The sequence below is a fragment of the Pseudarthrobacter sp. LT1 genome (assembly GCF_035621795.1).
Taxonomy (GTDB): Bacteria; Actinomycetota; Actinomycetes; order Actinomycetales; family Micrococcaceae; genus Arthrobacter.
Window position 1 is genome coordinate 898483 of sequence record NZ_CP141830.1, and the last position, 229398, is coordinate 1127880.

Annotated in this window: 200 protein-coding genes, 1 tRNA gene, 3 rRNA genes, 4 pseudogenes and 3 riboswitches (2 of these 211 cut by a window edge); of the genes and pseudogenes, 134 read left to right on the forward strand and 74 right to left on the reverse strand. The window is 65.9% G+C overall.

Annotated elements, in window-relative coordinates:
* Both VIK36_RS04385 and VIK36_RS04390 read left to right on the forward strand, forming a co-directional pair.
* Positions 1–1629, forward strand: partial view of an elongation factor G-like protein EF-G2 gene (locus VIK36_RS04385; RefSeq protein WP_255174477.1) — the 3' portion only. The gene continues 543 nt to the left of window position 1, outside the view; 1629 of the gene's 2172 nt are visible here — the last part of the coding sequence; its start codon lies off the left edge, out of view; the stop codon is at positions 1627–1629.
* A gap of 39 nt (positions 1630–1668) precedes the next feature.
* The gene (locus VIK36_RS04390; RefSeq protein ID WP_255174478.1) at positions 1669–2919 is read left to right on the forward strand and encodes an MFS transporter; all 1251 of its coding nucleotides are present in this window, start codon (positions 1669–1671) and stop codon (positions 2917–2919) included.
* A gap of 101 nt (positions 2920–3020) precedes the next feature.
* Here VIK36_RS04390 and mmsB read toward each other — a convergent pair whose 3' ends face one another.
* From mmsB to chvE, 3 genes are all read right to left on the reverse strand, one after another.
* Positions 3021–4301 (reverse strand): multiple monosaccharide ABC transporter permease, encoded by a 1281-nt coding sequence (gene mmsB, locus VIK36_RS04395; RefSeq protein WP_324644220.1) that lies wholly within the window; start codon positions 4299–4301, stop codon positions 3021–3023.
* Between the two features lie 4 nt (positions 4302–4305).
* Positions 4306–5835, reverse strand: coding sequence for a multiple monosaccharide ABC transporter ATP-binding protein (mmsA, locus tag VIK36_RS04400; protein WP_324644221.1), 1530 nt, complete (start codon positions 5833–5835; stop codon positions 4306–4308).
* A gap of 108 nt (positions 5836–5943) precedes the next feature.
* Positions 5944–7071, reverse strand: coding sequence for a multiple monosaccharide ABC transporter substrate-binding protein (gene chvE, locus VIK36_RS04405; RefSeq protein WP_255174481.1), 1128 nt, complete (start codon positions 7069–7071; stop codon positions 5944–5946).
* 267 nt (positions 7072–7338) lie between these two features.
* Here chvE and araB point away from each other — a divergent pair, with 267 nt between their 5' ends.
* The 7 genes from araB (at position 7339) to VIK36_RS04440 (ending at position 13861) form a co-directional block, all read left to right on the forward strand.
* Complete coding sequence (gene araB / locus VIK36_RS04410) at positions 7339–9099, forward strand: ribulokinase (RefSeq protein WP_324644222.1); 1761 nt, start codon at positions 7339–7341, stop codon at positions 9097–9099.
* Complete coding sequence (locus VIK36_RS04415; RefSeq protein WP_255174483.1) at positions 9096–9824, forward strand: L-ribulose-5-phosphate 4-epimerase; 729 nt, start codon at positions 9096–9098, stop codon at positions 9822–9824. The genes araB and VIK36_RS04415 overlap by 4 nt, the downstream gene beginning before the upstream one ends.
* 29 nt (positions 9825–9853) lie before the next feature.
* Entirely contained in the window at positions 9854–11374 is a 1521-nt protein-coding gene (gene araA / locus VIK36_RS04420; protein WP_324644223.1) for an L-arabinose isomerase, read from the forward strand.
* Between the two features lie 39 nt (positions 11375–11413).
* On the forward strand, positions 11414–12445 hold the full coding sequence (locus VIK36_RS04425) for a LacI family DNA-binding transcriptional regulator (RefSeq protein ID WP_420716245.1): 1032 nt from the start codon (positions 11414–11416) through the stop codon (positions 12443–12445).
* Between the two features lie 76 nt (positions 12446–12521).
* Positions 12522–12725, forward strand: coding sequence for a hypothetical protein (locus tag VIK36_RS04430; RefSeq protein ID WP_324644225.1), 204 nt, complete (start codon positions 12522–12524; stop codon positions 12723–12725).
* Positions 12726–12817: 92 nt separating this feature from the next.
* Positions 12818–13120, forward strand: coding sequence for a DUF4193 domain-containing protein (locus VIK36_RS04435; protein ID WP_018762118.1), 303 nt, complete (start codon positions 12818–12820; stop codon positions 13118–13120).
* A gap of 189 nt (positions 13121–13309) precedes the next feature.
* A complete protein-coding gene (locus tag VIK36_RS04440) occupies positions 13310–13861 on the forward strand; it encodes an AMIN-like domain-containing (lipo)protein (RefSeq protein ID WP_324644226.1) in 552 nt (183 codons plus the stop codon).
* Between the two features lie 69 nt (positions 13862–13930).
* Here the strand turns inward: VIK36_RS04440 and VIK36_RS04445 are convergent, their stop codons facing one another.
* Complete coding sequence (locus VIK36_RS04445) at positions 13931–15487, reverse strand: APC family permease (protein ID WP_324644227.1); 1557 nt, start codon at positions 15485–15487, stop codon at positions 13931–13933.
* A 221-nt stretch (positions 15488–15708) separates the two neighbouring features.
* Here VIK36_RS04445 and VIK36_RS04450 point away from each other — a divergent pair, with 221 nt between their 5' ends.
* Entirely contained in the window at positions 15709–16188 is a 480-nt protein-coding gene (locus tag VIK36_RS04450) for a Dps family protein (protein WP_255174490.1), read from the forward strand.
* An 86-nt stretch (positions 16189–16274) separates the two neighbouring features.
* On the opposite strand, the gene VIK36_RS04455 is transcribed toward VIK36_RS04450, so the two are convergent.
* Complete coding sequence (locus VIK36_RS04455; protein WP_324644229.1) at positions 16275–17831, reverse strand: MFS transporter; 1557 nt, start codon at positions 17829–17831, stop codon at positions 16275–16277.
* A gap of 83 nt (positions 17832–17914) precedes the next feature.
* Between VIK36_RS04455 and VIK36_RS04460 the strand changes: the two genes are divergently transcribed.
* The 4 genes from VIK36_RS04460 (at position 17915) to VIK36_RS04475 (ending at position 24791) form a co-directional block, all read left to right on the forward strand.
* The gene (locus tag VIK36_RS04460) at positions 17915–18451 is read left to right on the forward strand and encodes a TetR/AcrR family transcriptional regulator (RefSeq protein WP_324644230.1); all 537 of its coding nucleotides are present in this window, start codon (positions 17915–17917) and stop codon (positions 18449–18451) included.
* A 92-nt stretch (positions 18452–18543) separates the two neighbouring features.
* A riboswitch (glycine riboswitch) is annotated at positions 18544–18641 on the forward strand.
* A 192-nt stretch (positions 18642–18833) separates the two neighbouring features.
* On the forward strand, positions 18834–21680 hold the full coding sequence (gene gcvP / locus VIK36_RS04465; RefSeq protein WP_324644231.1) for an aminomethyl-transferring glycine dehydrogenase: 2847 nt from the start codon (positions 18834–18836) through the stop codon (positions 21678–21680).
* A gap of 12 nt (positions 21681–21692) precedes the next feature.
* A complete protein-coding gene (gene gcvT / locus VIK36_RS04470) occupies positions 21693–22841 on the forward strand; it encodes a glycine cleavage system aminomethyltransferase GcvT (protein WP_324644232.1) in 1149 nt (382 codons plus the stop codon).
* Between the two features lie 510 nt (positions 22842–23351).
* Positions 23352–24791 carry an L-serine ammonia-lyase gene (locus VIK36_RS04475; protein WP_324644233.1) on the forward strand — a complete coding sequence of 480 codons (1440 nt, stop codon included), beginning with the start codon at positions 23352–23354 and terminating at the stop codon, positions 24789–24791.
* Positions 24792–24840: 49 nt separating this feature from the next.
* Here the strand turns inward: VIK36_RS04475 and VIK36_RS04480 are convergent, their stop codons facing one another.
* The gene (locus VIK36_RS04480) at positions 24841–25386 is read right to left on the reverse strand and encodes a TspO/MBR family protein (protein ID WP_324644234.1); all 546 of its coding nucleotides are present in this window, start codon (positions 25384–25386) and stop codon (positions 24841–24843) included.
* Positions 25387–25507: 121 nt separating this feature from the next.
* On the opposite strand from VIK36_RS04480, the gene VIK36_RS04485 reads away from it, so the two are divergent.
* The 3 genes from VIK36_RS04485 (at position 25508) to VIK36_RS04495 (ending at position 29625) form a co-directional block, all read left to right on the forward strand.
* Positions 25508–26641 carry a lipid II:glycine glycyltransferase FemX gene (locus tag VIK36_RS04485; RefSeq protein WP_255174497.1) on the forward strand — a complete coding sequence of 378 codons (1134 nt, stop codon included), beginning with the start codon at positions 25508–25510 and terminating at the stop codon, positions 26639–26641.
* A 145-nt stretch (positions 26642–26786) separates the two neighbouring features.
* Positions 26787–28103: a peptidoglycan bridge formation glycyltransferase FemA/FemB family protein gene (locus VIK36_RS04490; protein WP_324644235.1), complete on the forward strand. Its 1317-nt coding sequence runs from the start codon at positions 26787–26789 to the stop codon at positions 28101–28103.
* A gap of 34 nt (positions 28104–28137) precedes the next feature.
* Complete coding sequence (locus VIK36_RS04495) at positions 28138–29625, forward strand: threonine/serine ThrE exporter family protein (protein WP_159632870.1); 1488 nt, start codon at positions 28138–28140, stop codon at positions 29623–29625.
* Between the two features lie 20 nt (positions 29626–29645).
* Here the strand turns inward: VIK36_RS04495 and VIK36_RS04500 are convergent, their stop codons facing one another.
* A complete protein-coding gene (locus VIK36_RS04500) occupies positions 29646–30485 on the reverse strand; it encodes a siderophore-interacting protein (RefSeq protein WP_324644236.1) in 840 nt (279 codons plus the stop codon).
* Between the two features lie 13 nt (positions 30486–30498).
* Positions 30499–31269 (reverse strand): uracil-DNA glycosylase, encoded by a 771-nt coding sequence (locus tag VIK36_RS04505; RefSeq protein ID WP_324644237.1) that lies wholly within the window; start codon positions 31267–31269, stop codon positions 30499–30501.
* 131 nt (positions 31270–31400) lie between these two features.
* Between VIK36_RS04505 and VIK36_RS04510 the strand changes: the two genes are divergently transcribed.
* The 5 genes from VIK36_RS04510 (at position 31401) to groL (ending at position 35885) form a co-directional block, all read left to right on the forward strand.
* Positions 31401–31730, forward strand: a complete 330-nt coding sequence (locus tag VIK36_RS04510) for a DUF3263 domain-containing protein (protein WP_420716246.1) — start codon at positions 31401–31403, stop codon at positions 31728–31730.
* 51 nt (positions 31731–31781) lie between these two features.
* Positions 31782–32423 carry a LytR C-terminal domain-containing protein gene (locus tag VIK36_RS04515; RefSeq protein WP_255174501.1) on the forward strand — a complete coding sequence of 214 codons (642 nt, stop codon included), beginning with the start codon at positions 31782–31784 and terminating at the stop codon, positions 32421–32423.
* A 65-nt stretch (positions 32424–32488) separates the two neighbouring features.
* Positions 32489–32695, forward strand: a complete 207-nt coding sequence (locus VIK36_RS04520; protein WP_141180812.1) for a cold-shock protein — start codon at positions 32489–32491, stop codon at positions 32693–32695.
* A complete protein-coding gene (locus VIK36_RS04525) occupies positions 32695–33960 on the forward strand; it encodes an ABC transporter substrate-binding protein (RefSeq protein WP_324644238.1) in 1266 nt (421 codons plus the stop codon). The genes VIK36_RS04520 and VIK36_RS04525 overlap by 1 nt, the downstream gene beginning before the upstream one ends.
* Positions 33961–34250: 290 nt before the next feature.
* Positions 34251–35885, forward strand: a complete 1635-nt coding sequence (gene groL, locus VIK36_RS04530; protein WP_255174503.1) for a chaperonin GroEL — start codon at positions 34251–34253, stop codon at positions 35883–35885.
* A gap of 99 nt (positions 35886–35984) precedes the next feature.
* On the opposite strand, the gene VIK36_RS04535 is transcribed toward groL, so the two are convergent.
* Positions 35985–37295: an ABC transporter substrate-binding protein gene (locus tag VIK36_RS04535; RefSeq protein ID WP_324644239.1), complete on the reverse strand. Its 1311-nt coding sequence runs from the start codon at positions 37293–37295 to the stop codon at positions 35985–35987.
* Between the two features lie 199 nt (positions 37296–37494).
* On the opposite strand from VIK36_RS04535, the gene VIK36_RS04540 reads away from it, so the two are divergent.
* Complete coding sequence (locus VIK36_RS04540) at positions 37495–38595, forward strand: ribonuclease HI family protein (RefSeq protein ID WP_324644240.1); 1101 nt, start codon at positions 37495–37497, stop codon at positions 38593–38595.
* Positions 38596–38605: 10 nt separating this feature from the next.
* Here the strand turns inward: VIK36_RS04540 and VIK36_RS04545 are convergent, their stop codons facing one another.
* The 4 genes from VIK36_RS04545 to VIK36_RS04560 all read right to left on the reverse strand — a co-directional run bounded on the left by VIK36_RS04545 (position 38606) and on the right by VIK36_RS04560 (position 41794).
* A complete protein-coding gene (locus VIK36_RS04545) occupies positions 38606–38893 on the reverse strand; it encodes a WXG100 family type VII secretion target (protein ID WP_159632861.1) in 288 nt (95 codons plus the stop codon).
* A gap of 105 nt (positions 38894–38998) precedes the next feature.
* Positions 38999–40507 (reverse strand): HAMP domain-containing sensor histidine kinase, encoded by a 1509-nt coding sequence (locus tag VIK36_RS04550; RefSeq protein WP_324644241.1) that lies wholly within the window; start codon positions 40505–40507, stop codon positions 38999–39001.
* A 2-nt stretch (positions 40508–40509) separates the two neighbouring features.
* On the reverse strand, positions 40510–41220 hold the full coding sequence (locus VIK36_RS04555; protein WP_056331118.1) for a response regulator transcription factor: 711 nt from the start codon (positions 41218–41220) through the stop codon (positions 40510–40512).
* 73 nt (positions 41221–41293) lie between these two features.
* Entirely contained in the window at positions 41294–41794 is a 501-nt protein-coding gene (locus VIK36_RS04560; RefSeq protein ID WP_255174507.1) for a DUF427 domain-containing protein, read from the reverse strand.
* A gap of 244 nt (positions 41795–42038) precedes the next feature.
* On the opposite strand from VIK36_RS04560, the gene VIK36_RS04565 reads away from it, so the two are divergent.
* The gene (locus VIK36_RS04565; protein WP_255174508.1) at positions 42039–42296 is read left to right on the forward strand and encodes a hypothetical protein; all 258 of its coding nucleotides are present in this window, start codon (positions 42039–42041) and stop codon (positions 42294–42296) included.
* Between the two features lie 890 nt (positions 42297–43186).
* Here the strand turns inward: VIK36_RS04565 and VIK36_RS04570 are convergent.
* The 3 genes and pseudogenes from VIK36_RS04570 to VIK36_RS04580 form a co-directional block, all read right to left on the reverse strand.
* Positions 43187–44824 (reverse strand): annotated as a pseudogene (locus tag VIK36_RS04570) (DNA repair helicase XPB); the annotation flags it as partial.
* 13 nt (positions 44825–44837) lie between these two features.
* Entirely contained in the window at positions 44838–47315 is a 2478-nt protein-coding gene (locus VIK36_RS04575) for a helicase-associated domain-containing protein (RefSeq protein WP_255174511.1), read from the reverse strand.
* A 10-nt stretch (positions 47316–47325) separates the two neighbouring features.
* Positions 47326–47559 carry a hypothetical protein gene (locus VIK36_RS04580; RefSeq protein ID WP_324644242.1) on the reverse strand — a complete coding sequence of 78 codons (234 nt, stop codon included), beginning with the start codon at positions 47557–47559 and terminating at the stop codon, positions 47326–47328.
* 223 nt (positions 47560–47782) lie between these two features.
* Between VIK36_RS04580 and VIK36_RS04585 the strand changes: the two genes are divergently transcribed.
* Both VIK36_RS04585 and VIK36_RS04590 read left to right on the forward strand, forming a co-directional pair.
* Entirely contained in the window at positions 47783–48166 is a 384-nt protein-coding gene (locus VIK36_RS04585; protein ID WP_142131045.1) for a cold-shock protein, read from the forward strand.
* Between the two features lie 6 nt (positions 48167–48172).
* Positions 48173–48748, forward strand: coding sequence for a DUF3027 domain-containing protein (locus VIK36_RS04590; RefSeq protein WP_324644243.1), 576 nt, complete (start codon positions 48173–48175; stop codon positions 48746–48748).
* 114 nt (positions 48749–48862) lie between these two features.
* On the opposite strand, the gene serC is transcribed toward VIK36_RS04590, so the two are convergent.
* Positions 48863–49993, reverse strand: a complete 1131-nt coding sequence (serC, locus tag VIK36_RS04595; protein ID WP_324644244.1) for a phosphoserine transaminase — start codon at positions 49991–49993, stop codon at positions 48863–48865.
* Between the two features lie 292 nt (positions 49994–50285).
* On the opposite strand from serC, the gene VIK36_RS04600 reads away from it, so the two are divergent.
* The 10 genes from VIK36_RS04600 to VIK36_RS04645 all read left to right on the forward strand — a co-directional run bounded on the left by VIK36_RS04600 (position 50286) and on the right by VIK36_RS04645 (position 61512).
* Positions 50286–50987, forward strand: a complete 702-nt coding sequence (locus VIK36_RS04600; protein WP_324644245.1) for a metal-dependent transcriptional regulator — start codon at positions 50286–50288, stop codon at positions 50985–50987.
* A gap of 107 nt (positions 50988–51094) precedes the next feature.
* Positions 51095–51337, forward strand: a riboswitch (cyclic di-AMP (ydaO/yuaA leader).
* A gap of 4 nt (positions 51338–51341) precedes the next feature.
* Positions 51342–52169: a M23 family metallopeptidase gene (locus VIK36_RS04605; RefSeq protein ID WP_324644246.1), complete on the forward strand. Its 828-nt coding sequence runs from the start codon at positions 51342–51344 to the stop codon at positions 52167–52169.
* A 112-nt stretch (positions 52170–52281) separates the two neighbouring features.
* A riboswitch (cyclic di-AMP (ydaO/yuaA leader) is annotated at positions 52282–52477 on the forward strand.
* A 70-nt stretch (positions 52478–52547) separates the two neighbouring features.
* Complete coding sequence (locus VIK36_RS04610) at positions 52548–53228, forward strand: C40 family peptidase (RefSeq protein WP_255174517.1); 681 nt, start codon at positions 52548–52550, stop codon at positions 53226–53228.
* A 163-nt stretch (positions 53229–53391) separates the two neighbouring features.
* Positions 53392–54159 (forward strand): NlpC/P60 family protein, encoded by a 768-nt coding sequence (locus VIK36_RS04615; RefSeq protein WP_324644247.1) that lies wholly within the window; start codon positions 53392–53394, stop codon positions 54157–54159.
* Between the two features lie 269 nt (positions 54160–54428).
* Positions 54429–54929 (forward strand): HNH endonuclease, encoded by a 501-nt coding sequence (locus tag VIK36_RS04620; protein WP_255174519.1) that lies wholly within the window; start codon positions 54429–54431, stop codon positions 54927–54929.
* A 44-nt stretch (positions 54930–54973) separates the two neighbouring features.
* A complete protein-coding gene (gene mobA / locus VIK36_RS04625; protein WP_324644248.1) occupies positions 54974–55684 on the forward strand; it encodes a molybdenum cofactor guanylyltransferase in 711 nt (236 codons plus the stop codon).
* Positions 55681–55974: a DUF6457 domain-containing protein gene (locus VIK36_RS04630; RefSeq protein WP_275181861.1), complete on the forward strand. Its 294-nt coding sequence runs from the start codon at positions 55681–55683 to the stop codon at positions 55972–55974. Before mobA ends, VIK36_RS04630 begins: the two co-directional genes overlap by 4 nt.
* A complete protein-coding gene (locus tag VIK36_RS04635; protein WP_324644249.1) occupies positions 55971–57383 on the forward strand; it encodes a molybdopterin molybdotransferase MoeA in 1413 nt (470 codons plus the stop codon). The genes VIK36_RS04630 and VIK36_RS04635 overlap by 4 nt, the downstream gene beginning before the upstream one ends.
* 94 nt (positions 57384–57477) lie before the next feature.
* Positions 57478–58356 carry a formate dehydrogenase accessory sulfurtransferase FdhD gene (gene fdhD / locus VIK36_RS04640; RefSeq protein ID WP_324644250.1) on the forward strand — a complete coding sequence of 293 codons (879 nt, stop codon included), beginning with the start codon at positions 57478–57480 and terminating at the stop codon, positions 58354–58356.
* A 123-nt stretch (positions 58357–58479) separates the two neighbouring features.
* Entirely contained in the window at positions 58480–61512 is a 3033-nt protein-coding gene (locus VIK36_RS04645) for an alpha-mannosidase (protein WP_324644251.1), read from the forward strand.
* Between the two features lie 221 nt (positions 61513–61733).
* Here the strand turns inward: VIK36_RS04645 and VIK36_RS04650 are convergent, their stop codons facing one another.
* Positions 61734–62471: a hypothetical protein gene (locus tag VIK36_RS04650; protein WP_324644252.1), complete on the reverse strand. Its 738-nt coding sequence runs from the start codon at positions 62469–62471 to the stop codon at positions 61734–61736.
* Entirely contained in the window at positions 62468–63199 is a 732-nt protein-coding gene (locus VIK36_RS04655; protein WP_324644253.1) for a hypothetical protein, read from the reverse strand. The genes VIK36_RS04650 and VIK36_RS04655 overlap by 4 nt, the downstream gene beginning before the upstream one ends.
* 263 nt (positions 63200–63462) lie before the next feature.
* Here VIK36_RS04655 and VIK36_RS04660 point away from each other — a divergent pair, with 263 nt between their 5' ends.
* Positions 63463–65124, forward strand: coding sequence for an ABC-F family ATP-binding cassette domain-containing protein (locus VIK36_RS04660; RefSeq protein WP_324644254.1), 1662 nt, complete (start codon positions 63463–63465; stop codon positions 65122–65124).
* Positions 65125–65126: 2 nt separating this feature from the next.
* On the forward strand, positions 65127–67040 hold the full coding sequence (locus tag VIK36_RS04665) for an ABC transporter ATP-binding protein (RefSeq protein ID WP_159632843.1): 1914 nt from the start codon (positions 65127–65129) through the stop codon (positions 67038–67040).
* A 25-nt stretch (positions 67041–67065) separates the two neighbouring features.
* Here the strand turns inward: VIK36_RS04665 and VIK36_RS04670 are convergent, their stop codons facing one another.
* The 3 genes from VIK36_RS04670 to VIK36_RS04680 all read right to left on the reverse strand — a co-directional run bounded on the left by VIK36_RS04670 (position 67066) and on the right by VIK36_RS04680 (position 68023).
* Positions 67066–67482, reverse strand: coding sequence for an NUDIX domain-containing protein (locus tag VIK36_RS04670; protein WP_324644255.1), 417 nt, complete (start codon positions 67480–67482; stop codon positions 67066–67068).
* Positions 67479–67949, reverse strand: coding sequence for a DUF6314 family protein (locus VIK36_RS04675; RefSeq protein WP_324644256.1), 471 nt, complete (start codon positions 67947–67949; stop codon positions 67479–67481). The genes VIK36_RS04670 and VIK36_RS04675 overlap by 4 nt, the downstream gene beginning before the upstream one ends.
* A 1-nt stretch (position 67950) precedes the next feature.
* Positions 67951–68023 (reverse strand) — tRNA-Arg (locus VIK36_RS04680).
* A gap of 85 nt (positions 68024–68108) precedes the next feature.
* Here VIK36_RS04680 and VIK36_RS04685 point away from each other — a divergent pair.
* A complete protein-coding gene (locus tag VIK36_RS04685; RefSeq protein ID WP_324644257.1) occupies positions 68109–68882 on the forward strand; it encodes a DUF998 domain-containing protein in 774 nt (257 codons plus the stop codon).
* Here the strand turns inward: VIK36_RS04685 and VIK36_RS04690 are convergent.
* Positions 68879–69505, reverse strand: a complete 627-nt coding sequence (locus VIK36_RS04690) for a hypothetical protein (RefSeq protein ID WP_324644258.1) — start codon at positions 69503–69505, stop codon at positions 68879–68881. The two genes, VIK36_RS04685 and VIK36_RS04690, sit on opposite strands and share 4 nt — an antisense overlap.
* Before the next feature lie 32 nt (positions 69506–69537).
* Between VIK36_RS04690 and VIK36_RS04695 the strand changes: the two genes are divergently transcribed.
* From VIK36_RS04695 to VIK36_RS04770, 16 genes are all read left to right on the forward strand, one after another.
* On the forward strand, positions 69538–70368 hold the full coding sequence (locus VIK36_RS04695) for an inositol monophosphatase family protein (RefSeq protein ID WP_324644259.1): 831 nt from the start codon (positions 69538–69540) through the stop codon (positions 70366–70368).
* An 83-nt stretch (positions 70369–70451) separates the two neighbouring features.
* Positions 70452–72998, forward strand: a complete 2547-nt coding sequence (pcrA, locus tag VIK36_RS04700; protein ID WP_420716266.1) for a DNA helicase PcrA — start codon at positions 70452–70454, stop codon at positions 72996–72998.
* Between the two features lie 21 nt (positions 72999–73019).
* Positions 73020–73727 carry a hypothetical protein gene (locus VIK36_RS04705; RefSeq protein WP_255174534.1) on the forward strand — a complete coding sequence of 236 codons (708 nt, stop codon included), beginning with the start codon at positions 73020–73022 and terminating at the stop codon, positions 73725–73727.
* Positions 73728–73951: 224 nt separating this feature from the next.
* The gene (gene sucC, locus VIK36_RS04710) at positions 73952–75121 is read left to right on the forward strand and encodes an ADP-forming succinate--CoA ligase subunit beta (RefSeq protein WP_324644261.1); all 1170 of its coding nucleotides are present in this window, start codon (positions 73952–73954) and stop codon (positions 75119–75121) included.
* 11 nt (positions 75122–75132) lie between these two features.
* Complete coding sequence (gene sucD, locus VIK36_RS04715) at positions 75133–76035, forward strand: succinate--CoA ligase subunit alpha (RefSeq protein WP_255174536.1); 903 nt, start codon at positions 75133–75135, stop codon at positions 76033–76035.
* Between the two features lie 181 nt (positions 76036–76216).
* Positions 76217–76948 (forward strand): FadR/GntR family transcriptional regulator, encoded by a 732-nt coding sequence (locus VIK36_RS04720; RefSeq protein ID WP_255174537.1) that lies wholly within the window; start codon positions 76217–76219, stop codon positions 76946–76948.
* 223 nt (positions 76949–77171) lie between these two features.
* Entirely contained in the window at positions 77172–78521 is a 1350-nt protein-coding gene (locus VIK36_RS04725; protein WP_324644262.1) for an MFS transporter, read from the forward strand.
* Between the two features lie 9 nt (positions 78522–78530).
* Entirely contained in the window at positions 78531–79307 is a 777-nt protein-coding gene (locus VIK36_RS04730) for an SDR family NAD(P)-dependent oxidoreductase (RefSeq protein WP_255174539.1), read from the forward strand.
* A gap of 121 nt (positions 79308–79428) precedes the next feature.
* On the forward strand, positions 79429–80118 hold the full coding sequence (locus VIK36_RS04735; RefSeq protein WP_255174540.1) for a GntR family transcriptional regulator: 690 nt from the start codon (positions 79429–79431) through the stop codon (positions 80116–80118).
* A 130-nt stretch (positions 80119–80248) separates the two neighbouring features.
* Positions 80249–81247, forward strand: a complete 999-nt coding sequence (locus tag VIK36_RS04740) for a sugar phosphate isomerase/epimerase family protein (RefSeq protein WP_324644263.1) — start codon at positions 80249–80251, stop codon at positions 81245–81247.
* A gap of 43 nt (positions 81248–81290) precedes the next feature.
* Positions 81291–83012, forward strand: coding sequence for a dihydroxyacetone kinase family protein (locus tag VIK36_RS04745; protein WP_324644264.1), 1722 nt, complete (start codon positions 81291–81293; stop codon positions 83010–83012).
* A 12-nt stretch (positions 83013–83024) separates the two neighbouring features.
* Positions 83025–83519 carry a ribose-5-phosphate isomerase gene (locus VIK36_RS04750; RefSeq protein ID WP_224025091.1) on the forward strand — a complete coding sequence of 165 codons (495 nt, stop codon included), beginning with the start codon at positions 83025–83027 and terminating at the stop codon, positions 83517–83519.
* The gene (locus VIK36_RS04755) at positions 83516–84469 is read left to right on the forward strand and encodes a 3-hydroxyacyl-CoA dehydrogenase family protein (RefSeq protein WP_159632829.1); all 954 of its coding nucleotides are present in this window, start codon (positions 83516–83518) and stop codon (positions 84467–84469) included. The genes VIK36_RS04750 and VIK36_RS04755 overlap by 4 nt, the downstream gene beginning before the upstream one ends.
* Positions 84470–84501: 32 nt before the next feature.
* The gene (locus VIK36_RS04760) at positions 84502–85269 is read left to right on the forward strand and encodes an SDR family NAD(P)-dependent oxidoreductase (protein WP_255174543.1); all 768 of its coding nucleotides are present in this window, start codon (positions 84502–84504) and stop codon (positions 85267–85269) included.
* Positions 85270–85352: 83 nt separating this feature from the next.
* Positions 85353–86699 (forward strand): MFS transporter, encoded by a 1347-nt coding sequence (locus VIK36_RS04765; protein ID WP_324644265.1) that lies wholly within the window; start codon positions 85353–85355, stop codon positions 86697–86699.
* A gap of 30 nt (positions 86700–86729) precedes the next feature.
* A complete protein-coding gene (locus tag VIK36_RS04770) occupies positions 86730–87548 on the forward strand; it encodes a triose-phosphate isomerase family protein (protein WP_255174544.1) in 819 nt (272 codons plus the stop codon).
* Here the strand turns inward: VIK36_RS04770 and VIK36_RS04775 are convergent.
* Both VIK36_RS04775 and VIK36_RS04780 read right to left on the reverse strand, forming a co-directional pair.
* Positions 87506–87988: an SRPBCC family protein gene (locus tag VIK36_RS04775; protein ID WP_324644266.1), complete on the reverse strand. Its 483-nt coding sequence runs from the start codon at positions 87986–87988 to the stop codon at positions 87506–87508. The genes VIK36_RS04770 and VIK36_RS04775 overlap by 43 nt on opposite strands.
* Entirely contained in the window at positions 87933–88367 is a 435-nt protein-coding gene (locus VIK36_RS04780) for a metalloregulator ArsR/SmtB family transcription factor (RefSeq protein ID WP_324644267.1), read from the reverse strand. Before VIK36_RS04780 ends, VIK36_RS04775 begins: the two co-directional genes overlap by 56 nt.
* Before the next feature lie 127 nt (positions 88368–88494).
* On the opposite strand from VIK36_RS04780, the gene VIK36_RS04785 reads away from it, so the two are divergent.
* The 9 genes from VIK36_RS04785 (at position 88495) to VIK36_RS04825 (ending at position 99049) form a co-directional block, all read left to right on the forward strand.
* The gene (locus VIK36_RS04785; RefSeq protein ID WP_324644268.1) at positions 88495–88899 is read left to right on the forward strand and encodes a tautomerase family protein; all 405 of its coding nucleotides are present in this window, start codon (positions 88495–88497) and stop codon (positions 88897–88899) included.
* A 190-nt stretch (positions 88900–89089) separates the two neighbouring features.
* Positions 89090–90106: a 5-dehydro-2-deoxygluconokinase gene (gene iolC / locus VIK36_RS04790; protein ID WP_324644269.1), complete on the forward strand. Its 1017-nt coding sequence runs from the start codon at positions 89090–89092 to the stop codon at positions 90104–90106.
* Positions 90103–91041 carry a Cgl0159 family (beta/alpha)8-fold protein gene (locus VIK36_RS04795; protein WP_255174549.1) on the forward strand — a complete coding sequence of 313 codons (939 nt, stop codon included), beginning with the start codon at positions 90103–90105 and terminating at the stop codon, positions 91039–91041. Before iolC ends, VIK36_RS04795 begins: the two co-directional genes overlap by 4 nt.
* 29 nt (positions 91042–91070) lie before the next feature.
* Positions 91071–93029: a 3D-(3,5/4)-trihydroxycyclohexane-1,2-dione acylhydrolase (decyclizing) gene (gene iolD / locus VIK36_RS04800; RefSeq protein WP_420716267.1), complete on the forward strand. Its 1959-nt coding sequence runs from the start codon at positions 91071–91073 to the stop codon at positions 93027–93029.
* Between the two features lie 42 nt (positions 93030–93071).
* Positions 93072–94583 carry a CoA-acylating methylmalonate-semialdehyde dehydrogenase gene (locus tag VIK36_RS04805; protein ID WP_255174551.1) on the forward strand — a complete coding sequence of 504 codons (1512 nt, stop codon included), beginning with the start codon at positions 93072–93074 and terminating at the stop codon, positions 94581–94583.
* A gap of 92 nt (positions 94584–94675) precedes the next feature.
* Positions 94676–95587 carry a sugar phosphate isomerase/epimerase gene (locus VIK36_RS04810; RefSeq protein WP_324644271.1) on the forward strand — a complete coding sequence of 304 codons (912 nt, stop codon included), beginning with the start codon at positions 94676–94678 and terminating at the stop codon, positions 95585–95587.
* Between the two features lie 31 nt (positions 95588–95618).
* Entirely contained in the window at positions 95619–96632 is a 1014-nt protein-coding gene (locus VIK36_RS04815; protein WP_324644272.1) for a Gfo/Idh/MocA family oxidoreductase, read from the forward strand.
* 75 nt (positions 96633–96707) lie between these two features.
* Entirely contained in the window at positions 96708–97580 is an 873-nt protein-coding gene (locus VIK36_RS04820; protein ID WP_324644273.1) for a sugar phosphate isomerase/epimerase family protein, read from the forward strand.
* An 11-nt stretch (positions 97581–97591) separates the two neighbouring features.
* Positions 97592–99049, forward strand: coding sequence for a sugar porter family MFS transporter (locus VIK36_RS04825; RefSeq protein ID WP_141157998.1), 1458 nt, complete (start codon positions 97592–97594; stop codon positions 99047–99049).
* A gap of 369 nt (positions 99050–99418) precedes the next feature.
* Here the strand turns inward: VIK36_RS04825 and VIK36_RS04830 are convergent, their stop codons facing one another.
* A complete protein-coding gene (locus VIK36_RS04830; RefSeq protein ID WP_324644274.1) occupies positions 99419–100438 on the reverse strand; it encodes a sugar phosphate isomerase/epimerase in 1020 nt (339 codons plus the stop codon).
* Positions 100435–101612: pseudogene (locus VIK36_RS04835) on the reverse strand (Gfo/Idh/MocA family protein). Before VIK36_RS04835 ends, VIK36_RS04830 begins: the two are co-directional and overlap by 4 nt.
* Before the next feature lie 151 nt (positions 101613–101763).
* Between VIK36_RS04835 and VIK36_RS04840 the strand changes: the two are divergent.
* The 8 genes and pseudogenes from VIK36_RS04840 (at position 101764) to VIK36_RS04875 (ending at position 109778) form a co-directional block, all read left to right on the forward strand.
* A complete protein-coding gene (locus tag VIK36_RS04840) occupies positions 101764–102771 on the forward strand; it encodes a LacI family DNA-binding transcriptional regulator (protein WP_141157995.1) in 1008 nt (335 codons plus the stop codon).
* A gap of 135 nt (positions 102772–102906) precedes the next feature.
* Positions 102907–103902, forward strand: coding sequence for a substrate-binding domain-containing protein (locus tag VIK36_RS04845; RefSeq protein WP_324644276.1), 996 nt, complete (start codon positions 102907–102909; stop codon positions 103900–103902).
* A 63-nt stretch (positions 103903–103965) separates the two neighbouring features.
* The gene (locus VIK36_RS04850) at positions 103966–105033 is read left to right on the forward strand and encodes an ABC transporter permease (protein WP_141157993.1); all 1068 of its coding nucleotides are present in this window, start codon (positions 103966–103968) and stop codon (positions 105031–105033) included.
* 12 nt (positions 105034–105045) lie between these two features.
* A complete protein-coding gene (locus tag VIK36_RS04855; protein WP_141157992.1) occupies positions 105046–105981 on the forward strand; it encodes an ATP-binding cassette domain-containing protein in 936 nt (311 codons plus the stop codon).
* 103 nt (positions 105982–106084) lie between these two features.
* Positions 106085–106615, forward strand: a pseudogene (locus VIK36_RS04860) (Gfo/Idh/MocA family protein); the annotation flags it as partial.
* Between the two features lie 249 nt (positions 106616–106864).
* Positions 106865–107953, forward strand: a complete 1089-nt coding sequence (locus VIK36_RS04865) for a Gfo/Idh/MocA family oxidoreductase (protein ID WP_324644277.1) — start codon at positions 106865–106867, stop codon at positions 107951–107953.
* Positions 107953–108738: a TIM barrel protein gene (locus VIK36_RS04870; RefSeq protein ID WP_324644278.1), complete on the forward strand. Its 786-nt coding sequence runs from the start codon at positions 107953–107955 to the stop codon at positions 108736–108738. Before VIK36_RS04865 ends, VIK36_RS04870 begins: the two co-directional genes overlap by 1 nt.
* Positions 108735–109778: a Gfo/Idh/MocA family oxidoreductase gene (locus VIK36_RS04875; protein ID WP_324644279.1), complete on the forward strand. Its 1044-nt coding sequence runs from the start codon at positions 108735–108737 to the stop codon at positions 109776–109778. Before VIK36_RS04870 ends, VIK36_RS04875 begins: the two co-directional genes overlap by 4 nt.
* A 12-nt stretch (positions 109779–109790) precedes the next feature.
* Here VIK36_RS04875 and VIK36_RS04880 read toward each other — a convergent pair whose 3' ends face one another.
* Positions 109791–110240, reverse strand: coding sequence for a MarR family winged helix-turn-helix transcriptional regulator (locus VIK36_RS04880; protein ID WP_255174561.1), 450 nt, complete (start codon positions 110238–110240; stop codon positions 109791–109793).
* 166 nt (positions 110241–110406) lie between these two features.
* Between VIK36_RS04880 and VIK36_RS04885 the strand changes: the two genes are divergently transcribed.
* Positions 110407–111609 (forward strand): MFS transporter, encoded by a 1203-nt coding sequence (locus tag VIK36_RS04885; RefSeq protein WP_324644280.1) that lies wholly within the window; start codon positions 110407–110409, stop codon positions 111607–111609.
* Positions 111610–111647: 38 nt separating this feature from the next.
* Here VIK36_RS04885 and iolB read toward each other — a convergent pair whose 3' ends face one another.
* Positions 111648–112541, reverse strand: a complete 894-nt coding sequence (gene iolB, locus VIK36_RS04890) for a 5-deoxy-glucuronate isomerase (RefSeq protein ID WP_255174563.1) — start codon at positions 112539–112541, stop codon at positions 111648–111650.
* A 17-nt stretch (positions 112542–112558) separates the two neighbouring features.
* Positions 112559–113299, reverse strand: coding sequence for a GntR family transcriptional regulator (locus tag VIK36_RS04895; protein WP_324644281.1), 741 nt, complete (start codon positions 113297–113299; stop codon positions 112559–112561).
* Between the two features lie 411 nt (positions 113300–113710).
* Between VIK36_RS04895 and VIK36_RS04900 the strand changes: the two genes are divergently transcribed.
* Positions 113711–114847 carry an LOG family protein gene (locus tag VIK36_RS04900; protein ID WP_255174565.1) on the forward strand — a complete coding sequence of 379 codons (1137 nt, stop codon included), beginning with the start codon at positions 113711–113713 and terminating at the stop codon, positions 114845–114847.
* Positions 114848–114888: 41 nt separating this feature from the next.
* On the opposite strand, the gene VIK36_RS04905 is transcribed toward VIK36_RS04900, so the two are convergent.
* Positions 114889–116028 (reverse strand): VIT1/CCC1 transporter family protein, encoded by a 1140-nt coding sequence (locus VIK36_RS04905; RefSeq protein WP_324644282.1) that lies wholly within the window; start codon positions 116026–116028, stop codon positions 114889–114891.
* A 266-nt stretch (positions 116029–116294) separates the two neighbouring features.
* Between VIK36_RS04905 and VIK36_RS04910 the strand changes: the two genes are divergently transcribed.
* On the forward strand, positions 116295–116519 hold the full coding sequence (locus tag VIK36_RS04910) for a hypothetical protein (protein ID WP_159632808.1): 225 nt from the start codon (positions 116295–116297) through the stop codon (positions 116517–116519).
* A 75-nt stretch (positions 116520–116594) separates the two neighbouring features.
* On the opposite strand, the gene VIK36_RS04915 is transcribed toward VIK36_RS04910, so the two are convergent.
* Positions 116595–118115 carry a sodium:solute symporter gene (locus VIK36_RS04915; RefSeq protein WP_324644283.1) on the reverse strand — a complete coding sequence of 507 codons (1521 nt, stop codon included), beginning with the start codon at positions 118113–118115 and terminating at the stop codon, positions 116595–116597.
* 259 nt (positions 118116–118374) lie between these two features.
* On the opposite strand from VIK36_RS04915, the gene VIK36_RS04920 reads away from it, so the two are divergent.
* Positions 118375–118950, forward strand: coding sequence for a helix-turn-helix domain-containing protein (locus VIK36_RS04920; protein ID WP_224025126.1), 576 nt, complete (start codon positions 118375–118377; stop codon positions 118948–118950).
* A 123-nt stretch (positions 118951–119073) separates the two neighbouring features.
* Here the strand turns inward: VIK36_RS04920 and VIK36_RS04925 are convergent, their stop codons facing one another.
* Positions 119074–119901, reverse strand: coding sequence for an endonuclease domain-containing protein (locus tag VIK36_RS04925; protein ID WP_324644284.1), 828 nt, complete (start codon positions 119899–119901; stop codon positions 119074–119076).
* Between the two features lie 283 nt (positions 119902–120184).
* Between VIK36_RS04925 and speB the strand changes: the two genes are divergently transcribed.
* From speB to VIK36_RS04975, 10 genes are all read left to right on the forward strand, one after another.
* Complete coding sequence (gene speB / locus VIK36_RS04930) at positions 120185–121249, forward strand: agmatinase (protein ID WP_255174569.1); 1065 nt, start codon at positions 120185–120187, stop codon at positions 121247–121249.
* Positions 121206–122957 (forward strand): thiamine pyrophosphate-binding protein, encoded by a 1752-nt coding sequence (locus tag VIK36_RS04935; RefSeq protein WP_420716247.1) that lies wholly within the window; start codon positions 121206–121208, stop codon positions 122955–122957. Before speB ends, VIK36_RS04935 begins: the two co-directional genes overlap by 44 nt.
* A 155-nt stretch (positions 122958–123112) precedes the next feature.
* On the forward strand, positions 123113–123607 hold the full coding sequence (locus tag VIK36_RS04940; protein ID WP_324644286.1) for a MarR family winged helix-turn-helix transcriptional regulator: 495 nt from the start codon (positions 123113–123115) through the stop codon (positions 123605–123607).
* Positions 123600–125807 (forward strand): MDR family MFS transporter, encoded by a 2208-nt coding sequence (locus VIK36_RS04945; RefSeq protein WP_324644287.1) that lies wholly within the window; start codon positions 123600–123602, stop codon positions 125805–125807. The genes VIK36_RS04940 and VIK36_RS04945 overlap by 8 nt, the downstream gene beginning before the upstream one ends.
* Before the next feature lie 232 nt (positions 125808–126039).
* Positions 126040–127773, forward strand: a complete 1734-nt coding sequence (locus VIK36_RS04950) for an ABC transporter ATP-binding protein (protein WP_324644288.1) — start codon at positions 126040–126042, stop codon at positions 127771–127773.
* A complete protein-coding gene (locus VIK36_RS04955) occupies positions 127770–129815 on the forward strand; it encodes an ABC transporter ATP-binding protein (RefSeq protein WP_324644289.1) in 2046 nt (681 codons plus the stop codon). The genes VIK36_RS04950 and VIK36_RS04955 overlap by 4 nt, the downstream gene beginning before the upstream one ends.
* A 38-nt stretch (positions 129816–129853) precedes the next feature.
* Positions 129854–130270, forward strand: coding sequence for an acyl-CoA thioesterase (locus VIK36_RS04960; RefSeq protein WP_324644290.1), 417 nt, complete (start codon positions 129854–129856; stop codon positions 130268–130270).
* A gap of 66 nt (positions 130271–130336) precedes the next feature.
* The gene (locus VIK36_RS04965) at positions 130337–130594 is read left to right on the forward strand and encodes a PLD nuclease N-terminal domain-containing protein (protein ID WP_324644291.1); all 258 of its coding nucleotides are present in this window, start codon (positions 130337–130339) and stop codon (positions 130592–130594) included.
* Positions 130595–130664: 70 nt separating this feature from the next.
* Positions 130665–132896, forward strand: a complete 2232-nt coding sequence (locus VIK36_RS04970) for an McrB family protein (RefSeq protein ID WP_324644292.1) — start codon at positions 130665–130667, stop codon at positions 132894–132896.
* Positions 132883–134127, forward strand: a complete 1245-nt coding sequence (locus tag VIK36_RS04975) for a 5-methylcytosine restriction system specificity protein McrC (RefSeq protein ID WP_324644293.1) — start codon at positions 132883–132885, stop codon at positions 134125–134127. Before VIK36_RS04970 ends, VIK36_RS04975 begins: the two co-directional genes overlap by 14 nt.
* Here the strand turns inward: VIK36_RS04975 and VIK36_RS04980 are convergent.
* Positions 134096–135760: a HAMP domain-containing sensor histidine kinase gene (locus VIK36_RS04980; RefSeq protein ID WP_324644294.1), complete on the reverse strand. Its 1665-nt coding sequence runs from the start codon at positions 135758–135760 to the stop codon at positions 134096–134098. The genes VIK36_RS04975 and VIK36_RS04980 overlap by 32 nt on opposite strands.
* A gap of 94 nt (positions 135761–135854) precedes the next feature.
* Here VIK36_RS04980 and VIK36_RS04985 point away from each other — a divergent pair, with 94 nt between their 5' ends.
* The gene (locus VIK36_RS04985) at positions 135855–136619 is read left to right on the forward strand and encodes a response regulator transcription factor (protein ID WP_324644295.1); all 765 of its coding nucleotides are present in this window, start codon (positions 135855–135857) and stop codon (positions 136617–136619) included.
* On the opposite strand, the gene VIK36_RS04990 is transcribed toward VIK36_RS04985, so the two are convergent.
* Positions 136592–137002: an Hpt domain-containing protein gene (locus VIK36_RS04990; protein WP_324644297.1), complete on the reverse strand. Its 411-nt coding sequence runs from the start codon at positions 137000–137002 to the stop codon at positions 136592–136594. The two genes, VIK36_RS04985 and VIK36_RS04990, sit on opposite strands and share 28 nt — an antisense overlap.
* A gap of 278 nt (positions 137003–137280) precedes the next feature.
* Between VIK36_RS04990 and VIK36_RS04995 the strand changes: the two genes are divergently transcribed.
* Positions 137281–138477, forward strand: a complete 1197-nt coding sequence (locus VIK36_RS04995) for a glycosyl hydrolase (protein ID WP_324645222.1) — start codon at positions 137281–137283, stop codon at positions 138475–138477.
* 138 nt (positions 138478–138615) lie between these two features.
* Here the strand turns inward: VIK36_RS04995 and VIK36_RS05000 are convergent, their stop codons facing one another.
* Entirely contained in the window at positions 138616–139074 is a 459-nt protein-coding gene (locus VIK36_RS05000) for a very short patch repair endonuclease (RefSeq protein WP_324644298.1), read from the reverse strand.
* Positions 139075–139093: 19 nt separating this feature from the next.
* Positions 139094–139528 carry a pyridoxamine 5'-phosphate oxidase family protein gene (locus VIK36_RS05005; protein WP_324644300.1) on the reverse strand — a complete coding sequence of 145 codons (435 nt, stop codon included), beginning with the start codon at positions 139526–139528 and terminating at the stop codon, positions 139094–139096.
* A 185-nt stretch (positions 139529–139713) separates the two neighbouring features.
* Here VIK36_RS05005 and VIK36_RS05010 point away from each other — a divergent pair.
* The 4 genes and pseudogenes from VIK36_RS05010 to VIK36_RS05025 all read left to right on the forward strand — a co-directional run bounded on the left by VIK36_RS05010 (position 139714) and on the right by VIK36_RS05025 (position 144485).
* Positions 139714–141442 (forward strand): annotated as a pseudogene (locus VIK36_RS05010) (purine-cytosine permease family protein).
* 206 nt (positions 141443–141648) lie between these two features.
* Positions 141649–142314, forward strand: a complete 666-nt coding sequence (locus VIK36_RS05015) for a DUF6318 family protein (RefSeq protein WP_324644302.1) — start codon at positions 141649–141651, stop codon at positions 142312–142314.
* A gap of 250 nt (positions 142315–142564) precedes the next feature.
* Complete coding sequence (locus VIK36_RS05020; protein ID WP_324644304.1) at positions 142565–143299, forward strand: PKD domain-containing protein; 735 nt, start codon at positions 142565–142567, stop codon at positions 143297–143299.
* Between the two features lie 115 nt (positions 143300–143414).
* Complete coding sequence (locus VIK36_RS05025) at positions 143415–144485, forward strand: alkene reductase (protein WP_324644306.1); 1071 nt, start codon at positions 143415–143417, stop codon at positions 144483–144485.
* A 234-nt stretch (positions 144486–144719) separates the two neighbouring features.
* On the opposite strand, the gene VIK36_RS05030 is transcribed toward VIK36_RS05025, so the two are convergent.
* Positions 144720–145037 (reverse strand): hypothetical protein, encoded by a 318-nt coding sequence (locus VIK36_RS05030; protein WP_141157959.1) that lies wholly within the window; start codon positions 145035–145037, stop codon positions 144720–144722.
* Between the two features lie 130 nt (positions 145038–145167).
* On the opposite strand from VIK36_RS05030, the gene VIK36_RS05035 reads away from it, so the two are divergent.
* Both VIK36_RS05035 and VIK36_RS05040 read left to right on the forward strand, forming a co-directional pair.
* On the forward strand, positions 145168–147600 hold the full coding sequence (locus VIK36_RS05035) for a Tex family protein (protein ID WP_324644307.1): 2433 nt from the start codon (positions 145168–145170) through the stop codon (positions 147598–147600).
* Between the two features lie 46 nt (positions 147601–147646).
* Positions 147647–147982, forward strand: a complete 336-nt coding sequence (locus VIK36_RS05040; RefSeq protein WP_255174585.1) for a hypothetical protein — start codon at positions 147647–147649, stop codon at positions 147980–147982.
* Here VIK36_RS05040 and VIK36_RS05045 read toward each other — a convergent pair.
* The 6 genes from VIK36_RS05045 to VIK36_RS05070 all read right to left on the reverse strand — a co-directional run bounded on the left by VIK36_RS05045 (position 147979) and on the right by VIK36_RS05070 (position 153848).
* The gene (locus VIK36_RS05045) at positions 147979–148788 is read right to left on the reverse strand and encodes a YqjF family protein (protein ID WP_255174586.1); all 810 of its coding nucleotides are present in this window, start codon (positions 148786–148788) and stop codon (positions 147979–147981) included. The genes VIK36_RS05040 and VIK36_RS05045 overlap by 4 nt on opposite strands.
* A gap of 58 nt (positions 148789–148846) precedes the next feature.
* Positions 148847–149626: an isocitrate lyase/PEP mutase family protein gene (locus VIK36_RS05050; RefSeq protein ID WP_255174587.1), complete on the reverse strand. Its 780-nt coding sequence runs from the start codon at positions 149624–149626 to the stop codon at positions 148847–148849.
* Positions 149568–151529: an HNH endonuclease signature motif containing protein gene (locus VIK36_RS05055; protein ID WP_324644308.1), complete on the reverse strand. Its 1962-nt coding sequence runs from the start codon at positions 151527–151529 to the stop codon at positions 149568–149570. The genes VIK36_RS05050 and VIK36_RS05055 overlap by 59 nt, the downstream gene beginning before the upstream one ends.
* A 75-nt stretch (positions 151530–151604) precedes the next feature.
* The gene (locus tag VIK36_RS05060; protein ID WP_324644309.1) at positions 151605–152000 is read right to left on the reverse strand and encodes a DUF1622 domain-containing protein; all 396 of its coding nucleotides are present in this window, start codon (positions 151998–152000) and stop codon (positions 151605–151607) included.
* A gap of 69 nt (positions 152001–152069) precedes the next feature.
* The gene (locus tag VIK36_RS05065) at positions 152070–152930 is read right to left on the reverse strand and encodes an SDR family oxidoreductase (protein ID WP_324644310.1); all 861 of its coding nucleotides are present in this window, start codon (positions 152928–152930) and stop codon (positions 152070–152072) included.
* 3 nt (positions 152931–152933) lie between these two features.
* On the reverse strand, positions 152934–153848 hold the full coding sequence (locus VIK36_RS05070) for an MSMEG_6728 family protein (RefSeq protein WP_255174591.1): 915 nt from the start codon (positions 153846–153848) through the stop codon (positions 152934–152936).
* Positions 153849–154004: 156 nt separating this feature from the next.
* Here VIK36_RS05070 and VIK36_RS05075 point away from each other — a divergent pair, with 156 nt between their 5' ends.
* Positions 154005–154592: a hypothetical protein gene (locus tag VIK36_RS05075; RefSeq protein WP_255174592.1), complete on the forward strand. Its 588-nt coding sequence runs from the start codon at positions 154005–154007 to the stop codon at positions 154590–154592.
* 182 nt (positions 154593–154774) lie between these two features.
* On the opposite strand, the gene VIK36_RS05080 is transcribed toward VIK36_RS05075, so the two are convergent.
* Positions 154775–155416, reverse strand: coding sequence for a transglycosylase family protein (locus VIK36_RS05080; protein ID WP_324644311.1), 642 nt, complete (start codon positions 155414–155416; stop codon positions 154775–154777).
* Positions 155417–155727: 311 nt separating this feature from the next.
* On the opposite strand from VIK36_RS05080, the gene VIK36_RS05085 reads away from it, so the two are divergent.
* The 3 genes from VIK36_RS05085 to VIK36_RS05095 all read left to right on the forward strand — a co-directional run bounded on the left by VIK36_RS05085 (position 155728) and on the right by VIK36_RS05095 (position 158419).
* The gene (locus VIK36_RS05085; protein ID WP_420716248.1) at positions 155728–156789 is read left to right on the forward strand and encodes an adenosine deaminase; all 1062 of its coding nucleotides are present in this window, start codon (positions 155728–155730) and stop codon (positions 156787–156789) included.
* A gap of 262 nt (positions 156790–157051) precedes the next feature.
* Positions 157052–157987 carry a glycosidase gene (locus tag VIK36_RS05090; RefSeq protein ID WP_324644312.1) on the forward strand — a complete coding sequence of 312 codons (936 nt, stop codon included), beginning with the start codon at positions 157052–157054 and terminating at the stop codon, positions 157985–157987.
* A gap of 105 nt (positions 157988–158092) precedes the next feature.
* Positions 158093–158419, forward strand: coding sequence for an acylphosphatase (locus tag VIK36_RS05095; RefSeq protein WP_255174595.1), 327 nt, complete (start codon positions 158093–158095; stop codon positions 158417–158419).
* Positions 158420–158439: 20 nt separating this feature from the next.
* On the opposite strand, the gene VIK36_RS05100 is transcribed toward VIK36_RS05095, so the two are convergent.
* The 4 genes from VIK36_RS05100 to VIK36_RS05115 form a co-directional block, all read right to left on the reverse strand.
* Positions 158440–162117 (reverse strand): TM0106 family RecB-like putative nuclease, encoded by a 3678-nt coding sequence (locus VIK36_RS05100; protein WP_324644313.1) that lies wholly within the window; start codon positions 162115–162117, stop codon positions 158440–158442.
* Between the two features lie 146 nt (positions 162118–162263).
* Positions 162264–163466, reverse strand: coding sequence for a TerC family protein (locus tag VIK36_RS05105; RefSeq protein WP_324644314.1), 1203 nt, complete (start codon positions 163464–163466; stop codon positions 162264–162266).
* Between the two features lie 37 nt (positions 163467–163503).
* On the reverse strand, positions 163504–165234 hold the full coding sequence (locus VIK36_RS05110; RefSeq protein ID WP_324644315.1) for a RecQ family ATP-dependent DNA helicase: 1731 nt from the start codon (positions 165232–165234) through the stop codon (positions 163504–163506).
* Between the two features lie 168 nt (positions 165235–165402).
* Entirely contained in the window at positions 165403–166377 is a 975-nt protein-coding gene (locus VIK36_RS05115; protein ID WP_324644317.1) for an aldo/keto reductase, read from the reverse strand.
* A 314-nt stretch (positions 166378–166691) separates the two neighbouring features.
* Here VIK36_RS05115 and fdhA point away from each other — a divergent pair, with 314 nt between their 5' ends.
* The 5 genes from fdhA (at position 166692) to VIK36_RS05140 (ending at position 171828) form a co-directional block, all read left to right on the forward strand.
* The gene (gene fdhA, locus VIK36_RS05120) at positions 166692–167903 is read left to right on the forward strand and encodes a formaldehyde dehydrogenase, glutathione-independent (RefSeq protein ID WP_324644318.1); all 1212 of its coding nucleotides are present in this window, start codon (positions 166692–166694) and stop codon (positions 167901–167903) included.
* A gap of 113 nt (positions 167904–168016) precedes the next feature.
* Positions 168017–168370, forward strand: coding sequence for a GNAT family N-acetyltransferase (locus VIK36_RS05125; RefSeq protein WP_324644319.1), 354 nt, complete (start codon positions 168017–168019; stop codon positions 168368–168370).
* 298 nt (positions 168371–168668) lie between these two features.
* A complete protein-coding gene (locus VIK36_RS05130; RefSeq protein ID WP_324644320.1) occupies positions 168669–169604 on the forward strand; it encodes a serine hydrolase in 936 nt (311 codons plus the stop codon).
* A gap of 68 nt (positions 169605–169672) precedes the next feature.
* On the forward strand, positions 169673–171034 hold the full coding sequence (locus VIK36_RS05135; RefSeq protein WP_324644321.1) for an MFS transporter: 1362 nt from the start codon (positions 169673–169675) through the stop codon (positions 171032–171034).
* Between the two features lie 44 nt (positions 171035–171078).
* Complete coding sequence (locus VIK36_RS05140) at positions 171079–171828, forward strand: dienelactone hydrolase family protein (protein WP_324644322.1); 750 nt, start codon at positions 171079–171081, stop codon at positions 171826–171828.
* Positions 171829–171842: 14 nt separating this feature from the next.
* On the opposite strand, the gene VIK36_RS05145 is transcribed toward VIK36_RS05140, so the two are convergent.
* The 5 genes from VIK36_RS05145 to VIK36_RS05165 form a co-directional block, all read right to left on the reverse strand.
* The gene (locus tag VIK36_RS05145; RefSeq protein ID WP_324644323.1) at positions 171843–172292 is read right to left on the reverse strand and encodes a hypothetical protein; all 450 of its coding nucleotides are present in this window, start codon (positions 172290–172292) and stop codon (positions 171843–171845) included.
* A 199-nt stretch (positions 172293–172491) separates the two neighbouring features.
* Positions 172492–173787: a hemolysin family protein gene (locus tag VIK36_RS05150; RefSeq protein ID WP_324644324.1), complete on the reverse strand. Its 1296-nt coding sequence runs from the start codon at positions 173785–173787 to the stop codon at positions 172492–172494.
* A 76-nt stretch (positions 173788–173863) separates the two neighbouring features.
* A complete protein-coding gene (locus VIK36_RS05155; RefSeq protein ID WP_324644325.1) occupies positions 173864–174616 on the reverse strand; it encodes a metalloregulator ArsR/SmtB family transcription factor in 753 nt (250 codons plus the stop codon).
* 55 nt (positions 174617–174671) lie between these two features.
* The gene (locus VIK36_RS05160; protein WP_324644326.1) at positions 174672–175904 is read right to left on the reverse strand and encodes a mechanosensitive ion channel family protein; all 1233 of its coding nucleotides are present in this window, start codon (positions 175902–175904) and stop codon (positions 174672–174674) included.
* Positions 175905–176009: 105 nt separating this feature from the next.
* Positions 176010–176417, reverse strand: coding sequence for a DUF1304 family protein (locus VIK36_RS05165; RefSeq protein WP_255174608.1), 408 nt, complete (start codon positions 176415–176417; stop codon positions 176010–176012).
* Positions 176418–176534: 117 nt separating this feature from the next.
* Between VIK36_RS05165 and VIK36_RS05170 the strand changes: the two genes are divergently transcribed.
* Positions 176535–176870 (forward strand): cupin domain-containing protein, encoded by a 336-nt coding sequence (locus VIK36_RS05170; RefSeq protein WP_255174609.1) that lies wholly within the window; start codon positions 176535–176537, stop codon positions 176868–176870.
* A 132-nt stretch (positions 176871–177002) separates the two neighbouring features.
* On the opposite strand, the gene VIK36_RS05175 is transcribed toward VIK36_RS05170, so the two are convergent.
* The 10 genes from VIK36_RS05175 to VIK36_RS05220 all read right to left on the reverse strand — a co-directional run bounded on the left by VIK36_RS05175 (position 177003) and on the right by VIK36_RS05220 (position 188211).
* On the reverse strand, positions 177003–178079 hold the full coding sequence (locus VIK36_RS05175) for a glycerophosphodiester phosphodiesterase family protein (protein ID WP_324644327.1): 1077 nt from the start codon (positions 178077–178079) through the stop codon (positions 177003–177005).
* A 196-nt stretch (positions 178080–178275) separates the two neighbouring features.
* Entirely contained in the window at positions 178276–179517 is a 1242-nt protein-coding gene (locus VIK36_RS05180; RefSeq protein ID WP_324644328.1) for an MFS transporter, read from the reverse strand.
* Between the two features lie 182 nt (positions 179518–179699).
* Entirely contained in the window at positions 179700–180953 is a 1254-nt protein-coding gene (locus tag VIK36_RS05185; RefSeq protein ID WP_324644329.1) for an AGE family epimerase/isomerase, read from the reverse strand.
* A 43-nt stretch (positions 180954–180996) separates the two neighbouring features.
* Positions 180997–181740 (reverse strand): sulfite exporter TauE/SafE family protein, encoded by a 744-nt coding sequence (locus tag VIK36_RS05190; RefSeq protein ID WP_255174613.1) that lies wholly within the window; start codon positions 181738–181740, stop codon positions 180997–180999.
* Entirely contained in the window at positions 181741–183180 is a 1440-nt protein-coding gene (locus tag VIK36_RS05195) for an NAD-dependent succinate-semialdehyde dehydrogenase (protein WP_324644330.1), read from the reverse strand.
* A gap of 64 nt (positions 183181–183244) precedes the next feature.
* The gene (locus VIK36_RS05200; protein ID WP_324644331.1) at positions 183245–184060 is read right to left on the reverse strand and encodes a carbohydrate ABC transporter permease; all 816 of its coding nucleotides are present in this window, start codon (positions 184058–184060) and stop codon (positions 183245–183247) included.
* Positions 184061–184064: 4 nt separating this feature from the next.
* The gene (locus tag VIK36_RS05205; protein ID WP_255174616.1) at positions 184065–185021 is read right to left on the reverse strand and encodes a carbohydrate ABC transporter permease; all 957 of its coding nucleotides are present in this window, start codon (positions 185019–185021) and stop codon (positions 184065–184067) included.
* A complete protein-coding gene (locus VIK36_RS05210; RefSeq protein WP_255174617.1) occupies positions 185018–186307 on the reverse strand; it encodes an ABC transporter substrate-binding protein in 1290 nt (429 codons plus the stop codon). The genes VIK36_RS05205 and VIK36_RS05210 overlap by 4 nt, the downstream gene beginning before the upstream one ends.
* A gap of 92 nt (positions 186308–186399) precedes the next feature.
* Positions 186400–187284: an aldolase gene (locus tag VIK36_RS05215; RefSeq protein ID WP_255174618.1), complete on the reverse strand. Its 885-nt coding sequence runs from the start codon at positions 187282–187284 to the stop codon at positions 186400–186402.
* A 12-nt stretch (positions 187285–187296) separates the two neighbouring features.
* Complete coding sequence (locus VIK36_RS05220; protein ID WP_324644332.1) at positions 187297–188211, reverse strand: PfkB family carbohydrate kinase; 915 nt, start codon at positions 188209–188211, stop codon at positions 187297–187299.
* A 139-nt stretch (positions 188212–188350) separates the two neighbouring features.
* Between VIK36_RS05220 and VIK36_RS05225 the strand changes: the two genes are divergently transcribed.
* The 8 genes from VIK36_RS05225 (at position 188351) to VIK36_RS05260 (ending at position 193666) form a co-directional block, all read left to right on the forward strand.
* Positions 188351–189493, forward strand: coding sequence for a Gfo/Idh/MocA family oxidoreductase (locus tag VIK36_RS05225; protein ID WP_324644333.1), 1143 nt, complete (start codon positions 188351–188353; stop codon positions 189491–189493).
* A gap of 69 nt (positions 189494–189562) precedes the next feature.
* Positions 189563–190345, forward strand: a complete 783-nt coding sequence (locus VIK36_RS05230) for a DeoR/GlpR family DNA-binding transcription regulator (protein ID WP_255174621.1) — start codon at positions 189563–189565, stop codon at positions 190343–190345.
* Positions 190342–191259 carry a 2-hydroxyacid dehydrogenase gene (locus VIK36_RS05235; RefSeq protein ID WP_324644334.1) on the forward strand — a complete coding sequence of 306 codons (918 nt, stop codon included), beginning with the start codon at positions 190342–190344 and terminating at the stop codon, positions 191257–191259. Before VIK36_RS05230 ends, VIK36_RS05235 begins: the two co-directional genes overlap by 4 nt.
* A 31-nt stretch (positions 191260–191290) precedes the next feature.
* Positions 191291–191758 carry an SRPBCC family protein gene (locus VIK36_RS05240; RefSeq protein ID WP_324644336.1) on the forward strand — a complete coding sequence of 156 codons (468 nt, stop codon included), beginning with the start codon at positions 191291–191293 and terminating at the stop codon, positions 191756–191758.
* Between the two features lie 8 nt (positions 191759–191766).
* The gene (locus VIK36_RS05245) at positions 191767–192111 is read left to right on the forward strand and encodes an iron chaperone (RefSeq protein ID WP_324644337.1); all 345 of its coding nucleotides are present in this window, start codon (positions 191767–191769) and stop codon (positions 192109–192111) included.
* Positions 192112–192229: 118 nt separating this feature from the next.
* Positions 192230–192553 carry a hypothetical protein gene (locus tag VIK36_RS05250; protein ID WP_324644338.1) on the forward strand — a complete coding sequence of 108 codons (324 nt, stop codon included), beginning with the start codon at positions 192230–192232 and terminating at the stop codon, positions 192551–192553.
* Positions 192554–192790: 237 nt separating this feature from the next.
* Positions 192791–193177: a VOC family protein gene (locus VIK36_RS05255; RefSeq protein WP_159632758.1), complete on the forward strand. Its 387-nt coding sequence runs from the start codon at positions 192791–192793 to the stop codon at positions 193175–193177.
* Positions 193178–193357: 180 nt separating this feature from the next.
* Positions 193358–193666 carry a cupin domain-containing protein gene (locus tag VIK36_RS05260; protein ID WP_255174627.1) on the forward strand — a complete coding sequence of 103 codons (309 nt, stop codon included), beginning with the start codon at positions 193358–193360 and terminating at the stop codon, positions 193664–193666.
* 24 nt (positions 193667–193690) lie between these two features.
* On the opposite strand, the gene VIK36_RS05265 is transcribed toward VIK36_RS05260, so the two are convergent.
* Entirely contained in the window at positions 193691–194947 is a 1257-nt protein-coding gene (locus tag VIK36_RS05265) for an MFS transporter (RefSeq protein WP_324644339.1), read from the reverse strand.
* Positions 194944–195405, reverse strand: a complete 462-nt coding sequence (locus VIK36_RS05270; RefSeq protein ID WP_324644340.1) for a MarR family transcriptional regulator — start codon at positions 195403–195405, stop codon at positions 194944–194946. The genes VIK36_RS05265 and VIK36_RS05270 overlap by 4 nt, the downstream gene beginning before the upstream one ends.
* Positions 195406–195537: 132 nt before the next feature.
* On the opposite strand from VIK36_RS05270, the gene VIK36_RS05275 reads away from it, so the two are divergent.
* Positions 195538–196044 (forward strand): DUF3592 domain-containing protein, encoded by a 507-nt coding sequence (locus tag VIK36_RS05275; protein WP_324644341.1) that lies wholly within the window; start codon positions 195538–195540, stop codon positions 196042–196044.
* A gap of 63 nt (positions 196045–196107) precedes the next feature.
* Complete coding sequence (locus tag VIK36_RS05280) at positions 196108–196707, forward strand: heme-binding protein (RefSeq protein ID WP_324644342.1); 600 nt, start codon at positions 196108–196110, stop codon at positions 196705–196707.
* Positions 196708–196816: 109 nt separating this feature from the next.
* Here VIK36_RS05280 and VIK36_RS05285 read toward each other — a convergent pair whose 3' ends face one another.
* A complete protein-coding gene (locus VIK36_RS05285) occupies positions 196817–197209 on the reverse strand; it encodes a VOC family protein (protein ID WP_255174632.1) in 393 nt (130 codons plus the stop codon).
* Positions 197210–197491: 282 nt separating this feature from the next.
* Here VIK36_RS05285 and VIK36_RS05290 point away from each other — a divergent pair, with 282 nt between their 5' ends.
* The 5 genes from VIK36_RS05290 to rrf all read left to right on the forward strand — a co-directional run bounded on the left by VIK36_RS05290 (position 197492) and on the right by rrf (position 205738).
* Positions 197492–198871, forward strand: coding sequence for a GmrSD restriction endonuclease domain-containing protein (locus tag VIK36_RS05290; protein ID WP_324644343.1), 1380 nt, complete (start codon positions 197492–197494; stop codon positions 198869–198871).
* A gap of 67 nt (positions 198872–198938) precedes the next feature.
* On the forward strand, positions 198939–199676 hold the full coding sequence (locus tag VIK36_RS05295) for an excalibur calcium-binding domain-containing protein (RefSeq protein WP_324644344.1): 738 nt from the start codon (positions 198939–198941) through the stop codon (positions 199674–199676).
* A gap of 648 nt (positions 199677–200324) precedes the next feature.
* A 16S ribosomal RNA gene (locus VIK36_RS05300) occupies positions 200325–201845 on the forward strand.
* A gap of 483 nt (positions 201846–202328) precedes the next feature.
* Positions 202329–205457, forward strand: a 23S ribosomal RNA gene (locus VIK36_RS05305).
* A gap of 164 nt (positions 205458–205621) precedes the next feature.
* A 5S ribosomal RNA gene (rrf, locus tag VIK36_RS05310) occupies positions 205622–205738 on the forward strand.
* The 16S, 23S and 5S rRNA genes sit together here, the layout of an rRNA operon.
* A 66-nt stretch (positions 205739–205804) precedes the next feature.
* Here the strand turns inward: rrf and VIK36_RS05315 are convergent.
* Positions 205805–206413, reverse strand: coding sequence for a class I SAM-dependent methyltransferase (locus tag VIK36_RS05315; protein WP_324644345.1), 609 nt, complete (start codon positions 206411–206413; stop codon positions 205805–205807).
* 49 nt (positions 206414–206462) lie between these two features.
* Here VIK36_RS05315 and VIK36_RS05320 point away from each other — a divergent pair, with 49 nt between their 5' ends.
* From VIK36_RS05320 to VIK36_RS05360, 9 genes are all read left to right on the forward strand, one after another.
* A complete protein-coding gene (locus VIK36_RS05320; protein WP_324644346.1) occupies positions 206463–207314 on the forward strand; it encodes a phosphotransferase in 852 nt (283 codons plus the stop codon).
* An 82-nt stretch (positions 207315–207396) separates the two neighbouring features.
* Positions 207397–208155 carry a 5-oxoprolinase subunit PxpA gene (locus VIK36_RS05325; protein ID WP_324644347.1) on the forward strand — a complete coding sequence of 253 codons (759 nt, stop codon included), beginning with the start codon at positions 207397–207399 and terminating at the stop codon, positions 208153–208155.
* 2 nt (positions 208156–208157) lie between these two features.
* Positions 208158–209849, forward strand: a complete 1692-nt coding sequence (locus tag VIK36_RS05330) for a 5-oxoprolinase/urea amidolyase family protein (protein WP_324644348.1) — start codon at positions 208158–208160, stop codon at positions 209847–209849.
* On the forward strand, positions 209842–211608 hold the full coding sequence (locus VIK36_RS05335) for an acetyl/propionyl/methylcrotonyl-CoA carboxylase subunit alpha (RefSeq protein ID WP_324644349.1): 1767 nt from the start codon (positions 209842–209844) through the stop codon (positions 211606–211608). Before VIK36_RS05330 ends, VIK36_RS05335 begins: the two co-directional genes overlap by 8 nt.
* A gap of 74 nt (positions 211609–211682) precedes the next feature.
* Positions 211683–212360 carry a GntR family transcriptional regulator gene (locus VIK36_RS05340; protein WP_324644350.1) on the forward strand — a complete coding sequence of 226 codons (678 nt, stop codon included), beginning with the start codon at positions 211683–211685 and terminating at the stop codon, positions 212358–212360.
* A 209-nt stretch (positions 212361–212569) separates the two neighbouring features.
* Positions 212570–213283 carry a DUF969 domain-containing protein gene (locus tag VIK36_RS05345; protein WP_141157917.1) on the forward strand — a complete coding sequence of 238 codons (714 nt, stop codon included), beginning with the start codon at positions 212570–212572 and terminating at the stop codon, positions 213281–213283.
* Positions 213280–214251, forward strand: coding sequence for a DUF979 domain-containing protein (locus VIK36_RS05350; RefSeq protein WP_324644351.1), 972 nt, complete (start codon positions 213280–213282; stop codon positions 214249–214251). The genes VIK36_RS05345 and VIK36_RS05350 overlap by 4 nt, the downstream gene beginning before the upstream one ends.
* Positions 214252–214272: 21 nt before the next feature.
* The gene (locus tag VIK36_RS05355; protein ID WP_324644353.1) at positions 214273–215370 is read left to right on the forward strand and encodes a DUF2891 family protein; all 1098 of its coding nucleotides are present in this window, start codon (positions 214273–214275) and stop codon (positions 215368–215370) included.
* A gap of 172 nt (positions 215371–215542) precedes the next feature.
* Positions 215543–215806, forward strand: a complete 264-nt coding sequence (locus tag VIK36_RS05360; RefSeq protein WP_255174645.1) for a hypothetical protein — start codon at positions 215543–215545, stop codon at positions 215804–215806.
* Here VIK36_RS05360 and VIK36_RS05365 read toward each other — a convergent pair.
* The 5 genes from VIK36_RS05365 to VIK36_RS05385 form a co-directional block, all read right to left on the reverse strand.
* A complete protein-coding gene (locus tag VIK36_RS05365; RefSeq protein WP_307429961.1) occupies positions 215803–215949 on the reverse strand; it encodes a hypothetical protein in 147 nt (48 codons plus the stop codon). The two genes, VIK36_RS05360 and VIK36_RS05365, sit on opposite strands and share 4 nt — an antisense overlap.
* On the reverse strand, positions 215942–216583 hold the full coding sequence (locus VIK36_RS05370) for a hypothetical protein (protein WP_324644354.1): 642 nt from the start codon (positions 216581–216583) through the stop codon (positions 215942–215944). Before VIK36_RS05370 ends, VIK36_RS05365 begins: the two co-directional genes overlap by 8 nt.
* A 105-nt stretch (positions 216584–216688) precedes the next feature.
* The gene (locus VIK36_RS05375) at positions 216689–219514 is read right to left on the reverse strand and encodes an FAD-binding and (Fe-S)-binding domain-containing protein (RefSeq protein WP_324644355.1); all 2826 of its coding nucleotides are present in this window, start codon (positions 219512–219514) and stop codon (positions 216689–216691) included.
* 16 nt (positions 219515–219530) lie between these two features.
* Positions 219531–220277: a FadR/GntR family transcriptional regulator gene (locus tag VIK36_RS05380; RefSeq protein WP_159632741.1), complete on the reverse strand. Its 747-nt coding sequence runs from the start codon at positions 220275–220277 to the stop codon at positions 219531–219533.
* A 69-nt stretch (positions 220278–220346) separates the two neighbouring features.
* On the reverse strand, positions 220347–222092 hold the full coding sequence (locus tag VIK36_RS05385; RefSeq protein WP_324644356.1) for an L-lactate permease: 1746 nt from the start codon (positions 222090–222092) through the stop codon (positions 220347–220349).
* A gap of 186 nt (positions 222093–222278) precedes the next feature.
* Between VIK36_RS05385 and VIK36_RS05390 the strand changes: the two genes are divergently transcribed.
* The 5 genes from VIK36_RS05390 (at position 222279) to ppsA (ending at position 228653) form a co-directional block, all read left to right on the forward strand.
* Entirely contained in the window at positions 222279–223082 is an 804-nt protein-coding gene (locus VIK36_RS05390) for a (Fe-S)-binding protein (protein ID WP_324644358.1), read from the forward strand.
* On the forward strand, positions 223079–224638 hold the full coding sequence (locus tag VIK36_RS05395) for a LutB/LldF family L-lactate oxidation iron-sulfur protein (protein ID WP_324644360.1): 1560 nt from the start codon (positions 223079–223081) through the stop codon (positions 224636–224638). The genes VIK36_RS05390 and VIK36_RS05395 overlap by 4 nt, the downstream gene beginning before the upstream one ends.
* Positions 224635–225267: a lactate utilization protein C gene (locus VIK36_RS05400; RefSeq protein WP_324644361.1), complete on the forward strand. Its 633-nt coding sequence runs from the start codon at positions 224635–224637 to the stop codon at positions 225265–225267. Before VIK36_RS05395 ends, VIK36_RS05400 begins: the two co-directional genes overlap by 4 nt.
* 9 nt (positions 225268–225276) lie before the next feature.
* A complete protein-coding gene (locus tag VIK36_RS05405) occupies positions 225277–226095 on the forward strand; it encodes a pyruvate, water dikinase regulatory protein (protein ID WP_255174654.1) in 819 nt (272 codons plus the stop codon).
* A gap of 146 nt (positions 226096–226241) precedes the next feature.
* Positions 226242–228653 carry a phosphoenolpyruvate synthase gene (ppsA, locus tag VIK36_RS05410; protein ID WP_324644362.1) on the forward strand — a complete coding sequence of 804 codons (2412 nt, stop codon included), beginning with the start codon at positions 226242–226244 and terminating at the stop codon, positions 228651–228653.
* A gap of 25 nt (positions 228654–228678) precedes the next feature.
* Here ppsA and VIK36_RS05415 read toward each other — a convergent pair whose 3' ends face one another.
* Complete coding sequence (locus VIK36_RS05415; RefSeq protein WP_324644364.1) at positions 228679–229113, reverse strand: nuclear transport factor 2 family protein; 435 nt, start codon at positions 229111–229113, stop codon at positions 228679–228681.
* A 169-nt stretch (positions 229114–229282) separates the two neighbouring features.
* Between VIK36_RS05415 and VIK36_RS05420 the strand changes: the two genes are divergently transcribed.
* Positions 229283–229398: the start of a helix-turn-helix transcriptional regulator gene (locus VIK36_RS05420; RefSeq protein WP_324644366.1), read on the forward strand. The gene runs 934 nt beyond the window's last position; 116 of the gene's 1050 nt are visible here — the first part of the coding sequence; it begins with the start codon at positions 229283–229285; the stop codon falls past the right edge of the window.

A 229398-nucleotide genomic window follows, 5' to 3' on the forward strand; every position in this document is an offset into this window, starting at 1 on the left:
GCGTTCGGCGACGGCGTCCTGCCGCTGTGCGTCCCGGTGCCGGCAGGGGGTGCGGCCACCGGCCTCCTGGGCCTGTTGTCCCAGGAAGTGACGGACTACTCCTCCGGAGACCCATCACCCGATGTCCGCCCCGCGGCCCCCGGGGAACTTGCAGCCGCCGGCGCCGCGCGGGGTGCCCTGATCGAGGGCATCATCGCCGAAAGCGAAGACGAGACGCTGATGGACCGCTACCTGGAAGGGGAGGATATCGATACCGCAGTGCTGGCGGCCGACCTGGAAACCGCCGTCGCCCGCGGCTCGTTCTTCCCCGTCCTGCCCACGTCCGCCGTCACCGGCCTCGGCACGGCGGAGCTGCTCGATGTGCTGGTGCGCGCCTTCCCGGCACCGCCGGAACGCAGCCTGCCGGACACGACCGACCTTGCAGGGGAACCGGCTGGAAGGCTGGCATGCGACCCCTCGGGGCCGCTCGCCGCCGAGGTGGTGCGCACTTCCAACGATCCCTTCCTGGGACGCATCTGCCTGGTGCGCGTCTTCTCCGGGACGCTGCAGGAGGACACGCCTGTCCACGTGGCCGGCCACGGCCTCGCTGACCGCGGGCACCAGGACCATGACACCGACGAACGCGTCACCCATATCTACTCGCCGCTGGGCGCCAGCCTGCGCCCCGTTCCCTACTGCGTGGCCGGGGACATGTGCGCACTGGCGAAGCTGGGCAGCGCGGAAACCGGGGACACCATTTCCACCCGGGAAAGCCCGCTGCTGCTGGCCACGTGGGAGATGCCCGAACCGTTGCTGCCGGTTGCCGTGGAAGCGGATTCCCGCAGCGACGAGGACGCCCTGGCCCGCAGCCTGGGCCGGATCGCAGCCGGGGATCCCACCCTGCGGGTGGAACGGAACGCCGAAACGCACCAGCTGGTGCTGTGGTGCATGGGTGAGGCGCACGCCGAGGTGGTCCTGGACCGGCTGCGGGAACAGGGCGTCAAGCTGCACACCGTGGACGTGGTGACACCGCTGCGGGAAACCTTCGCTGCCCCCGCCACCGGCCACGGACGCCACGTCAAACAGTCCGGCGGGCACGGCCAGTACGCCGTGTGCGACATCCAGGTTGAACCGCTGGACCGCGGCGGCGGGTTCGAATTCGTGGACAAGACGGTGGGCGGCGTCATCCCGGGAACGTTCATCCCGTCCATCGAAAAAGGAGTCCGGGCCCAAATGGACAGGGGAGTGTCTGCGGGTTTTCCCGTGGTGGATCTGCGGGTGACGCTGACCGGCGGGAAGGCCCACAGCGTGGATTCCTCCGACGCGGCATTCCAGGCGGCGGGGGCCCTTGCCCTGCGCGAGGCGGCGGCCGCGGGAAAGATCCAGCTCCTGGAGCCGGTGTCCTCCGTGTCCATCACCGTTGCCGACGAACATGTGGGCAGCGTGATGAGCGATTTGTCCGGCCGGCGCGGACGCCTCACCGGCACCACCTCCTCCGGCGAAGGGCTGACGGAGATCAGCGCCGAAGTCCCGGACCAGGAACTCCTGCGGTATGCAGTGGAACTGCGGGCCCTGACGGCAGGTACGGGCCGGTTCCGCCGGCAGTACCTGCGGCACGACCCCGTTCCCCCCAACTTCAGCCCGTCCTGATCCGCCCGGCCAGGAACAGCCCGAAGAGAACGGCCGCCGGTGAATGCCGCAGCACGCAAGATCCAGAACGTCTACCTGACGCTGACGTTGGGAAACACCCTTGCGGCCTCGTTCATTTGGGGCATCAACACGCTCTTCCTGCTCGATGCCGGGCTCACCAACCTGGAAGCCTTCGCGGCCAACGCCTTCTTCACCGCAGGGATGGTTCTCTTCGAGGTGCCCACCGGGGTGGTGGCCGACAGCTGGGGACGCCGCACGTCCTTCCTGCTGGGCACCGTGACGCTGGCCGGGTCCACCTACCTTTACTACCTGCTGTGGCAGTTGTCGGCTCCGTTCTGGTGGTGGGCAGCGGTGTCTGCACTGTTGGGCCTTGGCTTCACCTTCTTCTCGGGGGCCGTGGAAGCCTGGCTGGTGGACGCCCTCCACTTTTCCGGCTACGACGGCGGACTCGAAGCCGTCCTGGGCCGGGGCCAGATGGTTTCCGGCATCGCCATGCTGGCCGGATCAGTAGCGGGCGGGGTCATTGCCCAGGCCACCAACCTGGGCGTGCCGTTCCTGCTGCGCGTCGCGGTGCTGGTGGCGATGTTCGCTGTTGCCTTCCTGCTCATGCACGACGTCGGCTTCACCCCCGAGCGGTCGGCGCACCCCCTGCAGGCCACCCGCGCAGTGCTGCAGGCCTCGCTGGACGGCGGACTGAAGAACCCTCCGGTGCGGTTCATGATGCTGGCCGCGCCGTTCACGGAGGGCGTGGGATTCTACGTTTTTTACGCCCTCCAGCCCTACCTGCTGCAGCTCTTCGGTGATCCGAGGGCCTACGCTATCGCAGGCCTGGCAGCAGCCATCGTTGCAGGTGCGGATATCGTGGGCGGCTGGCTTGCCCCGCTGGTCCGGAAGCTGGTCCGCCGGCGCACCACGGTACTGATCGCCTCCACCATCACCAGCTCAGCGGTCCTGGTGGTGCTCCTGGCCACCCACATCTTCTGGCTGGCCCTGGTGCTCCTGGCGCTCTGGGCGGTGGTTGCCTCCGCCGGCACCCCCGTGCGCCAGGCGTACCTCAACGACATGATCCCCTCGAAGCAGCGGGCCACCGTCCTGAGCTTTGCCTCGCTCATGGGGTCCAGCGGGGGAGTGGTGGTGCAGCCGCTGCTCGGCAGGACCGCGGACCTCTACGGCTACCCGGCGTCGCTGGCCCTGGGCGGCGCGGTGCAGTTGCTGGCGGCCCCGTTCATCGTGCTGAGCCGCCGCCGGCGCTCGCCTGCCGATGTTGCCGCAGGCCTGGCTGCCCCCTGAGCAGTTGCCCCTCATCGCCGCGGCCGCACGCAGGAAGACCCCCGTTGCCAGGACTCAGTCCGGGGCAACGGGGGCCAACAGGTGCACGGTTGCGGTTTTTCCTACTTGATGCCTGCCTCCACCGTTTCGCTGGCGGCCGGCGCCGGCTTCTCTGCTGCCGGCGGAGGGCTGGTCTTGAGCTTGAAGCGCTTGCCAATGTCGCCGCCGCCACCGCTGCGGTTCTTGTTGAAGATGTCGAAACCGACCGCGACAAGGAGCACCAGGCCCTTGATGAGCTGCTGGTAGTCGGTGCCCAGGCCCAGGATGGACATGCCGTTGTTCAGCACGCCCATGATGAGGCCACCGATCATGGCTCCCGCCACCGTACCGATGCCGCCGGTGACCGCGGCGCCGCCAATGAAGGCTGCGGCGATGGAATCGAGTTCGAAGCCGGTTCCGCCGGCGGGCTGTGCGGAGTTGAGCCGGGCGGTGAAGACAAGGCCGGCCAGCGCGGAGAGCACGCCCATGTTAACGAAGAGCCGGAATGTGACGGCCTTGGTCTTGATGCCCGACAGCTCAGCCGCATGGAGGTTGCCGCCGATGGCGTACGTGTGCCGGCCGAAGACGCTGTTGTTCATGAGGGCCGTGTACGCGATGACCAGCGCGGCCAGGACCACCAGGACGATCGGCGTGCCGCGGTAGGACGCCAGCAGGAAGGTGATGACGAGCATGAGCAGCGACGTGAAGGTGGTCTTGATGACAAACCAGACCAGGGGCTCGCTTTCGAGGTCGAACTTCCGGCGGATCCTGCGCTCCTTGAAAGCCTGGATCAGCAGGGCCGCCGTTGCGCCGACGCCCAGGATGACGGTAAGCCATTCCAGTACCGAGGTACCACCGGTGAGATCGGGGAGGAAGCCGCCGCCGAGGGCACGGAGTTCGGCGGGGAAGGGGGTGATCTGCTGGTTCTTCAGGGTGATGAGCGTCAGCCCGCGGAAGATCAGCATGCCGGCCAGGGTGACGATGAAGGCCGGGATCCCCACATAGGCGATCCAGTAGCCCTGCCAGGCACCCACCAGGGCGCCGACCAGCAGGCAGGCAGGGATGGCGGCCCACCACGGCCAGCCCCAGTGCACGATCATGACGCCGGCCACGGCGCCGATGAACCCGGCCACCGACCCCACGGAAAGGTCGATGTGACCGGCGATGATCACCATCACCATGCCGATGGCCAGGATGAGGATGTAGCTGTTCTGGACCACCAGGTTGGTGACGTTCTGCGGTTCCAGCAGGATCCCGCCCGTCAGGCCCTGGAACAGCAGGACGATCAGGATCAGGGCAACGAAGATGCCAACCTGGCGGAGGCGGCTGGTGAGGAATCCGAGCGATTCTCGTAGGGCGGACATTTCGCTATTCCTTCTCTTTGGTCATGTAGTGCATCAGGGTCTCCTGGGTGGCCTCGGCGATGGGCACCTCACCTGTGATGTGCCCGGCAGCGAGGGTGTAGATGCGGTCGCAGATGCCCAGGAGTTCGGGAAGTTCCGAGGAAATCACGATGACGGCTTTTCCTTCGGCCGCGAGTTTGGCGATGATCGTGTAGATCTCGTATTTGGCCCCGACATCGATTCCGCGGGTGGGTTCATCGAGGATGAGCACGTCCGGGTCGGAGAACATCCATTTGCTCAGCACCACCTTCTGCTGGTTTCCACCGGACAGTTTCCCGGTGATGGCGGCCACCGACGGGGCTTTGATGTTCATGCTCCTGCGGTAGCCGTTGGCCACCACGGTCTCCTGGTTCTTGTCCACGAAGCCGCGCTTGGCAAGCTTGCGCAGTGCTGCCAGGGAAATGTTCCGCTTGATGTCCTCGATGAGGTTCAGCCCGTAGTGCTTCCGGTCCTCAGTGGCGTAGGCGATGCCGTGCCTGATGGCGTCGGACACCGTTGCGGTGTTGATTTCCTCGCCGTACTTGTAGACCTTGCCGGAGGTGGCGGTGCCGTAGGTGCGGCCGAAGACGCTCATGGCAAGTTCGGTGCGCCCGGCGCCCATGAGGCCGGCAAGCCCCACCACCTCACCCTTCCTGACGTGCAGGTTGGCGTTGTTGACCACCATGCGGCTGTGGTCCTGGGGGTGGCGCACGGACCAGTCCTCGATCCGCAGGACTTCCTCGCCGATCCGCGGCTCGCGGTCCGGATACAGGCTCTCCAAGTCCCGGCCCACCATGCCGCGGATGATCCGCTCCTGGGTGATCTGGCCTTCGTCGAGCCGCAGGGTCTCGATGGTCTTGCCGTCCCGGATGATGGTGACGGCGTCCGCCACCTTGCGGATCTCATTGAGTTTGTGGCTGATGATGATGCTGGTGACGCCCTGGCCCTTCAGGTGGAGGATCAGGTCCAGCAGGTGGCCGGAATCCTCGTCATTGAGGGCGGCCGTGGGCTCGTCCAGGATCAGCAGCTTCACTTCCTTGGACAACGCCTTGGCGATTTCCACCAGTTGCTGCTTGCCCACGCTGATGTGCTGCACGGGGGTGACCGGGTTCTCGTCCAGGCCGACACGGGCCAGCAGCCGGGCTGCCTCCAGGTTGGTCTTGCGCCAGTCCACCCACCCGTTGGTGGCCTGTTCGTTGCCCAGGTAGATGTTCTCGGCGATGGACAGGTACGGGCTCAGGGCCAGTTCCTGGTGGATGATGACGATCCCGCGCTTCTCGCTGTCAGAGATGCTGGAAAAGTTGCAGGGTTCGTTCTCGAAGAGGATCTCCCCGTCGAAGCTGTTGTGCGGATAGACGCCGGACAACACTTTCATGAGCGTTGATTTGCCGGCTCCGTTTTCACCGCAGATGGCGTGGACCTCTCCACGGTTCACATCCAGGGTGACGTCCTGGAGGGCTTTTACGCCCGGGAACGTCTTGGTGATTCCTCGCATTTGAAGAATGGGTGTGTTCATCGTCAATTCCCACTGACTGGTCGAAGCTGGGCCTTCCTGCTGCTGCAGGCGGCGGCGGGAGGGGGCTGTGGCCGGACTCGCGGCCCGGCCACGGCCCCCGGACGCTGACTACTTGACGTCGGCGTCGGTGTAGTAACCCGAGTCGATCAGTTCCTTCTTGTAGTTGTCCTTGGTGATGATCACGGACTTCAGCAGGAAGGCCGGGACAACCTTGACCTTGTTGTTGTAGGTCTTGGTGTCATTGGTTTCCGGTTCCTGGCCCTTGAGGACAGCATCAACCATCTTGACGGCCTGTGCGCCGAGCTGGCGGGTGTCCTTGAAGATGGTGGAGTACTGCTCGCCGGCGATGATGGACTTGACGGAACCCTTCTCGGCGTCCTGGCCGGTTACCACGGGCAGGGTTCCCTTGGCGTAGCCGCCGGTGCTGGTGAGGGCCGAGATGATGCCGATGGAGAGGCCGTCATACGGGGACAGCACACCGTTCAGCTTGGTGCCGGAGCTGTAGGCGGAGGTGATGATGTCCTCCATGCGCTTCTGGGCCACGGGGGCCTGCCAGCGAAGGATGGCTGCCTGCTCAAACTTGGTCTGGCCGCTGGGGACCTTCAGGGTGCCGGCATCCAGGTACGGCTTGAGCGTGTCCATGGCGCCGGTCCAGAAGAAGTTGGCGTTGTTGTCGTCGGGGCTGCCGGCGAAAAGCTCGATGTTGAAGGGGCCCTTGCCGTCCACTTTCTTGCCGCTGGCGTCGACCAGGCCCAGCCCGGTCAGCAGCGAGGTGGCCTGCTGGACACCCACCGTGTAGTTGTCGAACGTGGTGTAGTAGTCGACGTTGGGCGTGCCGTTGATGAGGCGGTCGTACGCGATGACCTTGACGTTCTGCTCCTTGGCCTTGGCCAGGACGTCAGTCAGGGTGGTGCCGTCAATGGCGGCGATGATCAGGGCCTTGGCGCCCTTGGTCAGCATGTTTTCGATCTGCGACACCTGGGTGGGGATGTCGTCATTGGCGAACTGGAGGTCCGTCTTGTAGCCGAGGTCCTTCAGGGACTTCTCCACGTTGGCGCCGTCAGCGATCCACCGTTCGGACGTCTGCGTGGGCATCGAAATGCCTACCAGTGAATCGCTGGGCTTGGCGGCACCGCTGGATTCGCTGGCCCCGCCGCGGGAGCCGCAACCTGTGGCGCCCACCGTCAGGGCGAGGACAAGGGCCACCGCGCCCATCAGTTTTTTGATTCTCACCATTTTCTCCTTCCGCGGCAGCACTGCCGCGAAGTGTTGGTGGACCAGGCAGCACCAGTGCTCCCGGGTCCTGGCCACATTGTTGATGTGTCGGTTCAATATAGACCGGTTTGTGAACGCTAACAAGAGTGGCGGGCAGGAATTTAGGAAACTTTTCGGCTTCATTGACTTCTTCGTTGTTAGCGTTCACACTTGCTGCAGCACGTAGCTACACCCTGACCCCTACAAACCCGGTAATGAGGCCCCTGCCTCCCGGACGGAGGCAACCCCATGCCAGATGCGCTGTTCACTCCCGGTTCCGAGTCCCGCCATGACCATTGCGTCATCGGGGTGGATTACGGAACCCTTTCAGGCCGTGCCGTGGTGGTGCGTGTCCGCGACGGCAAGGAACTGGGCAGCGCCGTCCATGAGTACCCCCACGCGGTGGTCACCGACGTCCTGCCACGGGACACCGCGGGCGACGACGGCGCCCGGCTTCCCGGGGAATGGGCACTTCAGGTGCCCAACGACTACCGGGACGTCCTGCGGACCGCCGTTCCCGCCGCTGTGGCGGACGCCGGGATCGACCCCGCCGCCGTCGTCGGCATTGCCACGGATTTCACTGCCTGCACCATGGTTCCGGTTAAGGCGGACGGCACGCCCCTCAATGAACTGCCCGGCTTCGCCAACCGCCCGCACGCCTACGTAAAGCTCTGGCGCCACCATGCTGCGCAGGGCCAGGCCGACCGGATCAACCGGCTTGCCGCCGAACGGGGGGAGGACTGGCTTCCCCGTTACGGGGGCCTGATCTCCTCCGAATGGGAATTCGCCAAGGGGCTGCAGCTGCTGGAGGAGGACCCGGAGGCCTACACCGCGATGGACCACTGGGTGGAGGCTGCGGACTGGATCGTCTGGCAGCTCTGCGGCCGGTATGTCCGCAACGCCTGCACTGCCGGCTACAAGGGCATCTACCAGGATGGCCGGTATCCGTCGGAGGATTTCCTGGCCGCCCTGAACCCGGACTTCAAGGACTTTGTCAGCTCCAAGCTGGAGCACACCATCGGCCAGCTGGGGGACGCCGCAGGCACCCTGACGGCGGAGGCAGCCGCCTGGACCGGGCTGCCGGAGGGCATCGCGGTGGCCGTGGGAAACGTTGACGCCCATGTCACCGCCCCGGCCGCGAAGGCGGTGGACTCCGGCCAGCTGGTGGCGATCATGGGCACCTCCACCTGCCACGTCATGAACGGCAGTGAGCTGCGCGAGGTACCGGGAATGTGCGGTGCCGTGGATGGTGGCATCGTGCCGGGCCTGTGGGGCTACGAGGCCGGACAGTCAGGCGTGGGGGACATCTTCGGCTGGTTCACCAAGTACGGCGTCCCGCCCGAATACCACCAGGCTGCCGAGGGCGCCGGACTGGGGATCCACGAGTACCTCACCGAACTGGCATCCCGGCAGGCCATCGGAGAGCACGGCCTGATCGCGCTCGACTGGCATTCCGGCAACCGTTCGGTCCTGGTGGACCACGAGCTTTCGGGCATTGTGGTGGGCCAGACCCTGGCCACAAGGCCCGAGGACACCTACCGCGCGCTGCTGGAAGCCACCGCCTTTGGAACCCGCACCATCGTGGACGCCTTCCGCGACGCCGGGGTTCCGGTCAAGGAATTCATCGTGGCCGGCGGCCTGCTCAAGAACAAACTCCTGATGCAGATCTACGCAGACGCCACCGGCCTGCAGCTGTCCACCATCGGCTCGGAACAAGGTCCGGCCCTGGGATCGGCCATCCACGCCGCTGTCGCAGCGGGCGAATACGCGGACATCCGTGAGGCCGCCGCAGCCATGGGCGCCGAGCCCGGGGAGGTCTACACCCCAAATCCCGAAAACGCGGCCGCCTACGAAGAACTGTTCCAGGAATACAAGGCCCTCCACGACTACTTCGGCCGGGGCGGCAACGACGTCATGCACCGGCTCAAGGCCATCCAGCGCAGAGTTGCCCGCACGGGTCCGTCAGGCGCAGGCTCCGTGTCCGAATCACCTGTGGAGGTGTCCGCATGAGCGCCGTAACCGGCGCCGGAACAGGCCTCCTGGAAACCATCGCCCGAGTCCGGGCGGAAGTGTGCGCCCTCCATGCCGAGCTGACACGGTACGGCCTGGTGGTGTGGACCGCGGGCAACGTCTCCGCCCGGGTGCCCGGCACCGACCTCATGGTCATCAAGCCCTCCGGTGTCTCCTACCAGGACCTGACCCCGGAGCAGATGATCGTGACCGACCTGTACGGCACCCCGGTCAGGGGCACCAACCTTGGTGGCGGCGGCACGGTGGACTGGGGCAACCCGCCGCTGTCGCCGTCGTCGGACACCGCCGCGCACGCCTATGTCTACCGGCACATGCCGGAGGTGGGCGGGGTGGTGCATACCCACTCCACCTACGCCACCGCCTGGGCAGCCCGGGGGGAGGCCATCCCCTGCGTGCTGACCATGATGGGGGACGAGTTCGGCGGTTCCATCCCGGTGGGCCCGTTCGCATTGATCGGCGACGACTCGATCGGCCACGGGATCGTGGAGACGCTGAAGAATTCCAAGTCCCCGGCGGTCCTGATGCAGAACCACGGCCCGTTCACCATCGGCAAGGACGCCCGGTCCGCCGTGAAGGCCGCCGTCATGTGCGAGGAAGTGGCCCGCACCGTGCACATTTCCCGGCAACTGGGCGAGCCGCTGCCCATCGACCAGGACCACATCGACTCCCTCTACGCCCGCTACCAGAACGTTTACGGCCAATAACCGGCCCGAAACTCTTCCCAGGAGAATTCATGAGCACCGCAGCAAACACCTCCCTCGACGGATACGAAGTCTGGTTCCTCACCGGCAGCCAGCACCTCTACGGGGAGGAAGTCCTCAAGCAGGTGGCCGCCCAGTCGCAGGAGATCGCCAACCAGCTCAATGCCTCCTCCGCCGTTCCGGTCAAGATTGTGTGGAAGCCGGTCCTGACCGATTCGGATGCCATCCGCCGCACCGCGCTTGAGGCAAATTCGGATGACTCGGTCATCGGCGTGACGGCCTGGATGCACACCTTCAGCCCGGCCAAGATGTGGATCCAGGGCCTGGACCTGCTGCGCAAGCCCCTGCTGCACCTGCATACGCAGGCCAACCGCGACCTGCCGTGGGCGGACATCGACTTCGACTTCATGAACCTGAACCAGGCTGCCCACGGCGACCGCGAGTTCGGCTACATCCAGTCCCGCCTGGGCATCGCCCGGAAGACCGTCGTCGGGCATGTTTCCAACCCCGAGGTTGCCCGCCAAGTGGGCTCCTGGCAGCGCGCCGCGGCCGGCTGGGCCGCCGTCCGGACGCTGAAGCTCACCCGTTTTGGCGACAACATGCGCAACGTCGCCGTGACCGAAGGTGACAAAACCGAGGCCGAGCTGCGGTTCGGCGTCGCGGTGAACACCTGGTCCGTCAACGAGCTCGCGGACGCCGTCCACGGTGCTGCAGAGTCCGACGTCGACGCCCTGGTGGCGGAGTATGAGGACCTTTACGTCGTGGTGCCGGAGCTCCGCGCAGGCGCGGCCCGGCACGAATCGCTGCGCTACGGCGCCCGGATCGAACTGGGCCTGCGCAGCTTCCTGGAAGGCAACGGCTCCGCCGCGTTCACCACGTCCTTCGAGGACCTGGGTGCGCTCCGCCAGCTTCCGGGCCTCGCCGTGCAGCGGCTCATGGCCGCCGGCTACGGGTTCGGCGCCGAGGGCGACTGGAAGACCGCCATCCTGGTCCGGGCCGCCAAGGTCATGGGCGCCGGCCTGCCCGGCGGCGCCTCCCTCATGGAGGACTACACCTACCACCTGGAACCTGGCTCCGAGAAGATCCTGGGCGCCCACATGCTCGAGGTCTGCCCCTCCCTGACCGCCGCCAAGCCCCGGCTGGAAATCCACCCGCTGGGTATCGGCGGCAAGGAAGACCCCGTCCGGTTGGTGTTCGACGCCGACGCCTCGCCGGGCGTCGTCGTCGCCCTGTCCGACATGCGGGACCGTTTCCGTCTGGTGGCCAACGCCGTCGACGTCGTCCCCCTGGACCAGCCACTGCCCAACCTGCCCGTGGCCCGCGCGCTGTGGGAGCCGAAGCCGGACTTCGCCACCTCGGCCGCCGCCTGGCTGACCGCCGGCGCCGCCCACCACACCGTGCTCTCCACCCAGGTGGGCATGGACGTCTTCGAGGACTTCGCCGAAATCGCCAAGACGGAACTGCTCACGATTGACGAAGGAACCACCATCCGCCAGTTCAAAAAGGACCTGAACTGGAACGCCGCCTACTACAAACTGGCCGGCGGGATCTGACCCAGTGGCACGGCTGAGGTGCCGGCCCCGGCGGCTGCCATGGAGCGGAACCCCGTGACAAACGGCAGGCCACCCCGGCTGCCAACGCTCGAGGACGTGGCGGAACTGGCCGGGGTCTCGCACCAGACCGTGTCACGGGTGGTCAACAGCCACCCCAATGTCAGCTCCGGCACCCGCGGCAGGGTGGAAGCGGCGATTGCCGCACTCGGCTACCGCCGCAACACCGCCGCCCGGAGCCTGGTCACCCGGCGCTCGCAGACCATCGGCGTCCTGGGCAGCGAGCTTTCGCAGTACGGCCCCGCCAACACCCTGCTGGGAGTGGAACGTGCTGCACGGGACGCAGGATACTTCGTCAGCGTCGCAGCGCTGCGGGAGGTCAACCGGGACGCGATCCTGGACGCCGTCCGGCACTTCCTGAACCAGTCTGTGGACGGAATAGTAGTGATCGTCCCGCACCTGGAGACGCTGGCCGCCCTGGCGGAACTGCCCATTGGAGTGCCCGTGGTTGCCGTCGGTCCCACCGGGAATGACTCCGTGGGCGGGGTCAAGGTGGACCAGCGCCGCGGCGCAGAACTGGCAGTGGAACACCTCATCGGGCAGGGGCACGTCCGGATCGGACACGTCGCGGGACCGCAGGACTGGATCGACGCCGTAGCCCGCGCCGAGGGCTGGCGGGGAGCGCTGGACTCCGCCGGGCTCGAGGCAGACCTGATCATCGAGGGCGACTGGAGCGCGGGCAGCGGATACGAGATCGGCAGGCGGCTGGCAGCGGGCCGCAGCGCCACTGCGCTCTTTGTTGGCAACGACCAGATGGCCCTTGGAGTCCTGCGCGCATTGAACGAGGCGGGCATCAAGGTGCCCGGGGACGTATCCGTGGTGGGCTTCGACGACCAGCCCGAGGCCGGCTATTTCAGTCCTCCACTGACGGTGGTCCGGCAGGACTTTGAAGAACTGGGCCGTCGGTGCATGGACATGATGCTCACTGCGTTCGATGGCAAGGGCGGCCCCCGGACCCTTGTGGTGGAGCCCGAGCTCGTCCTGCGCAGCAGCACGGCCCCGCCGGTGCGGTAACGCCAGGGCCGCGGAGTTAATCCGGGGGAGACGGCGGCGAAACGTGGCCACAACAATAGCTGCGTAGGTTTCAGGCATGACGCATACCCTGTTCGTCCGGCTCCGCGGCTGGCTGCTGGACACCCTCACTTTCGACTCCGAAACGGACGCCGCCGGCGCCATGGCCAATGCCACCCGGTGGGGCTGGCTGCCGGCCTTGAGCGGGGTGTCCATCGGAGCCTGCCACGCCCGCTCGGAGCACGCAGGAACAACGGCAGAAACCGGCCCAATGTCTGGTTAAGCACACTATTGCGCCGGTAGCGGGATAATGCCCTAAACTGCTTCACTGAGGTGCCTGAAATGGCGCTGCGCAGCAACGAAAGTGAACATGCTATGGCTACCGATTACGATGCTCCACGCAAGCAGGAAGAAGAGTCGCCGGCCGACTCTCTCGAGGCCCTCCAGGCATCACGGAGCGGCAACGCGCAGACCGCGGTTATCGATGTCGACGAGAACGACACCGCCGAAGGTATCGACCTGCCCGGCGCCGACCTGTCCAACGAGGAACTGACCGTCATTGTGGTTCCCGAGCAGTCTGACGAGTTCACCTGCTCGTCGTGCTTCCTGGTCCGCCACCGGTCGCAGGTTGCCCGCGAAAAGGACGGCCTTAAGTACTGCCGCGACTGCGAAGGCTAAATTTCCATCCTGGTTTTCCCTGCGCCGGCCACCTCACCCGAGGTGGCCGGCGCTTCTTTGTCCTGTGTTGACCTGGCCTGGGCTGCTTAGTCCGGTGCCGCCGTCGTTATCAAAATGACCCCTCGTTTCCGCCCGCGAACGCTCCTACGCTGGAAGCATCCACTGGCCCTTATTTCGGGTGGCACAACAATGAAAAAGTTCTTCATCTGGCTGGCAGCCATCCTGCTGGCTGCAGGCATGGCTTTAGTGGTTCCGGGCGCCGCCTCGGCGACCACGTCGTACTGCGGACTCGCGTGGGGTTCGCTGATGAAGTCGGACGGCGCCATGAGCGGCGCGCCCGTAACCAATGTCCGGACCGGGCAGCACTATTGCTTTGACCGGCTGGTGGTTGACCTGGGCGGCACACCGGCGCCCGGCTACACCGTCCGCTACGTCCCCCAGATCATCCAGGACGGCTCTGGGGCAGTGGTGCCAACGCGGGGCGGCGCCCGGCTGCAGGTCGTCGTCAAAGCGCCGGCCTATGACAACAACGGCCAGGCCACCTACACCCCCGCCGACAAGGCTGAGCTTTCCAACGTTTCGGGTTACCAGACCTTCCGCCAGGTGGTCTGGGCCGGAAGCTTCGAGGGCCAGACCACCATCGGGCTGGGTGTCCGTGCCCGGCTCCCGTTCCGGGTGTTCACCCTTGACGGTCCGGGCTCCGGCTCCCGCCTGGTGGTCGACGTGGCGCACTATTGGTGAGCCATCCGTCGTCGTCAACACAAAAGGTGCCGTGCCCCTGGCGGGGCACGGCACCTTTTGTGTTGGAGGTTATTCCGGAACGACCAGTGCGGGGGTGTCCTGCTTGAGGGTTTCACCGCGGAAGAAGCCCGGGTGCGTGCGGGACATGACCAGCATGACCACGGCGCCCAGAGCCAGGATGCCGACGCCCAGGATGAACACCAGGCCCACGCCGAACACCTCGGAGCCGCTGCCAAACTCCGGGGCCAGGCTGTCCACGGCGGTCTGGACAAACACCACGAACAGGCCCACGCCGCCCACCACCGGGCATACCAGCCGCAGCACGAAGTGGCGCACGCTGTTGAACAGGCTGTGGCGGAAGTACCATGTGCAGGCCAGGGCCGTGAGGCCGTAGTAGAAGCAGATCATCAGGCCCAGGGCCAGGATGGTGTCGTTCAGGACGTTCTCGCTGACCACGTGCATCACTGCGTAGAACCCCGCGGACATCACACCGGCGGCGATGGTGGCGAAGCCCGGCGTGGCGAACTTCCTGCTCATGCGGCTGAAGGGCTCCGGCAGTGCGCCGTAGTGGGCCATGGCCAGCAGGCTGCGCGACGGCGACATGAAGGTTGACTGCAGGGACGCGGCGGAGCTGGAGAGCACGGCGAGGGACATCAGGATGGCGAACGGGCCCATGATGGGGGAGGCCAGTGCGGTAAAGATGTTTTCGTGGTTTTCGGCGTTGTTCAGGCCGTTGCCGGTATCGCCGACGCCGGCAAACATCATGGTGGCGATGCTGACCAGGAGGTAGATGGCCAGGACGATGACGGCGGTCAGGGTGCCTGCCACGCCGGCGGTCTTCTTGCCGTTGGCCGTTTCCTCGTTCACGGTGAGGCAGACGTCCCAGCCCCAGTACACGAAGATCGACAGGGAGATGCCGGCGGCAATCTGACCGAACGTCTCGATCCTGGTGACGTCGAACCACTCCCAGCTGAACGGGATGGCCGTTTCCGAGGTGGACCAGTTGGCAAAGGCCATCGCGACGAACAAGCCCAGCACCAGCAACTGGAAGCCCACCAGGCTGTACTGCACCAGCTTGGTGGTGTGCAGGCCGCGGTAGCTGACCCAGACGGCCAGCGCCACGAAGACGAAGCAGGTAATGACGTTCAGGGCTTTGTTGTCCGCCAGGTCCGCCAGTTCGGGGGAGCCGGTGAGCTGTGACAGGAAGAGGTAGAAGAAGTCGACGGCGACGCCGGCCAGGTTGGACAGCACGATGATGTTCGCTGCCAGCAGTCCCCAGCCGCCCATCCAGCCCACCCACGGGCCAAAGGCCTTGGTGACCCAGGTGAAGGTGGTGCCGCTGTCCGGGGAATCGGCGTTGAGTTCCCGGTAGGCGAGCGATACCAGGATCATGGGGATGAACCCGATGAGGAAGATAACGGGCAGCTGAAGGCCGGCTTCATTGACGGTGGGCCCCAGTGCGCTGGTGAGGGTGTAGGCGGGGGCAATGGTTGAAATGCCCAGGACGACGACGGCCAGGAGCCCGAGCTGGCCGCCCTTGAGTCCCTTGGCACTGACGCCGTCCGCGGAAGGCGCGTGGGCGTGCGGACCGGGTTTGGCAGTACTGGTGCGGATTGTCTCTGTCATGGCACCACTTTCTGGAAGGCTGTGAGACGGAGGTCACTATATGAATGGCGTTCATTTAGTATGGGGGCGGCGGGCGTGTGATGCAAGACGCAATATGAATCACATTCGTTTATGACTCGTGTTCGAAATTAGTAAGCTCACTGAGAAATTTCCTTTGGCCCTGCCGCCACGCCGTCCACGGCTGGTAGCGTCTGCCGTACTGGACCAATTGAGGAGGATGCATGAAAGCTTCACCGACACTGACCAACAACCTGCAGGCTGTCCTGGCAGACCTGATCGAGCTCCACGTTCAGGGCAAGCAGGCGCACTGGAACATCGTGGGCACCAACTTCCGCGACCTCCACCTCCAGCTCGATGAGATCGTCGACGCCGCCCGCCAGTTCGCCGACGACACCGCCGAGCGCATGCGTGCCCTGCACGCGCTCCCCGACGGCCGCAGCTCCACCGTGGCCGAGACCACCAGCCTGGCCCAGTTCCCCGACGGACTCATCAGCACCGGGGATGCCATTGAGCGGATCGTCGCCGCCATGGAAGCTGCCGTTGGCACCATGCGTAAGGTCCACGACGAAGTGGATGAGGAAGACCCCACCTCCGCGGACCTCCTGCACGAGTTCATCGCCAGGCTGGAGCAGTTCGCCTGGATGGTACAGGCAGAAAACATGAAGCCCACCGCCAAGGTCACGGCCGCCGACTCCAAGTAGCGGACATCCAGCAGGGCGTCCTGCGCCGGGGTTGCCCCGGCGCAGGACGCCTTCCTTTTACCCCGGACAGCACTGCCGTTGTACTGCTAGGCCGCTTTGGGCACTTTCCGGAGCACGACGGCGGCGAGCACTGCCGCCGCCGCCATCAGTACCAGTCCGATTGCCGCCGTGATGTGCACGCCGGAATCGAACGCCGCGGCCGCGGCATCCCGAACTGCCCCCGCGACTGATTCCGGCAACAGGCCGGCCGCCTCCACCGCGCCGGCCAACGTCTCCCCGGCGTTGTGCAGTGAGGCTCCGGGCAGCATGGCCTCGAGCCCCGCCGGCAGCCGGAGGTTCTGCTGGTAGGACGCGGTCAGGATGGAGCCCAGCACCGCAGTCCCCAGCAGTGAGCCCACCTCGTAGCCCGTCTCGGAAATCGCCGCCGCGGCGCCCGATTTCGCCGGCGGGGCCGAGCCGAGGATGAGGTCGTTCGAGATGGTTTCCGCCGTGCCGACGCCCAGCGCCAGGACCAGCAGCGCTGCCAGCAGCAGGGAAGGCCCGCCGTCATGGTTTCCGAAGGCCACCATGCTGTAGCCGACGGCGCTGAAGGACAGGCCCGCGGCCACTACGTACCCTGGCCGGACTTTCCGGACCAACGGGACTACCACCAGGCCTGCCGCCACGGTGGCTGCCAGGGCCGGGAGCATGGCAATGCCCGCCACGGAGGGCGTCATCCCCTCCAGGAGTTGGAGGTGCTGGGCAAGGAAAAGGATGAACCCGTTGAAGGAAAACAGGGCCAGGATGTTGGCGCTGATGGCCATGCTGAACACCCTGTTCCGGAACAGCGACATGTCCAGCAGTGGATGCTCCAAGCGGTGCTGGCGGCGCACGAACACGATCCCCATGGCCACGCCAAAGGCGATGCTGCCCAGCCCTGCCGTGCCCGGGCCTTCGGTGGCTACTGACTTGATGCCGTAGACCACGGGCACCATGACCAGCATGGAGAGCAGGACGCTTGGGATATCCACCCTGCCCGGCGCGGGATCCCTGGATTCCGGGATGAGGACGGGCCCCAGCGCCAGCAGGGGCAGCATGAGTGGCACGGCCACCAGGAAGACGGCGCCCCACCAGAAGTGCTCCACCAGCCATCCACCGAGGATTGGGCCCAGGGCGGCGCCGCCGGAGAATCCGGCCGCCCAGATGGCCACCGCAAGCCGCCGGCGGTTGGGCTCCGGGAATATGTTACGGATCAGCGACAGGGTGGACGGCATCAGCATGGCGCCGAAGAACCCGAGCGCCGCACGGCCGGCGATCAGCCACTCCGGGGTGGGGGCGAAGGCCGTGGCGGCGGACAGCGCGGCGAAGCCCAGGCTGCCGATGACCAGCAGCCGCCGCCGCCCAATGCGGTCGCCGAGGCTTCCCATTGATACCAGCAGCCCGGCCAGGACCAGGGGGTAGGCGTCCACGATCCACAGCAGCTGCAGGCCGGTTGGTTCCAGGGCGCGTGCGATCGCGGGCAGGGCAAAGGTCAGGGCGGTGTTGTCCACTGCCACCAGCAGCACGGGAAACATCAGCAGCCCCAGTGCAAGCCAATCCCGCCACGGGGGCCGCGCGGCGGTGCTGTCCCTTTGGGTGGGGGCCGGACTGAGGGAAGTCGTCATGCAATAACTGTACCGTCTGGACGGTATAGTTTGAAAACGGACGCATTCCTTCTTCCCTGCCGGTGGAGGGCATGATGGAAGGCATGCCCCGAAAGCCTGTAGCCCGTGATGCGGTCCTTGACGCCTTCGAGTCCCTGCTGATCGAAGTGGGGGAGCGTGCTGCAACCCTCGACGCCGTAGCCCGGAAGGCCGGGGTGTCCAAAGGTGGCCTCCTCTACCACTTTCCCAACAAGGAAGCGCTCATCGCCGTGCTGCTTGACCGCCTGGAGGGGCTGGCCAAGGCGGACGCCGACGCGATGGCTTCGGCCGGCGAAGGTGCCGCCGAGTATTTCATCCGCTCCTCCGTCTGGGCGAATACTCCGCTGGACCGGGTCATCGTGGCTGCCACGCGGCTTGCGGAGGTGGCGCATGAAGAGACGCGCCGCCGGTTCGCCGCCATCCAGCAGCGATGGCTGGACGAGATCGCAGCAGATGTGGGGCCCGGCCTGGCCAAGGCTGTCCTGTATATGGGTGACGGTTTGTACTTCAATGCCATGCTTTCCGTGGGCCCTGCGCCGGAAGGCGGAGCGGCCGCTGATGTGGAGGAACTCCTGGCCGCCTTGGAACGGCTCCGCAGGTAGTTTTCCATTTGCCGGGAGGGCTCGTGGCGTAGGACAATGGAGAGTTGTGAGGGCTGTCACCGGCCGTCATGATCCAACAAATGAATAGCCTTTGATCTGCGGCGGGAGAGTTCTGCCGGAAGTACAGGCAGGCGCCGTAGGAGCAAATCCTCCCCAGGAATCTCGCAGGCCCCTGTACCGCCGCGGCGAGGCACCTCTGGAAAGCAGCAGGCAGTTGTCCGGCCTCCCTTGGGGGAAGCGAAACGGCTGTTGTGCTCACCGACGGTGCAAGCGGGTCCTCCCCAGGCAGGGAACGCGGAAACTCTCAGGTCCAATACAGAGCGGGGAGGGACCCGAATAGCTGTGGCGTACCCTGCGCCGCCTGAATAAATGGAGTTCCTTCGTGTCGGTTACCCCAGCCTCCACCACCTTCGTCGACCGCCACATTGGCGCACGCCGCCAGGACGACGTCGACACCATGCTCAAAGCCGTGGGTTACGGCACGGTCGATTCACTGGTGGACACCGCCGTACCCAAGGTCATCCGCCAGGAAACCGCCCTCCGCCTGCAGGATGCCCTCAGTGAAGTTGAGGTGCTCGCGGAACTACGCAGGCTCGCCGCCAAGAACAAGACCGCCGTACAGATGATCGGCCAGGGCTACTACGACACCATCACGCCCGCCGTCATCCGCCGGAATGTCCTCGAGGCCCCAGCCTGGTACACCGCCTACACCCCGTACCAGCCCGAGATCTCCCAGGGCCGGCTCGAGGCACTCCTGAACTTCCAGACCATGGTCCAGGACCTGGTGGGCCTGCCCATCGCCAACGCCTCCCTCCTCGATGAAGCCACCGCCGTGGCCGAGGCCGTGCTGCTCATGCGCCGCTCCAACAAGACCAAGCCTGCAGCGGACGGCAAGACTGTCCTGGACATCGACGTGCTGCCGCAGACCATCGCCATCGTCAAGGGCCGCGCCGAGGCGCTCGGGTTCGAAGTTGAGGTCGCCGACCTGTCCAAGGGGCTGCCCGACGGCGACATCAACGGCATCGTGCTCCAGCAGCCCGGCGCCTCCGGCCGGGTCTGGGACCAGTCCGCCTCTATTGCGGCGGCGAAGGACCGCGGCGCACTGGTCACCGTGGCCGCTGACCTGCTGGCACTGACTCTGATCACCCCTCCGGGCGAGCAGGGCGCCGACATCGCCGTCGGCTCCACCCAGCGTTTCGGTGTCCCGCTGTTCTTCGGCGGCCCGCACGCCGCATACATGGCTGTCCGCAAGGGCCTGGAGCGTTCACTGCCCGGCCGCCTGGTGGGCGTGTCCAAGGATGACGCAGGGGTGCCCGCGTACCGCCTGGCGCTGCAGACCCGCGAGCAGCACATCCGCCGCGAGAAGGCCACGTCCAACATCTGCACCGCGCAGGCCCTTCTGGCCATCGTCTCCTCCATGTACGCCGTCTTCCACGGCCCCGACGGGCTGAAGGCGATTGCGGAAACGACTCACGGCCACGCCCGGGTGCTGGCGGCCTCGCTGGCAGCTGCCGGTGTGGAGGTGCTCCACACGAGCTTCTTCGACACCCTTACCGTCCGCGTCCCCGGACGCGCTGCCGCGCTTGTCGCCGATGCCGAAGAGCGCGGAATCAACCTGCGTCCCGTCGACTCCGATACCGTGGGCATCTCGCTCGATGAAACCACGACGGCGGCCATCGTCGCCGACGTCGCGGACGTCTTTGGCGCCTCCGTTGCCGCGGCTGAAGGCTTCGGACTGGAGGCCGCCGTCGGACGATCCTCCGACTACCTGCAGCACCCGGTGTTCAACACGCACCGGTCCGAAACCCAGCTCCTGCGCTACATCCGGAAGCTGTCGGACCGGGACCTTGCGCTGGACCGCACCATGATCCCGCTGGGCTCGTGCACCATGAAGCTGAATGCCACCGCAGAGATGGAAGCCATCTCCTGGCCGGAGTTCGCCTCCATCCACCCCTTCGCCCCGGACTCCCAGACCGAAGGCTGGCGTGAACTGATCGCCGACCTGGAGGCGGACCTGACCGCGATCACCGGGTACGACCAGGTGTCCATCCAGCCCAATGCCGGATCCCAGGGCGAGCTCGCAGGCCTGCTGGCCATCCGCGGCTACCACCACTCCCGCGGCGAAGAGCAGCGCAACGTCTGCCTGATCCCCGCCTCCGCCCACGGCACCAATGCCGCCTCCGCCGTTCTGGCCGGCATGAAGGTCGTTGTTGTGGCCACGGCCGCTGACGGCACTATCAACCACGACGACCTGACGGCCAAGATCGAAGCCAACAAGGACGTCCTGTCCTGCATCATGATCACGTACCCGTCCACCCACGGTGTCTATGACGGGGACGTCCGTGAGGTCTGCGACGCCGTGCACGCGGCCGGCGGCCAGGTCTACATCGACGGCGCCAACCTGAACGCCCTGGTGGGCCTGGCCCAGCCCGGCAAGTTCGGCGGCGACGTCTCCCACCTGAACCTCCACAAGACCTTCTGCATCCCCCACGGCGGCGGCGGACCCGGCGTCGGACCCGTGGCAGCCAAAGCCCACCTGGCACCGTTCATGCCCGGCGACGCCAACAAGGCAACGCATGAGGAAGGCCACGGGGTGGCGATCTCAGCTTCCCGCTTCGGTTCGGCCGGCGTCCTGCCGATCTCCTGGGCGTACGTAAAGCTGATGGGCGGGGAAGGGCTCACCGAGGCCACCAAGTCCGCGCTGCTCGCTGCCAATTACGTCGCTGCCCGGCTGAACGAGTACTTCCCGGTGCTCTACACCGGCGAAGGCGGCCTCGTGGCCCACGAATGCATCCTGGACCTGCGCGACCTGACCGCCAAGACAGGCGTCACGGCCGAGGATGTGGCCAAGCGCCTCATCGACTTCGGCTTCCACGCCCCCACCCTGGCATTCCCGGTGGCAGGCACCCTGATGGTGGAGCCCACCGAGTCCGAGGACCTGGCCGAAATGGACCGCTTCATCGAGGCCATGATCACCATCCGCAAGGAAATCGACCAGGTGGCCAACGGCGACTTTGCCGTGGCGGACTCACCCCTGCGCCGCGCACCCCACACGGCAGCCGCCGTCGTCAGCTCCGACTGGGACCGTGCCTACCCGCGCGAGCAGGCCGCGTTCCCTGCCCACCACAAGCAGGACAAGTACTTCCCGCCGGTGGGCCGGATCGACGGCGCCGCCGGAGACCGGAACCTCATCTGCTCCTGCCCGCCGCTCGAAGAGTTCGAAAACTAAAGGACCGGCACCGTGACCGAGAAATACACCGCCCTTTACGACGAACACAAAAAGCTTGGCGCCTCCTTCACCGACTTCGGCGGGTGGCAGATGCCATTGAAGTACACCTCCGAACTGGCTGAACACCACGCCGTGCGCAAAGCCGCCGGTCTGTTCGACCTCTCCCACATGGGCGAAGTCTGGGTCACCGGGCCGCAGGCTGCCGCTTTCCTGGACTACGCCCTGGTGGGCAAGTTGTCCGCCATGGCCGTGGGCAAGGCCAAGTACTCGCTCATCTGCAATGAGGACGGCGGCATCATCGACGACCTCATCACCTACCGCCGTCCCGCTGCTGAAGACGGCACGGACGTCTTCCTGGTGGTGCCCAATGCGGGCAACGCCGCGGTGGTGGCGGCAGCCCTGCAGGAACGGGCCGCTGGGTTTGATGTGCTGGTGGAGGACGCCTCGGCCCGCACATCACTGGTCGCAGTGCAGGGCCCCAAGGCCCAGGAACTCCTGTTGCGCCTGGTCCCGGCCGCACAGCACTCCCTGGTGACGGAGCTGAAGTACTACGCCGCCGTGGAGGTTCCGTTCCTGGTGGGCGGCGCCGGCAAGGAACTCCTGCTCGCACGCACCGGGTATACCGGTGAGGACGGGTTCGAGATCTTCGTGGACAACGCAGACGCCCCGGCACTGTGGCAGGCACTGGCCGCCATCGCCGACGACGGGGAACTGACCCCCGCCGGCCTCGCCTCCCGCGACTCCCTCCGCCTGGAAGCGGGAATGCCGCTGTACGGCAACGAGCTCTCCCTGCAGGGTGACCCGTTCGCTGCAGGCCTGGGCCCCGTCGTCGCGCTCTCCAAGGAAGGCGACTTCGTTGGCAAGGCTGCGCTGGCAGCAAAGAAGGAAGCCGGCGCCGGCAGCACCTCCGGCCGCCGCCTCGTGGGGCTCAAAGGCCAGGGCCGCCGCGCCGGCCGCGCGCACTACCCCGTGCTCAAGGACGGCGCCACGGTCGGTGAAGTCACCTCCGGCCAGCCATCGCCCACCCTCGGCTACCCGATCGCCATGGCCTACGTCGACGTCGAGTACTCGGCACCCGGCACAGCCCTGGACATCGATCTCCGCGGCAAGGCAGAACCCTTCGAAGTCGTCGACCTCCCGTTCTACCGCCGGGCGAAATAACCCTTCGGTGCCTCGCCGTGGTCACCTTCGCCCGTCGGGTCCTTGGTCACCCGCGGGACCGGCAGACCGGACATTTTCACGCGTGCTGCTCCTTCGTCGCTTTGACGCACGCTTTCGAAAAGTCCGGCTCCGCCGGCCCCTTGTGGGCTTGTCGCCGTGGGTGCAGGGGGCAGGGGCATACAGGAAGTGGGTGGATGCGGACTACGTGCGTGTTTCCTGGTCCCGTCCTGACGCCTCCGTGTGCGTTGCATGCTTGCCCTGTCGCCTTGGTGACGGTTGCTCGCGACTGGGCGGATTCCGGAGACGTGCGTCTAAGGGAGCGTCACGTCCGCGCAGCGGGCGTTTTCGCGACCGAGCACGCGGAGGAATTCGGCCAGGCGCACCCAACCCGGCCACTGCGTCACGTCCGCTTAGCGGGCGTCTTCGCGACCGAGCACGCAGAGGATGTCCTGCCCGCTCCACCCCAGCCACTTAGAGTGACTCGAATCAGATTTTTAGTTAGGAATTGTCATGGCAGTCGGCGTATTCGACCTTTTTTCTATCGGTATTGGCCCTTCGTCTTCTCATACTGTGGGGCCGATGCGGGCTGCTGCTGTGTTTGCTGAGGAGTTGAAGGCCTCGGGGAAGCTCGCGGACGTGGCGTCGCTGCGGGTGGATTTGTATGGGTCGTTGGCGGCGACGGGGCATGGTCACGGGACGATGACCGCAATCCTGCTGGGGTTGGAGGGGTTCCACCCGGAGCTGATCCTGCCCGAGCAGGTGGAGGAGCGGCTGGCCTCGATCGCGGAGACCGGGATCCTGAACCTGGCCGGTGCGGTGGCGTTGCCGTACGGGGTGGGCGACATGGTGTTGCGGCCGTTGACGGTGTTGCCGCGGCACACGAACGGGATGACGTTCACCGTCACGGACGCTGCCGGGGATGTGGTGCATGCGGCGACGTTCTTCTCGGTCGGTGGCGGGTTCATCGTCCGCGAGGGCGAGGAGGACGCGGCGCAGCAGGAACTGGACGCGTCCAAGGAAGAGTTGCCGCTGCCGTTCCGGACCGCGGCGGAACTGCTGGAGCACTGCGCGGTGACCGGGCTGGGCATCGCGGACGTGATGTTCGTGAACGAGAAGGCCTCCCGGTCCGAGGCGGAGATCCGGGCCGGGCTGCTGCATATCTGGTCGGTGATGGAGAACTGTGTGCAGACCTCGCTCAAGCGTGAAGGGGTGCTGCCGGGTGGGTTGAAGGTCCGGCGCCGCGCCCCGGACTGGTACGAGCGGTTGAAGAAGGAAACCGCCCGCCCCGAAGACACCGACCAGGACGGGCAGGACGGGCCGGACCACTATGACCCCAGGTATTGGCAGGAGTGGGTTAACTTGGTGGCGTTGGCGGTGAACGAGGAGAACGCCTCCGGCGGGAGGGTGGTCACCGCCCCCACGAACGGGGCGGCCGGGATCATCCCGGCGGTGCTGTTCTATGCCCTGCACTTCGCCCCGGGCATGGACCAGGCCACCCAGGCCGACCGGGACGGTGTGGTGGTGCGGTTCCTGCTCGCCGCCGGCGCTGTGGGGGTGCTCTACAAGGAACAGGCCTCGATTTCCGGGGCCGAGGTGGGCTGCCAGGGCGAGGTCGGGTCCGCGTCCTCGATGGCCGCCGCGGGCCTGGCCGAGGTCATGGGCGGCACCCCGGCCCAGGTGGAGAACGCCGCGGAGATCGCGATGGAACACAACCTGGGCCTGACGTGCGACCCGATCGGCGGGCTGGTCCAGGTCCCCTGTATCGAACGGAACGCGATCGCCGCCGCGAAGGCCATCAACGCCGCGAAAATGGCGCTCTGGGGCGACGGCACCCACCGCGTCTCCCTCGACGAAGTCATCATCACCATGCGCGAAACCGGCAAAGACATGAGCGACAAATACAAGGAAACCGCCATGGGCGGCCTCGCCGTCAACGTCGTCGAATGCTGACACCCCGCTGACACCCGCCCGAACGGCGGGCCGGGCGGTGCCCGTGGGCCTAATTGTGCGTTGCCGCCCACCAATTAAGGCTGGCAGCGAACACCAGCCATGAGATGTAGGGCAGCAGGAGCAGTCCTGCCGTCCGGCTGATCGGACCGAAATGCAGCACCGTCACCGTAACCGCGGCAACCAGGGCCACAATGATGGCCAGCCCCAGCCATAGGGCCGCTGTGCCGAGGGCAGGGTAAAGGGCGAAAAAGACCGGGGTCCAGGTGAGGTTGAGGGCCAGTTGGATGGCGTAAACCACCATGGCCTGCCGTGTCCCATCAGTACGTTTGCGCCATACCAGCCACGCTGCGAGGGCCATTGTCGCATAGAGGGCGGTCCACACCGGACCGAACACTCCGTTGGGCGGCGACCAGGGGGCCTTGTCCGCGGCTGCATACCAGCCCGGGACATTAGCCGCCGATGCCAACCCGCCCAGCGCCGCCACTACCAGGGACGCCAACAGGAAACCGGCAAGCGCGGCCGCCTGCACCCCGGCGCTGTACGGCTTCCCTCCGCTTCCCGCGGAAGCGGTGCTCTGTTCCCCATCCGGCCTCATACCCCAACCCTTGTTGAACATCCTGAGCTCCGTCAAGGTGACGCTCCACACCCGGACGGCCGCCGTCCCGGGCATGCCGGAGAAAAGCCGGGAGCGCCTGAGGCTTTAGACTTGAGGCTGCATGTCCGCACGCATCCAGAAGTACCGAAACCGCGCACAAACCCGATTGGACACGGCCCCCTTGCGAGAATTCACCGCACGTTTTGCCACAGCCGAGGAAATTGAAAACTGGGACAAGCACGTCACGGCCAACCCGAACGGCGGCAACATGCTGCAGTCCGCTGCCTATGCATCGGTCAAGAACGGAAGCGGCTGGAAAGTCCGGTTCCTGGTGCTGGAAGGCCGCGGGAACGCCAGCTACAACCTGGTGCTGGAAAAAAGCTTCCCCGTCCTGGGACGGCTCTGGTACCTCATCAAGGGCCCCGACCTGGCAGGGGCAGCAGACCTGGGAGGTGCCCTCGAAGCGTGCGCGCAGCTGGTCCGCAGCAGCAAGCTGAGGGTCTTCACCATCAAGGTGGAACCTGACATCATCGACTCAGCCGAAGCGCAGCAGGAACTGGCAGCCGCCCACCTGGCCAAAGCCCCCAACATCCAGTCCAACGATTCCACCGCCCTGCTGGATATCTCCGGCACGGAAGAGGAAGTCTTTAAAGCCATCTCTTCCCGGGCCAGGAACGCAATCCGGCGCGCAGAGCGCGAGGGCTGCCAGGTGGTCCGGCAGGAACAAGGACCGGAAACCTACCGGGCCCTGTACGACCTGATGGCCAACACCGTCAACGCAAAGGGTTCCATGCCCCTGCGCAGCTATGACTACTACGAGCGGTTCTGGGACGAGTTCTGCAACCGCGGCCAGGGCAACTTCTTCTTCGCCTACGAGGACGGAAAACCCAGCGTGGGTGCCTTCGTCATCAACTACGGGGGCAAGGCAACGTACAAGGACGGCGGTTCCACCCAGAACCGCAAGCAGTACGGGGACTCGCACCTGGTGCAGTGGGCGGCCATCCGGCGAATGCAGGCACTTGGCTGCACGGAGTACGACTTTTGCGGCACTCCGCCGGCTGCGCGCATCAAGGACAAGACCCACAACCTCTACGGGATGGGCATGTTCAAGACCAGCTTCACCAAGACGGTCACCGACTTTGTGGGCTGCCACGACTACATCCTGTCCCCGCTCCGGCACCGGCTCTGGGTCAACGGTGGAGAGAAAGTGTTCCGCCGGATCGAGACCGCACGAACCGGGCAGCAGTTCTACTGACCTGCTGCCGCGAAGGCGCTCTCTCCTGAGCGCCCCGCGCGGCCCGCACGCACCGGTGCCGGCAGCCCTGAACACCGTCCACCCTGAACACCCTCCACCCAGCGCGAGCCCACGGGCCGCGAAGAGTCCAGAAGAAGGTCACCCCTTGAATCCAGTTTCCGCCGCGACCGGGCTTGAATACGCCAACCTCAGCGACGCCGAATTCGAGGCCTTCGCCCTGAAGCACCCGCAGAACAGCTTCCTGCAGTCCATCGACTTCGCCCGCTTCCAGCGTGCCCGGGGCCAGCAGGTGGAACTCTTCGGGGTCCGGCGCGACGGCGAGCTGGTGGCCGCGGGAAAGCTCAACTACACCACCACCCGGCTGGGCTATACCGTCTGCGAGTGTGCCAAGGGCCCCCTCATGGACTACTCGGACCGGGACCTGGTGCGCGCCGTCGTCGGGCTTCTCCGCAAGCATGCCGCTGAGCGCAAAGCGGCTGAACTGCGGATCTCGCCGAACATCAGGTACATCGCACGTGACGCTGACGGTGCGGAGCACCCGGAAATCGAGGACAACAGGCCGCTGGTGGCGGACCTGGAACAGCTCGGATTCCAGCACCAGGGCCTGGACATGAACTTCATCAACGTCAACTGGATGTTCATCAAGAACCTGGTGGGGATCCAGGACGCCGAAGAGCTGATCATGGGCACCAGCTACCGCACGCGCAAAGCCATCCGCAAGGCGGAAAAGAACGGCGTCTTCCTGGAACAGGCCACCCTGGAGACGCTGGACGATTTCTACGGTGCACTGAGCCGGGCAGGCGACGAAAAAGGGTTCGTGTACCGCGAACGCGCCTACTACGAGAACCTGCTCCGCACCACCTCCGCGGAGTTCACCAAGCTGATGATGGCCAAGATCGACATCCCGGCCTACCGCAAATCCATCACCGAACGGCTGGCTGCGGAGTCGGCCACAGCGGCGGACCTCCGCCGCGACGTGGAGGAGACCGGCAGCAAGAAAAAGGCCAACCGGCTCAAAGTGGTCCAGGACCTGGTGGACAGCTACGAGCGGAGCCTGAAGGACATTGAACGCTTCCCGGACTCGGTGGGAACGGCCACCGTGGCGGCCATCCACTTCGTCTGCTACGGCGATGAGGTGGTGTGCGTGATCGGCGGCACCGTGCAGGACTACATCTATTTCAACGGCGCAACCTCCCTCTACTGGGGAATGATGCTGCACGCCCTGGAGAAGGGCTACCCGCGGTACAACTTCTACGGCACGTTCGGCATCTCCGGGCAGGACGAGGAAGGCCACGGCGGCTACGAATTCAAGAAGGGATTCGGCGGGGAAGTGGTCCAGCTGGTGGGGGACTTCGTAAGCCCGGTCCGCCCCGCCGTCTTCCACGCCAACCGGCTGGCCAGGTCCGCTGCCGCTGCCGCCCGCACCTTGCTGGGTAAACTGCCGCTGAAGCGCGCATCCTGAGAGTCCATCAACCGCGCACAGGGAGGAACCGGGCATGACCAACCGGCCCGAACGGCCAGGGTCCAGGCCGAAGACTGACGGCCTGCCCAAGACTGAACCACTGACCCCTGCGCAGCTTAGGCAGGACGCCGCCGCCAAGAGGATGCTGCGCCGCCTGGTGCAGGGCGAGAATCCTCCCACGGCTCCGCTGAGCATCGTGGACCGGTTGGCGGGCAGCCCGTACGCCAACCCCACCATCCAGGTGGGCGGCGTGGATACGTCCGCGCGCAAAACCCTGGACTTCGCCCTGCACCTGGCTGAGACCATGTTCCGCTACGGCGCGGGTGCCCTGGAAGTCGAAACCAGCATCATCGCGGTCACGGCGGCCCTGGGGCTGAAGAACATCGAAGTGGACATCACCAACCAGTCAGTGGGCATCAACTATGCGCCCAAGGACCAGACCCCCATCGCCCTGCTGCGCGTGGTGCGGTCCTGGACCAACAATTACGCCGGCCTGGCCAAGGTGCACCAACTGGTCACCGACATCGTGGCCGGAGGTGTGGGCCGTGACGAAGCGATCCGCAGGCTCAATGAGGCCATCACCAGCCCCAAGCCCTACCCGCGGTGGATGGTCACCGTGGCGTTCGGCATTTTCGCCGCCGTGTTCGTGGGGGTCCTGGGCGGCGGGCCGGTGTCGTCCGTGATCGCGTTCGTGGCCAACATCGGCATCAGCCTGCTGGCCCGGCAGCTGGGACGATGGCGGGTTCCTGACTTCTTCATCACCGCGAGCTGCTCTTTCGTGGTCACCATGCTGGCGCTGTTGCTCTGGCAGCTGGGGCTCACCACGTCGCCGTCCATTGTGGTGGTGGGTGGCATCCTGCTGCTCCTGCCCACCGGGCGCCTGGTCTCCTCCGTGCAGGACGCCATCAACGGCTTCCCCGTGACTGCGGCGGGGCGGTTCCTGTCCACCCTGCTGACCTTCGGCGCCATCGTGGCGGGCATCGCTGTGGCCTTCGTGGTGGGGGAGTTGACCGGGCTGCAGCGCATCGACGTAACGCAGACCTTCCCGCCCGCCTACGATCTGTGGGTCCTGATCCTCTTCGTGGCCGCCGCTGTGATGGCCATCGGCATCACGGAACAGACCACGTGGAAGCTCCTGCTGCCCACGGCAGCCGTGGGCGTGGCCGGCTACCTGGTGTTGCTCGGCTGTGGCCAGTTGGGCATCGGGGACCGGTTTGCGCCTGCCATGGCCGCCGTCGTCATTGGCCTGCTGGCACGGGTGGTGGCCTTGCGCATGGGCGCACCGCAGCTGGTGGTGGCCGTGCCCGCGGCACTCATCCTGCTGCCGGGCCTCACGATTTTCCGGTCCATGTATGTGCTCACCGTTGAGGAGTCTGAAGTCCTGGCGGGTGCCGGCGGGATGCTCAGTGCCGGCGCCATTGTGCTGGGTACGGCCGGCGGGATTGTGCTGGGCGACGTGCTGGCCCGTCCGCTGACCCGCAGCCTGGCAAGCAACGAGCGGCGCCGGGCCCGGCGCCGCTAAGCCACGGCCGCCTTTCCAGGCTAGATCTGGCCGACCGGAAGCTTCTTCTCAGCCTGGAAGACGTCCTCCACCCGGCCCTGCGCCCAGTACCCGGAGAGGGACACCTGCCGGCGCTCCAGTCCGCGCTGTTTGAACAGGACCTCGCGCAGGGCTTTCATGTAGCCGCGTTCGCCGTGCGCAAAGACATCCACCGTGCCATCGGGCCATTCCGCGCCGGCCACTGCGTTCACCAGCAGATCGCTGGAACCCGCCGATGTGCCGTTGCGGGGCAGCCACGTGATGCGCAGTCCTGCCGGGGCGGCAATGGGCTGGATGTCCGCCTCGGAGCCGACCTCCAAAAAGGCCAGCCCGGTTGCGCCTGCCGGCAGTGACTCGATGCAGGCGGCGATCGCGGCCAGGGCCGACTCGTCACCGGCAAAGAGGTACCAGTCGGCCTCGGGGTTGGGGTTGTACGCGCCGCCGGGGCCGGTAAAGATCAGCGGCTCACCCGGCTGGGCGTTGGCCGCCCACGGACCGGCGAACCCCTCATCGCCATGGACCACGAAGTCGATGGCCAGCTCCCGGGCCTCGGGATCCACCCAGCGCAGCGTATAGGTACGGGTGAAGGGCCACTGCTCCCGCGGCATGGTTTCCCGCACCGTCCAGAGATCCAGCGGGGAGGGGTACTCCACGCCGGGCTGTGGGAAGACGATCTTCACGTAACGGTCAACGAACCCGTTGTTGACGAAATCGCCGAAGCCCTCTCCGCCGGCCACAATCCTGACCATGTGCGGGGAGAGCTGTTCCTTCCGCAGCACGGTGAGGTTGACCTGCGGGCGGCTCTTCTTGGTTGCGCTGGTGGCGGCGGGGACAGTGCTCATAAGGCAAGCCTAGCTAGGGGAGCGGCGGGAGTTCCCAGGTTACGTCCCGCGCACCCTGTTCCCGGAGCAGCTGGTTCACGCGGCTGAACGGCCTGGAACCAAAGAACCCCCGGGACGCGGACAACGGACTGGGGTGCGGGCTGGTGACCGCGGGGGCGCCGGCCAGGAGCGGCCTGACGCCCTCAGCCTCCTTGCCCCACAACACCGCCACCAGCGGCATCCCGGACCCGTCCGGGGACTTGCGGGCGGCCAGCGCGGTGACTGCCGCCGTCGTAATTTCCTCCCAGCCTTTGCCCCGGTGGGAGCCAGCCGCGCCGGCCCGGACGGTGAGCACCCGGTTCAGGAGCAGCACCCCCTGCTCCGTCCACGCCGACAAATCTCCATGGACGCGCGGAGGAATTCCCAGGTCCGATTCCAGCTCCCGGTAGATGTTGACCAGGCTGCGGGGGAGGGGCCGGACGTGCGGTTCAACCGAAAACGACAGGCCGACGGCGTGTCCCGGCGTGGGGTAGGGGTCCTGCCCCACGATGAGGACCTTCACGTCCGCGAGGGGCTGGCGGAAGGCGCGCAGGACGTTCGACGGCGGCGGCAGGAGCTGGTGCCCGGCCGCCTCTTCGTCTGCGAGGAACGCCAGGACCTTCCGGAGCTGGGCTTCCACGCCCTGCAGCGCCGCGGCCCAGTCCGGAGCCATCAGCTCTGCCAGTGGCAGCTGCGCCAGATCGGCGAAGCCGGCGGCGTCCGCAGGGTCCTGGTGCAGCTCGAAGAGGGCATCCGGTTCAAACATCGTTCCATTGTTGCAGGGACGGTGCACAGCGGGCCGGGAACATTCAGCCGGCTTGGCTTAAATGACACCCTTGTTATTCGGCGGCTAGCATAGGGGTAAGACATTGACCGTTACCAGCGAAGGAGTGTGCCGTGGCGGAACCGGCCCGGGAACACCTGCCGGAGCAGGACCCAGGGAAGTCCCTCCTGGCGGATTTCATCCTTCGTGAGTCCTCCCTGTCCGAGCGTGAACAACAAATGCTGGCCCTGGAACGGCAGTGGTGGAAGTACGCGGGAGCCAAGGAGCAGGCGATCCGTGACCTGTTTGACCTCTCCGCCACCCATTACTACCAGCTCCTGAACGCGTTGATCGACCGCGAGGATGCGCTGGCCCACGATCCCATGCTGGTCAAGAGATTGCGTAGACTACGTACGTCGCGCCACCGTGCACGTACTGCCCGGCGCCTGGGATCCGACGCTTAAGACGCCCCAGGCCGGGACAACAGCCGCAATCAACAAGGATGTCCTTCCACCATGACCAGATACGCCCGCGATGAATTCGACAAAGTCCCGGAGGCTGCGTCGCGACAAGGTGTCCACCGGACGGCCTCGGCCCCGTCCCGCGTGCGGCTGTGGCCCATCCTGGCGATGGGAGTGGCGGCCCTGGCCATAGGGTTGGTGTCCTTCCTGATCCTTCCCAAACTTGGCTTCAACGCCACCGCCAGCCAGGCCTCCGCCAGCGTGGAGTCAGCTCCGCTGGCCGGCACCGGCACAGCCCCTTCGGCCACGCCTTCCGCTTCCGCGCCCGTGACGTCCCCGGCGCCCCCCGCCTCTTCCGAGCCAACCCAGGACGCCGGCCCCTCCCCGGAGTCCACGGCCTCTGCCACCCAGCAGGCTGCTGTCGACAGGACCCAGGCAGTTGCCATCTACAACGCCGCCGGCACGGCGGGGCTGGCCAGCCGGGTAGGCGGAACCGTCCAAGCAGACGGATGGCGGCTGGGCCAGGTTGGCAACTGGTCCGGAGCCCCGCAAAAGTCCTCCGTGATCTTCTACGCCGGCCCCCAGCACCTGGCCAGCGCCCAGGCGCTTGCCGGGCTGCTGAACATCCCCACCGTGGTGGACAGCACCGAATTCCAGTCGCCGCTCGTCGTGGTCCTGGGCCCGGGTTACCGGTAGCCGCACGCCGTCCAGTAACGCCGGTCCGGTCTCCACCTGGCCCCAAACGGAAAGAGTTGTTCATCATGGCACTGGGAACCGTGAAATGGTTCAACGCTGAAAAGGGCTACGGCTTCATCACCGTTGACGGCTCCGGTGATGACATTTTTGTCCACTGGTCCGCAATCCAGGGGGAGGGGTACCGTGCCCTGGCCGAGGGGCAGCGGGTCCAGCTCGATGTGGGCGAGGGTGAAAAGGGTCCGCAGGCGGAAAACGTCCGGCCGGCGCAGTGATGCCTGCTTTGCGACCCGGTGTCCGCGTCCGCGCGGCCCTCGCCCTGTCCGCGGGAGCGGTTCTTTCGATGACGGCATGCGCCGGCACCGGCGGCAACGCCAGGGTGGAAACGCCGGAGGCCTCCGGCGACGGCGTCCTGCGGGTGGGGCTGGTCCTGGACAACGCCGGTGACAATGCCTTCCTTAACGCGCCCCAGCTGGCTGCCGCCAAGCTCGCTGTCCAGGACATCAACGCCGCCGGCGGACACAAAGGCCGGCCGGTGGAGCTCCTCCCGGTGCACCCGGACCAGGACACGGGAAGGCAGGCAAAGGACCTCGCCGCCAAAGCGGATGTGGTGATCGGACCCACTGACTCCAGCCACGCAGCCGCCGCGGTGGACGTTCTGTCCCACGCGCGCATACCGCTCATCTCGCCGGCCAACACTGCTGCAGGCCTGTCGGGGCTTACCAGCGGAGGCTACTATTTCCGCACCGCCGCGGCCGACGTCGCCCAGGGCCCCGTGTTGGCAAAACTCGCCAAGGACTCCGGCGCTGCCACCATCGGCGTGCTGTACCAGGAAGGCTCCTACGGCAAGGACCTCTCCGCTGCCGTCACGGACGCTGCGAGAAAGTCCGGACTCACGGTCCTGCCCGGGGCCGGCTTCAAGGACGGTGCCGCGGCCGAAGCCGCGCGCTCCATGGCAAAGGCCAAGCCGGACGCCGTTGTCCTGATTGCCCGCGAGGGCGCGCAGGACGCCCTGGACGGGCTGGACAGCGCCGGCCTCAGCGGTTCACAGATCATCCTCAGCGACGGCGCGTTTGCCCGTTACGGATCCAGGCTCGCCTCCGGGACCCTGGAGGGCGCACGTGCCGTCGTCCCCGGACAGTTGCCCACCGCTGCGTTCCAGGCAAAACTGCTGGCGGTGGACCCTGCCCTCAAGGACCTCTCCTACGCTGCCGAAACCTACGATGCCGTTACGCTGGCGGCCCTCGCCGCAGCACGTGCCCAGGATGACGCCGGACGCTCCATTGCCGCCAACCTGATTGCCGTCTCCGGAGGGGCAGCCGACCCTGGAGCCGGAGTGCCGACCGCCCCATGCTTGAGCTACAAGGAGTGCCTGGGCGGCCTTGCTGCCGGCCCGGACATCAACTATGACGGCGAATCGGGCCCGGTGGCCTTCGATGCCAAGGGCGACATCACCACGGCCCTCTTCTCCGTGTACACCTTCGGACCCGACAACAACCCCGCCCTGTCGGGCCGGGAGACAGCCGGACACTCCGGCTGATCGCCCTGGGCGAAGCCGCTGCTTCCCGCAGGGCATCAAGCGTCTTTTCGCTTGCACTCTCACCGGGGGAGTGCTAATTATTGATTTAGCACTCTGACGCACCGACTGCTAAAGCAACGCCTGGTTCCGGCCGGCAGCGCACGGCACCGGTCGAGGAGCGAAAGAAACACCTCACTTCAGTGAGATCCCCGCCCGGAGGCATACAGAGGCCGCCGGCAAAGGATCGTCCGTCGCGGGCACTGCAGCGAAGGTTCATTCTTAACGACTGTCCCGAAAGGACTATTGCCGTTATGGCCAAGATCATTGCATTTGATGAAGAGGCACGCCGCGGCCTTGAGCGTGGCCTGAACACCCTCGCCGACGCCGTTAAGGTCACCCTCGGCCCGCGTGGACGCAACGTCGTCCTCGAAAAGAAGTGGGGCGCCCCCACGATCACCAACGATGGTGTTTCCATCGCCAAGGAGATCGAGCTGGACGATCCCTACGAGAAGATCGGCGCAGAGCTGGTCAAGGAAGTTGCCAAGAAGACTGACGACGTTGCCGGTGACGGCACCACCACGGCAACCGTCCTGGCCCAGGCCCTGGTCAAGGAAGGCCTGCGCAACGTTGCCGCCGGCGCCGACCCGCTGTCCCTCAAGCGCGGCATCGAAAAGGCTGTTGAGGCCGTCACCGCCGAGCTGCTGAACTCCGCCAAGGAAATCGAAACCAAGGAAGAGATCGCGGCTACTGCCTCCATCTCCGCCGGTGACGACGAGATCGGCGCCCTCATCGCCGAAGCCCTGGACAAGGTGGGCAAGGAAGGCGTCATCACGGTCGAGGAGTCCAACACCTTCGGCCTGGAGCTGGAACTCACCGAAGGCATGCGCTTCGACAAGGGTTATATCTCCGCCTACTTCGTCACCGACGCTGAGCGCCAGGAAACGGTCCTCGAGGATCCGTACATCCTGATCGTCAACTCCAAGATCTCCAACGTCAAGGAACTGGTTGCTGTCCTGGAAAAGGTCATGCAGTCCAACAAGCCGCTGCTGATCATTGCCGAGGACATCGAGGGCGAGGCCCTGGCCACCCTGATCGTCAACAAGATCCGTGGCACCTTCAAGTCCGTTGCCGTCAAGGCTCCGGGCTTCGGTGACCGCCGCAAGGCCCAGCTGGCCGACATCGCCGTCCTGACCGGCGGCCAGGTCATCTCCGAGGAAGTTGGACTCAAGCTCGAGACCGCCGGCCTCGAACTGCTGGGCCAGGCCCGCAAGGTTGTTGTCACCAAGGACGAGACCACCATCGTCGAAGGTGCCGGCGACGCCGACCAGATCGCCGGCCGCGTCTCCCAGATCCGCGCCGAGATCGAGAACTCCGACTCCGACTACGACCGCGAGAAGCTGCAGGAGCGCCTGGCCAAGCTGGCCGGCGGTGTTGCAGTCATCAAGGCCGGTGCCGCAACCGAGGTCGAGCTCAAGGAACGCAAGCACCGCATCGAGGACGCCGTCCGCAACGCCAAGGCTGCAGTTGAAGAAGGCATCGTCGCCGGTGGCGGCGTGGCCCTGATCCAGGCCGGTGCCAAGGCATTTGCCAACCTGCAGCTGTCCGGCGACGAAGCAACGGGCGCCAACATCGTCCGCGTTGCCATCGACGCTCCGCTGAAGCAGATTGCCTTCAACGCCGGCCTTGAGCCCGGCGTGGTTGTCGACAAGGTCCGCGGCCTGCCCGCAGGCCACGGCCTGAACGCAGCCACCGGCGAGTACGTCGACCTGCTGGCAGCCGGCGTGAACGATCCGGTCAAGGTAACCCGCTCTGCCCTGCAGAACGCGGCCTCCATCGCCGGCCTGTTCCTCACCACCGAAGCTGTTGTGGCTGACAAGCCGGAGAAGGCTTCTGCCCCCGCCGGTGGAGACGACATGGGCGGCATGGGCGGCATGGGCGGCTTCTAAGCCTCCCGGCCGGGACCTGCCCGACCAGTTACGAAAGTGCGGCCCCTCTTCGGAGGGGGCCGCACTTTTTTGTCCCGGTGCCAGGATCCTGCCAGGGATTTACTTCCTGGCCGAGTCCAGCATCCCCTGGACTTCCTTCCTAAAGGCGTCCGCCGCGGCCTGGGGGGTCAGCCGGTCATACAGCACTTCATCCGTGTAGCGTTTGATGACGTTCTGGACGCTTCCGGCACCCACGGGAGGGACCGGGGGCGCATCCTTGATGTCCGGCGCAATGTCGTTCAGGAACCCGACCACCGTGGTGTCCGCCGGCTTCAGCGTGGGCGTGATGTCCGCGACGATGTCGCTGTTGGTGGGTACACCCCTGTCCGTCATCAGGATGGCCCCGGCCTCCGGGCTGTTGGTGAGGTAGTTGATGAACTCCGCGGCTTCCTTGGGATGCTTCGAACGGGACGAGGCGGACCAGAACATCGTCGGCTTGTAATACATGCCGTTACTGGCCGCCGCGCCGTCGACGCTCGGAGCGCGCAGCATTTTGATGTTGCTGCCGGTGGTGGCCTCAAGCGATCCAAGTTGGTTGGTCCACCACCAGGCCATACCCACCCGGTTGGTGCCGAAGAGGCTTTGTTCAAGGCTGGCCCCGCCGTCCTCCGTCGCCACGTTCGCCGGCGGGCTGGCCTTGGAATCGCGCTGCTCCTTGAGCCGATCCCAGAAGGAGGCGGCCGTGTCGGCCTCGAAGCCGAGCTTGCCGTCAGCGGAGTAGAGGTTTTCCCCGTGCTGGCGCAGCCAGATGATCAGGTCGGCCTCGTTGCTGCCGTAGGCGGCTCCATAGGTCTTTCCGTCCCCTGCAGCACTGATCTTTGCAGCGGTGTCCGTGAAGTCCTTCCACGTCCATGTCTTGTCGTCCGGAACGGGCACCCCCGCCGCTTCGAATACCTTGGTGTTTGCCATGATGACATAGGCATTCCGGCCAGTGCTCAGCCCGTACTGGGCGCCGTTGTACTGGCCGGAGGCCAGTGCTTCCTTGTCCAGTTTTGCGGTGTCGATGCCGCTTTGCTTTGAGAGATCCATCAGCGCGCCGCGGCCGCCGTATTCGGCAATGTACTTCTGGTCCATCTGGATGACGTCGGGTGCATCATTGGCGGCGGTCTTCGTGGCCAGCTTGTCCCAGTAGCTGGACCATTCGCCGGGCTCGGCCTTGATCTTGATGTTTGGGTGGGACGCCTCAAACGCGGCGATGACCTTGTCCGTCTGTCCGTTGAGGTATTCGTTGCCCCACCATGCGAACCGCAGGGTTACCTGGCCGTTGTCGCCCGATCCGCCCGGGGCTCCGCAGCCTGTGGCCAGGATGGACAGGGCCAGGGCGGCGGCGCCAAGCTGGAAACTGCGGCGGCTTACGACTGGAATCGTCATTGATGTTCCTTCCGGGTTGGCTTCTCCGGGGGCGGCGGCAGCACGGTCGACCGACGTAGCCCAAGATGTGTGAGAAACCGCTTTCTCATGTGATGCTGTGATTGTTTCGCGCATCCCGCACCCCCGTCAAGAACTTTCGGTAAACGGTTTCCGACATTTTGGCCGGGCCGCTGTCGGCCGCTTCTGGCAGGATGGACCGGTGACGATTACTGCAGCGGCTGATGGTTCGGCCTTGGGAAACCCCGGCCCGGCCGGCTGGGCCTGGTATGTGAATGACGATTGCTGGCGCGCCGGCGGCTGGCCCCACGGGACCAACAACCAGGGGGAGCTGATGGCTGTCCTTGACCTCCTGCGCGCCACCGCGCACCTGCCCGGGGAAGACCTGCGCATCCTTTGCGACAGCCAGTACGTGATCAACTCCATTACCAAATGGATGCCTGGATGGAAGCGCAAGGGCTGGCGCAAGGCCGATGGAAAGCCTGTCCTGAACGTGGAACTGCTGAAGGAACTTGACCGCGAACTGGCCGGCAGGACCTACACCTTCGAATGGGTCAAGGGGCACGCCGGCCACGACCTGAATGAGGCAGCCGACGAGCGTGCCAGGGCTGCGGCCACCGCCTACCAGCAGGGAGTGGCGGCAAGGTCGGGCCCGGGCTTCCCCGGCGGCCACCACCCGGGCACCTCCGGGCGTGCCGCGGCCCCGCAGCCTGCCTCCGGCGCGGGCCTGCCGCCCGCCACGCTGGACATTCCGCCCGCCGCGCCGGTCCGTCCTGCGGCCGCGCCTTCCGGCGCGGTGCCTGCAGCCACCGGCGCCGTTCCGGCAGCCCGCGGCGCTGATGCTGTGGGGAGGCCGCGGGCCACGCCGGCGCCCGTCCCGGCCTTCGAGGAACTTGACCTGTTCAGTGAACTGGACAACGAAGCCTTCGAAGAGGCCGAGGCAACCCAGCACGCTGGCTCCGTTCCGCCCGAGGCGCTGGTGGAAGAGCTCGAACGTGAGCTGCTGGGTCCCTTGGTGCGGGGGGATATCGGGCGGACCGCCGTCCTCCTCCACCCGGACTTCGTGGAAATCGGGAGCTCCGGAAGGGTCTGGACCCGGGACGCCATGATGATGGCCCTCGAGGAGGACCCGGGGGAACGGACCGATATTGAAATCCTGGGTGCAGAGCGCATCGGCACCAGCGCGGTCCTGCTGACGTACCGAAGCTTCGCGCGATCCGGCACTACGCTCCGCAGTTCGCTGTGGGTCCTCGATGGGGGCCGCTGGCGGTTGCGGTTCCACCAGGGTACTCCGGAGGCCTGACCCGGGGGTGTCAGCTGAACCGCTGCGCGTTCCCCTGCTCCGCCTGGGCGTAAGTGGCGGCGGCAGAGGCCAATGCGGTGTTGATGGATGCCAGTGAAGCCTCCACCCGGCCCTGGGTGATGGTCCATTCGGTGACGAGTGCCTGGAAGTTGGTGGCTGCGGAGCCACGCCATGATCCCTGGAGTTCATCCAGTCCGCGCTTCATTGTTTGCACGTCGGCGCTGATCCGGTCCACGGTGGCCTGCACGTTGGCGGACTTCAGCTGCAGTAATTCTGTGTCGACGGAAATGATGCTCATGGCTGTGCCTCTCAGGTAGGGCGGGGAGTGCCCCCGCGCCCGGGGGGTCCGGGCTGCTGGGACGAGCCTATGGAGCGGCGGCGGGCCGGAGCGATGGCCGGCCGGCTATATGTGGATAACCGATCCGTCGCTGCCCCTGACACCGGCGGTACTTCCGGCTGCTTCCTGGCCGTCTCCGCCGCCATCCCGGGATGGCTCTTCACGCCGCGGCAGGCTGACCATCAGGGTGGCGCCGCCGCCGTCGGTCTTCTCCACCCGCACCGAGCCGCCGTGGGATCCCACGATGGCCGCCACGATGGCGAGCCCCAGGCCGCTGCCGCCTGTCTCCCTGGTGCGGGAGGTGTCCGCACGGTAGAAGCGTTCGAAGACCTTGGCCGCCTCCTCTTCGGAGATGCCCGGTCCGTGGTCCCGCACTTCGATGACAGACCGCTCCCCGCCGTCGGCCCTGCGGACTCCCACGGCGAGTTCGATGGGACTGCCCTCCGGGGTGTAGCGCAACGCGTTGCCCACGAGGTTTCCCACCACCTGGCGCAATTTGGCCTCATCCCCGAGCACCGGGGCAGGTGCCGCGGGTCCGCCGTCGAGCCCGGTCAGTGAAATCACCCTGGAACGGTCGCTCGCCTGCGTGTCCACCACGGCATCGTGGGCGATCAGCTGCAGGTCCACCGGCTTCTGCTGCAGGGGCCGCTGCTCGTCGAGGCGGGCCAGCAGGAGCAGGTCCTCAACCATCGACCCCATGCGCTTGGCTTCGCTTTCGATCCGGCCCATGGCTGTGGCCACGTCCTCGTCCGTGGCCAGGGCGCCGTGGCGGTACAGCTCGGAGAACCCGCGGATGGTCACCAGCGGGGTACGCAGCTCGTGGGAGGCATCGGCCGCAAAGCGGCGCATCCTGGCTTCGGAGGCCGTCCGCGCTGCGAAGGCGGTTTCAATATGCGCCAGCATGGCATTCAGGGAACTGCTGAGCCGGCCCAGCTCGGTAGTGGGGTTCTCCACTTCCACGCGGCGGGAGAGGTCGCCGGCGGCAATGGCTGCCGCCGTTTTCTCCACCCTGGCCAGAGGCCGGAAGGAACGGGACACTGTCCAGCTCGCAATGAGCGAGGCCAGCAGCAGCGTCAGCAGGCCTACCCCGGTGACCACCAGGGTGGCATGCTTGAGGACGTCGTCCACGCTCTCCAGCGGCAGCCCAATCACCACCACGGCAGTGGTTTGGCCGTTCTGGACCGTCACCGCCACCACGCGCCAGTTCTCCCCGTCCGTCCCGCGGACCTGGAAGGGGGCCAGCCCGCGGGCCTGCGCCTGCTCGACGGTCATGGAGCTGATGTCCGGGTGGTCGTCGGGATCGCCGCCGAACGTGTACGGCTGCTCGCCCGGAGCGAAGAGCATCAGCGAGTAGTCGGTGGGTATGGAGCTGGGAGCCTGCAGCTGGGTGAAGGAGCGTTGTTTCCGGGCGGAGTCGACGGCGGCGTTCAGTTTGTCATCCACCTGGCCCTGAAGGTAGCTGTGCAGCAGTGTCAGGGTCACCGCGCCGGTCACCGTCAGGGCCACAATCAGCAGGGCCATGATCATGGCCACCAGCTGCGACCTGAGTGAGGCCGACTTCCACCGCTTCAGCAAGGTCAGCGCTTTTCGGCCGTCCGCAGGACGTAGCCCACGCCGCGCTTGGTCTGGATCAGGGCCGGTGCCTCGGGGTCGATGTCCACTTTCCGCCGAAGGTAGGAGATGTAGGACTCCACGATGGACGCGTCGCCGTTGAAGTTGTACTCCCAGACGTGGTCAAGGATCTGCGACTTGGACAGGACCCGGTTGGGGTTGAGCATGAGATAGCGCAGGAGCTTGAACTCGGTGGGGGAGAGCTCAATGACGGTGCCGCCACGCCGCACCTCGTGGGCATCGTCGTCGAGTTCGAGGTCGTCCACGCGGATGACCGCGTCGTCGTCCAGCAGGGGCTGTGTGCGGCGGAGCACGGCCCGGATCCTGGCCACCACTTCGTCGAGGCTGAAGGGTTTGGTGACGTAGTCGTCGCCGCCCACGGTCAGGCCCGTAACCTTGTCCTCCGTGTCGTCCTTGGCGGTCAGGAAGAGAACGGGGAAGTGCTTGCCGGAGGCACGAAGCCTGCGGGTCACGGTGAAGCCGTCCATGTCAGGGAGCATGACGTCCAGCACGGCCAGGTCGGGGGCGTGGGTATCGGCCGCGGCGAGGGCGTCGCGGCCGTTCGCGGCGGAGACCACTTCAAAGCCGGCGAACCGGAGCGACGTGGAGAGGAGCTCGCGGATGTTGGGTTCATCATCGACGACGAGCAGCCGGGCTTCTGGACCGTTCTTGTTCATGCTCCCATCATGCTCCCAGTCTCTGGGAGTTGTCTGGATATTCGTTGTGAGCATGATGATGGTGGGCTTGCGGTCACCAGTCCATGGTCCCCGGCTCGCCTTTGAACGGGCCCACCACCCGGCTGGTGATCCAGCCGCCGTAGAACCGGCCGGGCTGGGCGGTGACCCGTTCGCCATCCACTTCGCAGTAATCCATCCGGGCCGGGTAGACCGCCACCCGGTCAGCGAGTGCCTCGAAGCCGGAGGCGGGCTCAGGATAGGACCAGGCGGCGCTGTCCGCTTCCTTGCCGCCGCCGCGCACGGTCAGGTACTTCGCGGAACCCTTGAACTCGCAGAAGCTGCTGCCCGAGGCAGGCTCCAGGGAACCGGCGGCGAATGCTGACTTGAGGATGTAGTACACCGGTGGGTGGCTGGTCTCAAGTACCCGCAGCGAATCGGTCGTATCCAGGATCAGCTCACCGCCCAGGACGATACGTATCCGTTCGCTGCTGGGTTCGATCCGCGGCGGGCGGGGATAGTCCCATACCGACTCCTGCCCGGGGCCGGGCATGGCCGGAACGATTCTTGTTGTCATGCTTCCAGTGTGCGTCCGCGCAGGGCGTTCCGCACCCGGGAACCCAATTCGCGGCAAGAACGTTCCGCGTCCCGCGTCTTCCCCCGCCCCTGGTGCGGGAATACAGTGATGCTTGCCGGGCGTTCAAGCCCGGCACCAGCGTTCAAACGGAGCACCGGCAGCTGTTTTTCCGCATCCCCGTGGCTCCACCCCACCAACGGTAGTTATCCGCTGGCTCCTGGCCCATCGAAGGGGATTGACCATCATGACTGACCTAAGTGCGACTGAAAAACCAGCTGCCAGTGAACGCAGCATTCGGGACTGGGCGGACCTTGCCGAGGAGATGTGGTCCTATCTCACCGGCAAAGGTGCCGCGATCAACTACCAGTTCATCGACATGACCGTTGAGGTCCCGCGTGACATCGGCCCCGACGCGCCGCGTGCCACCTGGAAGCTCAACGGAAGCCTGCGCGTCACCACCAGCGACCGGGACGCCGCCGGAGCGGATTCGAACCGCGGTTGACGGACATGACGGAGAACCGTCTGGACATCGATCTGGACTTTTCGTACACGGACGGGTCGGGCGCGGTCACCAATGGCTGTGCCAAGGCCGCCGGTACGGAGGTAACCGTGTCACTGGAAGGCCTCGCCCCGCTGACTGGCGGCGGCCTGCCATCGCTTGAAGAGATTAAACCGCTGGCGGAACTGCTGGCCCGTAAGGGGGTCAGCGTCACCGTGGCCGGACCTGACGGAACCATCGTCAGCCTGGGCAACGTGGACAGCCCGGCGTCACAGCGGCTGGTGACGCGCTCGCCATACATCAAACTTGGCAAGCCCGGCTCCCTGCTGCCGCTGGTCAGGCAGGGCAGGCGGAGGCGCAGGGGCATGCCACTGCTGCCCCCGTCCACGCCCTTGCCGTTGGTCCCCACAGTCCAGCGGAACATCATCCGGCGCATCACCACCACCCACTACGCCAGGGGTGGCGGGCGGCCGCGGCTGATCTTTGTCCAGGATGCCGCCACCTGGACCGGCCAGATCCCGCGGGAGGTGGCCCTCTCCGGGGAGGTCACGACCATAGGCGGCAGTCCCGGGTCGGATGTCCAACTGGAGGGACTGGAAGCACTCCACGCCGAAATAAGGCACGACGAGCAGGATGAGTACGTCCTGGTGCCGCACGGGCCGGTCAGCGGAAGTGTCTCCAGGACAGGGCCTTCCGTGCTGCGGACCGGGGCAAGGATCCAAATGGGGCAGTGGTGCCTTGCCTTCTTCCGGGAGGAATTCGCCGACCACGGCCGCCCCTATGGCGGCCGGAGCGGCGGGGAACTGGCCTACGAACGCCCCCAGCTGGACCCGCGGACGGGAACCATGGAGCGGGACAGCTCTGAGGGCATCAGCTGAGGCCGCGCAGGCCGCGGCCTGCACGTCCTTGGCGTCCATGATCCGGTAGGCGTAGCCCTGCTCGGCAAGGAACCTTTGGCGCTTGGCGGCGAAATCCTGGTCCAGGGTGTCCCGTGCCACCAGGGAGTAGAAGCGGGCGGCGCGGCCGTCCTTCTTGGGCCGCAGCAGCCGGCCCAGCCGTTGCGCTTCCTCCTGCCGTGACCCGAAGGAACCGGACACCTGGATGGCCACCGAGGCCTCGGGCAGGTCGATGGAGAAATTGGCCACCTTGGACACCACCAGGGTCTGCAGTTCCCCGGCGCGGAACGCGTCAAAGAGTTTCTGCCGCACCTTGACGGAGGTGTCGCCCTTGATCACGGGTGCCTCCAGACGCGCCCCAAGGTCATCCAGCTGGTCGATGTACTGACCGATCACCAGCAGCTGCTCCCCGGCGTGCCGCGTCACCAGCTGCTCCACCACCTGGGTTTTGGACTCCGAGGTGGCGCAGAGCCGGTACTTGTCCGCATCATCGGCCATGGCATAGGCAACGCGTTCATCACCTGGCAGGTCCACGCGGACCTCCACGCAGTCCGCGGGGGCAATGTAGCCCTGGGACTCGATGTCCTTCCACGGGGCGTCATAGCGTTTGGGTCCGATCAGGCTGAAGACCTCGCCCTCGCGCCCGTCCTCCCGGACCAGGGTGGCGGTGAGCCCAAGCCGGCGGCGGGCCTGCAGGTCGGCGGTCATCCTGAAGATCGGTGCCGGGAGGAGGTGGACCTCGTCATAAATGATCAGGCCCCAGTCATGGCCGTCCACCAGTTCCAGGTGGGGGTAGATGCCGCCGCGCCTGGTGGTGAGCACCTGGTAGGTGGCGATGGTCACCGGCCTGACCTCCTTGAGGGCGCCGGAGTATTCACCCACCTCATCCTCCGTGAGGGAGGTGCGCCTGATCAGTTCGTCCTTCCACTGCCTGGCCGCCACCGTGTTGGTGACCAGGATCAGCGTGGTGGTGGACCCAGTGGCCATGGCTGCCGCTCCCACCAGGGTCTTGCCGGCACCGCAGGGCAGTACCACCACGCCGCTGCCGCCCGCCCAGAAGTTTTCACTGGCCAGGCGCTGGTACGGCCGCAGTTCCCAGCCGTCCTCGTTGAGGGAAATAAGGTGCGGGGTGCCGTCCACGTAGCCGGCCAGGTCTTCCGCTGGCCAGCCGATCTTCAGCAGCAGCTGCTTGAGCTGGCCGCGCTGGGAGGCATGCACCACCACCGTCTCGCCGTCGATCCTGGGCCCCAGCAGCGGCGCGATCTTCTTGGCCCGGATCACTTCCTCCAGGACGGGGTAGTCGTCCGTCCGCATGACCAGCCCGTGGCGGGGGTCTTTTTCGAGCCGCAGCCGGCCGTACCGGGACATGGTTTCCGCGACGTCGATCAGCAGGGCATGCGGCACGGGGAAGCGGGAGTACTTCAGCAGGGCGTCCAGCACCTTTTCGGCGTCCAGCCCGGCGGCCCTTGCGTTCCACAGGCCCAGCGGGGTCAGCCGGTAGCTGTGCATGTGCTCGGGTGCCCGCTCCAGCTCGGCGAAAGGCGCGATGGCGTGCCGGGCTTCGGTGGCCAGCTCGTGGTCCACCTCAAGGAGGATGGTTTTGTCGCTTTGGACGATCAGGGGTCCGTCGGTCACGCGGGGAAATCCTTCACTGGCGCAGTTCCTCTGCGGCCTCGATATCGATGATGCGGTGCACGGACAGGACCCGCTCTGTGTCCCTGGCGGGATCGAAGACACGGACCCTGCCCCCGCTCACAGATAGCGGAACAACGACTTCCAGGCTGGCATTCCCCAGGCTGTCCACCACGTTCATGTGGATCCGCTGCTTCAGGCGAATGGCCCTTTGCAGGGCCTCAAGCCCCAGCTGGGTGGCTGCCTCACTGCCGGCAACGGCGCCCGGGTGGTGTCCGACGCCGGCGCCCGCCTGCCGCAGGACGTGCAGCTGGGCTTCAACCTCCTCCGCCGGGGGCGCCATCCGCGGGGCGGTGTAGACGGGGCGGGAGCTTTCCTGCGGCGTGGAAGGCCGGCGCAGGTGGGCCGCGGGCTCGGCCCCGTCCACAGACGGGGACAGTCCCAGGCTCCGGAGTGCGGCGGCCAGTTCGCGGGGCGGCGCCGATGAGGTCACAACCGTGGGTGACAGGCTGGCCAGGCCCAGCTGGGCGGCTTTCGGTCCTGCCAGCAGCTCGCGCAGGGCTGCTTCGTCGTCGCTTTGGATGAAGCTGGCAGCCTGGCCCACGCGGAGCCGGCCGTGCCGGGAAGCGGTGTCCTCCACGAGGTATTCCAGCGGCTGCGGCACGGCGGTGGCTGAGTGTTCGCGAAGAAACGCCAGCAGGGCCGCAGCGTCGTAGCCGTGGTCCAGTGCCCGTTTGATGGACTCTGCGGAGAAGCGGTAGATGGTGGCCGGGCCCTGCCCCTCGGCGTCGGCCATGGCCAGGAGCTTTTCGGTCAGCGACGGTGCCAGGTAGCCGGGGGCCACAGCGGTCAGGTCCGCCTGCAGCAGCACATGGTTCAGGGCCGCAGGCAGGTGCTCGCCCAGGATGGCAAGGGCGGCATCAGGATCGTCCTCGGCGACGGCGCTGCCCAGTTGGCTCAGGGCACCCGAACCGACCAGGCCCAGCATCTCCGCTTCGGCCAGGACGCCGCGGATCAGTGAGCTGAACCGCCGGGCCATACGAGGCTGCGACCACTCTGCACGCTGCAGGACGGCGGCGGCGTCAAGGACGGGAGCGGCGCCGTCGGACGCGGCCGCCTGCTGGGTGAGCTCGTGCAGGATCTCGAGGATCCGCTTGCGGACCACGGGAGCATCGGGCCGCTGCGCCCCGGCGGACAGCGCGGCGATGGTGGTTCCCGACGCCGACCGGCCGGCCGCTGCGCCCGGCGCCGAATTCACCGGTTGGCCCACCATGGACGGCACGCGCTCGCTGGCCAGCCACGCGTTCACCAGCCACAGCCACTGTTCCTGCCGGGGAAGGACCAGCCATTCCAGTTGCGGGGGCTGCACCCACGATGAGGAGTCGACGTCGAGCCGGATAAGGCCAGCCAGGCCGCACAGTTCCAGCAGCAGGCCCACCGCACCCTGGTCAATCCGCAGGTGCTCTGCCAGGCGGCGTATCTCACGGACACCCACACCTCCACTGCGCAGCGTGGCCAGCGGGTGCTCCCGGACGGCATGCAGCAGTTCCGAGACCAGCCGCAGGGTTTCCGAGATGGAGCTCAGGGCCGCATTCCTGCGCAGCGCCGCCGTTGTCCGGCCAAGCTCGGGGACCGGTGGCGCAAGAGTGAAATCGTTGATGATCGAGCCGCCGCGGAGGGCCAGTCCCACGCTGTGGGGCAGCTCCACGTGGGCGGCGTCCAGCGGAACCAGCAGCCCGCGGGCAAGGAGCCAGTCAACGGGCCCGACGTCGGCGCCCTCCGTGGTGACCGACGCTTTCCGCTGCGCCTGGGGGACGGCACCCATGGCCCAGTTCCGGAACCGGGCGAGCAGCGCCGTCGTCCGCTCCGGGGCGCCGGCGAGGATGTCCCGCAGCGCCTCCGGGGAGGAGGTCCAGTGCTGAAGGGCCAGGGCAGCCTCCATGGGCGTGGTGGCTTCGTGGATTGCGAACCCGCTGTGGTGCAGCTCGGAGACCAGCTGCACGGCCCGCTGGGCGAAGGCCGGCTGCAGGCGGACCAGCTCGGTATAGCTGCGGCCCAGGCCGGCCGGATAGATCCCCACCACGTCCTTGAGCGAGCCCGCCGGGAGGTAGAACGGCTGGTCGGCAGCAGGGGAAGGGGTGCCGTGCGGGGGAGGGGCGGGGTGCACCAGGGCCAGCTCCTGCAGGGTGCCCAGGATCTGGGTGACGGTAGCCAAGGCGGAGCCGTGGATCAGTCTGTGCACGCCTTCAGCGGACGCACTGTGTCCGGTGTCGGTGTTGGTGCACAGATGGAGGGTTTCCAGGACCTGCATGTGCGGCCGGTCGAGCCGCTCCAGGGCGCGCTGGACGCTGACGCGGGAACTGGCGCGTGCCGCCAGTGCGGCAAAGTCCGGGACGGAAGGGGAAATAAGGTCCGGCCGCGCGGCGAACAGCGCACGCAACGAATCGTCGCTGCGTGCCTCCAGGTCCTTGCCAAGCGCGCGAATAAGGGACATCAGTCCAACGTTACCGCTGCTGTGCCCTTCCCGCCCGCCGCCGGGCGACAACACCGTCCAGGACCAGCAGGAGCATCAGGATGAAGGCCACCGGCAGGCCGTAAAGCGCGGTGTACGTGATCCAGGCAGGAGCTACCGAGCCGGCGAAGGCAAGCGCCATGACAGCTGCCACGGCTATCAGGGACAGCACGGCCACAACTGCGGCGAGGACCATCAACGGCCGCCGGTAACGCGAGGGAGTCATGGACGCAACGCTACCGCGCCCGGAGCGGTGCGGGTAAAAGCCGGGGCCTTGCGCCTGCGGCGGAACAGTGCTCCCCAAAGCATCAATAGGCCATGCGGCAGGATAACCTTGAAGCATACAGACCAACACGGTTTCCGTTTGCCATACCCTGAACCCGCACAACAATGCGGATGCGGTGGCAGCCGCCGTGTCTCATGACAGCAGAACGAAGAAGGTTGATTACGTGCCTACCGGCAAGGTCAAGTGGTATGACAAGGACAAGGGCTTTGGGTTCCTCGCGGGAGAAGACGGCCAGGAGGTCTTCCTGCCCAAGTCGTCGCTGCCCGAGGGCGTCACGGAGCTGAAGGCCGGCACCCGGGTGGAGTTCGGCGTAGCGGACGGGCGCAAGGGTGCCCAGGCACTGGGCCTGCGGGTGCTGGACAAGACGCCTTCCATTGCCAAGGCCAAGCGCCCCAGCGCAAAGGATCTTGCCCCGCTGGTGCAGGACCTGGTGACCGTCCTGGACAACCTGTCGGGGACCCTGTCCAAGGGCAAGTACCCGGAGGGCAACAAGGGCAAGGCCATTGCTGCCGCCCTGCGCAAGGTCGCCGACGAGCTGGACGTTTAGGCGCCCATGACTCCCGATTCTGAACAGCTGGGCACGCCAGTGCAGGAGCAGGCTGCCAAGACTCCGCCCAAGCGCAAGGCCGGCGTGCCCGTGTGGCGTACGGGCAAGCCGGACGCTTTCCTGGCCGCGGCGGTGGACACTGCCCGGACCGCAGTGGAGGGCATCACGCCGGCGGCTACCATCGGCCCGCACCTGGCCGCCAAGAGCGAGGGCGACCGGCTGGTCACGCACCTGTTCGAGTCGAGGCTGCCCGGCTACGCAGGGTGGCAGTGGTACGCGGTGCTGACCCGCAACTCGCGCTCCAAGGTGGTTACGGTCAATGAGCTGGGCCTGCTGCCGTCCGAGGATTCCATCCTCGCCCCCGAGTGGGTGCCCTGGGCCGAACGTGTCCGCCCCGAGGACCAGCAGCAGGAATCCGAAGCGGACTCGCCTGAAGCGGACTCCTCTGAAGCGGAAAGCCCTGAAACGGACGGCTCTGAAACGGACAGCCCTGAAACGGAGGGTCCTGCGGCGGACGGCCAGGAACCAGCGGAAGAGGCCCGGTATGTGACGGACGACGCCGGCACCCAGGCAGGAGCCTGACCGCACCTCCGCCGGGAAACCGGCCACCCCTTTGCCGGGGACAACGAAAAACGGCGCCGTCCGGGAAGAACCCTGACGGCGCCGTCGTACGTTATCCGTACCTGTATTCCGTGCCTACTTCCGCAGCTCGCCCACCACGTAGTCGATGCTGGACAGCAGGGCCGAGACATCGCTCGGCTCGATGGCCACGAAGGTGGCGATGCGCAGCTGGTTGCGGCCCAGCTTCCGGTAGGGCTCAGTGTCCACGATGCCGTTGGCGCGCAGGATCTTCGCCACAACTGCCGCATCAACCGTTTCGTCGAAGTCGATGGTGGCGATGACGTTGGAGCGTTCCTCCGGGTTGGCCACGAAGGGGGTGGCGAAGTCGGAAGCCTCGGCCCAGCTGTAGATGCGCCCTGCGGAGTCAGCGGTGCGCGCGGCGGCAAAGTCCAGGCCGCCGTTGGAGTTCAGCCACTGGACCTGGGCGTCCAGGGTGACCAGCGTGGACAGCGAGGGCGTGTTGTACGTCTGGTTCAGGCGGGAGTTGTCGATGGCGGTCTGGAGGTCCAGGAAATCCGGGATCCAGCGGCCGCTGGCCTTGACCCGCGCGGCACGCTCGATGGCGGCGGGGGAGAACAGTCCAAGCCAGAGGCCGCCGTCGGAGGCGAAGTTCTTTTGCGGGGCGAAGTAGTAGACGTCGCTCTGCGCAATGTCCACGTCCAGGCCGCCGGCCGCCGAGGTGGCGTCCACCAGCACGAGCGATCCCTCGTCAGCTCCGGAGACGCGCGCGACCGGGGCCGCCACACCGGTGGAGGTCTCGTTCTGCGGCCAGGCATAGACGTCCACGCCGGCCTCGGCCTGCGCTGCCGGACGGGTGCCGGGCTCGGACTTGATGATCGAGGAGGCCTCCAGGAAGGGCGCCTTGTTGGTGGCTGCGGCGAACTTTGACCCGAACTCACCAAAGGAGAGGTGCTGGGCCTTCTTCTCCACCAGGCCAAAGCTTGCGATGTCCCAGAAGGCCGTGGAGCCGCCAACGCCGAGGACCACCTCATACCCCTCAGGGGCACGGAAGAACCGGCTCAGCCCGTCGCGGACCGATCCGACCAGGTTCTTGACCGGCGCCTGGCGGTGCGAGGTGCCGAGGATGGTCTTGGACGCTGCTGCCAGGGCATCGATCTGTTCCTGGCGGACCTTTGACGGGCCGGCGCCGAACCGCCCGTCCTTGGGCAGGAGGTCGGCGGGGATCGTGATGCTGGTGTCGCTCACAGGTGCTCCAATTCGGCGGGGACGAAAACCTTGGTCCGGACGGGCGGGTAAGGGTGGCCGCAGCGCGCGATGGCTGCGCGGCAGGCCTGTTCCATTCTGCCTGAAGGGCAGTGGGTGCGGGAGCCGGAGGGGGCAAAGTCCAGACAATGAGACGGTCCGGTTCATGGGTGCTGCCCAGGGGCCAGCTATTCGGACAAAGTCAAAATAGGCTAAGCTAGCCCCCGGACTACCTCGCGGGAACAGGCGGTACGGTGGGACAACGCAAGGTACTGCGCTCGAGGAGCTGAGCTGGATGACGGATCTGATCGACACTACGGAGATGTACCTCAGGACCATCCTGGAGCTTGAGGAAGAAAACATCGTTGCCCTTCGGGCCCGTATCGCCGAGCGTCTGCGCCACTCCGGCCCCACGGTGTCCCAGACCATCGGCAGGATGGAACGCGACGGACTCGTCGTCGTCTCCGGCGACAGGCACCTTGAACTCACGGACACGGGCCGCAAGCGGGCCACCGAAGTCATGCGCAAGCACCGGCTGGCCGAACGCCTGCTGGCTGACGTTATCGGTCTGGACTGGGCCTACGTGCACGACGAAGCCTGCCGCTGGGAACACGTCATGAGCGAGCGCGTTGAGCGGCGCATCTACGAGATGCTGGACCACCCCACCGAATCGCCCTACGGCAACCCGATCCCCGGCCTCGCTGCCCTGGGCGGACAACCGGCCACCGGCTTCCCCGACGGAGCCATCAGCCTGGTGGAGGCCATGAAGGGCTACGGTCCCGCCTCTGCAGTGACCATCAGCCGGCTGGCTGAGCCAATCCAGGTGGAGCCGGAACTGCTGGCGCAACTGGACGAAGGCGGGATCCGGCCCGGCGCTGCCGTTGCGCTGGAACGCGTGGGAGATTACATCTCCGTACGGGTGTCCGGAATCGAAGGTGCGCTGGAGTTGCCGCCTGAGGTAGCCGCGCATGTTTTTGTCGCTGTTAAGCAGCCCTGAGCCGCGTCCCAATACCCCAGCGCAGAGCTTCCACGCAAAGATAACGGAATTGTTACCTAGGGTCTTAAGGCCCTATAGTGGAAGCAATCGTTGATACTTAAGCGTTACCCGATACGGAGCCGAGCTCTGCCAGCGGATCGGGTGCACGAGTCGTTACTGGCAGAGGCGGGGGAACCACAATTGGCAGCGGGGGACTGCCTTGGGGTGAAGTCCGTCAGCAGCAAGCCTCTCCAGTGAAGGATTCTTCCGGGAATACCCCTGTGCAGAAGCTTGCCCCTGACGGGCCGGGTCTTTGATCTCTCTGACCCGAATCCGACAGCTAACTCCGCAGGCTTTTCCAGAGAGGAACCCTTCTTGACCACGCAGACCTCCCGGGGGCGCCGCCGCGCCGCAGGCCCCCCTTCGGCACCCCGGGTTGTCGAAGATGCCGCAGCGGAGCGTCCCCGCGATCTGCATCGCGACGCGCGCCGCCGCCGGGGTCCGTTCCGGCAGGTGACGGAGTTCGCCGCCGCCAGTGGCATTGGCCAGAAAGCTGGAATCGCCCTGGCCGCCACCGGCCTGGTTCTGACGGTCACGGTGCCCGCCACCAGCCCCGTCATGGCCACGGACGCCGCCGGCAACGCGCCATTGGCAGCCTCCGCCGTCAGTCCGCAGCCCCAGATTTCCGCTGATGTTGGCGCCCAAATCGACTTCAGCCGTTCGGCAGTGGTGACCCAGGCCGACCCCGACGGGAAGCTGAAGCAGCTCCTGAGCGCCCAGTCCGCCGGCTCCGTCACGCGGGCCGCCTCGGCCGGCACCCTGGCCGCACCGCTGGCATCCCTCACCACCGCCTCGCCCTTTGGTTACCGCGTGAGCCCCATCACCGGCGGCTCCGGAGACTTCCACCGCGGCCAGGACTTCGTGGCACAGTGCGGAACGTCCGTCCTGGCGGCCGCGACCGGCACCGTGACCTTCGCGGGCTGGCACCAGTATGGCGGTGGAAACCGGGTGGTCATCGACCACGGCAACGGGCTGGAGACCACCTACAACCACCTGTCGTCGTTCAACGTCAAGGTGGGCCAGACCGTCTCCCGCGGCGAGGTTGTGGCGCTCAGCGGCACCACGGGCGCATCCACCGGCTGCCACCTGCACTTTGAGGTCCAGGTCAACGGCGAAGTGGTCGATCCCATGGGCTGGCTGTAGCCGAATGATTGTCCACTCTCAGATCGCAGTGACCTGCCGTGACCTGAATGTGACATTGAAACAAAACTGCTGTACCGTCTAACTCGCGTCAACTTTTCCGAAGTTGACGCTCTTGAGTGGATTGCCTAACTCTGCCACCGCTCAAGGTCCGTTCGCATTTCATCGTCTGGCAGGGGCGGGGGAACCAATTTTGGCCTTCATTTCCTGAAGGCCTTGGGGTTAAGTCATGAGCTTCCCAGGAAGCAGAGTGGCCGGGTGACTCCCATCCGAATCCGACAGCTCACCTCGCAGGCATTGGGAGAGGCTACCTTCGTGTCTTCACGCCATAATTCTGCGCGCCACCGTGCGCAAACGGTTCGCATTAACCCCCTGGACGCCGTGTCCAAGGCGGTCAGTGCAAATGCCGGGACCGTAGGCCGCCAGGCTGCCGTTGTGGCAGCCGCGTCGGGCCTCATCCTGAGCATGGGCCTGCCCGCCACCGCAGCTGACACCACCGCTGGTGTCTCCGCATCCACCGAGTCCGGTTCGGCCCAGACGGCCCTCGCCGTCACTGCCGCCCCCACGGCTACGGTTTCCTTCGAACGTCCCGTCGTGAAGACCACCGCCGCTCCAAAGGTGGAAGCGGTGCGTCCGCAGTCCACTGCGCCGGCCGAGCGCGACGCCGCTGCCACCGCAGGCCAGGACGCTGCCCCTGCCGCCAAGGCTGCCGAGACTGTCTCCGCCGCAACTTCCGGCATTGCAGCAATCGCCTACACCGGCATCGGCCACTCCTACGTGTGGGGCGGCACCAGCCCCGTCACCGGCTGGGACTGCTCCGGGTTCGTCCAGTGGGTCTACGCCCAGGCCGGGATCAGCATCCCCCGCACCAACGCGTGGAACATCATGACCCCCACCTCCACCCCGCAGCCGGGCGACGTTGTGGTCCAGAACGGCGGCGCGCACGTGGGCATCTACGTCGGCAACGGCATGATGGTCAGCGCACTCAACCCTTCCCAGGGCACGCTGCTCCACTCGCCTGCAGCCACCGGTACCTCGTCGTACTACCACCTCAACAAGTAGTTCTTGGGCTTCATGCTCCAAGGGCTATTTCTTTGCCCAAAGCTTTTTCGCTAGAAACCACATCCCCGTTCGGAATGCGCCGGCTTGCCCCCAAGATGCCGGCGCGTCCAGTTCCCTTTGCCTGCCTACCCGCGGTTCGAAGGAAAAACGAAAGAGAGAACTGATGACGACTCGTGCTACCGCACGGCACCGCGCCGAGGTCACCAAAACCAACTCGATCGCTGTCATTGCCAAAGCTGTCAGCGACAATGCCGGTGGCATGGGCCGCCAGGCTGCTGTCATCGCTGCTGCTTCCGGTCTGGTCCTGACCAGTGGCATCGCGGCCAACGCTGCCGACACCAACGTCAAGCGCGATTCCGCTCCTGCATCCCAGCTGGAAGTTGAATCCGTCGTCGACGCCCCGATTTCCGCGGCTTCCACTATTTCCATCAGCTACGAGAAGCCCGCCGTTACCACCACGCCGGCTCCCGTCGTTGAGCCGGAGCCCGAGGTTCAGGTGCAGGAAGCTGCTCCTGCCGCCCAGCCGGCTGCTGCTCCCAAGGTCACCGCCAAGGTTGCAACCGCTGCCGCTCCGGCCGCACCGGCAGGCCAGGCTTCGGCCAGCGGCAAGGGTGCTGCCATCCTGTCCGCCGCTTACGCCCAGCTCGGCGTGCACCAAGACTGCACCATGCTGGTGACCAACGCACTGGCCGCCGTCGGCATCCACTTCCACGACTGGCCGGCTGGCTACCTGTCACTGGGTGACACTGTGCCCATGTCCCAGGCCCAGGCCGGTGACCTGCTGTACTACGCTGACGGTGGCGGAGGTATGGCTCACATTGCCGTTTACGCCGGAAACGGGATGGCCGTCCACGGCGGCTTCAACGGCAACGACACCGTGGTCTTCAGCGCCAATGTTGGCTCTGGCGCGGTTGCCATCCGCGTACGTTAGGCAGTCCTGGGGCGGCCTGATCCAACGCCGCCCGCGAATTGCTGTAAGGGACCCCCGCCGCCAGGCGGGGGTCCCTCGCGCTTTAACGGGTTCCCCCAGTGGTGCCCCTTGCCTTTCCCGTCTTCGTGCCCCGGTTGGGCTCCGGGGGCGGCGATTACCTGATTTTGCACTTCTTTGTTTACTCTTGTGATGTCGATCCATAGCCCGGACATGCCGAGGGCAGCCGGCCCTCGTGCCCCTGACGGGTGCGGCCGTGAAGAGGTAAGTGCATGCGCACTCTCGTTCTGAATGCTGGATATGAACCGCTGGCGGTTATCACTTTCCGCCGGGCGCTGGTGCTTGTGCTCACGGGCAAGGCAAGCGTGGTGGCCGAAGGGGATGACCCGGTGGTAGGGCCCACCGACGTTCTGGGCCGCCCGTCCGTGATCCTCCTCAACCGCTACATACGGCCCCGGTACAACCACTCGACGGCAGTCAGCCGCAGGGGTGTGCTCCGGCGCGACGGACATAAATGTGCCTACTGCGGCAAGGCGGCGCACACAATCGACCACGTTCACCCGAAGTCGCGGGGCGGTGCCGATTCATGGGAAAATCTTGTGGCCGCCTGCCTGCGGTGCAACAACGTCAAGGGCGACCACACTCCCGCGGAGATGGGCTGGACCCTTCGGTTCGTGCCCGGGCCGCCGCACGGAACGATCTGGCAGATCAAGGAACTGGAGAAGCCGACGCCGGCGTGGGATCCGTTCCTTCTTCCGGAGCGCGCCGCCTGACGCATCGCGCTGCCCCCAGCCTTGCTGATCGCTAGTCTGGGGGAGTGCAAAAGAGCATGGTGGTTTTCGACGCCCTGATCCTGGCCGGGGGGCGGTCATCCCGGCTGGGCGGGGTACCCAAGCAGTCGCTGGTCTACCAGGGCCAGACCCTCCTTGAGCGCGCCGTGGCCGCGGCAGACGGCGCCCGCCGCACCGTGGTGGTGGGTGATGCGGGGTCCCTGCCGGTGGAGTCCGGGGGTCTGCCGGCCCCGTCAACCCGGCCCTCCGCCGTGCTGATGTGCCGCGAGGAGCCGCAATTCGCCGGGCCTGCTGCCGCAATAGCCGCAGGCCTGGCCGCGCTGGCCAGGAGCGGTGAAGGTGCGCCCTGGTGCCTGGTGCTGGCGTGCGACATGCCGCTGGCCTCCCAGGCGGTGGCTGTGCTGAAGGATGTCCTGACGCGCACCGATGCTGCGGCCGGTGGGGGTGGTGTGATGGCTTGTTCCGGCGATGGAAAGGCCCAGCCCCTGGCGGGTTTTTACAGCACGGCTGAGTTAACAAAAGCCTGCTGCGACCTGGCTGCCCGCAACGCCCTGGTCAACGGATCTGTGAGGGCGCTCCTTGCTAGTCTGGACGTGCAGCTTGTCACAGTCCCCGCCGGGTCCACATCCGATGTGGATACCTGGGACGATGCTGCCGCGCTGGGGATTGCCGCCGGGAACCAGCGCGCGGGCCAGGACCCGTTCATGGGCGGAGCTAACGTGGGAGGCAAGTCGTGAAAAGCCAGGACGAGACGCTGGAAGAGTGGTGCAGGGCGCTTCTCCAGGCCTACAAGCTTGAAGATGTCCAGGTGGATGTCAACGCCGTGCTGGCGCTGGCCGGCGTCGCTGCCCATGCGGTTGTCAGGCCGGCCGCGCCGCTGACCACCTTCATCGCAGGCTTCGCCGCAGGGCTGGCGGCTGCTCCCGGCAGGGAAATGGACGCAGCATCGATGGACGCGGCGCTGGCCGTTGCCCGTTCCCTCGCGGAAGACTACGACGCTGAAGCCGCCGGGACTCCCGGCGAATGACGGCAGAACCCCACAGCGATCCGGAGGCGCCACCGGGCAGTGAAGCAGAGGCGCACAAAACTGAACAGCCGCATGACGCCCACCATCATGCGGCCCACACCTGGGAAGAGGCCCGGCAAGCTGCGTTCGATGCAGCAACCCCCATACCCCCCGGGCCGGTGGCGCTCAGGATAGCCCTGGGCCGCAGACTGGACCGGGACATCGTGGCCCTTCAGGACATGCCCCACTACGCGTCCTCAGCCATGGACGGCTGGGCTGTCAACGGCAGCGGCCCGTGGATCCCGGTGGAGCCCGGAACGCGGCTGGCACCGCACCAGGCGAGTCCCATTGCCACGGGAGGCCTCATCCCGCCCGGCGCCAAGGCAGTCCTTCGCACCGAGAATGCTGTCCTCGGCACGGACGATGAGGGGCTCCCCATCCTGATGCCCGGCGGCAAGGCGCGCCCCGGCGAGCCCCGCGCGGGAGAACACATCCGCAAGGCCGGCGAGGAAGCACTGGAAGGGGACACCCTGGTCAAGGCAGGGGTGGAGCTCAACCCGGCACACCTGGCGCTGGCCGCCCTGGCCGGCTACGACGAAGTCCAGGTCCAGGGGAAGCCGGTGGTCCGCCTGGTGCTCACGGGGTCAGAGGTGGTGGAACAGGGCACTCCGGCCCCGGGCCAGGTGCGCGACACGTTCGGCCCGCAGTTGCCCGACGTCGTGGCCATGCTGGGCGGCATCGCCGGCGGACAGCAGCGGATCGGCGACTCCTACGCCGAATGGCTGGCGGCGCTTGAGGACGTGCTGCCGGAGGTGCCCAGCGCGCCGGACCTGCCCGCCGACGTCGTTATCACCACCGGGGGTACCGGGCGCTCCGGAACGGACCACCTGCGGCGGGCTGTGGCGGAGCTCGGCGGACGGCTCGTCATCGACGGCGTGGCAATGCGCCCGGGACACCCAGCGGTTCTCGCCGAGCTTCCGGACGGCCGCTTCGTCCTGGGGCTTCCGGGCAACCCGCTGGCGGCCATGATGGCCCTCTCCACCGTGGGTGCTCCGCTGCTGGCCGCACTGGGGCACCGGTCCATGCCGCCCGTGGAGGAAGTGCCCTGCGGGACGATGGTCGAGCCGGACCCCGGACGCACCAGGCTGATGCCGTTCCGCCTGCTGTACGGCATGGCGTCTCCGGCGCAGCATACGGGACCGGGCATGATGCGCGGGCTGGCCGCTGCCGACGGGGTCCTGGTGGTGCCGCCGCACGGAGTGCAGCTGGGCGAACTGGTGCCGGCCTTCGCCCTGCCATGGGGGCCGCCCATTCCGCGCCCTGGTGACAGGGAGGCAAAAGCCAAACCGCGGAGCAATGCCCGGACGGGCCAGCCCAAGGCCAAACCGGCACCGAGCGGACCCGTGGACTGGAGCGCCCTCCTGGGCTGAGCCAGTTTTGGGCTGAGCCGTTCAGGGCCGGTCGGATGGGCCGTGGCAGGCTCTGTTGGTGCCATGATGGAGTAATGAACAGGCAGGGTGGAACATGGGACGAGTAACCCAGCGCCGCAAGGTGCACAAGTATCTCCTGGATGGTTCTCCGGGCGCCCTGGAGTACCCGGTCCGCCACCGCGAAGACGTCCTCGCCGTGGAGGAACCGCTGGAAATCCGGCTGGGCGGTCTGTCCTACTCGGTCACCATGCGCACGCCCGGCGACGACTTTGACCTGGTGGCCGGATTCCTGGTGTCCGAAGGGGTCATCTGGGCCCCTGAACAGCTGGTGTCGCTGCGGTTCTGCGCCGGCGAGGACGAAAACGGCGTCCAGACATTCAACGTGGTGGAGGCCCAGCTGCGGCCGGACGTTCCGCTCCCCGACACCGGCCGCAGGGTCTATACGTCCAGCTCCTGCGGCATCTGCGGGACGGACTCCATCGAAGCCGTCCAGAAGTCCTCGCACCACAGCCCGCAGGCGGACCCGCTGACGGTGGACGCGAAGGTCCTGGCCGCCCTGCCGGACCTGCTGCGGGAATCCCAGCGCGTCTTTGATGACACCGGCGGGGTTCACGCGGCGGGCCTGTTCAGGATCGACGACGACGGCGCGCCACGGCTCCTGTGCCTGCGCGAAGACGTGGGACGGCACAATGCGGTGGACAAAGTGGTGGGCTGGGCGCTGCGCGAAGGGCTCCTGCCGTTGACCGGGACGGTCCTCCAAGTGTCCGGCCGGGCATCCTTCGAGCTGGTGCAGAAAGCTTCGCTCGCCGGAATTCCCGTCCTGGCTGCCGTCAGTGCCCCGTCCAGCCTCGCCGTGGAACTGGCAGAGGCGAACGGTTTGACCGTGGCGGGATTCAGCCGCGGCACCAGTTTCAACATCTATGCCGGGGACTCCCGGATCCTGAGGCCCGAACCCGCCGTCCCAAGGCCGTAGTGGCGCCAACACTGGGCCGGTCCCGCTGCATGGGCCCGGGGGTTGGTTGCGGTGCTGTCAGCGGGTAGATTTGTCCATCGAATGGACTCGATGATCCAGTCTCCAGCTTAAAGAGGACCTATATTGCATGACGACCGCAGGATCACGGAAGTCCGCCTGGCCAGGTTTGTGCGGGAGCGCATTGTCCCTGCCGTTTACAGCAGGACAGTCCCGCTTACCCTGAGCAGCTGGGAAGTGCCCGGTGAGCCGGTCCCCGCGCTCGAGGCGATGCGGCAGGAGTTCCAGCCGCAGGAGCACGGTGCCCCCTGGGGGCGGCCGTGGGGTACCACGTGGCTGCGGCTGCAGGGGGAAGTGCCCGAATCCTGGGGCGGCGGCCCGGACACCACGGTGGAGGTGGTGGTGGACCTGGGGTTCACCACCGAGGCCCCCGGGTTCCAGTGCGAGGGCATCGCCTGGCGCTCCGATGGCAGCATCATCAAGGCAATATCACCCCGCAACCAGTACATCCCGCTCAAGCTGCTGGGCGGCGGCATGGCCGTGGACTTCTACGTTGAGGCGGCCGCGAACCCGGACATGGCCCAGGGCTGGACGTTTGCCGCCACCCCATTGGGGGACAAGGCGACCGCAGGGAAAGCCCCGCAGTACCGGCTCGGAAACATCGCCATCGCCGAACTGAACCAGACCGTGTGGGAACTGCAGCAGGACATCTGGACCCTTGCCGGCCTCATGGAGCAGCTTCCGCTGGAGCTTCCGCGCCGCCACGAGATCCTCCGGGCGCTGGAACACATGATGGACGTGATGGACCCGGACGATGTTGCCGGGACCGCGGGGGCAGGGCGGCGGGCGCTCGCCGATGTCCTGACCAGGCCTGCCTATGCCTCCGCGCACCAACTGGTTGCCACCGGGCATGCGCACATCGACTCCGCCTGGCTCTGGCCGGTCCGGGAAACCATCCGCAAATGTGCGCGGACGTTCTCCAACGTGGTGGCCCTGATGGACGAGGACCCCGGCTTTGTCTTCTCCTGCTCCTCCGCGCAGCAGCTGGCCTGGATCAAGGAGCTGTACCCGGACCTGTTCGGCCGGATCAGGGAAAAAGTCCGCGCCGGGCAGTTCGTCCCGGTCGGCGGCATGTGGGTCGAGTCGGACACCAACATGCCCGGAGGTGAAGCCATGGCCCGGCAGTTCGTGGAGGGCAAGGGCTTCTTCCTGGACGAATTTGGCATTGAATGCAGGGAGGCGTGGCTCCCGGACTCATTCGGCTACAGTGCGGCCCTGCCCCAGATCGTGAAGGCCGCGGGCAGCCGCTGGTTCCTCACGCAGAAGATCTCCTGGAACCAGACCAACAGGATGCCCCACCACACGTTCAACTGGGAGGGGATCGACGGCACCCGGCTCTTCACCCACTTCCCGCCGGTGGACACCTACAACTCCGACCTCAGCGGCAGGGACCTGGCCCACGCCGAACGGAACTACCGGGACCACGGCCGCGGCACCGTGTCGCTGGTGCCGTTCGGGTATGGCGACGGTGGCGGCGGCCCCACCCGCGAAATGCTTGCCGCCGCTGCACGCACGGCCGACCTGGAAGGATCGCCGAAGGTCAGGGTCGGCTCCGCGGAAAGCTTCTTCCGGCAGGCCGAGGAAGACTATCGAGCTTTGCCGGTCTGGGTGGGCGAGATGTATCTGGAGCTGCACCGCGGCACGTACACCAGCCAGGCGCGCACCAAGAAGGGCAACCGGCGCAGCGAGCACCTGCTGCGTGAAGCCGAATTGTGGTGCGCCACGGCTGCTGTCCGCGCCGCCGGTGCCTACGAGTATCCCGGCGCCGAGCTCAAGCGCCTTTGGCAGCTGGTGCTGCTGCAGCAGTTCCATGACATTCTTCCCGGCAGTTCGATTGCCTGGGTGCATCAGGATGCCGAGCGGAACTACCAGGCCATCGAGAGCGCCCTCGAGTCGCTGATCGGCCGCGCTGCCGCCGCCATGCTGGGCTCCGGTGACCGCCGGTTCCTGTTGAACGCCGCCCCGCACGCCCGGGATGGAGTTCCCGCGCTGGCGGCGGCTGAAGCGGCGGTGGCCCCGGAGCCGGTGCAGGCCACACCGCATGAGGATGGCTACATCCTGGACAACGGAATCATCCGCGCCGTGGTGGATGCCGACGGACTGCTCTCCTCCCTGTGTGACCACGCCAGCGGCCGTGAAGCCATCGCTCCCGGCCAGCACGGCAACCTGCTGGAGCTGCACCGGGACACCCCCAATGAGTGGGATGCCTGGGACATCGACGAGTTCTACCGGCGCAACGTCACACAGCTGGTCCACGCAGAATCAGTCCGGCTTGCCACCGAAGGCGGCAGCGTCGTCGTTGTGGTGGAACGGCTGGCAGGCGCCTCCCCGCTGATTCAGCGCATCACGCTTGCCCCCGGCAGTCCGTCACTGGAGATCACCACGTCAGTGGACTGGCAGGAGCGCGAAAAGCTGCTGAAGCTTGGCTTTGCCCTCGACGTCCGGGCTGACAGGTCGGCTGCCGAAACGCAGTTCGGCCACGTTTTCCGGCCCACCCACACCAACACCTCGTGGGAGGCCGCGAAGTTCGAAATCTGTGCCCACCGGTGGATCCATGTGGGTGAACCCGGCTACGGCGTGGCCGTGTCCAACTCATCCACCTACGGCCATGACGTGGGCAGGAACATCAGGGAATCCGACGGCGGAACCACCACCACGGTGCGCCTGTCGCTGCTGCGGGCGCCCAAGTTCCCCGACCCGGACGCAGACCGGGGGCGGCACGAGTTGACCGTCACCATCCGCCCGGGTGCTGACATTGCCGATGCCGTCCAGGAAGGGTACCGGACCAACCTGGCGCCCCGGCTGGTCAGCGGAGGCGCCGGCGTGGAGCCGCTGTTCTCCGTCAGCAATCCTGCCCTGGTCATCGAAGCGGTGAAACTGGCGCAGGACGGTTCCGGGGACGTGGTGGTCCGGCTGTATGAGTCGCTGGGGCAGCGCTCCCAAGGAAACATTACGGCGAACTTCCCGGTGCGGGACGTTATGCCCACGGACCTCCTGGAGCGCACCACCGAAGCTGCTGGAGTCCAGCCCACCGGCGCGGGTGCCGTGCTCAGGCTCCGGCCGTTCCAGCTGGTGACACTGAGGTTTGCCCGGACGTAGATGCGCGGCGTGCAGGCCGCGGGCTGCTGAAAAGGGCCTTAAACAGGCTGAGTGGGGGCGGTCCCCAACGATCCGCCACCACTCATCCCCCCAATGTGTGCAAAGGCCCCCGGGACTCCCGCGTTTTGGAATTTATCCCCGTTCGAAAACGCTCGGCAGCCCCGCCTTCACACATTCATGATTGTGTCACACACTAATGATTTTGTGAAAGCCTGCGAAGGTTACGTTTCGGTAGATGTCCTGCGGCTGCGGACAATCCGCGCGTTGACCACCTTGGCCGCCCAGATCAGCGCCAGTCCAACGACGAAGCACAGCACCGCGGTGTAGTTGATGATGAACTCAATTTGGCCGAGGGCCGGCGGGATCAGGGGGAACGACAAGCTCAGCCCCGTCGCCACGGCGCCAAGGCCCAGCAGGGCGGCGGCAGCCCGGACTAAACCGGGCAGGCGGCTCGACACGGCGCGGACCATGGCTGGGAGCAGGGCCAACGCAACATAGGCGGGGTAGGCCCGGCCGGCAGCCCCGTAATATTCGAGCAGCGCGGAGTTCCAAGGATCGGTGCCCACCACGCCCGTAAGTCCTGCGGAGGAACCACGGGTGTCCATCAGGAAGAACAGTGTTACAGCGACCGCGGATATGACTGCGAGGACTGCCATTCCTGTCCGCCCGGTGATGAACCGGTAGGCGTCCTTTGCATCAAACCCCTTGGAGATGCGGATGCCCATGAAGTAGATGGCGCCGAAGATTACGAACCGGAGCAGCAGATTGGCCAGGTTGAAACCCCCCAACGCCTGGTCGATTACCAGGTACGGGCCCTGGATGCTCAACAGGATGGCCAGGGTCATCATGGCAAAGATGCCGAAGAGGGAGCGGTTCTCACCGCGGAGGGTGCTGGGAATGCGTGCCGCCGCAACGAATGCGCAGACGGCCAGCGTGGTCCATTGAAGGGTCTCGATCATCCCAGGTTCTCCCAAATCTTCTCTGTCTGCGCCTGGTCCTGCTCCTGCCGGCGCAATACTTTGCCCAGTGCCTGGAGTCTGTCTCCTGCAAGCGCGGTTAGTTCTCCGTCAGAAAGGCTGTCCAGCGCCGCCTGCCGGGCTCCCGGAGGCCAGCCGGCCTCCTCCTCCGTGATGAGGCCGGTGGCCACCAACCCGCCGGCTGGTCCCACCCCTGCAGCCAACGCCGTGGCCATGGCCAGCTCGGGGGACAAGCGGTTGGCGGTCAGCTGGGCGGAATAATTCTGTGGGGCCACGCCGGTGGAGGCCGAAACACGGTGCCGCACCTCGCCGTCGTCAATGGCGTCAACCCAGTTCTTCACGGAGGTGGCGTGCGGGGCAGCGCTGAGGGCGGGAGCGGCCGCCCCCCGCGCGGCGTCCATGGCAGGACGGGCCAGGAGGGCCCGGAGGAGGTCTGCGCTGGAAATCTGGCTCACCAGCTCGTTCCTGGTGGGCGGGCGGGGCGGACCGGCGAGGGCGCTGTAGGCATCGAATCCGGCCAGCGCTGCCACCGGGTTGATTTTGTAGGCGCGGCTGATGCTGACCACCGTACTCACCGAGACCTTGCCCCGGACCAGCTGCTGGGCCAGCGTAGTCCGCTTAATCCCCGAGACCCGGCAGATGTCTGCAGTGCTGGCATCCGGCGCGATGCTTTGCAGCCAGCGCTGGAACGCCTTGGCGGAAAGGGTCATGGGGTGCTCTCTGCAGAACGGGTGTAGACGACGATTTTACCGTGCCCGCCTGCCGCTCCGGCCCGTGCGCGCCGTACCGCGGATTTTGCCCATGGCCCACTTTCCTCTATAGTTGTTGGTCGAGCCCGCTGGTCCGTACACCCCCCAAGTCCGGACCAGCGGGTTCTTCTATGTCCTGCAGCCCCAGCGGCGCCGCGGCCCGCAATTTCGCCGCCTCTGCCGGCCGTCGACGGCTGTCCGGGCAGCGGCGAAAGGACGAATCAATGACTGCAACCCTTGTTGCCAAGGACGTCTCCGGTGGCCATGGGCACCGCACGCTCTTTTCCGGGCTCTCGCTGACAGTGGCGCCCGGCGACGTGGTGGGCGTCGTGGGTGCCAACGGGGCAGGGAAATCCACGCTGCTGCGCCTCCTTGCCGGCGTCGACCAGCCCCATGCGGGCTCCGTCAGCCTTGCCCCGGCCGATGCCTTCGTCGGCTGGCTGCCCCAGGAACACGAGCGTGTCCCAGGAGAAACGGTGGCAGGCTACATCGCCCGCCGGACAGGCTGCGCGGAAGCCACCCTTGAAATGGAATCCACCGCGGAGGGCCTCGGTTCAGGTGCTCCCGGCGCAGATGATGCTTACGCGCGGGCCTTTGACCGCTGGATGGCCTCCGGCGCCGCCGACCTGGATGACCGCATCCCTGCCGTGCTGGCGGAGCTGGGCCTGGACGCCGGCCCGGACGCGCTGATGACCGGCCTTTCCGGCGGCCAGGCGGCCCGGGTGGCGCTGGCTGCCCTGCTGCTGAGCCGCTTCGATGTGGTGCTGCTGGACGAGCCCACCAACGACCTCGACCTCGCCGGCCTGGCCACCCTTGAAAGCTTCGTGACAGGGTTGCGCGGCGGGGTGGTGCTGGTCAGCCATGACCGTGAATTCCTTGCCCGCTGCGTGACCAGGGTGGTGGAGCTGGACCTGGCACAGAACAGCGTGGCCGTGTACGACGGCGGCTACGACGCCTTCCTTGAGGAACGCGCCGTGGCCCGCCGGCACGCCCGCGAAAAGTACGAGGAGTTCTCCGCCACCAAGGCAGACCTGGTGTCCCGGGCACGGACCCAGCGTGAGTGGAGCTCCCAGGGCGTCCGGAACGCCATGAAGAAGAACCCCGACAACGACAAGATCCGGCGCGCCGCCAGCACCGAGTCCTCCGAGAAGCAGGCACAGAAGGTCCGGCAGATGGAATCCCGCATCGCCCGGCTGGACGTGGTGGAGGAGCCCCGGAAGGAATGGCAGCTGCAGTTCAGCATCGGCCAGGCACCGCGCTCCAGCGCCGTCGTCGCCACGTTGCGCGACGCCGTGGCACGCCAGGGGGACTTCACGCTGGGACCGGTGAACCTCCAGCTCAACGGCGGGGAGCGGGTGGGCATCACCGGGCCAAACGGCGCAGGCAAGTCCACCCTCCTGCGCCTGCTGCTGGGAACCCAGGCACCGGACGACGGCGACGCCTCCATGGGTGCCACCGTCGCCGTCGGCGAAATCGACCAGGCCCGGGGACTGCTGGACGGTGCCCAGCCACTGGGCGACGCCGTCGAAGCCGTGCTGGCCGACTGGAACAGCGCGGACGTCCGCACCCTTTTGGCGAAGTTCGGCCTCAAGGCGGACCACACGTCGCGGACCGTGGATTCCCTGTCGCCGGGGGAGCGGACGCGGGCAGCCCTGGCCCTGCTCCAGGCTCGCGGCGTGAACCTGCTGGTGCTGGACGAACCCACCAACCACCTCGACCTGCCGGCCATTGAGCAGCTCGAAGAGGCCCTGGAAAGCTACGACGGAGCGCTGCTGCTGGTCACCCACGACCGCCGGCTGCTCGAAAATGTCCGACTCGACTACCGGTGGCACCTGGAAAACGGCACGGTCCAGGAGCTCCACCACACTGCAAGCCAGGAGAAATAACCATGAGCATGGACCGCGTGGCGTGGAGCTCGCTCTACAACATCAGCACCGCCAAGAGCGGCTCCAAGCCGTTCTCCAAGGAAACCCTGAAGCGGGTCCTGGCCTTCGCTGCTCCGCACAAGGGCAAGCTCATCGCTTTTGTGCTCTCTTCCATCGCAGCGGCTTTCCTGGCCGTCGCCACCCCGGTGCTTGCCGGCCAGGTGGTTGACGCCATCATCGCCAAGACGGATGCCGGTACGGTGATCTGGCTGGCGGTGCTGATCGCCATCGTGGCGGTGGGCGAAGCGGGGGTGGGGCTGTTGACCCGCTGGCTGTCCTCGACCATCGGCGAAGGCGTCATCGTGGACCTGCGCACCCGGGTGTTCGACCACGTGCAGCGCATGCCCATTGCCTTCTTCACCCGCACCCGGACGGGAGCCTTGGTCAGCCGACTCAACAACGACGTCATCGGAGCTCAGTCCGCCTTTGCCGGCACGCTCTCCGGCGTGGTGAGCAACTCCGTGGCGCTGGCCCTGACCCTGATCGTGATGCTCAACAAGTCCTGGCTGGTCACCGTGCTCGCCATGGTCCTGCTGCCGATCTTCCTGATCCCTGCCCGGCGCATGGGCTCCAAGCTGGCGGACCTGCGCCGCGAAGCTGCCGCGCACAACGCCGCCATGGGCACCCAGATGACCGAGCGGTTCTCCGCGCCCGGCGCGACGCTGGTCAAGCTGTTCGGCCGCCCGGATGAGGAATCCCGCGAATTCGCTGCCCGCGCGGGCCGCGTCCGCGACATCGGCGTCCGCATGGCGATGCTGCAGTTCACATTTGTCACGGCACTGACCCTGGTCTCCGCGCTCGCACTGGCGCTGGTCTACGGCCTCGGTGGCTGGCTCGCCCTCGGCGGCCAGCTCGCCCCCGGCGACGTGGTGGTCCTGGCGCTGCTCCTGACCCGGCTCTACGCCCCGCTCACGGCGCTGTCCAACGCCCGCGTGGAAGTCATGAGCGCACTGGTCAGTTTTGAGCGGGTGTTTGAAATCCTGGACCTGAAGCCGCTGATCCAGCAGAAGCCGGATGCTGTGCCCGTTCCTGCCGGGCCCGTGTCCGTGGAGTTCGACAACGTCCGCTTCGCCTATCCCTCCGCGGACAAGGTCTCTTTGGCCTCATTGGAGGAGGTCTCCACCCTGGACACGCGGGGCGGCGAGGAAGTGCTGCACGGCGTCAGCTTCCGGGTTGAGCCAGGCCAGACGGTGGCGCTGGTGGGTTCCTCCGGGGCCGGAAAGTCCACCATTGCCCAGCTGCTGTCGAGGCTCTACGACGTCGACTCGGGCGCCGTGCGTCTTGGGGGCACCGCGCCGGGGACGGGGCTGGACGTCAGGGACACCACCTTCGATTCGCTGCGGGACACCCTGGGCATGGTCACCCAGGACGGCCACCTGTTCCACGAGACCATCGCCTCCAACCTCCGGCTGGCCCGGCCCGACGCCACGGACGAAGACATGTGGGACGTCCTGCGCCAGGCCCGGCTGGAGACGATGATCAGGTCCCTGCCGGACGGCCTGGAGACGGTGGTGGGGGAGCGCGGCTACCGGCTTTCCGGCGGCGAACGCCAACGGCTCACCATCGCCCGGCTCCTCATTGCCCAGCCGCGGGTTGTCATCCTCGATGAGGCCACTGCCGCGCTCGACTCCACGAACGAAGCCGCCGTGCAGGCAGCCCTGGGCGCCGCACTCGAGGGGCGTACCGCCGTCGTGATTGCGCACCGGCTCTCCACCGTCCGCGCGGCGGACGCCATCCTGGTGGTGGAGGGCGGCCAGATCGTGGAACGCGGAACCCACACCGAACTGCTGGCAGCCGGCGGCCGCTACGCCGAGCTCTACCAGACGCAGTTCGCCGAGGCCACGGCAGTGGCACAGGAATCCGTCCCCGAGTTCTAGCGGTTTCCTGTCCCGCGGCTGGTTCTCAGACTGCCCGTTCGGCCAGCAGGGGCAGGATGTGGTCCGTCAGCAGCGGAGCGAGGTCCCGGGGGAGGGCTGCGTCCGCCGGCCTGCTGATGTCCAGCCACCGGATCTCGGCGATCTCAGCCGCGGGAGTGGCCTCCCATGTGCCCGGGGCGATGAAGACGGTGGCTTCGATATCAGTAGCGGCCTCGTTCGCGGCGTCGGCGATCCACACCCCCATCAGTTCAAGCTCCTGGGGGCGGACCACGATCCCTACCTCCTCGGCGAGTTCCCTCGCGGCTGCCTGCACAGCGGTTTCGCCCGGCTCCGGCTTGCCGCCCGGATGCATGAACATGCCGGTCCCGCGCTTCCGCACGGTCAGGAGGCGCCCGGCGTCGTCAAACACGCAGACGGCGGAGACCACGATCCGGTCCTTCATGCGGTGATCCTTGCCAGGCGCGAGACCAGCAGGAGGTCCTTGCGGGGACCGGTGACGTCCCAGCTGTAACTGAACGCGTCCGGGCCCTGGCGGGTGTAGGACACGCGGTACGTGTCGGGGTCGCACCAGTGGGTGTCCTGGCTGGTGTCAGGGGTGAAGCTCATGCGGTGGAACGGCCTGCCGTCGGGAAAGAACACGTCCAGCGCATCGGGTTGCGGCAGGGGTTCCAGGACGTACTCCCGCGAGGCGGGACCGGTAAAAGAAGGCCAGCGCATGGTGCCTTCCTCGCGAAGGGCCATGCCGCCGTCGTCCGTTGGCGTGTAAACCACGACGCCGGAAAAGGTTCCGTGGGTGCCGTCCGACCTGTCCAGCAGGTCCCGCTCAAGCTGCCAGCGCCCAGCCTGGCTTGCTGCGCTGACGCCCAGGAGGTAGGCGCGGAGGCTTGGCTCCGGGGAAGGAGAATTCAAGTGCCCTCGATTGGAATCGAACCAACGACACCGGCTTTAGGAGAGCCGTGCTCTATCCACTGAGCTACGAGGGCGGGTGTCCGGTGGGGTTCGGCGGGGCCGGTCCGTCCGGACACGGTTACAAGCATACAAGGTGCCGGGCCGTACTACGCTCAAGGCATGAGTCCAGCCCCCACTGCCGCTCCCGCCGCCGCCTTCATCCCGAACGTTGCGTCCACCCGGCAGTACATCGGGGCCTGGGCGGTGCTGAGTGTGCTGCAGTATTTCGCCGCGGAGGCAGCCGTGGCCATGGGGTGGGCCGGGCCCCGACCCTACGACCTGCGGACCGGGTACATCAGTGATCTCGGTGCCCTCCACTGCGGAATCTACTCAGGACGCCACGTCTGCTCCCCATTGAACTGGCTGATGAACGCCTCGTTCGTGGTCCAGGGCCTCGGGCTGCTGCTGGGGGCGATACTGCTGACCTCGGGACTGCTGCGCGTGGCCGCCCGGCCCGGCACCCGGGTTAGTTGGGCCCGCAGGGAGCCTTGGCTCGCGGCCTCCGCCGTCCGGCTGCTCACCGGAGCCGCCGGCGTTGGAACCGTGGTGGTGGGCCTGGTCCCCGAAGACGTTGGCTCCCCCTGGCACTATGCGGGCGCCGTTATGTACTTCATCACCGGCGGCGCGGCACTGCTGGTGCTCGGCCTGCTGTGGCTGCGGAAGACGGGGATGGCGTGGTTCATCCTGGCGTGCGGCACCGTGTCCTTGGCGGCGGTCGCCACCGGAGGATTGACTCGCATGGAGGTACCGGAGCCGGGGACGCTGGAGCGGCTGATGGGCTACCCGGTGACGCTGGGGATGGCGACGGCGGGCCTGGTCATTGCGCAGCGGGTGCACCGGCACCGGAAGCAACGCCGCGCTGCGGAAGCTGCCGCAAGGGCAACTGCCGTTTAGCGCTCTTTCCGCTTCCGGCTGTTGAGGAAGACTGCCGCCGCCCCGGCAAGGAGGCTCAGCAGCAGAAGTACCCAGCCTGCAACGGTGAGGCCGGACGCCAAAGCCACCTGGCCGGCGTCGGGACCTTCCGTGCCCATCATGGCGTCAATGGCCACATTGCCCCACAGCCGGACCACCACGAACAGCATGGGCAACGCCCAGAGCGCCCAGCGCAAGGCCCTCCGTGCCACGTTGGTCCCAATGAGCAGCAGCCACGTGAAGCCGAAGATCAGCGGGAAGAGCGTTCCGGCGGTCTTGTGGACGTAACTCAGCTGGCCCAGCGCATCGCCGTTCATGACGCCCTGGAGCCGGCCGACGTAGCCGGCATCGAAGCCGCCCACCAGGGAATCCGGCATGGCCATGCCCTGGGACAGCTGCGTGAGCTGGTCCAGGGTCAGCAGGTGCAGGTACCAGAACAGGAACAGGCTGGCCACCACACCGGCAATGACGATCAGATTGCTGTTTCCCTGTGCCTTCTCCGGCGTGCGCGACGTGGTGGGGTTGACCACCGGCGGCAGGTGGTGCTGCGGCACAGCCGCGTTGGCGCCGTGCTTCTTGATCCGCTGGGCAGGGGTTTTGGCCATGGCACCATTATCCCGCCCCATAAACTGAACCCATGACCACTGGCCGACACAGCGCAGCTGTTCTTGACCCCTCATTGGATGACTACGACCTGGCGGCCGCCCTGGTCCGGGAAGCCGGCCAGCTGGCGCTCCTCATGCGCATGGCCGGGCTTGAGTCGGAACAAAAGACTTCTGTGTCCGACGTCGTCACCGCGGCCGACCACGCCGCGGAAGCCTATGTCCTGGAACAACTGCGGCGCTGCCGGCCGGACGATGGGATCGTGGGCGAGGAAGGTGCCTCCGTCCAGGGGACCAGCGGCCGGACCTGGGTGATCGACCCCGTGGACGGTACCTACAACTTCCTGCACGGTTCCACGTACTGGTGCTCAGCCATCGCGCTCAAGGACCGCCGCGCTGTGCTGCTGGGCGCCGTCTTCCAGCCGGAGGAGGACAAGCTGTGGCTGGGCGGGCATGACCGGCAGGCCACCTTGAACGGTGAAGCGCTGACCTCGTTTACCGGCGACGAAGGCAGGCGCAACACCACCAGCGTCGCCGAACTCGGCGCTGCCACCTACATCCATCCCACTTGGTTGATGGACCCGATGTGTGCCATGCCGTGGCACGCTGCGGCCACCTCCGCCGCATCCCTCCGCATGCTGGGATCCGGTTCCTGCGACCTCGGCCGGGTAGCCGACGGGCAGCTGGGGTGCTGGTTCCAGCACAGCTGCCCGGAATGGGACTGGCTGCCGGGCAAAGCGATTGTCCTTGCGGCCGGCGGGGCCGTGGATACCGTCCGGGTCAACGGGCTGGAGTGGTTCATCGCAGGAGGAACGAGGGCGGTCCGCGAGCTGCGTGCGGCCCTCGAGTCAGGCTCTGTGGCCTGAAGCAATCGCCCGCGCAGCGGGAGTAATCCACAGCCTGGAAGGCGTTGTCGGTCCCACCGCCTAGACTTGTAGGCACCATGGATATGTTGTTTGACCCGTACTCTGACGGACCGTTCAAGGCCGCTCCCGCCTCCACCGCCCGCACAAGGACGGAGCCTGAGGGCGTTGCCACCACGGCAGGGCCGGGCGGAATGCCGGACCTGAACGCCGGCGGGCACAACACCTCCGGGGGCTGGCAACAGTCCAGCCACGACGCCGGCAGCCGGCACCATGACGCCGGCCACCATGGCAGTCGCCGCCCCGACGCTTCCCAGCTGCTGGAGGGACTGAACCCGCAGCAGGAGGAAGCGGTCAAGCACGGCGGATCGGCGCTGCTGATCGTCGCCGGCGCCGGATCCGGCAAGACCCGCGTGCTCAGTAACCGGATCGCGTACCTGATCGCCACCGGCCGTGCCCACCACGGCGAAATCCTGGCCATTACGTTCACCAACAAGGCGGCCGCGGAAATGCGGGAGCGCATTGAGGCGCTGGTGGGTGGACGCGCCAAAATCATGTGGATTTCCACGTTCCACTCGTCCTGCGTCCGGATCCTGCGGCAGGAAGCGGCCAATGTCGGCCTGAAATCCAACTTCTCCATCTACGACTCCGCCGACTCCCTCCGCCTGGTCACGCAGGTTTCAAAAACCCTTGACCTTGACCCCAAGAAGTTTGCGCCGAAAGCCATCCAGCACAAGATTTCGGCGTTGAAGAACGAACTGATCGACGCCGAATCCTTTGCCTCGGAAGCCAACTACAACGACCCCTTCGAACATGCGGTGGCGGACGTCTACAAGGGCTACACGCAGCGGCTCCGCCAAGCCAACGCCATGGACTTCGATGACCTCATCGCCGAGACCGTCTACATGTTCCGCGCCTTCCCGGCGCTGGCGGAGTCCTACCGCCGCCGGTTCCGCCACGTCCTGGTGGACGAATACCAGGACACCAACCACGCCCAGTACGCCCTGGTCCGGGAGATCGTGGGGGAGGGCCCGGGTGCCTCGGAGCTGACCGTTGTTGGCGACTCTGACCAGTCCATCTACGCCTTCCGCGGCGCGGACATCCGGAACATTGTGGAGTTCGAAAAGGACTACCCGGAGGCCCGCACCATCAAGCTGGAGCAGAACTACCGTTCCACCCAGAACATCCTGAGTGCCGCCAACTCGGTCATCTCCCGCAACCCCAACCGGCCGGAAAAGCGGCTGTGGACCGCCGAGGGCGAAGGCCACAAGATCATTGGCTATGTCGGCGAAAACGAACACGACGAAGCGCAGTTCATCGCCAAGGAGATCGACCGACTCCAGGACGAGGAGAACCTCCGCCCGGGCGACGTCGCCATCTTCTACCGCACCAATGCCCAGTCCCGCTCCATCGAGGACGTGCTGGTGCGCGTGGGCCTGCCGTACAAGGTAGTGGGCGGCACCCGCTTCTACGAGCGCAAGGAAATTAAGGACGCCCTGGCCTACCTGCGCGTCCTGGTGAACCCGGACGACGACGTCAACCTCCGCCGGGTGCTCAACGAACCCAAGCGCGGCATCGGCGACCGTGCCGAAGGCGCCGTGGCGGCCCTCGCCAGCCGCGAACGCACCTCGTTCATGGCGGCCGCCCGCCGCGCGGACCAGGCACCTGGTATGGCCACCCGTTCGGTCAACGCCGTCCTCGGCTTCGTGAAAATGCTGGACGACCTCGCCGAGGTGGCTGCCGGGTCCGGGGCTGCCGCAGCACTCGAAGCAGTGCTGGAGCAAACCGGCTACCTTGCCGCGCTGCGGTCCAGCACGGATCCGCAGGACGAGTCCCGCGTGGAAAACCTGGCCGAGCTCGTGGCCGTGGTGCGCGAGTACGAGCAGGAGAATCCCGAGGGCAGCCTCGGCGCATTCCTCGAACAGGTATCCCTCGTGGCAGACGCCGACCAGATTCCGGATGCTCCCGGCGCGGACATTGACGCCGCCGTCGCCGAGGCCAAACGACTGGGCGTGGTGACGCTGATGACCCTGCACACGGCCAAGGGCCTGGAGTTCCCGGTGGTGTTCCTCACCGGCATGGAGCACGGACTCTTCCCGCACCAACGCTCCGCCACCGACCCCAAGGAACTTGCCGAGGAACGCCGGCTGGCCTACGTGGGACTCACCCGTGCCCGGAAGCGGCTGTACGTGACCCGGTCCGAGGTCCGCAGCATGTGGGGCCAAAGCCAGTACAACCCGGCCAGCCAATTCCTCGAGGAAATCCCCGCGGAGCTCCTGGAATGGAAACGGGAAGGCACCAGCCGCCAGTCATGGGCGGGCGGCGGTTCAATCGGCTCGGGCCGGTACAGCGGATCGTTCTGGGGCGCCGGTACCGCCCGCGGAGCCGCGGCAGATTCTTCCGCCGGCTTCAATGCCGACGTCCCGGCGTTCATCGCCAAGAACCGGGTGCAGCCGCAGAAGGAAATTATCGCCGTCAGCGTGGGGGACAAGGTCAACCACACCAGTTTTGGCAACGGAACGGTCCTGGCCCTCGAAGGTGCAGGAGACAAGACCGTGGCAAAGGTGAAGTTCGACGTCGGCGAAAAGCGCCTGCTGCTGCGCTACGCCCCGCTCACCAAACTCGACGCCTAGGCACGCCCGCGGACGTGCATAATGGAGCCCATGCGACGGACTGTATTGGGGATGCTCGCCGCCCTTTTCCTTATCACCTCCACCGGCTGCACGGTGACTACCAAGGACCCGGCCTACGTTCCGCCGGCTCCGTTGCACCCCATGGAGCAGCTGGAAAAGGCGCCACTGGCCGATGCGAAAACGTTCTCCAGCGGCGCAGATGTCCTCTCTTTCATCACCGCCGACCGGACCATCGCGTGCTCGCTCACGTCCGCCCGCGGGGAACACCTGAACCTGCCCTACGAGCAGAACCGCTACAGCGACGCCGCCAACAACAAGCTGCCCATCGTCCCGGTAGCCCACTGCGAGCTCGCCTCCTATCCGGCGCCCGAGCCAGGCGATATCAAGGACGACTGCGCCGGAACCCACCTTGGCTACCTGGGCGGTGTGGCCCTCCTGTCGCCGGACACCGCCCGATACGGTGAATGCCGCTCCGGCGTCACATCCATGGAAGGAACCTACGGGCCCAAGGGGAGCAAGGAGGGAACGCTGACCCAGTTGCCCGTGCTTGCGGACGGGCAGAACCTGGAACGCAACGGACTGCGCTGCTCCGCGTACAACGGCGGCGTGGCATGCGGAAACGTCTCCGCCGGCGTCGGATTCTTCGTTTCGCCCAAACGTTACGAGCTGATTCAGGGTGCGGCAAAAAGCGGCCAGCCGCCGCAGCAGGAGGGCCCAAAAACCCCGTAATTCCGCGGTTTTTCTACGCTCCATAGAATAGTGTGCTTACTCACATAAGGGGTAGTCTGGGACGGCCCGGTCCCTCCAAAGGACTAGAGTTCCCCATGGAGCATTACGCCGCGTGGCTCGTTTCCAGACAGGCCGCCGGTGCGTGCAATCCGCAGCCCGGTCATCGTCGTACAGATGGTGTCCGACTGTACAGAAACTACTTCGACGTAGAAGGACACTAAACCGTGGACCTGTTTGAATACCAGGCGCGCGATATGTTCGAGGCGCACGGTGTACCCGTGCTTGCCGGCATCGTGGCGTACACCCCAGAAGAAGCAAAGGCAGCTGCTGAGAAGATCGGCGGCGTGACCGTTGTCAAGGCACAGGTCAAGGCAGGCGGCCGTGGCAAGGCCGGCGGCGTCAAGGTCGCAAAGTCCGCTGATGAGGCGTTTGAGCACGCCACCAACATCCTGGGCATGGACATCAAGGGCCACACCGTCAAAAAGGTGATGATTGCCCAGGGTGCGGACATCGCCGAGGAGTTCTACTTCTCCGTCCTGCTGGACCGCGCCAACCGCAACTACCTGGCCATGTGCTCGGTTGAAGGCGGCATGGAGATCGAGCAGCTCGCCGTCGAACGTCCCGAAGCGCTGGCCAAGATCGCCATCGATCCCGCCGTGGGCATCGACCAGGCCAAGGCCGACGAAATCGTCGCAGCCGCAGGCTTCGCCGAGGAACTGCGCGGCAAGGTCGCCGCCGTGATCCTCAAGCTCTGGGATGTCTTCAAGAAGGAAGACGCAACCCTGGTGGAGGTCAACCCGCTGGTCAAGACCGGCGCCGGCGAGATCGTGGCACTGGACGGCAAGGTCTCCCTGGACGAGAACGCCGACTTCCGCCACGCCAAGCACGCGCAGCTCGAGGACAAGGACGCTGCAGACCCGCTTGAGGCCAAGGCAAAGGCGCAGGACCTCAACTACGTCAAGCTTGACGGCGAAGTGGGCATCATCGGCAACGGTGCAGGCCTGGTCATGTCCACCCTGGACGTCGTTGCCTACGCCGGTGAAAACCACGGCAACGTCAAGCCCGCCAACTTCCTGGACATCGGCGGCGGAGCCTCGGCCGAGGTCATGGCCGCCGGCTTGGACGTCATCCTGGGCGACGAGCAGGTCAAGTCCGTATTCGTCAACGTCTTCGGCGGCATCACCGCTTGCGACGCTGTCGCCAAGGGCATCGTCGGCGCACTGGCCGAACTGGGCCACGCCGCCAACAAGCCGCTGGTAGTCCGCCTCGACGGCAACAACGTCGAGGAAGGCCGCCGCATCCTCAACGAGGCCAACCACCCGCTGGTTACCCTGGCCGCCACCATGGACGAGGGCGCCGACAAGGCCGCCGAGCTCGCCAACGCAGCGAAGTAAAGGGACGCACCATGTCTATCTATCTGAACAAAGACTCCAAGGTCATCGTCCAGGGCATCACCGGCGGCGAAGGCACCAAGCACACCGCCCTGATGCTCAAGGCCGGCACCAACATCGTGGGCGGCGTCAACGCCCGCAAGGCCGGCACCACGGTCCTGCACGGCGACAACGAAATCAGCGTCTACGGCACCGTCAAGGAAGCCATGGCTGAAACCGGCGCCGACGTCTCCATCGTCTTCGTGCCGCCGGCATTCACCAAGAACGCCGTTGTCGAAGCCATCGAGGCCGGCATCGGCCTGGTCGTGGTCATCACCGAGGGCGTTCCCGTCCAGGACTCCGCCGAATTCTGGGCCCTGGCCCAGTCCAAGGTGGACGCCGACGGCAACCAGGTCACCCGCATCATCGGCCCGAACTGCCCCGGCATCATCACCCCCGGCGAAGCACTGGTTGGCATCACCCCCGCCAACATCACCGGCAAGGGCCCCATCGGCCTGGTTTCCAAGTCCGGCACGCTGACCTACCAGATGATGTACGAACTGCGCGACCTGGGCTTCTCCACCGCCATCGGCATCGGCGGCGACCCCATCATCGGCACCACGCACATCGACGCCCTGGCCGCGTTCGAGGCTGACCCCGAGACCAAGGCCATCGTCATGATCGGCGAGATCGGCGGCGACGCCGAAGAGCGCGCAGCCGACTTCATCAAGGCCAACGTCACCAAGCCGGTCGTCGGCTACGTTGCCGGCTTCACCGCCCCCGAAGGCAAGACCATGGGCCACGCAGGCGCCATCGTCTCCGGTTCCGCCGGTACCGCGCAGGCCAAGAAGGAAGCCCTCGAGGCTGCCGGCGTAAAGGTCGGCAAGACGCCGTCCGAGACCGCCAAGCTGCTCCGCGAGGTCTACGCCGCCCTCTAGGCAGCACTTCACTACGCGGGGCCACCCCCGGTCCGTTTCCAGTGATGGGACGGACCCCGGGTGGCCCCGCGTTCGTTGTTTAACGAATGACGACGACGGCGGGCGGCGCCTGCCCAACCCGGTCGAGTAATGTTGGGACAGGAAAAACGGGCGCCCCGGGCGCGCAGGCAGGGGATTAACGATGGCAGAAAAGCGACCCACCCTGGTCGACGCCGTCGTGGACAAGGTCCTCGAGCACATCATCAGCGGGGAAATAAAGGCCGACGACGCCCTGCCGCCGGAGGCTGACATCGCCAAGGAATCGGGCGTCAGCAGGCTGACGGCCCGGGAAGCCATGAAGGTGCTCAAAGCGCAGGACGTTGTCTACGTAAAGCGCGGCCGGGGCACTTTCGTCAACCCGCCCGAGCGCTGGACCGGGCTGGACGCCATCATGCGTGCAGCCTCCAGGGGAGTGGCCTCGGACCAGGTGGCACTCCGCCTGCTGGAGGTACGCCGCATGGTGGAGACCGGGGCAGCCGAACTTGCTGCCTCCCGGCACCGCCCGGTTGACCTCACTGCGTTGCAGGACAGCGTGGAGCAGATGGAAGCGGCGCACCTGGCCGGAGATGTCGATGCACTGACCGTGGCCGATATCGCCTTCCATGACACCGTGCTGCGTGCATCCGGCAATCCGTTCGTACCCGCCCTGCTGGGACAGCTCTCCACGCTGCTGTACGCCATGCGCCGGGAAACTTCAGCCTTCCCGGACGTGCAGCGCCACGCCATCCACCACCACAAGATGGTCCTGGCGGCCATCGCTGCGGGCGATCCAGCCACGGCGCGGTCCACCATGGATGCCCACATCACCCAGACCTTTGAGGACTACGAGCAGTTCCTTGCCATGTCCAGCCGCAGCGGAACCACCGGCCGCTAGGGGCTGGCCCGCCTGGAACCCGCCCGGCGGGCCAGGGAGCGGTGGCCTGCCTCCCTGTCCGCGTCCGCAGCCATTATGTTGACGCCCACAAGTACCTGTGACTAGAATCTCAGTCAGACATCAGACATCTGATATCACCCCCCAAAATGCCGCCAGCCAAAGGAGTCGTCATGCGCGCGCATTCCCCTTTTGAGGGTCCCCACACCACCCCCGGAGGCCTGCGATGACCTCCCGCACCACTGCCCCCGCACTCAGCCAGCTCGGCGAGACCACCCTCCGCAAGGTACGCCGGCGGCTGATGCCCCTGATCGTCCTTCTCTACTTCATTGCCTACCTGGACCGGAACAATGTGGGCTTCGCCAAGCTCGGCATGCAGGGCGACATCGGCCTGACCGAGGCTGCCTACGGCCTGGGCGCCGGCATCTTCTTCCTTGGCTACGCCTTGCTTGAGATCCCCAGCAACGGCGGCATGTACCGGTATGGTGCCCGCAAATGGATCGCCAGAATCCTCATCACCTGGGGAATCTTCGCAACTGCCATGTTCCTGGTGAACGGTGAAACCACGTTCTATGTCATCCGTTTCCTCCTCGGCGCGGCAGAGGCCGGCTTCTTCCCGGCGATCCTCTTCTACCTGACGCTGTGGTTCCCGGCGGCCCAGCGAGTGACGGTGTTGGGCATTTTCATCCTCGCCCAGCCCATCTCCAACGCCCTGGGCGCACCAGTGTCCGGCATGCTCCTGAACCTGGAAGGCGTGGCCGGCCTGCACGGCTGGCAGTGGCTCTACATCCTCGAGGGCATTCCGGCCATCATCCTGGGCATCATCACGCCGTTCGTCATGACCGACCGCCCCGAGCACGCCAAGTGGCTCAAGCCGGAAGAGCGTGAATGGCTGTCGACCACCATGGCCGCTGAGCTGGCCCACAAGCAGAAGTCCGGAAACCACAACTTCCTGGCCGGCCTCAAGGACCCCCGCACCATCGCCTACTCCGCGCTGTACTTCGGCCTGGTCTGCGGCATCTACGGCCTGGGGCTCTGGCTGCCCACCATCGTCAAGGCACTGGGCAAGTTTGACTCAACGCAGGTGGGGTTCATCGTCTTCATCCCGTACGCCATCGCCGCGGTGTTCGTGTACTTCTGGAGCAAGCGGTCAGACCGTACGGGCAACCGCGTATGGCATGCCAGCGTCAGCATGGTGCTTGCCGCCGTCGGCCTCCTGGGAGCCGGCTTCCTGCTCCCGGTCAACGCGGTGCTTGCCATGGTCTTCCTGACCCTGGCAGCCATGGGCATCTACTCCGCGATCGCACCCTTCCTGGCCATGCCGTCCGCCGCCCTCACCGGCGCCGCGGCAGCCGCCGGACTGGCCATGGTCAACTCGCTCGGCAACCTGGGCGGCTTCGTGGCCCCCTACATCGTGGGCATCCTCAAGGACGCCACCGGAAACAGCCAGACGGGCCTGGTGTTCCTGGCCGCCTGCCTTGCCGTGACCGCCGTCGCCACTTACCTCTATGCACGCAACCGGCCTGAAGGTGTCTCCGCCCCCGCAGCCACCATTCCTGCCGCCGAAAAACATTAGGAAACAGCAATGACTACAGAGCACGCATTCCCCACAGAACGTACCGCAGTCCTGACCGGGGCGGCATCCGCCCGGGGCATTGGCCGCGCAACCGCAGACCGGCTGGCCAGCCAGGGCTGGTCCATCGCCATTTTGGACATCAACGCCGAAGACGCCAAGGCGGCCGCAGCGGAAATTGGTTCCAGCCGTGCCGTCAAGGCCATCGGCGTGGGCGCCGACGTCTCGGACGAGGCGTCGGTGGATCGTGCCATCACCGAAATCGAGCAGTCCCTTCCGCCCATCGTGGGACTGGTCAACCTGGCCGGAATCAGTTCCCCCACTCCCTTCATGGAAACCACCGTGGCGGAATGGGACAAGGTCTTCGCGATCAACATGCGTGGCACCTTCGTGGTGTCCCAGCGCGTCCTCAAGGGCATGATTGAGCGGGAGCTGGGACGGATCGTCAGCATCTCCTCCATCTCCGCCCAGCGCGGCGGTGGAACCTACTCCAAGGTTGCCTACAGTGCCTCCAAAGCCGGAATCCTCGGGTTCACCCGTGCCCTGGCGCGTGAAGTCGGTGAGCACAACATCACAGTGAACGCCATCGCACCGGGCCCGATCGACACGGACATCATGGGCGGAACGCTGAGCGATGAGCGCAAGGCGCAGATGTCCGAGGGGATCATGATGGGCCGGGTGGGAACCCGGGAGGAAGTGGCGGCCCTGATCGGGTTCCTCCTTAGCGAGGATGCCGGCTACATCACGGCCGCGACCTATGACATCAACGGCGGCCTGCAGGTTTCCTGACGCCCCTGCTTTCCTGGCACCCCTGGCGCACGGTGCCGTACGGCCCAGCGGCCGCACGGCACCGTGGCCGGGGCGCGTCATCCGCAACGTCCCGCCCCTGCAGCGGCTATAGGATTTCTACATGGCAACCAAGAACCAGGCCACCGGCGGGGTGAGCAGGCAGGTCCTCGCGGACCACGTCTATGAGGCGCTTTTGGTTGCCCTCATGGACGGCCGGCTGGAAGCGGGCACCCCCGTCAGTATCGACGGGATGGCCAGGGAACTGGACGTCTCACCAACGCCCGTGCGGGAGGCGCTTGCCCGGCTGGAAGCCACCGGCATGGTTCGCAGGATGGCCCTGCGCGGCTACCGGGTAGCCCCGCTGTTCTCTCCGGAAGAGCTGGCAGACCTGATGGACGCCCGGCTGGTGATCGAACCGGCCAACGCCTTCATGGCCTGCAAGCACGCAGACCAGGAACTGACCGGGCAGCTCCAGCAGGCCATCGAGGACCTGAAAGCCGCACCTCGCGGCCCGTCGTTCGCCGAGTTCCGCGCGTACTGGGAAGCGGATGAGCGGTTCCACCGGCTCATTGCCGAATCGGCGGACAATCAGTTCCTGTTGTCCGCCTACAACGCGCTGGGGGGCCAAGTGCAGCGTTTCCGCTTCTTTGGCGGCCTGGGCGTAACGGACGCCGACTACGCCATCGCGGAACATACCGAGATCCTCAAGGCCTTTGAAGCCGGCGACGCCGAACTCGCCCGGCAGAAAATGATCGACCACATCGAGGGCGTCAAGCAGCGCTCGCAGCACGACAGCGAAGTGCGCAGCTAGCAGCACGCCCAGGGGCCGGCGAGCCCCTCATCCCTCGACTCCATCCCTGGGAGTCCACAAACGAACCCTTGACAGGATCCATAACTAACGTAGATCCTATAGGAAATGCGATTCATGATCTGGAGTAACAATGCCGTACACCGCTGAAAACTGGCCCATCGCCGCCGCCCTGCTGCAGTTCCCCGGAACCAGGCCGGACGGAACCGCCGTCCAGGACGCCCCTGCCAGCGACTGGCAGCAGGTCTTCGAAGAAGTGGCCGACGCCGGTTTCACCAATGCCGACCTCACCGACAGCTGGGTCCGTCCCGGCGATCTTTCCAGTGCCCGGCTGGACGACCTGAAAGCCGCCGCCACGGCCGCCGGCCTTGGACTTCCCTCCATCTCCGCCATCCGCCGCAGCGTGATCGAGGAAGGCAACTGGGAAGACAACCTGGCCTACACCCACCGAACCCTCGAGGCCGCAGCACATCTTGGCTGCGAGGTTGTCTCGATCGGGCTCCACCAGGCCATTACCCCCGAGCAGCGGAAGCAGCTGTGGTTCTGGACCGTGGAGGGCCACAAGGACCCGGTGGGGGACAAGGAAAGCTGGAACAACGCCGTCACCCGCATCCGCGAAGTGGGCAAGCACGCCGCCGAACTTGGCCTCCTGGTGTCCCTGGAGATGTACGAGGACACCTACCTGGGCACCGGAGATTCCTCCGTGCAGCTGGTCCAGGACATCGACCTGCCCAACGTGGGGCTGAACCCGGACCTGGGCAACCTGATCCGGCTGCACCGCCCCATCGAGGACTGGCGCGAACTGGTGCACAAGACCCTGCCGTACTCCAACTACTGGCACGTCAAGAACTACATCCGCGATGAAAACCAGGCCCGGAACCAGTACGTCGCCATGCCGGCCCCTATGGAATCAGGCCTCATCAGCTACCGCGAGGCCTTCCAGTTCGCCATCTCCGTCGGCTTCCAGGGCATCATCTGCACCGAGCACTACGGTGGCGACGGACTGAGCGTCACCGCCGCCAACCAGGACTACCTGCGCCGCCAGGTCCTGCCTAAGCGGGACGGCTATGCCCTGGGCACCAGCCTGGTGGCCCAGGGCCGGCAAACTCCGGCGGCAGTCCCCGCACGCTAGCCGGCAGGCATCCCAACCGAGACAACCGGTTCAACGAGGAATCATGACAAAGATATTTGACGATCCAGCGCAGTTCGCAGACGACGCCCTCGACGGCTTCGTGGCCGCCAACCGCCAGTACGTTGCGCGCGTTGACGGCGGCGTTGTCCGCTCCACCGAATCACCCGCCGGCCAGGTGGCACTGGTCATCGGCGGGGGCTCCGGCCACTACCCGGCCTTCGCCGGCCTGGTGGGCGCCGGGCTGGCCGCAGGAAGCGCCTGCGGCAACATGTTTGCGTCCCCTTCCGCGGGGCAGGTGTACCGCGTGGCCAAGGCATCCCAGACCGGCGGGGGAGTCCTGCTCAGCTACGGAAACTATGCCGGCGACGTCCTCCACTTTGGCCAGGCCCAGGACAAACTGAACGCCGAAGGCATCGAAACCCGGACCGTCCTGGTCACCGATGACATCGCCAGCGCTCCGCTGGAGGAAATCACCAAGCGCCGCGGCATCGCCGGCGACCTGACAGTCTTCAAGGTGGCCGGCGCGGCAGCGGAAGCCGGCCTTGACCTGGACGAAGTGGAGCGCCTCGCCATCAAGGCCAACCACCACACCCGCTCGCTCGGCGTTGCCTTTGCCGGCTGCACCCTTCCCGGAGCAGCCGAACCTCTGTTCACCGTGCCCGACGGCATGATGTCCGTGGGGCTCGGCATCCACGGTGAACCGGGCATCTCCGAGCAGCCCCTGCCCACCGCCGGCGAGCTCGCCCGGCTCCTGGTGGACGGCTTGCTCAAGGACAAGCCGGACGCCGCGGGCACCAGGGTGGTGCCGATCCTGAACGGCCTGGGAACGGTCAAGTACGACGAACTCTTCCTGCTGTTCGGCAAGATCGAAGCGCTGCTGACCGGGGCCGGACTGGAGATCGTGGAGCCGGAGTGCGGCGAACTGGTGACCAGCCTGGACATGTCCGGACTGTCCCTGACGCTGTTCTGGCTGGACGGGGAACTGGAAAAGTTGTGGGCAGCGCCGGCCGACACGCCCGCCTTCCGCAAAGGCAACCTGGCCCCGCGCCATGCCCGGTCCGTGGAGTCCCTCGCCGAGGCGGGAACGGCGCCGGCGCTGGCCGCCACCCCGGCGTCGACTGCCCTGGCCGCCACGGCGGTGGGCGCGCTGAAGGAAGCCCGGTCCGTCGTCGTCGAACATGAGGACGCGCTTGGGAAACTGGACGCCATCGCCGGGGACGGCGACCACGGCATTGGCATGCGCCGCGGCGTTGATGCCGCCGTTGCCGCCGCCGAGAAGTCCCACGCGTCCGGCGCGGGGCTTGAGGAACTCCTCACGGCGGCGGGGGAGCAGTGGGCCGAACGTGCCGGCGGCACCTCCGGGGCCCTGTGGGGCGCTGCCGTCACTGCGGTCGGCAGGACCCTTGGCAGCAAGGACTCCTACACCGCGGCCGACGCAGCCGCCGCCGTCAACGCCCTCCGCGACGCCATCATCACCCTGGGCAAGGCGGAAGCGGGGGACAAGACCATGGTGGACGCTCTGCTTCCGTTCGCCGAGACCTTCAACCGCGCGATAGACGACGGCGGCAGCCTGGCCGGGAGCCTCCGTGCGGCAGCGGAGGCGGCAGCAAAAGCCGCTGACGAGACCTCCGGGCTCAGCCCGAAGAAGGGCCGCGCCCGTCCCCTGGCCGAAAAGAGCCTTGGCCACCCCGACCCCGGTGCTGTGTCCTTCGGCCTCATCGCCCGCAGGCTGGCCGACTACGCCGCCACCATCGAAAGCCACTAAAGGAGAACCCTTATGACTGAGCAATCCCAGCCGGGCTGGCGCATCGTCGTCGGCAATGACGAAGCCGGCGTCGAATACAAGAACGCCCTGCGCGAACTGCTGGAGGCGGACCCCCGCGTCGCCTCGGTGGAGGATGTGGGAGTCGGCGCCGACGACACCACCGCCTACCCCCACCTGGCCGTCGCCGCCGCCCGCAAAGTGGCCGCCGGTGAAGCGGACCGCGCCCTCCTGATCTGCGGAACCGGCCTGGGCGTCGCCATCTCCGCCAACAAGGTACCGGGCATCCGGGCCGTCACCGCGCACGACAGCTACTCCGTGGAACGCTCCGTGCTGTCCAACAACGCCCAGGTCCTGACCATGGGCCAGCGCGTCATCGGCCTGGAACTGGCCAAGAAGCTGGTGGGCGAGTGGCTCAACTACCGCTTCGATGAAAACTCCGCATCCGCGGCCAAAGTAGACGCCATCTGCTCCTATGAGGGCGCGTCGGAAGGACTTGAAACCACATGAGCACCCGTAACATCGCCGTCGTCGGCTCAGGCTACATGGGCGGCGGAATCGCCCAGGTCCTGGCACTTGCCGGAGCCCGCGTGGCCTTGGCGGACGTCTCCGCCGAAATCGCCCAAAGCAACTACGAACGGCTCCTGAAGGAATCCGACGAGTTTGTGGCAGCAGGCCTCTTCCCGGCCAACGCCACGGACCTGCTCAAGGAAAACCTGTGGGCAGCCAAGGACATCGAAGAAGCGGTAGCGGACGCCGAATACATCGAGGAGGCCGTGCCGGAAGTCCTCGAGATCAAGCACGCCACCCTCGGCCGGATCAGTGCCGCCGCCCGGCCCGATGCCATCATCGGCTCCAACACCTCCACCATCTCCATCGCCAAGCTCGCCGAAGTGGTGGACAACCCGGAGCGCTTCCTGGGCGTCCACTTCTCCAACCCGGCACCCTTCATTCCCGGCGTGGAAGTCATCCCGCACGAGGGGACCTCCGAGGCAACCGTCCAGGCCGCCCGCACCATCGTGGGGGAGACCGGCAAGGAAACCGCCACCGTCAAGGACGTCACCGGCTTCGTGCTGAACCGGCTCCAGTACGCCCTCTTCCACGAAGCCGCCCAGGTGGTGGAGGAAGGCATCGCCACCGCCGAGGACGTGGACACCCTGGTCCGCACCACCTTCGGCTTCCGCCTGCCGTTCTTCGGCCCCTTCGCCATCGCCGACATGGCAGGCCTGGACGTCTACGCCTTCTGCTACAAGTCGCTGCAGACCGGCTTCCCGGAGCGGTTCGCCACCCCGCAGATCCTGCAGGAAAAGGTCGACGCCGGCCAGCTGGGCACCAAGACCGGCTCCGGCTTCCTTGATGTCCCGGCAGAGCGCACGGCAGCCCTGGTTGCCTACCGGAACAAGGCCTACGTCGCCATGCAGAAGCTCATCGAGGACTTGGGCCCGGCCCCGCTGTCCTAGCCCTGCTTTCCCTCAACCGGAAGGAACATTCCATGACAGTTTTCCCCGCAGAGCGCACGGTGATCGTCACCGGTGCAGTCTCTGAGCGCGGCATCGGCCGCGCCACAGCGGAGTACCTTGCCGAGCGCGGCTGGAACATCGGCGTGATCGACCTTGACGATGCCGCCAGCAAGGACCTGGCCAAGGAACTGGCCGAAAAGCATGGCGTCAAAGCCCACGGCGCCGGTGCCAACATCGGCGACGAAGCCTCGGTGCGTGCCGCCATCGACGAGATCGAAGCCGAGCTTCCCCAACTGGTGGCACTGGCAAACATCGCGGGCGTCAGCTCCCCGGTTCCTTACCTGGAGCTCGACAGCGCCGAGTGGGACCGCGTGGTGAACATCAACATGAACGGCGTCCACTACGCCACCCGCCGGGCGGCCGAATCGATGGCCAGGAACCGGGTGGGTCGGATCGTCAACATCTCCTCCGTCTCCGCGCAGCGCGGCGGCGGAACCTTCAGCAAGACCCCGTACTCCGTGGCGAAGGCCGGCGTCATCGGCCTGACCCGCGCCACCGCCCGCGAACTGGGCGAGTACGACATCACGGTCAATGCCATCTCACCCGGTCCGATCGACACCGACATCATGGGCGGCACCCTCAGCGAGGAACGCAAGGATGAACTCGTGAAGGACCTGGTGGTGAACCGGGTGGGCACCACCCGCGACATCGCGGCGGCCATTTCCTTCCTCATCGGCGAGGACGCCGGCTACATTTCCGGCCAGACGCTGAACGTCGACGGCGGCCTGTACATGCACTGACGGCATCCGCACCGGATGCCACAAGCCCCGCAGGCCGCCGGCCTGCGGGGAACCACCAACGTCACCACTCGAAGGAGAGTGTTGTGTCAGAAACCACCGCAACATCCAAGGAACTCCTGGCCCGTCCGGTCCTGAAGTCCGCGATTTCCAAGGCGGCCCGCCGGCTCATGCCGATGCTGGTCATCCTCTACGTCGTTTCGTTCCTGGACCGCACCAACGTCGGCTTTGCCGAGGCGGCCCTGGGGGCGGACAAGGGGGTGTCCGCGGCGGCCTTCGCCCTCGGCGCCGGCATCTTCTTCATTGGCTACGCCATCTTCGAGATCCCCAGCAACCTGCTGCTCAAGAAGGTGGGTGCCAAGATCTGGCTGGCCCGCATTGCCATCACCTGGGGCATCGTTTCCGCGTGCTTCGCGTTCGTGCAGGGCGAGACCTCGTTCGTGATCCTGCGTTTCCTCCTCGGCGTCACCGAGGCCGGCCTGTTCCCCGGCGTCATCATGTACCTTGCCGAATGGTTCCCCAACAAGGTGCGGGTCCAGATGTTCGCCATCTTCTACCTGGCCCAGCCGTTCTCCCAGATGATCGGCAACCCGCTGTCCGGCTGGCTGATCAACATTGGCGACCAGGTGCCGGGCCTGCGCGGCTGGCAGGTCATGTTCTTCGTCGAAGGCCTGCTCGCCGTCCTGGCAGGCATCGCGGCCTTCTTCTTCCTGATCAACGGCCCGGAGAAGGCCAAATTCCTCAGCGGGGAGGAGAAGTACGCGCTGAAGGAGGTCATGGCACTTGAAGACAACATCAAGGACGAGACGGGGCCCCGCGGTATCCTCGCCGCCATGCGCAACGGCCGCGTCTGGTACTTCACCGTCATCTACTTCTGCCTGCAGATCGCTGTCTACGGTGTGACGTTCTTCCTGCCGCAGCAGGTGTCCTCCCTGACCGGGCAGAAAGTGGGGCTCGCCGTCGGCCTGCTCATCGCGGTGCCGTGGTTCTTCGGTATCTTCTCCTGCTACTTCATCGGCAAGGCTGCAAACACCGTGGCCAAGCGCCGCAAGTTCGGCACCATCCTGTTCATCTCCACCGGCCTGTGCATCTTCGGCTCGGCATGGGCGGGAACCAACCACCAGCCGGTCCTGGGCATGATCTTCATAACCCTGGCAGTCTGCAGCTTCCTGGCAGTGGGCCCCGTGGTGTGGTCATATCCCACCGCGTTCCTCGCCGGTTCCGCTGCCGCGGCAGGCATTGGACTGATCAACTCGCTGGGCAACCTGGGCGGCTTCGTGGCGCCCATCCTGCGAACCGCAGTCAACGAAGCCACGCAGTCGCCCACGGGGTCCATGGGCGTCTATGCCCTGGGCGTCCTGCCGTTCGTGGCGGCAGCGATGATGTTCGCCACCAGGCGGTTCAAGAACAAGGCCGACGACCTGCTCGACTGAGCACACCACCACCATCCACGCAAGGAAACCATGAGCACCTCCGGCAGCAGCACAGGCAAGGGCCCCCTCTACATCGGTGTCAGCACCAAGATGTACCTGGGCTACCAGGCAAGCCTGCGCTGGCTGTCGGAGGTGCGTTCCATCGTCGATGACAGGCCCGGACTGGGCAAGGCTTCCGCCACGGAGTCCCCGGTCCGGGTCTTCGTCATCCCGTCCTTCCCTGTCCTGGAGCCCGCCGCGCGGATCCTGGCAGGTTCGCCCGTACTCCTCGGCGCACAGAACTGCGCCTGGGACGACGGGCCGCTGACCGGCGAAGTCAGCCCCGGCATGCTGGCCGAACTCGGCGTCTCACTCGTCGAGATCGGCCATGCCGAGCGCCGCCGGCTGTTTGGCGAGGACGACGCCGTGGTGGCTCGCAAGGTGCGTGCCGCCGTCGGCCATTTCCTCACCCCGCTGCTCTGCATCGGCGAGCCGGACAGGCTCGACGCCGGAGCTGCCGCCGCCTTTTGCGTGGAGCAGGTCCGCGCCGCCACGGACGGTGACCCGGCCCTGCTGAACCGCCTGGTCCTGGCCTACGAGCCTGTCTGGGCCATCGGTGCGCAGGAGCCCGCCCCACCGCACCACGTCAACGCCGTCCTGGCGCAGATCCGCGCAACGCTTGGCCCTGCCTGCCCGCTGATCTACGGCGGCAGCGCCGGGCCCGGACTGCTTCCCCGCCTGCCCGCCGCGGACGGACTCTTCCTGGGCCGCTTCGCCCACGATGCCGCCAACCTTGGCCGCGTGCTGGACGAAGCCCTCCTCCTGCGTCAGACCGACGCGCCCGCCAACAGCTCGTCCAGCCGCTCATAGCCTTCGGACATGCCGCCCTCCATGCCTGAGTGCAGCATGCCGTCCCGGGCCTCCATGCTTTGGTACATGGCGTGGCCCCGCAGCCTGCACCGGCCGCCGTCCAGCGCCTCGAACGTCATGGACTCCAGGCTGACCGAGTCCGGATAACCGCCGAACTCGAACGTCTGCAGGGCGAACTCGTTCTCGCGCACCGTGTGGAAGATGCCACGGAACTCGTACGGCACCCCCTCCGGACCCGTATGGATGTACCGGTAGCTCCCGCCGGTACGGAAGTCGTAGTGGTCCATTTCCATCTTCATGCCCCGCGGACCGAGCCATTGGGCCACCAGTTCCGGGTCCTTGTGGGCCCGGAACACGTCCGCCACCGGAAAGTCGAACTCCCGCTCAAAGTCGATGTAGGGGAGTCCCTCGGGGGCGGTGATCTTCAGTTGGTTGGTCATTTCCTGTCCTTTGCCTTTGGCGTGTTTGCCCGGCGCTGGATTCAAGCACCGCATCGAGGCTGCGGAACTGCCCTTCGCGGACCAGCCTGTACTGGTCGATCCAGGCCGTGAGCGCCTCCAGCCGTGCGGGGCTCAGGTGAACGGGCCTGCGCTGGGCGTCCCTGCTGCGGGTGACCAACTTCGCCTGCTCGAGTACCTGGATGTGCTTCGAGACTGCCTGCTTGGAAATCTCGAAGGGCTCGGCCAGCTCGTTAACGGTGGCCGGACCACGGCTTAACCGGGCAATGATGCGTCGACGAACGGGGTCGGCCAGGGCAAGGAAAGCCACGTCCAAGGCCGCGTCGTCATACACCACCATTCCCCTCCTCTTAATCAACATAAAGGTTTATCAACCTTTCGGTTGATCAATGCTAAGCCCGCTCTGGTTCCCACCGCAAGAGGGGTCTTGCCAGGCCGAAATCATCTTTGTTAGTATGTCAATACAAACTACTAGAGGGAGAAGCTTCATGCCATTGGTTCGCATTGACGTCAACGAAGGCCGCACTGCCGATGAGCTGCAGCAGCTGAGCCGCGGCATCCACGATGCCATCCTTGCGGAATACGGCATTCCGGAGCGGGACTACTTCCACATCCTCACCGAACACGCGCAGGGCCAGATCTTCGCCCAAGACGCCGGGCTGGGCTTCGAGCGCACCGGGGGAGTGGTGATGATCCAGATCTTCACCCAGGGCGGCCGATCCCAGGAGGCGAAGCAGCGGCTCTTTGCTGCGGTGGCTGAAAAGCTTGCGGCGGTGGGGGTTGCCGGCGAGGACGTCTTCATTGGCTATGTCGAAAACACTGCCGGCGACTGGTCCTTCGGGTTTGGCCGCGCCCAGTACGTGACCGGCGAGTTGGCCGTTCCCCGGAAGTAGTGCGGATGTGCCGATTGGTAGCGGGATGGGCACGTTTCAATGCTTGTTGTAAGAATGTCAGTACAAACCTTTGACAGGACATTCGATCTAGGGCAAAGTAGTCCCTGTGGCCCACGCCACGGCCTGCCAGTCCCGGAACTCCTGCTCCTCAAAGGATCCGAGTTCCACACCAGAAAGGTCCACGATTCCCGTGACCCACGAGCTTCTTACGATCGGGCGCATCAGCGTTGATATCTACCCGAACGACATCGGGGTTGGCCTGGAGGACGTCAACTCCTTCGGCAAATACCTTGGCGGTTCACCGTCCAACGTCGCCGTTGCTGCTGCCCGGCACGGCCGCCGGACCGGCGTCATCACCCGCACCGGGGACGATGCGTTCGGCACCTACCTCCACCGGGAACTGCACAAGTTCAACGTCGACGACACCTTTGTCACGCCGGTCGCCGGCCTGCAGACACCGGTGACATTCTGCGCAATCAAGCCCGCCACGGACGAGTTCCCGCTGTACTTCTACGGCCGTTTCCCCACCGCTCCGGACCTGCAGATCATGGCTGAAGAGCTGGACCTGGGTGCCATCCGCGAGGCCGGTATTTTCTGGTCCACGGTGACCGGCCTGTGCCAGGAGCCTTCCCGGTCCGCGCACATCGCCGCGCACCAGGCCCGTCCCCGGACCGGCCTGGCCGAGGGACAGTTCACCGTCCTGGACCTGGACTACCGTCCCATGTTCTGGGCGTCCGAAGAGGAAGCCCGCGCAGAGGTGGCCAGGATCCTCCCGCACGTTACTGTCGCCATCGGCAATGACAAGGAATGCGCCGTGGCCGTGGGGGAGGGAACCCCTGATGAGCAGGCGGACCGGCTGCTGGCCGCCGGCGTGGAGATCGCCGTCGTCAAGCTCGGTGCTGAAGGCGTGATGGCCAAGACGCGCACCGAGCGCGTGGTCTCGGCCCCCGTTCCGGTGGAAACCCTCAACGGCCTGGGTGCGGGCGATTCCTTCGGCGGCGCCTTCTGCCACGGGCTGCTGTCCGGTTGGCCGCTGGAACAGGTCCTGGACTACGCCAACGCCGCCGGTGCCATTGTGGCCTCCCGCCTGTCCTGCGCCGATGCGATGCCGACGCCGGACGAGGTCACCTCGCTGCTGGCTGAACGCGGACGTACTGTGCCGGGTGCGGTTTCCGGCGCTTCCATTCCCGAAGGAGCAGCACTGTGACCCTCACCTCCCTTGCCTCGAACCACGCCGTGGATGATGATCCCCGCCGTTACGAGCACCTGAGCACCATCCGCCTGGAAGATCCGGACGCCGTGGCCCGTGCCGCGAAGGCACGCCGCCGCCACCCCGGCGTGAAGGCCGGCCGGCAGAACTTCATCGTCGCCGCCGACCACCCCGCCCGCGGCGCCCTGGCTGTCGGCAGCGATCCGGTGGCCATGGCGGACCGCCGGCAGCTGCTGGACCGGCTCCAGATTGCCCTGGCCAACCCGGCCGTTGACGGTGTCCTGGCCTCCCCGGACATCATGGACGACCTTCTGCTGCTGGGCGCCCTGGACGGCAAGCTGGTGTTCGGATCGATGAACCGCGGGGGCCTGTCCGGCCTGGTGAACGAGTTCGATGACCGCTTCACCGGCCACACCGCCGCCGCTTTGGCGGCCCTTGGTGCGGACGGCGGCAAGATGCTGACCCGTATCTGCCTGGGCGACCCGGACACCGTGGTGACCCTGGAAGCGACAGCGAAGGCCATCGACTCGCTGGCAGAGCGGAAACTCATCGCCATGGTGGAGCCCTTCCTGTCGGTCCGCGAGAACGGCCGGGTCCATAACGACCTGTCTCCCAACGCGGTCATCAAGTCCATCGCCATCGCCGAGGGCCTGGGCTCCACCAGCGCGTACACCTGGATGAAGGTGCCCGTGGTGGCCGAAATGGAACGCGTCATGGCCGCCACCACCATGCCCACCGTCCTGTTGGGCGGTGACCCGGACGGGTCCCAGGACGAGGTCTTCGCCACCTGGGGTGCCGCGCTGGCTCTGCCCGGGGTCCAGGGCCTCACCGTCGGCCGGACCCTGCTCTATCCCGCGGACGGGGACGTCGCCGGCGCTGTTGCCGCGGCAGCCTCGCTCCTGCACCACACCACTGAACTCGCGGAGAACTAGCCATGGGCACAACAACAGGAACGCGCAGAATGACGGTGGCGCAGGCCGTCGTCGAATACCTTTCCCGGCAGTACACCGTGGACACGGTGGGCGGCGTTGACTACCGTGAGCGGCTCATTCCGGGCACGTTCGGGATCTTTGGGCACGGCAACGTGGCCGGCGTGGGACAGGCGCTGAAGCAGTACCAGCAGCTGGACCCGGCCCTGATGCCGTACTACCAGGGCCGGAACGAACAGGCCCAGGTCCACCAGGCAGTTGGCTACGCCCGGCACACCCGCCGCCGCCAGACCTACGCCATCAGCACCTCCATCGGCCCGGGTTCCTCCAACCTGCTCACCGGTGCCGCGCTCGCCACCACCAACCGGCTCCCTGTCCTGCTGCTGCCGTCCGACACGTTCGCGACCCGCGCCGCTGACCCGGTGTTGCAGCAGCTGGAGCAGCCGTACGCATACGACATCACCGTTAATGACGCGTTCCGGCCGCTGTCCAAGTTCTTCGACCGGGTGAACCGTCCGGAGCAGCTGTTCTCGGCGTTCCACCACGGCCTGCGCGTCCTCACGGACCCGGCCGAGACTGGCGCTGTCACGATTTCGCTGCCGCAGGACGTCCAGGCCGAGGCCTTCGACGTCCCCGCCGAGTTCCTGGCCGAGCGGGAATGGCGGATCCGCCGCCCCGACGCCGACGACGAGGACATCGCCCGGGCCGCCGCAGCCATCCGCGCCGCCAAGCGTCCGCTGATCATCGCCGGCGGCGGCGTTCTCTACGCCTACGCCAACGAGGAACTGGCCAAGTTTGCCGAGCTGACGGGGATCCCGGTGGGCAACACCCAGGCAGGCGTCGGCGTCCTGCCCTGGGACCACCAGTTCTCCCTCGGTGCCATTGGCTCCACCGGCACGACGGCGGCCAACGCCATCGCTGCCGAGGCGGACCTGATCATCGGCATCGGCACCCGCTATGAGGACTTCACCACCGCGTCACGGACCGCGTTCCAGAACCCGGATGTGCGCTTCGTGAACATCAACGTCGCCCCGATCGACGCCTACAAGCACGGCACCACGCTGCCGATCGTCGCCGACGCCCGCAAGGCCCTGGTGAAGCTCAACGCCGCCCTGGGCGGCTACCGGGTCGGGGCGGACCTGGAACAGAAGATCGCCGCGGAGAAGAAGCGCTGGAACGCCACGGTGGACGAAGCCTTCGACACCCGCTCCACGCCGCTGCCGGCGCAGAACGAGATCATCGGCGCCACCAATCGGGCCATGGATCCCCGCGACGTTGTCGTCTGCGCGGCCGGGTCCCTGCCCGGGGACCTGCACAAGATGTGGCGCGTACGGGACCCGTTCGGCTACCACGTCGAATACGCCTACTCCTGCATGGGCTACGAGATCCCCGGCGGCCTGGGCGTCAAGCGTGCAGCGATCGCCGAAGCGGCCGGCACGACGGCGGCAGGCGCCCTTGGCGGGGAAGCCGCCCAGGTGCGGGACGTCGTCGTAATGGTGGGGGACGGCTCCTACCTGATGATGCACACCGAACTGGTCACCGCCGTCGCCGAACGCATCAAACTGATCGTGGTCCTGATCCAGAACCACGGCTACGCCTCCATCGGCTCCCTGTCCGAATCCCTCGGGTCCCAGCGGTTCGGCACCCAGTACCGGGCCCTGAACGAGGAACAGCACAGCTTCGACGAAGGTGAGACCCTGCCCGTGGACCTGGCCCTGAACGCCGAGTCCCTGGGCGTGAAGGTCATCCGGATCGAACCGGGGGAGAAGGTCATCGCTGAACTCGAACAGGCCATCCGCGACGCGAAGGCCGCCCCGGAGAACAGTGGCCCGATCCTGATCCACGTCGAATCCGACCCCCTCCTGGACGCGCCGTCCTCCGAGTCCTGGTGGGACGTCCCCGTCTCCCAGGTCGCCGAACTGGAATCCACTAAACAGGCCTTCCAGACCTACGTCGACCACAAGAACCGCCAGCGCAAACTGCTCGGCTGACCCCTCATCTTCATCCCCTTCGAATGCTCAAGGAAGAGTCCCATGACTGCCACCACCACCGAAACCGTCATTAACCACTTCATCAACGGTGCCGAAACCGCCGGCGAGGGTGCCCGCACCACCAACGTGTACAACCCGGCCACCGGTGACGTCTCCGCCACCCTGCGCCTGGCTAACCGCGCCGACCTGGACACCGCCGTCGCTGCCGCCCGCAAGGCCGCCGACACCTGGGGCGACATCTCCCTGGCCAAGCGCACCGCGGTGCTGTTCAAGTTCCGGGAACTGGTCGCCGCCCACGTCGAAGAGTTGGCCCAATTGGTCACGGCTGAGCACGGAAAGGTGATCTCCGACGCCAAGGGTGAAATCGGCCGTGGCCTGGAAGTTATCGAGTACGCCTGCGGCATCCCCACCCTCCTCAAGGGTGACTACTCGGACCAGGTCTCCACGGGCATCGACGTCTTCAACTTCCGCGAGCCCCTCGGTGTCGTGGCGGGTATCACCCCGTTCAACTTCCCGGTCATGGTGCCGCTCTGGATGGCCCCGATGGCGATCGCCACCGGCAACGCCTTCATCCTCAAGCCCTCGGAGCGCGATCCCTCCGCCTCGCTGCTGCTGGCCAAGCTCTGGAAGGAAGCCGGCCTGCCGGACGGCGTGTTCCAGGTCCTGCACGGCGACAAGGAAACCGTTGACGGGCTGCTGACCCACCCGGACGTGGACGGCATCTCCTTCGTCGGTTCCACTCCGATCGCCCAGTACGTCCACGAGACCGCCACCAAGCACGGCAAGCGCGTCCAGGCCCTGGGCGGGGCGAAGAACCACGCCATCATCCTGCCCGACGCCGACGTGGACAACGCCGCCGACCACCTCGCCGCCGCCGCGTTCGGCTCCGCCGGGGAACGCTGCATGGCCATCTCCGTGGCCGTCGCCGTAGGTGAGGCCGCGGACCTGCTGGTCAAGAAGGTCGAAGAGCGGGCCCTGGCCGTCAAGGTCAACAACGGCACCGCGCCGGACGCCGAAATGGGCCCCGTCATCACGCCCGCCTCCAAGGACCGCATCGTCAGGATCGTCACCGAAGCCGAGGCCGCAGGTGCCGCCATGGTGGTGGATGGCCGCGACCTGGTGGTCCCCGGGCACGAGAACGGCTTCTGGGTCGGCCCCACTGTGCTCGACCACGTCAAGACCGAAATGACTGCCTACCAAGAGGAAATCTTCGGACCCGTCCTGGTGGTGGTCCGTGTCGACACCCTCGAAGACGGCATCAAGCTGATCAACGCCAACCCCTACGGCAACGGCACCGCCATCTTCACTTCCTCCGGCGCCGCCGCCCGCAAGTTCCAGCGCAGCGTCACCGTGGGCATGATCGGCATTAACGTGCCCCTGCCCGTCCCGGTGGCCTACCACTCCTTCGGCGGCTGGAAGGCTTCCCTCTTCGGCGACAAGCACATCTACGGCCCCGAAGGCGTCAGCTTCTACACCCGCGGCAAGGTTGTCACCTCCCGCTGGCCCGAAACCCACCACGCCTCCGGCGCCTCCTACAACTTCCCCTCCAACTAGGACACCCCCGCCGATTGCTCCGTAACCGCCGTTTTGAGCGTCCAAAAGGGCGGTTACGGAGCAATCGATGCAACGAAAAGGACAACGCTGTCATGACTGAAAACAAGTTGATCATCGGCACGGCGCCGGACTCCTGGGGTGTCTGGTTCGCGGACGATCCGAAGCAGACCCCATGGGAACGCTTCCTCGATGAGGTGGCCGAATCCGGCTACAAGTGGATCGAACTCGGACCGTACGGCTACCTGCCCACCGACCCCACCCGCCTGGCGGAAGAACTGAAGCAGCGCGACCTGCAGATCTCCGCCGGCACCGTCTTCACCGCCTTCCACCGCGGCCTTGACCAGTGGGAAACCGCCTGGGAACCGGCCCGCAAGGTCGCCGAGCTCACCGCGGCCATGGGCGGCGAGCATATCGTGGTCATCCCCGCCATGTGGCGCGATGACGTCACCGGTGAAGCCGTGGAAAGCGGCACGCTGAGTGAAAAGGCCTGGAACGACCTGTTCGCCGGCCACAACCGCCTGGGCAAGACCCTGATCGAGGACTTCGGCCTTAAGCAGCAGTTCCACTCCCACGCCGACTCCCACGTTGGCGCGCAGGCGGACATCGAAACGCTGCTCGGAGCCACCGATCCCCAGTACCTGAACCTCTGCCTGGACACCGGACACGCCGAGTACTGCGGCGCCTCCAGCTTGGAACTGATCAAGAACTACCCGGACCGAATCGGCTACCTGCACCTGAAGCAGATCAACCCGGACATCCTCAGGAAGGTGAACGAGGAAGACATGACGTGGGCCGCCGCCAACCTGGCCGGCGTCATGACCGAACCGCCCAACGGCCTGCCCGACCTGCGCGCGGTCATCGAAGCAGTTGAGGCGCTCAACCGGCCCATCTTCGGCATCGTGGAACAGGACATGTATCCGGTGGCCTTCGATGTACCGATGCCCATTGCCAAGCGCACCCGCAACTACCTGCTGTCCTGCGGCTCCCGCACCGCCGTCAGCTAACCCCGTCCCAGACACCAAAAGGACCAAAACAATGACTGAAACCCTCCGCGTCGCCGTCATCGGCGCAGGCCGCATGGGCGCCGACCACATCCAGCGCCTCAACAAGCGCATCCACGGCGCGGAAGTTGCCGCCGTCGTCGACGTCGACCTCGCCCGCGCCCAGGCCGCCATCGAAGGCATCCCCGGCGCAGTGGCCCTCGTTGATGCCGAAGAGGCCCTCAACAACGGCGACGTCAACGCCGTCCTGATCGCCACCCCCGGCTTCCTGCACGAGGACATCCTGCTCAAGGCCCTCGCCAGGGACATTCCGATCCTCTGCGAAAAGCCCCTCACCCCCGACGCCGCATCCTCCTGGAAAATCGTCGAAGCCGAGGTGGCACTGGGCCATCAGCGGATCCAGGTGGGCTTCATGCGCCGCTTCGACGCCGAATACGCCACGCTGGGTTCGATCATCCGCAACCACGAACTCGGCGAACTGCTGATGCTGCACCACCAGCACCGCAACCCGGGCACCCCCGAGGGCTTCACCAACGAGATGCTGATCAACGACTCCGTGGTCCACGAATTCGACGCCATCCGGTTCTTCACCGGCGAGGAAATCACCAGCGTCCAGGTCCGCCTGGGCAAGGCGACCAGGAACGCCCCGAACGGCCAGCACGATCCGCAGCACGTCCTGCTGGAGACCGAGTCCGGCGTCCTGGCCGACGTCGAAATCTATGTCAACGCCAAGTTCGGCTACGAGGTGGCTACGCAGGCCTCCTTCGAAGAGGGCATCGTCAGCATTGGCGGCGACAAGGGACCCTACACCCGCAGCGCCGGCCATTGGGGCGGCAACGTCACCCCCGGGTTCGAGGAGCGTTTCGGGGCAGCGTACGACGTCGAAATCCACTCATGGGTGGACGCGGCACTTAAGGGCGAAATCGGCGGCCCCTCCGCCTGGGACGGGTACGCCACCGCAGCGTGCTGCGAAGCAGGCGTCGAAGCGCAGAAGAACGGCGAAAAGGTCGCCGTGAAGCTGGCCGCAAAGCCCGACCTCTACAAGTAGGACAGGAGAAGGGGGACGGAGCCATTTCCGTCCCCTTTTCCGTTCCCCTGACTTATCCACAATGGAGTGTTTTTCGTGAAAATCGCACTTGACCCCACCCCGTTCCACCACTCGCACAGCCTGCTGGAATTCCCCAGGGTGGTGGCGGACCTTGGCTACAAGTACATGCAGATGACCCCGCACGCGGACTTCATCCCCTTCTTCAACCACCCCAAGGCAGACGACGACCTGGTGGGCCAGCTGAAAAAAGCCTGCCGCGACGCCGGAATCGAGATTGCCTCGGTCCTGCCGGTGCTCCGCTGGTCCGGCCCGGACGAGGATGCCCGCGAAGCAGCCGTCCGCTACTGGAAACGTGCCATCCAGATCACCGTTGACCTGGGCGTCAGCACCATGAACAGCGAGTTCAGCGGCCGGCCCGAGAAGGCCGAGGAGTCCGAGCGGGCGTTTTACCGCTCCATGGAGGAACTGCTGCCCATCATCGAGCGTGAGGGCATCGACCTGCTGATCGACCCCCACCCTGACGACTTCGTGGAGGAAGGCCTTGCCGCCATCCGCGTGATCCGCGGCGTGAACTCAAAGAACGTGGGCATGGTCTACGTGGCGTCCCACAGCTTCCACATGAAGAACTCGCCGCTGGATATCATGCGGGCCGCCGGGGACAAGCTTCGCCTGGTCCACGTGGCCGACACCATGGACCACCACGCCTCACACGGCCTGCGCTACATCACCAACCCGCCAGGCAACCCGGTCCGGGTGCACCAGCACCTGAAGATCGGCGACGGCGACGTGAACTGGGACGAGTTCTTCGGCGGCCTGAAGGAAATCGGCTTCCTGGACCGCGAGAATACTGTGATGGTCTCCAGCGTCTTTGCCGAAAACGAGCATGCCGAGGAGGTCTCCCGCTACCAGCTGGAGACCATGCATGACTACATAACCAAAACGAAATAGTGGATGCGCCCATGGAAAACAGCAAAGGAACCCTGACGTCGCCCGCTGCAGTGGGAACGCCCGCCACTGCCAGGGCCTCCACACCGTCCAAGCCGTCCGATCCGAAGAAGTTCATGCGTAAGGTGGCGCTGTTCTCCACCTTCGGCGGCCTGCTCTTCGGCTACGATACCGGCGTCATCAACGGCGCCCTGCCTTTTATGCAGCGCGACCTCGGCCTGACGCCGCTGACCGAAGGGCTTGTCACCTCCACGCTCCTGTTCGGTGCAGCGTTTGGCGCCATCAGTGCCGGACGCCTGTCGGACCGCTTCGGCAGGCGCAAAACCATTATGGGGCTGGCGCTGATCTTCGTCGTCGCCACCATCGCCTGCACTGTCTCTCCGAGCACTGAACTGCTGATAGCTGCCCGGGCCCTGCTGGGCCTCGCCGTGGGTGGTGCTTCCGTGATCGTGCCCGTGTACCTTGCGGAAATGTCACCGGCGGCCCAGCGCGGCCGGATCGTGACCCAGAATGAACTGATGATCGTCACCGGCCAGTTCCTGGCCTTCACGTTCAATGCAGTATTGGGCAACGTGTTCCCCGGAGAAGCGCACATCTGGCGCTGGATGCTGGTGATCGCTACGCTGCCGGCCGTTGTGCTGTGGTTCGGGATGCTGGTCCTGCCGGAAAGCCCCCGCTGGCTTGCGTCGGCCGGCCGCTTCGGTGCCGTCCTTGAAGTGCTGCGCTCCACCCGTGCCGCCGGGGACGTGTCGGCGGAGTTCGACGAGGTGCGGCAGGCAGCCCGGGAGGACTACCAAGCCAAACTCGGAACGGTCAAGGACCTCACCGTTCCCTGGATCCGCAGGATCTTCGTGGTTGGCCTGGGGATGGCGGTCATCAACCAGATCAGCGGCGTCAACGCCATCATGTACTACGGCACCTCCATCCTGTCCTCATCAGGATTTGGTGACCGCGGTGCCCTGATCGCCAATGTCCTTAACGGCATCACGTCCGTGGTGGCCGTGGTCATCGGGATGTACCTGATGTCGCGTGTGCCCCGTAAACCCATGCTGATTGTGGGACTGTGCGGCACGTCCTGCTCACTTTTGGCCATTGCGGTCATCTCGATGGCGCTGCCAACAAGTACCCTGCGCGGCTACCTGGTACTGCTGTTCATGGTGACGTTCCTGGCTTCCATGCAGGGCTGCATCGGCACCGTAACGTGGTTGACCTTGTCAGAGATTTTCCCGATGCACGTCCGCGGCGTCGCAATGGGCATCTGCGTCTTTGTCTTGTGGATGGTCAACTTTCTCATCGGCTTCTTTTTTCCACAGATGGTCGCGTGGATCGGTGTTTCCGCCACCTTCCTCATCTTTGTGGCACTGCAGCTCGGGGCTATCGTCTGGGTGAAACGCGTAGTCCCCGAAACTAAGGGCAAGTCACTCGAAGAGCTCGAACATCTGTTCAAGGAGCGTTCCGGAGTGGCTGCCTAAGCGCACCGCCGGACGGTACACCGCACCGCCCCGCACTCCCGCACCATAAAAACGTCCGACACCGCCAGGCGTCGGACGTTTTTGTCCACACTAGAGGGGTTGCCAGAGCGCGGTTGCCCTCTTCAACAGGGCACATTGCCGGCGCCGCCCGATCCGGCAGAAAGCGTTGCCGGTTTCGGGCGCTTGATGATTCCCCGCGCTGCCGTTGGCATGGTATCTGCAGGGCTTCCCGACTTCACTAAGCCACAATCCGAATTTGCACGGTTCGCGCTCTTTGCCGCGGCGGAATCCATGGGGGTGTTGAATCCGGGGACAGTAAGAGGGGCGGCGCAAACGCGCCGCCCCTCTTACTGTCCGGGTCCCCAGCGTTTATCGGGCCGGGTCTAATGAAGCGGAGAGAGCCGCGTCGGCCTCCTTCAAGACCTTCGCAGCGACCTCAAGGCCCTCGATCCTGCCCAGCGAGACATCTTCGTGCTCGATATTCACCAGCATGTCCGGGTCTACTTCGTGCAGTGCGCGCAGGAACTCGGTCCAGAAGGCGGTGTCGTGCCCGCGTCCCAGGGCAACGAAGTCCCAGGCGGAGTCCTTTGGCCACTCATTGGCCCACTCGTCGCCGCCGAGGTTGGTCCGGTTCTCCTCCGGGGAGAGCCGGCGGAAGCTGTTGTCCAGTACGCCGTACAGCGCGGCGTTGTCCCTGTTAACGCGGACGTCCTTGGCTGCGGCCTGGAACACCAGGGGGCCGAGTTCCCGCACCACGGCCACCGGATCCATCTGCTGCCAGAACAGGTGGGAGGCGTCCAGTTCTACGCCGACGTGCGTTGCACCGGTTAGCTCGATGAGTTTGCGGACATCCGCGGTATTGAAAACGAGGTTCTGTGGATGGAGTTCAAGAGCCACCTTCACGTCGTGGTCCGCAGCAAGACGGTCCATTTCCTTCCAAAATTTCACTGCCGCGCCCCACTGGTAGTCGAGGACATCCAGCGCTGCCGAGTTCCAGGCATTGACCACCCAGTTGACGGTCGTGGCGCCCGGTTCGCCGCCTGGCAGGCCGGACATGGTAACAACCCTGTTCTGCCCCAGGCGATGTGCCAACCGGACGGAACGGCGGATGTCTTCGGCGTGCTTCTCGCCGATCTCGCGCTTGGGGTGCAGCGGGTTGCCGTTGCAGTTCAGGCCGGCAATGGAGACGCCAGTTCCTTCGAAGATCGCCAGGTAGTCATCCCGCGCCGCGTCACTTTCGAGGATCTGGTCAAAATTGGGGACATGCACGGCGGGGAGGAATCCACCCGTGTTGATTTCAATGCCCGTGAGGCCAAGATCGGCTATGACCTTCAAGGCTTCCGGAAGGGGACGGTCATGCAGGATCGCGTTGTAGACGCCGAGTTTCATATCGTGATTTTCTTTCCGTTGTTAAGGGCGGATTCGGCGACCGCGCCCAGCAGTTCCATGTTCCGCACGCCCTCGTCGAACGTGGCGCAGCGGGGGAGCGACTCTTCTTGGCTGAGGCCGGCAACCTCTTCGAGGAATGCACGCGCTTGGTAGCCGAAGGCATCGTTCTGGCCAAAGCCAACTTCGGGGGCGTCCATGGCGAGCCCTCCCGCGATGTACGGGTGGCCGGGCCCAAGATGACCTGCCGGTAGCCATTTTCGTTGCCGGAGTCGTCGTTGAGGAACAGCTGGATTTCGGCCGGGCGGCGCTGGTCGAACTTTGCGGCGCCGTTTTCGCAGAACACCTCAAATTGAAGGCTGTTGGCATGCCCGGCAGCTACGCGGGAGACTTCAAAGCTGCCGGCACCGGTGGCGAATTCCGCGTTGAAGGCCGCGTAGTCGTCGTTCTCGACGGCTTCGAAGGTGTCGCCGACGGCAACGTGGTCATGGCCCATTACGGCAGCGAGCGGCAGCGGCCGCTTGTCGATGACCGTGGCAAACTGACCGCCCGAGACCGACTGGATGTCCCCACACAGGAACTCGGAGATGTACGTCAGGTGGGATCCGACATCGGCAAGTGCGCCCGAGCCGGGGCCGCCCTTGTAGCGCCAGCTCATGGGAGCGGACGGGCTGAAGCCGTAATCGGTCCAATAACGGCCGCTGAAGTGCAGCACGTTGCCCAGGACTCCGGTCTGGATAAGGTCCCGAATGTATGCGATGCCCGGCGTACGGCGGAAGGTGAAGCCGATCCGCGCGATGCTGGACGCGCCGCGGGCAGCAGTAGCCATTACCCGGGCGTCTTCGATTGAATCACTCAGCGGCTTTTCGCACAGCACGTGCTTGCCGGCGGCGAGCAGGCCTTCGACAACTTCGCGGTGCAGGGAGTTGGCGATGACGACACTGACGACGTCAATGTCGTCCGCTTCGGCGATTGCCTGCCACGAAGTGTCATTGCGTTCGTATCCGAAGCGCCGGGCGGCAAGAGAGCCGAACTCCGCGTTGACATCGCCGATGGACACCAGACGCACGGGCGGCAGCGCTGGGCTGTAGAGGGTGGATGCCGTCCGGTATGCGGCAGCGTGGGCCTTGCCGGCCATGCCTGCACCGATGACGGCTACACCAAGGCTTTCAGCCATTGATTTCTCCTTTGAAAATGAGCCGGAGGAAGACCTCTTCCGGCATTTTGTAGCGCTACAATTTTGACGCTGGCTTTGAGCGTAGCTATGTCTATATGTCCTGTCAATCCTTTGGCGCGATATCCTCAAGGCCGCAACGAAAGGCAATCGCATGGTGAATGACAGTCAAAAAACGCGGCGGCCAACCATCTATGACGTGGCAAAACACGCGGGCGTATCGCCGTCGTTGGTTTCCCTGGTGCTTCAGGATCCGGCGCGGGTGAGCGCCAAGCGGCGCGAAGCCGTGCGGGCAGCCATCTCCGAGCTTGGTTACCGGCCCAGCCGCGCGGCCACCGCCCTCGCCAGCAGTCGCACCAAGAGCATAGGGCTGGTCATCGACGACTACCGCAATCTCTGGTTTGTTGATCTGCTGCGTGGAATGGAATCTGCGCTGAGCCCGGAGGGCTACCGTGTGATGCTCGCTGATTCCAGGCCGGGCGAGAATCGCATCAGCGAAGCCGTTGACGGCCTGCTGGCCATGCATGTTGACGCGCTCGTGATAGCCGCCGAACCCAGCCCCTCCATGCTCGCGGGAGCCGAAGTGCCGACCGTCGTCGCGGGGTGGCGCAGCGGCGTGCCTGCGGGGGCCGACCTGATTTCCAATGACGACGAGGGCGGGGGTGTGTTGGCAGCGGACCATCTGCTGGGTCTTGGCCACACGAAGATCGGTCACCTGTCCGGGGTGGGTGGAGCTGCTGCCCATCGCAGGGCCGGCTTCGCTAGGCGCCTCAAAGAAGCGGGGGTGCACCTACACATTGCGGGTGAGTCCGGCGGGACGTCGGAGGAAGACGGCTACGCCTCGGCCTGCTGGATCCTGGATCATCATCCGGATACGACAGCCATCTTCGCCGCGAACGATACTATGGCGCTCGGCGCACTGGCTGCTTTTAGGGAGCGCGGACTGTTGGTTCCCGGCGACATTTCGCTGATCGGGTATGACAACTCCACGTTGGCAAAATCGAGGTACCTCGACATCACTACCGTTGATAACCGAAGTGACATGGTCGGCGTCGGCGTTGCCCGCGTGCTTCTGGCGCGCCTCGAGGATCCCTCCCTTCGCCCCAGCCGCACCCTCATTGATCCGGAGCTCGTACTTCGCAGCACCACCGCGTCACGCTGACTGATAAAAAGTAACAACATCCTAATGTCAGGACAAACTATTGACTTCTGTGAATTGAATCACCAAGATCGGTGTAGAGGGCTTTGAGCCCCTGCAGAGTGGCAGGGCCGTAACCCCGATCAAAGGAGATATATCGTGAAGAAGTTTTCGTGGCGGAAGGCGGTCCTGGTGGCGGCCGTCGTTCCTATGATGGCTCTAAGCGCTTGTTCCACCCAAGGCGGTAAGCCCGCCGACAGTGGCAATGCCGCCGGCGGGGGTCAGGCCGTCATTACTGCCCGGATGAAGGTAGCCCTCATCACCCACGCTGCAGCGGGCGATACCTTTTGGGACATAGTCCGCAAGGGTGCTGAGGAGGCTTCCGCAAAAGATAACGTTGAACTGCTCTACACCAGCGACCCTGAGGCAGGCCGCCAAGCTCAGCTCGTCCAGCAGGCCATCGACCAGAAGGTTGACGGGATTGCCGTCACCCTCGCCACCCCAGACGCGCTCAAGGACGTGCTAAAGAAGGCTACCGACGCCGGCATTCCGGTGGTGAGCCTGAACGCGGGCGAGTCGGTCTCAGCCCAGCTCGGGGCATTCACCCACTTCGGCTCCAATGAACAGCTTGCCGGGCAGGCGGTCGGAGCCAAGCTCGCCGAACAGGGCTTCAAGCACCCCGTCTGCGTCATCCAGCAGCAGGGCCACGTTGGACTTGAAGCGCGCTGCGCCGGCGTCAAGACGAAGGTTCCGGGCACGGAGATTCTGTATGTCGACGGCAAGGATATGACGTCGGTCCAGTCCACTGCGACGGCAAAGCTCCAAGCGGCGAAGGACGCTGACGTAATTATCGGCTTGGGCGCACCGATCACCCTTACGTTGCTCAAGTCCGTCACGGACGCGAGCAGCTCTGCAAAGGTTGCTAGCTTCGACCTGAACGCAGACCTCGCCCAGAAGATCGTAGATGGTGCTGTGATCTTCACCGTGGACCAGCAGCCGTGGCTGCAGGGCTACCTGTCCGTTGATTCGCTCTGGCAGGCCAAGCGCGGCGGCTTCAAGATTGGTGGCGGTCAGCCTGTTTTGACCGGTCCCACCATTGTGGACAAGTCCAACGCATCTGACGTCCTCAAATTCGCCCAGCAGGGCGTCCGCTAGATCCAGGCTTTAGGCCGCGCGGCGGATACGGCCGCGCGGCCTGACCAACAAGGAGTTCTTCCTATGGCAAAGACAGCAACCCTGACGCCGGCACCGGCCTCGGTTCCCGTGCCCCGCGCCGACGAAAGAGTAGGCCAACGAAGCGCCGTCCAGAAGCTCCTGGGCCGCCCAGAGGTGGGCGCACTCGTCGGCGCCGTGGTGCTCTTCGTCTTCTTCGCACTGGTTTCCTCGACCTTTACCCAGCCCAACGCACTGGCCACCGTCCTTTACGGCAGTTCCACAATCGGGATTATGGCGGTGGGGGTGTCGCTGCTGATGATCGGCGGCGAGTTTGACCTCTCCACCGGTGTTGCCGTCATCAGCTCAGCGCTGACGGCCTCCCTGTTCAGCTGGAACTTCTCAATGAACGCGTGGGTCGGCGTCGTGCTGGCGCTCGTCGTTTCCCTCGGCATCGGTTTCATCAATGGCTGGATCCTGATAAAAACGAAACTTCCCAGCTTTATCGTCACCCTCGCCACGTTCCTGATGCTGACGGGCCTGAATCTGGCACTGACCCGTCTCATCGGGGGCAGCGTGTCCTCCCCGTCCATCTCCAAGCTCGACGGTTTTGACTCGGCCCATGCCGTGTTTGCGTCGTCCATCAGCATTGGTGGGGTCGAGGTTAAAATCACGGTGTTCTTCTGGATCATCCTCGTCGCTGTGGCGTCCTGGGTCCTGCTCCGCACCCGGATCGGCAACTGGATTTTTGCCGTTGGTGGCGACGCGGACGCCGCCCGCGCTGTGGGTGTTCCGGTGAACAAGACGAAGATCGGCCTTTTCATGGCGGTGGGCTTCTGCGGCTGGATCCTGGGCATGCACAACCTCTTCGCCTTCGATGCCGTGCAGTCCGGTGAGGGCGTAGGCAACGAGTTCCTTTACATCATCGCCGCGGTGATCGGCGGGTGCCTCTTGACCGGTGGTTACGGCTCAGCGGTGGGCGGCGCAATCGGTGCGTTCATCTTCGGAATGGCCAACAAGGGCATTGTCTACGCGCAGTGGAACCCGGACTGGTTCAAGTTCTTCCTCGGCCTGATGCTGCTGCTGGCCACCATCGTGAACCTCATCGTCAAGCGCCGCGCAGAGCTCAAGTAAGGGGAGAAACAAATGAATGCCAACCAGATCGACCAACAGGCCCTGCTCAAGGATGAAAAGGACCCCTTGACCCACACCCCCGTCCACCTGCTCTCCCTCGAGGGCGTGGGCAAGCACTACGGGAATATCATCGCCCTGAGCGACGTCACTATGGCCGTGGACAACGGCCGCGTCACCTGCGTACTGGGCGACAACGGTGCGGGAAAGTCCACACTGATCAAGATCATCGCCGGCCTGCACCAGCACGACGCAGGAGTCCTGAACGTCATGGGCGAGGAACGGAAGTTCAGCTCCCCCCGTGACGCCCTCGACGCCGGCATCGCCACCGTCTACCAGGACCTCGCCGTGGTCCCGCTGATGCCCATTTGGCGGAACTTCTTCCTCGGCTCGGAACTCACGTCCGGCTTCGGCCCATTCAAGAGCATGGACGTCGAGAAGATGAAGGCCATCACCCTCAAGGAACTTGCCGAGATGGGGATCGACCTGCGCGATGTGGAACAGCCCATCGGCCAGCTCTCCGGCGGCGAGCGCCAGTGTGTTGCTATTGCCCGGGCGGTGTATTTCGGAGCCAAGGTCCTCATCCTGGACGAGCCGACGGCGGCCCTCGGCGTGAAGCAGTCAGGCGTAGTCCTGCGCTACATTCTCCAGGCGAGGGACCGTGGACTCGGCGTCATCTTCATCACCCACAACCCGCACCACGCCTTCCCGGTGGGGGACCGGTTCCTGCTGCTCAAGCGCGGAAAGTCGATCGGTTACTACGACAAGAAGGACATTTCGCTGGACGAGCTCACGGCCCAGATGGCCGGCGGCGCAGAACTCGCAGAACTTGCCCACGAGCTTGAACAGCTCGGCGGACACGGCGATGTGGTCAAGGAAGTCCAGGCCGAGGTTGCCGACGTGAGCCACACGTCCGAGCCCTCAAGGGACAGCAGCCCGCGGCACGTATAGCAGGACCGTCAGCAGGACCGGACGGGCCCGCCGGATATGGACTGGACGGGCCCGCCGCTACCTGCCAATGGTGCAAGGAAAGAACAGCAGACGGGAAGACAGCATGCCGATCCGGGTTGGCGTCATTGGCGCCGGTGTCATGGGCGCAGACCACATCAAGAACCTGGGCACCGCCATCAGCGGGGCCGACGTCACCTTCGTAGCAGACCTCGACGCCGGGCGGGCCGCGGAAGCGGCGCCTCCATCGGCACGCATCACCACCGATCCTTCCGAGCTGATCAACTCCAGCGAGGTGGACGCCGTCGTTGTTGCCTCGCACGACTCAACGCTGCTGTCGCTGGGCTTCATGCGGCGCTTTGATCCCGGGTACGTGGCCCTGCGCAGGTCCGTGCAGGAACGGGCCCAGGGTGAGCCGCTGATTGTCCGCTGCACCAGCCGCAACGCCGCTGCGGGCCCCGGCACCACAGCGGAATCCGCCATTACCAACTCGGCCATCCACGAGCTGGACATCATCCCCTGGCTGCTGGGTTCGCCCATCACTGAAGTCTCATGGCAGGCGGGGCGGAGCAGCGTGGAAGAAGCCGGAACCCGCCGGGCTGCCGTGCCTGCGGACTGGCGGCCCCGCTTCGCCGAAGTCCTTGGCCGGCCAGAAAGGCTGCATGCCACATCGGCCAGCCGCAGCCGTCCGGGGTCAACACCCAGCTCCCTGCAGTGATGCAGTTCGCCGACGGCGGTGAGGTCCAAAGCCCGCAGCGCCCCCTCGCTGCCTCCACCCGGACCCTGGAAGTAGCCGACGAAATCTGCCGCCAGCTTCCATCGAGTTTCCAGGCTAAGGCAACAGCTGCCTGGGTTTTTATTGATCCACTACTGAAAGGACGAGCCGATGGCTTACATCCCGCACAACCAAACACCAGGTCCCGCACCCGTCCGGATCGGGCTCATCGGCTCCGGCTGGATGGGGGCTTTCCATGCCGAGAGCATCGCCCGCCGAGTCCCCGGTGCTGAGCTGGCGGCCATCGCGGACCCGAACGTCGAGTCCGCCCAGGCCCTTGCCACGGAATTGGGCACCCCCAAGGTCACAGCCAGCGCCGAAGATATCTTTGCGGACCTGGAGATCGACGCCGTCATCATCGCCAGCCCTGTGCGCTTCCACTCGGCACTGATCGCGCAGGCCGCAGCCGCGGGAAAGCACGTCTTCTGTGAGAAGCCGGCCGGCCAGGGGCTGGAGGAACTCGATGCCGCGCTGGAAGCGGTGGAGGAAGCCGGTGTGCACTTTCAGATCGGCTTCAACCGCCGGTATGCGGACGACTTCCAGGCTGCCAAGAAGGACCTGGCAGCCGGCATCGCAGGAACGCCGCAGCTCCTGCGCTCGCTGACCCGCGATCCCGGAAACGGGAGCATTCCCAACGCGGCAAGGGTCCCGGCCTGGACCATCTTCCTGGAGACCCTCATCCACGACTTCGACACCCTCAACTGGTTCAACGAGGGCGCAGAGCCGGTGGAGGTGTACGCGGTGGCGGATGCACTGGTGGAGCCTTCCCTGCGCAGCCAGGGTTTCCTGGACACCGCGGTGGTCACCATCAGGTACAGCAACGGCGCGGTGGCGGTGGCGGAAGCGAACTTCAGCGCGCTCTACGGTTACGACATCCGCGGGGAAGTCTTTGGGTCCAAGGGCATGGTCCAGGCCGGGCGCGCCACGGAAACTGCAGCCCGCCGGTACACGGCCGAGGGGCTCTCGGCCGACACCCCCCGCCTCAACGTCGAGCTCTTCCGTCAGGCCTACACCGACGAACTTGCTGATTTTGCGGGGGCCGTACGTGCCCGGCTGGACGGCAAGCCGTCGCCGTCGTCCGACGTCACCCTGACTCCCGGCGCTGCCGACGCCCGCCGCGCCCTTGCCATGGCACTGGCCTGCATTGAGTCCGTCAAGAGCGGGGCCCCCGTTGCCGTTGCCGAGAAAGCCGCACTTTGATGCGCCTGGCAGTCTGCGCGGAGATGGTCTACACCGACCTTCCGTTTGTGGAGCGGGTGCGCCGCATCCACGAGGCCGGCTTCGACGTTGAACTGTGGGATTCGCGCAGCAAGGACATTCAGGCGCTGAAGGCCACCGGTGCCGTTTTCTCGTCCATGACGGGCTACACTTCAGGCAGCCTGGTGGACCCGGACACCTGCGATGACGTGGTCCGGACAGCCGAATCCTTGATCCCCACCGCGCTGGAACTCGGCGTGAGCCGCATGGTGGTGCACCCGGCCGAACTGGTGGACGGTCACGCCGCCCGCCCGGCCTACCGTTCCACCGGGCGCATGTGGGCAACAGGCGCGCGGACCCTCGAGAGGCTCGGGAACCTGGGCGAACCGCACGGCGTGACATTTTGCCTGGAAAACCTCAACACCATCCTTGACCATCCCGGCATCCCACTCGCACGGGCCAAGGACACACTGGCCTTGGTGGAAGCTGCGGCGCATCCCTACGCAAAGCTGATGCTGGACCTTTACCACGCCCAGATGGGGGAGGGGAACCTGATCGAGCTGGTGCGTTCCGCGCTGCCGTACATCGGCGAAATTCAGGTGGCGGACGTGCCCGGCCGTTGCGAGCCGGGCACCGGGGAAATCAATTATGCAGCCGTGGCGCGGGCCCTTGCCGAGGCCGGTTATGAGGGCACAGTGGGAATGGAGGCGTGGGCGAAGGACGACAGCGACGCCGCCCTCGAAGCCTTCAGAACGGCGTTCACCGTCTATGCGGAGGAAAAACTGTGAAAACTGTGACTCTTGGCCTGGTGGGTGTGGGCCGGATCGGCAGCATGCACGCGGATAACATCGCCAGGCTCAACGATGCCATGAAACCGGAAGGCATTGAGGTCAGGCTGCGGCTTACCGACGTCGCCGAAGATCATGCCAGGACCGTCGCCCACAACTTGGGCGCGGAGTTCCTTCCGTCCGTGGAAGTGCTGCTCGCCTCCGGCCTGGACGGACTGGTGGTTGCCACCGGCACGGGCACGCATCCTGGCCTCATCAAGGCAGGGGTGGATGCCGGCATTCCGGTCTTCTGCGAAAAGCCGGTGGCCTTGAATGTTGCCGATGCCCTGCCTGTGCTGGACTACATCCGGGACAAGAACGGCGTGGTCCAGATCGGCCACCAGCGCCGTTTCGATGCCGGCTACCTGGAAGCACGGAGGGCTTATCAGGCAGGCGAGTTGGGGTGGATCCACTCCCTGCGCGCGGTCACCTGCGACATGGCCCCGCCGCCCGTGGAGTTCCTGGCCACCTCCGGCGGGCTCTTCCGTGACTGCTCGGTGCACGACTTTGACATCCTTCGCTGGCTGACCGGCCGTGAAATCGTAGAGGTCTATGCCAAGGGATCCAACAACGGGGACCCGGAGATCGGCGCTGTAGGGGATGTTGACACAGCGCTGGCGCTGGTGGCCTTCGACGACGGCACAGTAGGCACGGTCTCGGCGACCCGGTACAACGGGGCGGGCCACGACGTGCGGCTGGAAATCCAGGGGTCCAGCCGGTCGCTCATGGTGGGCCTCGACGACAGGACCGCTTTGGCATCAGCCGAGCCCGGCGTGTTATTTCCCTCGGGCGACCCGCACACGACGTTTGCCGGGCGCTTCGACCAGGCCTACCGTTCCGAGATGGCCGCGTTCGTTGAGCTTGTCCTGGGCCGTCGGGACAACCCGTGTACGCCCGAGGACGCTGTGGCCGCCTCCCGGGTGGCCGATGCCGCGCAGGCGTCCCTGGCCACCGGCCTTCCGGTTCGGGTGGCAGGAGCCGTAGCCAGCCGGGTGGCCTGAGCCGCGCCCCGGTCAGGACAGCGCGTGCAGCTTGGGGAGCGCGTCAACCAAGGGGGCCAGTTCCGGAATGTCCCGCGCTGCGCCCAGGGCACGTTCGAGGGTGGCATCGTGCACCGGCCTCGCTTCCTCCAGGAGGCTGAGGCCGGTGGGTGTCAGTTCCGTGTAGATACCGCGGCGGTCGTCGTCGCACAGGATCCTGGTCAGGAGGCCGCGGTCCTCCAGCCGGTTCACCAGCCTTGTGGTGGCGCTGGGGCTCAGGGCGGTGGCGCGCGCCAGCTGCTGCATGCGCATGTGCCACCCGTCCTGACGGCTGAGGGCGTCCAGCACCGTGTACTCCACCACTGAGAGCTTCGACTTCGCCTGGAGGGCCCGTTCCAGTTCGTTTTCGATCAGCCCGTGCAGGGCCGCCAGGGTGCGCCAGCCCTGGGCGCGGACTTCGACGGCGTCGTCCTTGATGCCCATGCTTGCTCCTTCACAGAACGGCTCCGCAAAGAGGCCATCCGTAGCTCGAATCAGATAGTTGCTTGCGCGGTATATTTGCATGTGCAACAATAAATACCGCGCCTGCAACTATCTTAGGCGCCTCCCATCCTTGGAACAACCACACGCAGCTCAAAGGAGCATTCGCATGCCTGTTGGCCTGATAGCACTCGCCCTTGGCGGGTTTGGCATTGGACTCACTGAATTCGTCATCGCCGGTCTCCTCCCGGAGGTAGCGGCGGACTTCAGGGTGAGTGAAGCGTCGGCCGGCTGGTTCATCTCCGGCTACGCACTCTCCGTGGTGGTCGGGGCACTGGGCCTGACGGCCGCCGTGACACGGTTCCCGCGCAAACCCGTGCTGGCCGCCCTGCTGGTCCTGTTCATCGCCGGGAACCTGCTCTCCGCCACGGCGGACGGCTATTGGGCCATGATGCTGGGCCGCGTTGTTGCCGCCCTTTCGCACGGCGCCTTCTTCGGGATCGGGGCCGTAGTGGCGGCCGGGATGGTCCCGCCGAGCAAGAAGGCAGGAGCCATCGCGCTCATGTTCACGGGACTAACCGCAGCAAACGTCCTGGGTGTGCCGTTCGGGACGCTGCTGGGCCAGGCCGCCGGCTGGCGTGCCACCTTTTGGGCCATCACGGTCATCGGTGTGGCCGCGCTCGCAGGCATCCTTGCGCTCGTTCCCAAGTCGGCCGGGGATGCAGAAGAAGCTGGCAGCCTCCGCTCGGAGCTCCGCGCCTTCCGCTCGGGGCAGGTGTGGCTTTCCATTGTGGTGACCATCCTGGGCTTCGGCGGCATGTTCGGCGCGTTCACCTACATCGCCTACACCCTCACCGAAGTCTCAGGGTTCGGAGCCTCCACCGTGCCGTGGCTGCTCATTGTCTTCGGCGTGGGCCTCTTCGCCGGCAACACCCTGGGCGGTAAGGCCGCCGACCGCAACGTGGACAGGACGCTCCTCGTGGTGCTCGCCGCGCTGACCGTGGTCCTGGTGGCGTTCGCCCTGACAGCCGCCAATCCTGCCCTGACGGTCATCTCGCTGGTCCTGATGGGAGGCTTCGGCTTTGCCACCGTGCCGGGCCTGCAGATGCGCGTGATGAAGTACGCCTCGGGGGCGCCCACACTCGCCTCCGGCGCCAACATCGGAGCCTTCAACGTGGGCAACGCCCTGGGCGCATGGCTGGGCGGCGTCACCATCACAGCAGGGCTCGGCTACACCTCGCCCATTTGGGCCGGCGCGGCCATCACGCTTGCGGGCCTGGGGGTCATGGCACTCGCCGCGGCTGGCGCCAAGCGGAGCGAAAAGCACGCGGAGGGCCAGGTCCAGGCGGCGGAGGAGCTGGTCAGCCGCTAAGCGGCGGGACCCGAGGAGCTGCGCACCCTCAGTGCGCGTCAGGCGCCGAATGGCAGCCGCGGGTCGATGTCCTGGCTCTCCCAGGTCTGCCGCACCCAGCCGTGGTGCGGGTCGTCGCTGATCAGCCACTCCCGCACGGGACCGGGGCCCGCCATGACATTCAGGTAGTACATGTCGTAACCGGGCGCGGCCATGGCAGGACCGTGCCACCCGTAAGGAACCAGGACAACGTCGCCCGTGCGGACTTCGGCCGAGACATCAATGGGGCGTTCGTCGGAGGCGTAGACGCGCTGGTAGCCGATGGCGTCGGCGTCGGAGGGAGCGCCTGACCCTGCCGCCACCTGTGTCTCGAAGTAGTAGATCTCCTCCAGGGAGGTCTCGCCGTCCTTCTCCTCATCATGCTTGTGCGGAGGATACGAGGACCAGTTCCCGGCCGGGGTGAGGACCTCGCAGACGATGAAGCGGTCGGCCTCGAGTGCTGCCGGCGTGCCGAAGTTGTGGACCTGGCGTGAGCAGTTGCCGGCGCCGCGCAGTTCCACCGGCGTTTCGGCCGCGGATACCAGCCGGGTGGGGTACGACGCGTTCGCCGGTGCGGTGGCCACGGCAACGCGGCCCCCTTCGGCAGAGCTGATGCTCACGGCGCAGCCGGTGCCGGAGTAGAGCACGTCCGTCGGCCCGGAGAAGACAGAGGGCCGGCCGTTCAAGGGATGGTCGGTGCCGTCAACGGTGACGATGAAGGACCCGTTGAGGGGCACAACGATCCGTTCCTCGTCCCCGGCGGGAAGTTCGACGGCGGCGCCGGCAGGCACGGTGGCCACCTTCAGTCCGGTGTGTGCCCAGCCGTCTACGGTGAGAGAGGAGTCGGATGTTCCGATCGAGACATCCCATTTGCCGTCGGCGGCAGTGCCCAGGGGGTAGACCCAGTTGGTCATGGAGTTGGCTCCTTGGATTATCGCTGTACGAGTGTCATTTCAAAGCTGTAGGAATCGGCGCGGTACACATGCTGTCCTGTTTCCACCCGGCGTCCGGTATCGTCCACGGCGGTGCGTTCCATGGTGACCAGCGCGGATCCTTCGCTGGTTTCCAGCATGGAGGCCTGGTACTCATTAGCGGTCATGGCGCCGATCCGCTGGGTGGCCAGCCGGAAGTTCACCCCGCCGCGGCGGAGGATCGAGTACAGGCCCTCGGCACCGAGCATTGCCTCGTCCATCTCGGCGATGTCGTCGCGCACCCAGTTCTCCATGAGGGCCAGGGGTTTGCCGCCGACTTTCCGCAGCCTGGTGAAGTGGTACACCTTCGAGCCTGCGGGGAGCTGGAGCGTGGCCAGGATGGCGTCGTCGGCCTCGATGTGGGAGAAGCTCAGGACTTCCGTGGTGGGTTTCTTGCCGTTGTTGGTGAGGTCGTCATAGAGGCTGGACAGCTCCAAAGGGCGTCGCACCTGGCTGGAGACCACCTGCGTTCCCACGCCGCGCTTGCGCACCAGCAGGCCGGACCGGACCAATTCGTCCATGGCCTTGCGCATGGTTGGCCGGGACAGGTTGAGCTGGGCTGCCAGGTCGATCTCGTTATCCAACCGGCTGCCGGGCTCCAGCACGCCACTGTAAATGGCTGCCTCGATGCCTTGGACCACCTGGTGGTACAAGGGCACGGGGGAGGAGCGGTCGATGCTGAGTCCCAGGTTGTTCGCCACAGTGCATTTCCTCATACGTCGGTGTCAGCACCTTGATCTGGTCTCGACGCCGGCGCTGGCGGGCCTCTTCGGCATATGTCCGCTTGATAGGACATAGTTTCTTCCTTGAATCGTAGCAGGCGCCTGCCGCCGGTCAAGGGATTGCGTCCGCACCCCGCCCGACGAGGCGTCTCCGCGCCGTGCTGTACATGAACGACTCCCTCAACATGACCGCCTCGAGGAAGCCAGTGTGGTGAGCGCACTGCTGTTCCCGGGTGCCGCCGTCGGCGCCCTCACCGGAGGCGGCATGGCCGACCACCGCGGGGCCTGCCCGGCGCCTTTCCGTGATTGACGAAAAGGGCAGGGTCCGGTCCCGCGTTTGCGTCCGGTGGCCTAGGCTGGCTCCATGATGTGGACTGTGGGGCAGCAGCCGTGAATTACGCCGGAAGCCTTGGCCCCCGTCCCCGCACCCTCGAGGTACAGGACCTGGCGAGCTTCGACCGTCTGGTGGCTGGCGGTGCGGTCAATCTGCACGGCTGGCATGCACAGTCCCTGGACCTGCGGGGCCGGTCGGCCGCACTGAAAAGCGTCAGCGTCGAAGGCGCCATGTTCCTCGGCTGCCTCTTTGACGACGGCATGGAAGCCAACCTGCGCGGCCGCGGTGCCCTGATCTTTCCGCGGCTTGATGGCGTCCCCTTCGACCCCTACCGGGCTTCGCTGTATTCACCGGCCGAGCTGTATGCCGGTCTTGCCAGGTCCCCGTACGAGGAACTGCCGGATGCCCGCATCTACCACTGGAGCATCCAGCCGGGGCAACGACACCGCGTGGACGCAACCCTGGCCTCTGCCCTGCACGACCATGCAATCGGGGACGCGCTGGAGGAACTGACGCGATCGGAGGCGTGGACCCGCCGGTCCATCGTCGGCGTCATGGGCGGCCATGCCGCGCCCCGGGGGAGCCGGGAGTTTGCGGACGCAGCGCGGCTCGGGAAGCTGCTGGCCGGTGAGGGCTATTCGGTGGCCACCGGCGGCGGCCCCGGTGCCATGGAGGCGGCTAACCTGGGCGCCTACCTGTGCCAGGCGTCCGACGGCGACTTGGAGGCGGCGCTTGCCACGCTCGCGGTGGTCCCGGGGTTCCGGCCGTCCGTGTCGGCGTGGGCGCGGGCGGCGGCTGCCGTCGTCGAACGCCATCCGGACGGGACTCCGTCGCTCGGGATCCCCACCTGGTTTTACGGGCATGAGCCGCCCAACTACTTTGCCACGCACATCGCCAAATACTTCGCCAATGCCATCCGCGAGGCCATCCTGCTGGAACTGTGCCACGGCGGCATCGTCTTCCTGCCGGGAGCCGCCGGCACCGTCCAGGAGATCTTCCAGGACGCCTGCGAGAACTACTACGGCGCCCGCGAAAAGGTGGCCCCCATGGTCCTGGTGGGTCGGCGCCACTGGGAGCAGGAGTATCCGGCCTGGCCCATGCTGCGCAGCCTGGCCGCCGGCAGGGCCATGGCGGACTACATCCACCTGGTGGACACGGTGGATGAAGCAGTGGAGGTCCTCCGGCAGCGCTGAACGCTGCCGGAGGACCTCCACGAAGTGTCCTTTGCCTGGTGCTAGCCGACGGCCGTGCCGAAGAGCAGGCCCAGCAGGTACGTGATGGCTGCCGCGCCCAGGCCGATGGCAAGCTGCCGCAGGCCGCGGGTCAGCGGGGAGGTGCCGGACAGCAGGCCGACGGCGGCACCGGTCGCCAGGAGCGCGATGCCCACGAGGGCGCCCGCGACCACGAGGGCAGCGACGCCGGTCAGGCCGAACAGGAACGGCAGGATGGGGACGATGGCGCCGGAGGCGAAGAAGCAGAAGCTGGACAGCGCCGCACCCCAGGCCGTGCCCACTGCCTCATGCTGGTCCTCTTCCTCCGGCAGGTCCGGCTGCAGGGACAGACTGGGGTCGCAGTCGCAGGGCAGCAACCCCATGCGCTCGGCCACCCGGTGTTCGGCCGCTTCCCGGGACATGCCGCGGGCCAGGTACACCAGGAGCAGTTCGTTGTGCTCGAGGTCAAGCTTGGGTGCGGCCGCCAGCGTGACCTGCGTGGGCCGGGTGGCCGCCAGCAGTTCGCGCTGGGAGCGGACGGAAATGAATTCGCCCGCGCCCATGGACATGGCACCGGCCAGGAGCCCGGCGATGCCGCTGAGCAGCACCACGCTGCTTGCCACGCCGGACGCGGCCATGCCCATCACCAGGGAGAGGTTGCTGACCAGGCCGTCGTTCGCGCCAAAGACCGCGGCGCGGAAGGTACCGGCCAGGCGGTTGCGCCCACGGGTGGCCAGGCCCCGCACCACTTCCTCATGGATCTGCTCATCAGCGGCCATGGCGGCTGTGGCGTTGGGGTCCTTGGCATAGGGGGAGCGGCCCTCGGCGCGCTGGGCCAGGGCAAGCACAAACACGGAGCCAAAGTGGCGGGCCAGGAATCCGAGGAAACGGCTCCGGGCGGAGGCCCTTTTCGGCTTGCCTGCGTGGTCGCCCAGCAGCGCCAGCCAATGGGCCTCATGGCGGCCTTCGGCCTCGGCCAGGGCAAGGAGGATGGACCGTTCCTCGCCCTCGCGGTTCTGGGCCAGGTCCCGGTAGACGGCGGCTTCGGCGCGCTCGTCGGCCAGGTATTGGCGCCACCGCTTGATGTTCGACGGCGAGGGCTCGGTTGGGTTGGCGGCCCCGGCGGGCGTGGCGTGGGATTCGGACTGGGCGTGCTGCGACACTGTAACTCCTGGGCTGGAAAGGGCATGTACTCGCGCCTTTGCCCTGCCAGCCTACTGCGGATTTCCGCGGTTTTTTGGCTGGCAAACCTCGCTGGGAAGTTTCGGTTGACCTTAAAACGTCGGGTGTCCCGGCTGCAGTTAGGGACTCATTTCCGGGACCGCGGCGGCTATTGACCCGTCCGCCCGGCCGGTGCTCTGATGAAGGTGTGGCGCAGCCTGCGCCCTACCTGAAAGAGCACGTCAGGCGAACATACGGAGGTTGAATCATGAGCACCACCGGACAGCACCCGGACATGCCGCACCTGGACGCCGTCGAAGCGGACCCCGCCTACGATTACGCCGAGGATGCACCGGTAGACGACGCGGACTGGGACGCGGAAGACGAATTCATCGACGAGGAAGAGCCGGTGGTCCAGCCGGCCCCGGTAGTCATCGACGCCGAGGACCGTGAGGTCCCGCTGGATGACGACGAGCGCGACACGGGGGAGTAGGACTTACGACGGCGGCACCTCCTTTCGCTGCAGGGCGAAAGGAGGTGCCGCCGTCGTGCGTTTAATCCCTGCGTGTCAGCGGCCGGCGAGGACTTCCTCTGGAGTGCCTTCCTGCTCCTGCCCGGCAACCCGGAGTTGCCAGGCGCGCATGACCGCGGGATCGGTGGGGCGCGTGAGCAGCGAGGCGGCAACGTACACAATGGCCGAGCTGAGCAGGCCGTAGTAGATGGGTTCGTTGGCGTAGATTCCGTCCAACGGGACCTCGGCGTTGATCTCGAGGATGATCATGGTGCCGAGGGTGATGACCGAGCCGACGGCCATCGAAGCAGCGGCGGCGATGCCGGTGCCGCGCTTCCACACCAGGCCGCCAAGGATGGCCACCAGGAGGCCGCCCACCAGGATGTCGTAAGCAATGGTCAGGGCCGCGACAACGTCCTTGGTGACGATGGCGATGACAATGGCCACGATGCCCAGCGCCAGGACCCAGATCCGGTTGGCCTTGACGTCGTGCTCAGGGTTTTCGGTGTCTCCGGTGTTGACCGTCCTGCCGAACCAGCCGGCCACGAAGGGCAGGACGTCGGCACGGGCAACGGTGGCGGCAGCGATCAGAGCGCCGGAGGCGGTGGACATCATGGCCGCCACGGCAGCGGCCAGGACCAGGCCGCCGATGCCGATGGGCAGGATGTTCTGGGCAACCTCGGCGTAGACGTCGTCCTTCGCGGCGATCTTGACGTTGGACAGTGCAACGTTGGCGGCCATGCCGATCAGGGAGCCGGCAACACCGTAGAGGATGCAGTAGATGCCTGCGGTGGCGCCGCCCCAGCGGGCCACCGTGGGGGTCTTGGCGGTGAACACGCGCTGCCAGATGTCCTGCCCGATCAGCAGGCCCAGGGTGTAGACCACGAAGTAGGTGATGATCGTCTGGATGCCGATGCCGTCAATCTGGAAGAAGCTGGCATCCACCCGGCTGCGGATCCCGTCCAGGCCGCCGGCTGCGTTCAGCGTGAAGGGCAGCATCAGGAAGAAAATGCCCACGGTCTTGATGACGAACTGGACCTGGTCCGCCAGCGTGATGGACCACATGCCGCCGATGGTGGAGTACACCAGCACGATGGCGCCGCCGATGGCGATGGCCAGTGCCCGGTCAAGGCCGAAAAGAACGACGAAGATGGTGGCGTAGGCGCCGGTGGAAGTGGCGCAGAGCATCAGCGTGTAGGCAAGCATGACGATGCCGGACGCCTCGGTGGCCCTGCTTCCGTAGCGGAGGGTGAGCATTTGGGAAACCGTGTAGATCTTCAGCTTCTGGATGGTCCCGGCAAAGAGCAGGCTTAGGAGCAGGACGCCCGCACCGATGGCTACCACGAGCCACATCCCGGAGATGCCGAACTTGTAACCAAGCCCCACGCCGCCCACTGTGGACGCTCCGCCCAGGACGACGGCGGCCATGGTTCCGGTGTAGAGGAACGGGCCAAGGCGGCGTCCGGCCACCAGGAAGTCACTGTTGTTCCTGGTGCGGGACTTGCCCCACCAGCCGAAGGCCAGCATTGCGAGAAGATACACCACCACAATGGCGATGTTGATGGCACGTGCATCCATAAATGGCTCCTTGGAGCTGTTGGGGCCGGGTGTGGGACCTGGGGCAGGGACGCCCGGAACCGCCGCGGACGAATACGGAGAGGACCTGCAATTGCCTCATAGGCAACAGGAGTTTCCAAAGACTAGGGTGTGACGCGGGCGACAGTCAAGGAGGTCGCGCCCGGAGCCGCGTGGGTGTGGCATGCGCGCGTCACAAAAGCGGCGCCGATTAGTATGGCTCGAGAGTGGAGCCGGGCTGCCGGCCGTGAAAGGTTCGTAGATGAAGGCACTGCCAGTTGAGCCGAGCAATGTCCCTGTTGCCATCGGCTCCAGGATCCGGGCCGCCAGGCAGTCCCAGCGGCTCACCATCGAGCAGGTCGCGGATGCCACCGGGCTGACCAAAGGCTTCCTCAGCCGGGTGGAGCGGGACCTGACATCACCGTCCGTCGCCTCCCTGGTGACGCTGTGCCAGGTGCTCTCCATCTCCATCGGCGACCTTTTCGTGGCACCCGAAACACACCTGACCAAACGCAACGACGGTCCCCGGATCTCGCTCGGCGGCCAGGGCATCGTGGAGCGGCTCCTGACGGCCCGCTCAGAGCGCCGGGTCCAAATCATCCAGGCAGTGATCGAGCCGCACGGCCGTGGTGAGTCCGAGCTTTACGCCGTGGACTGCGATGTGGATGTGCTGCATGTCATCAAGGGGTCCATCAAGCTGATCCTCACCAACGAGGAGTACGACCTCGAGACGGGCGACACCGTGACCTTCCCGGGCCGGGAACCCCACACCTGGGTCAATCCCACGGACAAGCCGGTCGAGGTGCTCTGGGTCCTGGTGCCCGCCGCGAGCCGCTGACCCGTCCCGGCCGTGCATTCCTGCCCAGTTACCTTCGGTAGTCCCCATCTCAGCCGCCGCATTTTGCGGAAAACGCTGAAGAGGAGCGCCCTTGGCCGGTGGTAAGTGGGCTGGATTGCACACCTACCGGCGCAGGCTCCGCCGGTCGCCTGCCAGTATGGTCCGGATGTCCCGGATGACCGAGGCGGGGTCAAACCAGATGTGCTCCGGCATGAAGCGAAGGACGGCGTAACCGCTGACGGCTGCGGCGTTGTTGCGCCTCCGGTCCCGGAGCATATCGGTGCGTTTGGAGTGGAAGGCGAAGCCATCGATCTCCACAATCAGGAAGCCATTCAGCAGGAAATCCACGCGGCCAATTCCCGGTAGGAAGACTTGGGTGTCGTGGGCGATTCCATGGGCACGGAACAGGTGTTGCGCATCAACCTCCACGATTGATTCTGCACGCACATCAAGTTCGCGCAGGACGCGGAGTGCGGAGCCGGAGCGGTCGGCCTGCAGCTGTGACGCCAGCAGTTCGCGTGGCACGCCATGCAGTCTGATGGCCGAGGTTGCCAAAGCGGCGGATGCCGGAGACGGCAGGCAACCCAGGGCATGGAGTGCCACATCCTCCACGGCAGCCAGCGGCAGGGATGCGTGTCCCGGGAATCGTACGGTGCGGTGCCGGATAAAGCCGCTGCCGTGGCCATGGGCGCAGGCCAGATGGGGCTGTGGGGGCGCGGCGCGAAGCCAGCCGTAGTGGCGGGCGGCGCTGGCGCAGGTCAGCCGACTGTTGTTCAGGACTGCAGTGAGGAGTGCCTTGTCGCATTCCGGCAGGACGAAGATGCCGCGCCGAGGCTGGGCAGCGCCCAGTCCGGTGAGCCGTAAGAGGTCCCGGCGCCGGAATCCTGCATCCAGGAGTTGGCCGGACCGGGCTACGCCGCCGCACTCTTGCAGGTATTCGAGGATGTCCATGTGGCCATTGGAAGGTTTTGGTTGAGTGTGTGGAACCTGGGTCGAGGCGCATGTGGGTAAGCGGTGCCTCGGGGCGGGCGTTCCTGCCCGGTTGCCCATGGTCCACGTGGGGCGCGATGCCGGATGGCAAGGATCCAGGGTGTACATCTGTCCACGGTGTGGGAGTAAGTGGGCGGGAGTGCACCGGAGGAGGTGAGAGGTAAACAGCTGGTGCTCATTAGAAAACAGCGGTGTATGATGGCAGTCACACAGTCCCCTCAACTCCTCGAAGGAGAGGCCTCCATTGGAAGAGCTGCGCATTGAAGCCAACGGCAACCTTGGCCCCATCGATTCATCCCGGATCCCCCGCTATGCCGGAGCTGCCACCTATGCCCGCCTCCCGCGGCTGGACCAGGTGGCCAAGGCCGATGTGACAGTGGTGGGCGTGCCTTTCGATTCGGGCGTTTCCTACCGCCCGGGCGCCCGCTTCGGCGCGAACCACGTCCGCGAGGCCAGCCGCCTGCTCCGCCCGTACAACCCGGCGTGGGACGTCAGCCCCTTCGAGAACATCCAGGTGGCCGATGCCGGGGACATGGCAGTCAACCCGTTCAACATCAACGAAGCCATCGAGACCATCCAGCAGAACGCGCTGGACCTTACGGCCGCCGGCAGCAGGCTGCTGACCCTGGGTGGCGACCACACGATCGCCCTCCCGTTGCTGCGCGCCGCCGCCGAACGTGCCGGCGGACCCATCGCCATGCTCCACTTCGACGCCCACCTGGACACCTGGGACACCTACTTCGGCGCCGAATACACCCACGGCACGCCCTTCCGCCGCGCAGTGGAAGAGGGCATCCTGGACACCGAAGCCATCAGCCACATCGGCACCCGCGGTCCCCTGTACGGCAAGAAGGATCTCGACGACGACCACCGCTTTGGGTTCGGCATCGTCACCTCCGCGGACGTCTACTACCAGGGCGTCCTGGAGACCGTGGCCAAGGTCCGGGACCGGATCGGCAACCGTCCGCTCTACATCTCGGTGGACATCGACGTCCTGGACCCGGCTCACGCGCCCGGCACCGGAACCCCTGAGGCCGGCGGCATCACCAGCCGCGAACTCCTGGAAATCATCCGGGGCTTCCGTGGCATGAACCTGGTCGGCGCAGACGTCGTCGAGGTATCACCGGCCTATGACCACGCCGAGATCACCGGCGTAGCCGCCAGCCACGTCGCCTACGAACTGGTGACCCTCATGGCAGACAACGCAGTGCCCGGCAGCCGGTTCGGAGCAGGGACCGGGTACCAGGCACAGGCGCTCGGCCAGGATGCCCGCCGCCCCGCCGGCTTCGCTGCCGCCGGCAAGGAGTAGGGCCGTGACGGAATCCGGCGCCCCATCTGTCCCGGCGCAGGGGAGTGGTTCCCGCAACGGCGGGGACCTCGTCGTCGAAACCCTGGAAGCGCTGGGAGCCAAGACTGTGTTCGGCATCCCAGGCCAGCACGCCTTGGGACTCTTCGATGCCATGGGCCGCGGGAACCTGCACTTTGTCTCGTCCCGGGTGGAGAACAACAGCGCCTTCGCCGCGGACGGGTACTCCCGTGCCACCGGCGAAGTGGGCGTGCTGTTCCTGTCCACCGGTCCCGGCGCGCTGACCTCGCTGGCCGGACTGCAGGAGGCCTACGCCACGGGTGTGCCCATGGTGGTGGTGGCCAGCCAGATTCCGCTGGAGGGACTCGGGGCCCGGCGCAAGGGCATGCTGCACCAGCTCGATGACCAGAAGGCCTCTGCCGCCAACGTCACCAAAAGCCAGCGGCTGATCCAGCACGCTTCCGGAATTCCGTCTGCCATCCAGGACGCCTGGACCGAGGCCATCTCCTCGCCGCAGGGCCCGGTATGGCTCGAGATCCCGCAGAATGTGCTGCTGGACCCGATCATGGTCCCGCCGGTCGAGGACGCGCTCGCCGAGGCGGCTGACAACCCGCCCCGGATTGAGCTGGTGCGTGAGGCCGTGAAGTGGCTGGAAACAGCACAGCGCCCGGCAATCATCGCCGGCGGCGGCACGCGCCGAGGGAAGGCGGAGAAGTCGCTGCTGTCCCTCGCCGAGAAACTGCGGGCGCCGGTGATCTGCACCCCGGGCGGCAACGGCGCGTTCCCCTGGAACCACGAGCTGTCCCTGCAGTCCTGGATCGAGGACCGGTACATGACCGACCTCCTCGAGGACGCGGACGTCCTGGTGGTCATCGGGTCATCACTGGGCGAGGTCACCTCCAACTACTTCACCTTTGAACCGCGCGGCAGGATCATCCAGATCGACGCCGAGCCCCGGGTCCTGGAGTCCAACCGGCCAGGCCTGGGCATCCGCGCCGACGCCGGCCAGGCGCTCGCGGCGCTGGACGAGGCCCTTAACGCGGCCCTCGAGCCGGGCAGGACGACCACGCCCGACTGGCACGGCAGCACCCCGGAAGAGCTGGTCAAAGAGTCACTTGCCAAGGTCCGCGCCCGGCTGGAATCGCAGGACCTCGCCAAGGAACTCAAATTCATGGCGGATATCCGCGAGGCCGTGCCGGCGGACATGCAGACGTTCTGGGACATGACCATCGCCGCCTACTGGGGCTGGTCCTGCTGGGACGCCCGTGAAGGACAGTTCCACTCCGCCCAGGGCGCCGGCGGCCTGGGCTACGCGTTTCCCGGGGCCATCGGGGCTGCCGTGGGGCTGGAGACGCTGGGCAAGCCCGGCCGGGTACTGGCCGTCTCCGGCGACGGCTCATCCATGTACTCCATTGCCGAACTGGCCACGGCGAAGCAGCACAACGTGCCGGTCACCTGGCTGATCGTGGACGACGGTGGCTACGGCATCCTGCGCGAATACATGGTGGGTTCGTTCGGCAAGGCCACCGCCACTGAGCTGGCCCGGCCGGACTTCGTGAAGCTCGCGGAATCCTTTGGCGTGCCTGCCGTCCGGGTCGCCCCGGAGGATGTGGGGGACGCGCTCAGGGCAGGATTCGCTGCAGACGGCCCTAACGTCGTCGTGGTCGAAACCCTCCTGAAGATGTTCGGCCCCACCCATCTCGCACCCTGATTCGACGCCCCCTGCAAGCTCCCCCACTTACCGGATCCCCTCCGGCTGAAGTGGGGGAGCTTGGCGTTTAATGCGGCAAGGGCACTAACTTCGTTTCCCTAAGCAACCTTTTCCTGATACAGTTGCTTGCAGCAACTAATTCTTTAGGGAGCATCATGTCTGTCGCACCGGCCACCGCAGCCGACCTCGTCAGCCACATCTATGACCTCCAGCGTGCATTGCGCTGCGTGACCATGATCAACGTCAAAGGCCAGGACACCGGGATCGCCCTCCAGGGCGTCCTCAAGTTCATCGGCGAAGGGGAGACCCGCGCAGCGCACCTGGCCGAGCGCCTGGGGGTCAGCGCGCCGGTGCTGAGCCGGCACGTGGCCGAGCTGGCTGACGCGGGCCTGGTGCTCCGCACGCCGGATCCGGATGATGGCCGGGCCCAGCTGCTGGCACTTTCCCCGCGGGGCAAGGAGAAGCTCGCAGAACTGGTGCGGCACCGGGCGGAGACGCTCCAGGCATACCTCGCCGACTGGAACGAGGATGACGCCGTAGCAACAGCCGCGATGCTGAGCAAGCTCACCGCATCCCTGAAGAATTCCATCCGGGCAAGGGCGGCCGGAACCACTACCGAACAGAAAATGCAGGAGTCCATTAATGGCTAACGTCACCGCCGCCGCCGACCAGGAGCAGCAGCGCCAGCGCGAACGCACCGTTAAACAGGAGTCGCGGCAATCCAAGCGCCACGAACCCGGCGCGCCCATGAACCACCGGCAGATCATGGAGGCCCTGACCGGCCTCCTCGCTGCCTTCTTCACCGCCATCCTCAGCAGCACCATCGTGGCCAACGCGCTGCCTACCATCATGTCCGAGCTCAAGGGCACCCAGACGGACTTCGCGTGGGTCATCACCGCGGCGCTGCTGGCCAACGCAGCCACCACCCCCATTTGGGGCAAGCTCGCCGACCTTTTCGACAAGAAGGTCCTGGTCCAGCTCAGCATCGTGATCTTCGTGGCCGGCTCCGTCATGGCAGGCTTCTCCGAAAACATCCCGTTCCTGCTCACCGCCCGTGTGATCCAGGGCATCGCCATGGGCGGCCTCACCGCCCTGGCTCAGGCGATCATCGGCTCCATCATTCCGCCGCGTGAACGCGGCAAATACTCCGGCTACATGGGCGCCGTCATGGCAGTGGGCACCGCCGGCGGACCGCTGCTGGGCGGTTTCATCGTGGACAGCTCGCTCGGCTGGCGCTGGACCTTCTTTGTCTGCGTGCCGCTCGCCGTCGTCGCCCTGATCCTGCTCCAGGTCACCCTGAAGATCCCGCACGTCCGCCGTCCTGCCAGGATCGACTGGCTCGGTGCCATCCTGCTGACCTCCGGCGTCAGCCTGCTTCTGATCTGGGTGTCCTTCGCCGGTAAGGCCGACTACTACGACTGGTGGTCCTGGCAGTCGGCAGTCATGGTGGGCGGCGGCGTCCTGCTGCTCGCACTGCTGGTCCTGGTCGAGTCCAAGGTGTCCGCACCGATCATCCCGCTGAAGATCATCTCCGAGCGCACCACCGCGCTGGCCATCGTGGCTTCCGTGGCCGTCGGCGTCGCCATGTTTGGCTCCTCCACCTTCCTGGGCCAGTACTACCAGGTAGCCCGCGGTGCAACGCCCACCGAGGCCGGCCTGCTCACGCTGCCCATGATCGCCGGCAACCTCGTCGGGTCCGTCGTCTCCGGCCAGCTCATCAGCCGCTACGGCAAGTGGAAGCGCTTCCTGATCGGCGGCACCATCCTGCTGATCGGCGGCCTGGCACTCGCCGGCACCATGGACCACACCACCGAACTCTGGCTGACCGGCCTTTACACCGGCATCTTCGGCATCGGCCTGGGCATGCTTATGCAGAACCTGGTCCTCGCCGTCCAGAACACCGTCCAGGCCAAGGACATCGGGTCCGCCAGCGCCTCCGTGGCCTTCTTCCGCTCTGTCGGCGGTGCCATCGGCGTATCCGTCCTGGGCGCCGTCATGGCCAACCACGTCAAGGACCTGGCCACCGACGGTCTCACCAGGCTGGGCATCCAGCCCGGCGGAAACAGCGGTGCCACCCTTGACCTCAAGGACCTGCCCGCACCGATCGCGGACGTTATGCGCGCCGCCTACGGTGATGCCACGGCCGGCATCTTCATGATCTCCGCCGTGGTGAGCGCCGTTGCCCTCATCGCCGTGATCTTCATCAATGAAGTGCCGCTCCGCAAGACGGTGGACATCACCCCCGAAGCCACGCTGCAGGCCAACGCGGCCGGTGAAGCGGGCATGACGGCCATGACCGGCCAGCTGCCCATGGTCTCCGGCGCCGCTCCGGACAGGGGCGCCCCCGCCGGGGACATCACCGCCCGGAGTGCCGTGCGTACCGGCGCGGCTCCCGCAAAAATGTACGACGCCGGTGCTGCCGCCGCAGCAGCAGCGTCCGGCAGGATTGCCACGGAGGACTTCGAGGATGTCTTTGCGCGCAGCTTCCGCTCGGAAGAGCTGGACCTGCGGTCCGCGGACAATGTGGACAAGGCCGCCAACGCGATTGCCAGCGCCGCTGACACCCTGCAGAAGCTGCAGGACACCCAGCACCTGCTGGCCCGCCAGCAGGCCGAACTGGGAACCATGGTGCTGGACATCCAGGAACAGCTGCGCTCCCAGCAGGAGGTGGCTGCCAGGCAGGCAGCCACGGCAGCAGAGCTCAGCCGGCTGCAGCGCAAGCTGTTGAAGGAACGCAAGATCCAGGCAGCAGCCGCGCTGTACCTGGCCGGGCACGGCCGGCACAGTGCCGCCGCCCCGCCTGCCACTCCGTCCGAAGATGGTGCTTCGGAGCCGGACCAGGGACTGTAGCCGGCCCGCGGGCCAGCACTAAGCCATCCCTGCCGGGGCCGGCCAGCCCCCGCCGGAAAGCAACAAAGCCGCAGCCCGCACCCGGAAAACCTTCCGGGTGCGGGCTGCGGCTTTCCTGCATCCTGCCGGCAAGTGGCTGCATCGCGGGACCCCGCCGTCAACAGCGGGTTCCCGCGGGAAAAGATGCTCCGCCGGAGCCCAATTGTCAGTGGGCGTTACTAGAGTTGAGTCCATGCTCCTCACCCTCATACGGCGCTACTCCAAACCGTATTTGCCGTATATCACCGCCGTGGTCATTTTCCAGCTTGCCGCCACCATCGCCGCGCTTTACCTGCCCAGCCTGAACGCCCAGATTATTGACCAGGGCGTGGCTCGCGGAGACACCGATTTCATCTGGCGAACCGGTGCGCTGATGCTCCTGGTGGCCTTCGCCCAGGTGGCAGCGGCCATCGCCGGTGTCTACTTCGGCTCCAGGACGGCCATGGCCGTTGGCCGGGACCTTCGCCGCGCCGTGTTCCGCAAGGTCACCAGCTTCTCCGCCAAGGACGTCAACGCGTTTGGCGCGCCCACGCTGATCACCCGGGGCACCAATGATGTCCAGCAGGTGCAGATGCTCCTCCTGATGGGGCTGAACTTCATGGTGGCCACGCCTATCATGTGCATCGGCGGCATCATCATGGCGCTGCGCGAGGACCTCAACCTGTCCTGGCTGGTCTGGGTCTCCGTCCCGCTGCTGGCCGTGGTGGTGGGATACCTGGTGGTCCGGCTCATGCCGCTCTTCCGCTCCATGCAACGGAAGATCGACCGGATTAACGCCGTGCTGCGCGAACAGATCATCGGTATCCGCGTGGTCCGGGCCTTCGTGCGGGAACCTTATGAGACGGACCGCTTTGGCGGCGCCAACAAGGAACTCACGGACGTCTCGCTCCGCATCGGTGCCCTGTTCGTCCTCATGTTCCCGGCCATCAGCATGATCCTGCACCTGTCCACCGCCGCCGTGCTCTGGTTCGGCGGTCAGCGGGTGGACGCCGGTGCCATGCAGGTGGGGTCGCTGACCGCGTTCCTGCAGTACCTGCTGCAGATCCTGATGGCCGTCATGATGGGCACGTTCATGGCCATGATGATCCCGCGCGCCTCAGTCTGCGCGGACCGCATCGGCGAGGTTCTCGACGTCGAGCCCTCCATCCACGACCCCCTAAGCCCCGAGGCCCCGGCGTCCCTTGCCGGCGTGGTGGAGTACCGCAACGTGACCTTCGCCTACCCCGGAGCCGAGTCGCCCGTGCTCAGCAACATCAGCTTCACAGCCCGGCCGGGCCAGACCATCGCCATCATCGGCTCCACGGGCGCCGGCAAGACCTCCCTCCTGTCCCTCCTGCCGCGGCTGTATGATCCCGCGGAAGGCCAGGTGCTGCTGGACGGGGTCCCCGTCGACAGGCTGGACCGTGCAGAGATCACTCGGCGCGTGGCCTTGGTGCCGCAGCGTCCTTACCTGTTCTCCGGCACCATCGGGCACAATCTCCGGTTCGGCAGGACCGAGGCCACGGACCAGGAACTGTGGGACGCCCTCCAGGTAGCCCAGGGCGAGTCGTTCGTCCGCGAGAAGAAGAACGGCCTGGACTCCCGGATCTCCCAGGGCGGCACGAATGTCTCCGGCGGCCAGCGCCAGCGCCTCTGCATCGCACGCGCCCTGGTGACCAAGCCGCGGGTCTACCTGTTCGACGACTCCTTCTCCGCCCTTGACGTCGCCACTGACGCCCGGCTCCGCGCCGCCCTCAAGCGCACCACGTCGGACGCCACCGTCATCATCGTGGCCCAGCGGATTTCCACCATCACTGAGGCCGACCAGATCCTGGTGCTGGACAACGGGCGGATCGTGGACCGCGGCACGCACGAGGAACTCCTGGAAACCTCGCCCACCTACCAGGAAATTGTCGAATCCCAGTTGAGCGTGGAGGAAGTGGCATGAGCCCCCGCAGGAAGGACGCCGCTTCCATGGAACAGGCCGGGCAGTCCACCCCGCCCCAGGACGATGACTACATCGAGGAGGAATTCACGCCCTCCGAGGCCGATGGGGACATGTTCGGTGGCATGCCCGCCAAGAAAGCCCAGCACTTCTGGCCTTCCGCGAAACGCCTCATGGGCCTCCTGAAGCCCGAGGCCATGGGCATCTACGCGGTGGTGGGCCTGGTGGTCATCTCAGTGGTCCTGAACGTCATAGCTCCCAAGATCCTGGGGCAGGCCATGGACGTCATCTTCGCCGGGGTAGTGGGCAGGCAGCTGCCGGCCGGCGCCAGCAAGGAGCAGTTCGTGGCAGGCCTGCGCCAGCAGGGCCAGGACAACTTCGCGGACATGGTTTCCAGGATGGAACTGATACCCGGCACCGGCATCAACTTCAGCAAGCTCAGCATGCTCATCGCCATCGTCCTGCTCATGTACTTCGTGGCCAACATCTTCATGTGGCTGCAGGGGTACGTGCTGAACCGCATCGTCATGAAAGTGATCCGGCGGCTCCGCGACGATACCGAAAGCAAGCTGAACCGCCTGCCGCTGAACTACTTCGACACCCGGCAGCGCGGCGACGTGCTGTCCCGCGTGACCAACGACGTCGACAACATCCAGCAGGCCCTCCAGCAGGCGTTCGCGCAGCTGGTGAACTCCGTGCTGACCGTGGTGGGCATCGTGATCATGATGTTCATCGTCTCCTGGCAACTGGCGCTGATCGCCCTGGTCGCGCTCCCGTTGTCAGGGGTGGCGGCCGGGCTGATCGGGGCCCGGAGCCAGAAGCTCTTCGCCGCCCAGTGGAAGAACACCGGGTCGCTGAACGGCCAGATCGAGGAATCCTTTTCCGGCCACGACCTGGTCCGCGTCTTCGGCCGGGACGCTGACATGCTGGCCCGGTTCGAGGAACGGAACGAGGCCCTGTACAAGGCAAGCTTCGGGGCGCAGTTCGTTTCCGGGATCATCTTCCCCGTCATGCAGTTCGTGTCCTACCTCAGCTACGTGGGCATTGCTGTGGTGGGCGGACTCCGGGTGGCCTCAGGCGCCATGTCCCTGGGTGATGCCACCGCGTTCATCCAGTACTCCCGCGAGTTCACCCAGCCGCTGGGCCAGATGGCCGGAATGGCCAACATGCTCCAGTCCGGCGTGGCGTCCTCGGAACGCGTTTTCGAATTCCTGGACGCCGACGAACAGGATGCCGAAACCGCCACTGAACACCTGCCGGCCAAAACCGACGGGCATGTGGACTTCAGGGGCGTCACCTTCAGCTACACCGCGGATAAGCCACTCATCGAGAACCTGTCCTTCACGGCGGAGCCTGGCAACACCGTGGCCATCGTCGGGCCCACGGGAGCCGGCAAGACCACCCTGGTGAACCTGGTGATGCGCTTTTACGAGCTCAACTCAGGATCCATCATGCTGGACGGTGTGGACGTCACCCACCTCAGCCGCTCCGAACTGCGCTCCAAAGTGGGCATGGTGCTGCAGGACGCCTGGCTGTTCGGCGGGTCCATCTACGACAACATCCGCTACGGCAACCTCGACGCCACAGAGGAGCAGGTCATGGCAGCCGCCAAGGCCACCTTCGTGGACCGGTTTGTCCGGGCGCTCCCCGAGGGATACAACACCGTGATCGACGAAGAGGGCAACAACGTCAGTGCCGGTGAGAAACAGCTGATCACCATTGCCCGCGCATTTGTGGCCAACCCGTCACTGCTGATCCTGGACGAGGCCACCAGTTCCGTGGACACCCGCACCGAGCTCCTGGTGCAGAAGGCCATGGCCGCGCTGCGCTCCGACCGGACCAGCTTCGTCATCGCGCACCGTCTCTCCACCATCCGCGATGCCGATACGATCCTGGTTATGGAGAACGGACGAATCGTGGAACAGGGCAACCATCAGGTGCTGCTCGCTGCAGGCGGGGCCTACCACCGCCTCTACATGTCGCAGTTTGCCGGTGCGGACGCCGGAGACCTCCCGGTTGACGATTCGACGGCGGTGCGCAGCTGAGCGCGCACGGCGGCCAGCGGATCGAGGTGCTGGTTCCGATGCGCTGGGGCGACATGGACGCCTATGGCCACATCAACAACGTCCAGATCGTTCGGATGCTGGAGGAGGCCCGGATCGCAGCTTTCGGACCGCCGCGGGGTGCGGGCCTTCAGGGTATTGAGCCCCCGGTGTCGCTGTTCAATGAGGTCCCGGCCGGGACCCTTGCCCTGGTGGTGGACCACAAGATCCGTTACGTCCGGACACTTGAATACCGCAACGTTCCTGCTGTGGTCCAGGTATGGATCGGTGCCGTCAAGGGCGCCAGTTTCGACATCCACTACCTGCTCCAGGACCCCGTTACCCGTGAGGACTGCGTGAAGGCGAGCAGTCATCTGGCGTTCGTGGATGAAGCCACGGGCCGGGTGCAAAGGCTCAGCCAGGAACAGAAAGACCGGATGGCCCCCTACAGGCACTAAGACTCTGGACAGCCTGCACCGGACCCACTGGACTGGAACCACGTTGTACACCGAAAGGAAGCGCTCATGGCCAGCAACAAGAACCGCACCGCCCGACAGAAGAAGACCTGGAAGGAAATGTCACCGGGTGCCAAGATAGGCACCCTTGTGACGGGCCTGGTTCAGGTTTCCCTGCTGGTTGCCGCCCAACGGGACATCTCCCGGCGGCCGGCAGAACTCATCAACGGGCCCAAGGCTGCATGGCGGGCGGCGTCCTTTGTGAATTTCATCGGGCCCATGGGGTACTTCATCTTCGGCCGGAAGCACTCCGCCACCGGCAACTAGCCCTGCCTGGCAGGAGGGCGGCCGGTCAACGTGGAGCGGCCGCCCAGCTTGACCCTGTAAATTTGAGGGCATGACCCCCACTGCCACTGTTGCCATGACCCGCGCCCTCGGCATCTCCAAGGAGATCGAGGACGCGGCGTGGTTTGTGCTGGGTCCCGGCCTCCAGGGCAAGGCTTCGCCACTGGACGGCCGCACCAGGACGTGGTCCGTTCCGGCGGCCGCGGAACTGCTCGACCGGCTGGATCGCGGCATCGCCGACCCCAAAGCCCCGATGATGACGAACCTCCGCGAAAACCTGGAGGGTGCCACCCGGGGAGCAAAACAGCTGGCCGTGGAGTTGCTCTTCCTGCAGTCCCTCCCGCTGGCCCACGAAGTGAAGTCCCTCAAGGTCAAGCGCGCCCGCGTGGCCGAAGCCGCCGGCTGGCTGGAGCCGCCGCTGGAACTTCCCGAGGAACTGTACGCGGGGATGACCGACCACGGCGTGATCCGGGACCGGACCGCCGAATTCAACTGGACCATCTGGGACCACCTGAAGTGGCTGTGCCGGTTCGTGCGGAATGTTGCCCAGCGGCCGGCTGCTGTGGTGCAGGCGGCCATCAAGGACCCCCTGCAGTTCCACCGCCTCGCCGCATCCACCCCCGACGACCAGCCCGCCATCCGCCGGAGCATCGAATTCCTGGCGTGGCCCAGCTACTTCGAGCCCGTGGTGGCGGACGTGGAGCGGCAGGAAATCCGCGACGCCTTCGCTTCCCTGGTGGGAGGGGCGAAAGGCGACGGGGAAGAGGACATCACCGCGGACATCCACCGCATCCGGCTGCACCTGGACGAGCAGGCCGGCCAGCGGATCGACTGGTACTCCCGCCAGCTGGTCAGCCAGTGGCGCAAGGTGGGCGACCCCGGCCGGCGCGCCTGGCTCCTCCGGACGCACAGCGACCACGCCGAGCTGCTCACCGCCTGGCACGGCGAAGAAAAGGTGACCCTCGACGTCGAGCATCTCCGCACGCTGGACCCCGGCGTCACCGCCGGCCTGGTGCAGCACGCCGTGGACGAGGACTACAAGCACCTTGGCTACGTGGAACGCGAGGACACCAAGACCGCGGTCTTCGCCTTCCTGACCGTCATGAAGCCCGGGGACCTGGTGCTGTACCAGCACGCCGGAACCGTACGGCTGGGCGGCGTGCTGGGCGAGCCCGAGTACAACGACGACAACCGGCGCCTGCGCCGCAAGGTGCGCTGGTTCGACGACGGCCATACCGCCACCAGCCTTCCCCGGCATGTCCAGCGCCAGCTCGCCACCCCCGGCATCGTGGTGGACGTGACCCGCGTGGTCCAGGCGCTGCAGGCGCTGCTGCCGGCCGAGGCGGAAACCGAGCCCGACGGCGATACTGACGGCGCCGCCGTCGTCCCCCCTGTCCAGGAGGGCTTCCGCCCGCTGACGCAGGAATTCGCAGCCTCGCTGCACATGGAGCTGGAGCCCCTCCAGGAGATCGCCGACCTGCTGGAGGAAAACCGCCAGCTGGTCCTCTACGGCCCTCCCGGCACGGGCAAGACCTACCTGGCCAAGCACCTCGCCGCGGAACTGGCGGACGACACCACGGACGAACGCGTCAAGCTGGTCCAGTTCCACCCGTCCTACGCCTACGAGGACTTCTTCGAGGGCTACCGGCCGGACAAGACCGATGAAGGCCAGGTGTCCTTCAAGCTGGTGGCCGGTCCGCTGCGCCGGCTGGCGGAGGAAGCTGCGAAGCCAGGGAATGAGAAGAAGCCGTACTTCCTGATCATCGATGAGATGAACCGCGCCAACCTGGCCAAGGTGTTCGGTGAGCTGTATTTCCTGCTGGAGTACCGCGATGACCGGATCTACCTGCAGTACAGCCCCAACGAGCCGTTCACGCTGCCGGACAACCTCTACATCATCGGCACCATGAACACCGCTGACCGGTCCATCGCCATGATGGACGCGGCCATCCGCCGGCGCTTCTCCTTCATCGAGCTGCACCCGCAGACCGAGCCGGTCAAGGGCTCCCTGCTCCGGTTCCTGCAGGCCAGGCAGCTGGATACCACCCCGGCGCTGCTGCTGGACGCGCTCAACGGGGCCATTGACGAGTGGGACCGGGACCTGATGATCGGCCCGTCCTACTTCATGAAGCCCGCAGCCCAAACCCCTGCCGGTCTGCGCCGGATCTGGAAGTACGAGCTCATGCCGCTGCTGGAGGAGCAGTACCACGGCCAGCTGACGCGGGCGCAGCTGGAGGAGCGGTTCGGGCTGGACCAGCTGCTGGGACGCGTTGCAGCGCGCTGACCCCAGGGCGTCCGTGCGGCACCTTGTCCTGGACGAGCTGTCCCGCGGGCTGGTGGAACGGCTGGATGCGCCCACTGCTTCCTTCCTGAATTCCAGCGGGTTGGCCAAGGCCTCGCCCATGGGCATGGGGCTGTACCGGATCGAGCCGGTAGGCAAGGTGGGCTCGGTGCGCACCCCCACGCTCCAGCTGGACGTCCGGCCCAAGGACCGGCTGGGGCTCAGCCGGCTCCTGTTTTTGCTCAGCTACGCGGGGGAGCAGGGGTTCCGCCCGGAGCTGGTGGCGGCGGACGAGGACCGGGAGCTGTGGAGCGCGCTCGCGGAGTCCCTGGCGCAACTGGCCGAACGCGCCCTGGGCCGCGGGGTCCTGCAGGGCTACCTCACCGTGGACGAATCCCTGCGCACGGTCAAGGGCCGGATCCGGATTTCGGACCAGATCTCCCGCCGCCCCGGCATGCTGGTCCCGCTGGAGGTCTCCTACGACGAATTTACCGAGGACATCGCCGAGAACCGGATCCTGCGCGCCGCCCTGGAACGGATGGGGCAGGTGCCCGGAGTCCGGCCCGAGGTGCTGGGGCGGCTCCGCCAGCTGAAGGGAAAGCTCGACGCCGTCACCCGCCTTCCAGCGGGCGCCCCGGTGCCGCCGTGGACGCCCACCAGGATGAACCTGCGCTACCACGCAGTGCTGCGGCTGGCGGAGCTGATCCTGCGCAACGCATCCGCCGAAGCGGGGGAGGGCAGGCAGCAGACAGCGTCGTTCGTGGTGGACATGGCGCAGGTTTTCGAAGACTTCGTGGGAACGGCACTGCGCAGTGCGATGGCGTCATATCCGGGGGAACTGCGGCTGCGGTACAACGCCCTCCTCAGCGAGGCGGTGCGCGATTCCGACCGCCTGTCCGTGCGCCCGGATGCCGTCCACATGCTCGGCGGACGCCCGGTGGTGGCCTACAACGTCAAGTACCGGGCGGCGTCGGACGCCGGCGCGTCGCTGACGGCCGACCACTACCAGATGCTGGCCCACTGCACGGCACTGGCTGTGCCCACCGCGTGGCTGGTCTACGCGGGCAAAGGCGAGATGAAGCTCCGCCGCATCCTGAACACCGACATCGACATCGTGGAGTTCCCGCTGGACCTCAGCCAGCCGCCGTCGGCCATCCTGGCATCCTTCCGGGACCTCGCCTCCCAATCTTGGGGCGAGGTGCTCAGGACCGCTGCACCGGAACCCGGAACGTAAACGTCGTTCCCTCGCCCAGCGTGCTCTCGACGTCGATGGTCCCGCCGTGGGCTTCCACGATCGCCTTGCTGATGGGCAGGCCCAGGCCGACGCCCGGGATGGCGGTGCGCCGGACGTTGCTGGTCCGGAAGAACTTGGCGAACACCTCGGAGGCGTCCTCCGGGCTCATGCCCATCCCCGTGTCCTTGACCCGGCAGGCCAAATGGCCGTTTTCCCGCGCCAGCGACACCACTACCTCGCCGCCGTCAGGGGAGTATTTGATGGCGTTGGACACCAGGTTGTCCAGGACCTGGGAGATCCTGGCGCTGTCCACGTGGGCCTCCAGCCGTTCCGGGGTTTCCGCCCGGAGTTCCACCCCGGCGGCGGCTGCACGTGGCAACGCCGAGGACACGCTGCCGCGCACCAGGTCGGCAACATCCACGGCATCCGGTGAGACGATCAGCTGGCCGTTCCGGCTGGCCAGCAGGTCTGACACCAAGGTCAGGAGGCGCTCGGAATTCCGGCGGATGATCTCCAGCATCTCCCGCTCGGGCTCGTCCGGATCATCGGCCAGCAGGATCTCAACGTAGCCCAGGATCGACGTCAGCGGGGTCCGGAATTCGTGGGAGACGCTGGAGACGAAGTCGTCCTTGGCGGTGAGTGCGTTAACCAGGTCCGTGACGTCGCTGAAGACGATCACCGAGCCGGTGAAGTTGCCGTCGGAGTCCTTCATGGCCCGTGCCGTGGTCACGAGTGCCCGCTGGTCCTTCCCGTCGCCGAGCCAGACCAGGTAATCAGTGAAGGTTTCCCCCAGGACGGCGCGGCGCACCGGACGCTCCTGGACGGGGATCAGGGTTTTCCGGTCCGGGCCGTAGACCAGCAGCTGCGATTCGTTGGGGTCCGCAATGTTCTTTGGCCGGGCCAGTTCATGGTTGGCCCGCTGCTTCCGGTTCATCAGGATGTCGTGGCCGTCGGCATCAACCGCCAGGACGCCCAGATGCACGGTATCCAGCACAGTGTTCAGCAGCGATTCCTGGCGCTTGCTGGTCCGCAGGTTGGCGCGCAGCTGCTCGTCCTTTTCTTCCAGCTGTTCCTGCTGGCGCATCATGCTCAAGGTCAGGACGCTCACGGACACGCCGATGCCCAGCATCATGACGGGCAGCAGCAGCGAACGGGCGAAGTCCTGCGGCGTGGAAGTTTCCTTCAGGAGCAGCGGCACCCAGATGATGGCCAGCGGGCCAAGGAAAGAGAACCACAGCGCGGCCCTCGGGTAGTACCCGGACGCGCAGAGCCAAATGACGGGGAACACGGCCAGCAGGCTGATTCCCGTCAGGCTTTCCTGGCCGCCTTCCCTGCCCGCGGCGATGGAGATGAAGTCCAGCAGCGGGATCACCAGGAAACTGGTGTAGGGCAGCCGCCCCCAGGGAATGACGTAGCAGAGTGCCATGATGGCCAGCTGCGAAACGAGGAACGCGACGAACAGTGGGTTGTTCATTGTGGCCGGGAAGAATGCCCACACCAGCACGGCCGTCAAAATGGTGGTCACGAACAGCGGCATCTGGCTCATCGCCACCCGGTCGGTCAGCCGGTATTCATGGAAGGGCCGTTTGAAAAACCGCAGCCGTCCCGAGGACCAGACGGTGGGGTCGCTCATGGCGCGGAGGACGCGGATGTGGGGGTGTGCGGGACCATACCAGCAGGATATCCGCAGCCAGCTATACTTCAGACGTTGGCACTGAGGGGGCTCTATGAGTGAGGCACGTGTGGGTCTGGTCATCGAAGATGACCACGACATTCGGGAACTGGTTCGCACTGTGCTGACCCAGGCTGGATTTGAGGTAACCGTCGCCAGCGGCGGCGCCGAGGGCGTCCTGATGGCCAAGAGCCTTAATCCCGATGTCATTACCCTGGACCTGGGGTTGCCGGACATCGACGGGTTTGAGGTCTCCCGGCAGATCCGCGAGTTCTCGGATGCGTACATCGTGATGCTGACGGCGCGCACCGAGGAACTGGACACCCTGATCGGGCTCGAATCCGGGGCCGATGACTACCTCACCAAGCCGTTCCGCCCGCGGGAGCTCCGCGCGCGGGTTGCGGCCATGATGCGCCGGCCGCGGTCCGTTCCTGATCCGCACGAAGTTTCGGTGGATGCCTCCGCGGACAGCGCGGCCCATCCGGAGCGCGGAAACTTCAGCCACAACGGCCTGGAGCTCAGCTACGCCTCCCGCACCGTCACCGTTGACGGCAAGGAGATGAACCTGACCCGTACCGAGTTCGAACTCCTTTACGCGCTCCTGGAAGCAGGACGGACGGTCAGGACCAAGTCCGACCTGGTGCGGCGGCTCCGCGACGAGGATTACGACGTCGGCAGCTACATCAGCGAGGCAGACGAACGTTCCGTGGAGGTCCACATGGGGAACCTGCGCAAAAAGCTGGGGGACTCACCGCAGCAGCCACGGTGGCTGCAAACCGTTCGCGGCGTGGGTTACCGTTTGGCCCCGGGGCAGCACTGAGCCTGCAGCCGGTGCATGGTCTGCCTGCTGCACTGGGTGATGGGCCGCAGGTAGGTGGCGGCCAGCCTGGGCAGCGCCACCGCCATGTCAGCGTGGCGGGCCTCGGCCCGGATCTCGTTCTCCAGCTCCAAGGCCAGTGCGGCCAGGCGCTCGGCTCCCACCATCTGGCTTGACGTCTTCAGGCTGAGGACCGCGTCCATGGAGCCCTCCAGGTCCCCCGTGGTCAGGGCCAGCCGCAACCGGCCCAGCCGCTGCGGCAGGTACTCGATGAAGTTCCCCACGAAGACGCGGCTGTAGCCTTCCTCCTCCTCGAGTTCGTCCCGCAGCCGGTCCAGGACGGACTGGTCCACCAGCGGCCTGGGGGCATCATCTGATGTGCTCATGACACTCCTTTCTGCTGGCTTTGTAGAGTCGGGAAACTGGGCGGTTAGGCCGGAACGCTTGCTCTTTTTCAGGTTAGGACTGTTCCCATGACCTAGCAGAAGACTCGGCAAGAATTGTGGTTTTCTTGATGGGAGTGCGGATTTCTGCCCATAAGATCAAGGCCAGTGCTTTCTGCACTGACGCCACCGGCGGCCGCGGCCGCCTTTCAATCTGGGGATAGATTGCCGTGTTCCGAATACTCAGGTCCTTATTTTTCGCGCTCATAATCGGGGTTGGACTGGCGGTGTCCGTCATCCAGCCGGCCAGCGCAGCAGCCACCTCACCGCAAGTTTCGCTCAATCCCACCTCAGGACCGGCTGGTTCCGCCGTGACCGTCACCGGAACCGGGTTCAAGGCCTCCACCACAGGCACCGTGATCGTCGGTTCCACCACGTTCGCGTTCCAAACAACATCGACGGGTGCATTCAGCACAGGCATCACCATTCCGGCCGCGTCCACCGGGAACCTCACCATCACCGCCAAGACGTCGTCCATCAAGGCATCCGCCACATTCGTGGTCCAGGCGGCTCCGGCTCCTGCTCCTGCTCCGGCGCCCGGACCGGCACCGGCCATCAGTTCCGCCGCCTTGCGCTTTGGAGCGGCAACGCCGGGGGGACCCCTGGCCGGTTCGGAACTGGACGAGGTGGCCACAGTGTCGGGGGAAATCCCTTCCATCGTGATGAGTTACAAGGATTTCCTGCAGTCCCCGCCCATCACTGAGCTGGACGCTGTCCGCTCCCGCGGAGCGACGCCCCTGGTCACCTGGGAGCCCTGGGCGTGGGGAGGCGGCGTAGACCAGCCGGCGTATTCGTTGGCCAGGATTACTGCCGGGGACTTCGACGGTTATATCAGCCAGTGGGGCCAGTCCCTCGCGGCCTGGGGCAAGCCGGTCATGCTGCGTTTTGCCCACGAGATGAACGGCAACTGGTATCCCTGGGCCGAAGGCGTCAACGGCAACCAGGCCGGAGATTACGTCGCTGCCTGGCGGCACGTGCACGACGTCGTTGCCGCCACGGGTGCCACCAACGTCCAGTGGGTTTGGTCGCCGAACGTGCCTTACTGGGGCTCCACTGACCTGGCAGGCCTGTACCCGGGCCCGGGCTACGCGGACATCGTGGCCCTGGACGGCTACAACTGGGGCACCTCGCAAACGTGGAGCAGCTGGGTTTCCCCCGTGGACCTCCTCGGCCCCGGCATCTCCCAGCTCCGCACCCTGGCCCCCGGGAAACCCGTGCTGATAGCGGAAACGGCGTCCAGCGAACTGGGCGGTTCCAAAGCGACCTGGAACACGGACCTGGTGTCCTACCTTGCCGCCCAGCCGGACGTGATGGGCTTCGTCTGGTTCCACATGCAAAAGGAAACAGACTGGCGCATCAACAGCAGTGACTCGTCGGCGTCGGCGTTCAAGTCCGCCCTGTTGGCACGGAGAAGCTAGGGGATAGGGGATAGCTGCTCCGAAACTGTCAGTGGCGGCTGCCTGATCGCCGGCAACCCGTTTATCCTGCCGCGCCTGGATCAAGGACAGCGGTGGGAGCAGCGAAAGATTTCCTCAAGATTGGCTGTTTATAGACCCTCAGGCGCCGGCTTCGAGGAAGTGCACCAACTGGGCTTCGAGTGCCGATCGGTCCTTCAGCTCGCACTCCCAGACCGTCAGCACGTCCCAGCCGGCGTCTTGCAGCTGCCGGCGCTGGCCGGCGTCGCGTTCCCGGGTCCGGCTCCGCTTCGCTGCCCAGAACTCGGCGTTGGCCTTCGGGGCGTGCAGACCCACCCTGCAGTCGTGGAAATGCCAGAAGCAGCCATTGACGAAGATCACCTTGTGCCGGGCGGCGAAGACGAGGTCAGGATTGCCTGGCAGTTTGGTGCTGCCGGACCGGCCGTGCAGCCGGTACCGGTAGCCCCTGGCGTGCAGGAGCTGCCGCACCAGCAGCTCGGGTTTTGTGTTCTTCCCGCGGATCCGGGACATGTTCCAGCTGCGCTGCGCAGGAGTGAGTTTATCTGCAGTGGGCTTGGCCGCGCTGGAATCGTCCGGCATCCTTCCAGTCTAGGAGGGCCTAGATCTCCCGTTCCGGCTGTTCGCCGAACACGAAGTGCCGGCCGCTGACGGAGGTTGGATCGATCTCCACATAAAAGTCCTTGAGGGTGGGGACCCAGGTCTTCAGGCCCAGTTCTTCGATGGCAGCGAGCTCATCCGAGTTGCTGAGGACCCTTGCCGCCCCCCGGAGGACAACGGACCAGGCCTCCTGCGACAGGATGCCGTCGGTTTCGAACAGCACCTTGGCGTTGATTGTGAGTTGCGCCAGTTTGTTTCCAGGCGCCGTGCGCAGGTAGAGCTTCCGGTTGGAGGTCACGTAATTCACCGGAAAGATGTCCGGTTCCCCTGCGACGGAGACCACCAGCCGGCCGTGCTGCGTCGCCGCCAAAAGCCGCCACGACTGCTCATCATCGAGTTCAAGGACAGGATTGCCGTCCGCGTGTTCAAACATCATGCGGCCATTCTTCTACGTTGAGTAGAAATGCGCCAGAGTCTTTGTGCCCCATTTCCCCCACTTTATGACAGCACAGTCAAGGCTTAACAGTTCGGAAACAGGTCTGTGACCGGCCTGTATTTCCCGCTGGATAGCGTCGCACGCAGGGCCAAGACGGCTGAAGGCAAACGAAAGCGACGCACCCAATGGGCAACGACACAGACACAACGCAACTGCTGGAACCGGCGGCACCCGCTGGTGCCGCCGTCGTCGGACGTTCTCCGGCAATCCCTAAGGCCGGCAACACTGCCGCCCTCAACGCCACCAAAGAAAGCCTGGAGGACTACACGCTGCGGTTTGCGCCGCGGTCCTACCGCAAGTGGAGCGCGGGCGTGGTGGCCACGAGTGCGCTGGGCGGCATCGCCTACCTGGCGGATTTCTCGATCGGGGCGAACATCGGCATCTCCTACGGGACGGTCAATGCGATCTTGGGGATCCTGGTGGCGGCCGTGGTGATCTTCGCCACCGGCTTTCCCTTGGCGTACTACGCCGCGCGCTACAACATCGACCTGGACCTGATCACCCGGGGCTCCGGCTTTGGCTACTACGGGTCGGTGGTCACCAACGTCATCTTTGCCACGTTCACTTTCATCTTCTTTGCGCTCGAGGGCTCTATCATGGCGCAGGGGCTGGAGCTGGGGCTCGGCATTCCGCAGTGGCTGGGATACGCCGCCTCCACGGTGATCATCATTCCGCTGGTCATCTACGGCATGAACACGCTGGCCAAGCTCCAGGTGTGGACCACCCCGTTATGGCTGCTCCTCATGGTGGTGCCTGTGGGATACCTGCTGGTCTCGCACCCGGAGAGCATCGACAGCTTCTTCGCTTACACCGGAGCAACGGGCGACGGCGGCCCCAACCTTGCGTCCGTGATGCTCGCCGCCGGCGTGTGCCTGTCCTTGATGGCGCAGATTGCCGAGCAGATCGACTACCTCCGGTTCATGCCGCCGCGCACCGAGGCCAACCGGAGCGCCTGGTGGCGCGCAGTGATCCTGGCCGGCCCGGGCTGGGTGATCTTCGGGGCCATCAAGCAGATTGTGGGCCTGTTCATCGCCATCTACCTGATCGCCACGCTGGATCCTGCCGCCTCCGCCACGGCCAATGAGCCCGTGCACCAGTTCCTGGGCGTGTACCAGGAGATGATGCCCGCGTGGCTGGCCATGACGCTGGCCGTGGTGCTGGTGGTCATCTCGCAGATCAAGATCAACGTCACCAACGCCTACTCCGGCTCGCTGGCCTGGACCAACTCCTTCACGCGCATCACCAAGACCTACCCGGGCCGGATGGTGTTCGTGGTGGTGAACCTGCTGATCGCGCTGGTCCTGATGGAAGCGAACATGTTCGACTTCCTCAACACCATCCTCGGGTTCTACGCCAACTGCGCCATCGCCTGGGTTGTCACCGTGGCGTCCGATATTGCCATCAACAAGTACCTGCTCAAGATTTCCCCCAAGGTGCCTGAGTTCCGCCGCGGCATGCTGTACGCCGTGAACCCTGTTGGCTTCGTGTCGATGCTGGTCTCCGCCGGAGTTTCGATTGCCGTGTTCTTCGGGGCATTTGGAGCCGCGATCCAGCCATACTCGCCCATCTTTGCGGTGGGCCTGGCGCTGGTCCTGCCACCGGTGCTGGCGGCGGTGACCCGTGGCCGCTTCTATCTCCGGCGATTCGACGACGGGATCGACCTGCCCATGTTCGACGCCGACGGGAACCCCAGCGACGCCAAGCTCCTTTGCCACGTGACGGGGTTGGAGTTCGAACGCCCGGACATGGTGCGGTCCGCGCAGGACGCGTCCGACGGCGGTCCGCAGTATGTTTCGTCCCTCGCCTTGTCCACGGACAAGACTGGGGGAGTTGGTCCTGCCCGCACAGAAGTAGGGTTTTGTTTTCTTCATTCTTTATCGACGGGGGAGCCGGTGCACTTTATGCACCGGCTCCCTTTATGACTTTTTGCTGGACGGACCCGGTGGTAAAACGGTGGGCGGTACCTGTGGATAAGTCTGATCGGGGAATTGTGACGTGGGCTACCCTTAAGGCACTGTTCGGAGCAAGCCGTCTTGAAACTACTGGGGGAATAGCGGCCCATGACATCACAGAACTCCTTTACGTCCCGCGCTGTGCCGTCGGGAGCAGCAGCCCTTGTTGTTGGTTTGGCGCTCGCTTTGTCCGGCTGCAACTCCGGAGGGTCGCCGGGGCCGGGCGGCACTTCGTCCCAGGTGGCGGCGGAGACACCAACTGCCAGCGCCGCCGCCACTCCCACCCCAACACGGAGTGCCGCCTACAAGCCCGCCGACGCCTCCGGACCCGCCCAGAACGTCCCCGTGCCTGTGCTGCCCGAGGTAGCTAAGACGGAGACGAAGGAAGGGCTCGAGGCGTTCGCTAAGTACTGGTTCCAGCTCCTCAGCTATGGATACGAAACCGGTGATACAAAGCCCATATCCGCCCTCACCAGTCCGGCGTGCACCATGTGCGAACGAGCAAAGCAAGTACAACAGGGTTGGCATCAAGAGGGGCGGTGGTTGGCCGGTGGCAGGGTGACTACGCCATCAGTTAACACGACATTTGTCGTAGCGCCTGACGGTAACTACCAAGTCGCCGTGCAGGTGTCGCAGGAAGCGCTGAGCTACTACAACGCGGACAAGTCCCTCGATAGTACTGATCCCAAGCCTGCGGACTCGGGCAGCCTGATGTTAGTCGTGTTCCGCGAGGGCTCATGGTTCGTCCAAACTGTTGAGCCGATCGTCGGTTGACGATATGAAAGTCCTGTTCCAATTTTGCGTGCTGGGCTTTCTATTGTGGTCCTTCCTCGTACCGGCCGCAGCAACTGCCGCCACAGAGCACGGCAACGCGCCCATGATTAGTCGCGAAAACGATGGTTCGTCCCCGCCGAAAATGGGAAGCGCACCACCGAAGGGCCACTGGAATTCCGGAGGAGCTGACGTCTCTGGATGGCAATTAGATCCTGGGACAGGCGACTTCTCGAGACCTGAGCCCGGTACCGTGAGTACCGACCCCAACGAGTACAAGTACGAACTTCAATGCCATCTCGGCGGAGGCGACTTCGATACGCCCTGCCTCGCCCGCCAACTCGACTGCAAGGACCGGGAAGACGGCGCCAAGGGCATCCCGGTCATGTGGCTGTCGCGGCCCCGGGGTGTGCCGGGGGCTGTTTGGGCGCATCACTCTGGCCCGACTTGCCTTTACGACCCGAAGCCCGAGGACCTTCTACCCAGGATCGCCGCGGATATCCAGCGGCAGTTCCAGAACCTCCCGGTCAGCGCCGGGGCGGTCGTGGCCCAGCCCAGCCCCAACACCCTCCGGGGCGCCGAGACGAATTTCTACGCGGAAGCGGCTGAACAGCAGTTCGACATCACCATGTTCGGCCAGAAAGTCCACGTGGTAGCCACGCCCGTGCAGTACACGTGGAACTACGGAGACGGAACAGTCTTCGGCCCGCAGCCTTCCATGGGTGGCCCGTTGCCGCAGGACCGGTGGGGCGAGAAGACCCGCACCAGCCACGCGTATGCCTCCACGGGCGATTTCCAGGTTGTCCTGACCACCTCGTTCCAGGGCACGTACTCGGTGAACTCCGGGCCGCCGCTGCCGATCCCCGGCCAAGGCCAGTTCAACGCGCCACCGCAAACCATCAGTGTGTGGCGTTCGATAACGCGCAACTACGCCGACGACTGCAATGCCAATCCGCAGGGACAGGGCTGCCCGGGCGTTGGGGGATAGCGCGGGGACCGAAAAAACCTGTGATCCCCGTCGCACCGGCGCAAGTCCGGAATAGTTGCACGCGCCCCACAGTTGGCAAAGACAGTACGTCTTAAGCCTTCGAAAGGAACTGCGCATGCTGTTTTCCCCACTCACCCTCGGCGAACTTGAACTTCCCAACCGCCTGGTGATGGCACCCCTGACCCGCCTCCGTGCGGGTGAGAAAGGCATCCCCGGGCCGCTCCTGGCCGAGCACTACCGCCAGCGCGCCTCCCTGGGCCTGATCGTCAGTGAGGGCACGTACCCCACCCCGGCCGGCCAGGCCTACCCGGGCCAGCCCGGTATCGTCACCGAAGAACAGGTTGCAGGTTGGAAGACGGTTACCGACGCCGTCCACGCCGAAGGCGGGCGCATGTTCGCCCAGATCATGCATGGCGGCCGCGTTTCCCACTCCGACATCACCGGTGGGCTGCCCATCGTCGCTCCCAGCGCCGTCGCCATTGACGGCGACGTCCGGACTCCTGCCGGCAAGAAGCCGTATCCCGTGCCGCACGCCCTCACCACCGACGAACTCCCCATGGTCATCCAGGAATTCGTCAACGCCTCGCTGAACGCCATCGAGGCAGGGTTCGACGGCGTGGAACTGCACGCGGCCAACGGCTACCTCCTGCACGAGTTCCTGGCGCCAAACTCCAACGTCCGGACGGACAGCTACGGTGGATCACCGGAAAACCGCGCCCGATTCGTCATCGAAACCATCAACGCCGTCGTGGCAGCCCTTGGCGCGAACCGCGTGGGTGTGCGCATTTCCCCTGAGCACAACGTGCAGGGCATCGCCGAGACCGACGCAGCGGACGTTCGTGCCACCTACGAGGTCCTCGTGGACAGCATCGCGCCGCTCAACCTGGCATACCTGAGCATCCTGCACCACGAGCCCACCGGCGAACTTGTCCAGGACCTTCGTGCACGCTTCGGCGGCACCTTCCTGGTCAACACCGGCTTCGGCGTGATCACCACGCGCGAAGAAGCCGTGAACCTGGTGGCGGAAGGCCACGCAGACGCCGTTGTGGTCGGTCGTCCGGCCATCGCCAACCCGGACCTTGCACGGCGCTGGAAGGAAAGCCTTCCGCTCAACGAGCCCGACGCCTCCACGTTCTACGCGGAGGGCGCCACCGGTTACACGGATTACCCGCTGTACCAGGGGTAAGCGGCGGCCCACCCGCCAACCCGGATAAAACAACGACGGCGGCACCCATCATGGGTGCCGCCGTCGTTGGCTGTCAGGGGTGCTGGTCCCGGACAGCGGCGCCGGAGGCCATCCGACGACCCCCGGCTGAAGACTTGTGTGGCCCGCCGGACTCCACTGGAAGCCGGCGGTGATCAGATGCTACTCCAACGAATGGACTCTTACCAGAGCCAGTTTTCCCACCTGGGACGTTAGCTACAGAACGGCCTCGCGGCCTGTGCCTTCCTTCATCAGCAGGCGCCCATCCTCGATCGAAACCAGCACGCTCTTGGGTTTCCCACTGACCTTGGTAATGGCTTTCAACCCCCGATTCGTGACCTCAACTCCCACCTGTGCGCCCTTTGCCGGCAACTCCACGGACACCTCGGATGCGATGCCGAGCAGCGGATTGGTTGAGATTCCCAGGTCCCGGCGCACCTCCTTGCCGTTGACGGTCACGGTGACGTTAGCCTCGTCGAACCCCTCCTGAAACACCACAAGCAGTTCCCGCATGATGGCCTCTTCCTCGAGCATGGGCGCCAGTAACGGCATGTCCACTACAGCACTTTGCCGGGCCCAGCGGAATACCCTCCCGGGCCCTGCTGAATCCCCATCCCCAGGGCGCCTGGTGGAGCCCGGCAGCGCGGTAAGGCAAGATGTTCTGGTGACTCAACTGCCTGCACCTTCCGCCGTCTCCGCCCCCTCCCGCGCATCGGAGGACGACGCGATCTTCGCCCAGATCGCTGCCGAACTGGGGGTCAAGGCCTGGCAGGTAAAGGCCGCGGTTGGATTGCTCGACGGCGGGGCAACGGTTCCGTTCATCGCCCGGTACCGCAAGGAAGCCACCGGCACGCTGGACGACACCCGGCTCCGTGACCTCGACGAACGCCTGCGCTACCTCCGCGAACTGGCAGACCGCCGCGGTGCAGTCCTCGAAGCAATTGAGGCGCAGGGCCAGCTGACGCCCGAACTGCGCAAGGCAATCCTGGCCGCGGACACCAAGTCGCGGCTCGAAGACATCTACCTCCCGTTCAAGTCCAAGCGCCGGACCAAGGCCCAGATCGCCCGGGAGGCCGGGCTGGAACCGCTCGCCGATGCGCTGCTGAAGCGGCCGGACCTGGACCCCGAACACGAAGCCGGGAAGTACCTCAACAGTGACCACGCCATCGGTGACCCCGCCGCCGCGCTCGCCGGTGCCCGGGCCATCCTCGTGGAGCGCGTGGCGCAGGACCCTGACCTCGCCGCAAACCTGCGGGACAGGATGTGGACGCAGGGCCGGATGGTCTCCCGCGTCAAAAAGGGCAAGGAAGCCGAAGGCCAGAAGTTCGCCGATTACTTCGAGTTCGCGCAGGCGCTGGACCGGATGCCGTCCCACCGTGTGCTCGCGTTGTTCCGCGGGGAGAAGGACGGCGTCCTTGAGCTGGACCTCGCCGAAGCCGACCCATCGGACGACGCCGCCCTCACCGCCGCCCGCGCCCGCTACGAGTCCGCAGTTGCCAGGTTCCTCGGGGTCGCCGACCGTGGCCGTTCCGCCGACGCATGGCTGATGCAGACAGCCCAGGTGGCCTGGCGTTCACGCGTGCTGGCCCGCCTCACGTCCGACCTCCGGGCCCGGTTGTTCGCCGCAGCGGAGGACGAAGCGGTCCGGGTGTTCGCCGCCAACCTCAGGGACGTCCTGCTGGCCGCCCCTGCCGGAAACCGTGCCACGCTGGGCCTCGACCCGGGACTGCGGACCGGGGTGAAAGTTGCCGTTGTTGACGGCACCGGGAAGGTGGTGGCCACCGATACGGTCTACCCGCACGCCCCGGCCCGGAAATGGGACGAAGCCCTGGCCACCTTGGTGCGTTTGGCGCGGCAGCACGCCGTCGAACTTGTGGCCATCGGCAACGGGACCGCCTCACGCGAAACGGACAAACTGGCTGCCGAACTGATCAAGCTGCTTCCGGAGGTGGACCGGAAACCCCAGAAAATCGTGGTGTCCGAGGCCGGCGCGTCCGTCTACTCCGCCTCCGCGCTCGCCGCCGCTGAGCTGCCGGGAATGGATGTTTCGCTTCGCGGGGCCGTGTCCATTGCCCGCCGCCTGCAGGATCCGCTCGCCGAACTCGTGAAGATCGATCCCAAGTCCATTGGTGTAGGCCAGTACCAGCATGATGTGACCGCGTCGAAACTGGACCGGAGCCTGGACGCCGTGGTGGAGGACTGCGTGAACGCCGTGGGTGTTGACGTCAACACTGCCTCGCCTGCGCTGCTGAGCCGGGTTGCCGGCGTCGGGCCCCTGTTGAGCGAAAACATCGTGGCCTACCGGAACGAGCACGGACCCTTCAGCAAGCGGACCGACCTCAAGAAAGTGCCGCGGTTGGGCGCCAAGGCGTTCGAACAGTGCGCGGGATTCCTGAGGATCACCGGCGGAGCCGAGCCGCTGGACGCCTCAAGCGTGCACCCGGAGTCCTACGCCGTGGCGAGGGAGATCCTCGTTGCCGCCGGTTCCGCCCCAGCCTCGTCCCTGGACCCGCAGAAGTTCGTCGACGGCACGTTCGGCCTGCCCACCGTCAAGGACATCCTCGCTGAACTGGACAAGCCTGGCCGCGACCCCCGGCCCGCCTTTGCCGCCGCCACGTTCTCCGAAGGCGTTGAGAAGATCTCGGACCTGGTGCCGGGCATGATTCTCGAAGGAACGGTAACCAACGTTGCGGCATTTGGGGCGTTCGTGGATGTTGGAGTCCACCAGGACGGACTGGTCCACGTTTCCGCCCTGTCCAACCGCTTTGTGTCCGATCCGCGCGAGGTGGTGAAGTCCGGCCAGGTGGTCCGGGTGAAGGTACTTGAGGCGGATCCGGAGCGGAAGCGGATTTCGCTCACGTTGAGGCTCGACGACGAACCCGCCGGCGGCGGCGCAAGTTCAGGCCGGCGCGATTCAGGTTCCGGTCGGCGCGATTCTGGGAGCCGAACGACCGAGCGTGCCGGGCGTCCGGACCGCCAACAGCAGGGGAAGCAGGGATCCGGCACGTCCGGTGGGAGTGTCAGGTCGAGCCCCGCATCCCAACCCGTCAACACGGCCATGGCCGAGGCACTTCGAAAGGCCGGCCTGGGCAAGTAGTCCACCAGGTCTTTTGGCGGTGACGGCTTTTCTGCAAGGGTGGGGTATGACCTATTTCCTGGAGTACACCGTTCCCGTTGCCCCCGGCGATGCCGAGTTCGAGTTCCCCAACGATGAGATCAACCCCGGCACCACGGTTCCGCTGACCCAGACGGACGCCGACGTGGTGCACACACCGGTTCTCCCGGCCCGCACCGGAATCGTCGGCGCAACCGTGCCCGAGGCGAAGCTCGAGGCCGAACAGCTGATTACCCACAGCCGCGCCTCGGAAGCATCCCTCTACTTCGATCCCTCTGACTCCCTCCAGGCAGGCGTGGGTACCTTGGTGAGCACGTTCAGCGAAGGCCAGGGCTGGCAGGACGTCCAGGACGCGGGTCTTTAGCCGGCGCTCTCCAGCGTGCGCGGCCTGCCGAACCTTGTCCGGACCCCCGGGGAGTAAAGGGCGGACTCTGGCGGACCGCTGACACTGATCCCGGCGGCTCCTACCAACCCATCGCTGAGCTGGTGGACCTCAGCGCCGAAGAGCGGCCACTCGTGGTGCGTGTTCGGAACATAGATGGTTCTGCCGTGGAAGCGGCCATGCATGCCGTATCTGGCGGTGAGGAAGATGGATAAAGGGTCGGCTGCCGCGGTGTGCAGCTTGGGGATGACCCCAAAGTTGCTGCGGGCGGCAGTGGCGCCCAGCCGGCGCACCGAGTAACCAACGGCGGATCCATTCCGGCCGCCGGGTGTTCCAGCCGCGCCGGTGGCGTGCTGCCGTTCCCCGCCGTTCCCCGGAAAGGGCGGCCATTGCCGGATGCGCGACCACACGTAAGGAATCCCGGCAGCCCGGGTCGCCAGGACAACGGGCAGCCGGTCTGCATCCAGGCTCAGGAACACCACTCCGCGGGTGCCGTCCGGCTCGCGGGAGTAAAGCCGGACGTTCACCTCGTTGAAGCTTCCCAGATACGGGATGCCGGGGCCTCGCCCAAGCGCTGCCTGCTCCATGCGAAAGCCGATCAGGCCAACCCAGGAACTACCGTCGAACACATCGGGTTGGACTCCCTCCGGCATGAACGCGGCGGCGGCAGCCTCCGGAATGCGCCAGTGAAGGAAGACGGCATCAAGCCACCGCTGGTCGGAAAATACCGGCCTGGGAAGTGCCGGCGGCCGCGGCCACACTCCCGCGGTATTCAGGTTTCCGGTCAAGCTCCCACTCCTTCGCTCGGTCCAGGTGGCGAAGCTCCTGGTTTCCGCTATGCAGTTCTCAGTTCAGCGGGCGTGTGTCTTCGGGAAGCTGGCCACCGGCGAGAAGTTTGGCAGCTGTGTCAGCCAGAGCTGTCAGCGCCACCCGCTGGGTCCAGGGACCGTATGAAATGCGGGCCACGCCCAGTTCCTGCAGCTTCGCCGGGGGCAGGGACCCGGGCACGTTAATGACCGAGACCTTGTTCCAGCCGATGCCTTCCACCAGGGCCGTGACCGTGGGCTCGTCCAAAAGGCCCGGGACGAAGACCGTGGTGGCACCGACGTCCAGGAAGGCCTTGCCGCGTGCGATGGCATCCGCAAGAACGTCTTCAGGGTCCCGGTCCTTGCCCTTGAGGAAGGCGTCGGTCCGCGCGTTCAGGACGAAGTCAATTCCCTCTGCAGCGCCGGCATGCACAACGGCTGCCATCTGGTTCACCGCGTCCTCGAGCGGGCGCATCTGGTCCTCGATATTGGCGCCAACAATTCCGACTCCGATGGCCTTGCGGGTTGTCTCCCCAGGGTTCCCGTAGCCGGACTCAAGGTCAGCGCTGACCGGCAGGTGGGTGGCGGCCGCGATGCGGCCCACAAAGCTGATCATCTCGTCGACGGGAATGTTCTCGCCGTCCTCGTAGCCCAGCGTGGCGGCGATCGAGTGGCTTGCCGTTGCCAGGGCCGTGGTTCCCGGGATGTCCGTGATGACTTTGGCTGTGATGGCATCCCACACGTTGACCACTTGGAGGATCTCAGGGGCCTGGTGGAGGCGGAGAAGTTCGGAGGCTTTTGCGCTGCTGTTTTCGGTCATGGGTGAAGCCTAACGGACAGTCTTTGGACACTCTGCGGTGTGGTGGTTGGGGTGGCGGGGGTGGTTTGAAGTAGTGGTTTTGTTGGGGTGTTTGGGTGGGGTCGATGTGGGGTGGGGGGATGAAGGCGGGTGTGCCGGGGGTGGTGGTGATGGTCCATTGTTCTTTATGGATGACGTGGTGGTGGTGGCTGCAGAGCAGGACGCCGTTGTTGGTGGTGGTGGGTCCGCCGTGGGACCAGTAGGTGATGTGGTGAGCTTCGCACCAGGGTGCGGGGATGGTGCAGTTGGGGAAGGCGCAGCCTTGGTCGCGGGTGGTAAGGGCGGTGCGTTGGGCGGGGGTGAAGAGGCGGGTTTTGCGGCCGAGGTCGAGGATTTCGCCCGTGGTGCCCAGGAGGGCGGGGATGATGTCGGCGTCGCAGGCGATTTTGCGCAGGGTGGCGGCGGGGACGGGTCCGGTGAAGGCGAAGGTCCCGGTCCCTGTTTCCACGCTGTGGTCTTTTCCTGCCGAGGTGGCGGGCGTGACGGGGTTGGTGGGGAAGAGGTCTTGGTAGTTGATGGTGGCAATGATTTGGGGTCGATTGCCGCCGGTTATGGGCAGGGTGTTGGTGGCGAGGGCGGTTTTGGCGGCGGTGATGAGGCCGTCGAGTTGTTTCTGGGCGCGGGTGCGCCGGTCCAGGTCGGGAAGCGGGGTGTGCTCGGATGCGCCCTGTTCTGGGGTGTGGTTCGCCGCCGGGGTCTCGGAACTGCCTGGACGGCCTGGATTGCCTGAACTGCCTCGGCTGTCTGGACTCGTTGCTGTGCCGGTGGTGGTGCGTGGGTTGGTGGCGGTGTTCATGACGGTGAGGAGGTGTTCGTATTGGTCGGTGGTGGCGAAGATTTCGAGGTGGTGAAGGCCGTGGCGGGGTTTGCGGATGAAGGCGCCTTGGGTGTGGCGGAGAGCTTCTTCGGTGGGTTCGGTGCCGTCGGCGTCGATGGTGTCGCTCCAGCGTTGGGCCAGGCGGGTGAGGAAGTCCGGGTCGCAGGTGGTGGCGGCGGTGGTGAGGTGGTGTTCGATCGTGTCCAGGGTCTCGAGGGTGGTGTGGTGCCGGAGCCGATCCAGGGTGGCGGTGATGATTGTCGCGGCGTGCGAGGACACGGCCGGGCCCTGAGCCGACCCGGGCCAGGTGCCGGCCTCGGTGATGGATTCGGAGTTGGCGGGGGTATCAGTGCCGGCGGGTGTGAGGGCGGCGGCGAGGTGGGGCCGGGTTGGTGGGAGTGGTTCGCCGGTGAGGCTGGTGGCTGGGAGGACCTGGTGGGCGAGGGTGAGGCGGCGGCGGGCTTCGCGGATGGGGATCCGCAGGCGCAGGCGGAGGAACTCTGCGGTGTTCCGGCACCCGTCATCGGCCGGTGACACCACCGGGCGGCCTGGACGCGTGGGCGGGTTGGGCCAGGTCGCGTCGGTCTCAACCATGGCGGCGGACCGGTCAGCACCATTCGTGGGGGAGATGTTCAGGGTTTCGACACCATTGGTGTCCCACCGGCTGGTCCACTCCCCGGACCGGTTGGCGCGGGCCGTGGCTGCGGCGTCGGTGATGGCCTGGGCGCGGGTGCGGTCCACCGCCCCGGCGCTCAGGAGTTGCAGGTACTCCACGGTCCGGGCGAGGTCCTCGGCGCGGGCGGCGAACTCGGCGGCTTCGAGGTAGGAGGCAGACGCCAGCACGTCCGGGGCGGCCAGGGCAGCGACTGCCAACTGTGAGGCCAGCTCATTCAATACATCCGGCTGACCGGGTCCGGAGGCTGATGGCTGTGGAGGCTCCTCCGCACCGGGGACCGCGTGAAGGTGGGCCGGGTGCGGCAGCCCACTGCCGGCGTCGTACGCTTTCCCGCCGTACACCACACCAAGATGCTCCCCAATGGCCTCCATAACCTCACTCTGCCAGCCACCACTGACAATGAAGACCCCCCAAAACCCCTATGTGGAAAACGCGGGCGGCGGACCTCAGCCGGCGGCGGCGGTGGACCCGGCACGGGCCGCTGAGGGTCCCTTCTGCCACGGCCAGCGCCCGGTGATTTCCAGCTCCAGGGAAAAGCTGAGGAACGTCCTGATCAGCACGATGATGGCCAGCACCCCGACGCTGGCGAACGTGGGCGTGACGGCAACGGTGCGGATGATGTCGGCAGCGACGAGCAGTTCCAGGCCCAGCAGAATGGATCTGCCCAGCAGCTGCCGGTAGGAGCGGTAGAAACTCAGCTTTTCAGCACTTGGCGGAAGCTGCCGGGGCTGATGACCACGGATCGCCAGCGGGAGGGAGACCACCGCGCCGATCACCATCACGGCAACTCCGGCGAAGTCGACCAGCTGCCCAACCGTCTCAATGATCTGCCGAAATTCCATGCCCTGCCTCAACTAAGGCCAAGGCCCGCCCAGCGGGCCCTGGCAGTGGTCAGGGGACGGCGGACTCACTCACGGATGGCGGACGCCGTTCCCCGCTATAACGTCCCTGTACCCTTCCCGGAATGTCGGAAACGTGAAGGAAAATCCAGCGCTGCGGAGGAGATCGTTACGGCAGCGCTTGTTGCCCCCGCGGGCAGGTCCTGCGTCACCCACCTTGGGTTCAGGGAAGCCGAGTTCAGCTGCCAGGAATCGCAACACCGCGCCGAGGTCGGCCGGCTCGTTGTCCACGCCGATGTATACGGGGCCCGGTACAGCTGCCATCCCGGCAAGATGCACGATGGCAGCCGCGGCGTCGTCGCGGTGGATCCGGTTGGTGTAGCGCACGTCTTCAGGGATCACGGCAGAGCCCGTCTTCACCTGGTCAATCAGGCGCGTCCGTCCCGGCCCGTAGATGCCTCCCAGCCTGAGCGAGACGCCGGCTGTACGGGTCCCCGAGAGCCTGGCCTGCAGGAGCCCCTCGGCTTCCAACAACACCCGGCCGGAAAACCCGCCCGGCTCCGCTGCGGTGGACTCATCCACCCAGCCGCCACCCGCGTCCCCGTAAACGGCAGTGGAGGACACAAAGATGATCCGCTCAGGCGACACCTGGTCACGCTCCAGGGCATCAAGGACGTTTTCCACGCCGCGTACATACGCAGCGCGGTATGCCTCCTCGGCAGGGGAGTCAGCAGCAACAGCGATGACGACGGCGGTGGTGTCCGCGGGGACGGGCGGCAGGTCTTTCGATCCCAGGTCAGCCGCGGCACCTTCGATCGCCGCCGGCAGTTTCGCGGGGGAGCGGCGCCAGCCCACAACCCGGTGGCCCAGGGCAGCAAACCGCAGCCCAGCCTCGGTGCCCAGGTCCCCGCACCCCGCCAACAGAACCGTCATGGCCTACGGTGCCTCCACCGGGAAGAACACGCGGGGATCCTGCAGCAGGGCAGGGTACGCGAATGCCGAACGGTCAATGATCTCCATGACTTCGAAGTTCCTGCCGAAACGGCCGTCATCGAGGGTAAGGGGGCGCCCAACCACCTGTCCTACGGCGAACTTGGCCCCATTCTCGAACGGAACAGCAACCGGCGTTTTTCCCGGAAGGGTCCGGAAGGCCTCCTCCTGCGCCAGGCGCTTACGGGTGGGCTTCTTCATCTGCGGCCTGGGCGGCGCCTTCTTGGGGGCCCTGGAAGGCCGGCGGGACCCGTCCTCCACGTACACGGGAGAGTAGCCGTCGCCCCCGGCCGCCGCGGCGGCTGCAGCATTCCGGTTCACGGGTGGAAGCGCCACGGTGGTCAGGGACTGGGGGTCGACGTCGTCGTGCGGCTCCCGCAGGATCCACAGAATGTCCCCTTCCGGCTCCTGCGGCAGGAACTCGTGCCGCGGCTCCGGCCAGACGTAGTCCATATCCGGGATCGCATCCGGGAAAACGCGGGAGTAAAACTTGGGTTCCTTGTGCACCAGCTTGGAACGGTGGCTCAAATGGAAGTCAGGGTCCCCGAGCCACGGCGGCATCACAATTTTGGCGGCGTAGTCAGGGTGGGCTGCCTGCGGCGCGAACTCCGCGATGTTCGCGCGGGTGTTGTCCGGGTGGCCGCGCTCGATCCATTCGTCCGCCATGGCCAGGCCATACATGGTGAGGGCGGGTACGTGGCCCATCCACATCCGGATTGCCGGATGGGTCTGCCAGCCGTACTCCGGAATCACCAGGGCACGAAGGGTTTGCAGCGCTTCAACCCGCTGCTTGCCCAGCCGTGCGGTGTCCAGGGCTTTGGCGCTTTCGCGGAAGTCAGGGTACGGGAGGAAGGTTTGCATCTATTCAGTCTGACGGCATGCGCCGGATGTTCCAATTACAGTGCGCAGGACCACGTGAGGCAATGCAACGTGTCCAAATAATGGACACCTACATACGGCTTTCAGCTGAAACCACTAAGATCACCGCAACCACCCCCGCGTTTTGGAAGCTCTCTCATGACATCTACACCTGACAAAGCCGTCGACCACGCCCGCACCGCGTTGCCCCGCTACGGGCAGATGCTGGGCCCGGAAGCCCAGGGAATCCTGGTTCTGGACGAGTTCACAATCGATCCCGCCGCCGCGCGCAAGGATCAGCACCGGTTCCGCGATGGCATGGCTGCCGTGGCCCGGACGGTCCGCCGCATCGCCGCCCTCCGGGTGGTCATCGCGCTCGTGGCCATTGGAAACCTGCCACTGTTCCTGCTCTCCAGCGGCTGGTGGATCTATGGTGTCTCGCTGACCCTCGTGGTTGCAGTGCACGCCGCCGTGACACTGCTCAACCGGCACGAGCCGCGGCTCAAGCAACGCTCCGCGCTGGAACTGCACATGCACCGGGAACGCAGCGCCAACTACCGGCAGCTGCGCGACGCCGTGAAGTACATGATCGACACCCCCAGCCGGATGAACGAGCACCTCTACCTGGAGCTGCTGGCCGTCAAACGGGTTGCCCTGAATCTTGCACATGGCACGGTCGCCCTGCTGGACACCAGCGACGAGTCCGCGTGGAAGGTGCGGATCGTCCGCGAGCTCCCCGCCAGCTGACAGTCCAGTCCCTGCCGCCCAGGGCGGCAGGGACTGACTGATTAAAGTACGACGCCGGCACATCCCTTATGGGGGTGTGCCGGCGTCGTTCTTTGGTCAACGGAATTTGTCTATCGCCGACCTGTCTGTGGCGCCTGTGAAAGGCGCGGCGGCCGCAGCCGCTGGTGGAACGTCCCCAGGTGTTAGGCGGGGAGCTGGATGACCTGTCCCTCGAACACGAGGTTCGGATCCGAAATGGTGTCCAGGTTTGCGTCGGCAAGGTGCTGCCAGCCGCCCTGGATGCCGAGCTTCTGGGCCACGATGCTCAAGGTGTCCCCGGCCTGCAGGGTGTAGGTCTCGCCGCTAAGGGGAACCGAGGTTGCATGCCGCGGTGCAGGTGCCTGCTTGACCTGAGCGCTCTGGACCGGCGCGCTCTGAAGCTGGGTGCTCTGCACGGGGGCACTCTGTACGGGGGCGCTCTGGACCGGTGCTCCGCCGCCGCCGCTCAGTCCGAGCTGCGACGAGCAGGACGGCCAGGCGCCCCAGCCCTGGGATGCCTGGACCCGCTCGGCTACAGCGATCTGCTGTTCACGGCTGGCGTTCTCCGGGGAGCCGGTTCCGCCATAGGCTGACCAGGTGCTGGAGGTGAACTGCAGGCCGCCGGAAAAGCCGTTGCCCGTGTTGGTGGACCAGTTCCCGCCGCTCTCGCACTGCGCGAGTGCATCCCAGGTGGACGTGGGGGTCGCTGCGTTGGCCGCCGTGGCTGAGAGGGCCAAACCTGCCGCGGAGACGGCGGCCAGGGTGACTCCGCGGCGTGCGGCAGTACGGAATTTGGTGTTTTTCATGATGGTGATGCTCCTGAAGGCCACCAGCGCTGGTTCCGTCCCCGGAGATCGTCGCGCCACTGCCCGCCCCTGACGAATAGAGGTCACTATCGGTGGCTGCCGCTGGGCAGTTCTGGTGAAGGCAGCACCGGGCAATCAAGAAGCCCGCCGAACGGGCATGCATTTCACGCTAAGACATCGTTTGGGTGTTATCAAATCGAGATTCCAGCGGGCGTGTTGAGTGTGGGCCACGGCACGCGCCACGTGTGGGACCCATCCGCTTCCAGAGGCCCGGGCAGGCGCGAAACGGGACGGGGCACTATCCTGACCGGATGGACAACTTTCCCGGCGGCAGCACCATGCCCGAAACCGAAACGGACTTCGCGGAACCTGCGGTCCCTGCCAAGCCCCTCCCGGTGGCCGAACTGCACCTGCACATTGAGGGCACGCTGCAGCCCGAGCTCATCTTCGCCCTGGCCGAACGCAACGGCATCGCGCTGCCGTATTCGGGCCTGGACGAACTGCGCGAGAAGTACGAGTTCACGGACCTGCAGTCCTTCCTGGACCTCTACTACGCCAACATGGCCGTGCTGCGCACCGAGCAGGACTTCGCGGACATGACCCGGGCATACTTGGAGCGGGCTGCTGCCGCCGGCGTCCGGCACGCGGAAATCATGATGGACCCGCAGGCGCACGTATCCCGCGGGATTCCCCTGGAGGCGTGCGTCCAAGGTGTGGCCTCGGTGCTTGCCACGTCGGAGGAGGACTACGGCATCTCCACCATGCTGATCGCTGCGTTCCTGCGTGACCTCCCGGAGGACTCCGCCCTCGAAGTCCTGGACCAGCTGCTGGCCATGAACGCTCCGATCGGCGCCATCGGCCTGGACTCCGCCGAAGTGGGCAACCCGCCTTCCAAGTTCGAGCGGCTGTACGGGAAGGCGCGTGAAGCGGGCCTGCGGCTGACCGCCCACGCAGGGGAGGAGGGCCCGGCGTCGTACATTATCGAAGCCCTGGACGTCCTGGGCGTGGAACGGATTGACCACGGCATCCGCTGCATGGACGATCCCGACCTGGTGGAGCGCCTCGTGGACGCACGCATTCCCCTGACGGTCTGCCCCCTGTCCAACGTCCGGCTCCGCGCCGTGGACACCCTCGCCGACCATCCCTTGCCCGCCATGCTGGCAGCCGGCCTGAACGTCTCGGTCAATTCCGACGACCCTGCGTACTTCGGCGGGTACGTGGATGACAACTTTGCGCAGCTCACCGCGGTGTTCGACCTCTCCGATTTCGACAAGGCGCGCCTGGCGGCGAACTCCATCCACTCGTCCTTCGCGTCGGAGGAGCGGAAGGCGGAACTGCTGGCGGAATTGAACGGCAGGGAAGTGTCTGACTGACCCCTGCTGTGTCGGGCGCAACAGCGGTGCTTTTTGCCCGGTAAGCTAGGTGCCGCAGGCGTGTCCGGGGAGTGCAGGGCGGCACCCATGCCAGCGCTTCCAGGGTTATGCAGACAGCCCTTACCCGAGACCTCCGCCTCACTTGCGGCACCATCCGCTTCACAGTCGGTCACGACACGCAGAGTTAACCAATTAAAGTCGCGCGATTTAATGGGCAGTTGGCAAGATGCCTAAGACCGATCGCTTTTATATAAGGGGAATCATGGCCAAGTCCACCGCAGAAAACACCTACCTTCGACTCAAGACCGTCCTGGATGTCCTGACCGAAGGCGTGTGGTCCGGCGATGCACTGAATGCGGGCCAGGTCCTGGCGGAGGCAACCGCCCGGGTGCCGTTCAACGACCATGAGGCCGAACTCCTCAGCGGCGGCATCCCGCGCGGCCACAAGACCCTCACCTCGGCCACCGCCAAGCTGGTGAAGGCCGGCTGGCTGATCAAGGGCCGCACCGGCTGGACCATCACCGAGGACGGTATGCGCGCCACGGTCGCCTTCCCGGACGCTGACTCCTTCGCGGCCGCGCTCGACGCCGGTACTCCCGTCCCTGCCGACACCCCGGTCCCCACGGCTCCCGAAGGCTTTGTCCGTCCCGTCTCCGCCGCCGCCGCCACACTTGAGGTTCCGGCCAAGACGGAAGCTCCGAAGAAGACCGCCAAAAAGGCCCCGGCCAAGAAGGCAGCCTCCGTTGTGGGCAAGGCAGCCAAGGCGATCGAAGACGCCGTCGAGCCCGTGGTGGCAGCCGTCCGCAAGGGCAAGACTCCCGCGAAGGACAAGGCCGCTGCTGCACCTGCTGCCGATATGGCTTCCGAACCGTTGGAGGGTCCGGACGTCGAAACCCTGCCGCAGCCTGAAGCCGTGGCCCTGGCCGGCGACTTCAACACCATCCTGGGTGCACCCGAGAACTGGGCGCCGCAGTATGACGAAGCACAGATGGAGTTCGACTTCCTGGACCAGCTGTGGAAGAAGAGCGCCGAGCTTCCCGCCGGCTTCTACACGTTCAAGATCGCCCTTAACCGCTCGTGGACTGAGAACTACGGCGCTTTCGGCACCTTCGACGGACCCAACCACGAGCTGCACCACGCCGGCGGCACGGTGACCATCCGTTACAACCACGCCACCCGCGACATCACCATCAACTAGCCCTTACGCAGCCTCCCATCGGGTCGCAGTACCGTCTCCCGGGTTGAGGGACGCGGGTACTGCGACCCGATCGGGGCGGGCAGCAAGGTTTGGAGAAGGAGCACCATGGGCAGGCACGCAGGCTCAGCGCACGATTCAGCGCGGGGCGGTTCGGCCCAGGACGCTGTCCGGCTGGACGCCCGGGTGTTCGGGATGGTCCAGGGCGTGGGCTTCCGATACTGGACCATGGGCACCGCGGAGGATCTTGGATTGTCCGGCGAGGTGAGCAACCTCGACGACGGGTCGGTGTCGGTGATTGCCGAAGGCGCCGAACCGCAGGTCCGGAAACTGCTGGACTGGCTCAAGTCGGACCGGACCCCTGGGCGGGTGGAGCGGGTTGAGTCCGGCTTTTCAGCTGCCCAGGGGACCTTTGGGGGATTCCGGGCGCGCTGACGGCACCCGTTTCTGTGCGGTTACTCCCGGGGGCTTAGGCCGATGAAGGCGCCAAGTTCCTCCAGCGCCGCGGGCTTGTGGGGCATGTAGCTGGTGAGCTCGGGGGAGCGGATGATCACGGCACGCCATTGTCCGCGGGACACGGCCACGTTGATCCGGTTCCGGTTGAGCAGGAATTCCGCGCCGCGCGGGGCCTCGGACACCGCCGAGCACGCCATGGAGACCAGCACCACCGGAGCTTCCTGGCCCTGGAATTTGTCTACGGTTCCTACCCGCACCTCCGGCAGACCGGCCTCTGCCAAATGCTTACGGATTAGATGGACCTGGGCGTTATAGGCAGCAACCACCAGCAGGTCCTGCTGCCCGAGGGGGCGGGCTTCGTTCTCCGGGTCGCAGGTCCACTTCAGGCCTAGATGGCGGCGGGCCTGGCGAACCACTTCCACTGCCTCCTCCCTTGACGCTGTGGTGTTGCCCGCGTGGTTGACCAGGACCGTCTCCACGCCCGGGGCCAGCTGCTCCAGTTCGCGGAGGGACGCGGCAGGAGCGGAACGCAGCTTTCCTTCATAGCTGAGGTTGGACACCGCCCGGCACAGCTCCGGATGCATCCGCCATGTGTCTGCCAGGAAGTACCCAAGGCTGTCGGGCAGGGTAGCGTGGCCGGCAGCAAGCCAGCCGAGAGCGGATTCATCCACAGGTTCGGGGTGCGTGCCCTGTGTAACCTGCGGGAGCTGCTGCGGGTCGCCCAGCAGGAGCAGCCGGTTGGCTGCCACAGAGACCGCCAGGGTGTTGGCCAGCGAGAACTGGCCTGCCTCGTCAATGACCAGAAGATCCAGTGACCCTGCCGGGACTTCCTTTCCCGTCACGGTCCATGCCGTGCCTCCGACCAGGCACCCGCCCGGCGACGCGAGCAGCCGGGCCACATCGCCTTCTGACGTTTGGCTCCAGGGAACCTGGTGGGGAGCGGCCAATTTCTTGGCCACCAGCTGCGGATCCACTCCACCGGTTTCTATGGCCCGGCACAGCAGGTTTTCCACCACGTTGTGGGACTGGCCCACCACCCCGATCTTCCACCCCTGGGCTACCAGCCTGCCGATCACATGGGCACCAACGAAAGTCTTGCCTGTCCCCGGCGGCCCCTGGACGGCCAGGTAGGAATGGTCCAGGTCCTGCAGCGACCCGGTGATCGCCCGTGCATAGTCAGCGGCGCCGTCTTTACCAGGCAGCACTTCGGCTGGTCCTTGCCGGGAGCGGAACCGCGGCGGCAGTTTCCGCAGGATGTCCAGGCCCGGCTGCGCGGGGAGGGACGGCACGGAGGAGCCAACAGCCTGGGCTATCGCCGCGATGGCGGCTTCAATACTGGCGGTGGCGAGGGGCTGGTCCTCGGTGAGGGCCACCGGCAGGTGCGGGTAGGCGCGGACCTTTCCGGTCTCCCGCTCCGCAACGGTGATCAGGTGCTCCGGGCTGTCCGGCGCCGCTTCCAGCTCACTGATCCTGGTCCCGAACGTGAATGCCCGGGCACCGGTTGCGGCCGGAGGATCGGTCATGCCATCGGGTCCAGGCGCGTCATACAGGCGGCACCAGCTGGAGTCGGGACGGAAATCTGAGCCCTCGGTCATGGTTCCGCGCAGCTTCAGGACCCGCGTGCGCATCCGTTCCCGGGGCTTTGCCAGGGCCCAGTCAGACACAACTTCCGCCGAGGACACCACGAACACGTTCCGTTGGTCGGACCAGTTGTCCAGCGGTGCCTCGACCCGGTCGAAGTGCTGCCACCAGAACTGCTTGCGCTCGCGGCGGTGGTATCCGGTGGCGGCAGCAACCATAGCGATGGCGCGCTCGTCGTCGGTCCAGGGGCGGTTGTCCGGCAGGCCTGCAAGGTACTCCCGCAGCCTGGTTTCCTCAGGCGACTCCTCGGCGCGGGCTGCACCGTCGCCGGCAGTTCCTTCGTCGGGCGGTGACAGGACGTGCCCGGGCAGAGGGGCCTGTCTGCCCGCAGCATCGACCGCTTCCACTGCGTCATGGCCCGGCTGTCCGGGGGCACCGGTTTGATGGCCCAGCTGAAGCAACCAGTCCCGGAGCCGGAGGGTGGAGAGGCAGTCGTACTGGTTGTAGTCCGAGATCGAGGCCAGGATGGCGTCGGCATCCTCCTGCCGCCCGTCATCGCGGGCGGCGCAGTAGGCGGCGTAGGCAACCACGGAGGCCCCGGCGTCCTTGACTTCCCCGGACCTGAGGTTGTCCCCCATGTAGAGCGGTTCCAGCTTCTTGATGGAATAGGACGCTTCCGAGACCCGGATGGAGTGCCGGACCGTGGCGTACAAGTCCACCAGCAGCCCCTGCCGGAGCCAGTCGTCCACCGTGTCCTCACCGGCCTGATGCGCCAGGGACAGGTTCCGCAGCGCCGTTTTTTCGTACGCGGCGTAGTGGTAGACGTGCATGTCCGGGTACGCGGCGCGGCGTTTCTCGACGTAATCCAGGAAGTCGAGGAAGGCGCGGCGCTCACCGGAGCGGGAATGGGCCCAGAACGGCCGGAACACCGGGTCCCCGGGGGCGCCCGGCACCGGGGCCTCTATGACACCAAACAGGTATTCGATGCCCCAAGCGCCGGTGGCGGGATCCTGCCAGAGCGGATCGCCCTCGAAGTCAAAGAAGATGTCGCCGGCGCTGGGGGCAGGAAGCGAGCCGATCGCATGGTCCGGAAGGACGCTGAACGACACTGTATGCGGCTGTCCATCCTTGATGAACGTCCGGGACCCTGCAGTCCGGTCCAGGCCAAGTTGCATCCGTGCCTGGGCGCGGAGCCGGACCACCGAGTTCCTGGCCTCGCCGGCAGGCATGGCTGCCAGTTCGTCGATGGTGGTGATGCCGGCCGCGTGCAGCTTCCGCCGCTGGACCACGGACATGCCCGCCACCATCAGGAGGTCCCTGTGAAGCTGCACCTGCTCGGCGCAGTAGTCGCAGCGGCCGCAGTGGGCGACGCCGGGCTGTTGCCACTGCACTGCGCCGTCACCGGCGCGGTGGCTGGCTGTGAGGTGGCGGAAGCGCCGGCGTCGTTCCCGGAAGACGGGCAGGAGGTCCGGCAGGGAATGGCTGCTCCTGAGCCAGTCATCGCCTACCCGCGTTCCAAGTACCAGCGTGACAACCGGTGAGGGCTCCAGGCCCATTCCCAGGAGCTGGTCGCCGTAGGCGGCAAGCTGCAGCAGGGCCCCGACTTTGGCATGGCGGGCAAGTTTGGTGTCCCACACCTCGTAGCGGCCGGGGTTGCCGGTCCCGGCGGCCTCGTTGACCAGGAAGTCGGCGTAGCCCAGGAACTCGCCGTCGAAGAACGTCGCCTGAAAGACCACATCTGCCCCGGAGCGGAGGGCGAGTTCGGTTTCCGCGTGCTTTGCCTGCAGCTCGGCGCGCAGGGTCCTGCCACGGTCAAGGGAATAGACCCCTGCGCCGCGGCTGGCGTCCCATTCGCCGTACTTGGCCACCAGGCTGGCAAGCACGGTCCGCTCATGCTGGTCGCCCAACTCGCCGGCGCGTTTTTGCATCTCGTCAGCGGGAAACTCTGCCTTGGCGGTGCGGCCCAGCTTTTCGTCCAGGATGCGGAGCGTGCGGTACTCACATTCGCTGGCTGCCACCAGGTCGCTGGCCGAGAAGACCAGGTCCGGCGGCGTGCCGGGTCCGGCGTCATTGCCGGCAGCGTCGAGCAGAAACACGGGGCCTCCCCAACTGTTCGCGGGCCGGAGGACGGTTCCCCTGGCCTTGAATCAAACGTAGCAAGAGGGGCTGACAAACACTCCGGCAGGCCCTCATAATGGCCCCGGGCAGGACTTTTTTCAGGCCCCGTACCCAGCTGCCGGCGTCAGCCCTCGTTGGCGGCAGCCCGCACCTGGGCTTTGTCGTGCTGGTCATGGGCGGTCCGGATCAGGTCCAGGAACTCGGTCTCATTGCGGATCAGCCGCTTGTACTTCTCGGGGAGCTTGCGGATCTGGTCCTCCTCACGGACCATCCTGGCAAAGATCTTGTCCCGCTCCGCCATGTCCGTCTCGTAGTTGAGGTCCACGTACTCGGTGGCATGCCGCCTTGCCCCCGAGACCGCGTTCTTGGCCTTGCCCTTGGGGCTGAAGACAGACGCCAGGATGGTCACCACGAGCACCCCGAGGATCACGCTGAGTGACAGGCCGGTGCTGACCTCCACCACGTTGACGTGCTCGCCGTCGTTGATGAACGGCAGGGTGTTCTCGTGCAGGGCATGCAGGATGAGCTTCACGCCGATGAAGCCAAGGATGACCGCCAGGCCGTAGGAGAGGAAGATCAGCCGGTCCAGGAGGCCGTCGATCAGGAAGAACAGCTGCCGCAGGCCCATCAGCGAGAACGCGGTGGCTGTGAAAACGACGAAGACGTTCTGGGTCAGGCCGAAGATGGCCGGGATCGAGTCCAGGGCGAACAGGATGTCCGTGCCGCCAATGGCCACCATGACCAGCAGCATCGGGGTCAGGACCCGCTTGCCGTTCTCCACTGTGAAGAGTTTGTCGCCGTCGTAATGTTCGGAGGCAGGCAGCAGTTTCTTGGCAAGCCGGACCACCAGGCCGTCGGAGTCGTCATCGTGGTCGTCCGGCTTGAGCAGGTTTCCGGCCGTGACCAGCAGGATGAGCCCGAAGATGTAGAACACCCAGGCAAAGCTGTTGATCAGTGCCGCGCCCAGGAAGATGAACGCGGTACGCGCGATCAGGGAGAACACGATGCCGAACAACAGCACCTTCTGCTGGTCCGCTCGGGGCACCTTGAAGCTGGCCATGATGATCAGGAAGACGAAGAGGTTGTCCACCGACAACGCCTTTTCCGTGACGTAGCCGGCAAAGTATTCGGTGCCCATGTCGGCGCCCCCGAACAGCAGCACAACCAGGCCGAACACCACCGCGATGGTCACATAGATGGCGGACCACGTGGCCGATTCCTTGAGGGAGGGGGTGTGGGCCTTGCGGACGTGGAAGAAGAAATCGAAGGCCAGCAGCCCGATGATTCCCGCAATGGTCAGGGTCCAGACATACGCAGGTACTTCCACGCGCGGGGCCTTTCGTCGGAGGGTCCTCCCAGCCTACCTAAGCGGGCTTCAGGAGTTGATGCTCCACCACGGCCGCCCGCGACAGCGTCTTGTACCCCTCCTGCTCAAAAAGCACCGTGATGACATCGTCCTCGTGCCGCATCACCAGGCCGGGGCCCCATTCCTTGTGCACCACCGTGGACTGCAGCGGGAATGGCTCGTCGGCCGCGGGAGCCGGGACCCCGCCGTCGGACGCCTTCTTGCCGTGGTCCTTCTTCCCCGACTGCTTCCGGCCCTCCCGCGCGCCGTCCTGCCGCGCCCCGTCTTCCTGCGCTCCCGGAGCGGCCGCGCACCCGTCGCAGTTTCCGCAGGGCTCCGGAAGGTCCTCGCCAAAGTAGCCCAGCAGGAATTGCCGGCGGCAGCCGTCAGTTTCCGCGTAGGCGCGCATCATGGTGAGCCGGGATTGGTCCACGCGCTGGCGGGCCCCGGCCAGTTCGACGGCGTCGGCCACCAGCGCGGGCAGCTTTGCCTTGGATGTCAGCCGGACGCCGCGCTTGGCAACTGCCACCGCACCGGTCTCCTCCAGCTGGTTCAGAAGCCCCGTAATGCGCCGGGCCTTGAAACCCGTCAACTCAGCAAGGGAGGACCTTGGGGTGGGGGCATGGGCCGCCTTGAGGACCTTTAGTACCTCAAGGAGCGAATCGGGATCAGGGGAGTGGGTGCCGAAGAATTTCCGCAGGCCCAGGTCCTCCGAGCGGTAGTGCAGGATGGCGGATGCCGGTTCGCCGTCCCTGCCTGCCCGTCCGATTTCCTGGTAGTAGGAGTCCAGCGATTCGGGGATGTCGGCGTGGACCACGAAACGGACGTTGGGCTTGTCGATGCCCATGCCGAACGCGGTGGTGGCCACCACCACGTCCAGTTTGTCGTCCATGAACATCTCGTGGATGTGTTCCCTGTCCCTGGCGGAACGGCCTGCGTGGTATGCCTCCGCTCGCAGCCCCTCCTTGGCCAGCTTGGCCGCGTATTTTTCCGTGTCCTTGCGGGTGGCAGCGTAAAGGAGTCCCTGCCCGCTTCGTGCCAGGTCCGCTACCTGCTCAAGCACGGTCTTGCGCTTGCCCGTATCTTCGTGGTGCCGGACCACGTCAAGGGTGATGTTGGGCCGGTCGAAACCATGCACCAGCACCAGGGGCTTCTCCATGCCGAGCCGCTCCACGATTTCGTCCCGGACCGGCGGGGAGGCCGTGGCCGTCAGGGCAGCCACGGGTGGGTTGCCCAATTGAGCGCGGACATTTCCCAGCGCGAGGTAGTCCGGTCGGAAGTCGTGCCCCCACGAGGAGACGCAGTGTGCCTCGTCCACCACGAACAGCGTGATGTTTAGGGCTTTGATCCGGTCCACGGTTGACTGCTTGGCCAGCTGTTCCGGGGCGAGGAACAGGAACACTGCCGTGCCCTCCTCGGCGGCCTGCCAGGAGGCCTCCACGTCGGCGTCGCTGTGCGAGGAGTTGATGGCCACCGCGGCGCCCGGTCCGAGGACCTGGGACAGGCCGTCCAGCTGGTCCTCCTGCAGGGCAATCAGCGGAGAAACTACGACGGCGGGACGTCCCGTTGCCTTGTGCAGGTGCAGGGCTGCCACCTGGTAGATGGCGGATTTGCCGTAGCCAGTGGGCATGACGGCCAGGACGTCGCGGCCCCCGGCAAGGGCGGCCATGCCGGCCAGTTGGCCGTCCCGCAGGTCCGGAAGGTTGAAGGGTGATGCAGCAAGCGCCCGAAGGGCAGATTCGTCGGACATGAAAAGGGGCTCCGCACAGAAGAAACCTGCGGCCGCTTGCTTCAGCCGTGAAAACCACCCTACGCCAGCCCCGCCCCGTCGTCGTAAACTCCGGGGCCCATGTGGAAAAGCGCCGGGCTGGAGCGCCGCGTGCCAGACGCCGGTGCTCCAGCCCGTACGGGTGCCGCGTTACGTGTCGATGGTGGACATGTTGGGGTACCGGGCGCCGGCAGTGGACCCCGCCGGTGCCAGCTGGTCCAGCAGCTGAAGCTCGTCCCGGGACAGCTCCACGTCCACGGCGCCCAGGTTCTCCCGCAGCCGTTGCCGCTTCTTGGTCCCCGGAATCGGGACAATATGCTCACCCTGCGCCAGCAGCCAGGCCAGGGCCAACTGGCCGGGAGTGCATTGTTTCCGGTCCGCCAACTCCTTGACCCGGTCTACGAGTTCAAGGTTCCGCGCGAAGTTCTCCCCCTGGAAGCGGGGGGAGTGCTTGCGGAAGTCGTCCTCCGCGAAGTCATCCGCGCTGCGGATCTGCCCGGTGAGGAAGCCGCGGCCCAGGGGGCTGTACGGCACAAAACCGATGCCCAGCTCAGCGAGCACGGGAAACACCTTGGTCTCGGGCTCCCGCTCCCACAGCGAGTACTCCGTCTGCAGCGCAGTGATGGGATGGACGGCGTGGGCCCGCCGGATGGTCTCCGCGGATGCTTCGGACAGGCCTAGGTGCCGGACCTTCCCGGCCTGGACCAGTTCCGCCATGGCCCCCACGGTGTCCTCGATGGGCACAGTCTTATCCACCCGGTGCTGGTAGTAGAGGTCGATGTGGTCCACTCCCAGCCGCTGGAGGCTGGCGTCGCATGCGGCCCGCACGTATTCGGGCCGGCCGTTGATGCCCACCCAGGAACCGTCCTCGCGGCGTTCGTTGCCGAACTTGGTGGCGAGCACAACGTCCCCGCGGTGGCCGGAGATGGCCCGTCCCACGAGTTTTTCGTTCGTAAAGGGCCCGTACATGTCTGCCGTGTCCAGCAGCGATCCGCCGGAGTCCAGGAATTCGTGGATGGTGGCAACCGACTCCTGCTCGTCGCCGCCGCCGTAGAACTCGCTCATGCCCATGCAGCCAAGGCCAAGGGCGGAAACTGTCAGTTGTCCAATGGTGCGGGTTTTCATGCCGTTCTCCTCAACGGTAGAACTTGCCTGGGAACCGGCCATCCTGCGTCCGTGTCCGGACTGCGGGGCCGGTCGGTACAGCGTACGCCGTGGTTGGCACTTCCCCACGGGAAGCCTCCGGTAAACAAGGGGCTTCCACCCCTAGACCCTTCTCATGGCCGTGCCTAGACTGATCGAATCCCCACCCGGGAACCGGTACCTGACCATGCCAAACATCAGGATGCACAAACCGGCCAGGGCTGTTACCCGCACGGGATGTCCCACCTAACCAGATCATGGCCGTCCCACCGGACGCCTGACTATAGGAGCGCTAGATGACAGGGAACAAAGCCGTTGCCTACAAAGAAGCGGGCAAGGTCGAAGTAATTGACATTGATTACCCAACGTTTGAGCTCAAGGACGGGCCAGGGGTCAACCCCGCGAACGTCGGGCGGCCGGTCAACCACGGGGTCATTCTGAAGACGGTGGCCACCAACATTTGCGGATCCGATCAGCACATGGTCCGCGGCCGCACCACAGCTCCGCCCAACCTGGTGCTGGGCCACGAGATCACCGGCGAAGTGGTGGAAGTGGGCCGGGACGTGGAGTTCATCAAGGTGGGCGACCTCTGTTCGGTGCCGTTCAACATTGCCTGCGGCCGCTGCCGGAACTGCAAGGAGCGCAAGACCGGTATCTGCCTCAACGTCAATCCCGCCCGGCCAGGCGCTGCCTACGGATACGTGGATATGGGCGGCTGGGTGGGCGGCCAGGCCAACTATGTCCTGGTGCCCTACGCCGACTGGAACCTGCTGAAGTTCCCGGACAAGGACCGGGCCATGGAGAAGATTATGGACCTGGCCATGCTCTCGGACATCTTCCCCACCGGGTTTCATGGCGCCACCACAGCCGGCGTCGGCGTCGGCTCGACCGTGTACATTGCAGGGGCCGGTCCGGTGGGCCTCGCAGCGGCCACCAGCGCACATCTGCTGGGTGCCGCCGTCGTCATTGTTGGCGACATGAACGAAGACCGGCTGGAGCGGGCGCGCAGCTTCGGCTGTGAAACCGTGAACCTGACCCAGGGTGAGCCGAAGGACCAGATCGAGCAGATCCTGGGCGTTCCGGAGGTTGACTGCGCCGTTGACGCGGTCGGCTTCGAAGCCCGTGGCCACGGCAAGGGAGCACAGGAAGCGCCCGCAACCGTGCTGAACACCTTGATGGACATCACCGCCGCGGGCGGTGCCTTGGGTATCCCCGGCCTGTACGTGACGGGCGATCCGGGCGGCATTGACGAGGCAGCCAAGAAGGGGTCCCTGAGCCTTAGCCTTGGCACCGGCTGGGCAAAGTCGTTGAGCTTCACCACCGGCCAGTGCCCCGTGATGAAGTACAACCGTCAGCTGATGATGGCCATCCTGAATGACAAGGTCAACATCGCCAAGAACGTCAACGCCAAGGCAATCCCGTTGGAGGAGGCACCGAAGGGCTACGCGGAGTTCGACGCCGGCGCAGCCACCAAGTACGTCCTGAACCCGAACGGCTACCTGAGCTGACACGGCGGCGGGCGGGGATGTTGCCAAGGAACCCTCACTTGCGGAAATAAGAGCGGACCGGGCCGGGTTAGGCTTTGCACGGTCAGCACACACCCGCAACTGAAGGAGTTCCTTTGAGCGACATCACCGTCCGCCACACCCCTGGGCGCGAACGCTTCGAGATTCTTGACGCCGGCAATGTCATCGGCAAGGCGGCGTACAAGGAGTACGACGGCGGGGAGTCGCCGCAGCGGATCTTCTACCACACGGTCATCAACGAGGAATACGGCGGGCAGGGCCTGGCCGGCCGCCTGGCCACGGCCGCCTTGGACAGCACGGTGGAGGACGGCATCGGCATCGTCCCGGTGTGCCCGTTCATCAAGAAGTTCCTTGCCAAGCACCCCGAATACCTGGGCAGCGTGGTGGCCGTTGCCTTGGCGCACCTGGAATTCCTGGAGACCGCGATCGCGGCCCGCACCCGCGGCTGACTTTTCGACAGACAAACTGATTCCCCAACGCGCGATCTGATTTCCCGTTCGAACCTCGGTTTCGACGCGCAAAACCGTCTTCGAACCGAATATTCACTGGCGTGGCCGGTATTCGGGCCGCGCGGGGTAATTCGCGCGCCGGCAGCAGTTTTGCGCGTCGGCGGGACGGCCCGGCGGAACACCCGGCAAGCCTTCAGGAAGCTCCCAACCTCCGGTGATTTAATCAGCACTTGTCAGCGCGGCTCAACGCCGCGCTGACGTTGTTTTGTGATTGCCGAGGCGGGACAGGAGCCCTTGTATGCCCATGCACCCCGTGGTGCCCAAACCAGGCCGCGACGCTCCGCCGCCGGCACCGGGCAAGCCGTCTTCAGGCAAGGCACGGGGCAACAGAAGGCTGGTGATCCTGGCCCTTGCCGTGGTGCTGGTCATCGTCGGCACCATCACCCTGGCCGTGGTCCGGTCCGAGCCGCCGACGGGGGCAGCGGTTCCCACCGAGCCCGCGGTGCCGGCGGCACCGGTGGCGGCAGCCCCGCCGTCGTTGCAGGACAGCGTGGACAGCATCCTCAGCGAAGCCGACGAATACCGGATCGGGCTGGCGCTCGCCGACGTGTCCGGGGGCGCCGAGCGGACGTTCGGCGATGAAAGCACCTTTACCGCGGCCAGCACGGCGAAGATCCTGACCGCCGCCGCCTACTACCACCTCGTGGAGAACGGGCAGGCAAGCCTTGACGAACCCATGGGCGACTACGACGCAGCGTTCCAGCTCAAAGCCATGGTCAACAACAGCAACAACGATTCCTGGCTGTTGCTCATGGACGCGGTAGGCCACCCGCAGCTGACCGCCTACGCGGCCTCCATCGGCGTCGCGTACGACCCCGATCAGAACCTGCTGACCGCCGCGGACATGGCCCTGATCCTGAAGAAGCTGTACGCGGGGGAGCTCCTGGACAAGGACAACACGGAGCAGCTGCTGAGCTACATGCAGGACACCAACAACGAGGACCTCATTCCTGCCGGGTCGCGATCCGGCGTGGACGTGCACCACAAGTACGGGGAAGTGTCCGGGGAACTGCACGACGCTGCGCTCCTGAGCTACCGCGGGTCGACGTTCGCGCTGGTGATCTATACGGAGAACCCGGAGGGCGTGCCGGATGACGGACAGGCAGAGGTGATCCGGGACCTTACCCGGGCAGTCGAGGACGCGCTGTTCCCGGTGGGACTGACGGGCAAGTAGCGAACTCCACACCACGCCGGGATCCGCCCAAGTCGTCCCCGGCGGCACGTTTGGGCCAGACTGTTACCGTGAGCAACAACCCCCGGACTGCCCTGGCCGTCGCCGGCCTCAGCCTGGGCACGGCACTGAACCCGCTGAACTCCTCCATGATCGCCGTGGCACTGGTGGTACTGCGCGCAGACTTCGGGCTCGACGTCACTGCCGTCACCTGGGTGGTCACGTCCTTCTACCTGGCCTCTGCCGCCGGCCAGCCCGTCATGGGCCGGCTCGCCGACCGGTTCGGCCCGCGGCGGATGTTCCTGCTGGGCATGGGGCTGGTGGCCATCACCTGCGCCCTGGCTCCGCTGGCCCCCAACTTCGCCCTGCTCTGCGTCGCACGGGCCGTCATGGCCCTCGGCACGGCCACCGCCTATCCCAGCGCGGTGGTGATGGTCGGTGTGCTCGCGCACCAGGCGAAGGTGGATACGGCACGTCCGCTGGGCCGGCTGCAAATGGCCAACACGTCCGCCGCCGCGGTGGGTCCCGTGGTGGGTGGCCTGCTGGTGGGCTTCGTGGGCTGGGAGTCCCTGTTCCTGGTCAATGTCCCGCTCGCCCTGGCAGCGCTGCTGATTGTGCGGAAGGCCGCCCCGCCGGACAAGGCCCGGGAGCGCGGCAGCGTGGCGGAGCTGGTGCGGGACTCGGACCTGCCGGGCATCGCCGGATTCATCGGCGCGCTGCTGCTGGTCATGATGGCCGCGCTGAACATAGCACCGGACTACCGCTGGCTGATGCTTGCAGGTGGAACCGTCATCGCGGCGCTGTTCGCCTGGCGCGAGCTGCGCTTCGCCAAGCCGTTCCTGGACCTGCGGCTGCTGGGCCGGAACAGGCCGCTGATGCTGGTGTACCTGGCCTTCGCCGTTTTCAGCAGCGTCTACTACTTCGCCTTCTTCGGCCTCCCACAACTCCTGCAGGAAGCCGGCGGCTACGATCCCGGCGTAGTGGGCCTGCTGATGCTGCCGCTGGCCGGCATGTCCGTGGTAGCCACCCCATGGGCAGTCTCTGCAATGGGAACGTTCGGGGTCCGGCGGGTGCTGCTTGCCGGCGTCGTCCTCTTGACGGTGGCGGCGGCCCTCATGTGGTTGCTGACCGGCACGCTTGCCATCCCCGTCGTGGTGGTCCTCACTGCCCTCATGGGCATCCCGTACGGGACCGTGGGCATCGCCTCCAACCAGGGCATGTTTGTGTCCACCCGGCCGCAGGACCGGGGCGTCGCTGCCGGGATCTACCAAACCTGCCGCTACGTCGGGGCGATCACCGCCACCGTGATGATCGGCGTTTTCGCGGCCGGCGGGGTGCACCAGGACAGCTGGATGCGGATGGTCCTGGCCATGCTGGTTCTCTGTGCCGTGACATTGGGGATCTCCGTATTCTGGCGGCAGCAAAAGGCGTAGCCCTACCTCTGGAAGGGCCCGGGGGAGCGTGCCATGCTGGCCCCATGGGAAACATGATGACTCTGGGCAACGCCCAAACCGCCGTTCAGGCGTACATCAGTGAACCGGCCGGGGTTCCCAAAGGCGGCCTGGTGGTGGTCCACGAAGTCTGGGGGCTGGTGGGCCATACCAAGGATGTGGCAGACCGCTTCGCGGCGGAAGGCTACCTCGCAGTGGCCCCTGACCTGCTGTCCGGAGCCGGGGGAACGGCCGACCTGACAGGGGAGCTGCAGGAGGCGGCGTTCGATCCGGAACAGCGCAGCAACGCCCAGCCGCGGTTGCGCAAGCACATGGCGCCGATGCGCTCCCCGGAATATGCCAAACACGCAGTCGCCGCCCTCCGCGTGTGCTTTGACCACCTGGAAGGCGTGCCGGGATTGGCAGGGCGGGTGGCCGCGACGGGCTTCTGCCTGGGCGGGACCTACACCTTCTCCCTCGCCGTTGCCGAGCCGCGGCTGCGCGCCGCCGTGCCGTTCTACGGGCACGCCGAGTTCAAGGACGCAGAGCTGCGCGCCATCAACTGCCCCGTCCTGGCTTTTTACGGCGAGCAGGACGGCGCCCTCATGGAGGAGCTTCCCGGCCTGAAGTCACGCATGCGCGCCGCCGGGGTGGACTTCGAAGCCGTTGTCTACCCGGGCACCGGCCATGCGTTCTTCAACGACACCAACAGGTATACCTACAACGCCCCGGCGGCCGCCGATGCCTGGGCGCGGACGCTCACCTTTTTAGAGCAGAGCCTTGGTGCCCCGGCATGACCGGCTGCCGCTGACTACGGGCAGTAGTGCGCCTCGCGGTCGTACTGGACGGAGTTCCCCACCTGGTGGGAATCCTCCCTTTCCCAGCACTGCCGGGTGCCGTCCGGGCCTGTCAGCGTGATTTGCTCGCGGTAATGCTGGCCCATCTCGAACACCTGCCCGTCGCGGACCAGAAAATGGGAGTGCGTCTGGGTGCTGATGGTCGTGGACGTGCTCCCATCATTGGAGCTCAGGGCGTCCGTGTAGTTGCTCGAGGACGAGGAAGACTCGATCCCGCTGGGCGTTGAGACGTGGTTGCTGACCACGATGCCCGTGCGGCAGGTCTGGACCTCGCCGGTGGCCTTGCATTCGTTGAACTTGGTGACCTCTGCGCCGTTGCTGCTTGCGGCCTGTGCTGGTGCCGCGAGGGCCGCGGCAGCAAACGCCAGGGTAGCGCCAATGAGGGTGGTGCGTTTCGTGAACATTGTGGTGTGTCCTGTCTGCCGGGGTTTGGGAGCACCGTGCCCATGTGCCCCGTGGATAGGAAGCGGACGCGGGCTCCAGCCCCTTCTGGCCGTTCAGGCCAGCCGCTCCTTAACTGTGACCGGTACCGGGCCCTGCCCGTAGGGCCTTTAGTCCCCGGGGAAGGCGCCTACCGCCGTCGTGCCTTCCAGCCCTGGCCGGTCAGTCAGCGTGGCCTGTCGCCGGCGTGACCCGGATGCGGGCGATCCGGAGCCTGTCCATGCTCAGGACCGTCAGCACGTATCCCGGGATCTGCACACGGTCGCCTGCGCGGGGCAGGCGGCCCAGCCGGTCCATCATGAACCCGGCGACGGTCTCGTAGTGGCCCTCCGGGAGGACGATCCCCGTGGCGGCCTTGAACTCCTGCAGGATCAGGCCGCCGTCCACGTCGATGAAGCCGTCGGCCACGTTGATCCGGTCCTCGTGCTCGGCGCCGGTGTCGTACTCGTCATAGATTTCGCCCACCAGTTCCTCCACCAGGTCTTCGAGCGTCACTACCCCGTCAGTACCGCCGTACTCGTCCACCACCAGGGCGATGTGCTGGTTGGTCTTGCGCATCCGGGACAGCGACGGCAGTACCCGGTTGGTCCCGGGCAGCGGAAGGATCTCCCGGGCAAGGTCCCGCACCGGCGCCTGGTCCTGGACCTCGTCGCGGGGCATCAGGTCCCGGATGTGCACGAAGCCCAGGACGTCGTCCGGGCTCCTCCCGATCACGGGGAACCGCGAGTACGGGCCGTCCCTGACCATGCTGCGGGCATCGGCAACGCTCATGGCGCCGTCGATGAAGGTCACCTCCGTACGGGGGCGCATCACCTCCTGCAGCGTCCGGTCCCCGGCGCCGAACACATCGGCGACGATGTTCCGGCTGCTCTCTTCGAGCAGTTCGCTGTCCGCCACCATGTCCCAGAGCTCCTCGGAACTGATGCCCTCCCGCTTGGCCCGCGGGTCGCCGCCAAGGAGCCTGACCACGGCATCGGTGGACACGGACAGGAGCCAGATGACCGGCCGCATGACGCGGGCGAGTCCGACCAGCGGCGGGGCGAGTACTTTAGTGAACGCGACGGGACGTTGCAGCGCCAGCCGCTTGGGGGCAAGCTCACCCAGGACCAGGGACAGGTAGGCCACCAGCAGGGTCATGCCGATGAAGGACACCGGCCCCGCCGCCCCGCCCAGCCCCAGCGCTTCGAGGAGGGGGACAACGGCGGGGGCGATCGCGGAGGCGCCATAGGCCGCCGAGAAGAACCCGGACAGGGTCACCCCGATCTGGACGGTGGAGAGGAACCGGTTGGGATTGCGTGCCAGGGCCGCGGTCCGGGCGCCGGTTTCACCGGACTTCTCGATCCCGCGCACCTGGCTTTCGCGCAGGGACACCAGGGCCATCTCCGCCGCAGCGAACACCCCGCCCAGCAGTACGAAACCGAGAACCAACCCAATATTGACCAGGGCGCTGCTGTCCATGACATGACACTACCGAGCCGGGGACCGAATGGCGCCCCGGCCTGCAGCTTCCGTCAGTGGCGCTGCCGCGCGGGCGCTACGAGTATAGCAGCGAGCCCGGCGTGGTGAGCTTTTCGCCGGTTTCCAGCCACGTCTTCAGGCCCGAGAGGATCATCGGCCAGCCGCCGTAGAGCTGCTCGTTGGCGCCCTCGCGCAGGTCGCTGTGGGTGACGGTGAGGTGGCAGGAATCGCCTACGGGCTCGATCTCCCAGGTGACCTTGGACGTGCCCTCGGCCTTGACGTCCTCGCCCCACAGGGCGCGCATGGTCTGGACCAGGCGGCGCGGCGGGTCTACTTCCAGGTTTTCGCCTTCGCCCAGGATCTGGCCTGCCTTGGGGTTGCCCATTTCGAAGCGGCCGCCAGGCGTCCAGTCGGACTGCAGCGTATTGCCGAACTGGTACTTGCTGCGGATATCGCTGTCCGTGATGGCTTCCCAGAGCTTCTCCGGTGTGGTCTTGATGTAGATCTCAAAGATTTTTTCCATGGGACTTTCCAATCTGGATTTGAGGTCGCTGAGGGCAGCGGCCCATGGTTCTGCGTATTTGCTGACCCAGCGGTCGTGGACCAGGCGGATGGGGACCGGGTTCAGGAAGTGCAGCTTTTCCCGCCCGCGACGGCGCGTCACCACCAGGCCTGCGTCCTCCAGGATGCGGAGGTGCTTGGCGATCCCGAACCGGCTCATGCTGAACCGTGCCTCAAGCGCACTCAGGGTCTGGCCGTCCTCGCGGAACAGCTCGTCGAGCAGGTCCCTGCGGGTGGGGTCGGAGAGTGCTTTGAACACGTCGTCCATGCCCTCAATGATAGGTGACCCTATGGTCACCTATCAAGGGTTTTCCGGCCCGGGGTCAGTTCCGGGAGGCCAGGTTGCGGTCCCGTTCCTCGAACACCTCGTCGCCGGGACCGGTGAAGGCCCGCGACCGTTCCACCGCCTCGATGGATCCGGTGAACAGCTGCGATTCGTGCGGGTCCGCCGGGGCATGAGCACCCGCCCCCGACGCACCCAGCCCGCGCAGGGGTGCCTTGCGCCGGGTGGCCGTGCCGCCGTCGTCCGCTGCCTGCTCCCAGCGCTGGTGCGGCAGCGCCTGCGGATGGTTCTGCTGGAGGAACGTGACCGTGGTTTCGCGGACCAGGCAGCGCAGGTCGAAGAGCGCGGCACTGTCCGCGGCGCTGACCAGGATGCGGACGCGGACAAAGCCTCCGGTGGCATCGGTGATCTGCAGGACGCCCACGCGTTCATCCCACAGTTCGGTGCCGGCCAGCACCCGGCGCAGTTCGGTGCGCATGTCCTCCACGGGGGCGCGCCAGTCGAGGTCGAACTCCACGGTGCCCATGACCTCGGACTGGCGGCGGGTCCAGTTCTCGAACGGTGTGGTGGTGAAGTAGGTGGAGGGCAGGATCAGCCGGCGGTCGTCCCAGAGATGGACCACCACGTAGGTGAGGGTGATCTCCTCGATCCTGCCCCATTCCTTCTGGACCACCACCACATCGTCCACCCGGATGGCGTCGGTGAACGCGAGCTGCATACCGGCGAAGACATTCACCAGGGACGTCTGCGCGGCGAGGCCAGCCACGATCGAGATCACGCCCGCGGACGCCAGCAGCCCAGCCCCCAGCGCCTGGATCGCGGGGAACGTCAGCATGGCAGTGCCGACGGCGAGCACCACCACCAGCGCCACGGCGATCCGCCGGGCCAGGATCATCTGGGTGCGCAGCCGCCGGGCACGCCGGTTGTCCGCCACGTCCACGCTGTGCCGGTTCAACACCACGGCCTCCACAATCAGCAGGACCGCGATGGCAAGCCACGCGAACGCGCCGATCATCGCGATCAGCAGGAGATGGTCGACGCCGGCGTGCCAGCTTTCGCCTGCAGCCGTCAGCCCCAGCGCAGCGCGGACGCCCACCAGGCACAGTGCAAGCCGCAACGGCTGGCGGGCCACCCGGGAAGTGGCGTGCAGTTCAGGACGCTTCCGGTTGAGCTTGAGGACGATCTTGCGGAGCAGCCAGGACAGGGTGAGTCCGGCCACCACCGCCAGGGCCATGGCGATGAAGGGCAGGGCGGGATTCAGGAAGTCTGGCATCCTTTAACCTCTATCAAGCCTTTGCCGGGCCCCGAAATCGGGTACCCCCGGCGCGTGTCCGTTGTAAGGCTGCGGCGGCCGCTGTGGACCGTGCCCCGGGAGAAGCTACGGCCCGAACGGCAGCAGGAGCAGGGCCACCAGGGCAGGGACCGTCGCCGCGAGGGTCCCCGGCACGCTGTCCCACTTCCGGGGATAGTGCCCCTGGAGGTCTGCGAGCAGCATGGTGGGTGCAGTGAGGACCATGTTGGCGCAGCAGTAGACCACCAGCGTGTAGCCCACCACCAGGTGGCCGGAGTTGGCCGCGACCACGCCGGCGATCACCCCCAGCGCCACCAGCAGGTTCCGGTACCCGGTGGGGATGGCCCACATCATCACGGCGGGCACGTTTTCTGGGGGCGTGCTCAGGAATTTCTGCGCCCACCTGTTGCGGCGGAGGAGGAAGCTCTCCACCGGAAAGACGAAGATATAGATGGCCGCGGCCATTACCGCGAAGATCTGCGACACGGTGTTCATGCTCGAAGGGTAGGCCCGTCCTCTCTGGTGCTGTATCCCCTCCCAAGGGGATTTCCAGCCTGCTCCGGCTGGAAAAACCGGCCCCCAGATGCCGTGGACCCGGGTAGCCTTGGGCGCATGCAGAAGATATCGATCGACGCGCTGGCCCGGCAGCAGCTCGAGGCGGCGGTCACCTCAACCAACGGCCGCGCTGCGGACACGGTGTACGGCGGCCACGAAAAAGTCCTCCGGCAGACCGTCATGGCCATGAAGGCCGGAACCCAGTTGAGTGAACACCAGAACCCCGGCGACGCCACGGTCTTCGTGATCCAGGGCTGCGTCAGCCTCAAGGCCGGTGGCGAGTCATGGCAGGGCAAAGCCGGCGATCTGCTGATCGTCCCGCCCGGCCTGCACAGCCTGCACGCGGAGGAGGACTCCGCGTTCCTGTTCACCGTGGCCAAATACCGGGACTGAACACCGCCGGCTACGAAGCACTCGACGGGCGGCAGGACGACGGCAACTGCCGGACTTCCCCCAGCGGAAGTCCGGCAGCCGCCGTCGGGCTGTAGCGCAGGAGGGGCCAGCGCAGGGCCCTGATCCGCGGAACTATGCCTGCGGGGCGTAGGCCTTGGGCAGCTTCAGGCCGCGCTCATCCATGAGGGTGCGCAGGCGGGTGGGGTAGTCGGTGATGATACCGTCCACGCCCTGGTCCATCAGTCGTTCCATGTCTGCGGGCTTGTTGACGGTCCAGGGGATGACGGCGAGGCCCAGCTGGTGCGCCTCGGCGATCATCTGCGGGGTGGCGGAGCTGAACGTGGGGGAGATGACGTTGTACCCCTGGGCGGCGGCAGCCTTGGCGAGGGATCCGTCGTAGTTGTCGATGTCGATGCCGCCCAGCTCAGGCGCGGCACCCGGCTTGCCCACCTGCATCCACGCGTCCCCGCTGGAAAGCGCAACGAGCGTGAGCTCCGGCGCCAGTTTCCTGGTGAGGTTCAGCGAGGACCAGTCGAAGGACTGGATGGTGGTGCGTTCCGCGGCGCCGGACGCCTGCACTTCTGCCACCACGGCCTTGGTCAGCGCCACCATGCCGTCGCCGCCGGCCTTGCCGTCCTCCACCTTGGTCTCCACGTTGAAGCGGACTTTTTTGGCGTTGTACTGCTCCGTCAGCTGGTAGACGTCCTTGAGCTCGGCGATTCGGTTCCCCTCGATCACGTCCTGCTCCGGGAAGCCGGGCAGCTGCATGAAGCCGCAGTTCAGGGTCTTGACCTGGGCCAGGGACAGCTCCGCCACCCTGCGGCCGACGTACGGGAACTCAGGGTCACCGGCGGTGGCCGGGGCGGTGTCGATGCACTTGTTGGCCTGGATGGTGTCGTCATGCCAGACGATGATCTTCCCGTCCTCCGTGAGGTGCGTGTCCAGTTCCAGGGTGCTGACGCCGAGCTTCAGGGAGTTGCCGAACGCCGCCAGCGACTCCTCGGTCCACTCGCCGCGGCCGCCGCGGTGCGCCTGGAGGTCGAAGGAGCCGTTGCGCTCGTTCGTTGTGATGGCTGAGGTGGCGGTACCGGCAGCGTTCGACGACGGCGTGCCGGCGTCAGCGGTTCCGGCGGCAAAGGCGGCGCCGGGGGAGGCGACGGCGGCGGCGAGCAGGGCGGCGGTTGCCGCAGCGGTCAGGACTGTGCGCATGGGAATGGTTCCTCCTGGTGACGGGTTTCGGCAGTGCCGGGTGACCCGCCTACGCTAGGCCAGCCAGGTTGCGGCCGGGGTTCACACAGTTGGAGGGGAGATTAACGCCAGGTTCTGCCCTGCCCCCGCATCGATTGCTCCGTACCGGTCCTTTTGGCGGCTCAAAACGGCACTTACGGAGCAACCGATGCAGGGATCAGGCGGGGTCCTTGACCTTGTCAGTGACCGGCCGGGGTTCCAGCCAGATGCGTTCGCGCGGGCCCGGCGGGTAGGCGTACCGCTTGCCGGCGAGCGTGATCACGAATGCGGCGACCACCGGGATTGCCGCCGCGGCCGGAACCAGCAGCGGGCCCCCAACCACCAGGGCCGCCGAGCCGTAGAGCGCGCCGATGGTGATGCCCAGCTGGATGGTCAGGACCGTGAGCCCGTTGGCGGCCTCGCTGTACTCCCCGCCGGCCCGGAGGATCGCGGACTGGTTGTAGATGCCGATGGCGCCCAGGCCCGCCCCCCAGACGGTCATCAGGACCAGGGCCACGGGCAGGTTTCCCACGGCGAGCGGCAGCAGGAGCATCGATGCGGCGATGGCCGCCGTCGTGATCAGCAGCGAACGGCGGGGCCGCGAATCGACGGTGAGCCCCGCAATCCAAATGCCCAGCAGGCCGGACCCGCCCAGCACTGTGAGGGAGAGGCTCGTGGCGTAGTCCGGGAGGTTCGCCTCGCGGATGAAGGGTGCAATGTAGGTGAACAGGGCGAAGTGCGCCAGGACCAGCAGTGGCCAGGCGACCGCCACCGACTTCACGCCTGGCTGGCCGATCGCCTTCCGCAGGGACGGGCGGGCGGCGTCGGAAATGCGCTGGACGCGGGGGAGCAGCCAAAACGCGAGGACCGTCAGGACCACGCCGAACCCGGCGAGCACCAGGAATGCGGCACGCCAGCCCAGGAATCCGCCCAGGGCCGTGCCCACCGGTGCACCGATGGCCAGGCCCAGGCTGTTGCCGCTGAACACGATTGCCAGCGCCTTGCCCACTTTGTCGGCCGGAACCACGCGGGAAACGAACGGCGCCATGGTGGTCCAGAGCAGTCCGTGCGCCAGCCCGCCCACCAGCCGGGCGATCATCGCCGACGTGAAGTCCGGTGCCAGTCCCACCAGTGCGTTGCTGAGCGCGAAGGTCAGGACCAGCCCCACCAGCAGGGCATGCCGCGGGATCTTCCCCAGCAGCCGTGCCGCCGGGACCACCGTGACAACGATGACGGCGGCGTAGGCAGCGGCAAGATAACCGGCCACCGGCTCGGAGACGCCAAGGCCGGTGCTGATCTGCGGCAGCAGCCCGGACGGGAGGAGTTCGGTGGTAATGGCGGTGAACGCAATGGTGGCCAGGACCACCATTGCGGCGTAGGGAAAACGGGCAGGGGACGGCGCGGAAATCGCGGAAGACATGGGGGAGCGTCCATTCAAAGGGTGGGGTTGGAACGCGGCTATGCTCGCCTGCAATTCCTCCCTTAAATTTACAGGATCAAATGGCGTGTCATAGCTGTGACACGTCGCCGCGCGGCCGCCCTGCCCCGCCCCGTTTCGTTGCCCGCCGGTTCCCGCTGCCGGCGGGCAACGCTGCCCTCTTCTTAAGCCCGGGTTCCGCTGATGCGCGCGTCAAGCAGCCCGGCGGCAACCGCCGGAGCCAGCCCGGGTGCCAGTGGAAGGCGGGGAACCACCAGGCAGTGCCACAGGTGGTAGATGTCAGCCTTGCCCGACCACACGGTGGAGGTGACGTTTCCGTTCTCGTCGAGTTCCTGCTTCCAGGATCCATGCTCGTAGTCGATGAACCAGTCGCGGGCGTGGTCCCAGATCCGCTCGTACCAGTCCGCGTACTTCTTCTCGCCGGTGGCGATGTACAGGGCCGCTGCGCCTCCGATTGCCTCGGCTGGTACCCACCGGATGCGGGTGGTGACCACCGGCTTGCCTTCCCAGTCCACGGTGTACACGAAACCAGGATGGCCATCCGGTTCCCAGGCGTCGCGGATGGCTGCATCGAACAGGCCGCGGGCGTCTTCGAGGAGCCAGTCCGGGACGTTCATGCCCCTGGCCTCAAGGCCGGCCCGGATGTGCAGGAGCAGGCGCGCCCACTCCACCCAGTGGCCCGGCGTTCCCCCGTAGGCACGGAACTGGCTGGCACGGTCGTCCGTGTTGTACTCCGGCATCGGCTTCCACTCGGGGTCGAAGTGCTCAAACACCCGGTAGTTGTTGTTGCGCGCGAAGTCGTGGATGAGCACCTCGGCGATGTGCAGGGCCCGTTCCAGCCAGCGGTTCTCGCCGGTCACATCGGCCACGATGAGGTATGCCTCCACCGAGTGCATGCTTGCATTCCCGCCGCGGTAGGCCTCGGTCTCGGTGAAGTCCCGGTTCCACGAGTCGAAGCACATGTTGGCCTTGTGGTCCCAGAACTTCGTGTCGGCTACCCGCAGTGCCTCGTCGAGCAGTTCACGGGCACCCGGGCGCCCTGCGGCGACCGCGCTCGCAGCGGCCAGGAGCACGAAGGAGTGCTGGTAGCCGGACTTGGTGTCGTTGACCGGGCCATTCTCATCGACCTCGGCGTACCAGCCGCCGAACTCATCGTCGTGGAGGGCCCCGTTCAGGGCTGCGATGCCGTGGTCCACCAGTGTGGCAGCGCCCGGCCGGCCCATCAGGGCGGCAACGGCAAAACTGTGGGTCATCCGTGCAGTAATCCACAGATGGGTGGGCTTGTCGGCGAACACCTTGCCGTAGTTGTCCAGCCAGCCGAATCCCGTTGGGACCTTGGAGGCCTCGGCGAAGTGGATCAGCCGGTCGGTTTCCGCCTCGAGCCATCGGGCGTGGGCGGGGCTGTCGAGCCACGTCATGTCATGTCCTCTTTCTGGTGTTGGTGCAAGTGAAAAGGTCGGGTCAGCCCACGGCGTCGGATACGCCGCGGATGATGGTGGCGGCCGCTCCCAGGTAGGCCAGGATGATCAGGAGGATCTGCGCGGCGCGGGCCGGGACGTGTTTGGCGGCGAGGTCGCCGAGTACCAGCCCTGCCAGGCAGGCAACGGCGACGGCGAGCCACATGGCCAGCGGCAGCACGGGGAAGGTCGCGGGAGCCGTGATGGCCTTCGAGATCAGCGAGAACGTACCGATGGTGAAGAAGTACGGCTGCATGGTGGCCGCAAAGGATTTGTGCTGCCACCGGGTGGCTATCGAGTACATGCTGACGGCAGGGCCACCCACCCCGGCTGCTGTGTTCATGAAGCCGCTGAGGCCGCCGGCGGTCAACAGGTAGCGGCGGCGCTCCGGCAGGGTGGCGGATTTCAGGACCAGCAGGACGGTCAGGCCGACGGCGAGGATCACTCCGATGGAGATCTCCAGCACAGGTGCCGGAATGAGCCGGATCAGGAAGGCTGCTGGAATGATGCCCAGCAGCGCCGAAGCCGCCAGTGCGGCGTAGCGCTTCCAGTCGATGTCCTTTACCACCCGGAAGATGATGGCCCCCGCCGTCACGGCCCCGCACACGTTCACCAGCACCACTCCCTCCACCGGCCCCAGGAGCAGGACCAGGAAGGGGGCGGCCACCAGCGCGAAGCCCATGCCGGTGACGCGCTGCATCCCGGCACCCATGACAACGGCGCCCAGCACCAGGCCGGTGGTCAGCATTTACGGCCTCCAGGCCACGTACTGGACCTCCTCGAACTCCTCCAGGCCCAGGCTTGATCCTTCCCGGCCCAGGCCGGACTGTTTGGCACCGCCCATGGGCGCGAAGGCCACGGACGGGAGGGGATCGTTCACGCCCACGATGCCGGCTTCGAGCTGCTCGGGGATGTCCCAGCCGCGCCTGGGGCTGCCGCTCCAGACGTAGGCGGCCAGGCCCATCTCGGTGGCGTTGGCCTTCCGGATCGCTTCTTCCTCCGAGGAGAAGGTGACGACGCCGGCCGCCGGGCCAAAGACTTCCTCGGTCACCAGGAGCGCGTCGTCGGGGACGTCGGCCAGCAGCGTGGGTGCCATGAAGGCACCTTCGCCGGGTACGGAAGTCCGCTCGGTGACCCGCCGGGCGCCGCGTTCGATCGCGTCGTCCACCAGTGCCTGCACCGCGGACACTCTTTCGGCGTCGATGACGGGACCGAGATCCGGGACCGGACCGCCGTCGTCGGGAACTCCATGGCCGATGCTCATGGCATCAAAGCGGGCGCCCAGCTTCCGTGCGAATTCCTCCGCAATGCTGTCCTGGACCAGGAACCGGTTGGCGGCCACGCAGGACTGGCCGGTGTTGCGGAGCCGGCCGAGGACGGCACCGTCCACGGCGGCGTCCAGGTCGGCGTCCTCGAAGACGATGAAGGGTGCGTTGCCGCCGAGTTCCAGCAGCGGCCGGACCACGCGCTCCGAGGCGGATGCCATGATCTGCCGTCCCACCCCGGTGGAGCCGGTGAAGCTGACGGCCCGGACTGCGGGGTGTGACATCAGGGCGGCGGTGATTTCGCGGGAGGGGCCGTGGACCAGGTTCACCACACCGGCGGGGAACCCGGCGTCGTGCAGGACCTCGAACAGGCCGGTGGCGGCCAGCGGGGCCTTCTCTGACACCCTGCCCACCACTGTGCAGCCGGCGGCAAGCATTGCGGCAAGCTTCCGGGCCTGGATGGACACCGGAAAGTTCCAGGGCGTCAGGCTGAGGGCCACGCCGAGGGGTTTGCGGGTGCTGAGGTGGCGGCGGCCCTGCAGTTCGGGCGGGCTGACGGTGCCGGTGGCGCGGCGGGCCTCCTCGGCGAACCAGCGGAAGTACTCCACGGAGAAGTCCACTTCCCCCTGAGCTTCGGGGAGCCGTTTGCCGGCCTCGAGTGCCAGGGTGTGTGCGAGCTCGTCGCGGCGTTCTGCCAGGAGATCGGCAGCGTTGCGCAGCAGGTCGGCGCGGTGGCGTGCGGTGGTGTGCGACCAGGACCTGAAAGCCTCTGCCGCGGCGTCGCCGGCTGTCGTGGCTTCCTGGGCGGTGCCCCAGGCCACCTCACCTACCGTGCTGCCGTTGCCGGGGTCCGTCACGTCCCTGGCGGTTCCGCCGGTGTGCCAGCTGCCGTTGATCAGGTGCCGGGCTGACTTGAGGTTCATGAATGGTGCCTTTCGTTGGCTGGGAGGGGGCTGCCGTCGCAGGTGCTGCCCGCCGTCGTCGTACTCATCCCTTGCTGGCGCCTGCCGTGATGCCGGCAACGAAGTAGCGCTGCAGGAAGACGTACGCCACCACCACGGGCAGGGACGCCAGGATGACGCCGGCGAACAGAAGCGGGTAATTGGTCTGGAACTCGCCCTGGAAGCTGAGCAGCGCCAGCGGCAGCGTCCGGTTCCCGGGGGTCTGGATGAACAGCAGCGGGTAGAGGAGTTCGTTCCAGTGGATGACGAACAGGAAGATGGCGGCCGCAGCGATGGAGGGTGCTGACAGCGGCAGGGCAATGGAGGAGTAGGTCTTCCACGGACCGCTGCCATCAATCGAGGAGGCTTCGTAGAGTTCCTTGGGCAGGGTCCGCATGAACCCGCCCAGGATGAACACGGCGATGGGCAGCGTGGAGACCACGTTGGCCAGGATCAGGCCGGCCAGGTTGTCCAGCAGGCCCAGCCTGCCGAAGAGCACATAGAGCGGGACCATGTTGGCCTGCGCCGGGATGGCCATGCCCAGGACCAGGAACCCGAAGATGGCCCAGGACATGAACCCCTTCAGCCGGGACACCGCGTACCCGGCCAGGCTGGCCAGGAAGAGGGTGAGCGGCACGGAGATGCCGGTGACGATCACGCTGTTCATGAAGGACGAGCCGAGGTTCTGGCCGCCCACCACTTCGGTGAAGTTGTCTGCGGAGAGCGAGTGGGGCAGGCTGAAGGGCCCTGCGAAGAGTTCCTGCGTGGTCTTGAAACTGCCGAAGGCCACCACAGTCAGCGGAACGATGATGATGACCGCGTAGATGGCCAGGATGGCGCGGCGGCTTAGTGAGGCGAGCATGCTGCTAGTCCCCCTTCGGGGTCAGCCGGAGCAGGCGGCGCTGCAGCCAGGTGACCAGGGCGATCATCGCCATGAAGATGATCGACTGGGCGGCGGCGTAGCCGAATTCCGAGTTGGCAAAGGTGCTGTAAATGCGGGTGGACAGGATGTCCAGGGAGCTCTTGGGCGGATTTCCCGCGATGCCCAGGATCAGGTCGAACGCCTTGAAGGACTGCACGGTGGTGTAGGCCACCACAATGGATGTGGCCGGGGCAACGAAGGGCCAGGTGATGGATTTGAACTGCTGCCATTTGTTGGCACCGTCCATCTCCGCCGCTTCGTAGAGTTCCCGGGGGATGGCCTGCAGCCCGGCAATGTAGACCACCATCATCTGGCCCGAGTGGAACCACACCTGGGTGACGGCCACCCAGTACAAGGCCTGGGCGTCGTTGCCGAGATAGGCGCCGCCGTCCACTCCGACGGTCCTGAGGACCGAGTTCGCCAGCCCGAAGTTGGGGTCGTAGATGAACTTCCAGATGAAGGCCACCGACACCGAGGACAGGATGGTGGGGAAGAAGAACAGCGCCCGGAGCAGGATGCTGCCCCGGGAGTTCTTCGTCAGGAGCAGGGCGAGGATCAGCGAGAAGAGGGTCTGCGCGATGACCACCAGCAGCACGAACTTCAGGTTGTTGGTCAGGGCATTGGTGAACAGCGAGTCCTTGGTGAACGCGCGGATGAAGTTGTCCAGGCCAACATAGTTGAATGCCGCCGAGAAGCCGTTCCAGTCCGTGATGGCGTACTGGAAGGCCTGCAGCGTGGGCATCACCAGGAAGAAGGCGACGACGGCGACGGCCGGCAGCGGGAAGAGGTACAGTGCCGGATTCACGCGGGTGGGGGAGCGGCGGCGCACCTTGGCCGCGCTGGCGGCGGTTTGGTCCTCCGGCGCCTTGTGCTTCGCAGCGGTTCCGGGATGGATGCTCATAGCCGTTCATCGACAATCTTCTGGGCGGCAGCGGCTGCCTGCTCCGGGCTGGTGCCGGAGATGACGGCCGTGGCACTGGCTTCCACCGCGTTGCGGACATCAAGGTTGTTGAACTGGAAGCGGGCGGCGAGCGCGGTCTTCTTCTGCAGCCAGGGGCTCAGCCGCTTCAGGTCCGGGTTGGTGTATTCCACCTTGTCCACCGAAACGTGCTGGGCGGTCTGGTTGGCGTAATAGCCCGCATTCTCGGGCTCGGAGAGGAAGTCGATCCAGGCTGCTGCCGCGGCCTGGTTCTTGCTGGCGGAGTTGACGCCCAGGATGAAGGTGGCGTTGTAGGCGCCTTCATACTTGCCCTTGCCGTCGGAGGTGGTGTTGGGGAACACCAGGTCGATGGGGAACTTGGCACCCAGGCCGCGGACTGCGGCGATGTGGTACGAACCGGTGGCCAGCATGGCGGCCTTGCCCTGCGAGAACAGGTTCTGCGCCGGCTCCACGGCGGTGCCCGTGGCGTTCGGCTGTACGAAGGGCTTCAGGTCCTTGTACTGGTTGAGCATCTTGATGAACCAGTCATCGGTGCACTTGAGCTTGCCCTGTTCGATCTGGGCGCACATGTCGTCCACCGGGGCATTGTTGGCAATCATGCAGTTGAACAACTGGCCGCCGTTGCCCACATCGCCGCCCGGCCAGGAGATGGGGATGACCCCGGCGGAGGCGAGTTTTTCACACATCGCCAGGAACGCATCCCAGTTCTTGGGGGCGATTTCCGCGCCGGCCTTGTCGAAGAGGTCCACGTTGGCCATGGGCATGGGGAACACCACCTGGTACGGCAGGCCCAGCTGGTTGTTGCCGCTCTGGCCCGCGGACAACAGTCCCTTCTGGTAGTTCGCCACGGCTTTGCTGTCCTTGAGGTCGGTGTAGATCCCGGCTTCGCTGAAGTTCTTGAACTGGGCGCCGCGGAAGGTGGCGAACGCGTCACCGATGGAGCCGCCGCGCAGCTTCTGCAGGGCTTGTGCGTTGTAGTCGTTGGAGGTGGAGATGTCCTGGGCCACCTCTACGCCGTCGTGCTTGGCGGCGAAACGCTTAATGAGCTCGTCGAACACGGCCTTGTCCTCGCCGCGCCAGTGGGCGAAGGACACCTTGCCGGTCACTGCGCCGGTGGACGGGGCTGCCGGTCCGGAGGCGCCGGCCGGCGAGGTGGAACCGCCGGGGCCTGCGCACGCCGCCGCCGTGGCGCCGAAGCCCAGGGCTCCGAGAATGGCCATAGCCTGCCTGCGTGAAATCTGACTCACAATAATCTCCTCGTTGAGTGTTTGCTGTGCCTTGTGTGCTTACTGCGGAAACGGGTTGCCCCGGGGAGGACGCTGTGGCGCCTGGACGGTGCCTATGCGTGGGCCCGTTGTGCTGAAACGACGTCGTCAACCACGGCGCAGAGGCGCTGCAGCCTGCGGACGGCGTCGGTGGACAGGGATTCGACGACGTCGGGGGCTCCGATGCAGGATGCCCAGACGGCGCGTCCGGAGAGGAAGCCGCTGGCGCCTTCCAGGCAGGCCCACCGGACGGCGTCGGGGAAGACGTCCTCGGGAACGCCGCTGGAAAGGACCACCCAGGGGCCGTCGATGGCTTTGGTCAGTTCGGCGCAGGCCGCGCGGACATCATCCTCGGAGGCCTGCCCTTTGAAGGGGACCTCGGCCTTGTAGAGGTCGGCGCCAAGGCTGCCGAGCTCCTTGGCTGCGGCCAGGATTCCGGCGTTCCAGTCGAAGTCGCCACCGGCAAGGGGCTTGCGGGACACAGGTTCAATGATGCTGATCAGCCCGGCGGACCGGCAGCTGTCCACGAATTCGCGGACCATGGCCACCCGGCCCTCGGCGGGCTCGTCCGGGCGGTAGAGCACCAGCAGCTTGAGGGCCTTGACGCCGAGGGCCTTGTACTTGTGCGGGTCCACCAGCCGGTCGATGGTCACCTCGCCCACCAGCTCGCCGTGCGCGGATTCGAAGTGGTCCGCGGAGGCGATGAGCCCGCAGCTGGAATCCACCACACCGGCGTCGATGGCCTGGTCGAGGGCGAACTGGCGGTCGATGAGGATGCCGGAGGCGTAGGGGGTGAGGATACGGGCGGCCTCGAGCTTGAAGTCGCGCAGGTCATCGTCGGTGACGGGCTGGTCGGTGTGCTCGGCGAACATGTTGCGCATGGCTTCGCGCTGGTCGACGGCAAGCATCGCAAAGGCGCCGGACGGGCGCTGCAGGGGGGAAAGATCGGTGTGGCTCATGGGCTGCTTCTTTCAGCTGGACAGGTTGGAAACTGGGACAGGGGCGATGGTCTGGTGCGGGATGGCGGAGCGGCCGTCCAGTCCGCCACACGAGGCGGAAGCGGTGCGGCCGGCGAACACTGCGGCGTCCACCAGCGGAAGGCCGGCGGCGACGGCCGCGAGCAGGGCGCCGTGGTAAACATCGCCGGCGCCGAGGGTGGAGACGATGGTGGCGGGGGCGGCCGGGATGTGGACCGGTTGGCCGCCGCGTTCCACAACCCAGGCTCCTTCGGAGCCGGCGGTGGCGACGACGGCGGTGGCGCCGTCGTCAAGCGCTTTGCCCAGGAGGGCCTCGGGGGAGAGGCCCGCGCCGTACTCCGCCTGGAGCCTTTCAATAGTGGGCACGTAGAGTGCGACACCACGGGGGCTGAAGGCGGGGATCGGATTGCCGGCGTCAACGCTGAGGTTCAGGTCCTCCGGGTTGAAGCCGGGCACCGTGGCAACAGCGTTCCAGCCCAGGTGGTCCACGTGGACCCAGGCCGCGGACTGCAGCAGCTCGGTAAAGCGGCTGGCGGCGGGAAAACTGACGGGCGGCACTGGCCGGGTGACGATGGCCCGGCTTTCGGTGGCCTTGCTGACCACGATCACGCTGGCTCCGGTTTTGACACCCGGATCGCGGATGACGGCGGAGGTGTCCACGCCTTCCCCCTGGAGCCCGGCAATGATGCGGTCTCCTTCTTCATCGGCGCCGAGGACGCCGGCGAAGGCGGTGCTGGCGCCTGCCCGGGCCGCCGCGACGGCTGCCGTGGCTGCGGGGCCGCCGCCCGCCGTCGCAAAATCCGTGGCGACGGTGCGGCTGTCCGCGGCCGGGAAATCCTCCACCAGGGCGATGGAGTCAAGGGTGGCACAGCCTACGAAGAGCAGGGTTCCAGTTGACGGTTGGGGCACGTTCCACCTCGTTGTAGTTCCGGCTGGTATTGAAGAAATATACACACGCCATGTTGGAAAAACAACACTTTCTGTATAGTTGTGTTTGGGATGCAACGCCGCGGTCCCGCCCCCTCAACGTAGAGAAACGGAGCAGCTCATGTCATTGCCTACTGCGGAATCACCCCGGACCATCCGGTACGGCCTCATCGGAGCCGGCCACATGGCCCGCGAACATGTGAGGAACCTTGCACTAATTCCGGGCAGCCTCGTCACCGCAGTTTCGGATCCCACACCGTCGTCCCTGGAAGAGACGGTCGCGGAGATCGGACATGAGGTGCAGACGTTCGCCACCCATCAGGAACTCCTGGCCTCGGGCCTGGTGGACGCCCTAGTCATCGCCAGCCCCAACGACACGCACCTGGGCATCCTGAAGGACGTCTTCGCCAGCGGCACCAACCTGCCCGTGCTCGTGGAAAAGCCTGTGTGCACCAGCGCGGAGCAGGCGGACGAACTGGAAGCCCTCGCCGCCAACTACCCCGCACCGGTGTGGGTGGCCATGGAGTACCGCTACATGCCGCCGGTGCAGGAAATCATCCAGGCGGCGCACGGCGGCAAGCTGGGGAAGATCCACATGCTCTCCATCGTGGAGCACCGCTTCCCGTTCCTGCACAAGGTGGACGCATGGAACCGCTTCGCCGAGCGCACCGGCGGCACCCTGGTGGAGAAGTGCTGCCACTTCTTCGACCTGATGCGGCTGATCCTGCAGGATGAGCCTGTCCGGGTGTACGCCAGCGGCGGCCACGACGTAAACCACATGGACGAGGTCTACGACGGCCGGGTGTCCGACATGGTGGACAACGCCTACGTGATTGTCGATTTCAAGGGCGGCCGCCGGGCCATGCTGGAACTGTCCATGTTCGCCGAGGGATCCAAATTCCAGGAACGGATCTCCATCGTGGGTGATGCCGCAAAGATCGAGACGCTGATCCCGGTAGCAGCCAACCACTGGATCCCAGGAGATGAGGCCGAAGCCACCGTGGAGTTCAGCCCGCGGTCCCCGCTGGGCCCCGAAAAGCACGAAGTCCCGGTGGACGAGGCCGTCCTCGCGGCCGGTGCCCATCACGGGTCCACGTACTACGAGCACCTGGGGTACCGGAAGGCCATCCTCGGCGAAGGTCCCGTCGAAGTGACGGTTGCCGACGGACTGCAGTCAGTCCGGATGGGCCTCGCGGCGGAACGTTCCATTACGGAAGGACGCCCCGTGGAGCTTGCCAATGCTGTTTCCGGGGTACGTTCATAGAAGAATTTTGTTGGAAGTCCAACATCCCGCCAGGCTCCTGCCCGGCACATTGGGGAGGGAAGAGCAGCTATGAGCACCGCACATGAAGAGGCGCCGCTGACGCCCCGCCAGCGCACCATCCTGGACGAGCTGGGCCGGAGGGGCTTCATTTCCACGAACGACCTGGCGGAGACGTTCGCGGTCTCCGACATGACCGTTCGGCGTGACACCCGGGTCCTGTCCAAGCGCGGACTGGCCCGGGTGGTGCACGGCGGCGTCAGCGCCGTGGACGGTCATGGCCAGAACGCGGACTTCGCCGCCCGGGTGAGGGAGGATTCGGATGCCAAACTCCGGGTGGCGCGTGCCTGCATCTCGTTGATTGGCGAGCGGGACGCCATCATCCTGGATGCCGGCACCACGACCTACCAGATCGCGCAGGAATTGCCCACATCCTTCACGGGCACCATCATCACGCATTCCGCCCCCGCCATCCAGCGCTGCCTCCAGCTCACGGCAGCGCGTACCATCTGCCTTGGCGGGGAGCTGCTGCTGGACAGCCAGGCGTTCAACGGCCCCATGACGGTCACGGCGGCGGCCGGCCTGCGCGCCAAGACAGCCTTCATCGGCGTGACCGGCATCCATGACGAGGCGTTCTATATTGAGCGGGACGTGGAACGCGCCACTAAGATCGCCCTTATGAATTCAGCGGAACAGGTGGTGGTGGTCGCCACCCATCAAAAGATGCTGCGGTACGCGCTGGCGCGGCTTGCGGCCTTCGATGCGGTGGACATCCTGGTGACGGACGCCCCGCCCCCGCGGGAAATCGAGGATGCCCTGGGCGCCGCCAACGTGAAGCTGATGGTCGCCGCGTGACGGCCCCGCTGCGCGTCTGCCTGCCCGCCCAAAACCTGCTGGACGCACTGGCGCCCATGGACGGCGTCGAGTTTGTCCTGTGGGACCTTGATGGACCTGCGCCGGAGGGCCGGCTGGACCTGCTGGTGCCCGGCTACATGGGCAAACCGTCGGCGCTCGCCGCATTGGAGGGCGCTGACGTGGGCCTGGTGCAGAGCCAGTCCATCGGGTACGACGGCGTCGCCGCAGTTCTGCCCGAGGGCGTCACCTTCGCGAACGCGGCCGGAGTCCATGAAACGTCGACGGCGGAGCTCGCCGTGGGCATGATGGTGGCGTCCCAGCGGGGCATCCCGGACTTTGTCCGGAACCAGGAAACCGGAACATGGGACAACAGCCAGCGGCCCAGCCTGGCCGACCGGCGGGTGCTGCTGGTGGGCTACGGCGGAGTGGGCAAGGCCATCGAGGCCCGGCTCCTGCCGTTCGAAACCGACGTCACCCGGATGGCCAGCCGCGCCCGTGAGGACGACCGCGGGACCATCCACGGAATCGATTCGCTCTACGAGCAGCTGCCGCTGCACGAGATCGTGGTGGTCAGTGTTCCGCTGGGTGAGCAGACCCAGCAGCTGGTGGACGCCAAGTTCCTCGCGGCCATGCCGGACGGAGCCCTCTTGGTCAATGTGGCCCGCGGCCCCGTGGCGGACACCGACGCCCTGCTCGCCGAGACATCGACCGGCCGGCTCCGGGCTGCCCTGGACGTGACCGACCCGGAACCGCTGCCCGCGGACCACCCGCTGTGGACCACACCGGGCGTGCTCATCACCCCGCACGTCGGCGGCGCCAGCTCGGCCATGTTCCCCCGGATGGTCCGGCTGCTCAGGAAGCAGATCGGCCTCCTGCTCGAGGGCAAGGACCCCCTGAACGTCGTCCTCCCTTAACGCCAGCGGCTCCGGCCCCTATGCTGGGCCCATGTCCACTTTTGACGTCCGCCGCACGGCGGTCATCCCTGCCTCACCGGAGCAGATCTTCCCCCTGGTCAACAACTTCCACGAATGGACCGCCTGGTCCCCCTGGGAAACGATTGACCCGGGCATGAGCCGCCGTTACTTCGGCAACGAGGCCGGCGCCGGCGCAGGGTACGAGTGGAGCGGCAACCGCAGGGCCGGCAGCGGCACCATGGAACTCACAGAATCCATACCCGCCAGCCTGATCCGGATCCGGCTGCAGTTCACCAGGCCGTTCAAGGCACTGAACCCCACCACGTTCAGTTTCACCCCGGTGGACACCGGTACCGAGGTGACCTGGCGGATGACGGGTGAGAACAAGGGCCTGGGCAGGGTGTTCGCGCTGTTCATGGACATGGACAAGATGGTGGGCGCTGACTTCGAGCGCGGGCTCGCCGCGCTGGCTTCCACCGTTGCGGCCCGGAAGAGCTGAGGTTCCCCTTGGGCGCCGTGGACGAGGCGCTGGCCGCGCTGGATGAACCCGACCGCAGTTGCCTGCAGCATGTGGTGGAGACTGCGCGCTCTCTGGCTCCCGAGGCCACGGAAGGGATGAGCTATGGCATGCCCGCCCTGAAACTCGAGGGCAAACCGCTGTTGGCAGCCGTCCCGGCGGCAAAACACCTTTCGATCTTTCCCTTTTCCGGCGCGGTGGTGGAAGCGGTGGCCGGGCGGCTGGAAGGGTACTCGCTGTCTAAGGGGACCATCCGCTTCACCGCGGACCACCCCGTGCCCGACGACGTGCTGGAAGACATTGTTCGGCTGCGGATGGCCGAGATCCGGAAGTAAAGAAGCGGACGGCGCCGGCCAGCACGGCAGCAGGGTACCCGCTTCCCAGTGGGCCAGGAGGCTCCTCAGGACTTATGGTCCTTCCTGCAGCCACGCCTGGCGCCCTAACGTGAGGGCCATGGCTGACACTCTTGCGTCCCTTGCAGAATCCTTTAAGAACATGGGCGTCACCCGCGCCTACGGCACCCCCGTCAACCTGGGCGGGGAGGAGATCGTGCCCGTGGCGCTGGTGTCCTTCGGCTTCGGCGGCGGCACGGAGTCGGAGGACGGCGCCTCCGGCGGAGGCGGCGGCGGGTTCGTTGTGCCACTGGGAATCTACCGGACGGTTAATGGGCGTCCGGTCTTCCGCCCCAACACCATCGTCGCGCTGGTATGCCTGGTTCCCCTCGTATCCGTAGCGGGCGCTGCCCTGCGTAAAGCAATCTGGGTGGCACGTAAGTAGCAGGGGGAGGCCGCTTCAGGGCCGTTTAAATCCCCTATTCCGTCGTGGGATTTTCGGTCCCATAATGGCCTCGTAGACTTCGGGAACCTCCCGCTGCTGTTCTGCGCCGCGGCGGACCCAGGGGTTTCAGGCGGCCGCCCCGGCAATCGGCGGGAAGGACGGCCACGACGCCCGGCGGGGGACGGCCGGACCATTTCAGGGGGAGAGCAACGCCATCAGAGCACAAGGAGATTCGTCATGCTCAAAGATATGGAAGTCATGGCTGTGCTGCCGGCCAAGGACATCGACCGGGCGCGGGATTTTTATCGGGACAAGCTGGGGTTTGAGCCCGAGCGCACAATGGCGGACGGCGGCCTTGTCTATCGGTGCGGAAAGGGAACCTCGTTCCTGATCTACCAGACGGACAACGCCGGTTCGGCCAAAAACACGCAAATTGGCTGGGCCACGGACGACGTTCAGCGGGACGTGGACGAACTCCGGGCCCGCGGCGTCGTTTTCGAGGATTACGACATGCCTGGGCTGAAGACCGAGAACGGCATCGCAACGATGGAGGGGTACGGCCAGGCAGCGTGGTTCCTGGACAGCGAGGGCAACATCCTGAACATCTCCTCCATTCCGTCCTGACGGCCAAGGCTTGCAGCAGGAGGTTCAGCAATAAAGCGGTCGACGCCGGCACGTGCCGCCTAAAGCACCCGCACCCGGGTGCGTGGCAGCGGCCGGCCGGCGCCGCCGTCGTCAGCAGTCCGGAGGGAAGGGAAAGCGGTGGGCGTGGAAGAAGTGGTGCCGGAGACAAAGGGCGTCTCTATGGAGGTTCTGTCGACGGTGGATCTTGCCGGGGAGATCGAGGGCATGGACGGGCGCCAACTCCGGATGCGGATGGTGACCATCGAGCCAGGCGGAGTTTTCGGGCCCCTCCATGACCACGTGGGCCGCCCCGGGACCGTTTATGTCCTGCAGGGGACCATCACCGACCACCGCGACGGGGTGGCCACGGACTACGGGCCGGGGGTGGGCTGGCCGGAGGACCGGCACACCACCCACTGGCTGGAGAACAAGGGAACGGTCCCGGCGGTGGAAGTTTCCGTGGACATCGTGGCCGCCCCGCAACAGTGAAGCCCCGTCCCGTAACAGTGAAGCTCAGACTGCGGGCTCGCGCCTGCCGAGGGCCATCCGGAGTGCGCCGCGCAGGGTGAGCCGGTTGCGCCTGGTGACCACGATGACGGCGGCGATACCAGCGAGCAGCACCACGATGCCGCCCACCGCGACGGACCAGCGCGCGCCGAACTCGCTGCCGACCCAACCCACCAGCGGCGAACCGATGGCAGTGCCGCCCTGGAGGATGGCCAGGTAGAGGGCCAGTACGCGGCCCCGGAACTGTGGCTCCACGGAGAGCTGGATGCTGGTGTTGCAGCTGTTCAGGAAAGTGATGGACGCCAAGCCCACGGGGATCAGGATGGCCGCGTACACCCAGAATGTCGGCGCGACGCTGCCCAGGATGGTGAAGCCCCCCAGTCCCAGTGCCCCGCCCAGCAGGAACCGCAGCCGCGGTCCGGAGCGGCGTGCCGCCAGGAGCGCGCCGGCCAGCGTGCCCACGGCCATGATGGAGCCGAGGAGTCCGAATTCGCTCGGGCCCATGCTGAATTCAGTGGTGGCCATCAGCGAGTTGATCACCGGGAAGTTCATGCCGAACGCGCCCAGGATGCCCACCAGGACCATGATCAGCATCAGGTCCGGACGGCGCCGCACGTAACGGATGCCCTCGACCACCTGGTGCTTGCTCCGCTCTCCCTTGGCAACGGGGGCAGGCTGCGTGGTGCGGATCCGGAACAGCGAGACCAGGACGGCGGCGAAGCTCGCGGCGTTCAGGAGGAACACCGGGCCGGTACCCACCCAGGCGATGAGGACGCCGGCGATCGCAGGACCGGTGAGCCGGGCCGTGTTGAAGGACGCGGAGTTGAGCGCCACGGCGTTGGAAATGTTGTCCTGGCCCACCAGTTCGGAAACAAAGGCCTGGCGCGCGGGTGCATCCACGGCGCTGGCCACGCCCAGGCAGAAGGCGGCAACGTAGGCATGCCACAGCTGGGCGGTGCCGGTGACCACCAGGAGGCCGATGGCGAGGGCCGTGAAGCCCATGGCCAGCTGCGTCCACATGAGGATGATGCGCTTGCGGTAGCGATCCGCCAATACCCCGCCGTAGGGGCCGAACAGCAGCATAGGCAGGAACTGCAGGCCCGTGGTGAGGCCGACGGCGGCACCTGAGTGGTCGGTGAGGACGGTCAGGACCAGCCAGTCCTGGGCCACGCGCTGCATCCAGGTGCCGATGTTGGAGACGATCGCGCCGCTGGCCCAGATGCGGTAGTTGGGGTTCTCCAGGGCCCGGAACATCGCGCTCATTTGCCGCTCATTTCCTGCATGATGCGGGCCGCGCGGCTGAGGGTGAGCCGGTCTTCCTCGCTGAGTCCGGCCACGCGCCGGGCCAGCCAGGCGGTGCGCTGGCTCCGGGCCTCTGCCAGGACTTTCCTGCCGGCATCGGTGATTTCCACGCGGACCTGCCGGCCGTCGTCGGGATTGGCGGACCGGGTAACGAAGCCCTGGTCGGCGAGGGCATTGACGATCCTGGTCATGGACGGTGCCTGGACGTGTTCACTTTCGGCAAGCGCGCGCAGGGTGCTGGGACCGCTGCCGTTCAGCAGGGCCAGCACCGTGTACTGGCCGGGGGTGATGATTTCGCCTGTTGCCTCAACGCGGAGCCGGCGCGAGGTACGCATCACGGCGGTTCGGAGATCGATGGCAAGGGTATCCGGGGCAGTGGGGTCCGCGGTTGCCTGGTTCTGCGTCTGGGTGGGGGACATGTAGGTGGATGCGCCTCCTGCGGCTTTTATTAGCACTGCTAATTAGTTCTGCTAACTATTATGTCGCAGCTGGTTGCTGAGGGCAATGGCTGCACATGTGGTTTTGCCGACAGCTCCGGCAGAATGGGAGCCGTGACTGGGCGCAGAATTGACGAAAACCGTAAACCCTGGCTGTCGTGGAAGGGGAAACTGAACCTGGCGGTGACCCTCCTGGTCCTATGCCTTGGTCCGGTGATGATCGGCGTGGGCAGCTTCATGATCAACGCCGATGAAGAGCTTGCACGGATTGGAGCGCAGACCACCGGAACGATCGTCCACTTCGACGACGTCACCAAGGCTTCGGAGCGCAGGATCAGGGTCGACTACACGGCCGCGGATGGGCTGCCCCGCAAGACGTTCGCCGCCGTGGACCACGACCAGCATCCCGTGGTGGGCAGCAGCGTCACGGTCATCTATGCCGAGACTGATCCCGGCCGGGCCATTGTGCCCGGCTATGAGAGCGATGGTGTGTGGGTCCGTGGCGTGGGCGTGGTCCTGACTGCCATATTCGGCGTGATGGGCCTCCTCCTGGTCGCACTGGTCGGCAGCGCCGTTCTGCGCGCCAGGTCCCGGGCGCGGGGGACGCAACAGGTGGTGTAGCAGAGCCTGGTCGCGGCCCCTGGTCTATCCGCTCCTGCCGGACGGGCGTAGGCTTTGCGCACCATGACTGAAAAGCAGCCCTATGAGTTGATCCGGCGTTATCCGCACTTCGAACTGCGCCGGTATCCGGATTACGTGGTGGCCGAGGTGACCGTGAACGCGAATTTTGACCGCGCGGGCAACGCCGCCTTCCGGTATCTCTTCAACTACATCAGCGGCAGCAACACTGCCCGGCAGAAACTTGCCATGACCGCCCCGGTGATCCAGGAACCGGGACCACAGAAGCTCGCAATGACAACGCCCGTACTCCAAAGCGGTCCGCTGCCCGGCGCGGGGCAGGCCGCGGAATTCTCGGTCGCCTTTGTCCTGCCTGCCGGCGTGACCGCGGAAACTGCTCCGGTGCCCGACGACCCCAAGGTCAGGGTGCGGGCGGTGTGTGGTTCTTTGGCAGCGGTGCTGGGCTTTTCGGGCAGCGGCTCGGCATCGGCCTTTGAACGGCGCAACAACGGACTGCAGGCGGCGCTCACGCTGGCGGGCCTGACTCCCGTGGGCGCGCCCAGGTTCGCCCGCTTTGACCCGCCGTTCAAACCCTGGTTCCTGCGCCACAACGAGGTGGTCCAGGACGTGCTGGAACCCGTTGAGGCCGTGCCGCCGTCGTCGTAACGGCGTGCCGCTGCTGACGCCCGCTCAGCTTTGGTGGGTTTGCGGCTGACGCCCGCTCAGCTTTGGTGGGTTTGCGGCTGACGCCCGCTCCACCGTCGGTCCGCTCTTCCTACGACCTGTGTGCGTCCCGGACGTGCTCCTGCGTCTGGCCCTGCATGACCCAGCGGTTGCCGTCAGGATCGCTGAAGTAGGCGAACAGGACGCCGCCAAGGTCCTGGATCTCGCTGATATCTGCACCGCGCCGGACCAGCTCGCTGCGGACTTCGGTGAGATCGGGAACAACCAGTTGGAGGCCCTCCAGGCTGCCCGGCGTCATGGTGGTCATGCCGGTGCCGATCACCACCGATGTGGCAGAACCCGGGGGAGTCAGTTGGACCACGCGCATGCCCGGAATGTGCTCCACATCGTGGTCCAGGATGAATCCCAGTTTTTCCGTGTAAAACGCTTTTGATTTGTCGACGTCTGAAACCGGTACCTGTACAACCTCGAGGCGCATCTGCATGCAGCCCACTCTATCTTCGGCCTTGTTCCAAGGGAATGGAGGCTGAAAATGCCGTCGATGGCCTTGCCGGGCGCGAATTTATTAAGCAGCAGCAGCGTATTGCGACAGCCTTTCCTCAAGCTCGCATCAAGAATTCCTGAATGTTCGCTGAGGATCCTGAAAGGCCCCGTATTGAGCCCGGAACGGGGCATAGGCTCGTCGACGATGACTTTACCGGGCTAAGCAGCAGGCCCGGCAAATGCGGGGGCGCGGGTTTTCGGGCCTCCTGTAAATGGGGAAAGAATGTCCGACTACGAAACCCTTATGGGGTTTGTTCCGTCCGCTCCGGCACCGAAGCCGCCGCGGAAACCACGCTACTCAACGTTTATTGTTGGGGCGATTACCGCGCTTTTTATGCTTTTGGCGTCAATGGGCAGCGGATTCGCGGGGGCCCTGGTTGTCCTGGCCATCTCGCTGGCCCTCACCGGCCTCTACGTCCTCCTTACCGGACGCCGATCCTGGGCATGGCTTCCCGCAAAACGGAAAGCCGGAGCCGTCGCGATAGCCGCGTCTTTGGCGCTCTTCATCGGGGGTGCCGTCGCAATGCCGCGGGTGGCCGGCACTGACCTGCAGGCCGCCTCATCGGAGAGCACTGCCAAGGCCACCCAATCGACAGCGAGCCCAACCGCAACAGCCAAGGCGTCGCCGTCGTCCACGCCTAGTCCCACTGCCGACGCCACGGGCGAACCGCTGGACCCGGAGAACCCATACGTTCTTGCCTCCGGCGTCACCGCAACCGCGCCCAACGCGCAGCCTGCCTACGCCACCAAGGCGTTGGATCTGCTGGCTGCCCTGCCCATCAAGGGCCGCGCACCGAAGACCGGATACGACCGGGCGCAGTTCGGCCAGGCATGGGCAGACGTGGACCGGAATGGCTGCGATACCCGCAATGACATCCTCAAACGCGACCTCACCGGCATTTCATACACGAACAGTGTGCCGTGCAAGGTGCAGTCGGGAACCCTGGCCGATCCTTACACGGGCAAAACCATCAGCTTTGTGCGGGGTTCCGCGACCAGCAGTGCCGTCCAGATTGACCACGTGGTGGCCTTGAGCGACGCCTGGCAGAAGGGCGCGCAGCAGCTAACGGCGGAGCAGCGGACAGCATTTGCCAACGATCCGCTGAACCTGCAGGCCACGGACGGGCCCACCAACCAGCAAAAAGGCGACGGCGACGCGGCCACCTGGCTGCCTCCGGCGAAGGGCTTCCGGTGCGAGTACGTTGCGCGGCAGGTTTCGGTGAAGGCGACGTACGGGCTGTGGGTCACCCAGGCGGAGCACGATGCGATTGCCCGGATCCTTGGCGACTGCGCCGGGCAGTTGGCGCCGACAAACCAGCAGGCTCCGGCTCCTGTTGTGGCTGCCCCGGCACCCGTTGCGGTTGCACCCGCACCTGCCCCGGCTCCAGCAGCACCCGCACCGGCACCCGCACCCGCTGCCGTGGCGCCCGCACCGGTTGCACCGGCGCCCGTGGCCCCGGTTCCTGCCGCGCCGGCACCTGCTGCTGCCTACTACGCCAACTGCGCGGCGGCGAAGGCTGCAGGCGCCGCGCCGCTCTACGCGGGGCAGGCCGGCTACCGCCCTGCGCTGGACCGCGACTCCGACGGCGTCGCCTGCGAGTAGGCACGTCACGTCCGGTGATTCCGGGCCCTGATTCTTAACACCATCACAAGCATTCCCAGGGGGAAACATGAAAGAAAACACCGATCCAGCGATGGGCAGGATGAAGGCGTCACTGGCGTTGGTTCTGCTGACCGGCCTCATGCTGACAGGGTGCGGCGGCAAGCAGGCGGCGACGCAGCCAACCGGTACCGCCACCGCTACAGCTGTCTCGCAGACAACGGAGACCGTCGTAGTGCCGGCCGTGGTGAATCTGACGTTGGATAAGGCCAAAGACCAGTTGGAAAAGCTGGGCTACACGGTTGAGGCTGTGGATAGTGCCAAGGGCAAGTCGATCATCGTCAAGAGCAACTGGCAGGTGATCTCCCAGGATCCTGCCAACGGGGCGCAGGCTGCCAAGGGCTCCACGGTGCACCTCGGCGTCAAGAACCTCGACGATGTGGCGGCGGAGAAGGCCGCCGCTGAAAAGGCAGCAGCTGCGAAGGTTGCAGCCGAACAGGCTGCAGCCGCGAAGGCTGCTGCTGAAAAGGCGGCAGCTGACAAGGCCGCCGCCGACCAGGCTGCCGCTGCAAAAGCTGCAGCCGATCAGGCGGCCCGGGACGCAGCTGCCAAGGCAGCAGCCGACCAGGCAGCGGCGCAGAAGTTTGTCCAGGCGCCAGTCCAGGCACCGGCCCAGGCGCCTGCAACTGCTTACTACGCCAACTGCACCGCCGCGAAGAATGCCGGCGCCGCCCCGCTGTACAGGGGGCAGTCGGGATACAGCTCGTCTCTTGACCGTGATGGCGACGGTGTTGCCTGCGAGCGATAGGCGACGCGCGCAGTACTAAGACGAGCTGTGGGCGCTTCCCATTCAGGGAGGCGTCCACAGCTCGTTCGGTTACTGGGTACAGCGACGGTCATGGCCGTGGTGGCGCACTGTGCGGCAGCACACACAGCGGAATTACGACACCGGCAGGCCGCTTGGGTGCCCGGAACGCCCCTTCTGCCCCGGAATTCCGCGGATTCTGCCCTTCCTTCCGCCCGATTTGCGGTGGGGGTTGTGTGCGGGTATTGTTTTCTGAGTCGCCGCCGCTGAAGCGGAAAAATAGCGGCCAACCCCCCTTTTTGAACGGCCTGGAAAATGGTCCGCTTTTATGCGTGCTGTTGCTGGGTGGGGGCGGTCTTCAATTCGGTGTGGGTCCTGGAAGATGGATTTGCTTCGGAGACGGGGATCGGGTAAGTTTGAAAAGTTGCTCCGGAGCGATCCTGAACGTTGGTTTGGGTGGTGCCGGGTGTGTCTGTTGTTTGAGAACTCAATAGTGTGCCAAGTTTGTTGATACCGATTATGTATGTAATTGGTTGAATTTGCCGAATCGTGCCGCCCCTGTGGTGTGGTTTGGTGTTTTTAGCTGGTTTCAAATTTTGTGCAGCCTTTGTCGCCGTTATTTCCGGTGGTTTTGGTTGTGTCTGTTTGTTTTCAACGGAGAGTTTGATCCTGGCTCAGGATGAACGCTGGCGGCGTGCTTAACACATGCAAGTCGAACGATGATGCCAGCTTGCTGGTGGATTAGTGGCGAACGGGTGAGTAACACGTGAGTAACCTGCCCTTGACTCTGGGATAAGCCTGGGAAACTGGGTCTAATACCGGATATGACTGATCATCGCATGGTGGTTGGTGGAAAGCTTTTGTGGTTTTGGATGGACTCGCGGCCTATCAGCTTGTTGGTGGGGTAATGGCCTACCAAGGCGACGACGGGTAGCCGGCCTGAGAGGGTGACCGGCCACACTGGGACTGAGACACGGCCCAGACTCCTACGGGAGGCAGCAGTGGGGAATATTGCACAATGGGCGCAAGCCTGATGCAGCGACGCCGCGTGAGGGATGACGGCCTTCGGGTTGTAAACCTCTTTCAGTAGGGAAGAAGCGAAAGTGACGGTACCTGCAGAAGAAGCGCCGGCTAACTACGTGCCAGCAGCCGCGGTAATACGTAGGGCGCAAGCGTTATCCGGAATTATTGGGCGTAAAGAGCTCGTAGGCGGTTTGTCGCGTCTGCCGTGAAAGTCCGGGGCTCAACTCCGGATCTGCGGTGGGTACGGGCAGACTAGAGTGATGTAGGGGAGACTGGAATTCCTGGTGTAGCGGTGAAATGCGCAGATATCAGGAGGAACACCGATGGCGAAGGCAGGTCTCTGGGCATTAACTGACGCTGAGGAGCGAAAGCATGGGGAGCGAACAGGATTAGATACCCTGGTAGTCCATGCCGTAAACGTTGGGCACTAGGTGTGGGGGACATTCCACGTTTTCCGCGCCGTAGCTAACGCATTAAGTGCCCCGCCTGGGGAGTACGGCCGCAAGGCTAAAACTCAAAGGAATTGACGGGGGCCCGCACAAGCGGCGGAGCATGCGGATTAATTCGATGCAACGCGAAGAACCTTACCAAGGCTTGACATGAACCGGAAAGACCTGGAAACAGGTCCCCCACTTGTGGTCGGTTTACAGGTGGTGCATGGTTGTCGTCAGCTCGTGTCGTGAGATGTTGGGTTAAGTCCCGCAACGAGCGCAACCCTCGTTCTATGTTGCCAGCACGTGATGGTGGGGACTCATAGGAGACTGCCGGGGTCAACTCGGAGGAAGGTGGGGACGACGTCAAATCATCATGCCCCTTATGTCTTGGGCTTCACGCATGCTACAATGGCCGGTACAAAGGGTTGCGATACTGTGAGGTGGAGCTAATCCCAAAAGCCGGTCTCAGTTCGGATTGGGGTCTGCAACTCGACCCCATGAAGTCGGAGTCGCTAGTAATCGCAGATCAGCAACGCTGCGGTGAATACGTTCCCGGGCCTTGTACACACCGCCCGTCAAGTCACGAAAGTTGGTAACACCCGAAGCCGGTGGCCTAACCCCTTGTGGGAGGGAGCTGTCGAAGGTGGGACTGGCGATTGGGACTAAGTCGTAACAAGGTAGCCGTACCGGAAGGTGCGGCTGGATCACCTCCTTTCTAAGGAGCGCCTACAACACCTGTCCTGGATGTATGTCCGGGTGTGGGGGTTGTCAGGAAGCAAGCCCGTTGCGCAGGCGATTGTCCTGCGGCGGGTGCTCATGGGTGGAATATCAACAAATAGCGGCCGTTGTGTTGTCGTGTCCTTCTCTAGTACGAATCCCACCTGGTGGTGGTTCTGGAACGGTGGGCGTGGTGATGTGGTGGTTTTCGTGTTTGGCACACTGTTGGGTCCTGAGGCAACAGGACCGGGGTTTTGGCCCTGGGTTTTGTTTGTTTCTGGTTTCCCTGCCATGACGGTCCATGCACGTGTGTGTGGGGTGTGTGGTGTGGGGTTGTTGTTTGAGAACTACATAGTGGACGCGAGCATCTTGTATAAGAAGCAATTTCCAAGATAAATGAACCTGGATCTGGTTCGTGTGCCTTTGGGTGCGCGGGACAGTTTTCATGGTTCTCTCGAGTGAGCTTGTTTTTGATCTTTGTGGTCAAGTTTTTAAGAGCACACGGTGGATGCCTTGGCATTAGGAGCCGAAGAAGGACGTAGGAATCTGCGATAAGCCTGGGGGAGTCGATAACCGGACTGTGATCCCAGGGTGTCCGAATGGGGAAACCCCGCCAAGCGCGCGAGTGACTTGGTGACCCGTACCTGAACACATAGGGTGCGTGGGGGGAACGCGGGGAAGTGAAACATCTCAGTACCCGCAGGAAGAGAAAACAATAGTGATTCCGTTAGTAGTGGCGAGCGAACGCGGATCAGGCTAAACCGTTCCATGTGTGATAGCCGGCGGGCGTTGCATGGTCGGGGTTGTGGGACTTTCCATACCAGTTCTGCCGGGCTGGTGGGGTGTGATGTGCGCGCATAGGTGAACGGTTTTGAAAGGCCGGCCAGAGAGGGTGTTAGTCCCGTAACCGTAATGTGTTTGTACCGCCTGTGAGAGTATCCCAAGTAGTACGGGGCCCGAGAAATCCCGTGCGAATCTGTCAGGACCACCTGATAAGCCTAAATACTCCCTAATGACCGATAGCGGACCAGTACCGTGAGGGAAAGGTGAAAAGTACCCCGGGAGGGGAGTGAAACAGTACCTGAAACCGTGTGCTTACAATCCGTCGGAGCCAGTCTGATTCTGGTGACGGCGTGCCTTTTGAAGAATGAGCCTGCGAGTTAGTGTTACGTCGCGAGGTTAACCCGTGTGGGGCAGCCGTAGCGAAAGCGAGTCTGAATAGGGCGTGTGAGTGGCGTGATCTAGACCCGAAGCGAAGTGATCTACCCATGGCCAGGTTGAAGCGACGGTAAGACGTCGTGGAGGACCGAACCCACTTCAGTTGAAAATGGAGGGGATGAGCTGTGGGTAGGGGTGAAAGGCCAATCAAACTTCGTGATAGCTGGTTCTCCCCGAAATGCATTTAGGTGCAGCGTTGCGTGTTTCTTGCTGGAGGTAGAGCTACTGGATGGCTAATGGGCCCTACAAGGTTACTGACGTCAGCCAAACTCCGAATGCCGGTAAGTGAGAGCGCAGCAGTGAGACTGTGGGGGATAAGCTTCATAGTCGAGAGGGAAACAGCCCAGACCACCAACTAAGGCCCCTAAGCGTGTGCTAAGTGGGAAAGGATGTGGAGTTGCCCAGACAACCAGGAGGTTGGCTTAGAAGCAGCCACCCTTAAAAGAGTGCGTAATAGCTCACTGGTCAAGTGATTCCGCGCCGACAATGTAGCGGGGCTCAAGTACACCGCCGAAGTTGTGGCATTCAGATATTTAGCTAAGCCCTTGTGGTTCAGGCGTCTGGATGGGTAGGGGAGCGTCGTGTGGGCGGTGAAGTCGCGGTGTAAACCAGCGGTGGAGCCTACACGAGTGAGAATGCAGGCATGAGTAGCGAAAGACGGGTGAGAAACCCGTCCGCCGAATGATCAAGGGTTCCAGGGTCAAGCTAATCTGCCCTGGGTAAGTCGGGACCTAAGGCGAGGCCGACAGGCGTAGTCGATGGACAACGGGTTGATATTCCCGTACCGGCGAAAAACCGTCCATGTTGAACAGGGGATACTAACCGCCCGAGACCTGCCCGACACCCCTTGTGGGTGAAGGGTTTTGGTGGAGCGCGGGACCTGATCCTGGGAGGCAAGCGTATTAACAGGTGTGACGCAGGAAGGTAGCCGAGCCGGGCGATGGTTGTCCCGGTCTAAGGATGTAGGGCGAGTGGTAGGCAAATCCGCCACTCATATGGCCTGAGATCTGATGGGACCCCCGTTTGGGGGATTTGGTGATCCTATGCTGCCGAGAAAAGCATCGACGCGAGGTTTTAGCCGCCCGTACCCCAAACCGACACAGGTGATCAGGTAGAGAATACTAAGGCGATCGAGAGAATTATGGTTAAGGAACTCGGCAAAATGCCCCCGTAACTTCGGGAGAAGGGGGGCCCCAACCTTGATCGGACTTCGCGTCCGGGAGGGGATCGGGGCCGCAGAGACCAGGGGGAAGCGACTGTTTACTAAAAACACAGGTCCGTGCGAAGTCGCAAGACGATGTATACGGACTGACTCCTGCCCGGTGCTGGAAGGTTAAGAGGACCGGTTAGCCTCACGGCGAAGCTGAGAATTTAAGCCCCAGTAAACGGCGGTGGTAACTATAACCATCCTAAGGTAGCGAAATTCCTTGTCGGGTAAGTTCCGACCTGCACGAATGGAGTAACGACTTCCCCGCTGTCTCAACCATAAACTCGGCGAAATTGCAGTACGAGTAAAGATGCTCGTTACGCGCAGCAGGACGGAAAGACCCCGAGACCTTTACTATAGTTTGGTATTGGTGTTCGGAGTGGCTTGTGTAGGATAGGTGGGAGACGTTGAAGCCCGGACGCCAGTTCGGGTGGAGTCATCGTTGAAATACCACTCTGGTCACTTTGGACATCTAACTTCGGCCCGTAATCCGGGTCAGGGACAGTGCCTGATGGGTAGTTTAACTGGGGCGGTTGCCTCCTAAAAAGTAACGGAGGCGCCCAAAGGTTCCCTCAGCCTGGTTGGCAATCAGGTGTCGAGTGTAAGTGCACAAGGGAGCTTGACTGTGAGAGAGACATCTCGAGCAGGGACGAAAGTCGGGACTAGTGATCCGGCGGTACATTGTGGAATGGCCGTCGCTCAACGGATAAAAGGTACCTCGGGGATAACAGGCTGATCTTGCCCAAGAGTCCATATCGACGGCATGGTTTGGCACCTCGATGTCGGCTCGTCGCATCCTGGGGCTGGAGTAGGTCCCAAGGGTTGGGCTGTTCGCCCATTAAAGCGGTACGCGAGCTGGGTTTAGAACGTCGTGAGACAGTTCGGTCCCTATCCGCTGCGCGCGCAGGAAATTTGAGAAGGGCTGTCCTTAGTACGAGAGGACCGGGACGGACGAACCTCTGGTGTGTCAGTTGTACTGCCAAGTGCACCGCTGATTAGCTACGTTCGGATGGGATAACCGCTGAAAGCATCTAAGCGGGAAGCTCGCTTCAAGATGAGATTTCCATACACATTATTGTGTGAGAGGCCCCCAGCCAGACCACTGGGTTGATAGGCCGGATGTGGAAGCGAGGACTAACGACTCGTGAAGCTGACCGGTACTAATAGGCCAATAACTTACACCACACAGATACATACAAAATTCTGCTTGCGTCCACTATGTGGTTCCCAACCAACAACCCCCCAACACGGGCACGGTAGGAACCAACACAACTACATACAACACCACATGTTGTAACCACAGATTTCCCACACCACCCCCCACACGGGTTGGTGACGGGTAGAAGGGTTACGGCGGTCATAGCGTGGGGGAAACGCCCGGTCCCATTCCGAACCCGGAAGCTAAGACCCACAGCGCCGATGGTACTGCACCCGGGAGGGTGTGGGAGAGTAGGTCACCGCCGGAACATCATTCATGGTCGAGGCCCCAACCACACACGGTTGGGGCCTTAACCCGAAAAACCAGAGGACCCTTAAAGGGCAGTCGCTGTCATGGCAGCATGGGGCCGCCGCCCACCCTCATCCCTGCGCATTTCAGTGTCGAGGACCTTGAAACCGGCGTTCTCCAACAACACGCGCATCCGCGGCACGGACCAGTAAAAGGCCTCGGTGACGGCATGTTGAAACGGCTCCGCAGCCGGCGCTTCGAAGAAGCCGACAAGAAGGCGCCCGTCCGGTCTTAGAACGCGCCGAAACTCGGCGAGAGCTGTGGGCAGCACTGTTGGTTGGAGATGGATCAATGAATACCAGGCGAGCACTCCACTGAGGCTTTCGTCCTGCAGAGCAAGGGTGTGGAACGAGGAAGTCCGAAAGGGAACAGCGGGGAAGCGGGAGCGGGCCATTTCAATGAATTCTGGAACGAGATCAACGCCGCAAATATCGACACCGCGCTGATGCAGAAAATCTGTCCAATGCCCCGGACCACATCCTGCGTCGATCACTGGTCCGTCAATCTGCAGAGCCCACCCGCTAATGCGGTCGCGGTCACGCTCATCCATATCCGCGATATCGCCTAGCAGACGGGTGTACTCGGCAGCACCCCCGGCGTAGGCCCGGCGGACCTGGTCCTCAATATCAGCCACGCAGCAAGTCTAGAGTTGGGCGGCGGCCCGGACCGGGTAGTCTGCCGGAATGGAATCCTGGCACAGCAACCGGCTGAGTACACGGCAGGCTGGCCTCGTGGAAACCTGGCTTCCGGGGGTCCGTCTGGTGAGTGATCTTTCCTGGGACCTCATTGATACCGCGGTTCTTGAGGTGGAGAGCGCAAGGGGCAGATATATCGTCAAGGCCGGCGGTCCTGCCAACCACCACATTGAGCGTGAGATTAGAGCCCACCAATCCTGGGTCCGTGTCTTGTCCTGTCAGAACCGTGCACCAAAACTCATACACGCCGACCGCTCTGCGAGCGTCCTGGTATCGGAGTATCTGGAAGGGTGCCTGGTAGAAGGCACCGAAGCCGAATATGCGGCGGAGACGTACGTTCAAGCCGGTGCCCTCCTACGAGCTTTTCACCACCAGGCCGTGCGCAGTGACCCGGACTATGAGGCGGCCGCGACTGCCAAGGTCCTCGCATGGCTCGGAGAACCCCACCGCATCGAGGACTCTGACGCAGCAAAGGCGCGGGCCATACTCGGCACCTATGAGCCGAGGCCAGTCGATGTTGTTCCGACCCACGGTGACTGGCAGCCGCGCAACTGGCTCGTAGACGGCAACGAGGTAAGGGTCATCGACTTTGGCAGGTTTGAGTTCAGGCCGGCTGCCAGCGATTTCTGTCGTCTTGCAGTACAGCAATGGCGTACTGATCCGCAGCTGGAGCCAGCCTTCTTTGCGGGCTACGGCTCAGATCCCAGGGACAGTGAGCTCTGGAACGTCATGCAGCTGCGGGAAGCCGTTTCCACGGCCGCTTGGGCATACAACGTTGGCGATCACGAGTTCGAAAGACAAGGCCGCCAGATGCTCCATGACGCCTTGCACAGATTCTGAAGCAGTCGTCTTTCTCAGATTGTTGAACAATCCGGCTTTTTAGGGCATTCTTGAAGGACACCAATCCGAGACGGAGATCACAATGCCCAGCATCGACCTGAACAGCGACGTCGGCGAGTCCTTTGGGAACTGGTCCTTCGGCGATGACGCCGCCATTTTCGAGAGTGTGTCCAGTGCCAACGTAGCCTGCGGCTTCCACGCGGGCGATCCCGTGGGTATCATGGCCACCTGCCAGGCCGCCGTGAAGGCCGGCGTCACCGTCGGTGCACATCCCGGCTACCGGGACCTGGCCGGATTCGGCCGCCGCTTCGTGGACATGACCCCGGAAGAGCTGACCGCTGATGTCGTCTACCAGATCGGCGCCGTCCAGGCAGTAGCCCTCGCAGCCGGAACAGCCGTCCGCTACGTCAAGCCCCACGGCGCCCTCTACAACACCCTCGTGAACCACCCCAAGCAGGCCGGTGCCGTGGTGGCAGCGATCCTCGCCGTTGACCCCACGCTGCCACTCATGGTGCTCCCGAACTCCGAGATCCAGCGCCAGGCCGAAGCTGCCGGACTGCGCACCGTGGCCGAGGCGTTTGCCGACCGGGCCTACAATCCGGACGGCACCCTGGTCTCCCGGCGCGAACCCGGCGCCGTGCTGCACGAGGTGGCGGACGTCGTCGAGCATGTCCTGCGCCTGGCCACCGACGGCGTGGTCCGTGCCATTGACGGCTCCCTGGTCCCCGTCAAGGCGGAGAGCATCTGCCTGCACGGTGACACTCCCGGGTCCGTGGCGATGGCCGCTGCCGTCCGCGCCGCACTGGTGGACGCCGGCATCCAGATACAGAGCTTCGCCTAGCCATGACCGCGCAGCAGCACGCAGCCTACGCGGCCGCCCACACGGCCCTGACCGGGATCCGCCCCGCAGGGGACAGGGCCATCCTGGTGGAGCTGCCGTCCCTGGGCGCTGTCCTCAGCCTCCAGGCGCAGCTCACCGCACATCCGCAGCCGGGCCAGGTGGACGTCATCGCTGCCGCCTGCACGGTCCTCATTACGGCGGATTCGCCGCAGGCAGCGCAGGCACTGGCCGCGCACGTCCGCAGCCTGGACCTCGAGGTGCCCGCGGAAACCGCGAGCACGCTGGTCACCATTGACGTGGTGTACGACGGCGAGGACCTGGATGAGGTGGCCGCGCTCACCGGGCTGGACCGCGGGGGAGTAGTTGCAGCGCACACCGGCCAGCTGTGGACGGCGGCCTTCGCCGGCTTTGCTCCGGGCTTCGCCTACCTCACCGGGCAGGATTCCAGCCTGGAGGTTCCCCGCCGCCGCTCGCCGCGCACCGCCGTCCCAGCCGGAGCTGTTGCCCTGGGCGGCGCCTACTCGGCCGTCTACCCCCGGCAGTCCCCGGGCGGCTGGCAACTGATCGGCCGGACCGATGCCGCCATGTGGGACCTGGGCCGGGAGAGTCCCGCGCTGGTCCGGCCCGGGGACACCGTCCGGTTCAACGCTATCCGTGCCCAGGCGACCGTGACCCACCACCAACAGTCCGGTACCGGCGCGGCTTCAAAAGAAGAACAAGCCACCGAAGGCCTCGCCGTCCGCAAGCCCGGACTGCAGTCCACCATTCAGGATCTGGGCCGCCCGGGCTACGCGTCGCTGGGCGTCAGCAGCGCCGGCGCCATGGACCGCGGAGCACTCCGCCGCGCCAACCGCCTGGTGGGCAACAGCGAAGGCGACGCCGGAATCGAACTCCTCTTCGGCGGACTCGAACTCGTTGCCCTCAGCGACCAAGTCCTTGCCGTCACCGGCGCAGCCGTTCCGTTGGAGATCACGCCCCCGGAAGAGCCGCGGACTGCGGAAGAGCAGGTGGCCATCGAAGCAGAACAGCGGACGACGGCGGTACGCCACCCGGCGTGCGACACCCCCTTTGCCCTCCTGGCAGGGGAGCGGCTGACCGTCGGCACCCCCGCCGCAGGCCTCCGCTCCTACGTGGGTGTCCGCGGCGGACTCGGCGGACCCGAAGCCCTGGGCAGCCGTTCCACGGACACCATGTCCGGCATCGGCCCCGAACCGCTTCAGGCGGGCACCATCCTGCCCGTGCGGACTCCCGCACCCGGGAGCATCGTGGGCCACCCCGAGGTCTCGCCCCTCCCGGACCGGGACGAAGCCACCGTGCTGCGGGTGGTCCCCGGGCCTCGGCAGGACTGGTTCAGCGACGAAACCCTGCAGGACTTCCTCAAACAGGAGTGGACCGTCACACCGCAGTCGAACCGGATCGGCCTGCGGCTGAACGGCCACGCGCTCACCCGAAACCGGGACGGTGAACTGGCCAGCGAGGGAACCGTCCGCGGCGCCGTGCAGGTACCCCCGGAAGGCCAGCCCGTCCTGTTCCTCTCCGACCACCCGGTGACCGGCGGGTATCCGGTGATTGCCGTCGTCGTCCACGCAGACCTGGACAAAGCCGCCCAACTTCCCCCCGGCACCACCGTGCGGTTCGCCGCCATGCTCCCGGCAGAACTGCCCGAAACACCTAAGGAAAGCCCCCATGCGTAAAGTCCTCATTGCCAACCGAGGCGAGATTGCCGTCCGGATCGCCCGGGCCTGCGACGATGCAGGCCTGGAAAGCGTGGCCGTCTACGCCGATCCCGACGCCGACGCACTGCACGTCTCCGCCGCCACCGAGGCGTACGCGCTGCCCGGTTCCAGGCCCCAGGACACCTACCTGGACATCGAGAAGATCCTCGCCATCGCGGCGAAAAGCGGCGCCGACGCCGTCCACCCCGGCTACGGCTTCCTGTCCGAAAACGCCGGCTTCGCCCAGGCAGTCATCGACGCCGGCCTGACCTGGATCGGCCCGTCCCCGGAAACCATCCGGCTCCTGGGCGACAAGGTCAGCGCCCGCGAAGTGGCCGTCCGCGCCGGCGCTCCGCTGGCCCCGGGCAGCGACGGCCCGGTGGCCAGCGCCGCCGAGGTCCGGGCGTTCGCCGAGCAAGTGGGACTCCCCGTCGCCATCAAGGCCGCCTTTGGCGGCGGCGGCCGCGGCCTGAAGGTGGTCCGGAACCAGGCCGACATCGAGGAGAGCTTCGACTCCGCCGTCCGCGAATCCCTCGCCGCCTTCGGCCGCAGCGAATGCTACGTGGAGAAATTCCTTGACCGGCCCCGCCACGTCGAAGCCCAGGTCATCGCTGACACGCACGGCAACGTGGTGGTGGTGGGCACCCGCGACTGCTCGCTGCAGCGCCGCCACCAGAAACTCGTGGAAGAGGCCCCCGCACCCTTCCTCACCCCCGACCAGCGGGCGGCGATCCACGCTTCGGCCAAGGCAATCTGCCGCGAAGCCGGCTACGTGGGCGCCGGCACGGTGGAGTACCTGCTGGACGGCAGCGGCTTCCTGAGCTTCCTGGAGGTGAACACCCGGCTGCAGGTGGAGCACCCCATCACGGAGGAGACCTCGGGCGTGGACCTGGTGGCAGCCCAGCTGGCCATCGCGGCGGGGGAGGAACTTCCCATCCTGGAGGACCCGGAACCGCGCGGCCACGCGTTCGAGTTCCGGATCAACGCCGAGGACCCGGGCCGCGGCTTCCTGCCGTCCCCGGGCGCCGTCACCGGGTTCGAGGTGCCCACCGGGCCCGGCATCCGCGTGGATACCGGTGTCCGCGCCGGTTCCGTGGTGCCAGGGCAGTTCGACTCCCTGCTCGCCAAACTGGTGGTCACCGGCGTGGACCGGCAGCAGGCCCTCCGCCGCGCCCGCCGCGCCCTGCGCGAGTTCCGCATCGGCGGCCTGGCCACCGTGCTGCCGTTCCACCGGGCCGTGGTGGAGGCCCCGGACTTCACCCGCACCGACGGGCTGGACATTTACACCACCTGGATCGAGAGCGGGTTCGCCGCATCCCTGGAGGCGGACCCTGCCTTCAGCCCCGCCGCCCCGGAGGAGCCCCGCCGGACCATCGGCATCGAGGTGGACGGCAAACGGATGGAGCTGGGGCTGCCCAAGGCGCTGCTGGATTCACTGCTGGACGGCGGCGGCCGACGCGGTGCAGCCGGCCGGGACGGCGCGGACGGCCCGCAGCAGAAGGCGGAGGAAGAGTCGGAGCAGAACGACGGCGACCTGCTGGCCACCATGGCCGGCACAGTGGTCAAGTGGCTGGCCCAGCCCGGAGCCTCGGTCGAGGAAGGGGAAACGGTCCTGGTGCTCGAAGCCATGAAGATGGAGACCGCCGTCGCCGCCCACCGGGCCGGCACGCTGGGTGAGCAGTTCGCAGCGGCAGGGGACCCCGTCGCGCCCGGCCAGGTGCTCACCAGCATCGGGTGATGCCGGCGACTGGATGAGCGGGTCCCGGGGGGCAACAGGCCTTTGGTGCGGCCGCGGGCCGATATCGTGGTGCCATGACGTTTGACGAGGTGCTGGCCGATCTCCAGGCCCAGGCCAGGACCACAAAGCACTCCGAGACCGGGCTTTGGGTGGCCGCCCAGCTCCGCAGCCGCATCGCGGCCGGCAAGCTCAAGCCCGGTTCCAAGCTCGCGGAGGAAGCCCTCCGCGAGGCCCTTGGCGTGTCACGCAACACCCTGCGGGAGGCGTTCACCGCGCTCCACGCCGAGCACATCGTCACCCGCATCCCCAACCGGGGCGTCTTCGTCGCCCACCCGACGGCGGATGACATCCGCGAGATCTACCGCGTCCGCCGCTTCCTGGAACCTGCGGCGGTGCTGTGGTCCGGAGAAACGTCCATGGAGCCCCTGGCCGCGATCATCAAGGCAGCGAGGGCTGCCGCCGTGGAGGGGGACATTCCCGGCATGGCGGGCGCCAACCAGGACTTCCACCGTGCCCTCGTAGACCGTGCCGGCAGTGAGCGGCTCAACAGCCTCATGGACCAGGTCCTGGCCGAAATGCGCCTGGTGTTCCACTCCATGGCCGCCAACCCCGCATTCCATGAGCCGTACGTGGAGGACAACGCCAGGATCGTGGAGCTCATGGAAGCCGGAGACCGGGCCGCGGCAGCGGACTTCCTGTCCGCCTACCTGGACCGCGCCGAAGCGCAGCTGCTCGCCGCCGTCGAACGCTGACCCAGGCCCTTCCAAGGGAGGGGTTGCAGGATTGTTGAACAAAACGGTATGCTGTGGATCACACCGTTGTTCTGCAGCTCACTACATCCTGCAGCTCTGACGTAACCGGGGCTCCCGCCCCTCGGCGCCGCCCAACCAGTCAACCGGGCACGGACGCGCCGGCCCCCACTTTCGCAGACCCGTCACGGGTCCCCTGGGAAGGGATAATCATGCTTGTACTCATCGGGGTGCTGCTGGTGATCGTTGGCTTCGCCATCCGCCTGAACCCCCTGATTGTCGTCACCGTCGCCGGCATCGTCACCGCACTGCTGGGCGGGATGAACCCCGCACAGATCCTCGATTCGTTCGGCACCGGCTTCGCCAGCAGCCGTTCTGTCACCATCTTCGTGGCGGTGCTGCCGGTGGTGGGCATCATCGAGTTCTTCGGACTGCAGGAGCAAGCCAAGATCCTCATTGGCCGGCTCGCCAAGCTGACTGCCGGCCGCGTCCTGATCGGCTACCTGGCCGTCCGCCAGATCACCGCCGCCGTGGGCCTGACCAGCATCGGCGGCCACGCCCAGACCGTCCGCCCGCTGGTATTCCCCATGGCCGAGGGTGCAGCGCTGCGGCGCTACGGGCACGTGCCGGAAAAGATCAGCGAGAAGATCAAGGGCCACTCCGCCGGCGCGGACAACGTGGGCGTGTTCTTCGGCGAGGACGTGTTCGTGGCCGTGGGCTCCATCCTGCTGATTACCACGTTCGTCGACACCACGTACCACCTCCACCTGGAACCGCTCCAGCTGGCCCTCTGGGCCATCCCCACCGCCATCGCCGCGTTCCTCATCCACGGCTTCCGGCTCCTGCGCCTGGACAAGCAGCTGGACAAGGAATACCGCGAGTTTGAGCTCACCGCCCAGAAGGAAACCGCAGGAGAAGCCAAATGATCAACGTTGAAGCCGTTTACTGGCTGGTCGGCATTCTGTTCGTCGCCTGGGCATCGCTGATCGCCGCCGACGCCAACCACCCGCGCCGCTGGGGAAGCTCCGCCTTCTGGGGCATCCTGGGCCTGTGCTTCTTCTACAGCACCTGGGTCCAGGCCGGCACCGCGCCGGGCTGGATCCTGGGCATCGCCGTCCTGGTGCTGGTGGTCCTGGCCTCCACCGGCCTGCTGGGCCACGGCAAGCACCGCACCTCCACCGGGCCGGAGCGGGAGGCCTACGCCAAGCGCTTCGGCAACAAACTCTTCATCCCGGCCCTGACGCTGCCGCTGGTCACGGTCATCCTGGTGCTCGCCGCGCCGGTGCTGAACTTCGGCGGCACCCCATTGCTGGATCCCAAGAACACCACGCTGGTAGCCCTGGCCATCGGCGCCGTGGCCGCCGTCGTCGTCGCCCTCCTGATCCTCAAGCCCAAGAACCCGGCGACGCCCATCTTCGAAAGCCGCCGCATCCTGGAATCCATTGGGTGGGCCGCGCTGCTGCCGCAGATGCTCACCACGCTGGGCATCCTGTTCACCAAGGCCGGCGTGGGCGTCGCCGTGGGGACCCTTGCCTCCGGCCTGCTGCCCAAGGGCTCCCTGATCGCCGGCGTGCTGGTCTACTGCATCGGCATGTTCCTGTTCACCGTGTTGATGGGCAACGGCTTCGCGGCGTTCCCCATCATGACAGCGGCGATCGGCTGGCCGGTGCTGGTGCAGACGTTCCACGGCGACCCCGCCATCGTCTTCGCCATCGGCATGCTGGCCGGCTTCTGCGGCACGCTCTGCACCCCCATGGCCGCCAACTTCAACCTGGTGCCGTCCGCGCTGCTGGAAATGAAGAACAAGTACGGCGTCATCACGGCGCAGGTGGGCACGGCCATCCCGCTGCTGGCGGTCAACATCGCGCTGATGTACTTCCTGGCCTTCCACTAAACCCCTTCGCAAAGGAGCACCATGGACAACGATCTTCGCGCACAGGCGGCACCGGATTATGCGGCCGTGGTGCTGGGCAACCTTTCAGAGGCCTTCCCGCACTCGGCCCACCACACCCAGGTGTCCGCTGACGACCGGCCCACTCCGGAGCAGATCCACCCCGCCTTCTACACCTCCTTCGACTGGCACTCCTGCGTGCACATGCACTGGCTGGGGGCCAGCCTGTTGGGCGGCACCCACGGGTCGCCTTCTGCAGGGGCTGCCCCGGCGGGAGCGTCCGACGGCGGCACGGCAGCCTGGGTGGACAGCTCCACCGGGGCGTCGCTCCGGGAAGCACTGGGCGCCAACCTGACGCCGGCCAAGCTGGCAGTGGAACGGGACTACCTGGTAGCCAACCCCTCCTGGGAGCGGCCCTACGGGTGGGCGTGGCTGATGCGGCTGGCCGCCACGTGTGCTGGCTCCTCCGATGCACAGCTCCGTGAATGGGGCACCGCGCTGGATCCGCTGGTGGACGCCGTGGCGGAGCTCAGCGTGGCGTGGATGGCCAAGGCCCAATACCCGGTGCGGCACGGGCTGCACACGAATGCTGCATTCGGCGTGGGCTACATGCTGGATGCCTTCCGCTCGCTCGGCCGTACTGATGCGGCGAAGGCCTGCGAGGAAGCGGCCCGCACCTGGTTCGCGAATGACCGCGGCTGGCCGGGCGACTGGGAGCTCAGCGGCCAGGACTTCCTCTCCGCCGGCCTGAGCGAGGCGGACCTGATGCGCCGCGTCCTGACCGCTGATGAGTTCGCCGCCTGGTTCGCAGCGTTCCTCCCGGAGCTTTCCGTGGAGTCGCGGATCCTGCAGCCGGTGAGCGTTACGGATGAGACCGACGGCTACCTGGTGCATCTGCACGGGCTAAACCTGACCCGCGCCGGACAGGTGGCACGCATCATCGCCACGCTCCGCGAATCCACCAGGCCCGAGGCCTCCGCCGCGGCGGCTGTGCTCAACGAGGCCTTGGATCCGTTGCTGAAGGCCGGGCTCCACGGGCTGGAGAGCGGCGACTTCATGTCTACGCACTGGCTGGCCAGCTTCGCCTGGGATGCGCTGGGATCCGTGGCGGCGCTGGACTGACCATCCAGCAGGTGACGGAATGAACCAGTCACATTCGGTTTGAAAGGACGCGGCGGTGCCCATAGGGGCGCCGCCGCGTTAGTCTTTTCCCACCACGCCCAGCGCGTGACCTGGGAGCAGCGGGCAGGGTCGTAATGAGCTGACCGTCCGCCCGCGAGCCCAGAGGAATCCCATGCGCCAGCACGTCAGCACCTGCACGTCAGACCCTGCGACGGCAGGGCAAACCGCCCTCAAGCCCAGGAGGAAGCGGACCAGACATCCCCGGATCGCCGCGGGGGACAGGGTCCGTTTCGCCGAGGGAACCGTCTCCGGCACCGGGGTGGTGGACGCCGTGACATCGGATTACTCCGTTATCTGGGTGTGGACCGACGAAGGCCAGGGCCGGCGGATGTTCCTGCAGGGGTACGGCAGCATCGTCACCGCGGTGGAGGCCTAATTCAGCTGTTCGGAGCGCCTCGCGCGCCGCTCGTCGGCCTGCAGGATTCCATCGCGGACCGCGGCGCGGATCACGCCGTACAGGATGTAGAAGAAGACGGCCCCGACGAGGACAAACAGGACAAGCCCGGTAAAGTCACCCATCAGTGCGCTCCCCCTCCGGCCAGTACGGCTGAACGGACGCCGCGGCACTCCGCAGCGTCCCGCCGTCGAGCATTAATGACGTTTCCGCCAGGCCGAAATCCGGCCACTGGCAAACCAGCCGGAGGTCCCCGTCCGGCGGGAGCGGCCACAGCCAGAGCGTGCCGCTGCCGGAGAACTCCTCATCGCCACCGCCGCCACCACCGCCGTTCAGGGCGAGGACCGGGGGTTCCGGGTTGGTGCCCGGTTCCATCAACCCGTAGGGTACCTGGCTGCCGGTGCTGGCCTTTGAACCATCGGGGAATTCGACGCCGAACATCAGCCCGGTCTGCCGTTCGCTGCGCCCATGAAAGCCCCTGCCAGGCTGGAAAAACAGCGGCTGCAAATCGTCCCAGTCCCCATCGGATTGATCGGTCCGGCGGAAGAGCCAGGACAGACTGAACAGGCACCCGGTAGAGAAGACTTCGGCGCCTTTGACCGCCACCACCATTCCCGGCGTCCGGCTCACGAACCTGCCGAGGTGGACAACAGCCGGCACTTCGTAAGCGGGAGCGGCCACCCAGGGCGGCGGGACGAGCCTGGTTGCCCGCGGCCGGGGCGGCAGGGGAGGGACGGGAAAGTCCTGGAAGAAGGTCATGATGGTCCTTGGGTCCGCTGGCTGCGACCGACCAGCGGAACAAGCGGCTGTGCCGCCCTGGATCCCCCAATCCGTCCTTGCCCGGCCAAGTCTAGCGGGGATGCCTCAGGGCCTGGTGGCCTCCTCGAGGATTTCCAGCAGGTGGCGGTAGGAGCGGCCAGTCGCCTTGGACATTCCCAGCTCGCAGGTGCGGTTTGTAGAGGCGTAGGCGTCGAACTCCCGCTCGTTGATCTCGCCGGCCTGCCGGTTGGTCGCGGAGTCGGTGAGTTCAGGATGGAGCAGGCCCCGGTCGCCGGCGAACGCGCAGCAGCCCCAGTTGAGCGGCACGAAGACATCTTCCGTGACGGCCCCGGCAATTTCGAGCAGCGCGGGGTTGGTTCCCAGCTGGGTGGATGAGCACGTGGGGTGCAGAGCCATGGAACCCAGCGGAGCAGTCACCGTGAGCTGGCCCAGGACGTGCTGCTGGACGAACTCCACCGAGTCAACAAAACGCAGTCCGGCATACCGTTCTCCGTCCGCGCCGGCAAGACGCTTCATGGTGTCCAGGCCTTCCGTGCAGGAAGCGGCATCGCACACCACGGGCAGCCTGCCGCGGCCGCTGGCCTCGTACAGCTGGTCCAGGACCTTGGCTGTCATGGCGTCATAGCCCTGGGAGAAGCCCTTGGATTTCCACGGGGTGCCGCAGCACAGGCTCTCGATGCCTTCCGGGACGGTTATGCCCACTCCGGCACGTTCGCAGAGGTCCAGGAATGCCTGGGCCGAGCCCTTTCCCTTGCCTTCCGGGCCATCCGCAGGGCCGAACATGGTGCCGATGCAGGCCGGGAAGAACACCGCCATGCTGCCTGGGTCCCGGCGTTCCCGGCGCCTGGAACCGCCGCCTGGCAGCACGTCGGCGTAGGCGGGCACCGTCTCCGGTCCCAGCAGCGCACGGCCGACGGCGGTGGCGGCCTTTGGCAGCGACGCCGGCATGGCCTTGGCTACGGTCAGGGCCAGGCCGCCGCCGGCGGTCACGGCGCCCCAGTTCTCGGCGGCCTTGTTCCAGCCGGCCGCGGCGACGGTGTTGGCATTTTCCTTGCGGAGCCGCCGCACCAGGTCTCCGGTGTTGATCAACACCGGGCAGGCAGTGACGCACATGCCGTCGGCGGCGCAGGTCTGCACGCCGTCGTAGTCATAGTCCTTGCGCAGGCTGGCGGCGAGGGCGTGGTCGCCGCGCTGCTCGGCGGCAGCAATGTCGCGCCGAAGCACGATGCGTTGGCGCGGAGTAAGCGTGATGTCCTTGCTGGGGCAAACCGGTTCGCAGTACCCGCACTCGACACAGCGGTCCACTTCCTCCTCGACGGTGGGAGCCACCTTCAGGTTCTCGATGTAGGAGAGTGGTTCGTCGGCGAGCAGCACACCCGGGTTCAGGAGGTTGGGCGGGTCGATCAGCCGTTTGATCTCCTGCATGACTGTGTAGAGCTCGTCGCCGTACTGGCGGCGGACGAAGGGGGCCATGATGCGGCCGGTCCCGTGCTCGGCTTTGAGTGAACCGCCCGCGCCGAGGACCAGGTCCACCATCTCGTCGGTGAAGGCCTGGTAGCGCAGCAGTTGGTCCGGATCGTCGAAGCGCTCGTTGAGCATGAAGTGGACGTTTCCGTCCTTGGCGTGCCCGAAGATCACCGATTCCTTGTAATGGTGCTCGTGGAAGAGCCGCGTCAGTTCGCCGCAGGTGCCGGCAAGGGCGGGAACCGGAACAACGATGTCCTCCAGCAGTGCGTTGGTTCCTGAGGGACGGGCGCCGGCCACGGCCGTGTACAGGCCCTTGCGGACGTGCCACAGGGCAGCCCGGTCTTTCGGGTCCGAGGTCAGCGCGAAGGGTGTTGCAAGGTCCAGCGAGTCGAACAGCTGCTGCGAGCCTGCCCGCTTGCCGGACAGGTCGGCGGCGTCCGCGCCCTGGTGTTCCACCAGCAGCGCGGCGTGTCCTTGGACCGGCAGGGAACGGATCGCGGCGGGGGCGTCGGCGGCGGCCTGGGCCACCTTCAACGCTGCCGCGTCCATGAGTTCGATGGTGGCAAGGCCGGTGGACACCAGGTCTGGCAGGGCTCCCATTGCCGCCTCGAGGGTATTAAAGACCAGCAGCCCGGTGGCGACGGCGGGTTTGACCTCGACGGTCCGGAAGACAGCCTCCGCCACGAAGCCGAGGGTTCCCTCGCTGCCGATCATCAGGTGCATCAGGACGTCCACGGGACGTTCGTAATCCAGAAAGGAGTTCACGCCGTAGCCCATGGTGTTCTTCATCGAGAACAGTGAACGGATGATGCGTACGGACTCGTCGTTTCCCACCACCCGCCGGCGCAGCCTCAGGAGCCCCTCGTGGAGTTCCGGTTCCAGCTCGCGCAACCGCCGGTCGGCGTCGTCGTCGGCGGTGTCGATGACCGTGCCCGAGGGCAGCACCAGCACCATTGATTCCAGCGTCCGGTAGGTGTTGAACTCAGTGCCGCACGCCATTCCTGAGGAGTTGTTGGCGATGACACCGCCCACAGTGCAGGCGATTTCGCTGGCGGGATCGGGGCCGAGCTTACGTCCAAAGGGGGAAAGCCTGGCGTTGACGCTGCGCACCGTGGCCCCGGGCTGGACACGGACCCGGGCGCCGCCGTCGAGCACCTCAACACCGCGGAAATGCTGGCGGGTGTTGATCAGCAGGCTGTCACTCAGGGCCTGCCCGGACAGGCTCGTGCCACCGGAACGAAAGGTGGCGGGAAGCCCAAGCTCCCGGCTGCGCCGGAGCAGGGCGCCCACGTCGGCGGCATTGCGTGGGGTGGCTACCCCTTGCGGGACCAGGAGGTAGTGCGAGGCGTCGTGTGCCATGGCATGGCGGTCCAGGTCCCGCGTGCTGACGGTATCCAGATCCAGCTGGTGGACGGGGGATTCGGCTCCTGCGGTGGTTCTCATGCGTGGCTCCAAGAAATCAGGTAATGGGGTGGGGCGGGGTGGCGTCCCCGGCCCGCTGGTAGAACCATTCGATGTGTTCACGCAGCAGGCGTGCGGCGAGTTCGCCGTCACGGGACTGGACGGCATCAAAGATTCCGTGGTGTTGGGTGCGCAATGCTGCCAGGACCGCCGGCCAGTCCTCCATCGCGTCCATGGCTCCCTTGACGTAGCCCACGATCGAGCCGCTGAGGGACTCCATGATGGTGGCCATGACCTCGTTGCCTGCAAGCGAACTCAGCGCCACATGGAACCGGGCGTCCAGCTCGTGGAAGGTTGCCCGGTCCAGCTCGGGCTGGTCCATGGCCTCCAGCAGTTGGGCCGCCTGTTTCCGCTCCGCGTCGCCGCCTTCGCGCGCTGCACCGGCGCGGGCAGTCCACGTCTCCAGGAGGATACGGGTTTGGACGATGTCCTGGACTGGCAGCCGGTTGCTGGCAACATGCAGCCGGAGGGCGGAGGAGAGTCCGGCGGACGGATCGGAGACCACAATGGCACCGGAGGTGGGACCGGAGCCTACCGAGCTGCGGACCACGCCCATGGCGTCGAGGATACGGATGGCCTCGCGTACGGACGCCCTGGATATTCCATAGTTTTCCGCCAGGGTCCGTTCGCCCGGGAGCCGGTCTCCGACCTTGATTTTGCCGGCCCGCAGGTCCGCTTCAATGTCTTTCAGGAGCGCATCGTGGGTTCGACGTCGGGGGGCTGCTCCGGCTGCGGCGGGTGTCACGGGCGATCCTCTGGAGTGGGGGAGTGCGGGCCGGGAGGGCCCGCACCCCGGTTGTGCGCGGGTGGAGGGCTACGGGAGCATCCAGCCCAGGACTGGGGTGGATTGCAGGTAGACGATGGTGCACAGCACCAGAAGCAACCCCACGCTCCATCCGACTACCTTACGCAGAAGGACCGACTCCTGGCCGTCAAGGTTCACGGCGGTGGCGGCAATGGCGAGGTTCTGCGGGCTGATGAGCTTGCCCACCACACCGCCGGCCGTATTGCCGGCCACGAGCAGGTTCGGGTCGATGCCTGCATTCAGGCCGGCAGTCTGCTGCAGCTTGGCAAACAGTGCGTTCGCGGAGGTGTCCGAACCGGTCACGGCCGTGCCCAGCCAGCCGAGCACCGGGGAGAGGAACGCGAAGAAGCTTCCGGTGCCGGCCAGCCAGACGCCGATCGAGACCGTCTGGCCCGAGTTGTTCATGACGTAGGCCAGGGCGAGCACCGTGATGATGGTCAGGCCGGCCCAGCGCATCTTGAAGATGGTCCGTCCGATTTCGGCCACGGCGTTGCCTACTGTCATGTGGAAGCGGCCGCCGTCATCGAAGCGGGCGTAGACGGCCGCGACGATCAACCCCGTGATCAGCAGGAGCGTGCCCGGGCTGGACAGCCACTGGAAGACGTAGACGGTGGAGGACAGCGGCTTGCCGTCGGCGCCCACCAGGGCGTCGTGCAGGACAGGCCATGGAACCTTGACATCGGTGGCGGCGAGGGCGGCCGGAAGGTCGACGCCGAGCTTCCACAGTTTGGCGATGCCGAACACCACAATGACCAGGAAGTAGGGAAACAGTGCCAGCCACGTGCGTGCCGGGGTGAGGCTTTCGCCGTCGGCCGCCTCTAGGGTGGCCACGCTGCCGGACCGGGCGCTTCGCGGACCCTGGCCTGCCGGCGTGGTACCGGCCGCAGCGGCCTCCGCCGCGACGCCCAGCCGGTCACGCGCTGCTGTGGTGCCCCGGGGCTTCCAGAAGCGGAAGAACAGCACAGCCGCGCCCAGGCCCACCAGCGAAGCCATGATGTCGGTGAGTTCGTAGGAGAAGAAGTTCGAGCAGAGGAACTGCGCTGCGGCGAAGGAGAATCCGATGACCAGCGCGGCAGGCCAGCAGTCTTTCAAACCTTTGCGTCCGTCCAGGATGAAGAGCAGGATCAGCGGGACGAAGGTTGCCAGCAGCGGCGCCTGGCGGCCCACCATGGCACCAATGTCCGTGGCGTGCAGGCCGGTGAGTCCCGCAGCGGTGGTGATCGGGATGGCCATGGCACCAAAGGCGACCGGGGCGGTGTTTGCCACCAGCACGGCAGCAGCGGCCCGGAGCGGGGGCAGGCCCAGGGCCAGCAGCATGGTGGCGGTGATGGCCACCGGCGCACCAAAGCCGGCAAGGGCCTCGAGCAGGCCGCCGAAGCAGAACGCGATCAGGACGCCCTGCAGGCGGACGTCGCCGCCGCCAATGACATCGAACACCCGGCGGAGGTCTTCAAAACGGCCGCTCAGCACCGTGACCTGGTAGAGCCAGACGGCCATGACCACGATCCACAGCACGGGGAAGGCGCCGAAGACCCCGCCCTGGGTGGCGGACAGAAGCGCCAGGCCTGCGGGCATCTTGAAAGCCAGGATGCCCACGGCCAGGGCCACCAGCAGGGCGAAGGCCCCGGCCACGTGGGCTTTGGTCCTGACGACGGCGAGAAGGACAAAGAAGGTCAGCAGCGGCAGCAGGCCGACGATGGCCGACCAGGCAACGCTGTTCAGCACCGGGTCTGTGCTGGGGGTGAAGTGGTCCACGAAGTTCCTCCACGATGAGGGCGATGGGGATGGCTTTGGTCAGACCACAATGGTCCGACCACGGAAGTGTAGCCCACTTTTGGCTGGAATGTGAGCCGGTTCACCATCCAAACGCGGGCTTGTCAGTGGCGGCCATCACGTGGTCTACTGTGGTCAGACCATACGCTCACCCTCCGGAAGGCCGTCATGAGAATTGCCTTGTTCGCCACCTGCATCGTGGACGCGATGTACCCGGCCACGGCGAAGGCCACCGTCAGGATCCTGGAGCGGCTGGGGCACGAAGTAGTGTTCCCCTCCGGCCAGGCCTGCTGCGGCCAGATGCACGTCAACAGCGGCTACCTCAAAGAAGCCGTCCCGGTGGTCGCCAACCACGTGGCCGCATTCGACACCGCGGACTACGACGTCGCGGTCGCCCCGTCCGGGTCCTGCGTGGCCTCGGTCAAGCACCAGCACCCCATGGTGGCGCGCGCCTGCGGCGACGCTGCCCTGGAAGCCCGCGCCACCGCCGTCGGCACCAAAACCTACGAGCTGTCCGAACTGCTGGTGGACGTGCTGGGCGTGACCGACGCCGGGGCCCAACTGGGTTCCTACTTCCCGCACCGGGTGACCTACCATCCCAGCTGCCACGGGATGCGGCTGCTGCGGCTCGGTGACAGGCAGTCCCGACTGCTGCGGACCGTGCAGGGAATCGACCTTGCCGAGCTGCCCGAACAGGACCAGTGCTGCGGATTCGGCGGCACGTTTTCCATGAAGAACGCCGATGTCTCGTCGGCCATGCTCCAGGACAAGGCGGCCAACATCGAGTCCACCGGGGCCGAGCTCTGCACCGGCGGGGACGCCTCCTGCCTGATGCACATCGGCGGCGGACTGTCCCGCCAGGGCAGCTCCACCACCACCCTCCACCTGGCCGAAATCCTCGCCAGCACCATGGAAGAACCGGCGTCCGTCATCGGCGAAGTCCGCGTCTCCACCGGAAAGGCCCTGCGATGACCACCTTCCTGGGAATGCCCGCCCTGCCCGCCTTCGGCTCGGGCAACCTGTTCGCCGGGGAGTCCTTCCCCACGGCGGCGCACCGTGAACTGGGCAACGCGCAGTTGCGCGCCAACCTCGGCCATGCCACCCACACCATCCGCGACAAGCGCCAGGCCGTGGTCTCCGAACTGCCCGACTGGGAAGAGCTCCGCGACGCGGGGTCCGCCATCAAGCAGGCGGTGATGGCCAGGCTGCCCGAGCTCCTGGAGGAGTTCGAAACGAACTTCACCGCACGCGGCGGCGTGATCCACTGGGCCCGCGACGCCGGGGAAGCCAACGAAATCGTGGCCGGGCTGGTCCGGGACACCGGCGAAACCGAAGTGGTCAAGATCAAGTCCATGGCCACCCAGGAAATCGGGCTCAATGAGTACCTCGAGGAGCAGGGCATCGGGGCCTTCGAAACCGATCTCGCCGAGCTCATCGTCCAGCTGGACCACGACAAGCCCAGCCACATCCTGGTACCCGCCATCCACAAGAACCGCACCGAAATCCGGGACATCTTCCTCCGCGAAATGCCCGGTGCCGATCCTGCGCTGACCGACGATCCCTCCGTCCTGGCCATGGCTGCCCGCGAGCACCTGCGCCGGAAGTTCCTCACGGCGAAGGTGGCCGTGTCCGGGGCCAACTTCGCCCTTGCCGACTCCGGCACCCTGGCAGTCGTGGAATCCGAAGGCAACGGCCGCATGTGCCTCACGCTTCCGGAAACGCTGATCACGGTGATGGGCATCGAGAAGCTGCTGCCCACCTGGCAGGACCTGGAAGTGTTCATGCAGCTGCTCCCGCGTTCTTCCACCGGGGAGCGGATGAACCCGTACACCTCCCTGTGGACCGGAGTAACGGAGGGCGACGGGCCGCAGAACGTGCACCTGGTGCTCCTGGACAACGGCCGCAGCGCCGCGCTCGCCGATGAAATGGGCCGCTCCGCCCTGCACTGCATCCGCTGCAGCGCCTGCATGAACGTCTGCCCGGTATACGAGCGCACGGGCGGCCACGCCTACGGCTCCACCTACCCGGGCCCCATCGGCGCGATTCTTTCCCCGCTGCTCACCGGCATCGAGGCGGAGGAAAACAACTCCCTGCCGTACGCCTCCTCCCTGTGCGGTGCCTGCTACGACGCCTGCCCCGTCAAGATCAACATCCCGGACATCCTGGTGCACCTGCGCAGCGTGGATGTGGACAGCAAGCGCGGAAAGAAGAAGGTCCCCAGCCAGATGGATGTGGGCATGAAAGCCGCATCCTGGGCTTTGTCCTCCGGCAAACGGCTGGGCCTGGTGGAGAAGGGGCTGCCGCTGGGCCGCCTGGCCGCGGGACCGGACAGGAAGATCACCAAGCTGCCCGGCATCGCCGCCGGCTGGACCCAAAGCCGCGACATCCCGGCGCCGCCGGCGCAGTCGTTCCGGGACTGGTGGGCCAAGGAACACCGGGACGCCGGCGGCGCACCCGGCACGCCCGGCACACCGGAGGCCGGTCCGTCCCGCACGCCGTCCCCAGACACGAAGGAAACCCCGCAATGACCGCACGCGAAGACATCCTCTCCCGGATCAGGGCAGCATTGCAGGACAGCCCGCAGGCGCCGCAGATTCCGCGGGAATACCGGGCAGCATCGGGGCTGGACACGGACGCACTGATCGAGCTCCTGGTGGACCGGCTGGTGGACTACAAAGCGCAGGTGGCGGTGGTTCCGGAAACAGAGGTGCCCGCACGGATTGCGTCGCTCCTTGACGGGGCGCGCAGTTTCGTCGTGCCCGAAGGGTTCGACGCCGGGTGGCTGGCAGGAACCGGCGACGACGGCGGGTCCCGCCGCCGCGTCGACTCTCTGGCGGCACCGCTCAGCGTCGCCGAGCTCGATGGCATTGATGCCGTGGTGACCGGCAGCGCCGTGGCGGTCGCCGAGACGGGAACCATCATCCTGGACGGCAGCGCCAACCAGGGCCGCCGCGCCATCAGCCTGGTCCCGGACCACCATATCTGCGTGGTGAAGGCCGCCGATATTACCGGGATCCTGCCCGAGGCGCTGGGCCGGATCGACGGGACCCGGCCCGTCACGATGATCAGCGGGCCGAGTGCCACCAGCGACATCGAGCTCGAACGCGTGGAGGGCGTCCATGGCCCGCGCAGGCTTGACGTCATCATTGCCCGCTAGAGTCATCCCATGACCACTGCTGCTCTACGGCCTGTCTACTTCCTGTCGGACAGCACCGGCATCACCGCGGAAACCCTGGGGAATACGCTGCTGACGCAGTTCCCCGTGGACAACTTCGACCGCGTCACCATTCCCTTCATCACCACGGCTGAACAGGCCCGGTCCGTAGTGCGTACCATCGACGGCCTTGCTGCCACCGGGCCGCAGCCGCTGGTCTTTTCCACCGCCGTCAGCAGCGAAATACGCCAGATCCTGGGCGGCTGCAAGGGCGTCATCGTGGACCTGATCGGTACGCACGTGGGAGTCCTGGAACAGGCGCTGGGGGCACCGGCCAGCGGCGAACCGGGCCGCGCGCACGGGCTCGGGAACGCCGCGCGCTACCAGTCCCGGATGGCGGCGGTGGAGTACGCGATGGAGCACGACGACGGGCAGAGCCTGCGTGCGCTGGAGAAGGCCCAGGTGATCCTGGTGGCCCCGTCCCGGTGCGGCAAGACGCCCACCACCATGTATCTGGCGCTCCAGCACGGGATCTTCGCCGCAAACTTTCCACTGGTGGACGAAGACTTCCAGCACGACGGGCTGCCCAAGCCGCTGCGGCCTTTCGTGTCGAAGTGTTTCGGCCTGTCCTCCAACCCGTTGCGCCTCAGCCAGATCCGGACCGAACGGCGGCCCAGCTCCCCGTATGCGTCGCTGCGGCAGTGCGGTTTTGAGCTGCGCAGCGCCGAGCAGCTGTACGTCTCGCACCGCATTCCGTACCTGAACTCGGCCACCGTCTCCGTGGAGGAGATGGCGGCCACCATCCTGCAGCGGATGAACCTCAAGCACTAGCCCGGAATTTCACAAACGTGGCGTAGCGCACATCATGTGGAAAGTCCGCTGAAGACCTGAAACTGTTAGCTGGATCTTTCTTCCGGCCGGCACTACCGTGCGCGGCCGGCGATGCCTACGCCACCCTCTGCAAAGGAGCAGTAAACATGACGACTGACGTTCTGTGGTTCTCTGAACTTGGACTCAAGGACCTGGACAAGGTGGGCGGCAAGAACGCCTCCCTGGGCGAGATGGTGCAGAACCTGACCTCGGCCGGCGTCCAGGTTCCGGACGGGTTCGCCACCACGGCGGACGCGTACCGCAGGTTCCTGTCCGATTCCGGCCTGGACCGGAAGATTGCCGACCGGCTGGTGGGACTGGACACGGATGACGTGACGGCCCTGGCCGCCGCCGGCCAAGAAATCCGCTCCCTGGTCCGCGATACCCCCTTCCTGCCGGACTTCGAGGCGCAGGTCCGCGAGGCGTACCAGCAGCTGGTGGACAAGCACGCCGGCTCCGCCGACCTGTCCTGGGCGGTACGGTCCAGCGCCACCGCGGAGGACCTTCCCGATGCCTCCTTCGCCGGGCAGCAGGAAACCTTCCTGAACGTCCGCGGGATCGAGAACATCCTGCAGGCCATCAAGGACGTCTTCGCCTCCCTCTACAACGACCGCGCCATCGCCTACCGCGTGCACCACAAGTTCGAGCACGCCGAGGTGGCACTGTCCGCCGGCATCCAGCGCATGGTGCGTTCCGACGTCGGTGCGTCCGGTGTCATGTTCACCATGGACACCGAGTCCGGCTTCCAGGACGCCGTGTTCGTCACCTCCTCCTACGGCCTGGGCGAAGCCGTCGTGCAGGGTGCCGTGAACCCGGACGAGTTCTACGTCTACAAGCCCGCCCTGGAGGCCGGCCGCCCGGCGATCCTCAAGCGCGGCCTGGGCGAGAAGGCCCTGCAGATGACGTACACCAACAGCAGCGAAATCGGCCGCACCATCGATTTCGTCCCGGTGGAGGACTCCCTGCGCTCGCGCTTCAGCCTGACGGACGACGACGTGGAGCAGCTTGCACGCCACGCCGTCGCCATCGAGAAGCACTACGGCCGTCCCATGGACATTGAGTGGGGCAAGGACGGGATCGACGGCGGCCTGTACATCCTGCAGGCACGTCCGGAAACCGTGCAGTCCCGCCGGGCCCCCGGCAGCATGAGCCGGTTCCGCCTGAACGAAAGCGGGCCCGTGCTGGTGGAAGGCCGTGCCATCGGCCAGCGGATCGGCGCCGGCAAGGTCCGGATCCTCACCGCCATCGACCAGATGGCCTCCTTCCAGACCGGCGACGTCCTGGTGGCCGACATGACGGACCCCGACTGGGAACCCATCATGAAGCGGGCCTCCGCCATCGTCACCAACCGCGGCGGCCGTACCTGCCACGCCGCCATCATCGCCCGCGAACTGGGGATTCCCGCCGTCGTGGGCACCGGCAACGCCACTGACTCGCTGTCCGATGGCCAGGAGGTCACTGTCTCCTGCGCCGACGGCGAGACCGGCACCATCTACCAGGGCCTGCTGGACTTCAGTGTTGAGGAAACCGGCATCACGCAGATGCCTGAGGCGCCGGTGAAGGTCATGATGAACGTCGGCACCCCGGAGCAGGCCTTCACCTTCGCCCAGCTGCCTAACCACGGCGTGGGGCTGGCGCGGCTGGAGTTCATCATCAACCGGCAGATCGGCATCCACCCCAAGGCCCTGCTGAACCTGGACAGCCAGCCCGAGGACGTGGCCGCCGAGATCCGTGAGCGGATCAGCGCCTACGACAGCCCCCGCGACTACTACATCAAGCGGCTGGCCGAAGGCGTGGCCACCATCGCTGCGGCGTTCGCGCCGGAACCGGTGATCGTGCGCATGTCCGACTTCAAGTCCAACGAGTACGCCAACCTGATCGGTGGGCCGGCCTACGAGCCGCACGAAGAGAACCCGATGATCGGCTTCCGCGGCGCGTCCCGCTACCTGGAGCCGTCCTTCCGGGACTGCTTCGACCTCGAGTGCGAGGCCCTGTCCTTTGTCCGCAACGAGATGGGCCTGACCAACGTCAAGCTGATGATCCCGTTCGTGCGGACCCTGGACGAGGCGCAGGGCGTCATCGAACTGCTCGCTGAGAACGGCCTGCGCCGCGGCGAAAACGGCCTCGAAGTGATCATGATGTGCGAGCTGCCCTCCAACGCGCTGCTTGCCGACGAGTTCCTGGAATACTTCGACGGCTTCTCCATCGGCTCCAACGACATGACCCAGCTGACCCTGGGCCTGGACCGCGACTCGGCCATCGTGGCCAACAGCTTCGATGAGCGGGACGCCGCCGTGAAGAAGCTGCTCAGCATGGCCATCAAGGCCTGCCGGGCCCGGGAAAAGTACGTGGGCATCTGCGGCCAGGGCCCCAGCGACCACCCGGACTTCGCCGAGTGGCTGGTGAAGGAAGGCGTCAATTCCGTCTCGCTGAACCCGGACACCGTGGTGGACACCTGGATCCGGCTCGCCGGGGCGTCGGAGGAGACGCCGAACGTCGCCGCGGCTGCCGGCGTATAGCGGGTAGGCCCCTTACCCCTGGGCCTTACCCCTGGGCCGGCTCGGGCAGCAGCCCGAGCTGGCCCAGGAGTTCCATCTGGTCGAAGTAGGCGTGGTGCGAGGTAACCACGCGGTCCTTCACCGTAGCGACGTCGCAGCTCCTGACCCTGAGCTGTCTTCCGGTGGGCGGCAGCGTACCGCCGGTGGGCAGGCTCAGCTGCCCGGTGTTCGTGCCAACGACGAAGCCTTCGACGACGGCCACGTCCCCGGCCTCATGCGTGGCAGTCCGTTCGTACCTGACGTCCGGCATCGCTTCCCAGAAGTGTGAGTAATAGTCCGCGATGGCTTGTCGGCCGGTGATCGCGTCCTGGTCCGGGGTGCGGACCACGGCGTCCACGGCGTAACAGCCCGCCAGCGTTTCCCTGTCCTTTGCGTCCATGGCCGCCATCAGCCGGTCCATGACGTCGCGTGCCTGTCCCATTACAGCCTCCAATTGATGTGCCGGCGCCGGGCCCGGTGCCCGCGTCCACGAAGGAAACGTACGACGGCGGAACGCACCGTTGCGATCCCCCCGCCGGGGGTTTCGGGTCACGCCGGAAACCCCCAATTCAGGGGATTGCGGCGCTGGCCGCCGCGACGATACTGGAGGTATGTGGGAGGAGCGCGCGGAGCGTGCCCGGCGTGACATCGCCGCCATGGCCGCAGGCGGGATGGACCTGGCCGGCCTCTACGCGGCGGCGCTGGCCGTCGTGCAGCGGGAGGTGCC

Excerpts from the sequence above, each read along its gene's own strand:
- VIK36_RS04735 (WP_255174540.1), top strand. The coding sequence starts at position 79,429 with ATGGCAACCAAGAACCAGGCCACCGGCGGGGTGAGCAGGCAGGTCCTC.
- VIK36_RS05110 (WP_324644315.1), bottom strand. The coding sequence starts at position 165,234 with ATGTCCGACGAATCTGCCCTTCGGGCGCTTGCTGCATCACCCTTCAAC.
- VIK36_RS05060 (WP_324644309.1), bottom strand. The coding sequence starts at position 152,000 with ATGGAATTTCGGCAGATCATTGAGACGGTTGGGCAGCTGGTCGACTTC.
- VIK36_RS04480 (WP_324644234.1), bottom strand. The coding sequence starts at position 25,386 with ATGAGGCCGGATGGGGAACAGAGCACCGCTTCCGCGGGAAGCGGAGGG.
- VIK36_RS04695 (WP_324644259.1), top strand. The coding sequence starts at position 69,538 with ATGACCACTGGCCGACACAGCGCAGCTGTTCTTGACCCCTCATTGGAT.
- VIK36_RS05150 (WP_324644324.1), bottom strand. The coding sequence starts at position 173,787 with ATGGACAGCAGCGCCCTGGTCAATATTGGGTTGGTTCTCGGTTTCGTA.
- mmsA (WP_324644221.1), bottom strand. The coding sequence starts at position 5,835 with ATGAACACACCCATTCTTCAAATGCGAGGAATCACCAAGACGTTCCCG.
- VIK36_RS04435 (WP_018762118.1), top strand. The coding sequence starts at position 12,818 with ATGGCTACCGATTACGATGCTCCACGCAAGCAGGAAGAAGAGTCGCCG.
- VIK36_RS04525 (WP_324644238.1), top strand. The coding sequence starts at position 32,695 with ATGCCTGCTTTGCGACCCGGTGTCCGCGTCCGCGCGGCCCTCGCCCTG.
- VIK36_RS05390 (WP_324644358.1), top strand. The coding sequence starts at position 222,279 with ATGAGAATTGCCTTGTTCGCCACCTGCATCGTGGACGCGATGTACCCG.
- VIK36_RS04940 (WP_324644286.1), top strand. The coding sequence starts at position 123,113 with ATGTCTGTCGCACCGGCCACCGCAGCCGACCTCGTCAGCCACATCTAT.
- VIK36_RS04660 (WP_324644254.1), top strand. The coding sequence starts at position 63,463 with ATGACTGCAACCCTTGTTGCCAAGGACGTCTCCGGTGGCCATGGGCAC.
- iolB (WP_255174563.1), bottom strand. The coding sequence starts at position 112,541 with ATGACCAACTGGGTCTACCCCCTGGGCACTGCCGCCGACGGCAAATGG.
- VIK36_RS04720 (WP_255174537.1), top strand. The coding sequence starts at position 76,217 with ATGGCAGAAAAGCGACCCACCCTGGTCGACGCCGTCGTGGACAAGGTC.
- VIK36_RS04600 (WP_324644245.1), top strand. The coding sequence starts at position 50,286 with ATGACGGATCTGATCGACACTACGGAGATGTACCTCAGGACCATCCTG.
- mmsB (WP_324644220.1), bottom strand. The coding sequence starts at position 4,301 with ATGTCCGCCCTACGAGAATCGCTCGGATTCCTCACCAGCCGCCTCCGC.
- VIK36_RS04560 (WP_255174507.1), bottom strand. The coding sequence starts at position 41,794 with ATGACAACAAGAATCGTTCCGGCCATGCCCGGCCCCGGGCAGGAGTCG.
- VIK36_RS04580 (WP_324644242.1), bottom strand. The coding sequence starts at position 47,559 with ATGACTCCCTCGCGTTACCGGCGGCCGTTGATGGTCCTCGCCGCAGTT.
- VIK36_RS04485 (WP_255174497.1), top strand. The coding sequence starts at position 25,508 with ATGTCCGCACGCATCCAGAAGTACCGAAACCGCGCACAAACCCGATTG.
- VIK36_RS05115 (WP_324644317.1), bottom strand. The coding sequence starts at position 166,377 with ATGAAAACCCGCACCATTGGACAACTGACAGTTTCCGCCCTTGGCCTT.
- VIK36_RS04815 (WP_324644272.1), top strand. The coding sequence starts at position 95,619 with ATGACTGAAACCCTCCGCGTCGCCGTCATCGGCGCAGGCCGCATGGGC.
- VIK36_RS05270 (WP_324644340.1), bottom strand. The coding sequence starts at position 195,405 with ATGTCCCCCACCCAGACGCAGAACCAGGCAACCGCGGACCCCACTGCC.
- VIK36_RS05215 (WP_255174618.1), bottom strand. The coding sequence starts at position 187,284 with ATGAGCCACACCGATCTTTCCCCCCTGCAGCGCCCGTCCGGCGCCTTT.
- VIK36_RS04980 (WP_324644294.1), bottom strand. The coding sequence starts at position 135,760 with ATGAGCGACCCCACCGTCTGGTCCTCGGGACGGCTGCGGTTTTTCAAA.
- VIK36_RS04850 (WP_141157993.1), top strand. The coding sequence starts at position 103,966 with ATGGCAAAGACAGCAACCCTGACGCCGGCACCGGCCTCGGTTCCCGTG.
- VIK36_RS04750 (WP_224025091.1), top strand. The coding sequence starts at position 83,025 with ATGACTGAGCAATCCCAGCCGGGCTGGCGCATCGTCGTCGGCAATGAC.
- VIK36_RS04535 (WP_324644239.1), bottom strand. The coding sequence starts at position 37,295 with ATGACGATTCCAGTCGTAAGCCGCCGCAGTTTCCAGCTTGGCGCCGCC.
- VIK36_RS05025 (WP_324644306.1), top strand. The coding sequence starts at position 143,415 with ATGCTGTTTTCCCCACTCACCCTCGGCGAACTTGAACTTCCCAACCGC.
- VIK36_RS05050 (WP_255174587.1), bottom strand. The coding sequence starts at position 149,626 with ATGACCGAAAACAGCAGCGCAAAAGCCTCCGAACTTCTCCGCCTCCAC.
- VIK36_RS05330 (WP_324644348.1), top strand. The coding sequence starts at position 208,158 with ATGACCGCGCAGCAGCACGCAGCCTACGCGGCCGCCCACACGGCCCTG.
- sucD (WP_255174536.1), top strand. The coding sequence starts at position 75,133 with ATGTCTATCTATCTGAACAAAGACTCCAAGGTCATCGTCCAGGGCATC.
- VIK36_RS04430 (WP_324644225.1), top strand. The coding sequence starts at position 12,522 with ATGACGCATACCCTGTTCGTCCGGCTCCGCGGCTGGCTGCTGGACACC.
- VIK36_RS05230 (WP_255174621.1), top strand. The coding sequence starts at position 189,563 with ATGAGCACCGCACATGAAGAGGCGCCGCTGACGCCCCGCCAGCGCACC.
- VIK36_RS04460 (WP_324644230.1), top strand. The coding sequence starts at position 17,915 with ATGCCCCGAAAGCCTGTAGCCCGTGATGCGGTCCTTGACGCCTTCGAG.
- VIK36_RS04915 (WP_324644283.1), bottom strand. The coding sequence starts at position 118,115 with ATGGATGCACGTGCCATCAACATCGCCATTGTGGTGGTGTATCTTCTC.
- VIK36_RS05005 (WP_324644300.1), bottom strand. The coding sequence starts at position 139,528 with ATGATGTTTGAACACGCGGACGGCAATCCTGTCCTTGAACTCGATGAT.
- VIK36_RS04690 (WP_324644258.1), bottom strand. The coding sequence starts at position 69,505 with ATGGCCAAAACCCCTGCCCAGCGGATCAAGAAGCACGGCGCCAACGCG.
- VIK36_RS04440 (WP_324644226.1), top strand. The coding sequence starts at position 13,310 with ATGAAAAAGTTCTTCATCTGGCTGGCAGCCATCCTGCTGGCTGCAGGC.
- VIK36_RS05065 (WP_324644310.1), bottom strand. The coding sequence starts at position 152,930 with ATGACGGTTCTGTTGGCGGGGTGCGGGGACCTGGGCACCGAGGCTGGG.
- VIK36_RS05295 (WP_324644344.1), top strand. The coding sequence starts at position 198,939 with ATGAAAGAAAACACCGATCCAGCGATGGGCAGGATGAAGGCGTCACTG.
- VIK36_RS05405 (WP_255174654.1), top strand. The coding sequence starts at position 225,277 with ATGACCACTGCTGCTCTACGGCCTGTCTACTTCCTGTCGGACAGCACC.
- VIK36_RS05395 (WP_324644360.1), top strand. The coding sequence starts at position 223,079 with ATGACCACCTTCCTGGGAATGCCCGCCCTGCCCGCCTTCGGCTCGGGC.
- VIK36_RS04495 (WP_159632870.1), top strand. The coding sequence starts at position 28,138 with ATGACCAACCGGCCCGAACGGCCAGGGTCCAGGCCGAAGACTGACGGC.
- VIK36_RS04780 (WP_324644267.1), bottom strand. The coding sequence starts at position 88,367 with ATGTTGATTAAGAGGAGGGGAATGGTGGTGTATGACGACGCGGCCTTG.
- VIK36_RS05165 (WP_255174608.1), bottom strand. The coding sequence starts at position 176,417 with ATGAACACCGTGTCGCAGATCTTCGCGGTAATGGCCGCGGCCATCTAT.
- VIK36_RS05255 (WP_159632758.1), top strand. The coding sequence starts at position 192,791 with ATGCTCAAAGATATGGAAGTCATGGCTGTGCTGCCGGCCAAGGACATC.
- VIK36_RS05365 (WP_307429961.1), bottom strand. The coding sequence starts at position 215,949 with ATGGGTGACTTTACCGGGCTTGTCCTGTTTGTCCTCGTCGGGGCCGTC.
- VIK36_RS04935 (WP_420716247.1), top strand. The coding sequence starts at position 121,206 with ATGCCCGCCGCCCCGCCGGCTTCGCTGCCGCCGGCAAGGAGTAGGGCC.
- VIK36_RS04945 (WP_324644287.1), top strand. The coding sequence starts at position 123,600 with ATGGCTAACGTCACCGCCGCCGCCGACCAGGAGCAGCAGCGCCAGCGC.
- VIK36_RS04760 (WP_255174543.1), top strand. The coding sequence starts at position 84,502 with ATGACAGTTTTCCCCGCAGAGCGCACGGTGATCGTCACCGGTGCAGTC.
- VIK36_RS04575 (WP_255174511.1), bottom strand. The coding sequence starts at position 47,315 with ATGTCCCTTATTCGCGCGCTTGGCAAGGACCTGGAGGCACGCAGCGAC.
- VIK36_RS05345 (WP_141157917.1), top strand. The coding sequence starts at position 212,570 with ATGCTTGTACTCATCGGGGTGCTGCTGGTGATCGTTGGCTTCGCCATC.
- VIK36_RS05015 (WP_324644302.1), top strand. The coding sequence starts at position 141,649 with ATGACATCACAGAACTCCTTTACGTCCCGCGCTGTGCCGTCGGGAGCA.
- VIK36_RS04950 (WP_324644288.1), top strand. The coding sequence starts at position 126,040 with ATGCTCCTCACCCTCATACGGCGCTACTCCAAACCGTATTTGCCGTAT.
- VIK36_RS05130 (WP_324644320.1), top strand. The coding sequence starts at position 168,669 with ATGCCCATGCACCCCGTGGTGCCCAAACCAGGCCGCGACGCTCCGCCG.
- VIK36_RS04445 (WP_324644227.1), bottom strand. The coding sequence starts at position 15,487 with ATGACAGAGACAATCCGCACCAGTACTGCCAAACCCGGTCCGCACGCC.
- VIK36_RS05360 (WP_255174645.1), top strand. The coding sequence starts at position 215,543 with ATGCGCCAGCACGTCAGCACCTGCACGTCAGACCCTGCGACGGCAGGG.
- ppsA (WP_324644362.1), top strand. The coding sequence starts at position 226,242 with ATGACGACTGACGTTCTGTGGTTCTCTGAACTTGGACTCAAGGACCTG.
- VIK36_RS04965 (WP_324644291.1), top strand. The coding sequence starts at position 130,337 with ATGGCCAGCAACAAGAACCGCACCGCCCGACAGAAGAAGACCTGGAAG.
- araA (WP_324644223.1), top strand. The coding sequence starts at position 9,854 with ATGAGCACCGCAGCAAACACCTCCCTCGACGGATACGAAGTCTGGTTC.
- VIK36_RS05185 (WP_324644329.1), bottom strand. The coding sequence starts at position 180,953 with ATGACGTGGCTCGACAGCCCCGCCCACGCCCGATGGCTCGAGGCGGAA.
- VIK36_RS05195 (WP_324644330.1), bottom strand. The coding sequence starts at position 183,180 with ATGAACCTCAAGTCAGCCCGGCACCTGATCAACGGCAGCTGGCACACC.
- VIK36_RS04615 (WP_324644247.1), top strand. The coding sequence starts at position 53,392 with ATGACGACTCGTGCTACCGCACGGCACCGCGCCGAGGTCACCAAAACC.
- VIK36_RS05095 (WP_255174595.1), top strand. The coding sequence starts at position 158,093 with ATGGGCAGGCACGCAGGCTCAGCGCACGATTCAGCGCGGGGCGGTTCG.
- VIK36_RS05350 (WP_324644351.1), top strand. The coding sequence starts at position 213,280 with ATGATCAACGTTGAAGCCGTTTACTGGCTGGTCGGCATTCTGTTCGTC.
- VIK36_RS04730 (WP_255174539.1), top strand. The coding sequence starts at position 78,531 with ATGACTACAGAGCACGCATTCCCCACAGAACGTACCGCAGTCCTGACC.
- VIK36_RS04770 (WP_255174544.1), top strand. The coding sequence starts at position 86,730 with ATGAGCACCTCCGGCAGCAGCACAGGCAAGGGCCCCCTCTACATCGGT.
- VIK36_RS05400 (WP_324644361.1), top strand. The coding sequence starts at position 224,635 with ATGACCGCACGCGAAGACATCCTCTCCCGGATCAGGGCAGCATTGCAG.
- VIK36_RS05200 (WP_324644331.1), bottom strand. The coding sequence starts at position 184,060 with ATGCTCGCCTCACTAAGCCGCCGCGCCATCCTGGCCATCTACGCGGTC.
- VIK36_RS04840 (WP_141157995.1), top strand. The coding sequence starts at position 101,764 with ATGGTGAATGACAGTCAAAAAACGCGGCGGCCAACCATCTATGACGTG.
- VIK36_RS05250 (WP_324644338.1), top strand. The coding sequence starts at position 192,230 with ATGGCTGACACTCTTGCGTCCCTTGCAGAATCCTTTAAGAACATGGGC.
- VIK36_RS05055 (WP_324644308.1), bottom strand. The coding sequence starts at position 151,529 with ATGGAGGCCATTGGGGAGCATCTTGGTGTGGTGTACGGCGGGAAAGCG.
- VIK36_RS04545 (WP_159632861.1), bottom strand. The coding sequence starts at position 38,893 with ATGAGCATCATTTCCGTCGACACAGAATTACTGCAGCTGAAGTCCGCC.
- VIK36_RS04705 (WP_255174534.1), top strand. The coding sequence starts at position 73,020 with ATGGAGCCCATGCGACGGACTGTATTGGGGATGCTCGCCGCCCTTTTC.
- VIK36_RS04810 (WP_324644271.1), top strand. The coding sequence starts at position 94,676 with ATGACTGAAAACAAGTTGATCATCGGCACGGCGCCGGACTCCTGGGGT.
- VIK36_RS04745 (WP_324644264.1), top strand. The coding sequence starts at position 81,291 with ATGACAAAGATATTTGACGATCCAGCGCAGTTCGCAGACGACGCCCTC.
- VIK36_RS04825 (WP_141157998.1), top strand. The coding sequence starts at position 97,592 with ATGGAAAACAGCAAAGGAACCCTGACGTCGCCCGCTGCAGTGGGAACG.
- VIK36_RS04565 (WP_255174508.1), top strand. The coding sequence starts at position 42,039 with ATGACTGACCTAAGTGCGACTGAAAAACCAGCTGCCAGTGAACGCAGC.
- VIK36_RS05260 (WP_255174627.1), top strand. The coding sequence starts at position 193,358 with ATGGAGGTTCTGTCGACGGTGGATCTTGCCGGGGAGATCGAGGGCATG.
- VIK36_RS04830 (WP_324644274.1), bottom strand. The coding sequence starts at position 100,438 with ATGAAACTCGGCGTCTACAACGCGATCCTGCATGACCGTCCCCTTCCG.
- VIK36_RS04960 (WP_324644290.1), top strand. The coding sequence starts at position 129,854 with ATGCGCTGGGGCGACATGGACGCCTATGGCCACATCAACAACGTCCAG.
- VIK36_RS04870 (WP_324644278.1), top strand. The coding sequence starts at position 107,953 with ATGCGCCTGGCAGTCTGCGCGGAGATGGTCTACACCGACCTTCCGTTT.
- VIK36_RS05040 (WP_255174585.1), top strand. The coding sequence starts at position 147,647 with ATGACCTATTTCCTGGAGTACACCGTTCCCGTTGCCCCCGGCGATGCC.
- VIK36_RS04880 (WP_255174561.1), bottom strand. The coding sequence starts at position 110,240 with ATGGGCATCAAGGACGACGCCGTCGAAGTCCGCGCCCAGGGCTGGCGC.
- VIK36_RS04415 (WP_255174483.1), top strand. The coding sequence starts at position 9,096 with ATGAGCGCCGTAACCGGCGCCGGAACAGGCCTCCTGGAAACCATCGCC.
- VIK36_RS04955 (WP_324644289.1), top strand. The coding sequence starts at position 127,770 with ATGAGCCCCCGCAGGAAGGACGCCGCTTCCATGGAACAGGCCGGGCAG.
- VIK36_RS04920 (WP_224025126.1), top strand. The coding sequence starts at position 118,375 with ATGAAGGCACTGCCAGTTGAGCCGAGCAATGTCCCTGTTGCCATCGGC.
- VIK36_RS05225 (WP_324644333.1), top strand. The coding sequence starts at position 188,351 with ATGTCATTGCCTACTGCGGAATCACCCCGGACCATCCGGTACGGCCTC.
- VIK36_RS04685 (WP_324644257.1), top strand. The coding sequence starts at position 68,109 with ATGAGTCCAGCCCCCACTGCCGCTCCCGCCGCCGCCTTCATCCCGAAC.
- VIK36_RS04885 (WP_324644280.1), top strand. The coding sequence starts at position 110,407 with ATGCCTGTTGGCCTGATAGCACTCGCCCTTGGCGGGTTTGGCATTGGA.
- VIK36_RS04740 (WP_324644263.1), top strand. The coding sequence starts at position 80,249 with ATGCCGTACACCGCTGAAAACTGGCCCATCGCCGCCGCCCTGCTGCAG.
- VIK36_RS04925 (WP_324644284.1), bottom strand. The coding sequence starts at position 119,901 with ATGGACATCCTCGAATACCTGCAAGAGTGCGGCGGCGTAGCCCGGTCC.
- VIK36_RS04520 (WP_141180812.1), top strand. The coding sequence starts at position 32,489 with ATGGCACTGGGAACCGTGAAATGGTTCAACGCTGAAAAGGGCTACGGC.
- VIK36_RS05415 (WP_324644364.1), bottom strand. The coding sequence starts at position 229,113 with ATGGGACAGGCACGCGACGTCATGGACCGGCTGATGGCGGCCATGGAC.
- VIK36_RS04970 (WP_324644292.1), top strand. The coding sequence starts at position 130,665 with ATGACCCCCACTGCCACTGTTGCCATGACCCGCGCCCTCGGCATCTCC.
- VIK36_RS04555 (WP_056331118.1), bottom strand. The coding sequence starts at position 41,220 with ATGAACAAGAACGGTCCAGAAGCCCGGCTGCTCGTCGTCGATGATGAA.
- VIK36_RS04805 (WP_255174551.1), top strand. The coding sequence starts at position 93,072 with ATGACTGCCACCACCACCGAAACCGTCATTAACCACTTCATCAACGGT.
- VIK36_RS05340 (WP_324644350.1), top strand. The coding sequence starts at position 211,683 with ATGACGTTTGACGAGGTGCTGGCCGATCTCCAGGCCCAGGCCAGGACC.
- VIK36_RS05170 (WP_255174609.1), top strand. The coding sequence starts at position 176,535 with ATGCAGAAGATATCGATCGACGCGCTGGCCCGGCAGCAGCTCGAGGCG.
- VIK36_RS04865 (WP_324644277.1), top strand. The coding sequence starts at position 106,865 with ATGGCTTACATCCCGCACAACCAAACACCAGGTCCCGCACCCGTCCGG.
- iolD (WP_420716267.1), top strand. The coding sequence starts at position 91,071 with ATGACGGTGGCGCAGGCCGTCGTCGAATACCTTTCCCGGCAGTACACC.
- VIK36_RS05030 (WP_141157959.1), bottom strand. The coding sequence starts at position 145,037 with ATGCTCGAGGAAGAGGCCATCATGCGGGAACTGCTTGTGGTGTTTCAG.
- VIK36_RS04455 (WP_324644229.1), bottom strand. The coding sequence starts at position 17,831 with ATGACGACTTCCCTCAGTCCGGCCCCCACCCAAAGGGACAGCACCGCC.
- VIK36_RS05205 (WP_255174616.1), bottom strand. The coding sequence starts at position 185,021 with ATGAGCATCCATCCCGGAACCGCTGCGAAGCACAAGGCGCCGGAGGAC.
- araB (WP_324644222.1), top strand. The coding sequence starts at position 7,339 with ATGCCAGATGCGCTGTTCACTCCCGGTTCCGAGTCCCGCCATGACCAT.
- VIK36_RS04635 (WP_324644249.1), top strand. The coding sequence starts at position 55,971 with ATGACGGCAGAACCCCACAGCGATCCGGAGGCGCCACCGGGCAGTGAA.
- VIK36_RS05325 (WP_324644347.1), top strand. The coding sequence starts at position 207,397 with ATGCCCAGCATCGACCTGAACAGCGACGTCGGCGAGTCCTTTGGGAAC.
- VIK36_RS05285 (WP_255174632.1), bottom strand. The coding sequence starts at position 197,209 with ATGCAGATGCGCCTCGAGGTTGTACAGGTACCGGTTTCAGACGTCGAC.
- VIK36_RS05335 (WP_324644349.1), top strand. The coding sequence starts at position 209,842 with ATGCGTAAAGTCCTCATTGCCAACCGAGGCGAGATTGCCGTCCGGATC.
- VIK36_RS05175 (WP_324644327.1), bottom strand. The coding sequence starts at position 178,079 with ATGCGCACAGTCCTGACCGCTGCGGCAACCGCCGCCCTGCTCGCCGCC.
- chvE (WP_255174481.1), bottom strand. The coding sequence starts at position 7,071 with ATGGTGAGAATCAAAAAACTGATGGGCGCGGTGGCCCTTGTCCTCGCC.
- VIK36_RS05000 (WP_324644298.1), bottom strand. The coding sequence starts at position 139,074 with ATGCCGGACGATTCCAGCGCGGCCAAGCCCACTGCAGATAAACTCACT.
- VIK36_RS05145 (WP_324644323.1), bottom strand. The coding sequence starts at position 172,292 with ATGTTCACGAAACGCACCACCCTCATTGGCGCTACCCTGGCGTTTGCT.
- VIK36_RS05280 (WP_324644342.1), top strand. The coding sequence starts at position 196,108 with ATGACTGAAAAGCAGCCCTATGAGTTGATCCGGCGTTATCCGCACTTC.
- VIK36_RS05370 (WP_324644354.1), bottom strand. The coding sequence starts at position 216,583 with ATGACCTTCTTCCAGGACTTTCCCGTCCCTCCCCTGCCGCCCCGGCCG.
- VIK36_RS05240 (WP_324644336.1), top strand. The coding sequence starts at position 191,291 with ATGTCCACTTTTGACGTCCGCCGCACGGCGGTCATCCCTGCCTCACCG.
- VIK36_RS05070 (WP_255174591.1), bottom strand. The coding sequence starts at position 153,848 with ATGCAAACCTTCCTCCCGTACCCTGACTTCCGCGAAAGCGCCAAAGCC.
- VIK36_RS04985 (WP_324644295.1), top strand. The coding sequence starts at position 135,855 with ATGAGTGAGGCACGTGTGGGTCTGGTCATCGAAGATGACCACGACATT.
- VIK36_RS05075 (WP_255174592.1), top strand. The coding sequence starts at position 154,005 with ATGACATCTACACCTGACAAAGCCGTCGACCACGCCCGCACCGCGTTG.
- VIK36_RS04655 (WP_324644253.1), bottom strand. The coding sequence starts at position 63,199 with ATGACCCTTTCCGCCAAGGCGTTCCAGCGCTGGCTGCAAAGCATCGCG.
- VIK36_RS04505 (WP_324644237.1), bottom strand. The coding sequence starts at position 31,269 with ATGTTTGAACCGGATGCCCTCTTCGAGCTGCACCAGGACCCTGCGGAC.
- VIK36_RS05190 (WP_255174613.1), bottom strand. The coding sequence starts at position 181,740 with ATGCTGACCACCGGCCTGGTGCTGGGCGCCGTTGTCATGGGTGCCGGG.
- VIK36_RS04670 (WP_324644255.1), bottom strand. The coding sequence starts at position 67,482 with ATGAAGGACCGGATCGTGGTCTCCGCCGTCTGCGTGTTTGACGACGCC.
- VIK36_RS04515 (WP_255174501.1), top strand. The coding sequence starts at position 31,782 with ATGACCAGATACGCCCGCGATGAATTCGACAAAGTCCCGGAGGCTGCG.
- VIK36_RS05140 (WP_324644322.1), top strand. The coding sequence starts at position 171,079 with ATGGGAAACATGATGACTCTGGGCAACGCCCAAACCGCCGTTCAGGCG.
- VIK36_RS05080 (WP_324644311.1), bottom strand. The coding sequence starts at position 155,416 with ATGAAAAACACCAAATTCCGTACTGCCGCACGCCGCGGAGTCACCCTG.
- fdhA (WP_324644318.1), top strand. The coding sequence starts at position 166,692 with ATGACAGGGAACAAAGCCGTTGCCTACAAAGAAGCGGGCAAGGTCGAA.
- VIK36_RS05160 (WP_324644326.1), bottom strand. The coding sequence starts at position 175,904 with ATGCCAGACTTCCTGAATCCCGCCCTGCCCTTCATCGCCATGGCCCTG.
- VIK36_RS05355 (WP_324644353.1), top strand. The coding sequence starts at position 214,273 with ATGGACAACGATCTTCGCGCACAGGCGGCACCGGATTATGCGGCCGTG.
- VIK36_RS04990 (WP_324644297.1), bottom strand. The coding sequence starts at position 137,002 with ATGAGCACATCAGATGATGCCCCCAGGCCGCTGGTGGACCAGTCCGTC.
- groL (WP_255174503.1), top strand. The coding sequence starts at position 34,251 with ATGGCCAAGATCATTGCATTTGATGAAGAGGCACGCCGCGGCCTTGAG.
- VIK36_RS04910 (WP_159632808.1), top strand. The coding sequence starts at position 116,295 with ATGAGCACCACCGGACAGCACCCGGACATGCCGCACCTGGACGCCGTC.
- VIK36_RS04665 (WP_159632843.1), top strand. The coding sequence starts at position 65,127 with ATGAGCATGGACCGCGTGGCGTGGAGCTCGCTCTACAACATCAGCACC.
- VIK36_RS04725 (WP_324644262.1), top strand. The coding sequence starts at position 77,172 with ATGACCTCCCGCACCACTGCCCCCGCACTCAGCCAGCTCGGCGAGACC.
- VIK36_RS04855 (WP_141157992.1), top strand. The coding sequence starts at position 105,046 with ATGAATGCCAACCAGATCGACCAACAGGCCCTGCTCAAGGATGAAAAG.
- VIK36_RS04785 (WP_324644268.1), top strand. The coding sequence starts at position 88,495 with ATGCCATTGGTTCGCATTGACGTCAACGAAGGCCGCACTGCCGATGAG.
- VIK36_RS04650 (WP_324644252.1), bottom strand. The coding sequence starts at position 62,471 with ATGATCGAGACCCTTCAATGGACCACGCTGGCCGTCTGCGCATTCGTT.
- VIK36_RS05290 (WP_324644343.1), top strand. The coding sequence starts at position 197,492 with ATGTCCGACTACGAAACCCTTATGGGGTTTGTTCCGTCCGCTCCGGCA.
- VIK36_RS05085 (WP_420716248.1), top strand. The coding sequence starts at position 155,728 with ATGGACAACTTTCCCGGCGGCAGCACCATGCCCGAAACCGAAACGGAC.
- VIK36_RS04590 (WP_324644243.1), top strand. The coding sequence starts at position 48,173 with ATGACTCCCGATTCTGAACAGCTGGGCACGCCAGTGCAGGAGCAGGCT.
- VIK36_RS05090 (WP_324644312.1), top strand. The coding sequence starts at position 157,052 with ATGGCCAAGTCCACCGCAGAAAACACCTACCTTCGACTCAAGACCGTC.
- VIK36_RS04475 (WP_324644233.1), top strand. The coding sequence starts at position 23,352 with ATGGCAGTCGGCGTATTCGACCTTTTTTCTATCGGTATTGGCCCTTCG.
- VIK36_RS05180 (WP_324644328.1), bottom strand. The coding sequence starts at position 179,517 with ATGTCTTCCGCGATTTCCGCGCCGTCCCCTGCCCGTTTTCCCTACGCC.
- VIK36_RS04755 (WP_159632829.1), top strand. The coding sequence starts at position 83,516 with ATGAGCACCCGTAACATCGCCGTCGTCGGCTCAGGCTACATGGGCGGC.
- VIK36_RS04500 (WP_324644236.1), bottom strand. The coding sequence starts at position 30,485 with ATGAGCACTGTCCCCGCCGCCACCAGCGCAACCAAGAAGAGCCGCCCG.
- VIK36_RS05155 (WP_324644325.1), bottom strand. The coding sequence starts at position 174,616 with ATGGACGACGTGTTCAAAGCACTCTCCGACCCCACCCGCAGGGACCTG.
- VIK36_RS04775 (WP_324644266.1), bottom strand. The coding sequence starts at position 87,988 with ATGACCAACCAACTGAAGATCACCGCCCCCGAGGGACTCCCCTACATC.
- VIK36_RS04450 (WP_255174490.1), top strand. The coding sequence starts at position 15,709 with ATGAAAGCTTCACCGACACTGACCAACAACCTGCAGGCTGTCCTGGCA.
- VIK36_RS04425 (WP_420716245.1), top strand. The coding sequence starts at position 11,414 with ATGGAGCGGAACCCCGTGACAAACGGCAGGCCACCCCGGCTGCCAACG.
- VIK36_RS04620 (WP_255174519.1), top strand. The coding sequence starts at position 54,429 with ATGCGCACTCTCGTTCTGAATGCTGGATATGAACCGCTGGCGGTTATC.
- fdhD (WP_324644250.1), top strand. The coding sequence starts at position 57,478 with ATGGGACGAGTAACCCAGCGCCGCAAGGTGCACAAGTATCTCCTGGAT.
- VIK36_RS05265 (WP_324644339.1), bottom strand. The coding sequence starts at position 194,947 with ATGAGCGCGATGTTCCGGGCCCTGGAGAACCCCAACTACCGCATCTGG.
- pcrA (WP_420716266.1), top strand. The coding sequence starts at position 70,452 with ATGTTGTTTGACCCGTACTCTGACGGACCGTTCAAGGCCGCTCCCGCC.
- VIK36_RS05320 (WP_324644346.1), top strand. The coding sequence starts at position 206,463 with ATGGAATCCTGGCACAGCAACCGGCTGAGTACACGGCAGGCTGGCCTC.
- VIK36_RS05375 (WP_324644355.1), bottom strand. The coding sequence starts at position 219,514 with ATGAGAACCACCGCAGGAGCCGAATCCCCCGTCCACCAGCTGGATCTG.